At 64.7% G+C, this 177,091-nt stretch carries 167 protein-coding genes and 1 pseudogene (1 of these 168 running past the window's edge); 101 read left to right on the forward strand and 67 right to left on the reverse strand.

From position 1 onward, the window contains the following. Positions 1 to 5,380, forward strand: partial view of a DEAD/DEAH box helicase gene (locus GJV37_RS12465; RefSeq protein WP_246228306.1) — the 3' portion only. It extends 128 nt beyond the left edge of the window; only the last 5,380 of its 5,508 coding nucleotides appear in the window; its start codon lies beyond the left edge, outside the window; it ends in the stop codon at positions 5,378 to 5,380. 891 nt (positions 5,381 to 6,271) lie between these two features. Here the strand turns inward: GJV37_RS12465 and GJV37_RS29515 are convergent. The 6 genes from GJV37_RS29515 to epsC all read right to left on the reverse strand — a co-directional run bounded on the left by GJV37_RS29515 (position 6,272) and on the right by epsC (position 13,008). Further along, positions 6,272 to 6,640 (reverse strand): hypothetical protein, encoded by a 369-nt coding sequence (locus tag GJV37_RS29515; protein WP_246228307.1) that lies wholly within the window; start codon positions 6,638 to 6,640, stop codon positions 6,272 to 6,274. Positions 6,641 to 6,642: 2 nt separating this feature from the next. Continuing rightward, positions 6,643 to 7,539 (reverse strand): hypothetical protein, encoded by an 897-nt coding sequence (locus tag GJV37_RS12470; protein ID WP_246228309.1) that lies wholly within the window; start codon positions 7,537 to 7,539, stop codon positions 6,643 to 6,645. Further along, positions 7,526 to 8,881: a tyrosine-type recombinase/integrase gene (locus GJV37_RS12475; RefSeq protein WP_246228311.1), complete on the reverse strand. Its 1,356-nt coding sequence runs from the start codon at positions 8,879 to 8,881 to the stop codon at positions 7,526 to 7,528. The genes GJV37_RS12470 and GJV37_RS12475 overlap by 14 nt, the downstream gene beginning before the upstream one ends. Before the next feature lie 175 nt (positions 8,882 to 9,056). Continuing rightward, on the reverse strand, positions 9,057 to 10,310 hold the full coding sequence (locus tag GJV37_RS12480) for a tyrosine-type recombinase/integrase (protein WP_193452592.1): 1,254 nt from the start codon (positions 10,308 to 10,310) through the stop codon (positions 9,057 to 9,059). A 562-nt stretch (positions 10,311 to 10,872) separates the two neighbouring features. Then, on the reverse strand, positions 10,873 to 11,739 hold the full coding sequence (gene dapA / locus GJV37_RS12485) for a 4-hydroxy-tetrahydrodipicolinate synthase (RefSeq protein ID WP_084357884.1): 867 nt from the start codon (positions 11,737 to 11,739) through the stop codon (positions 10,873 to 10,875). 315 nt (positions 11,740 to 12,054) lie between these two features. Next, complete coding sequence (gene epsC, locus GJV37_RS12490) at positions 12,055 to 13,008, reverse strand: serine O-acetyltransferase EpsC (protein ID WP_089285771.1); 954 nt, start codon at positions 13,006 to 13,008, stop codon at positions 12,055 to 12,057. A gap of 381 nt (positions 13,009 to 13,389) precedes the next feature. Here epsC and ssuD point away from each other — a divergent pair, with 381 nt between their 5' ends. Both ssuD and GJV37_RS12500 read left to right on the forward strand, forming a co-directional pair. After that, positions 13,390 to 14,532 (forward strand): FMNH2-dependent alkanesulfonate monooxygenase, encoded by a 1,143-nt coding sequence (gene ssuD / locus GJV37_RS12495; protein ID WP_193452593.1) that lies wholly within the window; start codon positions 13,390 to 13,392, stop codon positions 14,530 to 14,532. A 108-nt stretch (positions 14,533 to 14,640) separates the two neighbouring features. Then, positions 14,641 to 14,859: a hypothetical protein gene (locus GJV37_RS12500; protein ID WP_024767194.1), complete on the forward strand. Its 219-nt coding sequence runs from the start codon at positions 14,641 to 14,643 to the stop codon at positions 14,857 to 14,859. A 9-nt stretch (positions 14,860 to 14,868) separates the two neighbouring features. On the opposite strand, the gene GJV37_RS12505 is transcribed toward GJV37_RS12500, so the two are convergent. Together GJV37_RS12505 and GJV37_RS12510 are read right to left on the reverse strand one after the other, a co-directional pair. Then, positions 14,869 to 15,114: a hypothetical protein gene (locus GJV37_RS12505; RefSeq protein WP_024767195.1), complete on the reverse strand. Its 246-nt coding sequence runs from the start codon at positions 15,112 to 15,114 to the stop codon at positions 14,869 to 14,871. A gap of 80 nt (positions 15,115 to 15,194) precedes the next feature. Further along, positions 15,195 to 15,434 carry a hypothetical protein gene (locus GJV37_RS12510; RefSeq protein ID WP_141678459.1) on the reverse strand — a complete coding sequence of 80 codons (240 nt, stop codon included), beginning with the start codon at positions 15,432 to 15,434 and terminating at the stop codon, positions 15,195 to 15,197. Between the two features lie 248 nt (positions 15,435 to 15,682). Between GJV37_RS12510 and GJV37_RS12515 the strand changes: the two genes are divergently transcribed. Then, positions 15,683 to 15,865, forward strand: a complete 183-nt coding sequence (locus GJV37_RS12515) for a hypothetical protein (protein WP_065085275.1) — start codon at positions 15,683 to 15,685, stop codon at positions 15,863 to 15,865. Between the two features lie 170 nt (positions 15,866 to 16,035). Beyond that, positions 16,036 to 16,203, forward strand: a complete 168-nt coding sequence (locus GJV37_RS12520) for a con-10 family general stress protein (RefSeq protein WP_081754103.1) — start codon at positions 16,036 to 16,038, stop codon at positions 16,201 to 16,203. 123 nt (positions 16,204 to 16,326) lie between these two features. Here the strand turns inward: GJV37_RS12520 and GJV37_RS12525 are convergent, their stop codons facing one another. After that, positions 16,327 to 16,500, reverse strand: coding sequence for a hypothetical protein (locus tag GJV37_RS12525; RefSeq protein ID WP_099051252.1), 174 nt, complete (start codon positions 16,498 to 16,500; stop codon positions 16,327 to 16,329). A gap of 377 nt (positions 16,501 to 16,877) precedes the next feature. On the opposite strand from GJV37_RS12525, the gene GJV37_RS12530 reads away from it, so the two are divergent. Beyond that, positions 16,878 to 17,519, forward strand: coding sequence for a phosphoribosyltransferase (locus GJV37_RS12530; RefSeq protein ID WP_037010488.1), 642 nt, complete (start codon positions 16,878 to 16,880; stop codon positions 17,517 to 17,519). A 100-nt stretch (positions 17,520 to 17,619) separates the two neighbouring features. On the opposite strand, the gene GJV37_RS12535 is transcribed toward GJV37_RS12530, so the two are convergent. Next, on the reverse strand, positions 17,620 to 18,660 hold the full coding sequence (locus GJV37_RS12535; RefSeq protein WP_037010490.1) for a LacI family DNA-binding transcriptional regulator: 1,041 nt from the start codon (positions 18,658 to 18,660) through the stop codon (positions 17,620 to 17,622). 220 nt (positions 18,661 to 18,880) lie between these two features. Here GJV37_RS12535 and GJV37_RS12540 point away from each other — a divergent pair, with 220 nt between their 5' ends. The 7 genes and pseudogenes from GJV37_RS12540 (at position 18,881) to GJV37_RS12570 (ending at position 27,211) form a co-directional block, all read left to right on the forward strand. Continuing rightward, positions 18,881 to 21,139, forward strand: coding sequence for a TonB-dependent receptor (locus GJV37_RS12540; protein ID WP_170858736.1), 2,259 nt, complete (start codon positions 18,881 to 18,883; stop codon positions 21,137 to 21,139). 87 nt (positions 21,140 to 21,226) lie between these two features. Continuing rightward, positions 21,227 to 22,549, forward strand: a complete 1,323-nt coding sequence (locus tag GJV37_RS12545) for an LLM class flavin-dependent oxidoreductase (protein WP_169887222.1) — start codon at positions 21,227 to 21,229, stop codon at positions 22,547 to 22,549. A 45-nt stretch (positions 22,550 to 22,594) separates the two neighbouring features. Then, positions 22,595 to 23,638, forward strand: a complete 1,044-nt coding sequence (mgrA, locus tag GJV37_RS12550; protein WP_193452594.1) for an L-glyceraldehyde 3-phosphate reductase — start codon at positions 22,595 to 22,597, stop codon at positions 23,636 to 23,638. A 4-nt stretch (positions 23,639 to 23,642) separates the two neighbouring features. Further along, positions 23,643 to 24,572, forward strand: coding sequence for an aliphatic sulfonate ABC transporter substrate-binding protein (locus GJV37_RS12555; protein WP_170858738.1), 930 nt, complete (start codon positions 23,643 to 23,645; stop codon positions 24,570 to 24,572). A gap of 348 nt (positions 24,573 to 24,920) precedes the next feature. Then, on the forward strand, positions 24,921 to 25,727 hold the full coding sequence (locus tag GJV37_RS12560; protein WP_193452595.1) for an ABC transporter substrate-binding protein: 807 nt from the start codon (positions 24,921 to 24,923) through the stop codon (positions 25,725 to 25,727). A gap of 77 nt (positions 25,728 to 25,804) precedes the next feature. Next, a complete protein-coding gene (locus GJV37_RS12565) occupies positions 25,805 to 26,518 on the forward strand; it encodes an amino acid ABC transporter permease (protein ID WP_170858740.1) in 714 nt (237 codons plus the stop codon). A 1-nt stretch (position 26,519) separates the two neighbouring features. Then, positions 26,520 to 27,211 (forward strand): annotated as a pseudogene (locus GJV37_RS12570) (amino acid ABC transporter permease). A gap of 47 nt (positions 27,212 to 27,258) precedes the next feature. Here the strand turns inward: GJV37_RS12570 and GJV37_RS12575 are convergent. Genes GJV37_RS12575 through GJV37_RS12595 form a run of 5 tightly spaced genes read right to left on the reverse strand, consistent with a single transcriptional unit; the run spans position 27,259 to position 31,677 of the window. Continuing rightward, the gene (locus GJV37_RS12575; protein WP_037012434.1) at positions 27,259 to 28,008 is read right to left on the reverse strand and encodes an ABC transporter permease; all 750 of its coding nucleotides are present in this window, start codon (positions 28,006 to 28,008) and stop codon (positions 27,259 to 27,261) included. Positions 28,009 to 28,013: 5 nt separating this feature from the next. Continuing rightward, a complete protein-coding gene (locus GJV37_RS12580) occupies positions 28,014 to 29,213 on the reverse strand; it encodes an ABC transporter substrate-binding protein (RefSeq protein WP_169887216.1) in 1,200 nt (399 codons plus the stop codon). After that, the gene (locus GJV37_RS12585; RefSeq protein WP_193452597.1) at positions 29,179 to 30,015 is read right to left on the reverse strand and encodes an ABC transporter ATP-binding protein; all 837 of its coding nucleotides are present in this window, start codon (positions 30,013 to 30,015) and stop codon (positions 29,179 to 29,181) included. Before GJV37_RS12585 ends, GJV37_RS12580 begins: the two co-directional genes overlap by 35 nt. Then, positions 30,012 to 31,070, reverse strand: coding sequence for an acyl-CoA dehydrogenase family protein (locus GJV37_RS12590; protein ID WP_193452598.1), 1,059 nt, complete (start codon positions 31,068 to 31,070; stop codon positions 30,012 to 30,014). The genes GJV37_RS12585 and GJV37_RS12590 overlap by 4 nt, the downstream gene beginning before the upstream one ends. A 46-nt stretch (positions 31,071 to 31,116) precedes the next feature. Beyond that, positions 31,117 to 31,677: a carboxymuconolactone decarboxylase family protein gene (locus GJV37_RS12595; protein WP_169887213.1), complete on the reverse strand. Its 561-nt coding sequence runs from the start codon at positions 31,675 to 31,677 to the stop codon at positions 31,117 to 31,119. 104 nt (positions 31,678 to 31,781) lie between these two features. Here GJV37_RS12595 and GJV37_RS12600 point away from each other — a divergent pair, with 104 nt between their 5' ends. From GJV37_RS12600 to GJV37_RS12640, 9 genes are all read left to right on the forward strand, one after another. Then, positions 31,782 to 32,684 (forward strand): AraC family transcriptional regulator, encoded by a 903-nt coding sequence (locus GJV37_RS12600; RefSeq protein WP_193452599.1) that lies wholly within the window; start codon positions 31,782 to 31,784, stop codon positions 32,682 to 32,684. Between the two features lie 140 nt (positions 32,685 to 32,824). Next, on the forward strand, positions 32,825 to 34,021 hold the full coding sequence (locus GJV37_RS12605; RefSeq protein WP_193452600.1) for a helix-turn-helix domain-containing protein: 1,197 nt from the start codon (positions 32,825 to 32,827) through the stop codon (positions 34,019 to 34,021). Between the two features lie 41 nt (positions 34,022 to 34,062). Next, positions 34,063 to 34,713, forward strand: coding sequence for a Vgb family protein (locus GJV37_RS12610; protein WP_193452601.1), 651 nt, complete (start codon positions 34,063 to 34,065; stop codon positions 34,711 to 34,713). A 75-nt stretch (positions 34,714 to 34,788) separates the two neighbouring features. Further along, positions 34,789 to 35,238: a methyltransferase family protein gene (locus GJV37_RS12615; RefSeq protein ID WP_024766496.1), complete on the forward strand. Its 450-nt coding sequence runs from the start codon at positions 34,789 to 34,791 to the stop codon at positions 35,236 to 35,238. A 99-nt stretch (positions 35,239 to 35,337) separates the two neighbouring features. Continuing rightward, on the forward strand, positions 35,338 to 36,030 hold the full coding sequence (locus GJV37_RS12620; protein WP_193452602.1) for a response regulator transcription factor: 693 nt from the start codon (positions 35,338 to 35,340) through the stop codon (positions 36,028 to 36,030). Continuing rightward, positions 36,030 to 37,406, forward strand: a complete 1,377-nt coding sequence (locus GJV37_RS12625; RefSeq protein ID WP_193452603.1) for a HAMP domain-containing sensor histidine kinase — start codon at positions 36,030 to 36,032, stop codon at positions 37,404 to 37,406. The genes GJV37_RS12620 and GJV37_RS12625 overlap by 1 nt, the downstream gene beginning before the upstream one ends. A gap of 81 nt (positions 37,407 to 37,487) precedes the next feature. After that, positions 37,488 to 39,722 (forward strand): TonB-dependent siderophore receptor, encoded by a 2,235-nt coding sequence (locus GJV37_RS12630; RefSeq protein ID WP_193452604.1) that lies wholly within the window; start codon positions 37,488 to 37,490, stop codon positions 39,720 to 39,722. Positions 39,723 to 39,737: 15 nt separating this feature from the next. Continuing rightward, positions 39,738 to 40,631, forward strand: coding sequence for an alpha/beta hydrolase (locus GJV37_RS12635; RefSeq protein WP_193452605.1), 894 nt, complete (start codon positions 39,738 to 39,740; stop codon positions 40,629 to 40,631). A 694-nt stretch (positions 40,632 to 41,325) separates the two neighbouring features. Continuing rightward, on the forward strand, positions 41,326 to 42,057 hold the full coding sequence (locus tag GJV37_RS12640) for a DUF4019 domain-containing protein (RefSeq protein ID WP_193452606.1): 732 nt from the start codon (positions 41,326 to 41,328) through the stop codon (positions 42,055 to 42,057). Between the two features lie 31 nt (positions 42,058 to 42,088). Here the strand turns inward: GJV37_RS12640 and GJV37_RS12645 are convergent, their stop codons facing one another. After that, positions 42,089 to 42,982, reverse strand: a complete 894-nt coding sequence (locus GJV37_RS12645) for a LysR family transcriptional regulator (RefSeq protein WP_193452607.1) — start codon at positions 42,980 to 42,982, stop codon at positions 42,089 to 42,091. 99 nt (positions 42,983 to 43,081) lie between these two features. Between GJV37_RS12645 and GJV37_RS12650 the strand changes: the two genes are divergently transcribed. Beyond that, positions 43,082 to 43,858: an NAD(P)H-dependent oxidoreductase gene (locus tag GJV37_RS12650; protein WP_193452608.1), complete on the forward strand. Its 777-nt coding sequence runs from the start codon at positions 43,082 to 43,084 to the stop codon at positions 43,856 to 43,858. Positions 43,859 to 43,884: 26 nt separating this feature from the next. Here the strand turns inward: GJV37_RS12650 and GJV37_RS12655 are convergent, their stop codons facing one another. Continuing rightward, the gene (locus GJV37_RS12655; protein WP_193452609.1) at positions 43,885 to 44,700 is read right to left on the reverse strand and encodes an aminotransferase class IV family protein; all 816 of its coding nucleotides are present in this window, start codon (positions 44,698 to 44,700) and stop codon (positions 43,885 to 43,887) included. A gap of 123 nt (positions 44,701 to 44,823) precedes the next feature. On the opposite strand from GJV37_RS12655, the gene gcvA reads away from it, so the two are divergent. Together gcvA and GJV37_RS12665 are read left to right on the forward strand one after the other, a co-directional pair. Further along, the gene (gene gcvA, locus GJV37_RS12660) at positions 44,824 to 45,738 is read left to right on the forward strand and encodes a transcriptional regulator GcvA (protein WP_065085257.1); all 915 of its coding nucleotides are present in this window, start codon (positions 44,824 to 44,826) and stop codon (positions 45,736 to 45,738) included. Positions 45,739 to 45,828: 90 nt separating this feature from the next. Further along, positions 45,829 to 46,170, forward strand: coding sequence for an FKBP-type peptidyl-prolyl cis-trans isomerase (locus GJV37_RS12665; protein ID WP_065085256.1), 342 nt, complete (start codon positions 45,829 to 45,831; stop codon positions 46,168 to 46,170). A gap of 3 nt (positions 46,171 to 46,173) precedes the next feature. On the opposite strand, the gene GJV37_RS12670 is transcribed toward GJV37_RS12665, so the two are convergent. Beyond that, complete coding sequence (locus GJV37_RS12670; protein ID WP_193452610.1) at positions 46,174 to 48,138, reverse strand: DEAD/DEAH box helicase; 1,965 nt, start codon at positions 48,136 to 48,138, stop codon at positions 46,174 to 46,176. Between the two features lie 166 nt (positions 48,139 to 48,304). Between GJV37_RS12670 and GJV37_RS12675 the strand changes: the two genes are divergently transcribed. After that, the gene (locus tag GJV37_RS12675) at positions 48,305 to 49,072 is read left to right on the forward strand and encodes an ATP-binding cassette domain-containing protein (RefSeq protein WP_024766478.1); all 768 of its coding nucleotides are present in this window, start codon (positions 48,305 to 48,307) and stop codon (positions 49,070 to 49,072) included. Between the two features lie 195 nt (positions 49,073 to 49,267). Here the strand turns inward: GJV37_RS12675 and fhuF are convergent, their stop codons facing one another. The 4 genes from fhuF to GJV37_RS12695 form a co-directional block, all read right to left on the reverse strand. Then, positions 49,268 to 50,023: a siderophore-iron reductase FhuF gene (fhuF, locus tag GJV37_RS12680; RefSeq protein WP_170858751.1), complete on the reverse strand. Its 756-nt coding sequence runs from the start codon at positions 50,021 to 50,023 to the stop codon at positions 49,268 to 49,270. 46 nt (positions 50,024 to 50,069) lie between these two features. Continuing rightward, positions 50,070 to 51,056 carry a GNAT family N-acetyltransferase gene (locus tag GJV37_RS12685; RefSeq protein ID WP_170858752.1) on the reverse strand — a complete coding sequence of 329 codons (987 nt, stop codon included), beginning with the start codon at positions 51,054 to 51,056 and terminating at the stop codon, positions 50,070 to 50,072. Positions 51,057 to 51,154: 98 nt separating this feature from the next. Next, entirely contained in the window at positions 51,155 to 52,489 is a 1,335-nt protein-coding gene (locus tag GJV37_RS12690; protein WP_170858753.1) for a lysine N(6)-hydroxylase/L-ornithine N(5)-oxygenase family protein, read from the reverse strand. A gap of 430 nt (positions 52,490 to 52,919) precedes the next feature. After that, a complete protein-coding gene (locus GJV37_RS12695; RefSeq protein ID WP_170858754.1) occupies positions 52,920 to 53,426 on the reverse strand; it encodes a sigma-70 family RNA polymerase sigma factor in 507 nt (168 codons plus the stop codon). A 126-nt stretch (positions 53,427 to 53,552) separates the two neighbouring features. On the opposite strand from GJV37_RS12695, the gene GJV37_RS12700 reads away from it, so the two are divergent. The 5 genes from GJV37_RS12700 to fhuB all read left to right on the forward strand — a co-directional run bounded on the left by GJV37_RS12700 (position 53,553) and on the right by fhuB (position 62,235). Beyond that, positions 53,553 to 54,572: a FecR family protein gene (locus tag GJV37_RS12700; protein ID WP_170858755.1), complete on the forward strand. Its 1,020-nt coding sequence runs from the start codon at positions 53,553 to 53,555 to the stop codon at positions 54,570 to 54,572. A 372-nt stretch (positions 54,573 to 54,944) separates the two neighbouring features. Next, positions 54,945 to 56,633, forward strand: coding sequence for a cyclic peptide export ABC transporter (locus GJV37_RS12705; protein ID WP_170858756.1), 1,689 nt, complete (start codon positions 54,945 to 54,947; stop codon positions 56,631 to 56,633). A gap of 169 nt (positions 56,634 to 56,802) precedes the next feature. Beyond that, positions 56,803 to 59,199 (forward strand): TonB-dependent siderophore receptor, encoded by a 2,397-nt coding sequence (locus GJV37_RS12710; protein ID WP_084357938.1) that lies wholly within the window; start codon positions 56,803 to 56,805, stop codon positions 59,197 to 59,199. A gap of 128 nt (positions 59,200 to 59,327) precedes the next feature. Then, positions 59,328 to 60,233, forward strand: a complete 906-nt coding sequence (locus GJV37_RS12715) for an ABC transporter substrate-binding protein (RefSeq protein WP_193452611.1) — start codon at positions 59,328 to 59,330, stop codon at positions 60,231 to 60,233. Further along, a complete protein-coding gene (gene fhuB, locus GJV37_RS12720; RefSeq protein ID WP_193452612.1) occupies positions 60,226 to 62,235 on the forward strand; it encodes a Fe(3+)-hydroxamate ABC transporter permease FhuB in 2,010 nt (669 codons plus the stop codon). The genes GJV37_RS12715 and fhuB overlap by 8 nt, the downstream gene beginning before the upstream one ends. Positions 62,236 to 62,294: 59 nt before the next feature. Here fhuB and catA read toward each other — a convergent pair whose 3' ends face one another. Next, entirely contained in the window at positions 62,295 to 63,227 is a 933-nt protein-coding gene (catA, locus tag GJV37_RS12725; RefSeq protein WP_170858759.1) for a catechol 1,2-dioxygenase, read from the reverse strand. A 31-nt stretch (positions 63,228 to 63,258) separates the two neighbouring features. Beyond that, positions 63,259 to 63,780 carry a 4-hydroxyphenylacetate 3-monooxygenase, reductase component gene (gene hpaC, locus GJV37_RS12730; RefSeq protein ID WP_024767261.1) on the reverse strand — a complete coding sequence of 174 codons (522 nt, stop codon included), beginning with the start codon at positions 63,778 to 63,780 and terminating at the stop codon, positions 63,259 to 63,261. Between the two features lie 266 nt (positions 63,781 to 64,046). Here hpaC and GJV37_RS12735 point away from each other — a divergent pair, with 266 nt between their 5' ends. Next, positions 64,047 to 64,673, forward strand: a complete 627-nt coding sequence (locus tag GJV37_RS12735; RefSeq protein WP_193452613.1) for a response regulator transcription factor — start codon at positions 64,047 to 64,049, stop codon at positions 64,671 to 64,673. 15 nt (positions 64,674 to 64,688) lie between these two features. Here the strand turns inward: GJV37_RS12735 and GJV37_RS12740 are convergent, their stop codons facing one another. Both GJV37_RS12740 and GJV37_RS12745 read right to left on the reverse strand, forming a co-directional pair. Beyond that, on the reverse strand, positions 64,689 to 65,684 hold the full coding sequence (locus GJV37_RS12740; RefSeq protein ID WP_170858760.1) for an asparaginase: 996 nt from the start codon (positions 65,682 to 65,684) through the stop codon (positions 64,689 to 64,691). Positions 65,685 to 65,769: 85 nt separating this feature from the next. Continuing rightward, positions 65,770 to 67,212 (reverse strand): alanine/glycine:cation symporter family protein, encoded by a 1,443-nt coding sequence (locus GJV37_RS12745; protein WP_024767264.1) that lies wholly within the window; start codon positions 67,210 to 67,212, stop codon positions 65,770 to 65,772. A gap of 168 nt (positions 67,213 to 67,380) precedes the next feature. Here GJV37_RS12745 and GJV37_RS12750 point away from each other — a divergent pair, with 168 nt between their 5' ends. Then, complete coding sequence (locus GJV37_RS12750; RefSeq protein WP_024767265.1) at positions 67,381 to 68,199, forward strand: helix-turn-helix domain-containing protein; 819 nt, start codon at positions 67,381 to 67,383, stop codon at positions 68,197 to 68,199. A 116-nt stretch (positions 68,200 to 68,315) separates the two neighbouring features. On the opposite strand, the gene GJV37_RS12755 is transcribed toward GJV37_RS12750, so the two are convergent. After that, positions 68,316 to 69,200 (reverse strand): DMT family transporter, encoded by an 885-nt coding sequence (locus GJV37_RS12755; RefSeq protein ID WP_024767266.1) that lies wholly within the window; start codon positions 69,198 to 69,200, stop codon positions 68,316 to 68,318. 520 nt (positions 69,201 to 69,720) lie between these two features. Between GJV37_RS12755 and GJV37_RS12760 the strand changes: the two genes are divergently transcribed. Then, on the forward strand, positions 69,721 to 70,971 hold the full coding sequence (locus GJV37_RS12760; protein ID WP_193452614.1) for an OprD family porin: 1,251 nt from the start codon (positions 69,721 to 69,723) through the stop codon (positions 70,969 to 70,971). Positions 70,972 to 71,076: 105 nt separating this feature from the next. On the opposite strand, the gene GJV37_RS12765 is transcribed toward GJV37_RS12760, so the two are convergent. Further along, positions 71,077 to 72,306: a PilT/PilU family type 4a pilus ATPase gene (locus GJV37_RS12765; RefSeq protein ID WP_024767267.1), complete on the reverse strand. Its 1,230-nt coding sequence runs from the start codon at positions 72,304 to 72,306 to the stop codon at positions 71,077 to 71,079. A 186-nt stretch (positions 72,307 to 72,492) separates the two neighbouring features. Between GJV37_RS12765 and GJV37_RS12770 the strand changes: the two genes are divergently transcribed. The 5 genes from GJV37_RS12770 (at position 72,493) to GJV37_RS12790 (ending at position 76,579) form a co-directional block, all read left to right on the forward strand. Further along, on the forward strand, positions 72,493 to 72,771 hold the full coding sequence (locus tag GJV37_RS12770) for a peptidylprolyl isomerase (protein ID WP_024767268.1): 279 nt from the start codon (positions 72,493 to 72,495) through the stop codon (positions 72,769 to 72,771). A 12-nt stretch (positions 72,772 to 72,783) separates the two neighbouring features. Further along, complete coding sequence (locus tag GJV37_RS12775; protein ID WP_084359312.1) at positions 72,784 to 73,146, forward strand: MmcQ/YjbR family DNA-binding protein; 363 nt, start codon at positions 72,784 to 72,786, stop codon at positions 73,144 to 73,146. After that, complete coding sequence (locus GJV37_RS12780) at positions 73,146 to 73,700, forward strand: putative glycolipid-binding domain-containing protein (protein ID WP_170858762.1); 555 nt, start codon at positions 73,146 to 73,148, stop codon at positions 73,698 to 73,700. Before GJV37_RS12775 ends, GJV37_RS12780 begins: the two co-directional genes overlap by 1 nt. A gap of 136 nt (positions 73,701 to 73,836) precedes the next feature. Next, complete coding sequence (locus GJV37_RS12785) at positions 73,837 to 75,018, forward strand: MFS transporter (RefSeq protein ID WP_084359307.1); 1,182 nt, start codon at positions 73,837 to 73,839, stop codon at positions 75,016 to 75,018. A 283-nt stretch (positions 75,019 to 75,301) separates the two neighbouring features. Beyond that, entirely contained in the window at positions 75,302 to 76,579 is a 1,278-nt protein-coding gene (locus tag GJV37_RS12790) for an OprD family porin (protein ID WP_084359305.1), read from the forward strand. A 72-nt stretch (positions 76,580 to 76,651) separates the two neighbouring features. Here the strand turns inward: GJV37_RS12790 and GJV37_RS12795 are convergent, their stop codons facing one another. Both GJV37_RS12795 and GJV37_RS12800 read right to left on the reverse strand, forming a co-directional pair. Continuing rightward, on the reverse strand, positions 76,652 to 76,933 hold the full coding sequence (locus GJV37_RS12795; protein WP_024764475.1) for a hypothetical protein: 282 nt from the start codon (positions 76,931 to 76,933) through the stop codon (positions 76,652 to 76,654). A 158-nt stretch (positions 76,934 to 77,091) separates the two neighbouring features. Then, positions 77,092 to 78,042 (reverse strand): phospholipase D family protein, encoded by a 951-nt coding sequence (locus tag GJV37_RS12800; protein ID WP_024764474.1) that lies wholly within the window; start codon positions 78,040 to 78,042, stop codon positions 77,092 to 77,094. 246 nt (positions 78,043 to 78,288) lie between these two features. Here GJV37_RS12800 and GJV37_RS12805 point away from each other — a divergent pair, with 246 nt between their 5' ends. Further along, positions 78,289 to 79,878 carry an ABC-F family ATPase gene (locus GJV37_RS12805; RefSeq protein WP_038803663.1) on the forward strand — a complete coding sequence of 530 codons (1,590 nt, stop codon included), beginning with the start codon at positions 78,289 to 78,291 and terminating at the stop codon, positions 79,876 to 79,878. Between the two features lie 79 nt (positions 79,879 to 79,957). Here GJV37_RS12805 and GJV37_RS12810 read toward each other — a convergent pair whose 3' ends face one another. Next, positions 79,958 to 80,983, reverse strand: a complete 1,026-nt coding sequence (locus tag GJV37_RS12810) for an alpha/beta hydrolase family protein (protein WP_024764473.1) — start codon at positions 80,981 to 80,983, stop codon at positions 79,958 to 79,960. 185 nt (positions 80,984 to 81,168) lie between these two features. Next, positions 81,169 to 81,777: an FMN-dependent NADH-azoreductase gene (locus GJV37_RS12815; protein ID WP_038803664.1), complete on the reverse strand. Its 609-nt coding sequence runs from the start codon at positions 81,775 to 81,777 to the stop codon at positions 81,169 to 81,171. 131 nt (positions 81,778 to 81,908) lie between these two features. Between GJV37_RS12815 and GJV37_RS12820 the strand changes: the two genes are divergently transcribed. Next, complete coding sequence (locus GJV37_RS12820) at positions 81,909 to 82,814, forward strand: LysR substrate-binding domain-containing protein (RefSeq protein WP_024764472.1); 906 nt, start codon at positions 81,909 to 81,911, stop codon at positions 82,812 to 82,814. A gap of 9 nt (positions 82,815 to 82,823) precedes the next feature. Here the strand turns inward: GJV37_RS12820 and GJV37_RS12825 are convergent, their stop codons facing one another. Both GJV37_RS12825 and GJV37_RS12830 read right to left on the reverse strand, forming a co-directional pair. Next, positions 82,824 to 83,534 (reverse strand): DUF1294 domain-containing protein, encoded by a 711-nt coding sequence (locus GJV37_RS12825; RefSeq protein WP_024764471.1) that lies wholly within the window; start codon positions 83,532 to 83,534, stop codon positions 82,824 to 82,826. A gap of 17 nt (positions 83,535 to 83,551) precedes the next feature. Beyond that, a complete protein-coding gene (locus GJV37_RS12830; protein ID WP_084359299.1) occupies positions 83,552 to 84,382 on the reverse strand; it encodes an undecaprenyl-diphosphate phosphatase in 831 nt (276 codons plus the stop codon). A 624-nt stretch (positions 84,383 to 85,006) separates the two neighbouring features. Here GJV37_RS12830 and GJV37_RS12835 point away from each other — a divergent pair. The 6 genes from GJV37_RS12835 to GJV37_RS12860 all read left to right on the forward strand — a co-directional run bounded on the left by GJV37_RS12835 (position 85,007) and on the right by GJV37_RS12860 (position 90,102). After that, positions 85,007 to 85,495, forward strand: a complete 489-nt coding sequence (locus GJV37_RS12835; protein WP_024764469.1) for a hypothetical protein — start codon at positions 85,007 to 85,009, stop codon at positions 85,493 to 85,495. 1 nt (position 85,496) lies between these two features. Next, complete coding sequence (locus GJV37_RS12840) at positions 85,497 to 86,084, forward strand: adhesin (RefSeq protein ID WP_084359297.1); 588 nt, start codon at positions 85,497 to 85,499, stop codon at positions 86,082 to 86,084. A 50-nt stretch (positions 86,085 to 86,134) separates the two neighbouring features. Continuing rightward, complete coding sequence (locus tag GJV37_RS12845; protein ID WP_024764467.1) at positions 86,135 to 87,178, forward strand: hypothetical protein; 1,044 nt, start codon at positions 86,135 to 86,137, stop codon at positions 87,176 to 87,178. Between the two features lie 59 nt (positions 87,179 to 87,237). Further along, a complete protein-coding gene (locus tag GJV37_RS12850; RefSeq protein WP_038803665.1) occupies positions 87,238 to 87,918 on the forward strand; it encodes a C39 family peptidase in 681 nt (226 codons plus the stop codon). 35 nt (positions 87,919 to 87,953) lie between these two features. After that, positions 87,954 to 88,712 (forward strand): hypothetical protein, encoded by a 759-nt coding sequence (locus GJV37_RS12855; protein ID WP_037013686.1) that lies wholly within the window; start codon positions 87,954 to 87,956, stop codon positions 88,710 to 88,712. Between the two features lie 91 nt (positions 88,713 to 88,803). Continuing rightward, a complete protein-coding gene (locus GJV37_RS12860) occupies positions 88,804 to 90,102 on the forward strand; it encodes a transporter (protein WP_024764465.1) in 1,299 nt (432 codons plus the stop codon). 56 nt (positions 90,103 to 90,158) lie between these two features. Here GJV37_RS12860 and GJV37_RS12865 read toward each other — a convergent pair whose 3' ends face one another. Together GJV37_RS12865 and GJV37_RS12870 are read right to left on the reverse strand one after the other, a co-directional pair. Continuing rightward, positions 90,159 to 91,493 carry a sigma-54 dependent transcriptional regulator gene (locus tag GJV37_RS12865; protein WP_024764464.1) on the reverse strand — a complete coding sequence of 445 codons (1,335 nt, stop codon included), beginning with the start codon at positions 91,491 to 91,493 and terminating at the stop codon, positions 90,159 to 90,161. A gap of 131 nt (positions 91,494 to 91,624) precedes the next feature. After that, positions 91,625 to 93,115, reverse strand: a complete 1,491-nt coding sequence (locus GJV37_RS12870; RefSeq protein ID WP_170858764.1) for a RimK family protein — start codon at positions 93,113 to 93,115, stop codon at positions 91,625 to 91,627. 139 nt (positions 93,116 to 93,254) lie between these two features. Between GJV37_RS12870 and GJV37_RS12875 the strand changes: the two genes are divergently transcribed. Next, positions 93,255 to 94,349 (forward strand): GNAT family N-acetyltransferase/peptidase C39 family protein, encoded by a 1,095-nt coding sequence (locus tag GJV37_RS12875; RefSeq protein ID WP_193452615.1) that lies wholly within the window; start codon positions 93,255 to 93,257, stop codon positions 94,347 to 94,349. Positions 94,350 to 94,351: 2 nt separating this feature from the next. Here GJV37_RS12875 and GJV37_RS12880 read toward each other — a convergent pair whose 3' ends face one another. The 3 genes from GJV37_RS12880 to GJV37_RS12890 are packed head-to-tail and all read right to left on the reverse strand — an operon-like array spanning position 94,352 to position 96,432. After that, positions 94,352 to 95,008, reverse strand: coding sequence for a response regulator (locus GJV37_RS12880; RefSeq protein ID WP_084359295.1), 657 nt, complete (start codon positions 95,006 to 95,008; stop codon positions 94,352 to 94,354). Beyond that, positions 95,005 to 96,273, reverse strand: a complete 1,269-nt coding sequence (locus GJV37_RS12885; protein WP_170858765.1) for a sensor histidine kinase — start codon at positions 96,271 to 96,273, stop codon at positions 95,005 to 95,007. Before GJV37_RS12885 ends, GJV37_RS12880 begins: the two co-directional genes overlap by 4 nt. Next, on the reverse strand, positions 96,274 to 96,432 hold the full coding sequence (locus GJV37_RS12890; protein ID WP_164488258.1) for a hypothetical protein: 159 nt from the start codon (positions 96,430 to 96,432) through the stop codon (positions 96,274 to 96,276). A 168-nt stretch (positions 96,433 to 96,600) separates the two neighbouring features. Here GJV37_RS12890 and GJV37_RS12895 point away from each other — a divergent pair, with 168 nt between their 5' ends. From GJV37_RS12895 to GJV37_RS12925, 7 genes are all read left to right on the forward strand, one after another. Beyond that, positions 96,601 to 97,803, forward strand: coding sequence for an ABC transporter substrate-binding protein (locus GJV37_RS12895; protein ID WP_170858766.1), 1,203 nt, complete (start codon positions 96,601 to 96,603; stop codon positions 97,801 to 97,803). 27 nt (positions 97,804 to 97,830) lie between these two features. After that, positions 97,831 to 98,799, forward strand: a complete 969-nt coding sequence (locus GJV37_RS12900) for a YVTN family beta-propeller repeat protein (protein ID WP_024764458.1) — start codon at positions 97,831 to 97,833, stop codon at positions 98,797 to 98,799. Then, on the forward strand, positions 98,796 to 99,527 hold the full coding sequence (locus tag GJV37_RS12905) for an ABC transporter ATP-binding protein (RefSeq protein ID WP_170858767.1): 732 nt from the start codon (positions 98,796 to 98,798) through the stop codon (positions 99,525 to 99,527). The genes GJV37_RS12900 and GJV37_RS12905 overlap by 4 nt, the downstream gene beginning before the upstream one ends. Continuing rightward, a complete protein-coding gene (locus GJV37_RS12910) occupies positions 99,524 to 100,342 on the forward strand; it encodes an ABC transporter permease (protein ID WP_170858768.1) in 819 nt (272 codons plus the stop codon). Before GJV37_RS12905 ends, GJV37_RS12910 begins: the two co-directional genes overlap by 4 nt. A 106-nt stretch (positions 100,343 to 100,448) precedes the next feature. After that, positions 100,449 to 101,018 carry a PQQ-dependent catabolism-associated CXXCW motif protein gene (locus tag GJV37_RS12915; protein ID WP_170858769.1) on the forward strand — a complete coding sequence of 190 codons (570 nt, stop codon included), beginning with the start codon at positions 100,449 to 100,451 and terminating at the stop codon, positions 101,016 to 101,018. Positions 101,019 to 101,060: 42 nt separating this feature from the next. Beyond that, positions 101,061 to 101,726, forward strand: a complete 666-nt coding sequence (agmR, locus tag GJV37_RS12920) for a response regulator AgmR (protein ID WP_193452616.1) — start codon at positions 101,061 to 101,063, stop codon at positions 101,724 to 101,726. A gap of 45 nt (positions 101,727 to 101,771) precedes the next feature. After that, positions 101,772 to 102,632, forward strand: a complete 861-nt coding sequence (locus tag GJV37_RS12925; RefSeq protein WP_024764453.1) for a DMT family transporter — start codon at positions 101,772 to 101,774, stop codon at positions 102,630 to 102,632. 260 nt (positions 102,633 to 102,892) lie between these two features. Here GJV37_RS12925 and nahK read toward each other — a convergent pair whose 3' ends face one another. The 5 genes from nahK to pqqF all read right to left on the reverse strand — a co-directional run bounded on the left by nahK (position 102,893) and on the right by pqqF (position 111,334). Continuing rightward, entirely contained in the window at positions 102,893 to 105,520 is a 2,628-nt protein-coding gene (gene nahK / locus GJV37_RS12930; RefSeq protein WP_081754004.1) for a hybrid sensor histidine kinase/response regulator NahK/ErcS', read from the reverse strand. Continuing rightward, complete coding sequence (nosP, locus tag GJV37_RS12935) at positions 105,450 to 106,607, reverse strand: nitric oxide-sensing protein NosP (protein ID WP_024764451.1); 1,158 nt, start codon at positions 106,605 to 106,607, stop codon at positions 105,450 to 105,452. The genes nahK and nosP overlap by 71 nt, the downstream gene beginning before the upstream one ends. Positions 106,608 to 107,059: 452 nt before the next feature. Continuing rightward, a complete protein-coding gene (locus GJV37_RS12940; RefSeq protein WP_024764450.1) occupies positions 107,060 to 107,452 on the reverse strand; it encodes a hypothetical protein in 393 nt (130 codons plus the stop codon). Between the two features lie 83 nt (positions 107,453 to 107,535). After that, positions 107,536 to 108,738, reverse strand: coding sequence for a porin family protein (locus GJV37_RS12945; protein WP_024764449.1), 1,203 nt, complete (start codon positions 108,736 to 108,738; stop codon positions 107,536 to 107,538). 304 nt (positions 108,739 to 109,042) lie between these two features. Then, positions 109,043 to 111,334, reverse strand: a complete 2,292-nt coding sequence (pqqF, locus tag GJV37_RS12950; protein ID WP_240967271.1) for a pyrroloquinoline quinone biosynthesis protein PqqF — start codon at positions 111,332 to 111,334, stop codon at positions 109,043 to 109,045. A 150-nt stretch (positions 111,335 to 111,484) separates the two neighbouring features. On the opposite strand from pqqF, the gene GJV37_RS12955 reads away from it, so the two are divergent. Together GJV37_RS12955 and GJV37_RS12960 are read left to right on the forward strand one after the other, a co-directional pair. Continuing rightward, a complete protein-coding gene (locus GJV37_RS12955; RefSeq protein WP_065085238.1) occupies positions 111,485 to 112,012 on the forward strand; it encodes a cysteine hydrolase family protein in 528 nt (175 codons plus the stop codon). A gap of 19 nt (positions 112,013 to 112,031) precedes the next feature. After that, positions 112,032 to 112,952 carry a LysR family transcriptional regulator gene (locus GJV37_RS12960; RefSeq protein WP_024764447.1) on the forward strand — a complete coding sequence of 307 codons (921 nt, stop codon included), beginning with the start codon at positions 112,032 to 112,034 and terminating at the stop codon, positions 112,950 to 112,952. Between the two features lie 63 nt (positions 112,953 to 113,015). On the opposite strand, the gene GJV37_RS12965 is transcribed toward GJV37_RS12960, so the two are convergent. The 4 genes from GJV37_RS12965 to GJV37_RS12980 form a co-directional block, all read right to left on the reverse strand. Further along, positions 113,016 to 114,455: a short-chain fatty acid transporter gene (locus tag GJV37_RS12965; RefSeq protein WP_193452617.1), complete on the reverse strand. Its 1,440-nt coding sequence runs from the start codon at positions 114,453 to 114,455 to the stop codon at positions 113,016 to 113,018. A gap of 256 nt (positions 114,456 to 114,711) precedes the next feature. After that, positions 114,712 to 115,893 (reverse strand): acetyl-CoA C-acetyltransferase, encoded by a 1,182-nt coding sequence (locus GJV37_RS12970; RefSeq protein ID WP_193452618.1) that lies wholly within the window; start codon positions 115,891 to 115,893, stop codon positions 114,712 to 114,714. Positions 115,894 to 115,990: 97 nt separating this feature from the next. Continuing rightward, positions 115,991 to 116,647 (reverse strand): CoA transferase subunit B, encoded by a 657-nt coding sequence (locus GJV37_RS12975; RefSeq protein WP_065085236.1) that lies wholly within the window; start codon positions 116,645 to 116,647, stop codon positions 115,991 to 115,993. Positions 116,648 to 116,673: 26 nt separating this feature from the next. Further along, positions 116,674 to 117,372 carry a CoA transferase subunit A gene (locus GJV37_RS12980; protein ID WP_024764444.1) on the reverse strand — a complete coding sequence of 233 codons (699 nt, stop codon included), beginning with the start codon at positions 117,370 to 117,372 and terminating at the stop codon, positions 116,674 to 116,676. Positions 117,373 to 117,494: 122 nt separating this feature from the next. Here GJV37_RS12980 and GJV37_RS12985 point away from each other — a divergent pair, with 122 nt between their 5' ends. Then, the gene (locus GJV37_RS12985) at positions 117,495 to 118,397 is read left to right on the forward strand and encodes a LysR family transcriptional regulator (protein ID WP_024764443.1); all 903 of its coding nucleotides are present in this window, start codon (positions 117,495 to 117,497) and stop codon (positions 118,395 to 118,397) included. A gap of 145 nt (positions 118,398 to 118,542) precedes the next feature. Here the strand turns inward: GJV37_RS12985 and GJV37_RS12990 are convergent, their stop codons facing one another. Continuing rightward, positions 118,543 to 119,274, reverse strand: coding sequence for an IclR family transcriptional regulator (locus GJV37_RS12990; protein WP_193452619.1), 732 nt, complete (start codon positions 119,272 to 119,274; stop codon positions 118,543 to 118,545). Between the two features lie 99 nt (positions 119,275 to 119,373). On the opposite strand from GJV37_RS12990, the gene hmgA reads away from it, so the two are divergent. Both hmgA and fahA read left to right on the forward strand, forming a co-directional pair. Further along, on the forward strand, positions 119,374 to 120,666 hold the full coding sequence (hmgA, locus tag GJV37_RS12995; protein ID WP_024764441.1) for a homogentisate 1,2-dioxygenase: 1,293 nt from the start codon (positions 119,374 to 119,376) through the stop codon (positions 120,664 to 120,666). 1 nt (position 120,667) lies between these two features. After that, entirely contained in the window at positions 120,668 to 121,972 is a 1,305-nt protein-coding gene (gene fahA, locus GJV37_RS13000; protein ID WP_024764440.1) for a fumarylacetoacetase, read from the forward strand. 280 nt (positions 121,973 to 122,252) lie between these two features. Here the strand turns inward: fahA and GJV37_RS13005 are convergent, their stop codons facing one another. The 5 genes from GJV37_RS13005 to paaY form a co-directional block, all read right to left on the reverse strand. Continuing rightward, positions 122,253 to 123,743 (reverse strand): aldehyde dehydrogenase family protein, encoded by a 1,491-nt coding sequence (locus GJV37_RS13005; RefSeq protein WP_193452620.1) that lies wholly within the window; start codon positions 123,741 to 123,743, stop codon positions 122,253 to 122,255. Between the two features lie 16 nt (positions 123,744 to 123,759). Next, on the reverse strand, positions 123,760 to 124,164 hold the full coding sequence (locus tag GJV37_RS13010) for a c-type cytochrome (protein WP_054907030.1): 405 nt from the start codon (positions 124,162 to 124,164) through the stop codon (positions 123,760 to 123,762). Between the two features lie 317 nt (positions 124,165 to 124,481). Beyond that, positions 124,482 to 125,399, reverse strand: coding sequence for a transcriptional regulator FeaR (feaR, locus tag GJV37_RS13015; protein ID WP_024764437.1), 918 nt, complete (start codon positions 125,397 to 125,399; stop codon positions 124,482 to 124,484). A gap of 164 nt (positions 125,400 to 125,563) precedes the next feature. Beyond that, positions 125,564 to 126,487 carry a phenylacetic acid degradation operon negative regulatory protein PaaX gene (gene paaX / locus GJV37_RS13020; protein ID WP_024764436.1) on the reverse strand — a complete coding sequence of 308 codons (924 nt, stop codon included), beginning with the start codon at positions 126,485 to 126,487 and terminating at the stop codon, positions 125,564 to 125,566. Positions 126,488 to 126,564: 77 nt separating this feature from the next. Beyond that, positions 126,565 to 127,164 (reverse strand): phenylacetic acid degradation protein PaaY, encoded by a 600-nt coding sequence (gene paaY, locus GJV37_RS13025; protein ID WP_170858776.1) that lies wholly within the window; start codon positions 127,162 to 127,164, stop codon positions 126,565 to 126,567. Positions 127,165 to 127,529: 365 nt separating this feature from the next. Here paaY and paaF point away from each other — a divergent pair, with 365 nt between their 5' ends. The 13 genes from paaF (at position 127,530) to paaZ (ending at position 141,007) form a co-directional block, all read left to right on the forward strand. Continuing rightward, positions 127,530 to 128,303, forward strand: coding sequence for a 2,3-dehydroadipyl-CoA hydratase PaaF (gene paaF / locus GJV37_RS13030; RefSeq protein ID WP_170858777.1), 774 nt, complete (start codon positions 127,530 to 127,532; stop codon positions 128,301 to 128,303). Between the two features lie 37 nt (positions 128,304 to 128,340). Continuing rightward, positions 128,341 to 129,132 (forward strand): 2-(1,2-epoxy-1,2-dihydrophenyl)acetyl-CoA isomerase PaaG, encoded by a 792-nt coding sequence (paaG, locus tag GJV37_RS13035; protein WP_170858778.1) that lies wholly within the window; start codon positions 128,341 to 128,343, stop codon positions 129,130 to 129,132. Between the two features lie 3 nt (positions 129,133 to 129,135). Next, on the forward strand, positions 129,136 to 130,653 hold the full coding sequence (gene paaH / locus GJV37_RS13040; RefSeq protein WP_170858779.1) for a 3-hydroxyacyl-CoA dehydrogenase PaaH: 1,518 nt from the start codon (positions 129,136 to 129,138) through the stop codon (positions 130,651 to 130,653). Continuing rightward, positions 130,646 to 131,086, forward strand: coding sequence for a hydroxyphenylacetyl-CoA thioesterase PaaI (gene paaI / locus GJV37_RS13045; RefSeq protein ID WP_170858780.1), 441 nt, complete (start codon positions 130,646 to 130,648; stop codon positions 131,084 to 131,086). Before paaH ends, paaI begins: the two co-directional genes overlap by 8 nt. Beyond that, entirely contained in the window at positions 131,083 to 132,297 is a 1,215-nt protein-coding gene (gene pcaF, locus GJV37_RS13050) for a 3-oxoadipyl-CoA thiolase (protein ID WP_170858781.1), read from the forward strand. Before paaI ends, pcaF begins: the two co-directional genes overlap by 4 nt. A 173-nt stretch (positions 132,298 to 132,470) precedes the next feature. Further along, positions 132,471 to 133,790, forward strand: a complete 1,320-nt coding sequence (gene paaK / locus GJV37_RS13055) for a phenylacetate--CoA ligase PaaK (RefSeq protein ID WP_170858782.1) — start codon at positions 132,471 to 132,473, stop codon at positions 133,788 to 133,790. Positions 133,791 to 134,136: 346 nt separating this feature from the next. Continuing rightward, positions 134,137 to 134,490, forward strand: a complete 354-nt coding sequence (locus GJV37_RS13060) for a DUF1428 domain-containing protein (protein ID WP_170858783.1) — start codon at positions 134,137 to 134,139, stop codon at positions 134,488 to 134,490. Positions 134,491 to 134,943: 453 nt separating this feature from the next. Continuing rightward, positions 134,944 to 135,936 carry a 1,2-phenylacetyl-CoA epoxidase subunit PaaA gene (gene paaA / locus GJV37_RS13065; protein ID WP_024764427.1) on the forward strand — a complete coding sequence of 331 codons (993 nt, stop codon included), beginning with the start codon at positions 134,944 to 134,946 and terminating at the stop codon, positions 135,934 to 135,936. A 20-nt stretch (positions 135,937 to 135,956) separates the two neighbouring features. Continuing rightward, complete coding sequence (gene paaB / locus GJV37_RS13070; protein WP_024764426.1) at positions 135,957 to 136,238, forward strand: 1,2-phenylacetyl-CoA epoxidase subunit PaaB; 282 nt, start codon at positions 135,957 to 135,959, stop codon at positions 136,236 to 136,238. An 11-nt stretch (positions 136,239 to 136,249) separates the two neighbouring features. Continuing rightward, positions 136,250 to 137,011 carry a 1,2-phenylacetyl-CoA epoxidase subunit PaaC gene (gene paaC / locus GJV37_RS13075; protein ID WP_024764425.1) on the forward strand — a complete coding sequence of 254 codons (762 nt, stop codon included), beginning with the start codon at positions 136,250 to 136,252 and terminating at the stop codon, positions 137,009 to 137,011. Next, positions 136,998 to 137,531: a 1,2-phenylacetyl-CoA epoxidase subunit PaaD gene (gene paaD, locus GJV37_RS13080; protein ID WP_170858785.1), complete on the forward strand. Its 534-nt coding sequence runs from the start codon at positions 136,998 to 137,000 to the stop codon at positions 137,529 to 137,531. The genes paaC and paaD overlap by 14 nt, the downstream gene beginning before the upstream one ends. 167 nt (positions 137,532 to 137,698) lie before the next feature. Then, positions 137,699 to 138,775, forward strand: coding sequence for a 1,2-phenylacetyl-CoA epoxidase subunit PaaE (gene paaE / locus GJV37_RS13085; RefSeq protein ID WP_170858786.1), 1,077 nt, complete (start codon positions 137,699 to 137,701; stop codon positions 138,773 to 138,775). A gap of 180 nt (positions 138,776 to 138,955) precedes the next feature. Then, positions 138,956 to 141,007, forward strand: coding sequence for a phenylacetic acid degradation bifunctional protein PaaZ (gene paaZ / locus GJV37_RS13090; RefSeq protein ID WP_170858787.1), 2,052 nt, complete (start codon positions 138,956 to 138,958; stop codon positions 141,005 to 141,007). Positions 141,008 to 141,120: 113 nt separating this feature from the next. On the opposite strand, the gene GJV37_RS13095 is transcribed toward paaZ, so the two are convergent. After that, the gene (locus tag GJV37_RS13095; protein WP_037010547.1) at positions 141,121 to 141,486 is read right to left on the reverse strand and encodes a GFA family protein; all 366 of its coding nucleotides are present in this window, start codon (positions 141,484 to 141,486) and stop codon (positions 141,121 to 141,123) included. A gap of 166 nt (positions 141,487 to 141,652) precedes the next feature. Between GJV37_RS13095 and GJV37_RS13100 the strand changes: the two genes are divergently transcribed. From GJV37_RS13100 to GJV37_RS13145, 10 genes are all read left to right on the forward strand, one after another. Further along, entirely contained in the window at positions 141,653 to 142,852 is a 1,200-nt protein-coding gene (locus GJV37_RS13100; RefSeq protein ID WP_024764420.1) for an MFS transporter, read from the forward strand. 21 nt (positions 142,853 to 142,873) lie between these two features. Next, a complete protein-coding gene (dkgB, locus tag GJV37_RS13105) occupies positions 142,874 to 143,677 on the forward strand; it encodes a 2,5-didehydrogluconate reductase DkgB (RefSeq protein ID WP_170858788.1) in 804 nt (267 codons plus the stop codon). A gap of 69 nt (positions 143,678 to 143,746) precedes the next feature. Continuing rightward, positions 143,747 to 144,751 carry a zinc-binding dehydrogenase gene (locus tag GJV37_RS13110; protein ID WP_169887233.1) on the forward strand — a complete coding sequence of 335 codons (1,005 nt, stop codon included), beginning with the start codon at positions 143,747 to 143,749 and terminating at the stop codon, positions 144,749 to 144,751. Positions 144,752 to 144,843: 92 nt separating this feature from the next. Continuing rightward, the gene (locus GJV37_RS13115; RefSeq protein ID WP_170858789.1) at positions 144,844 to 145,626 is read left to right on the forward strand and encodes an SDR family oxidoreductase; all 783 of its coding nucleotides are present in this window, start codon (positions 144,844 to 144,846) and stop codon (positions 145,624 to 145,626) included. Positions 145,627 to 145,713: 87 nt separating this feature from the next. Then, positions 145,714 to 146,619: a LysR family transcriptional regulator gene (locus GJV37_RS13120; RefSeq protein ID WP_024764416.1), complete on the forward strand. Its 906-nt coding sequence runs from the start codon at positions 145,714 to 145,716 to the stop codon at positions 146,617 to 146,619. A 101-nt stretch (positions 146,620 to 146,720) separates the two neighbouring features. Beyond that, a complete protein-coding gene (locus GJV37_RS13125) occupies positions 146,721 to 148,886 on the forward strand; it encodes an FUSC family protein (RefSeq protein WP_084359249.1) in 2,166 nt (721 codons plus the stop codon). Then, entirely contained in the window at positions 148,876 to 149,082 is a 207-nt protein-coding gene (locus GJV37_RS13130) for a DUF1656 domain-containing protein (RefSeq protein ID WP_024764415.1), read from the forward strand. Before GJV37_RS13125 ends, GJV37_RS13130 begins: the two co-directional genes overlap by 11 nt. Beyond that, positions 149,083 to 150,042, forward strand: coding sequence for an HlyD family secretion protein (locus GJV37_RS13135; RefSeq protein WP_084359247.1), 960 nt, complete (start codon positions 149,083 to 149,085; stop codon positions 150,040 to 150,042). Positions 150,043 to 150,177: 135 nt separating this feature from the next. Continuing rightward, positions 150,178 to 150,795: a lipopolysaccharide core heptose(II)-phosphate phosphatase PmrG gene (pmrG, locus tag GJV37_RS13140; RefSeq protein ID WP_170858790.1), complete on the forward strand. Its 618-nt coding sequence runs from the start codon at positions 150,178 to 150,180 to the stop codon at positions 150,793 to 150,795. Positions 150,796 to 150,856: 61 nt separating this feature from the next. After that, positions 150,857 to 152,317, forward strand: coding sequence for a mechanosensitive ion channel domain-containing protein (locus GJV37_RS13145; protein ID WP_170858791.1), 1,461 nt, complete (start codon positions 150,857 to 150,859; stop codon positions 152,315 to 152,317). Between the two features lie 12 nt (positions 152,318 to 152,329). Here GJV37_RS13145 and GJV37_RS13150 read toward each other — a convergent pair whose 3' ends face one another. Next, the gene (locus GJV37_RS13150) at positions 152,330 to 152,683 is read right to left on the reverse strand and encodes an SH3 domain-containing protein (protein ID WP_037010563.1); all 354 of its coding nucleotides are present in this window, start codon (positions 152,681 to 152,683) and stop codon (positions 152,330 to 152,332) included. A 39-nt stretch (positions 152,684 to 152,722) separates the two neighbouring features. Further along, positions 152,723 to 153,442 (reverse strand): 2OG-Fe(II) oxygenase, encoded by a 720-nt coding sequence (locus GJV37_RS13155; protein ID WP_170858792.1) that lies wholly within the window; start codon positions 153,440 to 153,442, stop codon positions 152,723 to 152,725. A gap of 130 nt (positions 153,443 to 153,572) precedes the next feature. On the opposite strand from GJV37_RS13155, the gene GJV37_RS13160 reads away from it, so the two are divergent. Next, on the forward strand, positions 153,573 to 154,199 hold the full coding sequence (locus tag GJV37_RS13160) for a class I SAM-dependent methyltransferase (protein WP_024764409.1): 627 nt from the start codon (positions 153,573 to 153,575) through the stop codon (positions 154,197 to 154,199). 165 nt (positions 154,200 to 154,364) lie between these two features. On the opposite strand, the gene GJV37_RS13165 is transcribed toward GJV37_RS13160, so the two are convergent. Beyond that, the gene (locus GJV37_RS13165; RefSeq protein ID WP_170858793.1) at positions 154,365 to 155,393 is read right to left on the reverse strand and encodes an ABC transporter substrate-binding protein; all 1,029 of its coding nucleotides are present in this window, start codon (positions 155,391 to 155,393) and stop codon (positions 154,365 to 154,367) included. An 82-nt stretch (positions 155,394 to 155,475) separates the two neighbouring features. Continuing rightward, positions 155,476 to 156,249, reverse strand: coding sequence for a class II aldolase/adducin family protein (locus GJV37_RS13170; protein ID WP_024764407.1), 774 nt, complete (start codon positions 156,247 to 156,249; stop codon positions 155,476 to 155,478). A 172-nt stretch (positions 156,250 to 156,421) separates the two neighbouring features. Between GJV37_RS13170 and GJV37_RS13175 the strand changes: the two genes are divergently transcribed. From GJV37_RS13175 to GJV37_RS13190, 4 genes are all read left to right on the forward strand, one after another. Beyond that, a complete protein-coding gene (locus GJV37_RS13175) occupies positions 156,422 to 157,810 on the forward strand; it encodes an aminotransferase-like domain-containing protein (RefSeq protein ID WP_065085214.1) in 1,389 nt (462 codons plus the stop codon). Positions 157,811 to 157,887: 77 nt separating this feature from the next. Next, a complete protein-coding gene (locus GJV37_RS13180; protein ID WP_170858794.1) occupies positions 157,888 to 158,637 on the forward strand; it encodes an RNA polymerase sigma factor in 750 nt (249 codons plus the stop codon). Positions 158,638 to 158,683: 46 nt separating this feature from the next. Continuing rightward, positions 158,684 to 159,109: a PaaI family thioesterase gene (locus GJV37_RS13185; RefSeq protein ID WP_037010571.1), complete on the forward strand. Its 426-nt coding sequence runs from the start codon at positions 158,684 to 158,686 to the stop codon at positions 159,107 to 159,109. An 87-nt stretch (positions 159,110 to 159,196) separates the two neighbouring features. Then, positions 159,197 to 159,898, forward strand: a complete 702-nt coding sequence (locus GJV37_RS13190; RefSeq protein WP_024764403.1) for a YebC/PmpR family DNA-binding transcriptional regulator — start codon at positions 159,197 to 159,199, stop codon at positions 159,896 to 159,898. Between the two features lie 126 nt (positions 159,899 to 160,024). On the opposite strand, the gene GJV37_RS13195 is transcribed toward GJV37_RS13190, so the two are convergent. Beyond that, positions 160,025 to 160,921, reverse strand: coding sequence for a LysR family transcriptional regulator (locus GJV37_RS13195; protein ID WP_170858795.1), 897 nt, complete (start codon positions 160,919 to 160,921; stop codon positions 160,025 to 160,027). 133 nt (positions 160,922 to 161,054) lie between these two features. Here GJV37_RS13195 and GJV37_RS13200 point away from each other — a divergent pair, with 133 nt between their 5' ends. The 4 genes from GJV37_RS13200 (at position 161,055) to GJV37_RS13215 (ending at position 165,253) form a co-directional block, all read left to right on the forward strand. Next, positions 161,055 to 162,563 (forward strand): CoA-acylating methylmalonate-semialdehyde dehydrogenase, encoded by a 1,509-nt coding sequence (locus GJV37_RS13200; RefSeq protein WP_024764401.1) that lies wholly within the window; start codon positions 161,055 to 161,057, stop codon positions 162,561 to 162,563. A 138-nt stretch (positions 162,564 to 162,701) separates the two neighbouring features. Further along, positions 162,702 to 163,577, forward strand: coding sequence for a 3-hydroxyisobutyrate dehydrogenase (mmsB, locus tag GJV37_RS13205; protein WP_024764400.1), 876 nt, complete (start codon positions 162,702 to 162,704; stop codon positions 163,575 to 163,577). Between the two features lie 170 nt (positions 163,578 to 163,747). Next, positions 163,748 to 164,665, forward strand: coding sequence for a bestrophin family protein (locus GJV37_RS13210; protein ID WP_170858796.1), 918 nt, complete (start codon positions 163,748 to 163,750; stop codon positions 164,663 to 164,665). 21 nt (positions 164,666 to 164,686) lie between these two features. Next, positions 164,687 to 165,253: a flavin reductase family protein gene (locus tag GJV37_RS13215; protein WP_169887184.1), complete on the forward strand. Its 567-nt coding sequence runs from the start codon at positions 164,687 to 164,689 to the stop codon at positions 165,251 to 165,253. Here GJV37_RS13215 and GJV37_RS13220 read toward each other — a convergent pair. Both GJV37_RS13220 and GJV37_RS13225 read right to left on the reverse strand, forming a co-directional pair. Then, on the reverse strand, positions 165,240 to 166,625 hold the full coding sequence (locus GJV37_RS13220) for a CoA transferase (protein WP_169887183.1): 1,386 nt from the start codon (positions 166,623 to 166,625) through the stop codon (positions 165,240 to 165,242). The two genes, GJV37_RS13215 and GJV37_RS13220, sit on opposite strands and share 14 nt — an antisense overlap. A 224-nt stretch (positions 166,626 to 166,849) precedes the next feature. Further along, complete coding sequence (locus GJV37_RS13225) at positions 166,850 to 167,230, reverse strand: hypothetical protein (protein WP_024767175.1); 381 nt, start codon at positions 167,228 to 167,230, stop codon at positions 166,850 to 166,852. Between the two features lie 222 nt (positions 167,231 to 167,452). On the opposite strand from GJV37_RS13225, the gene GJV37_RS13230 reads away from it, so the two are divergent. Continuing rightward, positions 167,453 to 167,767, forward strand: coding sequence for a hypothetical protein (locus GJV37_RS13230; RefSeq protein ID WP_024767174.1), 315 nt, complete (start codon positions 167,453 to 167,455; stop codon positions 167,765 to 167,767). Between the two features lie 112 nt (positions 167,768 to 167,879). After that, positions 167,880 to 168,062 (forward strand): hypothetical protein, encoded by a 183-nt coding sequence (locus GJV37_RS13235; RefSeq protein ID WP_024767173.1) that lies wholly within the window; start codon positions 167,880 to 167,882, stop codon positions 168,060 to 168,062. Positions 168,063 to 168,068: 6 nt separating this feature from the next. Here GJV37_RS13235 and GJV37_RS13240 read toward each other — a convergent pair whose 3' ends face one another. After that, entirely contained in the window at positions 168,069 to 168,440 is a 372-nt protein-coding gene (locus GJV37_RS13240; protein WP_143514268.1) for a hypothetical protein, read from the reverse strand. A 445-nt stretch (positions 168,441 to 168,885) separates the two neighbouring features. Between GJV37_RS13240 and GJV37_RS13245 the strand changes: the two genes are divergently transcribed. Together GJV37_RS13245 and GJV37_RS13250 are read left to right on the forward strand one after the other, a co-directional pair. Further along, on the forward strand, positions 168,886 to 169,599 hold the full coding sequence (locus GJV37_RS13245) for an endonuclease (protein ID WP_037009886.1): 714 nt from the start codon (positions 168,886 to 168,888) through the stop codon (positions 169,597 to 169,599). An 88-nt stretch (positions 169,600 to 169,687) separates the two neighbouring features. Beyond that, positions 169,688 to 170,194: a DUF1993 domain-containing protein gene (locus GJV37_RS13250; protein WP_024767171.1), complete on the forward strand. Its 507-nt coding sequence runs from the start codon at positions 169,688 to 169,690 to the stop codon at positions 170,192 to 170,194. 31 nt (positions 170,195 to 170,225) lie between these two features. Here the strand turns inward: GJV37_RS13250 and GJV37_RS13255 are convergent, their stop codons facing one another. Continuing rightward, positions 170,226 to 170,699: an Lrp/AsnC family transcriptional regulator gene (locus GJV37_RS13255; protein ID WP_169887181.1), complete on the reverse strand. Its 474-nt coding sequence runs from the start codon at positions 170,697 to 170,699 to the stop codon at positions 170,226 to 170,228. Positions 170,700 to 170,831: 132 nt separating this feature from the next. Here GJV37_RS13255 and GJV37_RS13260 point away from each other — a divergent pair, with 132 nt between their 5' ends. Both GJV37_RS13260 and GJV37_RS13265 read left to right on the forward strand, forming a co-directional pair. Next, a complete protein-coding gene (locus tag GJV37_RS13260) occupies positions 170,832 to 171,167 on the forward strand; it encodes a hypothetical protein (RefSeq protein ID WP_084359226.1) in 336 nt (111 codons plus the stop codon). 98 nt (positions 171,168 to 171,265) lie between these two features. Next, entirely contained in the window at positions 171,266 to 172,264 is a 999-nt protein-coding gene (locus GJV37_RS13265; protein ID WP_065085207.1) for a bile acid:sodium symporter family protein, read from the forward strand. 63 nt (positions 172,265 to 172,327) lie between these two features. On the opposite strand, the gene gorA is transcribed toward GJV37_RS13265, so the two are convergent. Then, positions 172,328 to 173,686, reverse strand: coding sequence for a glutathione-disulfide reductase (gorA, locus tag GJV37_RS13270; RefSeq protein ID WP_193452621.1), 1,359 nt, complete (start codon positions 173,684 to 173,686; stop codon positions 172,328 to 172,330). 88 nt (positions 173,687 to 173,774) lie between these two features. On the opposite strand from gorA, the gene GJV37_RS13275 reads away from it, so the two are divergent. Then, positions 173,775 to 174,206, forward strand: coding sequence for a VOC family protein (locus GJV37_RS13275; protein ID WP_169887180.1), 432 nt, complete (start codon positions 173,775 to 173,777; stop codon positions 174,204 to 174,206). Between the two features lie 66 nt (positions 174,207 to 174,272). Here GJV37_RS13275 and galU read toward each other — a convergent pair whose 3' ends face one another. Both galU and GJV37_RS13285 read right to left on the reverse strand, forming a co-directional pair. Next, positions 174,273 to 175,112 (reverse strand): UTP--glucose-1-phosphate uridylyltransferase GalU, encoded by an 840-nt coding sequence (gene galU / locus GJV37_RS13280; RefSeq protein WP_024767166.1) that lies wholly within the window; start codon positions 175,110 to 175,112, stop codon positions 174,273 to 174,275. Between the two features lie 203 nt (positions 175,113 to 175,315). Beyond that, positions 175,316 to 175,687, reverse strand: coding sequence for a LexA family protein (locus GJV37_RS13285; protein ID WP_170858798.1), 372 nt, complete (start codon positions 175,685 to 175,687; stop codon positions 175,316 to 175,318). Between the two features lie 155 nt (positions 175,688 to 175,842). Between GJV37_RS13285 and GJV37_RS13290 the strand changes: the two genes are divergently transcribed. Beyond that, positions 175,843 to 176,007: a hypothetical protein gene (locus GJV37_RS13290; RefSeq protein ID WP_099051257.1), complete on the forward strand. Its 165-nt coding sequence runs from the start codon at positions 175,843 to 175,845 to the stop codon at positions 176,005 to 176,007. Between the two features lie 177 nt (positions 176,008 to 176,184). Next, complete coding sequence (locus GJV37_RS13295; protein ID WP_024767164.1) at positions 176,185 to 176,550, forward strand: DUF3509 domain-containing protein; 366 nt, start codon at positions 176,185 to 176,187, stop codon at positions 176,548 to 176,550. Positions 176,551 to 177,091 lie beyond the last annotated feature (541 nt).

Below are 177,091 nucleotides of genomic sequence, written 5' to 3' on the forward strand. Positions count from 1 at the left end.
CCCTGAAACTATTGTTCAGACGCCTTATGTAGAAGCGACGGCGGTCTACAAAGTAGGCGATCCGTTCGAACATCTCGCCATTCCGAAGATTGCCTCCGATACGCTCACTCAGTTGTCGCACATGGGACTCGGCCTTTACCCTCGTCCCTACGAGCACCAATCGCAGGCGCTCACTGCATTTTTAGGTGCCGAGGCAGCGGATCTTGTCGTTGCAACGGGTACCGGCTCCGGCAAAACCGAAAGTTTCCTTATGCCAATTATTGGTCAATTGGCGATCGAGGGGCAGGAGCGGCCCGAGTCAGCGCAGTTGCCGGGTTGTCGGGCCCTATTGCTATACCCCATGAACGCCTTGGTCAATGATCAATTGGCGCGGATCCGGCGCCTCATAGGAAATACTGGGGCGTCGTCGATCTTGACGCAAAGCCGTTCCCAGCCGATCCGTTTCGGTAGCTATACCGGACGCACCCCGTATCCGGGAGAACGTTCCAAAGAACGCGACGAGCGTTTTATAGAGCCGCTGTTTGAAGAGTTCTATAACAAAGTGGCCGTGAAGCCTGCTGTGAAAGATGAGTTGATCAGGATCGGACGTTGGCCGAGCAAGGATCTGGAGGGTTTTTATGGCGCCTCGGCCATTGAGACCAAGACTTATTCATCAGGGAAGAAGAAGGGCGACAACTTCACCAAAAAGCATTGGGCTGGCCGGCTTCAGACCCAGCCCACTGATCGCGAGATGATGACGCGCCATGAAATGCAGGCGCGCTGCCCAGAGCTATTGATCACCAACTACTCCATGCTCGAATACATGCTCATGCGACCTATCGAGCGCGATGTATTCGATCAGACGAAGACTTGGCTCAAAGCGGATCCGCGCAACGAGTTTATCCTCGTTCTGGACGAGGCACATATGTACAGGGGGGCCGGTGGAGCAGAGGTGGCTTTGTTGATCCGGCGCCTCTGCGCGCGACTCGACATTCCACGAGAGCGCATGCGATGCATTATGACCAGTGCGAGCCTGGGGCCCGCAGACACCGCCGCGGTAGATGGAGAGCGTTTTGCGCGGGATCTGACGGGCTTGGCCGATACATCGCCACGACGCGTCAGGGTGATTCAGGGGACACCGGAGCAACGTTGCGTAGCGCAGGCAGCGCCAGTAGCACAGCTTGAGGCGCTGGCAGATTTCAATCTGGCCGATTTTCAACGCTCAGCCGAGGACCTCGACGCGGCTACTGAAGCGGCGGCGCACCTCGCCCATCAGCTCGGCTGGAGCCAACCGCCGCGCGGAGATCATGCCGCGTTTCGCAACTGGTTGTTCGAGCATCTCACGGGATTTGAACCGCTGGAGAACTTGATTACCGCGGTATCGGGGCGTGCGGTTCGACTAGACGATCTGAGTGATCGGCTGTTTGGCGATCACCCATCGGTCGATGCGGAAAAAGCCACCGATGCGCTTTTGGCACTGGGTAGCTACGCACAACGGAGCACGGATGGCCGGGTACTGCTGCCCACGCGTCTGCACCTCTTTCACCGCGGATTGCCAGGCCTGTTCGCTTGCGTGAACCCTGCTTGCTCCAAGCGCCTAGCTCATCATGACGGGCCCACCATCCTAGGCCGTTTGCACACGAAACCGTCAACCCAGTGTGGCTGCGAGGCCAATGGCCGCGTGTATGAACTGCTCACACATCGTGACTGCGGAGCTGCTTTTTTACGTGGCTTTGTAAACGAGGACCAGGACTTCGTTTGGCACCAGCCCAGTGGCCCGTTAACCGATGGTGCGGTTTCTACGTTGATGCCGATCGAGTTGTGCGTGGAGGACGCCATCCATCCTCGCAGTCGACATATCGAGAAATGGCTACATATGGCCAGTGGCAAGCTCTCGGATGAACAGCCTAGCGACGAAACCGGGTTCCGCAGGGTCCGTGTACCGGACAAGGCGGCGGACGCCGGCAATCTGACTTTTGACCACTGCCCGGTTTGTACCCGTAAGATAAAAAACGCCAAAGACGCTCCATCAAAAATCATGGATCACCTTACCAAGGGTGAGGCGCCGTTCACTGCGCTCGTTCGGACGCAAATGGCAAAACAACCCGCCAGTCGAGCCAAAGATAGACGGCACCCGAACGCCGGTCGCAAGGTGCTGATTTTCTCAGACGGTCGGCAAAAGGCCGCTCGGCTAGCACGTGATATTCCACGTGATATTGAACTCGACGTGTTTCGACAGGCTGTTGCATTGGCTTGTCACAAGCTCAGGGGGCTACAAAAGCCCGCCAAGCCCACGGCCTTACTCTATCTAGCCTTCCTTTGCGTCTTGAATGACCACGACCTGCCAATGTTCGACGGCGGTGATTCGAGACGAGTCGAGAATGCACGCAAATTACTTGATGACAATTATGATTCCGACCTGATCGAAGCCATAGAGGCAAGTTTTACGCCACAGGAAATCCCGGCGCGCTACCAGATTGCCCTCCTCAAACTTCTTTGTGGCAACTATTACTCACTGACAGGGACAATGGTCGGCTTCGTCGAGCCAACCCCCCAAAAATTACGAAAACTCAGCCAGCACTTGTCGACGGCTGGGCTAGCGATCAGCGATGCAAACCTCCGTGAATTGGCGGTAGGGTGGATTGACTCGATGTTACAGGAGTACGCCTTCGACAAATCCATTGAGCCGGTCTATCGCTGGAAGGCAGCCGGTTATGCCAACTCGGCGTGGGGTAGCACCGGTCAGTTTGGAAAAGCTTTAAAGGAGAGTCTGTTAAACCATTTCGGTTGGTCAAATGAGGCTTTACAGCGTGTTGAATCGATCTTCCGAGATCAATTGGCGGAAGAGTTCGAAGGTTTCTGGTTCCTGGTGCCTGACTCCTTAGCGGTGGTCGTCGACTTGGCCCACTGCTGGGCGCAATGCGCTGACTGTACTGCGCTGACGCCCTTCGCCTTAGCCGGCAAGGTTTGTATGGCGTGTGGCAGCGACGCAGCCTCGCCCCTTGATCCGAAGAACAGCGACTATGTCACAGCGCGTAAAAACTTCTGGCGGCTTCCAGTGGCTAGGGCCCTAACGCCAGGCGCAGAGCTGTCCAACATGAGCGTCGAAGAACATACCGCACAATTGTCGAACCGTGACCGTAGCCGGGTGCACGCGACCACAGAACTCTATGAGATGCGGTTCCAAGACGTGCTGATTGAAGATCGAGATCGCCCGATCGATGTCCTCAGTTGCACTACGACCATGGAGGTAGGCGTCGACATCGGTTCGCTGGTCGCCGTAGCGCTGCGGAACGTCCCTCCGCAGCGGGAAAACTACCAGCAGCGCGCCGGTCGGGCAGGGCGGCGCGGTTCGTCGGTTTCAACTGTAGTCACCTACTCACAGAATGGTCCGCATGACAGCCACTACTTCTTGAACCCGGCACGTATCGTGGCCGGTCCGCCTCGTACACCGGAGGTCAAGATCGATAATGCGAAAATCGCCCGCCGGCATATTCACGCGTACCTGATCCAGACTTTTTTCCATGAAATCATGGCGCAATGCACCGGTGCGTTGACTGAGAAAAACTCGTCACTGCTCAAAGCGCTGGGGCCGACTGAGGATTTCTTCTGCAGCACCGAGCAAACCGGGCCCACCTTGAACAGCTTCGAAGCTTGGGTAGCTCGTCGGGTGCTGGCCAGTGACGGCGATCTGCGCGAGTCCATTGTCGCCTGGCTGCCGCCGGGGTTGGATACTCGCGGGCTTTCATTGATGGAATGGCTGGCTGACACCAGTAAGGGCTTGCTGGTCGAACTCAAAAAGCTTGGCGCAACCGTCGAAGCGACTACGACGCATGAAGTTCTCGCTGACCAAGAGATACAGGATGGCGACAATCCCCCATCAAGTATCGAACAGGCGGAACTACTGGAATTCTTGTTCTTCCACGGCTTGCTCCCCAGCTACGCGTTTCCGACCAGTCTTTGCAGCTTTCTCGTGGAAAAGTTCAGCAAAAACGCTCGGGATCGATGGGAGGTGCGTACGTTGCAACGCCCGCAGCAGTCCATCATCAAAGCCCTGAGCGAGTACGCTCCGGGGCGCCTGATCGTCATTGACAAGAAGACCTATCGCTCAGGCGGTGTCTTTGCAGATCTACCAGCGGGTGTCGTAAATCGTGCAGGCCCTCTCTTCGAGAACAAAAAGCCGCACACCCACTGCAAAGCCTGTTCTTTCGTGCGTGACCCTAATCGTTCTGCTAAAGATCAGATGATCTGTCCCGTCTGCGGCCAACAGTTGGTGACTGAACAAATGATCGTGCCACAGGTATTCGGGCCGGAGGGCGCTGCCGATTTGCCGGAAAATGACCGCGAGCAGGAAATCACCTACGCGACGATGGCCCAATTGCCGCAACCCGTCGATCCGGAGATTTTCAGCTTTTCGGCCTGCGGTCCGTATGCAAGCTTCACCCATGCTGTCGACCGTACGCTTGTCACCGTCAACCGAGGCAAGGAAGGTACAGGGGAAGGGGGGTTTTCAGTCTGCATGGAATGCGGCCATGCCTCGGTCTTTGATCAAGAAGCGAAGGCGGGAGCACATGACCGCCCCTACAGGCAACTCGGTCCAAAAGGAACACCGCCGAAGTGCTCTGGCCAGTTCGCACGTGTGTTGCTGGGCCATCACTTCAACACGGATCTTCTGCTGTTACGAATCAAAATCGCAGAACCGATCGTGACCGATACGGTAAACGGGGTAGTACTGCATATTCTCGAAGATGCTTTGCATTCACTTGCAGAGGCGCTCCGACTGGCGGCCAGCCGGCATCGGCAACTAGATCTGGACCCTGCCGAGTTCGGCTCTGGCTTTAGGATTGAGCCTGCGTTGCAGGATGACGCCCGTATCCTGGATATATTTTTGTATGACACGTTGTCAGGGGGGGCAGGGTACGCAGAGATCGTAGCGCGGCACATGGATGAGGTACTAGAAGCGACGCTTGAGCTCTTGGAAAACTGCACATGCGAGATCTCATGCACAGAATGCCTCAACCACTTCCATAACCAACATCTTCAGCACCGCCTTGATCGGCATTTGGGTGCAATGCTCTTGCGTTACGCGGTACGAGGAGAGGTTCCAGCCTGTTCATCGGCCACCGGCCAGCTGGTAAAACTTGCTCAGCTTCGAGCCAGCCTTGAGTTAGCGGGATATGCCTGTAGGGTTGGCCCCACTCAATCTGCGCCTTTGCTGGTTGAGCAACAGGGTAAAACGGTGGCGGTGGGCTGCTACCCGGGACTGATCGATAGCCTTGAGCGCCAGCAACCCAGCGCCGGCACGGCAGGCGTTCACGCGGTAATCGGGCTCAACGAGTACCTACTACGCTCAGATCTTGCGAGCGCTCAGTTGAAGGTTCAGGCACTCTTCAAAGCGTAGTTTTGGAGCTTAGCCACCCGCTCAGTCAGGCCAGTTGCGTGACTGAGCGGGTCGTTTTGTAAGAGGTCATCTGCGGTTGGGGCGTAAGACCTAAACTTGGCACGTAGGGATTGGGGCGAACGCCGATTTATTTCAATCAGGGCACAATTCAGCAGTAGGTGCGAATGAGTGGAGCCAGTCAGAGCGCCCGTACACAGAGGTTTCGCTATGGGTAAGTCGCTATTTGAAGAGATAGGCCTCGATAAAGTGGCAGAGATCATGGCCAAGGCAACCGCCGAATCAGCTAAGCGAGCTGACGAGCTAGGCCTGCCACACGCCATCGAGGTGGACGGGGGGTGGATGTGGCAGTATCCCGATGGTCGACTTGTGCCATTCGACATCGAGCATGAAGCACATGGAGCGGATCCCGCTACGCCTTCCAAGTGCACTAAAAGCTAGCTATCTCTAGACAGCAGCTTCCGCCCCAAAGCCGACTGCGCAGTAAATTGCTAACGCTTGCGTAGTGGAGCAAAAATCTCCTCTACATCCAGCCCTCTTATTAGGCAGTTTTGCGAAATCACCGTCAGGGCCTCGTAAAGTCGATCTCGCTGCTTGATCAAGTCAGCATTCTCTGCCTGCAAATGGGCAACTCTCTCTTCGAAGCTTCTACGACCGCGCTCGCTATCAGGGTATTTTCCGCTCTCCCTCAGTTGTACGAGGCGGGCGGACTCTATTCGCCTGCCACGCTCACCTACCAAGGTCGCTCTACTCGTCAGCCCCAGCCGCCGTTGCACCTCCGTGCGTGAAATGGGGGCACGCTCCAAGCCAAGGCTGATCATTTGGACGAGGAGGGCATCAATCGCCTCATCTAAGGCGGCGCCTCTCAAGGACTGTCGTTGCACTATGCTGTCTCTACTCATCTGAAACTGAGCTGTGGCGCCTGTTGGCATCAGAAATCGTCATCGGCCGCCCCGCAGGAAATACCTGCTGAACACCAGCACTATGCCGTGAAAGGGCAGTCTGCAGATTGTTGAGTTTGTGCTCTTGATCCGCCAGCCACACGTCACTGCCGGCCTCGCCATCGCCACCTTCGCGCATGATAAGGATGGCAGAAGCTAGCCGCTCGGCTTGCTCCTGCAAGTTCTTCCTTTCGGATGGCGTGCCCATCAGATGCAGGTGCGAACAATCGTTCCAACATTGCAGATGTTTAGGGCAGGGCGCCTGGGAGAAATCATGGACGCAGCCGCCAAAGGGTGTGACATGCAGGGCTGTGGCGTGCACGGTTAGAAAGGCCTCAGCCGTGGTCGTACCTTTGTCTTGTAACAGCGCGTGGTAGCTATCGGTGAACGAGCCCTGGATTTGGCCCTTTCTAATGCCCGCATGTAGAAAGTCGATGCGTTCTTGGTAGCTGTTGAACGCCAGAAACTCTTGGTGGGCAGCGAGGGAATGACCGCAACCTCGTTACCCCGCTGGCCGGTCGCAATCAACAAATCTATCACTCGGAGCAAAATTTCCTCGCCTGAGCTTAAGGGCTGGTTTGTGCATTGCGCATAAGCTTCCATGGCTTCGCGAGAGGGTAACTTCTCGTCAGACTTACGTTGCTTTACTGCGCGATCAGGATCATGCAAGGAAATGTAATCATGGCGAGCTTTCTCGGGGCGAACATCATGCTCAAAATGAATGGCGATCTCAGTTATTTGCAACTTGTCAATTGTGTCAGCAATCACCTTGAGGTGCGAAATCGCATCGTACAAATTCTTGTAACTGCTCGCGCGAAGAAAGCCTACTACGCGATCAAAGTCAGAGCGTGTCAATCGGATAGGGGCTGCTTCCCCGCGCTCGTATAGCGAGTTGTACAGTCGCCTAGTGGCGATGTTGTAGGCCGCGACCATCGAGAACTTTAATCCCCGGGTGCGCTGCAGGTGCACAATGATGGCCTTGCAGAAGTCCTGAAAGGCTGGGGGGAGAGGGGCCTTGGGTGGAGCGGAATATCCGGTCTTCTCGAGCGACTGCCGGTGTGTTTCAAAAGTAATCGTTTGTGCATTATTTCGTTGGGGAAGCCAACTTTCTACTGACCATTGAGTTGACTCCCACGGTGTTTCAATAGACAAGTCCTGAAAAATGACTCGCTCCTGGCTTACGAATGCGTCCAGGTTCTGCTGCGCTCTAGACGGAGTCATCTTCAGATACCCCCATATGCCCTTTGCAGCGCTCAATGGTGGCCGTTACAGCCAGAATGGTGGCCTGGTGTTGCGCCAGGGGACGATTGTGGCGGAGTTCGCCAGCTTGCTCCGCCATATCGATGAAGCGTTGCGCTTCTCGTTGCAAAGCTTCTTTCACCTGTTCATGGCGGCCGTCCGCGAAAGGATGAAATTTTTTGCAGGTGTAACAGGCATAGACTGGATTGTAGGGGCAGTGCGTGTGAGCTGGGAGGGCACAGGCACCTATGTCGCCGATATACTGCATATCGACAACACCGCGAACCTCCCTTTCGGCCGAAGTATCGCGGCGATGTACGATCTCACCAGTCAAGAGACTCCGCATGATTCGTTGATAGGCAGGGCTTTTGCCGAGCGCCTTCTCCTTGATGCGGGCAATATTAGGAGTCGCCGTGACATAGGCGCGCGCCGCGACCGTGCTGTTGTGGCCGAGCAGCTCGGCGATCAACTCTGCTGGTGTTCCCTGATCCGCCAAGCCTTGACCTAGGTGATGGCGCAGCAACATAGACACTTGATTCGGCCGTTCTATGTCTGCTTCACGCAACTCACATTTGAGGCTTTTGCCGATATCCATTGCCGATAGGCGCTTACCTGTAGAGCTGACAAACAACGCTTCACAGGTGCTGCCAAAGCGACGCCTAAGTTCGGCGATTTGACTTTCAATCTTTGCCCCCAGCGGGCTGGTGATCTTACGAGGGCGTCGCTCTGGACGACGTTGGCCGATTTTTTTGGCCATCGGTAGCCAGAGGGTGTAGTACTTATCGTGGCTAGAGGTTTCGACGACCTCAAAATCGGCAATATTCAGTGAGTGAAACTGAATATTACGTGGCGCCAATTCAAAGCCCAGATGAAGAATTATGTTGAGCTGAAAATCCTCCCATCCTGACGCTAAAGCTTTTCGCTCAATTCTTTTGAGTAAGCGCACTTCCTCATCCAGTTCTAGGCCGGATTGAGAGAGAAATATTCGCGCATAAGGGTCTACGTGGCTGCTCTTAATTTCTTTTATTGCTAGATATGTTTCTCTGCTAAATCCGGAAATCCCTCTATTTATCGCCCAGCGATAGAGCGTTCGAAAGAATATCAGGCTTTCTCTATATTGCCTCCATGAGTACAGAGTCTCCACCACCTCTTGTCGTGCCCACGGAAATTTTAATGCAATAGGGCTCTCTGCTAGGCGATGAAGAACGCCGGTAATTTTAAATGCTGTAACTGGAGCATATTTCTCCAGCGCATGAGCTAGAAAGGATTTGGCAATTTCCAGAAACTCCGGATTCAGATTAAGCTCGGACCAGTTGACTGACATTGCTTTGCCGCCGTCATGCCAAGTCCAAATACTTGATCGTGTATCCACATATCGCGGCTGATCGTCGGTACGAGTCCGAATGGCTATCTTGGGAGGCCCTTGAAATACGTACGGAATCGAAGGAGAGGGCGGGGACACTTGGTCCTGGTTTGCGGGCGCAGTCACAGGCACCTCCTTAGCCGTCAAGCCTTGTCCATGCTGCTGAAGTCCGCTGAGCGTTGTGCAAATTGGCCGACTCCGCGAGATAACGGCTTGCATAGCGACGTGGCATCACCGAGGTGTCGGACCAACCGCAGACCCGCCGGAGCTCATCCATCGCTCGTTCCAGTTCGTAACCGCGCGCCTCAATTAGGTAGGCCAGGAATCGATCCGCGAAGGTATGGCGAAAGTCGTGTGCCGATAGTGTAGGCAGTACTCCGGGGTAGGCCAGTTCAATGGTCAGAAACAGCCGATCAAGTACGTTGGCTAAGGCGCGGATTGACAGCGGGCGGCCCCGGTCGGAAATGAATAGGTAGCGGGACGGCAGCTTCATCGGTTTGCCGTTACGGATGGGGCGCCGGCCGCTCTGGATATATCGTTCGTAGACCTCATACAACTGTGAAGAGATACCTACGGTGCGGCTCTGTGTTTTCAGGGCTGGCTCTTCGGCTCGCGGGTCATTTGGATCATGCTCGCGGTCATTGATGCTGACATAGGCGTGCTGGGAGCCGTGGTTGATATCGGTGGTGTAGAGCTTCAGGAGCTCACCACGACGCATACCCGTTTCGAGCAGCAGTTCGATCATCAGCCAATTGCGCAGCTGGACTCGCTCAGGGAAAGGATTATCCGCACCACCTGGGCAGATCAGGGCATGGATGATCTCGAGCTGCGCCTCCGTCAGACTGCGGTAGCGAGCCTGTTGAGGGCGGACCTGAACGATGTGGCTTTCGAATCGACGCTCGATTGCTTCCGCGACGTCAACGAAGGCTGCGTTGATTAAATGATGAGTTCCAGTACTGGCTGAGGTACGCGGTAGGTAGCGGGTTGCAGCCCAGGCCAGGTAGCGCTTCAGCAAACGCAGGTACTGGTCGCGGGTTCGCAGATCGATTTGGGGGAATAGGGACGAATCCGCAGCACCAATTCTGGCGGAAATATTGTCAGCTCGCCGGCCGCTCAAAAGCCAAACGACGTATCCGTCCAGCACGGCCAGGATCGACTCAAAGCGGCACGCCAGGATGGCCTCATCGACATTGAGGCTGCGGCTCTCCGCATAGATATAGAACGCCTGAATAGCACGCAGGTGCGCTGCAGCGGTGTTATAGGCACGGTACTTGAGTTTGAGTTGGACATAGAGAAACGGAACGAGCACTGGTAACGGTGCAGCGACACCATCCTGCACAAGCAGAGGCATTCGCTGGCCTGTAGACAGATGGCACTGAATCAGCCTCATAGGCCGAACCCTCCATGAACAAATGAGCATAGCCCGTTTGTAAGAGTGGACGCCGGAGTGGGATCAGTCGAATCAGAGGCTTAGGCTTCTCATGAACATCTATGACATAGCACCTGGTTTAACATAATATACATTATGCGAAGTTACCTATGGCGCTACCGGGCTCGAGTGTCACGAATTTCAATCCGCAAAATCCCCCGCCTGGACAGTTCTGCTGCCTTTCTTTCGATTCCGGCTCAATCCACGTCGGTTCACGCCGATGCGACTCGATTCTCTTGTTCCTGCGCTTCGCGTATCACTGATGTCGATGCTCATGCTGCCTCTTGCCAAGCCGCATCTGATTTCAATGCACAGGTATCCGTTCAGGGTTTGCAAATCATTCGAGCAGACGCTCAGGCAGCGAAAGGTCTGATGCGAGTATTAAAGCCGCCTCAGGATCATGCCGCACGAGTCAGGCGCCACCCATTCCACTGCAGCCGACTTCGTCTTGCCAGTCGCCAGTAACGCGTTACCAAATATCCCTGCTCATTCTGGTAACGCGTTACCTGTCCTTTTGCAGAGCCTATCCAGCCAGCGCCGCCAAAACCCCGCGCAGCCTTCCCAGCGTCGCCGGCGTGCACGCCTGCATCGGCTCGCGCACCTCGTTGGCAATCAATCCTTGCAGTGCCAGCGCGCCCTTGACGGCTGACGGATTGGGCTCAGCGAAAGCGGCCTGCATCCAGGGCAGCAAGCGGTAGAAAATGGCTCGGGCAGCGATGACATTTCCTTCCTCCATCTGCCGGAACATCTGCATGTAGAGCTCGGCACCCACATGGGCCGACGCCGAGATCGCGCCGGCACCGCCCAGGCACAGGTTGGAGAATATCTGCAGGTCCTCGCCTGTGAGCACGTCGACGTGTCCGTCGGCGATCAGCGCCATGGTAGTTTCCGGGTCACCGCCGCAGTCCTTGATCGCGGCAATGTTGGGATGGCGGACGATGCGGCGCAGCGTTTCGCGCTCGATGCGCACACCGGTGCGGTACGGAATGTCGTAGAGCACAACGGGCACGCTGGCTGCGTCGGCGATGGTGTGGAAGAAGGATTCCAGGCCGGCCTGCGACGGACGAATGTAGTACGGCGCCGGCACCAGTACAGCAGCCACCGGGCGGCGCTGGATGTCCTCCAGGCAGGCCAGGAGCTCAGGCTGATTGTTGCCTGCCAACCCCATGATCACCTGCCGCGACGGCACCCATTGCAGTACCGCATCGAGGATTTCCAGCTGCTCCGAGTGGCTCAAGGCGGCCGCCTCGCCGGTGGTGCCGCAGACGACGAAACCGCTGACGCCCTCCTCCAGCAGCTTCGCTACCAGACGCTGCAGGGCCGGAAAATCGACGGCGCCGCCACGAAAAGGCGTGGCCAGTGCCACCCAGATTCCACGAAAACTCGACATGCAAAAAACTCCTGTTGGCTGACCGTCGGGTCGCCGTCAGGGAGGGTGTGGAAATCAAGCGGGAGGGAGGTTCGACCTTGCGCCTTGTGTCCTGTCAGCCCATCTGACGGGACAGCGCCCCGGTCAAATGAGCGACTGTTTCTTCGATTTCTTCGCAACGACGACGACGCACGCGCCAGCCTGGGCAAGGAAGCCCGAAGCGGAAAGCGAATGATCGTGAGTGGGAAGCATGGAAATGCCGTTGCGCTAAATGTCTGACGGATACTGCTGAAGGAGCGAGGGAGCTGTCAACTCCCCCGCCCCGTTTCCATCGCATCAATCCTTGCCGCAGCGACTCTCGTCGTGCTGCAGGCTGGCTTGGCTCACCTGGCTGCCTGGCGGCACGCTGCGAGTCAGCCAGACGTTGCCGCCGATGGTCGAGCCCTTGCCGATGGTGACGCGCCCCAGGATGGTGGCGCCGGCGTAGATGACCACTTCGTCTTCGACGATCGGGTGGCGTGGTTCGCCCTTGTGCAACTGGCCGCTTTCGTCAGCGGTGAAGCGCTTCGCACCCAGGGTTACCGCCTGGTAGATGCGCACCTGTTTGCCGATGATCGCGGTTTCTCCGATGACCACGCCGGTGCCATGGTCGATGAAGAAACTGCTGCCGATCTGCGCGCCGGGATGGATGTCGATGCCGGTGGCCGAGTGAGCCAGCTCCGAGATGATCCGTGCCAGCAATGGCAAGCCGGCGTTGTACAGGTGATGCGCAAGGCGGTGGTGGATAATCGCGACGACGCCCGGGTAGCACAGCAGAACCTCGTCGACGCTGCGCGCGGCAGGGTCGCCCTGATAGGCGGCGAGCACGTCGGCATCCAGCAATTTGCGCATTTCCGGGAGCGCACGGGCGAAGTCGCGTACCAGCAGCACGGCATGCTCGTCGATCCGACCATCTACTACGTCACCGCGCTGCCGCGCGCTGTAGCGCAGTTCCAGGCGGGCCTGCACCAACAGTGCATTGAGGGCCGCGTCCAGCGTATGGCCGACAAAGAAGTCTTCGCTTTCCTCGCGCAGGTCGTTCGGGCCGAGGCGCATGGGAAACAATGCGCTCGCCAGGCGTTCGACCACTTCCTCGATGGAGTGCCGCGAAGGCAGTTCACGACCGCCCTGTTCCGGATGTCGCCCAGTGCGGGATCGCCACTCGTTACGGGCTCCGCGCAGGTCCTCGACGATCTGCGCCAGTTGCCAGTTCACCGGGCCATTCTCGTTCAGTCGATTGGCGTCGTTCATCGCGTGCTGTGTTCCTTGGTATTCAGAGGCTTCGATCACGAATGCCTATCCTGATCGGTCGCGCCTCCGAGGACAAATCGCCGGAAGGCATAACCTAATGCCTTTTTCGCAGCACCAAGTGCTGGCACAGCAACAGTCGATCAACAGCACTGCTGCCGCAGCAACACCTGCCCAGCGGCGACCCCCCCGGAATCCGCGGGGCGCAGCGCTGGCACAAGCCTTGCTGCCCCGCAGGACCGCAGCGCAGCCGCCCTCGTACCTTCCTGCCTGAATCGAGCGCACCAACCGTGCCGGCTGCCGGGTCGCATTCCAATGAAGACTTGCCACGCGTGCACCGACAGGGCGACGCCCTACTTCGATGATGGCAACGAGGACACCCCTATGAGTCTGGATATTTTCTGGTTCCTGCCGACTTCCGGCGACACCCGCTACCTGGGCCATTCCGGCAGCGGCCGCCCGGCGATCAACGAGTACATGCGGCAGATCGCGGTCGTCGCCGACCAACTCGGTTACGACGGCCTGTTGATTCCCACGGGCAGCAGTTGCCTGGACCCCTGGGTCACTGCGGCCAGCCTGGTGCCGGTCACGCAGCGGATCAAGCTGCTGGTGGCACTGCGCACCTCGCTGGGCAACCCGACAGCCTCCGCGCGCCAGGCCGCCTCCCTGGACCAGGCCAGTGGCGGTCGGCTGCTGCTCAACGTCGTCCCTGGCGGAGACAGCACTGAGTTGGAGGCGGATGGCGTTTTCCTCGGCCACGACGAACGCTACGCCGCCTCGGATGAATTCCTCACCATCTGGCGTCGCCTGCTGTCGGGCGAGACGGTGGACTTCGAAGGCCGGCACCTGAAGGTAAAGGGTGCGCAGAACTTCTTCCCTCCCGTGCAGAAGCCCTACCCGCCCCTGTACTTCGGTGGCTCCTCCCCTGCCGCCCATGAACTGGCCGCCAGGCATGTGGATGCCTACCTGACCTGGGGCGAGCCACCCGCCGCCGTGGCCGAGAAGATTGCCGACGTGCGCGAACGGGCAGCACGCCTGGGGCGCACGGTGAGATTCGGCGTGCGCTTGCATGTGATCGTGCGGGAAACCAACGAGAAGGCCTGGGCCGCCGCCGACGAGCTGATCAGCCACCTGGATGACGCCACCATCGCGGCCGCGCAGTCGAACTACGCGAAGATGGATTCGGTCGGCCAGCAGCGCATGGCCGCGCTGCATGGTGGCGACCGCAACAAGCTGGAGGTTGCGCCAAACCTCTGGGCCGGCGTCGGCCTGGTCCGTGGCGGTGCCGGCACCGCACTGGTAGGCGACCCGCAAACCGTCGCGGCACGCCTGCTGGAATATGCCGCGCTGGGAGTCGACAGCTTCGTGCTGTCGGGCTACCCGCACCTGGAGGAAGCCTACCGATTTGCCGAGCTGGTATTCCCGCTGCTGCCTGGCAAGGGGCGTGTCACGGTGGATGGCGTGCTCACCGGGGGCGCCTTCGACGTACGCGCCGGGCGCGAGGAGGCCAAGGACGCTGCCGCCTGATCGGTCAGCTCAAGTGTCGGTCCGATGACCAGTATTGCCCCTGAGCGATCAGGGGCTACTCTTGTCAGCCATTCCACAGATCGACCCTGCCAGGGAAGTCGCACGACCATGCAATGGCTGATCGAGTATCAACTCAACGGCAAGGACCGCCACCTGCTCATGCGCGCGCGGAGCATTCCCCATATCAAGGCGATCGCCTTCTCCATCTATGTTCGTGAATTCCCCGAGCAGCCCCGCCCGCTGCACTCCTCCGCCGAGGTCGAGTCCTGGCTGGGCGCCCGCGGCATTACCATCTGCGACGTCCGCCTGGTCTCGGCGCAGACCTGAGGCGGCGGCCTAGTCTCCCGCCCTGGCAACACGGTAGGTTACGTCCTGCACGTTGTGGGCTTCCACATTGCGGCGGATGGTGTGGTAGCGCTTCTGGTAGCCGCGCAGATCGTGGATCGGGATGTGCAGATGGCGCGCCACGTGGCTCCATGCCCGCGCTTCGCTCATGGACTCGTCCTCGGCTTCGAACTCGAATTCCCGCCCGTCTCGCACAAAGCAGACGTGATAACGCCTGGTCAGGGATTCGTCCTGCATGGTGCCTCCGGATTCTGGCTCTCTCCCAAGCACTGACCGGGCGACCGTAGCGGCGGTTCAAATCGATCGTTCGAGCTGGATCAGTCCATGACCACCCATGAAATGGTGCCTCCCTCGCCGGACGCATGGTGCAGCACGAGATCGATCCGGTGGGCGGCGTGAAGCAGGGTTTCCGCGTCGTGCTCCAGCAACTGCGCCGCGGCCATCAGCGCCGATGCCGTGTCGGCAGTGCCAGCCTTGAGCGCGGCCTCGCGCAGCACCTGGACAACGCAGGTCTCGTTGAAAGCCGAGGCCATTAGCACCTTCCGCAGTCGTTCCACGTCAGCCTCCCTTGGCCCTGTGCGCCTGTGAGGAATAGCTCCATTTGACCTAGTGCGTCGCCTCGGCCGACGATTGGCGCGGCTTGCGAGCTCGGCTATTATTGGTAACGCGTTACCATGAAAAGCGGATCAATACGGTAACGCGTTACCAACCCCCTGACGAGGCCCGCATGAAAGACGCCAAGGACAGAGCCACTCGCGACGCTTTCGAAGCCCCGAGCAAAGGCCGCCCCCGCAAGGAAGGCGCCATGACCAACGCCGAAAAGCAGGCCGCCTACCGCAAGCGCCGCGCGGAATCCGGCGGCGGCGCGGTCATGCTCAACAACGAAGAAATCTGGCTGATCTGCCACGCCCTCGATGGCAAGGTCTGGGAGGCGGACGCCGAGCAGCGGCAGAAGCTCATCGCCCGGCTTCGCAAACGCGTGGTGTGACGGGTGTGCCAGCAGGCGAACTCCGCTCGGCCGTGCTCCCCCATATAACGAGCGGCCGCCCGATTCATGCCTGATCGTTCTTAAAATCAGTCGAACACCGCTGATCGATTTGTTTCGGATGAAGTGAATGCACCGCATTCGCCCATTCACTTCCCACGGAGTAGTTCCCCATGGCCGAACACAGAGGTGGTAAAGGCAACTTTGCGGAAGACCCCCAGCGGGCATCCGAGGCCGGCAGGAAAGGCGGCCAGCATAGCGGCGGCAATTTCAAGAATGACCCGGCGCGAGCATCCGAGGCGGGTCGCAAGGGAGGCCAGCGCAGCCGCGCTGATCACTGACCGGCAGAGGGTGGTCTCCGGCGCTCGCCGGCACGATGAATCCACTCTGCTCTCTTCAACGAAAACGGCGCCCAGGGACGGGCGCCGTTTTCGCTGGCCGCCATCGGTGCGGCGGAACCCCGGTCACTGAGTGCAGAGCACCTCGCTGACCTGGATATCGGAGCGCGAATCGCGCCCGATCGGCCCATGCAATGCGCGGACGAATTGTTGCGCCTGCTGGCGGCTCAGGCTCTCCTGCACCAGCACAGTGCTCATGGGTTGGCCGTTGCGGCGGTAGCGGATCAGGTACGCGTGCATGGCAATCTCTCCTCGGTTGGCTGGTGGCGGACGGAACTCGCAGGAGCAACTATAGGCACAGCTCCGGCAAAGAGCGGGATCGGTACCGTTTCGGCATGGACCTGATACTGGGAGTCGCAAGACCGGCAGTCGTTCAAGGTGTGTGGCAGACGCTCCCGATAGGGCCGTCCGTGCGCAATTCCTGAACCTTCGATGGGGCTGCCGCTCACAATTCACGGCAGCCCCATGCAGGCTCAGTCGGTACGAATCTGCCAGGCGCCATCGATTTCCGGCGGCTCGCAGTCGCAGCGAGGTCCGTCTGGCCCGGACCGGCAAACGCACCCGCAAATGGCGCCGGGCACGGGCCAGGCTGCTGTGATTCGCGAAAGGAGGTTCAGATGCCCTCAGTGCGATACACCAATCGTCGCCATGCCGGCGTGGCGCTGGCGATGGTCCTGCGCGACATGCCGCTGGAAAACCCGCTGATCCTCGCTCTGCCCCGCGGTGGCGTGCCCGTGGCCAAGGAGGTCGCCCGAGCGCTGGGCGCGCCGCTGGATGTACTGCTGGTGCGCAAGATCGGCGCACCCGGCAACGAGGAGTACGCCCTGGGCGCCATTGTCGACGGCCCCGAGCCAAACTGGGTGGTGGACGAACAGATGCTCGAGCAGCTTGATCCGCCGCCGGAATGGTTTGAACAGCAGGTGCTGGAGCAGATCCGCGAACTGGAGCGGCGCCGTTTGCTGTACCGCGGCGCGAAGGCGCCAGCGCAACTCGAGGATCGCGACCTGATCGTCGTCGATGACGGCCTGGCGACTGGCAGCAGTGTGCGCGCCGCGCTCAAGTGCCTGCGTGCGCAGCACCCGCACAAGGTGGTGCTCGCCGTTCCGGTGGGCCCGGCGGAAACCGTGCAGAAGCTGCGTGACGAGGTGGATACCCTGATCTGCCTGGACACGCCGTCACCGTTCCGCGCAGTGGGTGATCACTACCGGGACTTCCACCCGCTCAGTGACCAGGAAGTGATCGACCTGTTGGCCAAGTAGGCGCGTTAGAGCTTGCTCGCGAACCGTTCAAGCGCGGAGCCGCCGGGATACTCGTTCACGAGCCGGCTCGCTCCTGCAGTGGATGGACAGGCTGAAGGGCTCAAGCGCTTTCGCGCTCCAGCACCCGGCAGCCGAGCAGGTTCAGGCGTTCCACCTCGCCATCCAGTGGCACCACACCGATGGACTGCAGCACGCGCAGCGCTGCAATCTCGCCGATCTCGCGGGCTGGCGGCTTGATGGTGGACAGGTTGGGCAGCAGCATCGGCGCGAAGGGATAGTCACCGAACCCCAGCACCGCGCACTCATCAGGAATCTTCAGCCCTGCGCGCTGCCCCGCGAGCAGGCCACCGGCAGCGAGGTTGTCGTTGGCGAAGACGATCGCCTCGGGACGTTGCGACCCTCGTGCCATCAATGCTTCCATGGCCTGCCGCCCAGCCTCGAAAGGCGCGCTCTCGGTGGGTACGAACATCCAGGGCTCGCCACCCAGTTCGCGCAAGGAATCGGCATAGCCGTCGCGGCGGTCCAGGGCGCTGAAGTCTCCTGGCGCGCTGTTCTGCACGAAGGCGATTCGCCGGTAGCCCTTGCCGTGCAGGTAGTGCACGGCATCCACGCCGACCTGGTAATGGGAAAAACCGACCTGGATCGGCGCGCGCCCAGGCTGGTAATCCCACACCTCCACCACTGGCATGTCCGCCCCTGCAATGAGCTTTTCGGTGGCCGGCGTATGGAAATGGCTGGTCAGCACCAGCGCCGCCGGGTTCCAGCCGAGAAAGGCGCGTACGGCGTTTTCCTCCCTGTCTTCGGAGAAGTAGCTGGATGCCAGCAGCAGTTGGTAACCGTGCGCGGCCAGGGTGTCGCTGAAGGCCTGGATGGTGTCGGCGAAGATCGGCCCGGAAATGTTCGGCACCACCATCCCCACTACCCTGCCCCGCGCCGAGGCCAGCCCGCCGGCAACCTGGTTGGGCACGTAACCCAGCTCCTCCACTGCCGCGGCGATGCGCTCGCGCAGGTCATCCGACAGCTGCGCCGGCTGGTTGAAGTAGCGCGACACGCTGATGGCGGAAACCCTCGCCAGCTCCGCCACGGCGGTGAGCGTCACGCGCCCTGCCCCACGGCGTTTGCGCGGTATCTGGTTGGCCAATTCGGCGCTCCTGTTTCTTTAAGTCAGGAATATAAACGTAATTTTTAATTATTTGACGATCTATCTAGTGATTCAGGATACTCGCCAATGTTAGCGCTAACAACACAAACTGTCCGCAACGATTCCAGCCACTCGCACGAGCGAGCGCTCGTGACAGTCCCGTAGAGAAAAGCGCCCCGAAATGAGAAACGAGGGCGGACCAGGGCACGAAGGAGTGGCTATGCAATCGCAACAATGGGGGACGCTCGGCCGTCCGCAATTCACCGGCCGACGCAGCGCGCTGGCCCTGGGCATCGCCAGTGTGATCGGCGCGCTGGCCTGCAGCGTGCAGGCAGCCGAAACCACGGGCAGCGACACCCAGTCCGCCGACTCGGCGCCGACGCTCAAGGCAGTGACCGTCACCGCGACCCGTCGCGAAGAGTCGCTACAGAAGGTCCCCGTCGCGGTCTCGGTGATCGACGGCGAACAGCTGGAGCGCGACAACCGCAACAACGTGTCGAGCATCGTCCAACAGGTGCCGACCCTGAATTTCCGCACCGGCGCCTCGAACAAGGACACCTCGCTGTTCGTGCGTGGCGTGGGCACCATTTCCACCTCCCCCGGCGTCGAGCCGAGCGTGTCGACGGTGATCGACGGCGTAGTGCTCGGCCGGCCCGGCCAGGCGACCCTGGACCTGCTTGACGTCGAGCGCATCGAAGTGCTGCGCGGCCCACAGGGCACGCTGTTCGGCAAGAACGCCTCGGCCGGCGTGCTCAACGTGGTGACCCGCGAAGTGCCGGACGAAACCACCGGCTACATCGACTATTCGCACTTCGGTGGCGGCAACGAGAATCGCACCCGCTTCGGCATCGGCGGCACGTTGATCCCCGGCAAGCTCAAGGCCAGCGTCACCACCCTGGTGGGCAGCTACGACGGCAACGTCGACAACGTCTACAACGGTCACGAAGTGAACGGCTACAACCGCGCCGGCGCCCGCACCAGGTTCGAACTTACGCCGAACGACGACCTCAAGGTAACGCTGATCGCCGACTACATGAAGGCCAGCGACGATGGCCCCAGCGGAGTGATCACCAGCACCACCAGCCCGGCGTTCGCCAACGCCCTGCGACCGGTGACACCGGACAGCGACAACCGCAAGATCAACAGCGATTACCGCACCCACGTCGACGACACCAATCAGGGCTTGTCCGCGCAGCTGGACTGGAACCTGGGCGACTACACCCTGACCTCCATCAGCGCCTGGCGGGGCTGGGACAACACCCAGTGGCAGGATGGCGATCGCCTTTCCCACATCACCGCGACCATCCCCAGCTCCCACGACAAGGGTGAGCTGAACTACGACCAGTACTCCCAGGAACTGCGCCTGGCCTCGCCCAAGGGCGAATTCCTCGAGTACGTCGGCGGCCTCTACTACATGCATGCCGTGGACGATGAAACCTACCGCCGCGTGGTGACCTCCACGAGCGCGCAGAACACCGGCGTGGCCGACTATGGCACGCGCAGCGACACCTACGCGGTGTTTGGCGAAAGCACGCTGAACTTTACCGACGACTTCCGTGGCATCGCCGGCCTGCGCTACACCCACGACGACCTGGAATACGATCATCGCCGGCGCTCCACCTCGGCCACGGCGGTGACCGGTATCCAGCCGTCCACCTCCAGTTCCGGCTCCACCGACGAAGACGGCTGGTCCGGCCGCCTGGGCCTGCAGTACGACCTCAGCGAGCAGCTCACCAGCTACGTGACCTACTCGCGAGGCTACAAGGGCCCGGCCTACAACGTGTTCTTCAACATGCAGCCGCGCGATACCGACGCGCTCAAGCCGGAGACTTCCAATTCCTGGGAAGCCGGCCTGAAGGCCACCGCTCTGGACAACCGCCTGACCGCCAACCTGGCGGTGTTCCACACCATCTACGACAACTACCAGGCGAACTTCTACGACACCGTCGCCGGCCAGGTGGTGACCCGCCTAATCAACGCCGGCAAGGTCAAGACCGAAGGCGCCGAACTGGACTTCAGCTACCAGGCCACCCGCCAGTTGAAACTCTCCGGCGCCCTCGCCTACACCAAGGCCCGTGTCGACAGCTTCGCCTGCCCGCCGGGTGCGGCGTCCAGCTGCAATGTCGACGGCAAGCCGCTGCCCTTCACCCCGGACTGGAAGAGCTACGTGCGCGCCGACTACAGCATCCCGCTGGACAACGGCCTGGATCTGGAGTTGGGCACCGACTACAGCTGGCAGGACAAGGTGCAGTACGACCTCAGCCAGAACCCCGACACCATCCAGGGCGCCTACGGCCTGTGGAACGCCAGCATTGCCCTGGCCGACTACAACGACGGCTGGCGCGTCGCCCTGCTGGGCAAGAACCTCACCGACAAGTCCTACTCGCCGTTGCTGGCAACGGGCGGCAGCTACATCTACCGCATGGTGCCGCGCGACGACGGGCGCTACTTCGGTGTGGAACTGCGCAAGGACTTTTAAGCACAAGGCGCCGGCTTGCCCCGGCGCCTTCGACAAGAACCCCACGCCGCCTTGCGTCCACCCCGACGGACACACAGGAATACCGACATGACACGAACCCTTTCCCTTGGCGCCTTCCTCATGGCCACCGGTCACCACGTCTCGGCGTGGCGCCACCCGGACGTGCCGGCCAACGGCGGCCTCGACTTTCCACTTTACAAACGCCTGGCGCAGGTGGCCGAAGCGGCGAAGTTCGACGCCGTCTTCGTGGCCGACAGCGTCGCCGCACCCACGGCGCAGATTGCCAGCCGGATGGCCCGCTCCGACCACTTCGAGCCGCTGACCCTGCTCTCGGCGCTGGCGGCGGTGACCGAGCGCATTGGCGTGATCGGCACCGTCACCACCAGCTACAACGAGCCCTACCACGTGGCGCGCAAGTTCGCTTCCCTCGACCATATTTCCGGCGGCCGCGCCGGCTGGAACCTGGTGACCTCCGACGCGGCCGCCGAGGCGCTGAACTTCAACCGCCAGGAACACTTCGGCCACGCCGAGCGCTATGCCCGCGCGCGGGAATTCCATGACGTGGTGACGGGACTGTGGGACAGCTGGGAAGACGACGCCTTCACCCGCGACAAGGCCAGCGGGCAGTACTACGACCCGGCCAAGCTGCACGTGCTGAACCACGAAGGCGAACACTTCCGCGTGCAAGGCCCGCTGAACGTCGCGCGCTCGCCCCAGGGCCGCCCGGTGATCGTCCAGGCCGGCAGTTCCGAGACCGGCCGAGAGCTGGCCGCGCAGACCGCCGAAGTGGTGTTCACCGCGCAGACCTCGCTCGCCGCCGCCCGCGACTTCTACAGCGACCTGAAGGGCCGCCTGGGCAAGTTCGGCCGTACGCCGGATGAGCTGAAGATCATGCCGGGCGTGTTCGTGGTAGTCGGCCAGAGCCAGAGCGAAGCGCAGGAGAAGTTCGAGGAATTCCAGGAGCTGGTGGAGCCTCATGTCGGCGTCGCACTGCTCTCGCGCATGCTCGGCAACTTCGATCTCTCTGCTTACCCGCTGGACGGCCCGTTGCCCGAGCTGCCGCTGACCGACAGCGGCCAGCGTAGCCGCCAGTTGCTGCTCACCGAACTGGCCGGGCGCGAGAACCTGAGCCTCGCCCAGCTCGGCCGGCGTATCGCTGGCGGACGGGGGCATTACAGCCTGATCGGCACGCCGGCGCAGATCGCCGATGAGCTGCAGGCCTGGTTCGAAGGCGGCGCCGCCGATGGATTCAATGTGCTGGTGCCACACCTGCCCGGCGGGCTGGAAGACGTGGCCCATCACGTCGTGCCTGAGCTACAGCGGCGCGGGCTGTTCCGTCGTGACTACAGCGGCAGCACCCTGCGCGATCACCTCGGGCTCAAGCGCCCGGCCAATCGCTACACGATCTGACGATTCACGGGCCGCCCCACGGCGGCTCGTTTCCACGGAGCTTCCATGACCTATATCGCCCACCCCGACCGCTACCAGCGCGTCCCCTACCGCCGCGTCGGCCGCAGCGGCCTGGTGCTGCCCGCCCTCTCCCTTGGTCTGTGGCACAACTTCGGCGACAGCATGCCGCTGGACCGCCAGCGCGCCCTGCTGCGCACCGCCTTCGACCTGGGCATCAACCACTTCGACCTGGCCAACAACTACGGCCCGCCCTACGGCAGCGCCGAGATCAACTTCGGCCGTCTGCTGCGCGAGGACTTCGCCGCCTACCGCGATGAGCTGATCATCTCCACCAAGGCCGGCTGGGACATGTGGCCCGGCCCCTACGGCCAGGGCGGCAACTCGCGCAAGTACCTGCTGTCCAGCCTGGACCAGAGCCTGCAACGCCTGGGCGTGGACTACGTGGACATCTTCTATTCCCACCGCTTCGACCCGGACACGCCATTGGAGGAAACCGCCGGCGCACTGGCCAGCGCCGTGCAGCAGGGCAAGGCGCTGTACGTCGGTATTTCGTCCTATTCCGCGGGCAAGACCTCCGAACTGGCCGCGCTACTGAAGGAATGGAAGGTGCCGCTGCTCATCCACCAGCCGGCCTACAACCTGTTCAACCGCTGGGTGGAGAAGGACCTGCTGGCCACCACCGACGAACTGGGCGCCGGCGTCATCGCCTTCACCCCGCTGGCCCAGGGACTGCTGACCGAGCGCTACCTGAATGGCGTGCCGGCCGATGCGCGGGTCAATCAACCGGGCGGCGCGTCGCTGCGGCCGGAGCATCTGTCCGAGGACAACCTGCGCCGCGCCCGCGCGCTGAATGAAATCGCCCAGCGCCGCGGGCAGAGCCTGGCGCAACTGGCACTGGCCTGGGTACTGCGTGATGCCCGCGTGACCTCCGCGCTGATCGGCGCGAGCCGCCCCGAACAGATCGTCGAGAACGTCGCCGCCCTGGACAATCTCGCCTTCAGCGCTGAAGAACTGGCGGAGATCGATCACTACGCAGTGGAAGGCGGGATCAACCTCTGGGAAAAGCCTTCCCACGACTGGAAGGAATGAGCCTGTGAAGCGGCTTCATCGACTGCTCGCCGGGTTGCTGCTGCTTGTGGCCGGCACCGCCCAGGCGCAGGACCCGGCGCAACTGCGCATCGGCTACCAGAAAGCCTCGGTCAGCCTGGTGCTGGCCAAGGAGCATGGCCTGCTGGAACAGCGTTTCCCGCAGACGCAGATCCAGTGGATCGAATTCCCCGCCGGGCCGCAGATGCTCGAAGCACTGAACGTCGGCAGCCTGGACCTGGGTTCCACCGGCGACATTCCGCCGATCTTCGCCCAGGCCGCCGGCGCCGACCTGCTCTACGTCGGCGTGGAGCCGCCCAAGCCGCAGGCCGAGACCTTGGTGGTGCCCAAGGACAGCCCAATCCGCAGCGTCGCCGAGCTGAAGGGCAAGCGCGTGGCGTTCCAGAAAGGCTCCAGCTCCCACAATCTGCTGCTGCGCTTGCTGCAGCAGGCCGGTCTGAATCTGCGCGATATCCAGCCGCTGTACCTGACGCCGGCCGATGCCCGCGCCGCCTTCGAGAGTGGCAAGGTGGACGCATGGGCGATCTGGGACCCATGGTATTCGGCGCTGCTGCTGAGTGGTAATGCGCGGCTATTGGCGGATGGTTCCGAGGTGGGGCTGAGCGGGCCGTTCTACCTGTCCAGCCGTGAGTACGCCGGAGCCAATCCCGACTTCATCCATCAGGTGTTGGATAGTCTCAACCAGGCCGAAGCCCTGACCCGTAGCGACGAATCCGGCAGCGTGGCGATCATGGCGCGCGTCACGGGGCTCTCTCCGGAGGTGATCGCGGAGACCTTCAAGCACCGCCCTGCGTCGCCGATCCGTTCGCTGGAAGATCTCGACATCGCCGCACAGCAGCGTACCGCCGACCTGTTCCTTGCCGAGCGCATCCTGCCTCGCGCCGTCGACATCAGCGCGGCGCGCTGGAAGCCCTGACAGTCCCTGCTCTCTGTAGGGGCGAGCTTGCTCGCGAACAAACTTCCCGGTGACTCAAGCGCTGGGCCGTTCGCGAGCAAGCTCGCTCCTACAGGTAAAACGGCGTGGCTCCTGCGTACATGGACATCCCATGGAAATAGTTATCTAACCGGTTATTTTATATTTCTTCCGGTTATTAGATAGACGAATTCATTCCTTCTCCGCCGCCCCGTCGCGCTGCCACACTCGGCCTCGCCGGCGGGCGACCCCCGCCGCTCTAAAGCGGGCTTCTCCCACCCTCGAGCGCCCGCTCTCGATCATTCCGGGACCCCGTCATACGAGCGTGGCCCGACAAGGAGCTGGATGTTCATGAAGAAACTCACTGCCGTTACCGCCCTCGCCCTGGCCGTCCTTTCCGGGCTGGCCCACGCCGACCGCCTGGAAGACATCAAGAAGGCCGGCGTCCTGCGCGTCGCCGCCTTCGACAGCAATCCGCCATTCGGCTTCGTCGATGCCAAGAGCAAGCAGATCGAAGGCCTCGACGTGGATTACGCCAAGGCGCTGGCCGACAAGCTCGGCGTCAAGCTGCAGGTTCTGCCGACCAACCCGGCCAACCGTATTACGCTGCTGACCGCCAACAAGGTCGACCTGGTGCTGGCCAACTTCACCATCACCCCCGAGCGCGCCGAGCAGGTCGATTTCAGCATTCCCTACTTCTCCTCGGGCCAGCAGTTCATCGTCAAGAAAGGCACCCTGAACAGCCCCGACGAGCTGAACAAATGGCGCGTCGGCGTCGACAAGGGCACCGTCAACGAAGGCGTGCTGCGCGAGAAATTCCCCGGCGCCAAGGTCATCGCCTACGACGACACACCGTTTGCCTTCACCGCCCTGCGCAACGGCCAGGTCCAGGCCATCACCCAGGACGGCCCGAAACTGATCGGCCTGCTGGCCAACGTGCCGGACAAGGACAAATACGAAGTTCCACCCTTCACCATTTCCAACGACCTGATCGGCGTTGGCATTCCCAAGGGCGAGAAGGCCCTGGCCGAGTTCGTCAACCAGAGCCTCACGGAGCTGGAGGCCCAGGGCCAGGCACAGAAGATCTACGACACCTGGTTCGGCCCGGACACCAAGACCCCGCTGGCCCGCCTGTACAAGATCGGCGACAAGAGCTGATTCAGCTTCCACTCCGCACCACCCCACGCCCCGGCTCGCCGGGGCGTGTCCGTTTCTTCCACTGATGGATTCGTGACATGTTCGGCGAACTGCTCGCCCCGACCTACCTGCGCTGGTTGCTCGACGGCTTCCTGCTGACCCTCGGTATTTCCCTGTTCTGCTGCGTGCTCGCCACCCTGCTCGGCGCGCCGCTGGCCATCGCCCGGCAGGCGAAGTCGCGCTGGCTGTCGTGGCCGGCGCGGGCGTATCTCGCGCTGTTTCGCAACACGCCGCTACTGGTGCAGTTGTTCTTCTGGTACTTCGGCGTGCCGGCGCTGCTGCCAGAGGACTTCGTCTTCTGGCTGAATACGCCCCATGAGCTGGGTTGGCTGGCGTGGCCGTCCTTCGAGTTTCTCGCCGCGGCCTGGGGGCTGACGCTGTACACCACGGCGTTCATCGCCGAGGAGTTTCGTGCCGGCATCGCCTCGGTCAGTGCGCAGCAGCGCGAGGCGGGCATGGCGCTGGGCCTGCGCCCGCTGCAGGTGTGGCGCTGGGTGATCCTGCCGCAGGCACTGCGCACCGCGCTGCCGCCATTGATGGGGCAATACATGAATGCGCTGAAGAATTCCTCGCTGGCCATGGCAATCGGCCTCGCGGAACTGTCCTATGCCTCGCGCCAGGTGGAGACGCAGACCTTCAAGACCTTCCAGGCGTTCGGCATCGCCACCCTGCTGTACATCGGCGCCATCGCGCTGATCGAGGCGCTGGGCCAGGCGATCCAGCAGACCCGCCGCTATCGCCAGGGGGCCTGACATGGATTTCTCGGTGATCTCGGACAACCTGTCCTATTTCCTCATCGGCGCCTACCCGGACGGCCCGCTCGGCGGCGCGGCACTCACGGTGATCCTTGCCCTGGCCTCCGGCCTTGCCTCAGCGGTGATCGGCCTGGCACTGGGCATCGCGTTGTCGGTATTGAGTGGCAAACCGCGCCTGCTGCTGGTGGCGTTCCTCGGTTTCTTCCGCGCCATCCCGGTGCTGATGCTGATCTTCTGGGTCTACTTCCTGCTGCCCATCGTTCTGCACATCGACGTGCCTGCACTGGGCACGGTGGTCTGCGCACTGTCGCTGATCGGCGGGGCCTATCTGGCGCACTCGGTGCACGCGGGTATCGAAAGCCTGCCCAAGGGCCAGTGGGACGCCGCCCGCGCGCTGGGCCTGCGCCCATGGCAGGTGCTCACCCTGGTGATCCTGCCGCAGGCGCTGCCGATCATGCTGCCGTCGTTCCTCAACCAGTGGGTCTCGCTGATCAAGGACACTTCGCTGGCCTACGTGATCGGCGTGGGCGAGCTGTCCTTCGTCGCCACCCAGGTGAGCAACCGGGTGATGGTCCACCCCACGGAAGTCTTCCTGTTCGTCGCCCTGCTCTACTTCCTGCTGTGCTCGGCGCTGACCTGGCTGCGGCGCTGCTCGCAAAGCTGAGGCCGGATTACCGCCGGACGGCCTGAGATGAAAAAGCCGGATCGCGAGATCCGGCTTTTTCCTTGCGGCGAGTTCAGCTTCGACGGCGATAGAGGCTGCGCGCCAGGGCATCCAGGGCGAAGCCCAGCACGCCGATCAGCAACACCATGGCCATCAGCTCCGAGTAGGCCAGGCGATCCCGCGTGTCGAGGATGTAGTAACCCAGTCCCGCGCTGACGCCGAGCATCTCGCAAGGCACCAGCACGATCCAGAGAATCCCGATGGCCAGGCGCACGCCGGTCAGCACATGGCCGAGCACGCCAGGCAGGATGACCTTGCGCAGCGTCTCGAACGGCGTGGCGCTGAGGCTCCTCGACAATTGCAGCCAGCGCGGATCGAGCTGGCGCACGCCGGCGGCGGTGTTGAGCAGGATCGGCCAGACCGCGGCGAACGCCAGCAGGAAGTAGATCGGCGAGTCACCCACGCCCATCAGCATGACCGCGATGGGCATCCACGACAGCGGCGAGATCATCCGCAGGAACTGGAAAGCCGGCGTGGTCGCCGCCTCAAGTTGGCGCGACGCGCCCACCAGCAAGCCCAGCGGCACGCCGACAGCCAGGGCCAGCAGCAGACCCAGCAGCACCCGTTTCAGGCTCACCAGCACATGCTCGTACAGCTCCGGGCGGGCCAGCAGCTCGCCCAGGCTGGTGAAGGTCGCCTGGGGCGAGAACAACTGCCCCAGGCCCGCGCCGCCAAACAAGCGCACGCCAAGCCACCACAAGCCGAGCAGCACGAGCAGCCCGGCCAGGCCGAGCGCCCAATGGCGGCGCGCGGAAGGAACCACGGGCGTCACGTGGTGATCTCCTCGCGGCGCTCGAAGCTGTCGGGGAAGCCGAAGGCACTCAGACCGCCGACACTGGCGATGGCATTGCGGACAAAGCGGTCGTCCACCAGGTCCTTGGCCACCTGGGTCGGTTCCAAGGCGGCGAGGAAGCCCTTGTCGCCCTGGATCAGCGTGTCCTTCAGGCGGCGCACCAGCTCCTCGGTGTAGCTGGGGAACGGATACGGCTGGAAGTCGATGCGCTCCTCGTGCCAGTCGGCATGCCGGATGGCACCGTCAGCCAGGTACTGCTGGCGCTCGCTGGCGGCCGGGGCCAGCACGCGGCCGAGCACTTCCGGCGCATGCGGCGTGTAGCGATTCTCGCCGTCCTTGGACAGCAACTTGGCTGCCTCGGCGCGGTTGTCGCGGGTCCACAGCTGCGCCTTGACGATGGCGTTGACCACCTTCTGCGACCACTCCGGGCGATTGTTCAGATCATGCTCGTGCATGAACACCACGCAGCAGGCGTGGTTGCGCCACACGTCACCGGTGAAACGCTGGATGCGCCCGACCTTGAGGTTTTCCGCCAGGGCGTTGAACGGCTCGGCGACGATGTAGCCGGCAATGCGCCTGGCGGCCAGGGCCGGTGGCATGTCCGACGGCGGCAGTACCACCAGGTTGACCTCGTTGGCAGCCAACGCGGCATCGGCCGGCTTGCTAACTGCTTGCAGGCCGTTATCGCGCAGCAGTTGTTGCAGCACCACGTTGTGGATCGAGTACCAGAAGGGGATCGCCAGGCTCTTGCCGCCGAGCTGCTTCATATCGCTGATGTCCGGCGCCACGGTCAGGCCGGAGCCGCCAACGTGGTTCCAGGCCACCACCTTGGCCGGCACCTTGCTGCCATAGCGCGCCCAGACCGTCATAGGCGACAGCAGATGGATGACGTTGACCTGACCGGAGATGAACGCCTCGATCACCTGCGCCCAGCTACGCAGCAATACCGGGCGCTCGGCCTTGATGCCCTCGGCGTCGAACAGGCCGTTGGCGTGAGCCACCAGCAAGGGCGTGGCGTCGGTGATCGGCAGGTAGCCGATGCGCACTGGTGCATCCGGTTCGCTGGCGGCCCGCGCCTGCAGGCTGGTCAGCAGCGGCAGCGCGCCGGCGGCGGTAAGCAGCGCGCCGAGTTTGAGGATGTCACGTCGGGAGTGTGTGGGGTCGTCCAGGCACATGGGCAGGCTCCTGCGCAGAAGTAGGGTTTGCGTGGGTGCGGCTTGCCCGCCGTAGGGTTTTGAGAATCTCGACTCGCCGCGCGCCCATTTCTTCGACCAGCTCCGCACGGGGTTGCGGCAGGTCGATGTGCCACTCGCCCAACGTCCGCGCCGGGGTGTCGCCCAGTAGCAGGATGCGGTCGGAAAGCAGCAGCGCTTCGTCGATATCGTGGGTGATCAGCACGGCGGCGGTGCGCCGCTCGTGGATGACAGTGAGCAGCAGTTGCTGCATGTCGGCGCGAGTCACTTCGTCCAGCGCGCCGAAGGGTTCGTCAAGCAGCAGCACCTGTGGCTGCCGCGCCAGGCAGCGGGCCAGCGCGGTGCGCTGGGCCATGCCGCCTGAGAGCTGCGCCGGCATGAAATCGCGGGCGTGGCTCAGGCCGACCGAAGCAATGGCGTCATCGACGCGCGCTTGCAGCGTGGCCTTGTCCACCTTCGGCTGGCGGGCAAAGTCGAGGCCGAAGGCGACGTTCTTCACAAGGTTCAGCCAGGGCAGCAGGCTCGGGTCCTGGAAGGCCACGGCGACACGCGGGTGCGGTCCGTCGATGGCCTGGCCGAGCAGTTTCACACTGCCGGCCGCCGGTTTCTGCAGGCCGGCCAGTACGCGCAGCAGGCTCGACTTGCCTACGCCGCTGGAGCCGAGGATAGACACCACTTCCCCCGGCGCCAGGTCCAGCGCAAAACCTTCGAGCACACTGCGCCAGCCATTTTCACCCGGATAACCGAGCGCAACTTCGCTGGCCTGCAGGATCGTGTCACTCATGCCTGGGCCTGCTTTTGCAGTTCGGTGCGCAGTTGCACCAGGCTCGGCGTGACGATGGGTACGAAGGCCGATTCGCGCCAGCGCCGGGCGAATGCTGCGCCATGTTCGCTGAGGTAGGCCTTGCCGCCGCTGGCTTGCAGTTCCAACTGCACTGCCGCGGCCGCGCCTTCGGCCAGGCCGATGCGGATACGGAACAGCTTGGCTGGCTCCGTCAGGAACACACCGTTCAGCAGCCCCTCGCGCAGCTGCGCAGCGCGTTCGTCGAGCTCTGCGCTCAGACGCTGTTCCTCCTCGCGCAACACCGAACGGCGGTCACTGAGATGGCTACGCACGGTTTCCAGCGCCTTGCGCGTCAGGCCGAGGGTCATGGCGCATTGCAGGCCGAGGAACGCCGGGCGCACGCGGGGCAGGTATTGGCGCGCATCGTCGTGCAGCAGCCAGTCGCGGGGCAGCTCGACCGAAGAGAAGTCCAGTGCAGCGGTATTGCTTGATTGCAGGCCGAGCAATTGCAGGTCATCCGAGCGGGCCAGGCCGGGACTGTCGGAAGGGATTGCCGCCACCAGCGGCGCTTCGCTCGCCCGTTCGATGGCGGCGGCCACCACGAATCGGCCCTTGCGCAGGTTGGTCACCCAGTGCAGGCGGCCATCGAGGTTCCAGCCGTCGCCTGCCGGTGTCGCCGTCACCTGCAGGCTCTCGATGCCAGAGAGGAATTTCATCGCGTTGGACAGGCCGGTGGCGCCAGCCAGGGTGCCATCCAGCAGTTCGCCCAGGAGGCGGTCGCCCAGCGCGCGATTGGGGCTTTGCAGCAGGTACTCGATGAAGGCGCGCTGGCCCCAGAAGACGAAGGCGGCGGTCAGGGAGTGGCCGGCAACATCGGCAATTGCATCGATGGCATCGAGCACGTTGCCGCCGCTGCCGCCGCGCTCCTTGGGCACGCCGATGGCAAACAGCCCGGCAGCGGCAAGCTGCGGCAGCACGCTCTGCGGGTCGGTATGGCCGAGGTCGAGGCCCTCGGCGTGCTCGTCGAGCCAGCGGCTCAGGGTCGGGTCGAGCATCATCGCTCTCCTTGCAGGGGCGGCCGCGGCCGCCCGGTCACACGAATCAGGCGGAAGCCTTTTCCCAGCGGTATTTGCCCAACTCCGGGTTCAGCGGCGTCTGGGCCAGCACGTTGGCGAAGTTGCACAGGGTGGCCAGGCTGATGCCCAGCAGCACTTCCAGTGCATTGCCGTCGGTGAAACCGGCGGCGCGGAAGGCTTGCAGCCCCGCATCGCTGACCGCGCCGCGGGTGGCGATGGACTCACGGGCAAACGCGGCCAGGGCCTCCAGGCGGGCATCGGGCAGCTCGCGCTGTTCGCGCAGGGCGGCTATCACTTCCTCGGGCAGCTTGGCCTTGTTGAAGGCCACCGCCGTGTGCCCAGCCACACAGAAGTCACAGCCGTGGGTGGTGGCGGCGATCAGCTGGACCACCTCGCGCTCCGGCAGGCCAAGGTCGGACTTGCCGTTGAGGCCGGAAACGGTCACGTAGGTTTCCAGTGCGGCTGGCGCGTTGGCCAGTACGCCCAGCAGGTTGGGGATGAAGCCGGAGCCCTTGAGCGCATTCTCGAGGAAGGGCTTGGCGGCTTCCGGGGCGCTGTCGAGGGTCAGGATGGGCAGGCGGGACATGGTTCGACTCCGTTGAAATGGGGTGTCGAAAAAGTCTGTTGGTAATAAGAAATCCATTCAATATTCTAAAGTCGCTATCACTTGCTCATGAGTCTTTCCATTAGATGATTTCGTCCAGCCCCCTGGTTGATTGGTTATTAGACAGCCTTGAACTGAGCGCGAGCCTGTTCCATGTGGGGCGCTATTGCGGCGGCTGGCACGCCTCGACCCACGGAATGGCGCGGGCCAGTTTCCACCTGGTGGTACAGGGGCATTGCTGGCTGCACCTGGAGAAGGAGCCGCCCTGCCGGCTGGACAGCGGCGACGCGGTGTTCATCCTGCGCGATGTGCCGTATCGGCTGTCCAACGAAGCCAGTGCCGAGGATGCGGCGTGCCAGCCGCGCCAGAGCATGGCCACGCTGGAGCTGCAGGCCGAGGATGGTGTGGGATTGGTCTGCGGGTTCTTCCAGTTCGATTCGGGGCTGTCGGCGCTGATCATCGACGCCCTGCCCGCCTTCCTCGTCCTGCGCGCCGAGGAACCGTCCCAACGCGCCGCGCGCAGCCTGTTCGAACTGATCCTCGAAGAGTGCCAGCGGCAGCCGGCACCCTCGCAGCAGATGCTCGAACGCCTGAGTCACCTGCTGTTCCTCTACGTACTGCGTCACCAGGTGGGCGCCAACGAGGCCCTAGGCGGGTTGGTCGCCCTCGCCCGCCAACCGCAGTTCGCCAGCCTGCTGGAGCGGATGATCCAGCAACCACAACTGCCCTGGACGCTGGCGGACATGGCGGCCAACGCCGGGCTGTCGCGCTCGGCTTTCTTCAAGCGTTTCAACGAGACCTGCGGGCAGTCGCCCGGCCAGGTGCTGCTGGCCCTGCGCATGGGCCAGGCGTGCCGGCTGCTGAGGGCCGACCAGAGCGTGGCGGAAGTCGCCGCCGCCGTCGGCTACCAGTCCATCGCCGCGTTCACCCGCGCCTTCCACAAGGCTACCGGACAGCAGCCTGGCGCCTTCCGCCGCGCCGCCAACTGAGGCGCAGACCGGCGCCCGCCTCCGTCGTTCTCGCGGGACGACCATGGCCGTTTTCCTGCAACGCCGGCGGCTCACTGGCCATGGCGTAGACTAGGCAGCGGACCAAGGGCAGCGGGGGTGACAAAGGTGGCGGGACTACCATGGATTCGCTGATCACGGCCGCGGCTTGTGCCCTGGCGGCGGGCGACCCATTGGCAGCGCTGAACCGCGTGGCACTGCGCGAGGACCCGCCAGCACTGGCTTTGCGCGGCATCGCCGTGGCGCAGCTGGGTGATTTTTCCCGCGCACGCGCGTTGCTGCGCCAGGCTGCCCGAGCCTTCAGCGTCCACGAGCCGCTGGAGCGCGCCCGCTGTCAGGTGGCCGAAGCCGAAGTGGCCCTGGCCAGCCGCGAGCTGAACTGGCCGACCGAGCCGCTGGAACAGGCAACGCAGGTCCTGCAGCGCCATGGCGATCGGATCAATGCAGCCCACGCCCGTTACCTGTTGATCCGGCGTGCGCTACTGATCGGCAAGCTTGATGAAGCCAGCGCATCGCTGGGCTCGCTGGAACCGAATTCATTACCGGCGCCCCTGCGCGCGGTGCATTGGCTGATCGCTTCCGGCATCGCCGTCCGCCGGCTGCAGGCGGGTGTGGCGCGGGCCGCGTTGGGCAGGGCCGGCGAAGCTGCTGCGGCATCGGGTATTCCCGCCCTGCGAGCGGAAGTCGAGCGGGCAGCCGGCCTGCTCGATGCGCCGGCTGGCCGGCGCATCGACCGGCAAATCTCGCGCCTGCTGTCACTGGATGAAGTGGAAAGGCTGCTGCACTCCGATGCCCTGGTGGTGGACGCCTGTCGCAACCGCGTCGGCGGCCTGTCGCTGGGCAGTCGCCCGGTGCTCTTCGCCCTCGCTCGAGTGCTGGCCGAAGCCTGGCCGGGCGATGTATCGCGCAGCGAGCTGATCGGGCGGGTGTTCCGCACCCGCCATCCAGACGATACCCACCGGGCGCGCCTGCGGGTGGAAATCGGTCGTTTGCGCCGCCTGTTGCCGCCGCTGGCAGGCATCGAGTCGACGCCGCGCGGTTATCTGCTGACCGCCGCCAATCCGGTCGTCCTTGCACCGCCGCTGGATGACGCCAACGCTGAAGTGCTGGCGCTGCTCAGCGATGGCCAGGCCTGGTCCAGTTCGGCTCTGGCCCTGGCGCTGGATACCAGCCAGCGCAGCGTGCAGCGCGCCCTCGAAGTACTGGCCGACGCTGGCCGGGTGCAGGCACTGGGGCAAGGGCGGGCGCGGCGCTGGACGCTGCCGCCTGCGCCGGGATTCGCGACGACCTTGTTACTCCCCGCGCCCTTCGGTGCCTGAATAGGCTGAAGGCTCCAACCCACAATGTGCAGGGCGACACCATGACCACCCACTACAAGCAATCTCCGGCGCAGGTGCTACAGGAATACGGTCCCTTCCCCGGCATCAGCACCGTCCACGGACTGACCTTCGACGGCCAGCACGTCTGGTTCGCCGTTGGCGAGCGCCTGCAGTGCCTCGACCCGAAGAGCGGTCATCTGGAGCGCTCCATCGAAGTCTCCGCCCATGCCGGTACTGCGTTCGATGGCACCTACCTGTACCAGATCGGCGAATGCATCATCCAGAAGATCGACCCGGCCAGCGGCAAGGTGCTGGCGAGCATTCCGGCACCCGGCAAGGGCGGCGACTCCGGCATGGCCTGGGCGGAGGGTTCGCTCTGGGTCGGCGAGTACCGCGCACGGAAGATTCATCAGATCGACCCGGAAACCGGTGAAGTCCTGCGTACGATTGATTCAAATCGTTTCGTCACCGGCGTGACCTGGGTCGAAGGACAACTCTGGCATGGCACCTGGGAGCCGGAGTCGACCTACAGCGAGCTACGCCGCATCGACCCGCAGTCCGGCGAGGTTCTGGAGCAGCTGGACATGCCCGAGGGCGTGCACGTTTCTGGCCTGGAAGCCGACGGCGCCGAGCGTTTCTACTGTGGCGGCGGCAACAGCGGCAAGGTCCGCGCGGTGCGTCGGCCGCGCTGAGGCGCGCCAGTGGACGCAATCTGGGCTAGTGTTGGCAGCTCACTGGATTTGGCCGCACTGGCCCGGAGACCGAGCATGGATTGGCTGGAACACCGCATTCCCCCGCCCCTGGTGGCGATCATCAGCGGCCTGCTGATGTGGCTGGCGGTACGCCCGATTGCGCCCCTGGGTGGCCGCCTGTGGCTGGCGCTGCTGGTGGTGCTGGCCGGGGCGGCGGTATGTCTGGCTGGCGTGGCGTCTTTCCGTCGTGCACGCACCACGGTCAATCCGCTGAAACCGGAGAGCGCCTCGTCCCTGGTGGTCGCCGGCATCTACCGGCACACCCGCAACCCAATGTACCTGGGCTTCGCCATCATCCTGCTGGGCTGGTGCGTGTTCCTTGGGTCCGCACTGGCGGTGCTCGGTGTCGCAGCCTTCGTGCTGTACATCGGCCGATTCCAGATCCGCCCCGAGGAAAGGGCGTTGCGCGAGCTGTTCGGCGCGGAGTTCGAGGCTTTCTGCGGTCGGGTGCGACGCTGGGTCTGAGGGCCTCGCGGCAGATTGCCATTGCCTTGTGACCGGGAGAGATGAGATATTTGCAAATGCTAAACATTCTCATCAAAGAAACTCTCATCAAGGTTTATCGTGTCCCCTTCGCTTCTGCTGGTGGAGGACGATTCCCGTCTTCGCCTGGACCTCGAACGCCATTTCTGTCAGCGCGGTTTTGCCGTCACCACCTGCGCCAACGGTGACCAGGGCCTCGTCGCCGTTCACCAGAACGACTTCGACCTGGTCGTGCTGGACATCATGCTGCCCGGCGTCGATGGGCTTTCTTTGCTCGACACCCTGCGCAGCCAACGCGCTACACCGGTCATGCTGATGTCCGCCCTGGGCGCGGAGCAGGATCGCATCACCGGCTTCACCCGCGGCGCCGACGATTACCTGCCCAAGCCGTTCAGCCTGGCGGAACTGGACGCGCGCATCGATGCGCTGCTGCGCCGAGTCAGTCTGGACCGTGCCCGCGAGGTGCCTCGCCCGCAGGGTTCGCTGGAGTTCGACGATGAGCTGCAGGACGTTTCCCGCAACGGTGAGCACGCAGGGCTGACGCATTCCGAGTATCGCCTGCTGGCCACGCTGAACGCCCACGCCGGCGAGGCACTGAGCAAGAGTTTCCTCTACCAGAGCGTGCTGCACCGCGCGTACACGCGCCTCGACCGCGGGCTGGACGTGCACGTCTGCAACCTGCGCCGCAAGCTGGCCGCCATCGGCGCGCAGCAGGTGCAGATCCAGGCGGTGCGCGGCCAGGGCTACATCCTGGTGGACGCGGAGCGCCATTGATGCGCCGTCATCCCCTGCTATGGAAGATCGCCGCGCTGCAGGTCGGCTTCTGCCTGCTGCTGACCTGGCTGATCTGGACCTGGGGCCTGTCGCTGGAGCGCAGCACCTACTTCCTGGGCGAAGCCGATCGCGACTACCTCGCGCGCTATGCCGAGCAGGCGGAAATGGTCCTCGAGCAGCACGGCACCGACGGTGTCGAGCACTTCCGCCGGGAGCTGTCCGCCGCCGAAGACACCTGGGTGGCGGTGATCGGCGACCACCTGCAGAGCCTGGGCACCACGCCGCTGACGGCGGCGGAATCCAGCCACCTGACGTTCATGCGCAAGCTCGACTGGCCGATGAGCCGACGTCTGCAGGATGAACTGCCCTACGTCAGCATCGAGTTTCCCAAGCATCCCGAACGCGGCCGGCTGGTCATGCAACTGCCCGAGCGGCTGCTACCTGGCGGCCTGACGCCCTGGACGCACCTGTTCAGCCACGGCGTGGTGCCGACCCTGCTGGCCGCCCTCCTCGGCCTGCTGATCTACCGCCACCTGGTACAGCCGCTCAATCGCCTGCGCGCTCGTGCCGACGCCCTGCGCGCCGACGATCTGGACAGCGACATGCCCGGCACGCCACTGGCCAATCGCCGCGATGAACTGGGCGAGCTGGCACTGGCCTTCGATCACATGGCCGAGCGGCTACGTCACAGCCTTGCCCAGCAGCGACTGCTGCTGCGCACCCTGTCCCACGAGCTGCGCACTCCGCTGGCGCGCCTGCGCATCGCCCACGACAGTGACCTGCCGGCGGAGCATCTGCGCGAGCGGCTGGACCGTGAGATCAACGATATGCAGCGCCTGCTGGAAGACACACTCGACCTGGCGTGGATGGATACCGAGCGCCCGCAGCTCGAACGAGAGCCGGTGCTGGTGCTGTCGGTGTGGGAGGCGCTGCGCGAAGACGCCTGCTTCGAAAGTGGCTGGGAAGTCGAACGCCTGCCCTGCTCGCTGGGCACCGACTGCAGGGTGCAGGTGCACCTGGACAGCTTCGCCCAGGCCATCGAGAACCTGCTGCGCAACGGTATCCGCCACTCCCCGCGCAACGGCAAGGTGCGTCTGGACGGCTGGCGCGAAGGCGGTTTCTGGCATCTATGTGTCAGCGACGATGGCCCCGGCGTCGCCGAACCTGACCTTGAGCGCATCTTCCAGCCCTACCAGCGGCTACAGCCGTCCGAGTCCAGCGGTTTCGGCCTTGGCCTGGCCATCGCCCGGCGCGGTATCGAGCTAGCGGACGGCCGCCTGTGGGCCGAAAACGGCGCGAAGAATGGCCAGGCCGGGCTCTGCCTGCACCTGCTGCTGCCCGCAGCGCCGAGCCAACAGTCCATCGCAAGTGTTTAGAAAGTTAATGCGCTTTACTGGCAAATAGCAGTCATTATCATTTGTGATCTCTCAGTAATCGTCCTCCTCTGGAGATCACCGATGTCGTCTCGTCCGATGCAGTTCCTTCCGCCCTTCCTGCTGCTTTCCAGCTGCCTGCTGTCCTTCGCCGTACAGGCCGCCAGCGCCGATTCCGATGTCGTCGAGTTCGACAGCGAAACCATCGTCGCCACCGCCGCGGAGGAAGCCAAGCAGATGCCGGGCGTGTCGATCATCACCGCCGAGGACATCAAGAAGCGCCCGCCGGCCAGCGACCTGTCGCAGATCATCCGCACCATGCCGGGCGTCAACCTGACCGGCAACTCCACCAGCGGCCAGCGCGGCAACAACCGCCAGATCGACATCCGCGGCATGGGCCCGGAGAACACCCTGATCCTGGTAGACGGCAAGCCAGTCGCCAGCCGCAATGCCGTGCGCTACGGCTGGCGCGGCGAGCGCGACTCTCGCGGTGACACCAACTGGGTGCCGGCCGACCAGGTGGAGCGCATCGAAGTGCTGCGCGGCCCGGCGGCAGCGCGCTACGGCAATGGCGCGGCGGGCGGCGTGGTGAACATCATCACCAAGCAGGCCGGCAAGGAAACCCACGGCGACGTCACCGTCTACAGCAATTTCCCGCAGCACAAGGACGAAGGCGCCACCCAGCGCATGACCTTCGGCCTCAACGGCCCGCTGACCGACACCCTGAGCTACCGCGTCTACGGCAACGTCGCCAAGACCGACTCGGACGACTGGGACATCAATGCCGGCCACGAATCCAACCGCACCGGCAACCAGGCCGGCACCCTGCCGGCCGGCCGCGAAGGCGTGCGCAACAAGGACGTCAACGGCCTGCTCAGCTGGCACCTGACGCCCGAGCAGACCCTCGACTTCGAGGCCGGCTTCAGCCGCCAGGGCAACATCTACACCGGCGATACCCAGAACACCAACAGCAACGCCAACGTGAAGTCCATGCTCGGTCACGAGACCAACCGCATGTACCGCGAGAACTACTCGATCACCCATCGCGGCGAGTGGGACTTCGGCAGCTCCATGGCCTACCTGCAGTACGAGAAGACCCGCAACAGCCGCATCAACGAAGGCCTGGCCGGCGGCACCGAGGGTATCTTCAGCAACACCGATTTCTACACCGCCACCCTGCGCGACCTCACCGCTCACGGCGAAGTGAACCTGCCGCTGCACGCCTGGCGCGACCAGACCCTGACCCTGGGCAGCGAATGGGTGCAGCAGAAGCTCGACGACCCCAGCGCCAACACCCAGACCACCAGCGAAGGCGGCTCGGTGCCGGGCCTGGCCAGCAGCAACCGTGACACCACCTCGCAGGCACAGATCTTCTCGCTGTTCGCCGAGGACAACATCGAACTGTTGCCCGGCACCATGCTGACTCCGGGCCTGCGCTGGGACCACCACAACATCGTCGGCGACAACTTCAGCCCGTCGCTGAACCTGTCCCACGCGCTCACCGACAGCGTCACCCTGAAGGCCGGTATCGCCCGCGCCTACAAGGCGCCGAACCTGTACCAGCTCAACTCCGACTACCTGCTCTACAGCCGCGGCCAGGGCTGCTACGGCCAGAGCACCAGCTGCTACCTGCAGGGCAACGAGGACCTCAAGGCGGAAACCAGCGTCAACAAGGAGCTGGGCATCGAGTTCAACCAGGACGGCCTGATCGCCGGCCTGACCTACTTCCGCAACGACTACAAGAACAAGATCGAGTCGGGCCTGTCGCCCATCGATCAGGCCAGCGGCGGCACCGGCAGCTACGCCAACGCGGCGATCTACCAGTGGGAAAACGTGCCCAAGGCGCTGATCGAGGGCCTGGAAGGCACCCTGACCATCCCGCTGATGGAGCAGCTGAAGTGGAGCAACAACTTCACCTACATGCTGCAATCGAAGAACAAGGAAACCGGTGACGTGCTCTCGGTGACGCCGAAGTACACCCTGAACTCCATGCTCGACTGGCAAGCCACCGACGCCCTGTCGCTGCAAGCCAGCGTCGCCTGGTACGGCAAGCAGAAGCCGAAGAAGTACGACTACCACGGCGACCGCGTCACCGGCAGCGCCAACAACCAGCTCTCGCCCTACGCCATCGCCGGGCTGAGCGGCACCTACGTGTTCACCAAGAACCTGAGCTTCACCGCCGGGGTGGACAACGTGTTCGACAAGCGCCTGTTCCGCGAGGGCAACGCCCAGGGCGTGAATGGCATCGAGGGCGCCGGCGCGGCCACCTACAACGAACCGGGCCGCACGCTGTACACCAGCCTCACCGCGTCGTTTTGATTAGAGAAAAGCCTGATGAGATTTCGCCTCCTGGCCCTGGCACTGGCATTCGCCGTGCCGGGGCTGGCAGCGCACGCCGCGCCTGCCCCCGACCAGAAAATGGACACGACCCTGCTGCAACGCAGCGACCTGGCCTACCGCTTCAGCGAGCTGAAGCTCGATTCCGCCGATGGCCAGCGTCACTACCAGCTGTGGATTGCCCGGCCGAACCACCCTGCTCCGGCCGCTGGTTATCCAGTGGTGTGGATGCTCGATGGCAACGCCGCCGTCGGCGCACTGGACGAAAAGCTGCTCAACGACCTGAACAACGGCAAGGCGCCATTGCTGGTTGCCGTGGGTTACCAGACGCCCCTGCGCATTGACCGCGCCGGCCGCACCCGCGACTACACCCCGCCGCGCCCGCAACTGGCCGAGCAGAAGGACCCGCTCACCGGCGACCCCAGCGGCGGCGCCGATGCCTTTCTCGACCTGATGCGCGACCGCATGCTCCCGTCGGTGGCCGCCCAGGCGCCCATCGACCGTTCGCAGCAGACGCTCTGGGGCCACTCCTACGGCGGCCTGCTGACACTCCACGCGCTGCTCACGCGCCCGCAGCAGTTCAGCTTCTACGCACCGGCCAGTCCTTCGCTGTGGTGGGGTGATCGCGCCATCCTCCAGGAGCAGGAAGGCTTTGCCCAACGCATGGCCGGGCATTCTGCGCAGCTGCTGCTGATGCGCGGCACCGGAGAACCCTCCCGCCCGCGTGACAACGTCAAGCCCAGCCCGCCCCGCGCAGCGCAGGGCCTGGTGGAGGAACTGGGCAAGGTACCGGGCGTACAGGCGCAGTTCCATGCCTTTTATGGCCTGAGTCATGGTGAAACCTTGGGGGCATCGCTGAAATATTTATTGAAGTTGAGATTCATTGACTGAATTTGCAGCGACTTCAATGATGGTACCCCGATCCCGAGACAAGCATCGGGGTATTTCGGGAAAAACAGGGGTGGGCTGCTGTTTTCATCGAAATAGCGCCGTTCTTCTCGTTATTACATCATCAAGTTTTCTCTGATTAATAGTTTCCGACTTCTGTCCCGTTTATTCCATTAGCGCAGACATTTAGTGTATTGGCCCAGAATGCAGCCCCAGAACCTCCGTACTGCGGAGACAGAGGGCCGACATTCGCGTGAAAATTGGCTATGAAATTCTCTTCCTGCGAAGTCAGCCCTTGAGCCTGCATCAGTTGTAGCGCGCGGCAGTTGGCAACGAATTCGTTAGAAGTCTGCAGTACCAGATGTGCACACTCATGGAAGTAGGTAAAGCGCTGCATTATCGGCGGGAGACTGTAATATGTCGGCCCATAGGTGATGGTCGGCCAGCCATTGGGCATCCAGGCCGCATGCGCCCAAAACGCACTGGGTCCAGGCATTTGTTGTACAGGAACCACAGCTCCGCTGAATCCATGCATCGCCTGACAAGCTTGCGCTGAAGTCGATAACAAGGCTGCGCTGAGCCACGCTCCGGCAAGCAACCGCGCTGTTGTTTGCATCCTTGGCCTCCGAAAACTATGTTGATGAGGAATTGACTTCAAGACCTTTCAACAGAAAAGCAGCGCAAAGGACTATGTCAAATGGCCAGATCAAGGATTGTCGGAAACATCAGCATTGAAAAGCTTCTGGCATTTATTTTTGGCGTCATTTTTCTGCTCGTCATTCTAGGCCTCGTGGTATTTGTTAAAGACCTCAATGGAACGGCACGTTGGGTTATCGTGATTCTGATGGCGCTTGCTGGCGCGGGATTTGCCGCTGTCATCCCAGGAATACTCAACATAACGACGCCCTATATAAAATCCGGCGGGGCATTAGCCGTATTTGTACTGATCATGGCTAACCAACCGAACATCATCGATCAGGCTAAGAAGATCATTTCCTCCAAAGATTCGACTCTTGCTATTGCCGAATATCTGAAAAAAATTGACGACAACCAGTTGGATGCCGCCTGGGATAGCCTGGATGACGGCGCGAAGGAAACCGTAGCGTCCGATAAACAGCTTTACCGGAGCGCCTATCAGAATGGCCGGGCCTCTTTGGGAAGCCTCATTTCGAGATCACCCCCGATGGGAACCAACGCCTACTTCAACCCACCCGGTTTCCCAGAAGGGGCCTATCGCGTTGTGACATACAGAACGAGATTCTCGGGAGGCTGTCATCAGGAGGCAGTATCCGTTCGCTCGCTCAATGACGGCGATTGGCGTGTTTTCAACCATGTCGTCGATTTCAACGTCATTCCTTGTGACAGCGCTGCCGTTCAGGTCGGACTTCCTCTTCAACCAACTGCACAAGGAGGCCAAGCCGTGCCATAATTCAACAGGAGCGTGCCATGGCCATGGCATGCTACAGCGCTGCCGCAATCTGCTCCCGCAACCACCGGTGTGCCGGGTCGCGGTGCGAGCGTTCGTCCCAGAGCATCGACATCTCGTATCCTGGCACCTCCACCGGCGCTTCCACCACGCGCAGCGCCGGGTTATTGCGCACCAGCCGCGCCGGCACCATGGCCACCAGGTCGCTGCTGGCCAGCGCAGAGATGACGAAGAGGAAATGCGGCACCGACAAGGCCACGCGCCGGCTCAGGCCGACCGCCGCCAGCACTTCGTCGGTCACGCCGCTGAAGCCGCCGCCATCGGGCGACACCATCACATGCTCCAGCTGGCAGAACTGCGCCAGGCTCGGTTTGCGCTTCAACCTCGGGTGCCCGGCACGCCCGGCCAGCACGTAGCGCTCGCTGAACAACGTGCGCCGGCGCATGTTCGGCGGGCTACCCTCGGTAGTGTGGAACGCCAGGTCGATCTCGCCCTGCTCTGCCTGCCGGGCGATGCGCGGTGGCGACAGCTCCAGCAGGGCCAGGCGAGTGCCTGGTGCGCTGCCGCGAATGGCGCTCAGGGCCGGCAACAGGATGGTGGATTCGCCGTAGTCCGTCGCGGCGATGCGCCAGGTGTTGTCCGCCAGGGCCGGATCAAAGGGTGCTGATGGCGCCACCGCCTGCTCCAGGGCCTCCAGGGCAATGCGCAGGGGCTCGCGCAGGGATTCTGCCCGCGCTGTCGGGCGCATGCCGCGGGGGCCGGGCAGGAGCAGCGGGTCGTCGAAGATGTCGCGTAGCTTGGCCAGGTGCACGCTGACCGAGGGCTGGGAAAAATTCAGCTGCTCGGCGGCGCGTGTGACGTTGTGCTCGCGCAGCAGCACGTCGAGGGTCACCAGCAGATTCAGATCGAGCCTGCGCAGATTATTCATTGATATACCTGGGATTTCGGATATTCATTTCAACTATACCCCGGCAATCCGCATCCTGCGCCCATCCCCTCTCACCGGATGACTCACAGGAAGGCATTCATGAACGTACTGATCGTCTACGCCCACCCCGAACCACGTTCGCTCAATGGCTCACTGAAGGACTTCGCCGTGCGCCACCTGCAGGCGGCCGGCCATGCCGTGCAGGTCTCGGACCTGTATGCGATGAACTGGAAGGCCCCGCTCGACGCTTGCGACAACCTCGACCGCGATCCCGAAGCGCGTTTCGACCCCTCGCTGGACTCCAAGCGCGCCTACGCCGCTGGCCGGCAGAGCATCGATATCGCCGCCGAACAGGAAAAGCTGCGCTGGGCCGACACCGTGATCCTGCAGTTCCCGCTCTGGTGGTTCAGCATGCCGGCAATCCTCAAGGGCTGGTTCGAGCGGGTATACGCCTATGGCTTCGCCTACGGCGTCGGCGAGCACTCCGACGCCCGCTGGGGCGACCGCTATGGCGAAGGCAACCTCGCCGGCAAACGCGCCATGCTGGTGGTCACTACCGGTGGCTGGGAGTCGCACTACAGCCCGCGCGGCATCAACGGCCCGATCGACGACCTGCTCTTCCCGATCCACCACGGCATGCTGTACTACCCCGGCTTCGACGTGCTGCCGCCGTACCTGGTCTACCGCACCAGCCGGGTGGATGGCGAGCGCTACAGACAGATCGAACAGGAGCTCGGCGAGCGCCTGGACACGCTCCAGACCACCACTCCCATCCCCTTCCGCCGGCAGAATGGCGGCGATTACGCGATTCCCGCACTGACCCTGAGGGAAGAGCTCAACCCAGGCGCAACCGGTTTCGCAGCGCATCTGGATTGAGTCCCGGTTCGCGAACCGCCCAGTCCTCATGGCTGAACACGCGGCTCGGCCTCGAAGGCGCTGCGCAGCAACTCGACGAACTCCGGCGCCGGCGGGATCTCAACATCACCGATGCGGCTCACCGGTACCGCCGGCGTCCAGGAGTTCATCACCACGGCACCGGTCAGGCGCGGCAGGTCCTGCTGGTCGATGGCGCGGGTGACCTGGCGCACGCCCTGCCGTTCCAGTTGCCGCTGGAGAATGCCCATGGTGGTGCCGGTAAGCATTTTCGCCCGCGGCCAGACCACGGTTTCACCGTCCCAGAACGCCAGATTCCAGATGGTCGCTTCGCTGAAGCGCCCGCGATGGTCGGTGAACACCGCATCGTCGAAGCCGGCGACCACCGCTTCGCGCAGATACCAGGTCTTGGCGATCTCGCCAACGTGCTTGATCTCCGGCAGCACCCGTTCGTGCCCGGCAATAGCGAGCGCCAGCGGTCCCTGCGGGCCATCCGAAGGCGGCGCGGTGCGCACCAGCAGCTCGGGGCGATGCTCAGGGCCGGCAACGGTGAACTCCCCGGCGGGCGAGTAGACCGTCGCCATCAGGGATACGTCTGCTGGCGCCTGCTCCAGTGCGGTACGCAAGGCGGCACGAATCTCCTCATCGGAGTGGCTCTGGCCGAACAGCCGCTGCGAAGCGTTGCGCAGGCGCTCCAGGTGCAGGTCCAGGCCGCGAATGCCGCCGCCACGAACCTGCATGGCGGTGAAATGCGCATAGCCGGCGAAAGCCAGGGGCGCGAGGTCGTCGGCGCTGGCCGGCTGGGCATTGCGCTGGGTGATGTAGGGATGGATGGCGGCTGACATGGCGTGGCTTCCTCTGCTCGGTTATCTTCAAATTAAACATCAGGTGAGATCACTATCGGCCTTTGACGAAGCCAGGAGAAACGAGTATTTCTCGACGGATCATCAAGCAGGATTTGAAGATCGATGAGTCGCCCCTTTCCCGGTATCCGCAGCCTGCGCACCTTCGAGGCGGCTGGCCGTCACCTCAACTTCACCCGCGCGGCGGAAGAAGTCGGCCTGACGCCGGCCGCGGTCAGCCACCAGATCAAGGAGCTGGAAGACCAGCTCGGCCTCGGCCTCTTCGTGCGTACCAGTCGCAGCATCCAGCTGACCCCGGCGGGCGCGTTGCTGCTCGAAGCGGCAGTCGAGTCCCTCGGTCTGCTGCACCGCGCCACCGTGCGTGCCCGACGGCTGGTGCGGACGTCGGAACAACTACGGGTCTCGTTGACAGCCCGGTTCGCCACGCACTGGCTGCTGCCGCGTCTGCCGAAATTCCGCGCACTGCATCCGGGGTTGAAGCTCAGTTTCGACGTCAGCGACGAGTTGCGGGATTTCGCCGTCGACGACATCGATCTGGCCATCCGCTTCGGCAGCGGACACTACCCCGGCCTGGTCGCGGAGCGCCTGTTCGATACCCAGATAGTGCCGGTGTGCTGCCCGAGCCTGCTCAGCGAAGGCCCACCCTTGCGCGAGCCGCGCGACCTGCAGGCCCATACCCTGTGCCATGTGGTGTGCGAGACCGAAGGCGCCGCCTGGCCGGACTGGTCGCGCTGGATGGCGGCAGCCGGCGTGGAAGACTTCGACGCCGGCAACTGCGTGACCTTCGAGGACACCAGCCACGTGGTGCAGGCCGTGCTGGAAGGCGGCGCGGTCGGGCTGGCCGATCAGGCCATGGTTGCCCGCGAACTGGAGCAGGGCCTGCTGGTGCAACCGTTCGAGCTGGGCGTGCGCGTCGCTGAGGATTACGCCTACAACCTGGTGTATCCGCAGGCGAGCACGGACGACCCGCGCGTCAAAGCCTTCCGCGAATGGATTCTCGGGGAAATGGCCAGCGGCTGATCCTGGCGGTCCGCTTGCCAAGGCCGGATTTTCCTGCGAAAACGCTCGCCCTCGCGGCGCTGACGCCGCACCGCATCACTGGAGAACGCCATGAGCAACGAACTGCAGATCGAAGATATCGTCGTCGGTGACGGCAAGGCTGTGGTCAAGGGCGCCCTGATCACCACCCAGTACAAGGGCACCCTGGAAGATGGCACCGTCTTCGATTCGTCCTACGACAAGGGCCGCCCCTTCCAGTGCGTGATCGGCACCGGCCGGGTGATCAAGGGCTGGGACCAGGGCCTGATGGGCATGAAGGTCGGCGGCAAGCGCAAGCTCTTCGTCCCGGCGCACCTGGCCTACGGCGAGCGGCAGGTCGGCGCGCACATCCAGCCCAACGCCAACCTGCTGTTCGAGATCGAACTGCTGGAAGTCCTTACCCGCGACGATTGATCTTCAGGCGGGCGCCGCTTCTACATTGCGCCGCATGGCCAGGATCGCCGTCGGTCCCTGCGCCTTGCGGGTGAACCAGAACACCCGGCTCACGCCGCGGGTGATCGCCACGTAGGCCAGGCGCAGTTGCTCGTCCTGCTGGGACTGGTCATAGCTGCTGGCGAAGAAACCCGAAGCCGCATACAACGCGCTGCGCAGTGGGTGCTTCTCCGGCGGGGCGCAGTCGTCGACGATGATCGCCACTTCCGCCTGCAGGCCCTTGGCACGGTGGATGGTCATGCCCTTCACCGGCAGCTTGCGGTCCAGCTCGCCGAGGATCGTTTGCAGGGTTTCATTGCGCCGGCTGAGCAGCAGCACGGCGGTCTTCTCCCGCGATCCTCGTGCGGCAACGTGCTCGCACTGCTTGCGGATCTCCTCCAGCAGGATTGGCAAGCTGCTGCGCGCATCGAAGCGCTGCACCAGCTTCACCCCATGATCACCCGCCTCCGCCGACTTGAACGCGCGGCAGGTCTTGGCCTGCTTGTTGGCCACGCCCACCAGCACCCGCTCGCCGTCGCGGATCACCGGGTCGATGCTGCGGTAGTTGGTTTCCAGTAGCAGCACGCGGCTCTTGCGCCGGCCCTTGCTGGGGAAGTGGCGATCGAAGTCCATGAACAGCTCCGGCGAGCTGCCACGCCAGGCGTAGATGGACTGCCAGTCGTCACCGATGGCCATCAGGCTGACGGCTTCGCCGCGCTTGGCGAGGTCGCGATGCAGAGCCTGCAGCCACTGCACGATCTGCGGCGAGACGTCCTGGAACTCGTCGATCAGCAGGTGTTGGAACGGCGCCAGGGCTGCGGCCGGCAGCTTGCCGTCGCCGAGCTGGTCGGTGAGGCGCTGGAAGGCCAGGTTGAAGGTCAGCAGGCCCTGTTCCTGCAGCGCGTTTTCGAAGGCCACCCAGAACCGTTGTAGCGCCTCGACGAACTGCCGTTCGCGCTCTGGACAGCCGAGCTTCTTCGGCTGCAGCTGGGCGATGCGCAGGCCGATGCTCTCGATGAACCCGGCCTGGGCATAGAAGGCTTCGAACAGTGGCAGCGCGGTGAACTCTCCAGATAACTTGAAGGCATCCAATGGCGCCTTGCCGATGCGCGGCGGCTTGCCGTCCTCGCCGGCTTCAGGCGGTGGCGGCAGTTCCAGCAACTGATGCGCCAGGACACGGAATTCGTGCTGGTCGGCATAGCACTGCTGGTAGACCTGCTTGAGCAGCCGCTGTTGCGCCGGGCGCAGGCGTCCCGCCAGCAAGGGGTTGTCCAGTTCGTCTGCTGGAGTGCGCTCGTCCAGTTGCTCGAACCAGCGAGGATTCTTCAGCGCGACTTTCGCCAGCGTGCCCATGGCCGAATGGAAGGTACGCACACACTGACGCGCCTGGGCAGCGTCGAAGGGATGGCCCCAGTAGCCGAGCACGTTCACCAGTTGCTCGCGCAGTTGGGCGCAGGAGGCGTTGGTGAAGGAAATCACCGTCACTCGCTCGGCCTCGATGCCCAGGTGGCACAGCATGTAGACGACGCGCAGGACCAGCGTCGTCGACTTGCCGGAACCGGCGCCGGCGAAGATGCGGGTCAGCGGTTCGGGCGCGAGGATCATCGCCCACTGTTCGTCCGAAGGCTGGCTGATCACGCCGTGGGCGGCGGCCTGGGCCACTCGCTGGCGCATGTCCAGGGCGAGCTGTTCATCGGGCACCTTGGCGGTGCCGTAGATACCGGCTGCGGCCGGAGTTCGCGGGCGCCTGGGCGCGGGCCCCTCGCCATCCTTCTTGGTTTTCGCCGCGCGCTTGGCAGGTGCCTTGGCTTTGCCCTTGGTCTTGCCACGTCCACGGGGCTGCGGCTGCGCCGCTTCGCGTTCGGCGCGCAGGTATTCGGTGGTGCGGGGGAAATAACGCGCCAGGGCCTCGGCGAGCAGGCGTTTGTAGCGTTCGACAGCAGACTCCATGGGTCCTACCAGATCAATTACAGCGTTGAATCATAAGCGCTTTGGGACAGTGACAGGCAAGTGATCGGGCGGTTCCGCAAGGTCTTGGAAAATTGATAACCATTAGCGATTGGATTAGAGTCGGGCTCCCGCTTTTTCCGGCCTTGCCGCCCTGATGGATGACCCCATGTTCGAACTGGAAAATGTCAGTTTCAGCGTCCCCGGTCGCACCCTTCTGCAACCGCTGAGCCTGCAACTGGCCGACGGCAACATGATCGGCCTGATCGGCCACAACGGTTCGGGCAAGTCCACGCTGCTCAAGCTGCTGGCCCGCCAGCAGCAGGCCAGCAGCGGCAGCATCCGCCTGGACGGCAAGCCGCTGCAGGACTGGGGCAACCGCGACTTCGCGCGGCAGGTCGCCTACCTGCCGCAACAGCTGCCGCAGACCGACGGCCTGACCGTGCGCGAACTGGTCGCCTTCGGCCGGTACCCGTGGCATGGCGCGCTGGGCCGCGTGACCGGCGAAGACCGCAAGCAGATCGACCGCGCGCTGGAGCTGACCGACACCCAGGCCTTCGCCGACCGCCCGGTGGACCTGCTTTCCGGCGGTGAACGCCAACGCGTCTGGCTGGCCATGCTGCTGGCGCAGAACAGCCGCTACCTGCTGCTGGACGAACCGACGTCGGCGCTGGATATCGCCCACCAGGTCGAAGTGCTCTCCCGCGTCCACGAACTGAGCCGCGAGCTGGGCCTGGGCGTGCTGGTGGTGCTGCACGACATCAACATGGCGGCGCGTTACTGCGACCACCTGATCGCCCTGCATGGCGGCCGCCTGCTGGCACAAGGCTCGCCCGCCGAACTGATGCGCGGGGACACGCTGGAAGACATCTACGGCATTCCCATGGGGGTGCTGAGCAATCCGGTGGATGGCTCGCCGATCAGTTATCTGCGTTAAGCCCCTATTGGGGGCGAACCGCCCCCTGCCAGCCTCCCCGGCGAGCGCATCTGCCGCGATACCCATGCTGCGGGGGCGTGGATATCGATGGGTATCGCCACGCTCCACGCCATCCTGCGTCCGTGCGCCAGCGTGATTCTCGGGTGAGCGGAAACGCCGGCCGCGGGCATGGGCGGCTGCGACAGGGATGTTCGATTACAGATCGCTGGTTTCCGCCGGCGGCTCGTCGATCAACGGGCAATTATCGCAATTGCCCATCTCCCCCAGCCGATAGCGAATGCAGCAGGTCCGCCGCTGCCGCCAGAGCCCGTCGGGGCGCTGCGCGCAGGATACCTCGACATACTGGATCGGCTTGAACAGCGGATTGCGCGTGCCATCCGGCCGGCGCTCGGTCTCCAGCAGCTCGCGACCGTGCCCCAGCATCGGAGTCAGCGGCGCTAGCTTGCCCATCTCGCCGATGAACCACTCGAAGTAATTCCCGGCATTGCTCCACAGCACCCTGGGCGACAGGCGCACCTCGGCGGCGAGGCGCTGCACGAAGGGTTGCAGGTGACCTTCCAGCAGATGGGCGAAGCGCTGGAACGGATCGCCCGGCGGCGCCGCGAACGGCCCACCCTCCCCCGGCAATTTGAAAGCCTCGGGAATGCCCTGGGCATCCAGCACCACTTCCACGTCGTCGAAGTCCAGCGGCAGCGTGCGGCCGAGCACCAGCGCGGCGGCAACGGCCGGCGGGATGATCCGCACCAGGTACCACTTCGACCACTGCGAGGCCAGGGCGCGGCGATCGCCATCGGCGTGGGACGGGTCGAAGCGGCGCAGCACGCTGTCGAGCCTCTCGCGTTCGAGCAGCGTGCGGGCCGGTATCGAAGGGCGAGGATCGTCGCGAGTCACCAGCACCTCGCGGTAACTGGCGAACTCGCCGAAATACAGCGGCGCCAAGGCTGCGATCACCGGCAGCCCTCGGTCGCGCGGCCCTCGATCCGGCAGAGCAGCGCTGTCAGCACAGGGCGCACCGCTCGAAGAAGGTTTCCCGGCTCTGCACCATCAGCGCGGCGCGCTTGTGCGGGAAGTTGAATTCCTTCTCGCGCCAGAAGCCCAGGCGCTGCATGTGGCCGATCATCTTCGCGTTGTCGGCGCGCGGTTCGGCGACGATGCGCTGGGTGCGCGGGTCGTCCAGCAGCAGGTAATGCACCAGGGCGGTCATCCAGCTTTCCACCTTGTGCGGCCCGCGATGGGATTCCTCGCCCACCAGCATGTGGATGCCGCGGTCGTAGTCACCCACGTCGTAGAACGGCGCGATGCGGTCTTCCTTGGCCCAGTAGGCTTCGTAGTAGGCGAAGGGCTCGTCGTCGATGCAGCCGATCAGGGTGGTGGTGTGCGGGTCGGCAGCGGCTTTTTCCAGGTAGGCACGGTGCTGTTCGAGGGTGCCGCCCTCCTGCCAGAACTCCAGCACGCGCGGGCTGTTCTGCCAGCGGTTGAAGCGCTCCAGGTCCAGCGCGATGTCCAGGGTGCGCAAGGATATCCATTGCCCCAACTTTGCATCGAAGCGGCGATAGACCTCACCCTGCGGCTTGGGCGCGCGCAGCGGATGACGGCGGCCGCTGCTGATGCGATAGACCTGCGGGTAATCGGCACTGGCGATGCCCCTGTGCCAGGCAGCAGGCAGCTGCCAGAAGGCCGCACGCTCGATCTGCAGGTGCCCGCCGACTTCATCGCGGCTCACCAGGCCCTGCTCCAGGGCCGCGGCGGGTACGTTGGCGACAGCGAACTGCACGCGCTCACACTGCGCGTCGCCGGCAAAGCTCCAATAGGCCAGCGCCCAGAGGGCATCGCGGGTGACGGCACCGTTGAGCTGCCAGCACTCGCCCTCGCGTTGCGCAGTCAGCAGCGGTTCGCCACCGAGCAGCAAGGTCAGGCCTGTGGTACCGCGGTCGGCGGACAGTTGGCGGCCATCGGGCAGCGGTAGGGAAAAAGTGGGCGTCATGATGGATAACCTTTCGTGAATGCAACGACCCCGCCCGTATGACGAGCAGGGTCGGCAGGAATTTAGTCAGCCCGGAAGAAATCTCCGGGCCGTTGGCTTCAGGCGCTTTCGGCCGCCAGCGGACGCGAGGGCTTGTGTGCCGATTCCTGCGGCGGCAGGTGCTCGAACATCGACGCGGCGATTTCCTCGGCGCGCATCGGCAGCACCGACAGCAAGGTGTCGCTCAGGCCGTGGCTGTCCTGGGTGAAGCCCTGCAGGTAGATACCGGCGTGCAGGCGCTCGTCGGCCAGCACGCGGTAGTCGCGGCCCACCTCGAAATCGCCCAGGTAATCCTGCAGCGGCGCAAGCAACTCGCGGTGCGATTTGCGCTCGTAACCGGTGGCGAGGATCACCGCGTCGTAGCGATGGGTTTCCACGGCGCCGGTGGCGCTGTCGCGCAGGGTCAGCTCGATACCATCGGCGTCGGCCTTAGCGGCTTCGACGTTGCGGCGGCAAAGGAAGGCGTGGCGATCCGCGCCCGCCACCTTCTGGCGGTAGAAGATGCCGTAGATGCGCTCGATCAGGTCCAGGTCGACCACCGAGTAGTTGGTGTTGTGGAATTCCTGGATCAGCTTCTCGCGCTCGGCCTTGGGCTCGTTGAACACCAGGTCGGTGTAGCGCGGGGCGAAGATTTCGTTGACGAAGGGGCTGTCGTCGGCCGGTTTGAGCACGGCCGCGCGCAGGACCATGTCGACCTGCACCGAGGGGAAGCTGTCGTTCAGGTCGATGAAGGCTTCCGCCGCGCTCTGGCCGCCGCCGATCACCGCGATGCGCATCGGCTCGTTCTGGTTGCAGCGCTGCCTGGCCATGCACTCCAGGTAACGGGCGTGGTGGAACACGCGCGGATCGTCACGCAGGTGGTTGAAGGCGGACGGGAAGCGCGGCGTGCCGCCGGTGCTCACCACCACGCTGCGGGCCAGGCGGAAGCGCTCGTGGCCGCGGGCATCGGTGGACAGCACCTTGACCAGTTCGATGCCGTCCGGGCCCTGCACCGGCTCCACGCGGCTGACCGTCTCGCCGCAGACGCGCTGCTCGGCGAACTGGTCGCTGACCCAGCGCAGGTAGTCGTTGTACTCCATGCGGCACGGGTAGAAGGTGCCCAGGTTGGTGAAGTCGATCAGCCGCCCCATCGCATGCAGGTAGTTGACGAAACTGTACGGGCTGGTGGGGTTACGCAGGGTCACCAGGTCCTTGAGGAAGGAAATCTGCAGCTCGCTCTGCGCCACCAGGGTGTTGCCGTGCCAGCGGTAGTCGGCCTGCTTGTCGAGGAACAGAGCATGGTAATGGCGGCCCTCGCGTCGCGCCTGCTCCTGCAGGGCGATCGCCAGCGCCAGGTTGGAGGGGCCGAAACCGATGCCGAGCACGTCGTAGGTCGGGGTGATCATCTGAGTCATGGTGCCAATGTCCTGTGTCGCGATGGCCGTGGGGCATGACGGCGCGGGAACCGGTGGCCTACTGCTCGGCCCTGCCAGGAGCGCCCCGCCGCTTGGCGGCCGGCACTCGATCCTGCGTGTCGCCCATGATTTGCGCTGTCGATAGCGCGTTATCTGGAGAGACGAGACAGGCTTCGGGAAATTTAGAATGATTCTCACTAAGTCATGAAAATTTCAGAATGACGGGCAACCAATCACGCGCAGGAAATCACGCGCGGACCGCGCGGGACTAAATCCCGGCGGAGCTGGCTCGTCCTTCCATGTAAATGCATCAGCGTAGGAGCGGACTCCGTCCGCGATGTGCTGACCCCGCTCCCTGACCGATTGGAGTGGCAGTGATTCGATCGCGGACGAAATCCGCTCCTGCGCGAGGGCGGCTGGCGAACCGCACCTAGCCCTGCCCGCCCCAGGCCCTGAGCCGCAGCCGGCAATGCTTCATCGCGTTGACGATGTGCTTCTCCACCATGTCGCGGGAAATGCCCATGATTTCGGCGATCTCGACATGGCTGCAGCCCTCGACCTTGCGCAGCAGGAACGCGCGGCGACAGTTTTCGGGCAGCTCGCCAAGGGCGCGCTGGAGCAACTGCAACTGCTGCTGCCGGCTGGCCTCTTCCTGCGGGCAGCGCTCGTCGAGGCAGCCTTCGCGATCGAGGGTTTCCAGCTCTTCGGTGCGGCGCACGCGTCCGCGCCGGTGCAGGTCGATACTGAGGTTCACCGCCGTGCGATAGAGAAATGCGCGGGGTTGTTCGATATGCTCGTCACCCTTGCGGTCGAGCAGGCGCAGGAACGCCTCCTGCGTCACATCGGCAGCCGCCTGGCGGTCGCCGAGGCTGCGATTGAGGTACAGGACCAGTTCCTTGTAATACCGGATGAACGCGCTTTCCACCCCGTCGGGCATCCTATGAAAAACAGTCGAGGCTGCAGGCGCCTGCTGACAGTCCGAGTCAGGCTTATTTATAATCACTCGCATCAACGCGAAAAGAAAGTGTGATATCGGCCGCAAACGGCCTCACCGAGATCCCTGATGACCAGCTCCCCCGCCCCGTTCGACGATGACCGCATCAGCGCCGAAGCCGCGCACTGGTGCGCGCGTCTGCACGATGCCGAGTGCAGCGATGCCGAGCGCGCCGATTTTGCGCAGTGGCTCGAAGTCGACCCGCGACACGAGGAGGAGTACCAGGCAATGCTGGAGATCTGGCAGCTCTCGGAACTGCTGCCGCCCACTCCGCAGATCCAGCCGAACCTTGTCGTCAGCCCGGCACCCCATCGCGCACGCAGCCAGCGTCGTCCGCGCAACGGCAGGCGCATTGCTGCCATGGCCGCTGGCCTGCTGCTCGCCATCGGCGCGGTCTGGTCGGCGGGCTGGTCCGCCGGGCTGCTGCCCTCGCGGGTCGGCTATTACGCTGCGCAACCCGCGCCGCGCATGGTCGAACTGGCCGACGGCTCGAACGTTGAGCTCAACAGCAATTCGCAACTGGTCTTCGCCAACTTCCGCGACCGCCGCAGCGCCTGGCTGAAAAGCGGTGGCGAAGCCTACTTCCAGGTCGCCCACGACACGCTGCAGCCCTTCTCGGTGTGGACCGACAACGGCAGCGTGCGAGTCACCGGCACCCGCTTCAACGTCTGGACCGACTCCCGCCAGATGCTGGTCACCCTGCTCGAAGGCTCGGTGGTGGTCAGCCCTCCCGACAGCGTCGACGGCAACAGTGCGCAACTCACACCCGGCATGCAGGCCCGCTACCTGAAGGGCAGCGAGCGCATCGAACTGGCCCAGGTGGCCCCGGCCGGAGCCATCGCCTGGACCGAAGGCAAGCTGGTGATCGACGATCTGACGCTTCAGGCCGCCATCCCGCTGATCAATCGCTATCTCAAGCAGCCGGTATTCCTCGACGACGCCACGGTCGCGGCCATGCGCATCGGCGGCATCTACCGCACGGACGACCTGCAGGCGCTGGTGGATTCGCTGCCCAAGGTCCTGCCGCTGGAGCTGCGCAAGGACAACCAGGGCCGTATGGTGCTCGCCAGTCGGTACGTGCAGCTCTGATAGTCGCCACGCGGGCATGCCGGGTAGCGGCGTGCCGTGCGGGATCGCGAGCAAGCTCGCTCCTACAAAAAGCACCCAAGTCCCAGGCCAGACTGCAGGAGCGCGCTTGCTCGCGAACTCCAATGCGACGAAATCCGCAGCTGCCAACAGACTCCGACACCTGGTGCCCGCTCCTGAAAGAGGCCGCGACCAGGCGTCCCACCCATACGCGCCCTTCCTACTTGCGAAACTTTCGCAAATTCTCTTCAGTTTTCTCCTGGCTCATTCGTCTTGATAGGAACGATTCGGATTTGCCGATGATCTCCTGATTCGCGCGCCGTCTCGTCCCGTTGTGCGGCCTGCCCTGTGGCAGGCCGGGGCCAGGAAAAGACGATGCCAACACCCGCTCCAAGCGCCTTGCGCGAAATGCTCAAACTGCTGCGGCCGCACTGGCTGCCGCTGACCGCCGCCACCCTGCTGGGGATTCTGGGCGGCTTGGCCATCACCGCGCTGCTCGCCACCATCAACTACAGCCTGCACTCCCAGGGCGGCATGCCCGCCGGCCTGCTGCTGGGTTTCGCCGGGCTGTGCGTACTGGCGCTGCTGGGTTCGATCATTTCCGACATGGGCACCAACTACGTCGGCCAGCACGTGATCGCTCGGCTGCGCAAGGACCTGGGCAGCAAGATCATTTCCGCGCCCATCGAGCAGATCGAGCGCTACCGCAGCCACCGCCTGATTCCGGTGCTGACCCACGACATCGACACCATCAGCGATTTCGCCTTCGCCTTCGCGCCGCTGGCCGTCGCCCTGACCACCACACTCGGCTGCCTTGGCTACCTGGCCTGGCTGTCGCCGCCGATGTTCCTCGCCACCGCCATCGCCATCGTCGTCGGCAGCGCCGTGCAGTACGTCGCGCGAGCCAAGGGCATCAAGGGCTTCTTCGAGGCCCGCGACAAGGAAGACGAGCTGCAGAAGCACTACCGCGCCATCGCCGAGGGCGCCAAGGAGCTGCGCATCAGCCGCCCGCGCCGCTTCCAGCATTACAGCGAACGCCTGCAGGGCACCGCCGACGAGATCTGCGACATCCAGCTGCGCTCGATCAACCTGTTCAACGTCGCCAAGGGCTTCGGTTCCACGCTGTTCTTCATCGTCATCGGCGTGGCGCTGGCGTACCAGTCGCTGTGGCCGAGTACCGACCAGGCGACGCTGTCCGGCTTCATTCTCGTGCTGCTGTATATGAAAGGCCCGCTGGAAGGGCTGATCGGCCAACTGCCGGTGGTGACCCGCGCGCAGGTCGCCTTCCGCCGCATCGCCGAACTGTCAGTGCGTTTTTCCTCGCCGGAGCCGAACCTGCTGCTGGCCGACGATGGCCGCCAGCCGCTGGAGTTCCAGTCCATCGAGCTGCGCGACCTGTCCTACCACTACCCCACCGACGACGGCACCCGTGGCTTCGGCGTCGGCCCGCTGAACCTGAAGGTGAATCGAGGGGAAATCCTCTTCATCGCCGGCGAGAACGGCTGCGGCAAGACGACGATGATCAAGCTGCTGCTCGGCCTCTACGTCCCGCGTGACGGCGAACTGCTGCTCAATGGCGAAGCGGTCGGCGATAGCGGCCGCGACGACTACCGCCAGCTGTTCACCACCATCTTCGCCGACTACTTCCTCTTCGAGGACCTGCTCAGGGGCAGCCAGGACATCCCGGCAGAGGCCGGCCGCTACCTGGAGCGCCTGGAAATCGCCCACAAGGTCAGCCTGCAGGGCCAGGCGTTCTCGACGACCGACCTGTCCACCGGCCAACGCAAGCGCCTGGCGCTGGTGCAGGCGTGGCTGGAGAAGCGCCCGGTGCTGGTGTTCGACGAATGGGCCGCGGACCAGGACCCGGAATTCCGCCGCATCTTCTACACCGAGCTGCTGCCCGAGCTGCGCGCCCAGGGCAAGACGCTGATCGTGATCTCCCACGATGACCGTTACTTCGACGTCGCCGACCGCCTGCTGCGCATGCGCGCCGGGCAGATCGTGGAGATCGAGGACCACCGCACTGCGACCCCGCCCGGCCCTTCCGGCGTGGCGCTGCGCTGACCGTCGGGCGGCCCGGATGGCCGCCCTTTCACCCGGTCGTCGTTGAACAACAAAAAAGATCGAACGGAATTTTCCGGTTTTTTCCAACCGGCGCGTCACATAAAGCTGAATCATTCTTATTAGAAACTGCATTACAAGATCACGCTGACAAGATCATAGGAGCTAACAAGTGAGTCGCACCCGCAATGCGCTGCAATCCCGGCACCCGGTGAAGCCCCTGGCCCGCCTGGTCCGCGCCACCGCCCTGGGGATGGTTCTGACCGCCACCGCCGTAGAGGCTGCGCCGGTCCGCATCGATATCCCGGCCCAGTCGCTGGCTTCCGCCCTGACCAGCCTGGGCACGCAGTCGAACCTGCAGATCGTCTTCAACCAGACCCAGGTGCAGAACCTGCGCGCCCCCGGTGTGCGCGGCGAGATGGAGCCCACCGCGGCGCTGGAGCGCCTGCTGCAAGGCACCGGCATCAAGTACCAGGTCGAAGGCAGCCGCGTGACCCTGCTGGGCGCCGATGCCGCCAGCGGCGACACCCTGAACCTGTCCGCCCAGGTCATCACCGGCGCCATCGAAGGTGAAGACAGCTATGTGCCGCGCACCTCCAACAGCGGCAGCAAGACCGACACCCCGCTGCTGGAAATCCCCCAGTCGATCTCGGTGATCACCCGCAAGCAGATGGACGCCCAGGGCGCCCAGACCGTGACCGAGGCGTTGCGCTACGTGCCCGGCGTCAAGGTGGAAGCCTATGGCCTGGACCCCAAGGGCTTCGACTGGATGTACATCCGCGGCTTCAATGCCCAGGCCACCAGTGACTACCTCAACGGCCTGCGTCAGCAGAACAACAGCTACGCGTTCTTTCGCAGCGAGCCCTATGCCTTCGAGCGCATCGACGTGGTCCGTGGCCCGTCTTCCAGCCTGTTCGGCATGGGTGATGCCGGCGGCATCGTCAACCGCGTGAGCAAGAAGCCCACCGCCAACCACATCAACGAAGTGGAACTGACCGGCGGCAACCATGACCGCAAGCAGGGCCAGTTCGACCTGGGCGGCGCGCTGGACGACCAGAACCAGTTCCTCTACCGCGTGGTGGGCCTGGCCCGCGACGCCAACACCCAGGCCGAATACGACGACGGCCACGAGGTCGAGGACGACCGCTACTACATCGCCCCGTCCTTCACCTGGGCGCCGGACGAAGACACCAGCCTGACCGTGCTCACTGACTTCCTGCGTGACCGCAACTCCGGCTCGATCTTCGACTACAGCGTCAACGGCCACCCCACCGGCACCCTGCTCGGCGATCACAGCTACAACCACTTCAGCCAGGACCAGTACACCCTGGGCTACGAGTTTCGCCACCGCCTGAACGACACCTGGGAATTCCGCCAGAACGCCCGCTACGGCCAGGTCGACCTGGTGTTCGCCAACCTGCTGCCGCAACTGCAGGTCGGCCGCAACATCATCCGTACCGCTGACCGTTTCGATCAGCACATGGACACCTTCAATCTGGATAACCAGTTCCAGGCCAACTTCGACACCGGCGCGTTCAAGCACACGCTGCTGATGGGCGTCGACTACAGCTGGCAGGACGCCGACATCGCTCGCTGGCGCACCCTGGGCCCGTCGCTGAACCTGGACAACCCGCAGTACGGCCAGAGCGTGCAGCGCCCGACCAAGGACACCACCCTCCCCGGCCAGGCCATCAACTACGACCAGACCATCCAGCAGGTGGGCGGCTACATCCAGGACCAGGTCAAGTTCGACGACCACTGGATCCTCACCGCCGGCGGCCGCTACGACTACGTGCGCAACGACCTCGACAGCCATACCAGCGCGCACACCATGCAGAAGGACAACGCCTTCACTGGCCGCGTCGGCCTGACCTACCTGACCGATTTCGGCCTGGCGCCCTACGTCAGCTACTCGGAGTCCTTCGTACCCAACACCGGCATCACCGCCGACGGTGGCGCCTTCAAGGCCAGCGAAGCCCACCAGTACGAAGCGGGCGTGAAGTTCCAGCCGGACGAAACCCTGCTGATCACCCTGGCCGCCTACGAGCTGACCAAGGAAAACATCCTTACCACCCAGCTCAACGCCAACGGTGTGCCGACCGGCTTCAGCGAGCCGACCGGCGAGCAGCGTTCGCGCGGCATCGAGGCCGAGTTGAAGGCCAAGCTGGATCAGAACTGGGACCTGCTGGCCTCCTACACCTACACCAAGGCCAAGATCACCAGCAGCAACGACGGCAACGAGGGCAATCGCCCGGCCAACGTGCCCGAGCACATGGCCAACGGCTGGCTGAACTACACCTTCCACGAAGGCGCGGTCGACGGTCTCTCCATCGGCGGCGGCGTGCGCTACACCGGTTCGCTCTACGGCAACAACGCCAACACCTATCACGTCGACAACTACACCCTGTTCGACGCCGGCGTGAGCTACCCGCTGAACAAGAACGTGACCCTCTCGGTGAACGCCCAGAACCTGCTGGACGAGGAATATGCCGCCACCTGCGACAGCCCGATCTCCTGCTACCCGGGCCTGCGCCGCACCGTCATGACCAGCGTGAAGTACAGCTGGTAAGGCACGGGCGGAAGCGGCCCCGCGCCGGTTCCGCCTGCTGCTTCCGGGCTCCCTGTTCGCAGGGGGCCCTTTGTTGTTTCAAGAGCCTGCTGTTTCAGAAGCCTGTTGTTTCACGCGAGGAGTAGTGCATGTCCCTCACCCGTCGCCACCTGCTGCAGGGCCTCGCCCTGGGCGGCCTGGCCTGCGCCTGCGGCCTGCCGGTTTTCGCCGGCGAGCGCCTGACGCGGATCGTCGCGCTCAACTGGGTCGCCGCCGAGACGCTGCTGACCCTGGGCGTACCGCCGCTGGCGATTTCCGACGACCGCTATTACCGGGTGCGCATGCCGACCATGGCTCTGCCGGAAAGCGTGCGTGACGTGGGCCCCTACTGGGAACCGAACCTCGAACTGATCCAGCAGTTGCAGCCGCAACTGATCCTCAGCGACCCGATGACGCCGACCTTGCAGCGTCGACTCAACGGCATTGCGCCGACCGAAAAGGTCGCTATCTACCCGGCTGCCGAGGGTGCCTGGAAAGCCACTACCGACTTCATGAACGACCTGGCGCGGCGACTCGGCGTCGAGCAGGTGGCTGCCGACTACATCGCCGCTGGCGAACAGCGCCTGGCCGAGCTGCGCGCAGAACTGGCCAAGCGCAGCCTGCCGCCGGTGTGCGTCGCCGTACTCAACCAGGACGGCCGCCACGCCGCTGTCTACGGCAGGAACAGCATGGTGCAGGACGTGCTCGACCGCCTCGGCGTCGAGAATGCCTGGCAAGGGCCGGTCGGCCCGGTGGGGCTGGCCATGGTCAGCATCGAACGCCTGGCCGAGCGCCCGGATGCGCACCTGGTCTACGTCGACATCCCCACCACCTCGGCACGACTGCAGAGCCTGCGGCAGCCCAACGACCTCTGGGCCAACCTGCCCGCCGTGCGCCAGGGGCACACGCTGACGCTGGAGCGCTTCTATCCCTACGCCGGCGCTGCCTCGGTGCTGGACCTGGCCGAACGCATCGCCGCTTACCTGGACAATGCCACGGAGGTCGCCCATGCCTGAATCGACCCTCGGACTCGCCGCACCACGCCGCGGCCTGCCGATTGGCCCGGCGCTCTGTACGCTGCTGCTGGCGCTCCTCGCCGCACTGCTGGTATTCCATGGCCTGCAAGGCGCCCTGCCCCGCGAACTCTGGTGGCAGGCCTTGTGGTCGCCGGACCTGGACGACGTGCGCCAGGTGCTGCTGCACTTCAGCTTCTTCCCGCGCCTGGCGGTGAGCCTGATGGCTGGCGCCGCGCTGGCCCTGGCCGGCACGCTGTTCCAGCAGATCCTCCGTAACCCGCTGGCCGAGCCGGTGACGCTGGGCGTTTCCGCCGGCGCCAACCTGGCACTGTCGGCCGCCACCATATTCGCCCCGACGCTGCTGGTGCATGGCCTGGAGGCCGTCACCCTGACCGGCGCCGCGCTCGCCACCGCCCTGCTGTTCGCCTTTGCCTGGGGCCGCACGCTGTCACCGCTGCGTTTCATCCTCGCCGGCATGGTCATCAGCCTCTATTGCGTGTCGCTCAACGCGCTGCTGGTGCTGTTCAACCACGACTACCTGATCGACCTGCTGCTCTGGCAGGCCGGCTCGCTGAACCAGAGTGGCTGGGACGGCGTGCTGTACCTCGCCCCGCGTCTCGCAGTGGCCATGGTCATCGCCCTGTTGATGGTGCGCCCGCTGGCAGCCCTGGGCCTGGAAGATGAAGGCGCGGCGGCGGTCGGCGTCAACCTGCGCCGTACCCGCGTATTGGGTCTGGCCGTGGCCGTGGCGCTGAGTGCCTTCGTGACCAGTGCCGTAGGCATGCTCGCCTTCGTCGGCCTTGCCGCGCCGGCGATTGCCCGGCTGTGTGGTGCCCGCACGCTGAAGCAACGGCTGATCTGGGCGCCACTGCTGGGCGCTGCGCTCCTCTGCGTGGTGGACCAGATCGCCCGCGAGCTGTCGCGCTTCGCCGGGGAAATTCCCGCCGGCATCCTCACCGGCATTTTCAGCGTTCCGCTGCTGCTGTGGCTGCTCAGCCGCCAGCGCAGCGGCGGGATCATCCCGCGCCCGGCGCCAGCCAGGCCGCAGCGGGAGCATCCGTGGCGGCTGATCATCGGCATGGCCATCCTGCTCGCCTTGCTGACGCTGCCGGCGATCTACTTCGCGGTGGACGCCAACGGCTGGCACTGGGGCGACGCCGGTCTGCGCGACGCCATCGCGCAATGGCGCCTGCCGCGCGTACTCGGCTCGCTCGCCGCCGGCGCCATGCTGGCCGTCGCCGGACTGCTGGTGCAGCGCCTGACCGGCAACCCCATGGCCAGCCCGGAAGTCCTCGGTGCCACGTCCGGCGCGGCCATCGCCGTGCTGGTGCTGTTCCTGGTGATGCCGCAGCCGCAGGCCTACATGGTGCCAGCCGCCAGCATCGGCGCGCTGCTGACGCTCGGCCTGCTGCTGTGGTTCGCCTGGCGCAAGACGTTCAACGCCGAGCGGCTGCTGTTGACCGGCGTGTGCCTGACCACCTTGTTGCACTCGTTGAGCACGTTGCTGCTGGCCAGCGGTGACCCGCGCATGACCGCGATGATGAGCTGGATGACCGGCTCGACCTATCAGGTGGATGTGACGTCCGCGAGCACCGGCCTGGTCGTCGGAGCGTTGATGATCGGTATCAGCCTGTTGCTGGCTCGCCCGCTGGACCTGCTGACCCTGGGCAACGGCACCGCGACTGCGCTGGGCTTGCGGTTGCGCGGGAGTCACCTGGCAATCCTGCTGACCGCTGCGGTGTTGACCGCCACCGCTACCATCATCGTCGGCCCACTGAGCTTCGTCGGTCTGATCGGCCCGCACATCGCCCGCCACCTCGGCGTCCGTCGCGCCGCGCCGCAATTGCTCCTGAGCGCGCTGGCCGGAGCCGTGATCATGGTGGTGGCGGACTGGCTGGGGCGGAACATCGCCTATCCCTGGCCGGTCTCTGCGGGTCTGCTGGCGGCGTTCATCGGTTGCCCGTACTTCCTCTGGCTGATGCATCGAGAACGGCGGGGCTGAACGCAGCACGCCCAAGTTCATGCAGGGCGTGCAACCGCGAACCGTTGTCCGCCTTACGGTCAGGTCTCCTGCAGCGCGCGGGGGCGGTTGCTGCGGTCTTCGGCATCGGCGGAAACCGCCGGCTGCAGCTGGAAATCGAATTCGATCTCGGCGAAGCGCCCTTCTACTCCGCGCGCTTTGGCCGCCGCCGCGTCCTCGACGAAACGCAGCTCGCCGATCAGCCCGTCGCGGGTGGCATAGGCAAAGTCGTCCCACAGGTACTGGTCGCCGGCGAGATTGATCTGTGTGGTCAGGTGGCGATGGCCCGGCGCGGAGATGAAGAAGTGGATGTGCGCCGGGCGCTGGCCGTGGCGGCCGAGTTGGTTCAGCAGCTCCTGGGTCGGGCCGTCCGGCGGGCAGCCGTAGCCGCTGGGCACGATGCTGCGCGCCTGGTAGCGGCCTTCGGCGTCGGTGACGATGCGCCGGCGCAGGTTGTACTCGGACTGGGTACTGTCGAAGTACGAGTAGGTGCCGTTGGTGTTGGCGTGCCAGAGGTCGACCACGGCGCCAGCCAGCGGCTTGCCGTCGAGGTCGAAGACGCGGCCGGAGAGGAACATCACGGTGCCGGCGTCTTTTCCGTCATCCATCCGCGCCTCGCCCTCGGACAGCGGCGCACCGGCCACGTACAGCGGCCCTTCGATGGTGCGCGGGGTGCCGCCTTCGATGCCGGCGGCAGCGTCCTGGGCGTCCAGCAGCAGGTCGAGGTAGTGCTCGATGCCCAGGCCGGCGACGACCAGGCCGGCTTCCTGGCGCGCGCCGAGGCGGTTGAGGTAGTCCACGGCTTTCCAGAACTCGTCGGGGGTGACGCTCATGTCCTCGATGAGCCTGGCGGTGTCCTGCAGGATGCGCAGGACGAGGTTCTTCACCCGCGGGTTGCCGGCATCGTTCAGGGCGCCGCTGGCTTCTTCGAAGAAGTTCTGGATGTCGGCAGTCTGGGAAATCTTCAGGGTCACGTTGATCACCTCGTTCTTGTTGTTTTCGGAGTCAGCTGGCGCAGCGCACGGCCTCGCGGTCGACGCGGTGGAAGACGCGATTGAAGTACACCAGGCTGTCCTGGCGCTCGCGCACGGCGACCTTTTCCAGCTCGACGAACATCACGGTGTGCGAGCCGACTTCCTTGCAGTCGCTGATGCGACCCTCGAGGCTGACCAGCGCCTGGCGCAGCACCGGCAGGCCGGCGTAGCCGTCGTCCCAGAGGTCCCAGGCGAAGCGCTCTTCCATCGATACCTTGGTCATCCCGGCGAAGTGCTTGGCCAGCTCTTCCTGCTCGCCACAGAGCACGTTGACGCACAGGTGGCCGTTGCTGCGGAATACATCATGAGTGGCGCTGCCGCGGTTGACGCAGACCAGCACCGTGGGCGGCGAGTCGGTGACCGAGCAGACCGCGCTGGCGGTGATGCCGCAGCGGCCTTCCGGGCCGTTGGTGGTGATGATGTTCACCGCCGCCGGCAATTGCGCCATGGCGTTGCGGAAATCGATCTGGGTCTGGCTGAGGGTGTTGGCCATGTCTTCGCCCCTTGTGCTGGAGTGGCCGGCACGCCCGGCCTTTCTTGTATGGGGCCAGCGTAGGGCAGCGCCAGGGCGCGAAACATTCAGACGATTACCACCCCAGAGGGTGGTGGCCGCTAGTCATCTAGGTGGTTTCTTTATCGTCAGCCTCGGCGACTATGGGTATGCTCCGGGACATGCCATTGCGGCGACCGGGCCAAAGCCCGGCGTACGCGGCCTACGTGCAGCTCTACAACGATAAAAAAAGAAAGTGGCAACGCCTGATGGATGCTAGAAAACCCGTGGTCTACATCGTCGACGACGACAAGGACCTGCGCACCTCCCTCGCCTGGCTGCTCGAATCGGTCAGCATCGAATCGCTGTGCTACGGCGGCGCCGAGGAGTTCCTGCGCGAATACGCCCCCAAGCTCCCCGCCTGCCTGGTGCTCGACGTGCGCATGCCCGAGACCAGTGGGTTCCAGTTGCAGGAAATGCTCAACGACAAGGGCATCGCCCTGCCGACCATCTTCGTCACCGCCCACGGCGACATCCCCATGTCGGTGAAGGCGATGAAGAACGGCGCGCTGGATTTCGTCGAGAAGCCCTACAACCCGCAGCAGATGCTCGATCGCATCCAGGCCGCACTGAAAAGCGCGGTACAGGTACACGCCGGGCAGGAGCAGAAGCAGGTCCTGCAGCACAAGCTCGACCTGCTGACCGGGCGGGAACGGGAAATCCTGATGATGGTGGTGGACGGCAAGGCCAGCAAGGTTATCGCCCGCGAGCTGAACATCAGCGTCAAGACCGTCGACGTGCACCGCACCAAGATCAAGGAAAAGATGGGCGTGAGCAGCATCGCCATGCTGGTACGCGAAGTGCTCAACGTGCCGCTGGAAGAATCGCGCCCCTGACCGGGGCGCTCTCCCTTAATTCGTTTCGACGCGCTCGCCGCACAGGTCGAGGGCGAACAGGCGCTCCGTCTCGGCCGGCGCCAGGCCGCTGCCGATCAGGCTGAACAACTTGCCCAGCGCCGCTTCGCGGGTCATGCCTCCGCCGGAAACCAGCCCCGCATCGCGCAGGCGACTGCCCGCGGCATAGACGTCGAACGCCACGTGCCCCTGCGGGCATTGGCTGATCGCAGCCAACACCACGCCGCGAGCATGAGCCTCGCGCAATACCGCGAGCAGCTCCTCGTTATCCGACGGACCGGTGCCGCTGCCGTAGCACTCCAGCAGCAACGCCTGTACCCCACTGCCGAGCAGCGCACGCAGGTGCTCGGCACGCAGGCCGGGGAACAGCGGCAGCACGGCGAGGTTCACCGGTTGGCGCGGCTGGCGGTAGTTCAGTTCGGCAGGAAGCGATTCCGCGCGTTCACCTTTGCGCTCACGCGGCAACACGGCAAAGGCATCGAACGCCTCGCTGCGCAGCTTGGTGACGCGGGCGCCGTGCATCATCTCGCCATTGAAATACAACCAGACACCCGGCTCGACACCGGCATCCAGTGCATTCAGCGCGCCCAGCAGGTTCGCCGGCGCATCGCTGCCCGGCGCGCCCATCGGCTGCATGGAGCCGGTGAACACCACGGGCACGTCCAGCCCCAGGAGCAGGAAGGACAGCGCCGCAGCGCTGTAAGCCAGGGTGTCGGTGCCGTGCAGGACCAGCACGCCGTCATGGTCGCCCTGCTCCACCGCACCGACGATGGCGTCGCGCATGGCCAGCCAGTTGGCCTGGGTCATGTTGGCACTGTCGAGCAGCGGTTGCAGTTCGCTGAAGGACCAGTCGAGGTGAATCTCGCCGTGTCCTTGCAGTTGTTCGCGCATGCGCGCTTCGAAACCGCCAGCCGGCGCCAGGCCTTCGGCAGTCTGCAGCATGCCGATGGTGCCGCCGGTATAGAGGACGAAGAGGTTCTTCACGCGACGCATGCCAGTGCTCTTGTAGGAAAGTCACAGGATAAACCGCAAGGCCGGGAGAAGTCCCGGCCTTGCGTATCAGACCAAAGTCAGCGGATCAGCCCTGGGCGGGCAGGCTGCCGTGGGCCGGAGCGGTCGAATTGATCTTGTGCGCGTCGCGCCAGGCGTCGTGGTCGATGTCCAGGTCGGCGAACTTGCTGGCGTCGAACACCGGGCGCTCGATACCGGAGCGGCGCTGCTCGTCGTAGTCGCGCATCACGCGCAGGCCGGTCTTGATCAGCATCGCCAGGGCCACCAGGTTGACGAAGGCCAGGCAGGTCATGGTGATGTCGGCGAAGGCGAACACGGTGCCCAGGTTCTGCATCGAGCCCCAGAGGATCAGGCCCAGCACCAGTACGCGGAAGGCGATCAGCGCGGTGCGGCTGCGGCCGACGATGAACTGCAGGGCGTTCTCGCCGAGGTAGTAGTTGTAGGTGATGCAGGTGAACACGAACAGCGACAGCGCGACGCTGACGAAGATCCGACCCCAGTCACCGACCACGGCGGCCAGCGAGTTCTGGGTCAGGGTGATGCCGTCGCCTTCGAAGCCCGGGGTGTAGAAGCCTGAGAGCAGGATCAGCAGCGCGGTGCAGGTGCAGATGACGAAGGTGTCGAGGAACACGCTGAACGCCTGGACCACGCCCTGGGACGCCGGATGGCGCACGGCGGCGACTGCGGCCACGTTCGGCGCGCTGCCCAGGCCCGCTTCGTTGGCGAACACGCCACGCTTCACGCCCATCACGATGGCGCTGCCCAGCAGGCCGGCGAAGGCCGGTTCCAGGCCGAAGGCGCTCTTCACGATGGTGGTCAGCATGCCCGGCACCAGCTCGATCTGGGTGACGATCACGTACAGGGTCACGGCGATGTAGGCCAGGGTCTTGACCGGCACCAGCAGGTCGGAGACCGCGGCGATGCGCTGGATGCCACCGAAGAACACGATGGCCAGCAGCACGGCCAGGGCGATGCCCGAGTACAGGACCGGGATGTCGAAGGCATTCTGCAGCGAGTGGGTCACGGTGAAGGCTTGCAGGCCGTTGAAGGCGAAACCGTAGGTCACCAGCAGCAGGACCGCGAAGGTCATGGCCATCCAGCGCAGCTTCAAGCCGTGCTGGATGTAGTAGGCCGGGCCGCCGCGGTACAGGCCGTTGCCGTCGCTACGCTTGTAGACCTGGGCCAGGGTGCACTCGAAGAAGCTGCTGGACATGCCCACCAGCGCGGTGACCCACATCCAGAACACAGCGCCGGGGCCACCGAGGGTCACGGCGATGCCGACACCCGCGATATTGCCGGCACCCACGCGGCCGGCGAGGCTCAGCATCAGTGCCTGGAACGAGCTCAGCTGGCCGGATTGGCCACGGATCGACTCCTTGAACACGCCGAACATGTGGCCGAAGTGGCGGAACTGGACGAAACGGGAGCGGATGGTGAAGTACGCGCCGAGTCCTACGATGAGGACGATGAGGACTTTCCCGGAGAGGAAATCGTTGATCGCGTCGAGCATGTGCTGGGGCCTCGATTGTTATTGTGGGAGCACGGACCTGGGGCTGGTCCGCTCACTGGGGGCGCATGGTTGCGCCCGAAGCCTTCCGAAACAATTTCGCGGCTTGCTACGAATTGATGCTACCTGACGCTATAATTGCGCCAGTCGCATCACCTGGACCTGGCACGAATGTCCGAAAACCTCGGCCCCAATCTCAAGCTGCTCTGCGCGCACTACCGCTCTATTTCGGAGGTTTGCCGCAAGCTTTCGATCAACCGCGCACAGTTCAACAAGTATCTCGGCGGGCAGAGCCAGCCCACCGCGTACAACCTCAAGCGGATTGGCGACTTCTTCGGCGTCGAGGACTACGAGCTGCAATTGCCGCCCGAGCAATTCGCCCGGCTGATTGGTGCGCGCGGCACCTCGCAGGCCAACGTGCAACGCGACGATCCATTGCTGGAAATGCTCCGCCCGCTGCGCGACCACGCAGGCAACCTGTCGCGTTACTGCGGCTACTACTTCGAGTATTCCAACTGCATGTCGGTCCCCGGCTCGATCCTGCTCTCGCTGGTGCACCTGTACGAAGAGGACGGCAATTTCCTCTTCGAGCGCCAGGAGCGCCAGGAGCGTTCCAGCAGCACCGACGTGCAGGCCGAGGACTGGGTGCGTTGCCGCTACCTGGGCGCAGCGTTCCAGTTGCAGGACCGGGTGTTCCTGATGGACTACGAGTCGCTCACGGTCAACGAGATGAGCCAGACCATCCTCATCCCCAGCTTCAAGAGCCGCATCACACGCCTGAACGGCCTGAAGACCGGCGTCTCCAGCGGCGACCGGCGCACCCCGGCCTGCACTCGCGTGGTCTGGGAGTACCTGGGGCCGGAGATCAACCGCATCAGCGCCTATCGCCAGGTGAAGCTGTACCAGCCGGACGACCCGCGCATCGACGACGACGTGCGCCAGCGCCTGCAGGTCGGGCCGATCCGCCACGGGTTGTTCGAGATCGAGTAAGCCTGCTCGGCGCTATTGCTTTCTGTAGGAGCGAGCTTGCTCGCGAACGGATTCACCGGTTGCTCCGACGCTGGGCTGTTCGCGAGCAAGCTCGCTCCAACAGCAACGGTGTCGCCCTACCCCTTGCGACTCTGCAGCCAGGCCGCCGCCAGCCCGCTGCCGCAGATCACCGCGATCCCCAGCAGCGCCGACGGCTCCGGCGTATGGCCGAAGATCACGAACCCCAGCAGCCCGGCGAAGACGATCTGGCAATAGCTGAACGGTGCCAGCAGAGCCGGCGCGGCATGCTTGAAAGCCTGGGTCAGGAACAGGTGCGCGGTCATCCCGCAGGTGCCCAGGGCCAGCATCATCAGCCCATGGACCAGTCCCGGCCATTGCCAGAAGAACGGCACCAGCGCGCTGACGATCAGGGTGTTGCACAACCCGGCGAAGAAGTTGCTGGTGGTCGGACTGTCCACCTGGCTGAGCTTGCGGGTCAGCAACTGGTAGAAGCTGAAACACAGCGCCGAACCGAAGGGCAGCAGGACTGCCGGGGTAAACAGGTCACCGCCGGGGTGGACGATGACCAGCACGCCGGCGAATCCCACCAGCACTGCGGCCCACTGGCCGAAACTGACCCGCTCGCCCAGCAGCGGTACCGACAATGCCGTCACCAGCAGCGGCGCGAGGAAGTTCACCGAGGTCGCCTCGGCCAGCGGTATGTACTGCAGCCCCGTGGTGAACAGGAAGCTGGTACCCAGCAGGCACAGTGCCCGTAGCGTCTGCAGGAACGGATGGCGGGTCCGCAGCACGGCGAGGCCGGCGCGCGGCAGGAAGATGCCCGCCATCAGCAGCGTGTGCACCACATAGCGCGCCCACACCACCATGACGATGGGATAGATGCTCGCCAGGTACTTGGACAGCGCGTCGTGGCTGGAGAACAGGAAGGTCGCCAGGACGATGAGCAGGATGCCCTTGAAGGGCTGGTGGACGCCGGACAACGGCGATTGGCTGGTACTCATCGACTCACGGATTCAATAGGCAGATGCGGCCGGCACGGGGGCCAACATGGAGAGCGGGACAGCCTAGCAGGAGGCTCTGCAGAAAGAATCCGCCGCGCCGCTACCCGAGCACCTCGCGGGTCCGCTGAAAGGCCGGGCGATACGAGTCCTGCTCGGCGTTGTGCCAGGCATCCTACGCGCAATGCCGGCGGAAGAATGTTCCATTTGGTTAATTCATGTTCGAACAGCGAACGCTTACGCCTCTGGCGAATTGCGGCCCGCCGGCGCGGAGCACCACTATGGACCCAGCCGCCGCCTCGATGCGGCGCCAACAACTATAAGAAAGGTCCGTTCACATGCTCATGCTCACCCTGGCACGCCTGCGCGCGTGCATCGCTCGTACCGCCCCTCCGCACATTCCTGTCGCGCCTGGCTGATCCGCGTCCTGACCGCCTTAGTCCTCCATCCGCCGCCCTCCGAAAGGGCCGCGCGGAGGTCCCCGCTCGCCTCAACAATGACAAGAATGCCGAGGGAATACCCCATGCTCCGCCACCTGCCGCATCTCACCATCAGCGTCTGCCTGTTACCCACCCTGCCCGTCCTGGCCAGTGCCGACGAAGGCGGCTTTCTCGATGACGCCAAGGCCAGCCTGCTGCTGCGCAACTTCTACATGAACCGCAATTACGTCGGCGAAGCCCGCCAGGACAAGGCGGAGGAATGGACCCAGAGCTTCATTCTCGACGCCCGCTCCGGCTACACCCAGGGCACCGTCGGGCTCGGCCTGGACCTACTCGGGCTGTACAGCCTGAAGCTCGATGGCGGCAAGGGCACGGCCGGCACCCAGTTGCTGCCGACCCACGACGACGGTCGCCCAGCCGACGATTTCGGCCGCCTGGCGGTGGCCGGCAAGGCCAAGGTGTCGAACACCGAATTCAAGGCCGGTGAATGGATGGTGGTGTTGCCGATCCTGCGCTCGGACGACGGCCGCTCGCTGCCGCAGACCTTCCAGGGCGCCCAGGTCACCTCGAAGGAAATCGACGACCTGACGCTCTACGGCGGCCAGTTCCGCCAGAACAGCCCGCGCAACGACGCCAGCATGCAAGACATGTCACTGTTCAACCGCCCCGCCTACACCTCGGACCGCTTCAACTTCGCCGGTGGCGAATACCGCTTCAACGGCGACCGCACGCTGGTCGGCCTGTGGAACGCGCAGCTGAAGGACATCTACCAGCAGCAATACCTGCAGCTGCAGCACAGCCAGCCGCTGGGCAATTGGGTACTCGGTGCGAATATCGGCTACTTCTGGGGCAAGGAGGATGGCAGTGCCAAGGCCGGAGACCTCGACAACCGGACATTTTCAGGAATGTTTTCGGCCAAGTACGGTGCAAGCACCTTCTACCTCGGCCTGCAGAAGGTCATGGGCGATGACGAATGGTTCCGCGTCAATGGCACCAGTGGTGGCACCCTCGCCAACGACAGCTACAACGCCAGCTACGAGAGCGCGAAGGAGCGCTCCTGGCAACTGCGTCATGACTACGACTTCGCCGCCTCCGGCTTTCCCGGCCTGACCCTGATGAACCGCTACATCCACGGCGAAAACGTGCACAACGCCAGCACCACCGACGGCAGCGAATGGGGCCGCGAGAGTGAACTGGCGTACACAGTGCAGAGCGGCACCTTCAGGACGCTGACCGTGAAGTGGCGCAACTCGACCATGCGCCGGGACTGGGGCAGCACCAACAGCTTCGACGAGAATCGGCTGATCATCAGCTATCCGCTGTCATTACTCTGATGCGCTTTGGGCGCCGAACTCACCGACGCGCGAAGGAACGCGCTGATTCCGCTCCCATGAAAAAGCCCCGGCGTGCCGGGGCTTTTCCTTCGTTCAACTGGCGGTTTACTGCCCGGCCGGCTTCTCGGCGTCTTCCGCCTCGATCTCTTCCAGTGCCAGTTCCAGCCCCCAACTCGAAGCCTCGACAGGCTGGGTGGCCGGCGGCGGTGCAACCGGCGCCGGGGCAGCTGGCTTGGCAGCCGCAGGTGTGGCGGTGCTGCCGACGCTGCCCGGGTTGTCCTTGTACAGCTTGAGCTTCAGCCGCAGGTTGTTCGCCGAGTCGGCGTTCTTCACCGCCTCTTCCTCGGTGATCGCCCCTTCCACCGCCAGGTCGAACAGCGCCTGGTCGAAGGTCTGCATGCCCAGGGCACGGGACTTGTCCATGATCTCCTTGATCGAACTGAAGTCGCCACGCTTGATGATGTCGCTGATGGTCGCCGTGCCCAGCAGCACTTCCACTGCTGCACGGCGCTTGCCGTCCTGGGTGCGTACCAGGCGCTGGGAAACGAAGGCCTTGAGGTTGTTGCCCAGGTCGTTGAGCAGCTGCGGCCGGCGCTCCTCGGGGAAGAAGTTGATGATGCGGTCCAGCGCCTGGTTGGCGTTGTTCGCGTGCAGCGTGGAGATCGCCAGGTGGCCGGTGTCGGCGAAGGCCAGGGCGTGCTCCATGGTCTCGCGGTCACGGATCTCGCCGATCAGGATCACGTCCGGCGCCTGGCGCAGGGTGTTTTTCAGTGCGGCATGGAAGCTGCGGGTGTCCACGCCCACTTCGCGCTGGTTGATGATCGACTTGCGGTGCCGGTGCACGTATTCGATGGGGTCTTCGATGGTGATGATGTGGCCGCCGCTGTTGCGGTTGCGGTGGTCGATCAGCGCCGCCAGGGAAGTGGACTTGCCCGAGCCGGTGCCGCCGACGAAGAGCACCAGGCCGCGCTTCTCCATGACCACCTTGAGCAGCACGTCGGGCAGCTTCAAGTCGTCGAACAGCGGAATGTCCAGCTTGATGTTGCGCGCCACGATGGACACTTCATTGCGCTGTTTGAACAGGTTGATCCGGAAACGCCCTACACCGGGAACTGAAATCGCCAGGTTCATCTCCAGCTCGCGGTCGAACTCCGCACGCTGCTCCTCGTCCATCAGCCCATAGCCGATGCGGGCGACATCGCCTGCCTTCATCGGCTCGTTGGACAGGGGTTTGAGCACCCCGTTGAACTTGGCGCAGGGCGGCGCGCCGGTGGAGAGGTAAAGATCCGAACCATCCTGGGTGGCCAGGATCTTGAGCATCGCTTGGATATCCATTGAACTGCATCCGTACGCAAGGTGGCGGCGGACGCCGTCTGTAAGCGGCGCCCCATAAATAAGAATTTGCTTATTGACTCTATGGAGCGCCCCCAGGCCAGACAATGCAACCCATCGCGAAATGCGACCTGCATCACTGCTGCCGTACAATCGCGCCCAGACGCTTTCATCTAAGGACACGAAACAATGCCCGTTGCCATGGCCCGCCACATCCTGGTCAAGACCGCCGCCGAAGCCGAGCAGATCAAGCAGCGCCTGGCCAAGGGCGAGGATTTCGCCGCCCTGGCGCGCAAGCACTCCACCTGCGCTTCCGGCAAGCGCGGCGGTGATCTGGGCGAGGTACGCCCCGGCCAGATGGTGAAGTCCATCGACCAGGTAATCTTCAAGAAGCCGGTCGGCGTGGTCCACGGCCCGGTGAAAAGCCAGTTCGGCTACCATCTGGTCGAGGTCTATTTCCGGGACTGAGGGAACCGAGTCATGACGCCGCAACAGATCGCCCGCTTCTGCCTGGAACTGCCCGGCGCCCGCGAAGACATCAAGTGGGGCAGCAACCGAGTGTTTTCGGTGGCGGGCAACAAGATGTTCGCCATCCTCGATTTCCTCGACAGCGGCAATGGCGGCCTGGCGTTCAAGGTCGGCCCGGAGCTGTTCCTGGGCTATGTCGACCGCCCCGGCATCCGCCCTGCGCCCTACCTGGCGCGGGCCTTCTGGATTTCCATGCAGCGCCCCTACCCCATGGGCGATGCCGAACTGCGCGAAGCCCTGACCCGTTCGCACCAACTGGTGGTCGCCCGCCTGCCCAAGCGGCAGCGCCTGGGCCTCGTGCTGGAGGCGCCCTGATGCGCACGCTGAATTGGGAAGGCCTGTGGCACGCGCCGACCTCCAGCTGGGAGTCCCTGCAATTGGGCGACGGCCGCGCGGAAAGCCAACTGCGCGCCATCGACGAGGCGGGCGGGCCGCCCTATCAGTTGGAGTATCAACTGGAGTGGGACAGCCAATGGCGCCTGCGCGAGGCGCATTTCTCCGTCGAGAGCGAGCGCGGTGCGCATCAGCTTCACCTGCTGACCGATGGCGAAGGCCATTGGCGAAGCGGCAGCGGCGAGTTGCTGAGCGAGCTGGAAGGATGCCTGGACATCGACCTCTGGCCGTCGCCCTTCACCAACACCTTCCCGATCCGCCGCCTGCAACTGGCCGACGGCGATCGCCGCGAACTGGCGGTGGTGTATCTGGAAGCGCCGAAGCTCATGCCGGTGCGGATGCGCCAGGGCTATACACGCATCGACGCCACTCACTACCTGTACGAAAACCTGGAGGGCACGGACTTTCAGGCGTTGCTGTCAGTGGATGCCGAAGGCCTGGTGATCGATTACCCGACACTCTTCCGCCGGGTGTGACAGGCTCGCCCCTGCGGATGACACCCCTGGCTGGCGCCTACGCAAAACCATATCCAGGTAGTTCGTTAGCTAGCTTTCCTACATGGCCACTGCGGTCCATCATGTAGCACCCACCTGCCGTACCGAACTGCTGCACATGCCTGCCCAGAACCGCTCCACCGCGTCCACCCTGCAAGTGGTGTCCGTCGTCCTGTTCACCTTCATCGCCTACCTGACCATCGGTATCCCGCTGGCCGTGCTCCCCGGCTATGTGCACACCGACCTGGGTTTCGGCTCGGTCATGGCGGGCCTGGTCATCAGCATCCAGTACCTGGCCACCCTGCTGACTCGTCCCTACGCCGGCAAGGTCATCGATACTCTCGGCCCCAAGCGCGCCGTGCTCTACGGCATGCTCGGCTGCGCCGGCAGTGGCGCGCTGATGCTCGGTTCCTGGGCGATGCAGGGCCTGCCGTGGCTCAGCCTCGGCCTGCTGATGGCTGCACGCCTGGTACTGGGCACCTCGGAAAGCCTGGTCGGCAGTGCCTCGATCGCCTGGGGCATCGACCGCGTCGGTGCGGCGAACACCGCCAAGGTGATTTCCTGGAATGGCATCGCCAGCTACGGCGCCCTGGCCATTGGCGCGCCGTTGGGCGTGCTGATGGTCGGCCAACTCGGGCTGGCCAGCCTGGGAAGCAGCGTAGTCCTGTTGGCGGCGCTCGGCTTCGCCCTGGCCTGGCCCAAGCGCGCCGCGGCATTGGTGCATGGCGAGCGTATGCCCTTCCACCACGTACTCGGCCGGGTATTCCCCCACGGCATGGGCCTGGCACTGGGCGGTATCGGATTCGGCACCATCGCCACGTTCGTCACGCTTTATTACGCCAGCCTCGGCTGGAAAGACGCCGTCTACTGCCTGACCGCTTTCGGTGGCTGCTTCATCGGCGCGCGACTGCTGTTCGCCAACGCCATCAACCGCCACGGCGGTTTCCGCGTAGCCATCGCCTGCCTGTCGGTGGAAAGCCTCGGCCTGCTCCTGCTGTGGAGCGCCCCGACGCCATGGATCGCCCTCGCCGGCGCGGCGCTGACCGGCTTCGGCTTCTCCCTGGTGTTCCCCGCGCTGGGCGTGGAAGCCGTCGGCCTGGTGCCTGCCTCCAATCGCGGCGCCGCGCTGGGCGCCTATTCGCTGTTCATCGACGTGTCGCTGGGGGTTACCGGGCCGCTGATGGGCGCCGTCGCCAACGGCTTCGGCTTTGGTTCGATCTTCCTCTGCGCCGCGCTCGCAGCATTCAGCGGGCTGATGCTCAGTTTGTGGCTCTATCAACATTCCTATCAGCAGCCCTGATTGACACGGCGCAGCTTTAGAACCGCAACAGCGTTGATTGCCTTCGAGCGCCCCTGATCCGGGAGCCATCGCCGTTGATCAGGTCATCATGACATCCGCATGACAGAGGCTGGACGAAAAAGTTCGATCCTCTGCTATTATCCGGCGGCGCCGGGGCGACCACGCCCCGAATACAACCAAAAGAACATGCCAGCACAGAACTCCACCTACCCCGTTCACGCACTTCGGGGCGGAGAGCTTTTTTCTTTCTGTTCGCTGGCGCTGCACCATTAAGGAAATCAAGATGCTGAACCACCGGATCAGTCTGCTCGCACTGGGGATCCTCGCGTCGACCGCCGCGATGGCCGAAGACCAGTCCACTGCCAAGGGCTTCGTCGAAGACAGCCACCTGGACCTGTTCTTCCGCAATGCCTACATGAATCGTGACTACAAGCACGGTCGCGACGACAAGGCCGAGTGGGGCCAGGCCGCTACCGCGACCTTCACCTCCGGCTTCACCCAGGGCACCGTGGGCTTCGGCGTTGACGCCTTCGGCATGTACGCCCTGCGTCTGGATGGCGGCCAAGGTAAGAGCGGCGCTGCCGGCATCGACTTCTTCAAGCAGGGCGACAGCGGCGAAGCCGCCAACGACCTGGCCCGCGCCGGCGGTGCAGTAAAAGCCCGCTTCTCCAACACCGTGATCAAGTACGGCGACCAGATGCCGGCCCTGCCGGTGCTGAGCTACGACAACTCCCGCCTGCTGCCGGAAAGCTTCACCGGTACCCTGATCACCTCCAAGGAGATCGAAGGCCTGGAGCTGAACGTCGGGCGCTTCACCTCGGAAACCCGCAAGAGCGCCGAAGGGCGTGACAGCGGCGGCCTGAAGCGCATCGACGTGTTCGGCGGCAGCTACAAGTTCACCGACAACTTCAGCGGCTCCCTGTACGGCTATGAGAGCGAAGACGTCGCCCGCAAGCAGTACATGAACCTGAACTACGTCATCCCGGTAGCCGACAAGCAGTCCCTGACCCTGGACTTCAACGGCTATCGCACTCGCGTGAACGAAGACTTCGCTGCCGACCACGGCTACGACGGCACCAAGAACACCATCTGGAGCCTGTCGGCCGCCTACAACATCGGCGCCCACACCTTCATGGTCGCGCACCAGCGCAACAACGGCGACTCCGGCTACCAGTACGGCTGGTACCAGAACGAAGGTGGCCTGGGTGATGGCGGCACCACCATCTGGCTGGCCAACTCCTACTGGTCGGACTTCAACGGCGAGGACGAGCGTTCCTGGCAGGGCAGCTACAGCCTGGACTTCGCCGAGTACGGCGTTCCCGGCCTGAGCTACACCGTGGCCTACGTCTACGGCGACAACATCAAGACCGCCGAGACCAGCAACGGCAAAGAGCGTGAAATCTTCAACCAGTTGAAGTACGTCGTACCGAGCGGCCCGGCCAAGGACCTGTCGGTCAAGCTGCGCGGTTCCTGGCTGCGCGTGTCCAACGACGCCCGCTCCTACAACGACGACGGCAACGAAGTGCGCGTCTTCGTCGAGTACCCGGTCAACATCTTCTGATGATCTGATCAGGCTCCAAGGAAAACGCCCCGTGGCAGCGATGCCACGGGGCGTTTTTCATTCCGGCCTCTTCTACTCCAGAGTGCGCCGCCTGGGTAGCCACGGCATCGGCGGCAGCGCCATGCGCAGGATGTGGAAGCACAGCAAGAGGATCAACCCACCGGCCACGAAGGAGCCCAGGCGCTGCGCCGGTTCGAGCGTGTCGTTGAGCACATTGAGCAGCAGCATCGCACTGCCCCCCAGCATGCAGGCGAGCAGGAATACCGCAAGGATGTAGATCTTCAGCGTCAACAGCCGCCAGTGCCAGCGCATGCGGCGGCGAACGGGGACTTCATCGGGGGGAAGTTGCGGCACGATCCTTTGCCTCCTGACAGGTTTCTGACGGGCTCACGCAACAGCAGCATGCGACGTCGAGATACTGGCAGGATGCTAGTCCGCACGGCGGGAAATGCCAAGGCGCGCAGGGTGCGACCCATCGACAGGCCGGCTGCGCGCCGATGAATGGCCGGGCGTCAGCGCACCACGCTGTTGATGTCGTGGCGATTGAGGGAGGTGCGCATTTCCTCGTACCACTCCGGAATCACGTCCTTCAGGCGCTCCTTGGCGTCCTCCAGCTTGAACGGCTGGGTATAGCGCTTCTTGCGATAGGAATAGATGAAGTAGGTGCCGTTGCGGTAAAGGATGCGGTCGAAGGTGTAGAAACCGATATGCGTGCCATTGCAGCGCGCAGTCAACACCATGTCGCCCTCTTCGTACGGCAGCACACCCTCGGCACATTCGTAGGTGAAGAACTCGCGCACGTCGTCCCAGTCCACACCATCGCTGCTGGCGTGCAGGAAGGCTTCGGCCTGCTCCTCGGATTCGTCGGAGTGGTCGCTGTACCAGATGAACAGCGGGATACTCTGGTTGGTCTCGTCACCCAGCCAGCTCTCGCCGTCCAGGTACTGCGCGCTGCGTGCGAGGCTCGCCTGCACGCGGCGGTGGCTCTGGCGGTACTCTTCCAGTTGCTCGTCGAACGCAGGAATGTCCTCGCCCAGCACCACGCCGTCCATGCCCTTGATCTCGGCCACGCGCGCCAGGTAATCGGCATACAGCGCCGCATCCTGGATCACGGTGCAGGTATCGCGGGTCAGGCTCAGGCCGATCTCGGTGAAGTTGGCACTGCCGAGGATCACCACGTCCGGCTCGATGAGCACCAGCTTCCAGTGCACGCTGTTCTGTGCACGAAAATCCACGTGCAGGGTCACGCTCTTGCCGGCGTCGCGGACGCAGAAGTCGATGAAGTCCGGCGAGGTGAAGGAATTGATGGTGCCCACCAGCAGGTCCAGGCGATTGCCCTTCTCCACCAGGGTTTCGATCAGTGCCTCGGTTTCACTGGCGGAGGCCGAGACGACCGTGATCAGCTTGCCGCTGACCTGCTCCAGGTACTGCTTGAGCGAATGTTGAGCGTTTAGGATTTTCATACAGCCCCCACCAGAATTCTGAACACCGAATTCTGATGCAGGACAATGGGGGGTTTCAACTGTCGGATGCCGACCTACGCCCGCAAATCGGGCGCTGCAGCGGCAAAGCATGCAGCCCGTGCCTGGTCATGGCATAATGAGCGGCTTTGCCAGGCGCCTGTCGGTCTCGTTCGACGACCGCGCCTTCCCTGCCCGCCCGCGCCGTCAGCGCCCGGCGCGCACCATGTCCAGCCAAGGGTCAGTCAGTTGATTTCCACCGCCAATATCACCATGCAGTTTGGCGCCAAGCCGCTGTTCGAAAACGTTTCCGTCAAGTTCGGCAACGGCAACCGCTACGGCCTGATCGGCGCCAACGGTTGCGGCAAGTCCACCTTCATGAAGATCCTTGGCGGCGAACTGGAGCCCTCGAGTGGCCAGGTCATGCTGGAAAACGGCGTGCGCCTGGGCAAACTGCGCCAGGACCAGTTCGCCTATGAAGACTTCAGCGTGATCGACACCGTGATCATGGGCCACGAGGAACTGTGGAAGGTCAAGGCCGAGCGTGATCGCATCTACTCCCTGCCGGAGATGAGCGAGGAAGACGGCATGGCCGTGGCCGAGCTGGAAGTCCAGTTCGCCGAGTTCGACGGCTACACCGCCGAATCCCGCGCCGGCGAGCTGCTGCTGGGCCTGGGCATTCCGCTGGACCAGCACTTCGGCCCGATGAGCGCCGTCGCTCCGGGCTGGAAGCTGCGCGTGCTGCTGGCCCAGGCGCTGTTCTCCGATCCGGACCTGCTGCTGCTCGACGAGCCGACCAACCACCTGGACATCAACACCATCCGCTGGCTGGAAAACATCATCACGGCGCGTAACAGCACCATGATCATCATTTCCCACGATCGCCACTTCCTGAACAGTGTCTGCACCCACATGGCGGACCTGGACTACGGCGAGCTGCGCCTGTTCCCGGGCAACTACGACGAGTACATGACCGCGGCCGAACAGGCCCGCGAGCGCCTGCTGTCGGACAACGCCAAGAAGAAGGCGCAGATCGCCGAGCTGCAGACCTTCGTCAGCCGCTTCTCGGCCAACGCCTCCAAGGCCAAGCAGGCCACCAGCCGTGCGCGCCAGATCGACAAGATCCAGCTGGAAGAGGTCAAGCCGTCCAGCCGCGTCAGCCCGTTCATCCGCTTCGAGCAGCACAAGAAGCTGCACCGCCAGGCGGTCACGCTGGAAAAGGTCAGCCAGGGCTTCGACGGCACCGCGCTGTTCAAGAACCTGAGCATGCAGGTGGAAGCCGGCGAGCGCATCGCCATCATCGGCCCCAACGGTATCGGCAAGACCACCCTGCTGCGCACCCTGGTCGGCGAAATGGCGCCGACTGCCGGCGAAGTGAAGTGGACCGACAGCGCGGACGTGGGCTACTTCGCCCAGGACCACGCCGAGGACTTCGAGGACGATTACAACCTGTTCGACTGGATGGCCCAGTGGACCCAGGGCGGCGAGCAACTGGTGCGCGGCACCCTCGGCCGCATGCTGTTCTCCAACGACGACATCAAGAAGTCGGTGAAGGTCATCTCCGGTGGCGAACAGGGCCGCATGCTGTTCGGCAAGCTGATCCTCAAGCGCCCCAACGTGCTGGTGATGGACGAACCGACCAACCACCTGGACATGGAGTCGATCGAGTCGCTCAACCTGGCGCTGGAAAACTATCCGGGCACCCTGATCTTCGTCAGCCATGACCGTGAGTTCGTCTCCTCCCTGGCGACCCGCATCATCGAACTGTCGGAAAATGGCGTGACCGACTTCAGCGGTACCTACGACGACTACCTGCGCAGCCAGGGCGTGATCGTCTGATCACTCCCCTGCCCGGATGAAAAAGCCCCGCTCTGTGCGGGGCTTTTTCTTGGGCGCATTCTAGTCAGGATTCCTTGCATCAGCGTCCCGACGTCTGCATCGTTGCGCTACCCAGGCTGACGTCGAAGAACTCCGCCGCCGAAGCGGCCAGGTCACGGTGGATGGCCTGGCGATCGAGTCCCTGGGTGTCAGTGCACAGGTCCGGCGTGGCTTCTTTTTCTTCTTCCGAACAGGGCGACATGAACACGAAGTGCCCTGCCCCATCCAGCACCCGCAGGTCCGCCTGCTGTGGCAGCTTGCGAGCCAGTGCGGCGGCATTCTTCTTCCAGTCGAGGATATGGTCGTCATTGCCGGTGTAGAGCAGTACCGGCACCTGCACGTCTTCCAGCTCATGGGCGCCATACATCAAGCTCAGCGGCGCGAGCAGGAGCAAGGCGCCAACGCGCGGGTCGGCCATGGGCACCAGGTCGCTGCGGTCGGCGCGCACCTCGCCTTTCTCGCTACAGGCGTCACGGTCGTCCGGGCGCTGCTGGCAGTACTTGATCAGCCGCTCCAGGCGCGGCTGAGCGCCGGCCAGGATCAGGGCGGTCTCACCGCCGGCGGAATAGCCGATCACACCGACCTTGCGCGGGTCGACAATGGCCGCGATCTGCGGATCGAGCAGCGCGGCGCTGATGGTTTCGGAAACCTGCAGCGGCCGCCCGTAGAGATTGCTCAGCGCGCCCAGGCGGCTGTGGTCATGCAGGTTGTCGCCGGGATGCAGCAGCGTCACCACCACGAAGCCCTTGCGCACCAGCGCCTCGATCAGGTCGCGATGGGCCAGCGGCGTGCCGTAGTTGCCGTGGGACATCACCAGCAGCGGGAAGCGCCCGTTGGCGGTCTTGCCTTCATAGGCGACGTCGAGGATGAAATTGCCCAGGTGCAGGGGTTGTTCGGCGGCTCGCGTCGGGTAGAAGGCGATGGCCTTCATCGGCTGCTGATCCAGCGGGTCGCTCACCTGAAGGCGATGGAATCCGACGCCCCAACCGGAAGAGGCCCAGCTGGAGGTACTGACCGCGGTACCGAAAGTAACGAGCAGAAGAACCCAGAGCAGGCGCCTCGCCATGGTGCACACCGTCCCGTAACGACTCCAGATCAGGCGCCACGGGGCATGTCGCAGGAAAAAAAGCCGCCGGGCACCGCCAAACGGAAATATCTGCATAGTACGCGCCAGTTTTCAGCGCCCTGAAACGGCAGACGGACGGCAAAAGAAAAAGCCCCGCAATGCGGGGCTTTTTTCAGCGGCGTTACTCAGGCAGCGGCGAACTGGCTGGCAATGCTCGCCTGGGCGCCGGCAATGGCGTTGCGGCGCGGCTCGTCACCGTAGGCCAGACCTTCGGCACGCACGACCTCGATGTCAGTGATACCGAGGAAGTTCAGCACCAACTCGAGGTAGTTCTCGTGGGCGACACCGCTGGGTTGGCCGGCATGGATGCCGCCGGCGGTGGAGACGATGATGACTTTCTTGCCGCCAGCCAGGCCTTCGGGGCCGCTCTCGGTGTAGCGGAAGGTCTTGCCGGCAACGGCGATGCGATCGATCCAGGCCTTCAGCTGGCTGGGGATCGAGAAGTTGTACATCGGCGCGCCAATGACGATGGCGTCGGCAGCCAGGAATTCTTCGATGCTTTGCTCGCCCAGGGCGGCTTCGTGCTTCTGCGCGGCGTCGCGCAGTTCTGCCGGAGTGCCGGCGGCAACCAGGCTGGCGGCGGACAGGTGGCTGATGGCGTCAGCAGCGAGATCGCGATAGGTGACGTCGACGCCCTGCTCGGCGGCGGCCCAGGCAGCGACCAGTTCGGCGCTCAGTTGGCGGGAAGCGGAGTTGTCGCCGAGGATGCTCGAATCGATGTGCAGCAGTTTCATGTGTGTTCTCCAGGGAAGGTGCCAGGGGAATTGGCGGAGGAATTCGTCGTTGAAGGCAAGACTACGCATGTAGCCAATCTTCGATAAGTCGGCAAAAATGCAATGATTCGTCTCACCAGCAGGACAATCCCATGCAGGACCTCAATGACCTCTTCTATTTCGCCAAGGTGGTGGAGGCTGGTGGATTCGCCGCCGCCGGACGCCTGTTGGGCTTGCCGAAGTCGCGCCTCTCGCGGCGAGTAGCAGAGCTGGAAGCGCGCTTGAATGTGCGCCTGCTGCAACGCACTACCCGCAAACTGGCACTCACCGACCTGGGCGAGCGCTATTACCGGCACTGCCAGGCGATGCTGGTGGAAGCCGAGATGGCGGACGAGGTGGCCGCACAACTCAGTGCGGAACCGCGCGGACGGGTGAGGCTGTCGTGCCCGGTGGCGCTGGCGGAAACCTCGCTGAACGAGATGCTGCCGGGCTTTCTCGCCGCCTATCCGCAGGTGAACCTGGAGCTGATGCTGACCAACCGCCGCGTCGACCTGCTCAACGAAAGCATCGATGTCGCCCTGCGGGTGCGGGCGCCGGGAGACGAGGACCTGTCGCTGATCTCGCGGCGCCTGCGCCTGGCGAAGACCGCGCTGGTGGCGGCGCCGTCACTGCTCAAGGGCGTCAAGTTGCGCACGCCGGAAGACCTGGCCACCCTGCCCGTCCTTGGCGCCATCGACAATGACCGCCGCGTGCACATGAAACTGACCGGCCCCGAGGGAGAAGTGAAGGAAGTGGCGCTGGAAGCGCGTCTGGCGGTGGAGGACTTCAACCTGCGCAAGAACGTCGCGCTGGCGGGGCTGGGGGTGACCCTGCTGCCATTGCACTACTGCACCGAGGAACTGGAGGACGGTCGCCTGGTGCGCGTGCTGCCCGCCTGGAGCGAGCCGGAGGCCTACCTGCAGGCGGTTTATCCGCACCGGCGCGGCATTCTCCCGGCGGTTCGGGCGCTGCTCGATTACCTGGAGGAAGGCTTCTCCAAGGACGATTGGCCGGTCTGACGACTGCGCTTAGGCGGGATTCGCGCCCAGCCCCATCAATGCGCCGACCCAACCCAGCAGACGGCCGCCGCTGAGCCAGTCAATCCAGAACAACTGGTGCAGCAGCACGATGGCCCAGAACACCAGCTGGAACGACAGCTTACGGGTCTTGTGACGGAATACCTGCTGGGCGAGGAAGGCGCCGGGCCAGCCGCCGAGCAGCTCCAGCAGGTGCAGGCTCTGTTCGGGGGTGCGCCAGCCGTTGCGTTCGGCGCTGCGTTTGTCGCGCCAGTAGGCAAGGAAAGCCAGCGCGCTGAAGGCGGGATAGAGCAGCAGGAACCAGATGAAGTAGCCGTCCTTCAGCCAGAGCAGCGAGCCGATGACGGGTAGCGCCAGCAGCACCGCGAGAACCGCCAGCGCCCGCCCCAGCGAGCGCTTCGGCGCACTCGGGAAAGCCACTTCGCGACCGCTGCGGACGCGCTCGCGGGTGGCGGCGGGAGCAGGATTGCGGCGTATGGCCGGGGTATCGATGGCCAACCCGGCCAGCCTGGCGTGATCGGCGCGGGGGCGGCCGTCCTTGCCTGCGCCTTCGATGTAACACACCTGGTCGCCCGCTTCCGGACGGCGGTCGCCGCGGAAGTCGGAAATGTGCAGGAAGACTTCCCTGCCGCCGGCCTGGGGACGGATGAAGCCGAAGCCCTTGTCATCGTCCCAGCGGCTGATGATGCCGTTCTTTTCCACGTTCACTCGCTATCGGATCAGGGTTTGACGCTGCTCCAGTCGATCAGGGCGAACTGCCAGGTTGCCAGGATCAGCAGGCCGAACACGATACGGTACCAGGCGAAAGCCGCATAGCTGTGGTTGGCGATGAACTTGAGCAGGCCGCGCACGGCGATCATCGCGAAGATGAACGAGGTGACGAAGCCCACCGCGAACACCGGTAGATCCGCCGGCTGGAAGACATCGCGATACTTGTAGCCGGAATAGACCGCGGCGCCGACCATGGTGGGCATGGCGAGGAAGAAGGAGAACTCGGTGGCGGCCTTGCGCGACAGGCCGAACAGCAGGCCGCCGATGATGGTGGCGCCGGAGCGCGAGGTGCCAGGGATCAGCGCCAGGCACTGGCAGAAACCGACCTTCAGGGCTTCCTTCCAGGTCATGTCGTCGACGGTTTCGGCGTGGATCACGTGCTGGCGCTTCTCCGCCCAGAGCATGATCACGCCGCCCACTACCAGGGCCACGGCCACGGTGATCGGGTTGAACAGGTAATGGTGGATGTAGTCGGCGAAAGCCATACCCAGCACTACGGCGGGGAAGAAGGCGATCAGCAGGTTGAGGGTGAAGCGTTGCGCCCTGGGCTGGCTGGGCAGGCCAAAGATGATGTCGAGGATCTTGCGGCGGAACTCCCAGACCACCGCAAGGATGGCGGCGAGCTGGATGATGATGTTGAAGGCGTCGGCACGTTCGCCGCCAAAGCCGATGATATCCGCCACGATGATCTGGTGGCCGGTGCTGGAGATCGGCAGGAACTCGGTAAGCCCCTCGACCACGCCAAGAATGAAGGCCTGAAAGGCGCTCCACAGATCCATACTACTTCCCCCGCGAGGCACGCTGGCTCGCACGTTTCTAATGGTTTTTTCCGCTGCCTGCTCCGGGCGCGCAAGCGCCGCAACGGCGTCGCATGCTAATGCATCGGCCGTCGGGCGCCATGAAATTCACAAAAATTTCTCTTGCACAGCGCCGGCAGAGGAAGCGTTGGCAATTTCGCAAGGAATCTCTTCCCACCGTCGCCAGGAAGATGCAGACAACCACGATCCGGGCCGGTTCGCGCCATCATGCAAAATGCCTAATTCGTTGAAAATTCTCAGCACATTCGTACCAGAAAGCCTAGGAAATACCCTGATGTGTTAGTCCGACGAAACACTCGGGTCGCCGCAAACGCAGGCCCGCTGCAGCTTGACCCTCCCCGCCCAAAGTTGTGTATCAGGGATGCAACAGAATCCGCTTCATTGGTGATCCGCGCCCCGTGCTAGGGCCCGCGCAGGAGTTTCGTACGGCCGTTCTGTATCACCCGCGTGACACGTGCCTCTCGATGGCCCGCAGGGGTGAACGCTATCTCATTGATTAGCAATGGGTGTTCAAAAGCGGCACGCCCCCTGCTCCACCTTGGTACCGCTGGTTAGGGCTCAGCGCACCAAGAAGGAACCGCCATCATGTTGGGGAGCATCGCAAGGAGAGTCGCATCCTGCTCGCTGCTGGCCGCAGGTTTCGTCGCCTCAATCGCCATGCAGCCATTCGATCAGGCGCAGGCAGACAACGGCGTCATCGTGCTGCAACGCACGGTACAACCCAGGGTCGCCACGCGGCCGACCATGACGCCCGATCCGAATCCGATCACCGTCAACACCAACATCTCTTCCCAGGTCAACGCCACCGTTGGCGGCACGCTCGGCTCGAGTGAAGTGGGCGACGCGGAATTCGCCTCGGTCACCAGCGGCTCGGGCATCAACGCGATGATCCTGCCGGGCGGCAACCTGCCTGCCATGACGACCACCCAGGCCAACATCAGCAACACCGTCGGCAATGTCAACGCCGGCCACTCTTCGGGCGGCGGTGGTGCGGGTGCCGGATTGTCCAACCAGATCAATGGCGCCATCGGCCGTGGCCTGGCTCCGTTGCAGATGCTCGGTGGAGGACGCTGACATGCGCACCATCGTGTTCTGCGCCAGTGTCCTGCTGCCGCTGCTGGCCCATGCCGCCAGCCAGACCGAGCAGGACAATGCGGTAATCGACGGCAGCGGCCGCGACTACGTGGGCAACCTCTCGATCAACCAGGCTGCGGGCAACCAGCAACAGCAGAGCAACGCTCGCGCACTCGCCAACGGCACCAACGCCCACGCCTCAACCCATCAGAACCAACAGCTGCAACTGATCGACCCCGATGCCTCGTTGGATGCCAGCGCCAGCATCAGGGGCAACTCGTTCCAGGGCAGCGGTGTCGTCGGCGTCAACCAGGGCGCAGGCCTTGGCAACCAACAGATCAACGCCTTGCGGATCAGCGCGGCAAACACCGCGAACCATCCGGAAAGCCTCGATGACAGCACCCTCGCGCAAAGCGTAGCGGTGACCAGAAACTCGGGTTCCCCCGTAGCCATGCCCGGCCAGCGGATCGTCAATACCGACGATCAGGCATTCGCCGGCAGCGTGGGTGTGGTGCAGGTGAACCAGAGCGCTGGGGTTGGAAACCAGTCGTACAACAACCTCAGCATCAGAGTCGCGGGAGGACTCTGAACAACCAACCTAGCCCAACACTAGATGCACAATAAGCAAGGAGTAAGGCCATGAAAGCAAAACTGGTACTGACCCCGTTAGCAATGGCAATGGCAGCAGTGCTCTCCGTCGCGGCTTACGCCGACCAGGGCGGAGAAGGCAAAGGCAAGGACGATCACCACCATCAACAGCACCACCAGCAGCCCAGCATTCCTGACTGGCTCAAAGGTGGCGCAACTGCCACCGTGACCGATGCCCAGTACAACCACGGCAACCAGGTCACCAACAAAGGTACCCAGAACAATGCCAGCGCCAACGGCTCCATCGGCGGCGTATCGGGCAACGTAGGGGCCAACGTGGCGGCGGGCGACAACAACCAGCAGGCCAACGCCGTGGCACTGGCAACCGCCGACGAGAGCTTCGTCTTCGGCTATGCCAACGCTTCGACGTCTGTAACCCAACAGGCATACAACAACAAGCTGGACAACTACTCGACCGCCAACAACGCCAGCCTAAACAACTCGTTGCAAGGCATTTCGGGCAACTTCGGCGTCAACGTGGCCGCGGGCAACTATAACCAACAGAAAAACGACATGGCGGCTGCCGTTTCCAACGGCCAGTACACCAGTGCAGCTGGCAGCGCAACGCAAACCAGCAATGGCAACGTCACCACCAACAACTCCACTGTCAAGACCGAGTACGTACAGGTCGGCATGGGCTTCGTCGCAGGCGGCGGCTACAAGGGGATCTCCGACCAGCACGGCGATACCTACCTGGATACCTGGTCGGGCGAAACCCACCCGGGTGGTTCCAATACGGGCCACATCGACGTGGATAGCCAGGCTCAAGGGGCTTCAGACCGCCTGAACAACGGCGGCGCGCTGTCCTTCGACGAAGTGGGCACCATCGGCCTGGCCGGCTTCGCTACCGGCTACATTCCGGTGGTATCCGGCTTCAACAAGGCCGTCGTGAACAACGCCTCGTTGAACGGCTCGATCATTGGCGTCTCCGGCAACGTCGGCGTCAACGTGGCAGCCGGTGGCGGCAACCAGCAGACCAACTCGCTGTCCATCGGCGCCGGTTGCTCTGCCTGTGCCGGCAAGTCGACCTTCTGAGTGGCCGTATCGGGTCCCGGCTTCGGCCGGGGCCCCTTCCAATGACGGGACCTGCCGCCATGCGCTCTCTCTTTGCCCTGACGTTGCTATTGCTGACCGGAATCGCCGACGCGGCCTACCTGCCGTTCGCTGCGTTGCCTGGCGGCAACCTCGCTTATAAGGAGGTCCAGAGCATTCGTGAGCGCCGCTTCGCCGATCTGGTGGAACAGAAAACCGACTTCAGCTGCGGCGCTGCCGCCCTGGCAACCATCCTCGAGAAGGCCTACAACGCCCCGCTGGATGAGCAGACCGTGATCCAGGGCATGCTGACCTATGCCGACGCCGACCAGGTGCGCAAACAAGGCTTCTCCATGCTGGATATGAAGCGCTACGTCGAGAGCATGGGCATGCGCGCCCGCGGTTATCGCATCCAGGCCGATCAGCTCGAGCAATTGAAGATTCCGGTGATCGTCCTGATGGAAATCCGTGGCTACAAGCACTTCGTGGTGCTGCAGCGGACGCAGGACAACTGGGTCTACGTCGGCGACCCCGCATTGGGCCACAAGAGGTACACCCGCGACGATTTCAACAAAGGCTGGAACGGCATCGTGTTCGCGGTGATCGGTCATGGCTATGACCGAAACAACCCTTTGCTGAGCCCGCCCGAACCCCTGACCGCGAGAGACCGACTGGACCACTTTCGCCCCGTCAGGGATGCCGATCTGATGGACTTTGGCTTCATTCACAGCGACTTCTTCTGAGAATGAGCGGAGCAGGACAGCTCCTGGAGAACGCCATGAAACGACAACTCCTGCTTGCCGCGAGCTGCCTTGCCGCAAGTTTCCAGTTACCGGCGGCCACCCTGTTGCAGCCCGTGGAACTGAGCGATCTCGAACTATCCCAACTGCGCGGCCGGTTTGTCCTTCCGGACCGTATCATCAGCTTCGGGGTGACCATGTCCAGCATCTGGCAGAACGCCAACGGACAGAGCCTGGGAGCCCAGGTCAACATGCAGGTGCAGAACACCATGAACCTGCAGACGAAAATGCCGGTGGCAACTCCCGTCTTCAACGTCACCCTGCTCAACGGCCAGCAGAACAACCAGATCGCCACGCCCCCCGCCGGCACTGGCCAGGTCAATGGCGGCGCCGGCTTGAATCAGGTACAGGGCATTGCCCAAAGCGTACGCACCGCGGGTGACTACAACCAGGCCGGCAACGACATGACCATCGACGTCAAGCAGGCCGACACCGCCGGGCCGCTGCCCAGCGGCACCAGCAACCTGAACCAGAGCGTCACTACCGACGCCGGCACCGTCGCCGTGGCGGCCGCCAACAACGGTCTGCAACTGTCGGTCCAGGCCAACGGACAGGGCACCGCCCTGCAGACCATCGGCGCCAGTGGCGTCGCTCAGGCCATCGCGCTCAGCGGCAACGCCAATCTGGTACAGAACCTGGCCAACTTGAGCGTGGTGATGAAGAACAATCCAACGGCACTGAACAACATCAACTGCGCCCTCGACCAGCTCCGCGCGTTACGTCCCACAGGGTACTAGGACACGTCCTACAGTTTATTGAAAGTTGAACTAGGCTGAGATCACCACGCGTATTTCTCAACCAAACCAATAACGACCAGGGACGCCGGAAATGCGTAAATCCAGCTGTTTGCAGGCAGTGGTGTGTGCAACGTCCATCGTGACTTCGCTGACCGCACAGGCAGCCAGCGAAGCCGAGGTGGAGGCCCTGAAGAAGGAGCTTCTGGAGCTTCGCCAGCGTTATCAGGAGCAACAGAACGCCCTATCGGTGCTCGAACAGCGGGTACGCCAGGTCGAGAGCCAGCCCGCCCAGGCTCAGGGTATCGTCAAACCCATTCAGGCACCTTACCAGGCCAAGGCCGCCGCCCAGCAACAGCAGGTGGCTGCCGCTCAGGGCGCCCCGCGCAACAGCTCCGGCAGTACCTACGGCGAGTCCCTCAAGGACAACTCGCAACCCGCGCAAAGCGTGGAGAACATCTACCAGGACGCCAGCGGCTTCTTCGGCAATGGGGCATTCAGCGTCGAGACCGGCCTGACCTACAGCCGCTACGATACCCGCCAGCTGTTCCTCAACGGCTTCTTGGCGCTCGACTCGATCTTCCTCGGCAACATCGGCGTTGACCAGATCGAGGCCGATATCTGGACCCTGGACCTCACCGCCCGCTACAACTGGCGCAATCGCTGGCAGTTCGACGTGAACGTGCCAGTGGTGTATCGCGAGTCCACCTACGAGTCGGCCGGCGCTGGCGGCAGCACCAACCAGATTTCCTCGGAATCGGTCACCGGCGACCCGCGCATCGGCGACGTCAACGTCGGCATCTCCTACAAGTTCATGGACGAGAGCGACAGCCGTCCGGACATGGTCGCCAGCTTCCGGGTCAAGGCGCCCACCGGCAAGGACCCGTATGGCATCAAGATCCACCAGGTGCCGGGCAACAATAACCTCAACGTCCCCGACGACCTGCCCACCGGCAACGGCGTCTGGTCGATCACCCCGGGCATCTCGATCGTCAAGACCGTCGACCCGGCGGTACTGTTCGGCAGCCTCTCCTATACCTACAACTTCGAAGAGTCATTCGACGACATCGACCCCTCCCAAGGCGTGAAGACCGGCGGCAAGGTCGACCTCGGCAACTGGTTCCAGATCGGCGCGGGCGTCGCCTTCGCGCTCAACGAGAAAATGAGCATGTCGTTCTCCTTCTCCGACCTGGTCAGCCAGAAGAGCAAGATCAAGCCCGACGGCGACAGCTGGCAGACCATCCAGGGCAGCGATGCCAACGCCGGCTACTTCAACTGGGGCCTGACCTACGCGGTCAGCCCGAAGCTGACCATCGTGCCGAACCTCTCCATCGGCATCACCCCGGACGCTCCCGACTTCACCTTCAGCGTAAAATTCCCCTACTACTTCTGACCGCGGAAACACGGAAGGCCCCTTTCGGGGCCTTCCTTTTTTAAAGCTCTAACCTTTCAGCGCAACTGATGCTTGTGCAACAAGCGATAGAAGGTTGGCCGCGAAATACCCAGCATCCGCGCCGCCACGCTGAGGTTATCGCCGTGCCGGGCCAGCGCATCGCACATGGCCTGTCGTTCGGCACCCAGCTTGTATTCCTCGAGCGTCACCAGCGGCAGATGGACCGAGCGTCCCTTCTCCCGCTCCAGCCCCAGATCACGGGCCTCGATCTGTCGCCCTTCGGCCAGCACCAGCCCGCGCCTTACCCGGTTGGCCAGCTCGCGCACATTGCCGGGCCAGCCATGCTCGGCCATTGCGGCCAGCGCGTCGTCCGAGAAACGCCGCGGCCGGCGGCCGGTCTCGACGCTGTAAAGGTGAGCGAAGTGATTGGCGAGCAACGCGAGGTCGCCGTTGCGCTCGCGCAGCGGCGACGTGGATACCTGGAGGACATTGAGCCGGTAGTACAGGTCTTCGCGGAACCGCCCGGCGCGGATGGCCTGCTCCAGGTCGACATGGGTCGCCGCCAGCACCCGCACATCGACATCGATGGGCTGGCTGCCGCCAACGCGCTCGATCTGCTTCTCCTGCAGCACACGCAACAGGTTGGCCTGCAGCTCCATCGGCAGATCGCCCACCTCGTCGAGGAACAGCGTGCCGCCATTGGCCTGTTCGAAGCGACCAATCTTGCGCTGATGCGCCCCGGTAAAGGAACCCTTCTCGTGGCCGAACAGCTCCGACTGGATCAGCGCTTCGGGCATTGCACCGCAGTTGATCGCCACGAAGGGGCGGATTGCCCTTCGCGACTGGCGGTGCAGCGTGCGCGCCACCAGCTCCTTGCCGGTGCCACTTTCGCCGCGAATCAGCACGGGGGACTCGGTGGGAGCGAACTTCGCCAGCAGTTTGCGCAGTTCGCGCACGTCCCGGCTTTCGCCCAACAGCTCATGTTCGCGCTCATCGCTGTGCACACTACCGCGCCCGCGCAGGCGCGCCATGCCAAAGGCGCGGCCGAGAGTGACCTGCACCCGCGCCACATCAAACGGCAAGGTATGAAAATCGAAGAACCATTCGCTGACGAAATCGCCCACTTCGTTCAGGGGCAAAACGTCAGGGCTGAGCACGGCTATCCACTCCGTGCCACTGCGGCTGATGAGTTCCTTGACGGACTCCCGGCGTTCGAGATGCCGGGGTTGCAAACGCAGCAGGCCGACGTCACAGCCGCGATTGCTGGCGTTATCCAGCTCGCAACTGTCTACCTCCCACCCTGCTGCCCGTAGTCCGGGTAATAACCTGCGGCAGTCGTCGCATGGATCAACCACCAGCAGGCGACGAAGATTCGCGGCTGCCTCGAGCATGCTCCCTTCCTTGGCGCCATTATTTTGAAAAACTTTAAAAAACAGTTGGTTGGCGCTCCAGTTTGTAAAGCTAGCAATATCTTGACGCCGCACATCGACCGTTTTCCTATAAGGTCAATGCCGAATCGATCTCACCATCCCAGCCCTCGCCGCTTGACTTCCAGCCGACGGACGAACTCCTCCAGCACCAGCTTGTAGAGATCGTCGCCCAGGTACACATCCTCCACGCCGCAGTCGATGTTCGGGTTGTCGTTCACCTCGATCACCACCACCCGCTCCCCCGACTGTTTCAGGTCCACGCCGTAGAGCCCGTCGCCAATCAGGTTCGCGGTTTTCACCGCCAGTTCCACCACTTTGCGCGGTGCCTCGTGGACGGCCATGGTGCGGAAATCGCCGCTCACTTCCTGCGCGCCAGGGCTGTGGTCGTAGATCTGCCAGTGCCCCTTGGACATGAAGTACTGGCAGGCGAATATGGGCTTCTGGTTGAGGACGCCGATCCGCCAGTCGTATTCGGTATAAAAGAACTCCTGCGCCAGCAGCAGCACCGAGCGCTCGAACAATTCGGCGCTGGCCTTGAGCAGCTCCTCCTGGTTGCCCACCTTGATCACCCCGCGCGAGAAGCTGCCGTCGGGGATCTTCAGCACCAGCGGGAAACCCAGGCGCTCGCCGACCTTTTCCAGCTCCTGCGGGTTGTCCTTGTAGAGGATTTCGGTGGCCGGCATGCCCAGCTTGTGGCTGCGCAGCAGGTCGGCCAGATAGACCTTGTTGGTGCAGCGCAGGATCGATACCGGGTCGTCCATCACCACCATGCCCTCGCTCTCGGCCTTCTTGGCGAAGCGATAGGTATGGTCGCTGACGCTGGTGGTCTCGCGGATCAGCAGCGCGTCGTATTCGGCCAGGCGCGAGTAGTCCTTCTTCTCGATCAGTTCGACGTCGATGCCCAGGGTCTTTCCGACGCGGATGAAATTCTTCAGCGCCTTGCGATCGGACGGCGGGAAAGCCTCCTCCGGATCGTGCAGGATCGCCAGGTCATAGCGGTACTGCTTGCGCGAGCGCGGCTTGCGCCATATCTGCCGGCTGAAGCCATCCAGGGCATTGGCGAATTGCTCCTCCTGATCCTCGCGCAGCTTGTGGATGTTCCCCGGTTTCACGCCTTCGATATGCCAGCCCCGGTTCTTGCGGAACTCCACCAGCAGCATCGGGCAGGGCAGCGCCTCGAACAGCTGGCGCGCCAGGTCCTGCAGCGGCTCGATGTCGGTGCGGCCGAAGTACAGCGTCAGGGTGAAACCGTCGGTGCTGCCGTAGGGATGATCGGCCAGCGCCTTGTCGAGGGTTTTCTCCAGGTCCTCCAGGGCCAGGCTGTAGAGCGACTTCTTCGCCAGCTCGCTGATGCTGCGCACCGACGGAATCACCTTGTGCCCGCGCGCCTCGGCCAGCAGCGAGCAGTAATAGCCATGGCCCAGGTACTTGTAGTTGCGGCACAGGTTGATCACCTGCACACGCTTGCCGTTGTCGTCGTCGATGGGCATCTCCAGGTATTCCTGGGCGCTGACCACATCTTCACTGGGATAGTAGGAGGCCCAGTCTTCCTTGCGCTCCACGATGATGAACAGCTTGCTCACGACACCTCCGAAGTTGCCCCGCGCTTGCCGCGCCGATAGGCCAGGACAATACTGGTTGCTGCTTCGACCGCACTGAACCGCGCCCGTTCGCAGCCAGCACCGACACGGTGCGCCCCGCAGATTAACGAATGCTTACCCTATGAAACTCCAGTTCCGCGCCGCCTCCGCCGACGACCTGCACGCCCTGGTCGAGATGGAAAACCGCTGTTTCGAACACGACCGCCTGTCCCGCCGCAACTTCCAGTGGATGATCACCCGCGCCCACGCCAGCCTCACCGTCGCCGAATCCGACGGCGTTCTGCTCGGCTACGCGCTGGTGCTGTTCCACCAGGGCACGTCACTGGCGCGCCTGTACTCCATTGCCGTGGACGAGCGTGCGCGCGGTATCGGCCTGGGCCAGAAGCTGCTGGACCACGCCGAGGCCGAGGCGCTGGAGAACGACTGCGCCTACCTGCGCCTGGAAGTACGGCCGGACAACCGCGGTGCCATCGCTCTCTATGAGCGTAACGGCTACCGTCCGTTTGCCACGGTGCGCGACTACTACGAAGACCACAGCGAAGCGCTGCGCTTCGAAAAGCGTATCCGCCAGATCAACGAACGCACGCACCGTCACGTGCCTTACTACCGGCAAACCACCGAGTTCACCTGCGGCCCCTCGGCGCTGCTGATGGCCATGGGTGCGCTGGAACCCCAGCGCCGTCTGGAGCGCAGCGAGGAACTGCGCCTGTGGCGCGAGGCGACCACCATCTACATGACCGCCGGCCACGGCGGCTGCAGCCCGCAGGGTCTGGCGCTGGCGGCGCACCGACGGGGATTCCGGGTGCAATTGCAGCTATCAGAAGATGGCCCGTTGTTCCTCGACGGCGTGCGCAGCGAGGAAAAGCGCGAGGTGATGCGCCTGGTCCACGAGGACTTTGCCGCCGAACTGGCTCGCAGCGACGTGGAGCAACTGCTGCTCAACCAGTTGGATATCGACAGCGCGCTGGAGGCAGGCGGTCAGCCGATGGTGCTGATCAGCAGCTACCGCCTGACCCGCTCCAAGGCGCCGCACTGGGTGACGGTCACCGACTGCGACGAGGACTTCGTCTACCTGCACGACCCCGACGTCGACCACAGCCAGCACCGCGAGCCGCTGGACTGCCAGCACATCCCGGTGAGCCACGCGGAGTTCGAGCAGATGAGCCGCTTCGGCCGCAGCAAGCTGCGCGCGGCGGTGATCCTCTACCAGCGCTGACGCTAGCCGGCGATGGCTTCGCCACCGACCCGCAGCACGCCGGTATCGATCGCCAGGTGCACCAGTTCAGCGTGGGACACCACCTGCAGCTTCTGCTTGAGCAGGGTGACGTGGTTCGACACCGTCTTGGCGCTGATGCACAGGTGTTCCGCCACCTGCCGCACCGGCAGGCCGCGGGCGAGCATCACGAAGATCTCGAACTCGCGCTGGGTCATGCCCTGCAGGCGCGGGTCCTGGCCGTCGGCGCCCCGGGGCTGGCGCGCCAGCTGGGTGGCCAGCGGCTGCTCGATGTACGCATGCCCCGCCAATATTCGCCTGACCGCCTCCACCAGCACCGCCGGCGAGGCGCCCTTGGTGATATAGCCCGCCGCGCCGGCGTCCAGCGCCTGGCGTACCAGCGGCAGCTCGTCGTGCATGCTGAAGAACAGCACGCGCAGTTGTGGCAGGCGCTGGCGCAACCGCCGGGTGACTTCCAGGCCACTGATGCCGGGCAGGCCGATATCCAGGATCACCAGGCTCGGCACGCTGCGCTGCACCGCCTCCAGGGCGGACTCGCCATCGATGGCCTCGCTCACCTCGACCTCGGGGATCAGCCCGCGCAGCAGTGCGGCGACGCCGTCGCGGACCACGAAATGATCGTCCACCAGCAGGATCTTCACGCCCTCTCTCCTTCCATCACACCGGTTGCCAACGGCATCCACAAGCGCAGGGCCAGGCCGCCACCCGGTCGACGGCGCAGGTGCAGTTCGCCGCCCAGGCAACGGGCCCGCTCGTGCATGGAACGCATGCCGATGCCTGTTCGTGGCCGCCCGTTGCAGCCTCGCCCATCATCACGCACCCACAGGTAGAGCCGCCCGCAATGGCGTCGCAGGATCACCCGAACCCTCCGCGCGTCGGCATGTCGCGCCACGTTGGTCAGCGCCTCCTGTAGCAGGCGGTACAGGTGCGCCTTGGCCACTGTCGGCAGCGCCGGCAGTGGCTCCAGGTGCAGGCTGCACGTCACCCCCTGGCTGGCCTGCCATTGCCCGACGTGCAGCCGCAGCGCCTCTTCCAGGCTGACCCGCTCCAGCACCACCGGGTAAAGGTCGCGCACCAGCGCACGAAAACTCTCGTTGAGGCCCTGGCAATGCTGCTCCAGACGGTCGAGGGTGACGCATCCGATACCGTCCTGGCCTTCCAGGCTGCGCAGCAGGAATACCTGCGCGCGGATGCCGGCGAGGTACTGGCCGATGTCATCGTGCAGCGCCTGGGCCAACTGCTGGCGCTCACGCTCCTGCACCGCGAGCAGCGCGCGGGTCAGCTCGGCATTTTCCACACAGGCACGTTCCAGCTCGCCGACCATGCCGTTGAAGCCACTGGCCAGGCGCTGCGCCTCGGGCAGGGCATGGTCTGGCAGGCGTACCTGGAACTGGCCACGGGAGACATTCTCCAGGGCACCATGCAGTTGCTCCACCACCCGCAAGCCTCCCTGCACGGCCCAGCGGATCGCCAGCAGACTGGCCAGCAGCGATACACCGAACAGCACCAGCAGTTGCACCAGCGAATCGCGCACCTCGTCGATCTCGTCGCGCGGGTCCAGGCTCAATTGCACGCGTCGGCCATCGGCCAGCGTGAGCAGGGTCGGCGCCGGCAGGTCGGGATACAGGCGAGTCACCAGCCAGTCATCCAGGCCGGTGTGCGGTGCGGGCGCCCCCGAGTCCAGCCAGTGCACGCGCACGTGGCGCAGGCCGGCGGTGAGGTCGGGGTCCAGGCTGGCCGGGTCGCGCTGCGCGGCCTCACGCAGGTACTCGAGCACGCCCCGCGCGGCATCCATCTCACGGCGCACATCGTCGTTGCCCTGATGCACCAGCACCGCCAGGCAAACCCCCGCGAGCAGCGCGAAGAACAACCCGACCAGCAGGTTGATCCGCCACAGCGCGGACATCTAGTGCGCGCCGCGACAGGTCGTGATGCAGCCCACCGGCGCCACGGGCGCACGCAGCTCCGCCGCCGGCAGGTAACCGTTGCGCGTGTAGAGGAAATCGAAACCGAACAGGCTGAGCATCAGCAGGATCGGCAGGACGAGAGTGACGGCGATACGCATGGCGACGCTCCTCTTCTGGTTCTTGTAGCGCCATCCTAGGTCGCGGACGCGGCGCGCAACCTACTACCTTGGTACTGCCCCACCGGTACTTTCTGCATATTTGCCGCGCCGTGGGCGATTCCTATGCTGGCCGCACAACAACAAGCCGGCCCACCCAGGGAGTCGCCCATGCGTCAGTTCGCCTTTCATGGCGTCGCCTATCTGCTCGCGGTTGCCTGCGCCGCTGCCTTCAGCCTCGGGGCTCGTGCCGAGGAAGCTCCTGCGCTGGAAATCCGCATCGGCTACCTGGGCTACACGCCCGATCCTGGCCCGCTGCTGTCCAACGTCATCCCCGAACCCACCGACGCCGGCCTGCGCGGCGCCGAATTGGCGATCACCGACAGCAACAGCACCGGGCGCTTCCTCAAGCACCGCTACAGCCTGGAAGCCGCCAGTTCCGACACCCCGGAAAAGCTGCTGGGCGAAGCCGGGCGCCTGCACGCCGCTGGCCTGCGCCTGTTCGTGGTCAACGCCCCGGCAGACACGCTGCGCCAACTGGCCGCCGCGCTTCCGGACAGCCTGCTGTTCAACGCCGGCGCTGCCGATGACGAACTGCGCGCCAGCCAGTGCGCGGCGAACGTGCTGCATACGCTGCCCAGCCGGCTGATGCTGACCGACGCCCTCACCCAGTTCCTGGTGCTGCGCAAGTGGACGCGCTGGCTGCTGATCGTCGGCCAGCGCCCGGAAGACGCCCTGTACGCCAACGCCCTGCGCCGCTCGGCCAAGCGCTTCGGCGCGAAGATAGTCGAAGAAAAACCCTTCACCTTCGATAACGATCAGCGCCGCAGCGCCCAGGCCGACATGGCGCTGTTCACCCAGTCCGGCGAGGACTACGACGCCGTGCTGGTAGCCGACGAGCACGGCGACTTCGGCGAGTACGTGCCCTACAACACCTGGTTGCCGCGGCCCGTCGCCGGCACCCAGGGGCTGGTCGCCACCGGCTGGCACAAGACGGTGGAAACCTACGGCGCCGCGCAGTTGCAGAAGCGCTTCGAGGAACGCGCCGGGCGCTGGATGAACGACCGCGACTTTGCCGCCTGGATCGCCGTGCGCAGCATCGCCAGCGCGGTGACGCGACTGCGCGACGCCGACCCCATGGCGATCCGCACGCTGTCGCTCTCCCCCGACCTGCCGCTGGACGGCTTCAAGGGCTACAAGCTCGGCTTCCGCCCGTGGGATGGCCAGCTGCGCCAGCCGATCCCGCTGGTACAGCCACGCGCGCTGGTCAGCACCTCCCCGCAGGAAGGCTTCCTGCACCCCGCCAGCGAACTCGACAGCCTCGGCCTGGACGCACCGGAAAGCCAGTGCCACCTCGCCGACACACAGCCATAAGAAGAACGCCCCATGAGGAACCTGCCCATGCCCCGCCTGCTTGCCCTCTCCTGCCTGAGCCTCGCGCTCGGCCTGGTACCCACGGCCTTTGCCGCCACCGCCTACGTGTCCAACGAGAAGGACAACAACCTCAGCGTCATCGACCTGGATACCCTGGCCGTCACCGGCACCATCGACACCGGCAAGCGCCCGCGCGGCCTGGCGCTGTCCCACGACAACAAGCTGCTGTACGTCTGCGCCAGCGATTCGGACACCGTGCAGGTGATCGACCTGGCCACCCGCAAGATCATCAAGCAACTGCCCTCCGGCGCCGACCCCGAGCAATTCGCCCTGCACCCCAACGACCGCTGGCTGTATGTCTCCAACGAGGACGATGCGCTGGTCACGGTGGTCGATACCCAGACCGCCCAGGTGCTCGGGCAGATCGACGTCGGCGTCGAGCCAGAAGGCATGGCGGTGAGCCCGGATGGCAAGTGGGCGGTGAACACCAGCGAGACCACCAACATGCTGCACTGGATCGACACCGCGACCCAGAAGCTGGTGGACAGCACCCTGGTGGACCAGCGCCCGCGCCACGCCGAGTTCACCCACGACGGCTCGCAGGTCTGGGTCTCGGCGGAGATCGGCGGCACCGTCAGCGTGGTCGACACCGCCAGCCGCCAGATCCTCAAGACCCTGCGCTTCGCCATCCAGGGCGTGCACCCGGACAAGGTGCAGCCGGTGGGCGTGCAACTGACCCGCGATGGCAAGTACGCCTTCGTCGCCCTCGGCCCGGCCAACCATGTGGCGGTGGTGGATGCGAAGACGTTCGAGGTGCTCGACTACCTGCTGGTGGGCCGCCGCGTCTGGCACCTGGCGTTCACCCCGGACGAGAAGACCCTGCTGGCCACCAACGGCGTCAGCGGCGATGTCTCGGTGATCGATGTCGCCTCGCGCAAGGTCACCAAGTCGATCAAGGTGGGCCGCTATCCGTGGGGCGTGGTGGTGACGCCATGAATGCGCTGACGGTCCGCGACCTCGGCTTCTCCTACGGCTCGCGCCGCGCCCTCGACGGCCTGGAGTTCGAGCTCCCCGCCGGGCGCTTCACCGCCCTGCTGGGGCCCAACGGTGCCGGCAAGTCCACCCTGGTTGCCCTGCTCACCCGGCTCTACGACCTGCAGCAGGGCGAGATCGACGTGCTCGGCTACAGCCTGCGCCAGCAGCCGCGCCTGGCCCTGCGCCAGCTCGGCGTGGTGTTCCAGCAGAGCACCCTGGACCTGGACCTGAGCGTGGAGCAGAACCTGCGCTACCACGCCGCCCTGCATGGCCTGCCGCGCAGCGTGGCGCACGAACGGATCGACGCCGAACTGGCCCGCCAGCACTTGCAGGAGCGCCGTCGCGACAAGGTCCGGGCGCTCAATGGCGGCCATCGCCGCCGCGTGGAGATCGCCCGCGCGCTGCTGCATCGGCCACGCCTGCTGCTGCTCGACGAGGCCAGCGTCGGGCTCGACCCGGCGGCGCGCCAGGCGCTCAACAACCATGTGCGCCGGCTGTGCCGCGAGGATGGCCTGGCGGTGCTCTGGACCACCCACCTGCTGGATGAGGTGCGCGACGAGGATGCGCTGCTGGTGCTCGATCGCGGCCGCCTGGTCGCCCGTGGCGAGGCGCGGGACATCTGCGCGGCGGACGCCGGCGACCTGGAGCGCACCTTCCACCGCCTGACCCGCCTGGAGGCCTGCGCATGAGTGCCCTGGAGAGCCCGCGGCTCGGCCCTGCCGCCTACTGGCAATGCCTGTGCGGCATCGTCAGGCGCGAATGGCTGCGCTTCGTCCTGCAACGCTCGCGTTTCCTCAGCGCGCTGGTGCGGCCGCTGCTCTGGCTGCTGGTGTTCGCCGCCGGCTTCCGCGCCGCGCTGGGCATTTCGATCATCGAGCCGTACGACACCTACGTCACCTACGAGACCTACATCGTGCCGGGGCTGTGCTGCATGATCCTGCTGTTCAACGGCATGCAGGGCTCGCTGTCGATGGTCTACGACCGCGAGATGGGCAGCATGCGCGTGCTGCTGACCAGCCCGCTACCGCGTGCCTTCCTGCTCGCCAGCAAGCTGTTGGCCACCGCGCTGGTGTCGCTGTTGCAGGTCTACGCCTTCCTGCTCATCGCCTGGCTGTATGGCGTGCAGCCGCCGCCGATGGGGCTGGTTGCCGCGCTACCGGCATTGCTGCTGGCCGCCCTGCTGCTGGGCGCGCTGGGGTTGCTGCTGTCCAACGGCATCCGCCAGCTGGAGAACTTTGCCGGGGTGATGAATTTCGTCATCTTCCCTCTGTTCTTCCTCTCCTCCGCGCTCTACCCGTTGTGGAAGATGCGCGAGGCCAGCCAGTGGTTGTACTGGCTGTGCGCGCTGAACCCGTTCAGCCACGCCGTGGAACTGCTGCGCTTCGCCCTGTACGAGCGCTTCAATCCGCTGGCCAGTGGCGTCTGCCTGGGCCTGACGCTGCTCTTCGCCGGCCTTGCCGTGCTGACCTTCAACCCGCAGCACGCCGCCCTGCGCAAGGGGTGAAATCTCCTACTTTGGTACGGGTTTGCCCCTCCGGACGTCGAATTTCCAAAGCGGCAGCGCCGGCATCTAATGGCCACTACAAGAAGAACTAATCAGAGATACCGCCATGCCTCGCCTTGCCACTGCCCTGTACGGCCACGTGAGCGGCTGCCTCGCCGCATGCCTGCTCAGCCTGACGCTTCCGGCCGCGCAGGCCGACGACACGCCGCTGTTCTCCGCAGACGGCTATCGCCAGGCCCAGTACCGCAGCCCGACGCCGCCTTCCGCCGACCACGCCGTCACCCTCGACACCCCCGCCCTGCAGGCGCTGCTCAAGCGCGAGCCGAAGGCCCGGCTGGTGGACGTTTACCGCCGCACCTTCTTGAACGGCCAGTTCGTCGAAGATGAAAAGCACCGCAACCTGCCCGGCAGCCTGTGGCTGGCCAACGTCGGCACCGGCATCCTGGAACCGCAGTGGCAGGCCTACTTCGAACACAATCTCGCCCAACTCACCGAGGGCGATGCCAAGCGGCCGCTGGTGTTCTACTGCCGCTCCGACTGCTGGATGAGCTGGAACGCCATCCGCCGCGCGCATGCGCTGGGCTATGCCAGCCTCTACTGGTACCGTGACGGTATCGACGCCTGGGAGCAGGCGGGACTGCCCTTGCAGGACGCCCAGCCGCAACCCCTGAAGTAACTTGCAATCACCGCCCATAACGACAACAACGAGGTGCAGGCCATGTACAAGATCCTGATCGCCGACGATCACCCGCTGTTCCGCGAGGCGATCCACAACGTCATCGCCGACGGCTTCCCCGGCAGCGAAGTGATGGAGACCGCCGACCTCGACAGCGCCCTGGGCCTGACCCAGGAACACGACGATCTCGACCTGATCCTGCTCGACCTGAACATGCCCGGCATGCATGGCCTGAATGGCCTGATGAGCCTGCGCAACGAGGCGCCGACCATTCCCGTGGTGATCGTCTCCGCCGAGCAGGACAAACAGGTCGTCCTGCAGGCCATCACCTACGGCGCCGTAGGCTTCATCACCAAGTCCTCACCGCGCGTGCAGATGACCGAGGCCATCGAACAGATCCTCAACGGCAACGTCTACCTGCCGTCGGACATCATCCGCACCCAGAAGTCCTCGCCACGCCGCAGCCGCCAGGAAGACCACAGCATCCCGCCAGAACTGCTGCAGGCACTGACCCGCAAGCAACTGCTGGTGCTGGAGCGGATGACCAAGGGCGAGTCGAACAAGCAGATCGCCTACAACCTGGAGATCGCCGAGACCACGGTGAAGGCCCACGTCTCCGCCATCCTGCGCAAGCTGAAGGTGCACAACCGCGTGCAGGCGATTCTCTGCGCGGGCGACATCGACTTCGCCGCCTACCTGCGTCGCTGAAACTTTCATCAGCGTGCCGCTGAGACCGCTACCGGGAACCACTCGATGCCCTCCACCCGCACCCTGAGCCTCACCGGCCTGGCGATGCTTGCCTTCGCCGGCAACTCCATCCTCTGCCGCCTGGCGCTCAAGGCCGCCAGCATCGACGCGGTGAGCTTCACCGGCATCCGCATCCTCTCCGGCGCGCTGATGCTTGCCGTGCTGCTCAGACTGCGCCGCCGCGCCGCCAGCGAAGGGGGCAACTGGCGCGCAGCAGCGGCGCTGTTCGTCTACGCCGCGGCCTTCTCCTACGCCTACGTGCAGCTGGATGCGGGTACCGGCGCCCTGCTGCTGTTCGGCGCGGTGCAGGTGACCATGATCCTGGTCGGCCTGCTGCGCGGCGAACGCCTGCACGGCCAGGCGCTGCTCGGCTTCCTGCTGGCTCTCGGCGGGCTGCTCGCCCAGCTGCTGCCCAGCGCCAGCGCGCCGCCGTTGGCCGGCGCGCTGCTGATGCTGCTGTCGGGTGTGGCCTGGGGGCTGTATTCGTTGCTGGGTCGCCAGGGCAGCGATCCGCTGGCGATCACCACCGGCAATTTCGCGCGCGCCATTGCCTTTGCGGCCTTGCTGGCGGCTTGCTTCCACGCCGATCTGCGGGTGGATGCGATGGGTGTCGTCTATGCCGTGCTGTCCGGCGCGGTGGCGTCGGGCATCGGCTACGCGATCTGGTACAGCGCACTACCGGGTCTGTCGGCGATCCAGGGCGCTTCGGTGCAGTTGAGCGTACCCATTCTCGCCGCCCTTTCCGGCGCCGTGCTGCTCGGCGAGGCGATCAGCCTGCGCCTGGCACTGGTGTCATTGGCGGTGCTCGGCGGGATCGCGCTGATCCTGCTGGCCAAGGTGCGCGCTCCGGCCGCCCAGCGGGCCTGATTCAATCTGTTTTTTGCAGGAGCGAGCTTGCTCGCGAACGATGTTTCCGCGTTGAGCGGTTCGCGAGCAAGCTCGCTCCTACTATTCGTGGGCCTGGGAAGGTCCGTGCAAGCTATTACCCTCTCCCAGAGGATGGGGGCGTATGGTGCAGGATATAACCACAACTTCAGCCTGTACGGACTCCCCCTCTCCCCTTGGGAGAGGGCTGGGGTGAGGGCCGGCCCGAGCGCCGAAACTACCCGCACACTACGGCGCCCAAATCAGTGGGCGCTATCGATCAGATGGCACAGCGCGGTCTTCAGCTTCATCGGCCGCACCGGCTTGTGCATCAGCGTGTGCCCCAGCTCGCGGATCTGCTGCTTCAGCTCGTTGCTGTAGTTGGCGGTGATCATCAGCGCCGGTAGCGGCGTGCCGCGTCGGGCGTTGATCGAGGCGACGGCATCGACGCCGTTCAGCCCCTCGTCCAGGTGGTAATCGACGATCAACAGGTCCGACTCGGCATGGAAATTATCGACCTGCCGCGCCAGGTCCTCCTCCGACAGCGCGGTCACCACCTGGCAACCCCAGGTTTCCAGCAGCGTGCGCATGCCGGCGCAGATCGCGGCATCGTTATCCAGCACCCAGACGCGCGACCCGCGCAGGCGCTCCACCAGGTCGTCGGCGGTACGCTCCGGTTCCGGTTCGGTGCGCGCCACGCGGCGAGCCAAGGGGACTTCGATGGAAAAACGCGACCCCTTGCCCAGCGCCGACTCCACCTGGATACGATGGCCGAGCATGCGTGCGATCTTCTCGACGATCGCCAGCCCCAGCCCCAGCCCGCGGTCCTGGTGAAAGCGCTGCACGTCACCGCGTTTGAACTCCTGGAATATCTCGCCGAGCTTGTCCGCGGCGATGCCCACGCCGGTGTCCCAGACCTCGATCCACAGGCTGTGCCGGCGCCGCCGGCAGCCCAGCAGCACGCGCCCCGAAGGCGTGTAGCGGATGGCGTTGGTCAGCAGGTTGCGCAGGATCCGCGCCAGCAGCTGGATATCGCTGCGCACCTGGGCGCCGCACGGCACGAAATCCAGCACCAGGCCTTCGCTGGCGGCGACCTGGCGGTACTCGGCTGCGAGGTTGCCGAGCAGTTCGCTGACGTCGAACGAGGCGATGTCCGGCTTGATCACCCCGGCATCCAGCTTGGAGATGTCCACCAGAGTACCGAGCAGGGTTTCAACATCCTCCAGCGACTGGCTGATGTTGCGTACCAGCACCTCACCGCTGCGCTCCTGCAGCGCGCTGGTGAACAGCCGCGCGGCGTTCAGCGGCTGCAACAGGTCATGGCTGACGGCGGCGAGGAACTTGGTCTTCGACAGGTTGGCCTGCTCCGCCTCGCGCTTGGCCTCGCGCAGCCGGCCCTCGACCTGGCTGCGTTCGTCGATCTCGCGCTTGAGCTGGTCGTTGAGGCTGGTCAGCTCGGCGGTGCGCTCACGCACCCGCTGCTCCAGGTTCTGGTAGGCCTGGTGCAGCGCCTCGGCGGTGCGGCGGCGCTCGGTGATGTCGCGGATCAGCACGAACAACCCGCTCACCGTGCCGTCGGCCTGTCGGTTGGGCACGTAGGAGCGCTGCATGTAGCGCTCCTGCCCGGCCAGGTTGGTCTCGGCAATCTCGAAGGTCACGCTTTCGCCCGACAGCGCGCGCTCGAAGTACGGCTCCAGCCGCTGGCAGTGTTCGGCGCTGTGCACCTCGCGCAGGTTGCGCCCGAGCATCGAGCCGCTGGGCCAGCGGTACCACTCCTCGTAGACCTTGTTGGTGAAGTCGTAGTCGAGGTCGGCGGTGAGGTAGGCGATCAGCGCCGGTACCTGGTCGGTGATCAGGCGAATCCAGCGCTCGCTCTCACGCAGCGCTTCAGCGTGGCGATAGCGCTCGGTGATGTCGGTGAAGGTGTTGACGAAGCCACCGGTAGGCAGCGCGTGGGTGCGAATCTCGAGCATGCGGCCGTCGAACAGTCTCTGCTCGATCACCCCTTCCGCCTCCCCCTTGCGCGGCCGGCTGCGTGGAGTCAGCAGCGGCAGCTCGCTGTCGGCCATGACCTCGGCAAAGGGTCGGTGTGCCCCGATCGGCGCCAGCCCACAAAGCTCCAGGAAGCGCCGGTTCCACAGTTCCAGCGCGCCATCGGCGCCGACCATGGCCACACCCTGGGACAGGTTATCCACGGCGCGCTGCAGCAGGTGCGACTTCTGCGCCACCGCCTGTTCGCGGCGGGCCATCTCATTCTGCTTGATCTCGGTGATGTCGCTGTAGAGCACGACCAGGCCACCGTCGCGGGTCGGCCGCTCGGTGACGCGCACCCAGCGGTCGTTGCGCAGGCGATAGAGGGTGTGTTCGTCGTCGCTGCTGCGCTGTTCCTCGACGATCAACCCGCTGCTCTGTGCCAGACGGCGCACTTCGGCAAGCCGCGTCCCTGCACCGACACGGGCGCGGGTCTGCGCCCAGAACGCCCGGAAGCGCTCGTTGTAGAGGACGATGCGCTGTTGCGGATCGAACAGCACGAAGGCGTCGGAGATGCTCTCGATGGCGTCGAGCAGGTGCTGGTGCGCGGTCTCGGCGCGCAGGCGGGCATCGCTGAGCAACTGGTTGCTGGACTTCAGCTCGACCATCGCCTCGCTCAGCGCGTCGGTGCGCTCGCGCACCTGCTCGGCCAGTACCACCGAATGCTGGAAGGCGCCGTACGCGTTGTCGCCGCGCGACGTGGCCGACTCGACACGCTCGATCAGCGCTGCATTGATCCGCTGCAGCTTGTGGTTGTCGCGCTCCAGCTCGTCGATCCGCGCGTGCAGCTCAGCCTCCGGCGTTGCCCCGAGGACGGCCAATGGCGACACCGGTGAAGGTCTGGTTGATATGCATGCCATTGAATTGTTCCCCGTAGGTGTTGAAGCCGATCACCTGCTGGCTGCGGAGGAACTCGGCGGTGGGCTCGGTATCGCCGGCCACCTCCAGCTCCAGCCGCCGCAGGAAGCAGTCGCAGCCGATCGTCAGCAGTGGCGGGCCGAGGCGCTCGTGCAGGCGCTGGAACTGCGCCTGGAGCCCCGGCAGCAGCGGGCCGGTGCTCATGGCGGTGAGGACGATGCCGTTCTCCACTGCGCAGTAGAAGGTCAGGCTGAGGTCATCGTTGATCTGCTGGATCGAACGCACGTAGTACTGGTCGCGCACCCGCACCGCCAGCGGGTGCGCCGGGAACAGCGAGAAGTCCAGTTGCTCCAGCGGCACGCCGACCAGGCGGGCGAATTCCAGGGCGGCCGGTTCGGCGTTGAGCTCCAGCACCCGGCGGCTGTCGCTGTCGGCGCGGGTGACCACCAGCTTCTCCTCGCTCGGCAGCACGTGGTGGGTGGTGAACACCTCGAAGTCGAGCCAGGTGTTGAACAGCACCACCACCGCCGCCCCCGTGTGGAACTGGCCCTGGTAGAAGACGTGGGTGTGGGTCAGGTGATTATCGTCACCGGCCGAGCCGCCGAAATGCGGGATGGCACCGAGCGCAGCACTGAGCGCGGCGAGCACCACTTCCTCACGGCTGGAGAGACCGTCGAGCAGGGTCAGGGCGAAACTGTGGTCCTTGATCGGCGCCAGCCCGGCGCTGCGACAGTCCGCCACCAGCGACTCGACCATCTGCTGCGCGTCGATCAGGCTGAAGCGCTCCATCTCGTCCACCAGCGCACAGGAGATGGCGAAGCTGCGCAGGTCGAAGCCCACGGCGGTGACGCAGCCACGCCCATAACCCTGCGGGGTGATCTCGCCGGCGGTGGTGCAGCCGGCCAGGTCGATACCGCCGAAGTACTGCTCCAGCGCGGCGGCCAGCGCTGGCAGGTCGTATTCGGCGGAACAGAAGAACAGCACGAAGCCGAGGTTTGGATGGATCAGCTGGCGCGCCAGGTCCTGGGCGACCGCCTCGACGTCGCGGGCATCGGACATGCCGCGAACGACTCCTTGTGTTTCGTGCATGGCGTACGCCCAGTCAGGATATCGACGCTGGCATTCTACGAAGCGGCCGGGGCGCGCCCCATGCTACTTGTGTCGCGGCGGGTCTATCCGAAAGTAGCGGGGTCGGCTGTAGGAGCGAACTCCGTCCGCGATGCTTTTGAGATCGGTGTTTGTGCGCCGCTTCGGCGTGCTCGCGGACATTTTGTTTCGCCCCCTCGGGCGAGTTCCTTTTGTCAAACGTCGGCTAGCCGCCCTCACAAAAGGAACCAAAAGGTCTTGCCCCTGCATCCGGTTTTTCGCTTGGGGCGAAAAATACCCTCGTTGAATCGCAGTTTCAGGGGCACGCCGCGAAGGGGCACTCCAGAGCATGCGGGTATTCCACTGAAGACCTCACAGTCCAGAGCCAGAGCCATTCCGTAGGGCGCATAACCCGGAACGGGGTATCCGCCGATTGTCACAACGGAATGGCTGCATCAGGCAGCGGGCCAGAACAGCAACGTCAGTACCAGCATCCCGGCGTAGAATCCCGTCTCCACCGTCTCCGTCCAGGGCTGAATCCTGCGCAGCGCGCCGTAGATGTGCACCACCACCATGAATCCCGCCACCGCCGCCAGTACCTCGAAAGTGGTCAGCAGCGCCTCGCCTGTCAGCGCCGCGCGCAGCATCAAGGCTTCGACGATGAGGATGAACGCCCCCAGGCAGCGCCCGAAATACACCGCAAGATCGGTGTGTTCCGGCAACTGCCACTGCATCACCCGCGCCCACAGCAGCGGCACCAGGAAGATGGGCAGGGCGAACACCAGGGTGGTGGCGATGGACAGAACCAGCAGGTAAGTCTGCGCGTGCGCGCTCCACGATCCGATCATGACGAGCCTTCCTTGAAGTGAAGAAAAAAGGCGGGTGACACGCTGTGCCGACCCGCCGAAATGCAGCCAAAGGAGTTGGGGGATTACCAGTTGAGGACGGCGCCCACCGCGAAGGTGTCGGTGTCCTCGCTGACGGTGGAGCCCTTGCGGCCGTCGATTTCGTAGACGTTGTACTCGGCTACCAGCTTCAGGTTGTCGTTGATGGTGCGGAAGTAGGCGATGCCCTTGGTGGAATAGTCTGCTGCGCTGCCCAGGCCGTTGCCGTCGTCGCGGGTCTCGCCGGTGGACAGCGCTACACGGTTCTTGCCCCAGCTGTAGGAGCCCTGCAGCAGCACGCCGCGGCTGTCCACTTCGCGCAGCGCGGCTTCGCCGGCGTTGTTGGTGAAGAACGGGTTGATGCCCTTGGCGGTGAAGCCCGAGCCGGTCAGCGAGAGGCCACCCATCTTCGCCTGGATGCCGTAGCCCAGGCCCTTGGAGGTCACGCTGTCGACTTCGTCGTTGGTGTTCTTCGAGGTCTGGTAGGCGCCGTTGACCCAGCTGTAGATCTGCGCGCCGCCGACATCGAACTGGTAGCTGATCTCGCTCTCGTAGCGCGGGTTGTCCTGGTAGGCCTTGTCGTCGAGGCCGTCGCTGGCGTCCTTGTCGATCTGGTTGGTGTCGATCGGGTCCATGATGCCGACGGCGACGCGTAGACCATCCACCAGGTTGTTGTTGCGGTAGGTGATCTGCGAGGTCGGGAACGGGTACGGGTAGCCGGTGCCGATGTTGCCGAAGGACACGCCCTTGCCATCCACCAGGCCGAGGGTGTCGCTGGCGTTGCCGAAGCCGGCGAGCAGTTCGTCGAGGAAGATGTTGGAGCGCGAGAACAGGCCGAAGTCCTTGCCGATCAGCACCTCGCCCCAGTCGCCGGCGACATTGCCGTAGAACTGGCGAACGTCGATGGCGGTATCGGTGCCGTCCTGCTCGCTGTCGTTGATGGTCACCCAGAACGACGAGCGCCCGGTGAGGGTCAGGCCGTCGATCTTCTTGCCGAAATTGAAGCCGATGTAGTTGGGCAGGAAGCCCATCTTCACCCGCGACTGGCGGCGGTCGTAGGTATCGCCGTTGCGGTCGACGTCGCTGTTCACATAGAAGGCGTTGAAGTAGCCGTCGGTGGAAAAGGTGGTGTCATCCTTGTCGTACAGCAGGATGTCGGCGCGAGCCCCGCTCGACGCTGAAGACAGGGCCAGGGTGGCCAGTGCCAGCGGCAGAAGCTGGCGGCGGACGGCGATGTTGTTCTTGTTCATGGCGCTCTCCGGGTGAATGGAACGACTGCGGTTTCAGTCGTGGCGGAGGCGATTATCGAAATGGCGAAAGCCGCGACATACGCTGCTTTGGCGCCGTTTCACCGGGCCCTTCGGGCGTTCTGCGAGAGCGCTGCGCAAGGCTCTGCGACCGCCACTACCTCAGGCTCGCGGCGATGGTCGCGCAGGGTCGCGACCGCCGGGCCACTACCTGGGACCCGACCCAGGGAGCAGGTCGCGGGGCGTAAGGCAGAAGTCGACCGGGCGACCGCCTTGCGGACGGTACCCTCGGTCGAAAGTACGAGTCTCAGGCGCGGCTGAGCAGCAGCCAGTGGCCGCCCTGGGCAGAGGTCAGCGCGGAATGCGCGGCGCGTAGCTCGGTGCCGCAAAGGCTCTCCAGGGCCTCGGCCATGAGTGCCCGGTGAGGCGGCAGGACACCCGCCAACTGGTCATGCCAGGCCTGCTGCAGACGCTCGGCGAAATCGCCCGGCGCGCGGACCAGTTCGGCAGCCAGCGAAGCACGCAGGCTGTCGACACGCTGCGGGTCGATGCGCAGCAGGGCCTCGCCCTGCTGGTAGAGGAAGCTGTCCACCTCGGCCTGCAATTCAACAGCCGAGAGCAGCGGCGACTGCACTGCGAAGAGGATGCCGCGCCGCATGCCTATCTGGCGGAAACCACAGTACAGCGCATAAGCCAGCTGCCGTTCACCGCGCAGCCAATGGAAGAAAGCCGGTTCCAGCACACGCGCCAGCAGGCGCCACGCGGCTTCGTCCGCCACCGAGCGGGACACCAGTGGGCAGAACAGCAGCAACGCTGCTTCGCCCGGCATCTCCAGCACCTGGCGGTGACGGCCGGGCGGCCCGCTGCGCGGTGGCAGCGGGCTGGCGCTCGAGTGATCGGCCAGGGTATTCGGCAACTCGATACCCAGGGCCAGGGCGTCCCAGTGAGCAGCCGACCAGTCCGGCAGCGCTTCGCTGTCCCCCGCCAGCACCTGCGGCAGCAGGTCGATCAATTGACGGATGGGCATTTCGCCTTCGCGGCGACGGCGTTCGGCCGCCAGCAGGCGCGCGCCCTGCCCCAGTACTGCGGCTGGAGGATGCTGGAGGGCATTGATAGCGCACTCGGCCAGGTCGGCGAGCTGGTTTCTGGCGCCGGACAGCAGCAGCGCCCAGTCACTTTCCAGGGCTTCCAGGCGCAGCGTGACACCTTCGTGCCGTGCCGCGCCAGCCAACGGGCGCAACACCTGCCGGGCACTGAGGAAGGCCTGTCGGCCCGGCGCCTGGGGGAAGCGCCAGCGCAGGTGCAGGGCTGCGGGCTCGCTGTCGGCCGGAAGCTGCATCGGTGCAAAGGACCAGGGCTCGGCACGCAGCGGTTCGGCGGCGCGCTTCGCGCAGCGCACGACGTCGAGAATGAAGCCGGCCGAGGTCAGGGATTCGCCGATCACCGACTCCGAGGCCAACAGGCGGATCATTCGCGACGCCACCAATTGGCCGAGCCAGACCGACGACGGGTCGCTGCGCGCTCTGCGCTGCAACTGCGCCAATGAGCCCGTTGCCCCATCGGCAGGCGCAGCGGCGAGCACATCCGCCGGCAACTTGCGCAGCGCCTCCAGCCAGGAGAGAAAGGCCGACTCCACGAGATCGGCCGTGGACGCTTCGGCCAGTTCGAAATCGAAACGCAGCAACGCCTGGCCGTCGGCGAAGCGGCTCAGGCGCGCACGAGCACTGTCGGCCAGCCCGTTCTGCCCCAGGCAGGCCAGCAGCGAGCCGGGTGCCTCGTCGGCCAGCCAGCCCTGCAGTTGCTCCAGCAGCGCGCCGCCCTCGCCCGCCATGCCATCCAGGGCGAATGCCAGGACCAGCCGTGGCGCGCCCGGCAGGCGCAGTTTCAGCTCCTCACCGCTGAGGGGCAGAAGGGATTCCCGGCCAGTGCTTGCAACGGCCGCGCCCAGGGGAAACACACTCCCTTCACGCTCCGCCAGTATCGCCAGCTCTTCCAGTGTTTGCGGGCCCTGCAACCAGAGTTCCAGCGCACCGCCGACCTGGCAGGAGCGGATGAAATCACGCAGCGCCTGCTGGAACTCGGCGCTTTCCACCTTCAAGGTGTCGCGCCGGCCGGCCACGAAGCGCCCCAGCGCGTGCCCCGGCGCCACCGCCAAGGCCAGGGCGGCGTCGATCAGGGTGTCGGGATCGCGGCCGCGGGCAAGAAACTCGGCCTCCAGCACTTCACGTTCAGCCACCTGCACGGCTTCATCCAGGCGCGGTCGCGCGAGCATGTCCAGCAGGCGTGCCAATCCGTCCCCCAATGCATCGGCCGGCACCTCGAAGAAGTAGTCGGTCTGCCGCGCGCGGGTACTGGCGTTGACCCGCCCTCCGCGCGCCTGCACCCAGGGCATCAGTCGCTCACCCTCGACGAAGCGTTCGCCGCAAAGGAACAGCAGGTGTTCGGTGAAATGCGCAAGGCCGGGGAAGGCTTCGGGCTCATCGTGGCTGCCCCGGGCAATGCGCAGCAGCGCAGCGGCGTGGCTGGCGCCGGGAGCATGAACGACAGTGGCACGCAGGCCGTTGGCGAGAATCAAGGTCTTGGCGGGGATATTGTTCATCGACATCCGGTCCGGTTCATGGCCGACACCATCGCCCAAGCCGGGGCAAAGGGAAATACGGCTTTGGCAGCAAATGTCCGCCGGCATTGGCCCGCCGCACTCGGGCGGCTACCATTCCCAGCTTCATCGCCCCTTCGGAATTTTCCCGCCATGAGCACCGCCCTGCTGATCATCGACGTCCAGTCCGACCTGTGCACCGGCGACTTCGCCTGTTTCGACATAGACAACGTGCTGCAGCGCATCAACAGCCTGAGCCACTCGGCGCGCGAGGCCGGCGTGCCGGTGGTGCTGGTGCAGCACGAGGATGACGATCTGCAGTATGGCAGCGCCGGCTGGCAGCTGGAACCGCGCCTGCTCACCCATCACTCCGACCTGAAGGTGCGCAAGACCACCCCGGACTCCTTCCTGCGCACCGACCTGGGCGAACACCTGCATTCACGTGGCATCGATCACCTGGTGATCTGCGGCCTGCAGAGCGACTACTGCGTCGATACCACCACCCGCCGCGCCCTGGCCCAGGGCTATGCGGTGACGCTGGTGGGCGATGCCCATTCCACCGTCGACAACGCCGTGCTCAGCGCCGCGCAGATCACCGCGCACCACAATGCGGTGCTGGGCAGCATCAGCAGTTTCGGCCCCCGCGCCAAGGTCGTGGCAACTGCCGACGTGCACTTCTGAAGCCCGCCACGAGATAGCCATGAACTTCGACTGGAACGACATTCCGATCCTCCTCGCCCTCGCCCGCCACGGCAGCATGAGCGCCGCCGGCCGCGCCCTGGGCGTCGATCCCTCGACCATGAGCCGGCGCCTGGTGGCGGCGGAAGCCGCGCTGCAGACGCGGCTGTTCATTCGCGACAACGCCGGCTACAAGGCCACCGACGCCGGCGAGGCCTTTCTCAGCCATGCCGAGCGCATCCTCGGCGATGTGCAGAGCATGCTGCTGGAGACCCGCGACGAAGCCAGCGCCATCAGCGGCAGCGTGCGCATCACGGCGGTGGACTTCCTCTTCAGCCACTGGCTGGTGCAGCACATGCCTCATCTGGCGCGCACCTACCCGAGCCTGCAGTTGCAGCTGATCCCGGCGAACCGTTCGTTGTCCTTCACCCGTCGCGAGGCCGACTTCGCGCTACGCCTGGCACGCCCGGCGGAAGACGCCGCACTGGTGATGCGCAAGGTCGCCGACATCGGTTTTGCCGTGTACGCGGCCACGTCCTTTTCCCGCGTGCCGGTGGAGCTGTGGCCACAGCAGGCCTGGCTGGGCTACGGCGAGGAACTCGACGATACGCCGGAGATGGCCTGGGTGCGGCGCTTCGCCCCCGGCGCCGGCTTCGCCCTGCGCGCCAGCAGCGTGACCACGCTGATCCATGCCTGCCAGAGCGGCCTGGGCATGGCCCTGCTGCCGTGCATCCTCGGTGATCGCGAAGGGTTGGTGCGGCTGTCCGGGCCGGTGGTCATGCGGGAAATCTGGCTGCTCAGCCACCGCGACGCCGGCCGCATCGGCCGCTTCCAGGCCGTCAGCGACTGGCTGCGCGAAGTGTTCGACCAGGATGCCGCGCAGCTCAGCGGCGAGCACCTGGACGCCCGCGTGCTGGGCCCGGTGGAAATCAGCCGCGGCTGACCATGAAGAAGCCCGGATGTCTTGCGACATCCGGGCTTGCTGCTGCCGGAACCGAATGCGTGGTTACGGTTGGACCGGCGGCAGGTACTGCAGGGTGGTGCCCAGCGCCCAGAGCAGGAACAGCACCAGCGGGATGTGCACCAGCAACTGGACGAAGCTGAAGCCGATCAGGTCGCGGGCCTTCAGGCCCAGCACACCCAGCAACGGCAGCATGTAGAACGGGTTGATCAGGTTCGGCAGCGCCTCGGCGGCGTTGTAGATCTGCACCGCCCAGCCCAGGTGGTATTGCAGCTCATTGGCCACCTGCATCACGTAGGGCGCCTCGATGATCCACTTGCCGCCGCCGGACGGGATGAAGAAGCCCAGCACCGCCGAGTACACGCCCATGAGCAGCGCATAGGTGTCGTGGGAGGCGATCTGCACGAAGAAGGTGGAGATATGGTGGGCGATGGTCGAACCGTCGCCGCCCTTCACCGTGGTCAGGATCGCAGCGATAGAGCCATACAACGGGAACTGGATCAGCACACCGGTGGTGGTCGGCACGGCGCGGGCGACAGCATCAAGGAAGTTGCGCGGGCGCCAGTGCAACAGCGCGCCGGCCATGATGAACAGCAGGTTGTAGGTATTCAGCCCGGAGATCGCGGTGATCGCCGGCTTGGTGCTGAACTCGTGGACCAGCCAGCCACCGGCCAGGGCCACCAGCATCAGGATCAGCAGCGGGCTGTGCTCCAGCCACTCGCCCGGGCGGGTCGCCTTCGGCGCGCTGGGCGGGGTGACGCTGACGTCCACGCCGCAGGCCTTGGCATCACGGGCGCTGCCGGCGCCGGGTGCGGTCATGTAGGCGATCACCAGCGACACCAGCACCAGGGCCAGCAGCATCACGCCGGATTGCCAGAGAAAGATGGTCTCGGTGAACGGGATGACGCCGGTGATCGCCAGGATCGACGGCGGCAGGCTGGCCGGGTTGGCCTGCAACTGCGCGGCGGACGACGACAGGCCCAGCGCCCATACCGCGCCCAGGCCCAGGTAGGCGGCTGCACCAGCGGCGCGGTAGTCCATCTTCAGGTCTTCGCGGCGAGCCAGTGCGCGCACCAGCAGGCCGCCGAACACCAGGGACAGGCCCCAGTTGAGCAGCGAAGCGACCATGGAGATCAGCGCGACCCAGGCCACCGCCGAGCGGCCGTTCTTCGGCACGCGGGCGAACAGGTCGATGAGCCTGGAAGCCGGGCCGGAGCTGGCAACCACGTAACCGCCGATGACCACGAAGGCCATCTGCATGGTGAAGGGAATCAGGCTCCAGAAGCCGTCACCAAAGGCCTTGGCGGTCTCCGTGGCCGGCGCGCCGATGGCCAGCGCGGCGACGGTGACGATCAGCACCGCGAGTGCGGCGAAGACCCAGGAGTCGGGGAACCAGCGTTCGGCCCAGTTGGAACAGGCCATGGCGAAGCGCGCGGAGCGGCTGTCCTGCAAGGCTGTGCCGGGGGTGTGCACGTGGGAAGTCATAATGGTCTACCTCATTGTTCTTGTCATGGCTCAATTCGGATGAGCTCGTTGTGGCAATGGTGCGGTGTTCAGAAACAGAAAAACCGCCCGGCCTGCGTGGGGCCGAGCGGTGACGCAAGGGTTTGCCGGCACCGGGGGGACGCCGAAAACCGCGGCGGGATGTCGTCTGTCGGTGTGCCCACCTCCCATCCCGCCTGCCAGAGCAGCATTGCTACATGCCGCCCGGCGCTCGCCAATAGGTCGTTAGTCGCGCGCCTCAGTCCCGGACGAGGGCCATGGCGACACCCTGGCCACCGCCGATGCACAGGGTCGCCAGGCCCTTCTTCGCATCGCGGCGGAGCATTTCGTGGAGCAGGGTCACCAACACGCGAGCGCCGGAAGCACCGATTGGGTGGCCAAGGGCGACGGCGCCGCCGTTGACGTTGACCTTCTCGGCGTTCCAGCCCAGCTCCTTGCCGACCGACAGGGCCTGCGCAGCGAAAGCTTCGTTGGCCTCGATAAGCTCGACGTCGTCGAGGCTCCAGCCGGCCTTTTCCAGGCAGCTGCGGGTCGCGGTCACCGGGGCGATACCCATGATCGACGGGTCGACGCCGCTGCTGGCATAGGCTTGGATACGCGCCAGAACCGGCAGGTTCAGACTGCGTGCGCGCTCGGCGCTCATCAGCAGCACGGCGGCGGCGCCATCGTTGAGGGTGGAGGCGTTGCCGGCGGTGACGGTGCCGTCCTTCTCGAAGGCCGGCTTGAGCTTGGCCAGGGACTCGGCAGTGGTGCCGGCGCGCGGCTGCTCGTCGGTGTCGAAGGACAGCGGCTCGCCCTTGCGCTGGGGAATCAGCACCGGGGTGATCTCGTCCTTGAAGCGCCCGGCTTCAATGGCCGAGGCGGCCTTGAGCTGGGACTGCGCGGCGAAGGCGTCCTGGGCTTCACGGCTGATGCCGAACTTCTCCGCCAGGTTCTCGGCGGTGATGCCCATGTGGTAGTCGTTGAAGGCATCGATCAGGCCATCGCGCAGCAAGGTGTCCTGCAGTTCTGCGTGACCCATGCGCAGGCCGGTACGGGCCTTGGGCAGTACATAGGGCGCCAGGCTCATGCTTTCCTGGCCGCCGGCGATCACCACGTCGGCGTCGCCACAGCGGATCGCCTGGACGCCGAGGAACAGCGATTTCAGGCCCGAACCGCAGAGCTTGTTGATGGTCATCGCGGGTACTTCAACCGGCAGACCAGCACCGATGGACGCCTGGCGCGCGGGGTTCTGTCCGGCGCCGGCGGTGAGTACCTGGCCGAGGATCACTTCATCGATCTGGTCCGGCTTCACGCCGCTGCGTTCGAGCAGCGAGCGGATCACCAGGCTGCCCAGTTCATGGGCGGGAATATTCGCCAGGCTGCCCTGGAAGGCGCCGATGGCGGTGCGGGTGGCGGCGACTATCACGACGTCTTGCATGAATCATTCTCCGGAAGGCTTGGGCTGCCCTCTCCCCCCCTCTCCCTTCGGAGCGGGGCGCGTAGCCAGGGTTGGGGAGCGGGAAGCGCGGGATAACTCAGAAGGTCATTTCCTTCACATCGTCCGGCACGATCAGGCGGCCGGCGGTCTTCTCGGCGATCTCGGCAACGCTCACGCCCGGCGCGGTCTCGCGCAGGATGAAGGCGCCGTCCTCGATCTCCAGGTAGGCCAGATCGGTGAGCACCTTGCGGATGCAGCCGGCGCCGGTCAGCGGCAGCGAGCAGCGTTCCAGCAGCTTGGATTCACCGTCCTTGGAGGCGTGGGTCATGGTGACGATGATGTTGTCCGCGCCGGCCACCAGGTCCATGGCGCCGCCCATGCCTTTCACCAGCTTGCCGGGAATCATCCAGGAGGCGATGTTGCCCTGTACGTCCACCTCGAAAGCGCCCAGCACGGTGAGGTCGACGTGGCCGCCACGGATCATCGCGAAGGATTGCGCGGAGTCGAAGATCGACGCGCCCTTCACCGCGGTCACGGTCTGCTTGCCGGCGTTGATCATGTCGGCGTCGACGCTGTCCTCGGTGGGGAACGCACCCATGCCGAGCAGGCCGTTCTCCGATTGCAGCATCACTTCCATGCCCTCGGGCACGTAGTTGGCGACCAGGGTCGGGATGCCGATGCCCAGGTTCACGTAGAAGCCATCCTGCAGCTCGCGCGCCACGCGCTGAGCCATTTGTTCGCGGGTCAATGCCATCTTCTTGTCTCTCTTGTCCGGTGGGCTCAGGAACGCACGGTGCGTTTTTCGATACGCTTTTCGAAGGTTCCCTGAATGATGCGGTCGACGTAGATGCCGGGGGTGTGGATCTGGGTCGGGTCCAGTTCGCCCGGTTCGACGATTTCTTCCACTTCGACGACGGTGATGCGGCCCGCGGTGGCGACGATGGGATTGAAGTTCTGCGCAGTGTGGCGATAGATGACGTTGCCATAGTGGTCGGCCTTCCAGCCCTTGACGATGGCGAAGTCACCGGTGATGGCGCGTTCCATCACGTAGTGGCGGCCCTCGAACTCGCGCACTTCCTTGCCATCGGCGACCGGGGTGCCGTAGCCGGTGGCGGTGAAGAAGGCCGGGATGCCGGCGCCGCCGGCACGGAGTTTTTCCGCCAGGGTGCCCTGCGGGGTCAGCTCGACCTCCAGTTCACCGGACAGCAGTTGCTGCTCGAACAACGCATTTTCGCCAACGTAGGAGGCAATCATCTTGCGGATCTGCCGATCCTCCAGCAGCACGCCGAGACCGAAACCGTCGATGCCGCAGTTGTTGGAGACCACTGTCAGGCCCTTCACGCCCAGCTTGCGGATCTGCGCGATGAGGTTCTCCGGGATGCCGCACAGGCCAAAACCGCCGGCCAGTACCGTCATGTCGTCGGTGAGCCCGGCGAGGGCTTCCTCGTAACTGCCTACACGCTTGTCGAGTCCTGCCATGTTGCTGCCTCTTTCTTATTTGGAATGTCCGACCCATCGGTCAGAGAGCGAATGCAGCTTCACCGGCAAAGACTGATTTGTTAAGTTTGTTTTTCCAATCGATTGATTTGGCGTATTTATAAATGACCGTAAAGCAACTGCGCGCCTTCCTCGCCGTGGCCCAGAGCTTGAGCTTCGCCCAGGCCTGCGAGCGCCTGCACCTGTCGCAACCGGCGCTGAGCCTGGCGATCAAGAGCCTGGAGGAATCCCTGGGCGGCCAGTTGCTGGTACGCACTACGCGCAGCGTGGCATTGACACCCGAAGGCGAGACGTTGCTGCCGGTGGCCCGGCGCCTGTTGGCGGACTGGGACAACGCCGAAGAACTGATGCACCAGCACTTCACCTTGCAGCTGGGCAAGGTTTCCATCGCCGCCATGCCCTCCTTCGCCGGCAACCTGCTGCCTGCCGTGCTGCGCACCTTCCGTGATCGCCACCCGAAGGTGAACGTGGCGGTACACGACGTGATCAACGAGCAGGTGCTGGAGATGGTCCGCAACCGCCGTGTGGAACTGGGCATCGCACTGGAACCGGACAGTCTCGACGGGCTGACCTTCACGCCCTTCTATACCGACCGTTTCGTCGCGGTGCTGCCGGCGGATTCACTGCTGGCGAATGAGGCGCGAATTACCTGGGAGCAGTTGCTGGAAGATCACTTCATCACCCTGCAGCGCCCGTCAGCCGTGCGCTTGTTGCTGGAAGACCAGTTGGCGGCACGGCACGGTCGACTGCCGGTGGCGTTCGAAAGCCACCAGTTGGTGACGGTGGGCCGGATGGTCGCCGAGGGGCTGGGCGTCAGCGCCGTACCGCGTCTGTGCCGGCAGCAGATGGAGGAGTTGGGCGCGCGCTGCGTGGTGCTTGAGGAACCGCGCATCGAGCGCCGCGTTGGCCTGTTCTGCCTGGCGGAGCACCAGTTGTCCAGCGCCGCGCAGGCGCTGAGCGATGTGCTGGTGCACGGGACAGATTGGGCGGGGATGGAGCGGGAGTGATCGCGCCACGGGCCCAAGAGCCCCTCCCCCTCCCAGAGGGAACACTTCGAGAGCGCCGGCTGACTCAGAATTTCTCCTCGCACCGAACGTTCCCCTCTCCCTTTAGGGGAGGGTTAGAGTGAGCGAGATCCATGGTTGCGGAATCTCAGATCTTTCCCCCCATCCGCAAACTGATCTCCCGTGCCACTTCCAGCAGCGCCCCCGCCGCCTCACCGTGAACTTCGGCGGCAAAGCTCGCTTGTGAGCCAACCACGGTAATCACCCCGGCCAGTTCGCGGCCGGTCTTGAACAGCGGCACCGACAGCGCGTTCACTCCAGGCATCAGCAAACCGTGGACCGCATGCAGTCCTTCGCTGCGAATGCTCTCCAGCACTGATTGGTCCGCGCCCTCCTCCAGCCCAGCCTTGAACGCCGCGAACACCAGCCCGGTGGATGAACCATGCAGCGGCAACACCGAGCCTACCTGCGTGACCAGCGTGACCATGCCCTGGGCCGGCTCGACCTGCACCACGGTGGGCCCGTGACTGCCCCAGATGGCGAGGAAGCAGGTCTGCCCCAGCGCGTCGCGCAGATCGGCCAGCGCCGGGCTGGCGACCTTCACCACATCCAGCCGGCGGATTGCGGCCAGGCCGACGTACAGCGCCTCACGCCCCAGGCCGTAATGGTTGGTCAGGGGATCCTGCTCGGCGAAGCCACTGGCGATCAATGCCTGCAGGTAGCGATGAACCTTGGCCGCCGGCATGTCCAGGTACTCGCCCAGGCGCTTGAGCGAGGTACTCGGCGCGAGGTCCGCCAGGGCCTTGAGGATCTGCGTGCCGACCTCGGCGGACTGCACCTTCGCGCCCTTCGTCGGGACGGAGTCTTCTGCGTCGTTCATGGTCTTCAACTTAAAGGAACTCCCGGACGGGCTTGACGGCCCGTCGACACGAAATTACGTTAATCGTAATTCAATTACGATAAAAAGAGTAAAACCACCATGACCGCCTCTCCTGCCTACCAATCCGGGTTCGGCAACGAATTCGCCAGCGAGGCCCTGCCGGGTGCACTGCCCGTAGGCATGAACTCGCCGCAGCAGGTACCGTTCGGGCTCTACGCCGAGCAGTTCTCCGGCACCGCCTTTACCGTCCCGCGCAGCGAAGCCCGGCGCACCTGGCTGTATCGCATCCGCCCGTCCGCCGCGCACCCGCGCTTCGAGCGCCTGGAGCGGCAGATCACCGGCACGGCGCTTGGCCCGGTCACGCCCAATCGCCTGCGCTGGAACAGCTTTGAAATCCCGCAGGAGCCTACCGACTTCGTCGACGGCCTGCTATGCATGGCCGCCAACGCCGAGGCAGAAGCCTGCAGTGGCGTCAGCCTGTATGCCTACCGCGCCAATATCTCGATGCGCCGGGTATTCTTCAACGCCGACGGCGAACTGCTGATCGTGCCCCAGGCCGGCCGCCTGCGCCTGGTCACCGAACTCGGCATGCTGGAGGTCGAACCGCTGGAAATCGCCGTGATCCCGCGCGGCATGCGCTTGCGCGTCGAACTGCTCGACAGCCAGGCCGCCGGCTATATCGCCGAGAACCACGGCGCCGCCCTGCGCCTGCCCGACCTCGGTCCCATCGGCAGCAACGGCCTGGCCAATGCCCGCGACTTCCTCGCCCCGGTGGCGCATTACGAAGACGTGGAAGGCCCGGTGCAACTGGTGCAGAAATTCCTCGGCGAACTCTGGGCCACCCAGCTCGACCACTCGCCGCTGGACGTCGTCGCCTGGCACGGCAACAACGTGCCCTACAAGTACGACCTGCGCCGCTTCAACACCATCGGCACGGTGAGCTACGACCACCCGGACCCGTCCATCTTCACCGTACTGACCTCGCCCAGCGACACCCATGGCATGGCCAACATGGACTTCGTGATCTTCCCGCCGCGCTGGATGGTGGCCGAGAGCACCTTCCGCCCGCCGTGGTTCCACCGCAACCTGATGAACGAGTTCATGGGCCTGATCCAGGGCGTGTACGACGCCAAGGCCGACGGCTTCGTCCCCGGCGGCGCCTCGCTGCACAACTGCATGAGCGCCCACGGCCCGGACAACGCCACCACGCGGCAGGCCATCACCGCCGACCTAAAACCCCACAAGATCGACCAGACCATGGCCTTCATGTTCGAGACCGGCCGCGTGCTGCGCCCCAGCCGCTTCGCCCTCGACTGCCCGCAGCTGCAGCCTGACTACGACAGCTGCTGGAGCGGCATGCAGAAGACCTTCGACCCTTCCCAGGAGCAGTAACATGAGCGCCGCCCACAGCACACAAAGCTGGATCGAATCGGCCAACGGCCACCCGGATTTTCCCCTGCAGAACCTGCCGCTGGGCGTGTTCAGCCCGCCGGGTGACTCGCCCCGTGGCGGCGTGGCCATCGGCGACTACATCTTCGACCTGAAGACCGCTTGCGAAACCGGCCTCTTCCACGGCGCCGCGCACCAGGCCGCGCTGGTGGCCAGCGGCGACAGCCTGAACGCCTTCTTTGCCCTCGGGGGCACCGCACGACGTACCCTGCGCGACGCGCTGATCTACCTGCTCAGCGAAGGTAGCGGCGAACAGAAGCGCATGGAGCACTTGGGCGCCGCGCTGCTCAAGCCCCAGGCCGCGTGCCGCATGCACCTGCCGGCCAAGGTTGGCGACTACACCGACTTCTACGTCGGCATCCACCACGCGAAGAACGTCGGCAAACTGTTCCGCCCGGACAACCCGCTGCTGCCCAACTACAAGTACGTGCCCATCGGCTACCACGGTCGCGCGTCCACCGTCGTGCCCTCCGGCACCGAGGTGCGCCGCCCCAACGGCCAGACCCTGCCCGCCGGCGTCGACGTACCGACCTTCGGCCCCTGCGCACGCATGGACCTGGAGCTGGAACTGGGCATCTGGATCGGCCAGGGCAACGACCAGGGCAAGGCGATCCCGATCAATGCGGCCTCCGGCCACATCGCCGGCTTCTGCCTGCTCAACGACTGGTCCGCGCGTGACGTTCAGGCCTGGGAATACCAACCGCTGGGACCGTTCCTGTCGAAGAGCTTCGCCACCACGGTGTCGCCCTGGGTGGTCACCGCCGAGGCGCTGGAGCCTTTCCGCGTGGCCCAGCCGGCCCGCCCGGAAGGCGACCCGCAGCCGCTGCCGTACCTGTACGACGAAGGCGACCAGCAACACGGCGCTCTGGATATCGAGCTGGAAGTGCTGCTGCACACTGCGCGCATGCGCCGCGAACACCAGGCTCCCGAGCGCATTGCCCTGAGCAACACGTTGAACATGTACTGGACGGTCGCACAGATGGTCGCGCACCACAGCGTCAATGGCTGCCGCCTGCAACCGGGCGACCTGTTCGGCTCCGGTACCCTCTCCGGCGAGACCCCTGACAGCTTCGGCAGCCTGCTGGAAATGACCTTTGGTGGAAAGCAGCCGGTGGTGCTGGCCAATGGCGAAGAACGGCGCTTCCTCGAAGACGGCGACGAGATCATCCTGCGCGCCCGCTGCCGCCGCGAGGGGCATGCGACCATCGGCTTCGGCGAATGCCGCGGACGGATTCTGCCAGCGCACTGATGCGATTCCCGCGGACCGTAGGGCGCATAACGCGTCAGCGTTATTCGCCCTACGCCTCATACCGCTCTGCGCTCCACCCATCCTACGACTCGCCACCGCGCGAGGCTTTTCGTAGGGCCGAGGGGGACGCCTAGTCCTTGCTCGCGAACAGCCGGTGTCACCGCGGCTGGGCGGTTCGCGAGCAAGCTCGCTCCTACAAGTCCGGTCCGATACAAATCCCGCGCAAAAAAAACGGGCCCGAAGGCCCGCTGCTAAACGAGGGTGTTGCTCTCTCTATCAATCAGTGCGCGATGCACACCGACTTGATCTCGGTATAGGCCTCGACCACGGCACGGCCGAACTCGCGGCCCATGCCCGACTGCTTGACGCCCCCGAAGGGCATGCTCGGGTCGAGCAGCACGTGGGCGTTGACCCACACGGTGCCGGACTCGATGCGCGGCACCAGGTTCATCGCCTTGCTCAGGTCGTTCGTCCACAGGCTCGCGCCCAGGCCGTATTCGCTGTCGTTGGCCATCTCGATGGCCTGGTCTTCATCATCGAACGGCAGCACCGCCAGCACCGGGCCGAAGACTTCGTCACGGGCCACGGCCATCTGCATGGTCACGTCCGCCAGCACGGTGGGCTGCACGTAGAAACCGTTGCCAGCGATCCGCTCACCGCCACAGACGATGCGCGCGCCCTGCTCACCGGCGCGGGCAATGTGCTCCAGCACGCTGCGCTGCTGCTTGGCCGATACCAGCGGGTTGATCTGCGCGGATGGATCCATGCCCTCGCCCAGGCTCATGCCGGCGACGGCGGCAGCCAGCTTCTCGACGAACTCGTCGTAGCGCGAGCGATGTACATAGAAGCGCGAAGCCGCAGCGCAGACCTGGCCGTTGTTCAGCAAGCCGCCCAGCAGCGCGCCCTGCACCGCGTTGTCGATGTTGGCGTCGGCCAGCACGATCATCGGGTTCTTGCCGCCCAGTTCCAGGGCAAAGCGGGTCATGTTCTGCACGGCGGCCAGGCCGACGCTGCGACCCACCGCAGTGGAACCGGTGAAGGACACCTTATTGACCAACTTGTGGCTGGCCAGGCCACCACCGATACGCGGGCCATCGCCAGTCACCAGGTTGAACACGCCGGCCGGTACGCCGGCTTCGAAGGCCAGTTCAGCCAGGCGCAAGGCGGTCAGAGGAGTTTCCGAGGCGGGCTTGATCACTACGCTGTTACCGGTAGCCAGTGCCGGGATCAACTTCCACATAGCGATCATCAGCGGGAAGTTCCACGGCACGATGCCGGCGACCACGCCTACCGGCTCGCGGCGGGTGTAGGCGGTGAACTTGGCGCCCGGCGGCAGCGGGATGGAGACGTTCAGCGACTGGCCTTCGATCTTGGTCGCCCAGCCAGCCATGTAGCGCATGAACTCGACGGTGGCGCCCACATCCAGCATACGCGCGATATTGATCGACTTGCCCTGGCTGAGGGTTTCCAGTTGGGCCAGTTCTTCGCCGTTGGCTTCCACCAGGTCAGCGAAGCGCAGCAGAATGCGCTCGCGGTCGGCCGGGCGCAAATCGGCCCAGACGCGCGACTTGTAGGAGGCGTGGGCGGACTTCACCGCGCGGTCGAGCAGGTCGGTGTCGATGTCGGCAACGCTGGAGATCGCCTCGCCGGTGGCCGGGTTCAGCACGTCGGTGCGGGCGCCTTCGGGCACCACCCAGGCGCCGTCGATGAAGCAGCCATGCTTGCGCTGCAGGAAGGCCGTGACCTTGGGCAGAGTCTGTGTGACGTTCATGGTCTCTCCTGGAATATCAGTGCTGCTGGCTCAGCCAGCAGGTGAGCGCCCGCCGCTCGGCCGCGTCGGCCAAGCCTGCAAAGGGCATGTAGGTTCCGGGCACGGCGGCCTGGGGCTGGCTGACGAAGGCGTCGAGATTGTCGCGCGACCAGGCCGCGCCCTTGCCCTTCATCGCCTGGGAATAGCTGAAGCCGGCGAGCGAACCGGCCATGCGGCCGACCACGCCATGCAGGTTGGGGCCCATCATGCCGGGGCCGTCGGCCTTGGCGGTGTGGCAGATCGAGCAGTCGCGGGCGAAGACGGTCTCGCCTTTCTGCGCATCATTCGCCGGGCAGTCCCCGGCGAACGCCAGGACCGGTTGCAGCAGCGCGCCGGCCAGCAGCAGGCCGAGGGCACCGAATCGGAGCTTGTTACGGGACATCGGGATATCACCTTCGAGAACAGCGTGCGGCCGAGAGGGCGCGCGTCATCGAAGCTGATTGTTGCCAGCGGCGCTCGGGAGAGTCTTTTCCTCTGTGCCAGACGTGTTGGCGGGAGTGCCAGGATGGCGGGAAAGGTGCGTGCCCATGCAAGACCAAAGCTCCTCACCCTAACCCTCTCCCGCACGCGCTAGAGGGGACCCTATGGTGCAGGCTGACAGCTCGGCGCCAGCCGGCACAGACTGCCCCCCTCCCTATGGGAGAGGGCTAGGGTGAGGGGAAAGCAGAGACAGGGGCTAGTAGAGCTGCTCGGTGCAACTCAATTCGCGTAACGCTTGCGATACTCGCCCGGAGAAACCCCGAAGCGCCCCTTGAACGCCGTGGAGAAGTAGCTCGAATCGGAGAAGCCCCAGGCATAGCCCAGCGCCGACAGCTTCTGCTCGAACTGGGCGTTGCGCAGGGTTTCGGCGCAGAAGTCCAGGCGACGGTTCTTGATGTACTGCGCCACCACCAGGCCCTTCTTGGCGAACATGCGGTACAGGCCGCGCACCGAAATGCCCACTTCACGGGCGATCAGCTCGGGGCAGAGCTCTTCGGCGCCGATGTGCTGGTCGATGAAGACGGTGGCCTTGCGGAACATGCGTTCGTGGTTGTCCTGCTCGGCGTCGTGGCTGGCCAGCGCCGGGCGCAGCAGCGTCACCAGGGCGTCGAGGGTCGCTTCGCTTTCCAGCATGCCGAGGCTTTCCTGCTGGCTGGTCTCGACGATCAGTCGATTGGCGAGCACGGCAATCGGCGAGCTGGCGGGGATCTTCGAGGCGCAGGTCACTTCCGACATGCGCAGGCCGCGCTCGATCACCTGGCGCGGAAGGATCAGCGAGAGCTGCCGGGATTCCTCCAGGTAGGTCATGTCGCTGGGGCGGCTGGCGTCGATCAGGCTGATGTCGCCTCGCGACAGCTCCACACGGTTGTCGCCCTGCTCCAGGCGCGAGCGCCCTTCGAGCTGGAACACCGCGTAGTAGTGGCCGCCGGCGCTGGAGCCGACCTCCTTGCTGGTCCGGTACAGGTGCACCTGGGCCATGTCGACCACGGAAAGCTTGATCGCACCGCCCTGGTACTCGCGCAACCGTCCATGGAACTGGGGGCCGAGGGTACGCGCATCGAAACGACCGCACGCCCGGTTGACCTGTCCCAGCCACGCCTCGAAAGCGTCATCCCTCAATGTCGATGAAGAATTCATGACCTGCAAAGCCTCACACGCATTGTTTGTTGTTATTCAGCGACAGCCTCATGGGCCTGTCGTCATCGTCCGCCGCTCGCCTTCTCAGGAAGGATTCGCGGCGGTGTCCCCGCGCTGCAACCGCAGCGTTGCAGAGCGGGAAGCATTTTTCACGCCAACTCCTGTCAGTTCAATCCGCCGAAACGCTTGTAGAAGCTTTCCCCGACGTCCGGCAGCGGGCCGTCGGCGGTCTCCAGGTTGCGGTTCAGCCAGTCCTCGGCCTTGGCGTGGATCAGTCGGTAGATGTTGCGGCACAGCTGTCGCGCGGCGCGGCCTTCCCAATCACCCGGCAGCAGCTCGTCGGGCAGTTGTGGGTCGCGCAGTAGCAGCCGGCGGTATTCGTGGATCAAAAGGGTGCGCGCCAGGAAGCAGTCTTCCGGGCGCAACTGGTCCTGCTCGCGCAGTGCCTGCCAGAGCGGGCGGAACAGCTGGATGAATTCGCTGTAGTGCTCACCGAGCTCGTCGATCTTCCAGCTCTCGCGCACCTGCAGGCGCATGGCACGGGACGCCAGCACGTCCTGGGCGCGGGTTTCGAAGACAATGCAATCGTCGGCGACTTCGAGATCCTGCAGAGTCGCCATGACGTCGCTGCGGTCGGCGCGCGGGCAGGCCATGACGGTCGGCGAAATCGCGCCAAAGCCCTGCCATTCCAGTTCCTCGCGGACCTGCTTGCGCTTGTCGGCAGCGATCTGCGAGAGCATCACCAGGGTCCAGGAACCGTCCCAGGCCGGCAGGCTGGAGCTGTAGACGCGTTTGAAAGCCTTTTCGAACCGCCGCCGGCCAGTGCCGGTCAGGCTGTAGTAACTGCGCCGGCCGACCTTTTCGGCGGTCAGCCAGTCTTCCTTGGTCAGGCGGAAGATCGAGGTGCGGATCAGCCGCTCGTTGATGCCGAACGGTTCCAGCAGATTGATCAGGCTACCCAACCAGACGGTGCCGCCATGGGGTTCGATGGCATCGCCATACAGGGTGATGATCAGCGAACTGGCGCGGATCGGCGTCTGTTCCTGGAAGCGATTGATCAGCTGATTCAGCGGTGCTAGAGCGGTCATGGCACGTTGCGCAGGCGAAGGAGCGGCGACTATACCTGCCCGCCGCACCGCCTGGCCATTGGAGCGAACCCCAGTACTCATGCGCCCTTCCCTGTCTTGGGCCGGAAACCGGAATCACCCAGGCGCGGGCGCTCTTCTTCTATCTCTGCCAGCGGCTGGCACTCCACCAGGCTTTCGATACAGCGCCTGGCCAGGGCCTGGTATTCCTCGGTGCCACGGCGCTTCCAGGCGATCTCTTCGTCGCTGAGGCTGCGCTTGACGCTGGCCGGCGCGCCCATCACCAGGCTTTGCGCAGCGCACTCGAACTTCGCTTTGACGAAGGCGGCGGCTGAAACGATGGAGCGAGCACCGATCTGCGCGTAATCCATCACCACGGCGTTCATGCCCACCAGGGCGTCCTCGCCGATGCGGCAGCCGTGCAGCACAGCGCCATGGCCGATGTGGCCGTTGCGTTCGACGACGGTGTCGCTGTCCGGGAACCCGTGCATGACGCAGGTGTCCTGAAGGTTCGCGCCCTCTTCGAGGACGATCCGCCCGAAATCACCGCGCAGTGCCGCCAGAGGGCCGACGTAACAGCCGGGGCCGACGATGACGTCGCCGATCAGCACGGCGGTGGGATGGACATAGGCGGTCGGGTGTACGACGGGGCGCACGCCCTCGAGGCTGTAGCAAGGCATCGGGCTCTCCAGCTTTACGGCATCGCTGCGCAAAGCGATTTGTTCTTTTGCAATTCTTGTATCACATCAAATCAAACCAACCAATCTAAATCTGCCGTATCGCTTCCAGCGACCAGCTGAAGGCCTTTAAAAATCCTTGTGAAACCAGCAAATACGCTGGAACCATTACCTTGCATGAGAACCGAGCCGATTCATTCGATGGCATCGGCAGAAACATTTTAGACACGCAATTTAACTTTCATAGTTGTTTTATTGTATCGCTTTAGGCCTATACTGCGGAAAGGCCGGAGTCGGGCAACGCCTGCCTCCCATAATTCCAATACCAGCCGGCCATGCAGCCGTGCGTGCAGCCTGAGGACGATGTCATGCCTCGCACCCTTGCCGTTCAGATGCCTGAAGCGGGCGTCCGCCTGATCACCCTGCAGCGCCCCGAAGCGCTGAACGCCCTGAACACCGAACTGCTCGGCGAACTGGCCGCCGAACTCGACGCCGCCGAGCAGGACAGCGAAACCCGCGCCGTGGTGCTCACCGGTGGCCGCAAGGCCTTTGCCGCTGGCGCCGATATCAAGGAAATGGCCGAGCGCGACCTGGTCGGCATCCTCAACGATCCGCGTGTCGGTTACTGGCAGCGCATAGCCGGCTTCTCCAAGCCGCTGATCGCCGCCGTCAACGGCTTTGCCCTGGGCGGCGGCTGCGAGCTGGCCATGCACGCCGACATCCTGATTGCCGGGGAAGACGCCCGCTTCGGCCAGCCGGAAATCAACCTCGGCATCATGCCGGGCGCTGGCGGCACCCAACGCCTGCTGCGCGCCGTGGGCAAGCCGCTGGCCATGCAGATGGTCCTCACCGGTGAAGCCATCGACGCCCGCCATGCTCAGCGCGCCGGCCTGGTCAGCGAAGTCACCCAACCCGAATTCACCGTCGAACGTGCCCTGCAGATCGCCTGCAGCATCGCCGCCAAGGCGCCACTGGCCGTGCGCCTGGCCAAGGAAGCGCTGCTCAAGGCGCAAGACACCGATCTTGCGACCGGCCTGCGCTTCGAACGCCACGCCTTCACCCTGCTGGCCGGCACCGCCGACCGCATTGAGGGCATCCGCGCCTTCCAGGAAAAGCGCAAGCCGGCCTACGAAGGCCGCTGATCTCCCCTTTTTTGTCTTTGATGGAGCGAGCCCGCCCATGAACTTCGAGCACATCCTGTTTTCCATCGAGGACGGCGTCGCCCTCCTCAGCCTGAACCGCCCCGAACAGCTGAACAGCTTCAACACCGCCATGCACGGCGAAGTGCGCGAAGCACTCAAGCAGATCCGACAGAACCCGGAAGCCCGCGTGCTGCTGCTGACCGGTGAAGGCCGCGGCTTCTGCGCGGGCCAGGACCTGTCCGACCGCAACGTCGCACCCGGCGCGGAAGCGCCTGACCTCGGCCAGTCCATCGAGCAGTTCTACAACCCGCTGATCCGCACCCTGCGCGACTTGCCGCTGCCGGTCATCTGCGCGGTGAACGGCGTGGCCGCCGGCGCCGGCGCGAACATCCCGCTGGCCTGCGACCTGGTGCTGGCGGCGCGCTCGGCCAGCTTCATCCAGGCCTTCTGCAAGATTGGACTGATCCCCGATTCCGGCGGCACCTGGACCCTGCCGCGCCTGGTCGGCATGGCCCGCGCCAAGGCCCTCGCGCTGCTGGGCAATCGCCTGACCGCCGAGCAGGCCGAGCAATGGGGCCTGATCTACCAGGTGGTGGATGACGCCAACCTGCGTGAGGAAGCCCTCAAGCTCGCCCGTCATCTGGCCACCCAGCCGACCTACGGCCTGGCACTGATCAAGCGCAGCCTCAACGCCAGCCTGAACAACAGCTTCGACGAACAGTTGGAGCTGGAGCGCGATCTGCAGCGCCTGGCCGGGCGCAGCGAGGACTACCGCGAGGGCGTGGCCGCCTTCATGGAAAAACGCACCCCCAGCTTCAAGGGCCGCTGATCGATGAGCGCACTTCAGCAAGACGCGAAAGTCGCGGTCATTGGCGCCGGCGCCATGGGCGCGGGTATCGCCCAGGTCGCCGCCCAGGCCGGGCACCCGGTGAAGCTCTACGACAACCGCCCCGGCGCCGCCGCCCAGGCCATCGACGGCATCGACCGCCAGCTCGGCCGGCTGGTGGAAAAAGGCAAGCTTGACGCCGAAGCTCGCAACGCCATCATCGCCCGCCTGCAACCGGTGGAAGCCATCGAGGCGCTGGCCGATTCGAAGCTGGTGATCGAGGCCATCGTCGAGAACCTGGAGATCAAGCGCAGCCTGTTCCAGCAGCTGGAAGCCCTGTGCGCAGAAGACTGCATCCTCGCCAGCAACACCTCCTCGCTGTCCATCACCAGCCTCGCCGCCGGCCTCAAACGCCCGCAGCAGGTGGTCGGCATGCACTTCTTCAACCCGGCGCCGCTGATGGCGCTGGTGGAAGTCGTCTCCGGCCTCGCCACCGATCCTGCGCTGGCCGACAGCCTGTATGCCACCTCGCTGGCCTGGGGCAAGAAACCGGTTCACACCAAATCCACGCCCGGCTTCATCGTCAACCGCGTGGCGCGCCCCTTCTACGCCGAAAGCCTGCGCCTGCTGCAGGAAGGCGCCGCCGACTGCGCGACGCTGGATGCGCTGATGCGCGATGCCGGCGGCTTCCGCATGGGCGCCTTCGAGCTGACCGACCTGATCGGCCACGACGTCAACTACGCCGTCACCTGCTCGGTATTCGCCGCCTACTACGGCGACTTCCGCTTCCAGCCCTCGCTGATCCAGAAGGAACTGGTGGACGCCGGCCGCCTCGGCCGCAAGAGCGGTCGCGGCTTCTATGACTACGCCGAAGGTGCCGAGCGCCCGCAGCCGGCCAGCCTGAGCAGTGCCCCGCCTGTCAGCGCCTGCGTGCTGGAGGGCGACCTGGGCGTCGCCCAGCCGCTGGTACAGCGCCTGAAGGACGCTGGCATCGAGATCGTCCAGCGCGCCGGCAATGGCCTGCTGCGCGTCGGTGATGCAGTGATCGCGCTGTCCGATGGTCGCCTCGCCAGCCAGCGCGCCAAGCAAGACGGCCTGCGCAATCTCATGCTGATCGACCTCGCGCTGGATTACACCAAGGCTTCGCGCCTGGGCATTGCCTGCTCGGCGGACACCACGCCCGCAGCCCTCGACCAGGCCGTCGCTCTGCTGGCCAAGGCAGGCATCGCCACTAGCCGCCTGAGCGACACCCCCGGCCTTGCCGTGCTGCGCACCGTCGCCATGCTCGCCAACGAAGGCGCGGATGCCGTGCTGCAAGGCGTCGGCAGCGCCGCTGATATCGACCTCGCCATGCGCGCCGGCGTGAACTACCCGCAGGGCCCGCTGGCCTGGGCCGGGCAGATCGGCATCGGCAACGTGCTGCGCGTACTCGACAACCTGCAAACCGCCTACGGCGAGGAGCGCTATCGCCCGTCCCTGCTGCTGCGCCGCCTGCATGCCGAGGGGAGAGCTTTCCATGACTGACACCAGCCAACTCGCCCGCGACTGCGCCGAGGCGATGTACGAGCGCGACCAGGCCACCCGACGCATGGGCATCCAGTTGCTGGATGCCGGCCCCGGCAGCGCCAAGCTGTCGATGCGCGTGCGCGAGGACATGATCCAGGGCCACGGCACCTGCCACGGCGGCTACCTGTTCGCCCTGGCCGACTCGGCCTTCGCCTTCGCCTGCAACAGTTACAACGACGCCACCGTCGCCATTGGCTGCAGCATCGATTACGTGGCGCCGGCACGCGAAGGCGACGAGCTGATCGCCAGCGCTTTCGAGCAGAGCCGCAGCGGCCGCACCGGCAACTACGACGTGCGCATCGAGAATTCCCAGGGCCAACTGATCGCCCTGTTCCACGGCAAATCCTACAAAGTGCGCGGCACCGTGTTGGCGCAGGAGACCTCCGAATGACAGACCTCACTGACGCCCTGATCATCGACGCGGTGCGCACGCCGATTGGCCGCTACGCCGGCGCCCTGTCCGGCGTGCGCGCCGACGACCTCGCGGCGATCCCGATGAAGGCCCTGATGCAGCGCCACCCGGAGCTGGACTGGAGCGCCATCGACGACGTGATCTTCGGCTGCGCCAACCAGGCCGGCGAGGACAACCGCAATGTCGCGCATATGGCCTCGCTGCTGGCCGGCCTGCCGGTCACCGTGCCCGGCACCACACTCAACCGCCTGTGCGGCTCGGGCCTGGACGCCGTGGGCAGTGCCGCACGCGCCCTGCGCTGCGGCGAGGCCGGACTGATGCTGGCTGGCGGCGTGGAATCCATGTCCCGCGCGCCGTTCGTGATGGGCAAGTCCGAGCAGGCCTTTGGCCGCAGTGCGGAAATCTTCGATACCACCATCGGCTGGCGCTTCGTCAACAAACTGATGAAACAGCAGTTCGGCATCGACTCCATGCCCGAGACGGCGGAGAACGTCGCCGAGCAGTTCAACATCAGCCGCGAAGACCAGGATGCCTTCGCCCTGCGCAGCCAGCACAAGGCCGCCGCCGCCCAGGCCAATGGCCGTCTGGCGAAGGAAATCGTCCCGGTGGAGATTCCCCAGCGCAAAGGCCCGGCCAAGGTGGTCGAGCAGGACGAACACCCGCGCGGCGATACCACCCTGGAGCAACTGGCCAAGCTCGGCACACCGTTCCGCGAAGACGGCAGCGTCACTGCCGGCAACGCCTCGGGCGTCAACGACGGTGCCTGTGCGTTGCTGATGGCCTCCCCGGCCGCCGCTGCGCGTCACGGCCTGAGGGCCCGCGCCCGCGTGGTCGCCATGGCCACCGCCGGCGTCGAGCCGCGGATCATGGGTATCGGCCCGGTGCCGGCGACCCGCAAGGTGCTGGAGCTGGCCGGCCTGGCGCTGAACGACATGGACGTGATCGAACTCAACGAAGCCTTCGCCGCCCAGGGCCTAGCCGTGCTGCGCGAGCTGGGCCTGGCAGACGACGACGCGCGGGTGAACCCCAACGGCGGCGCCATCGCTCTCGGCCACCCGCTGGGCATGAGCGGTGCGCGCCTGGTCACCACCGCCCTGTATGAGCTGGAGGAACGCGGCGGCCGCTACGCCCTGTGCACCATGTGCATCGGCGTCGGCCAGGGCATCGCCCTGATCATCGAAAGAATCTGATCCACAGGGAGCTTCGCCCCCCGCACCGCCAGTCGCCAAGTGCGCCGGCTGGCAGACAGAGCAACGTCTCTGGCAGGGGTTCGAATCCTTCCGCGAACGGGGGCGTTATGCTGCTCCCATGACACTCGCAGCCCGCTTACGGGCTGGCGTACAAGAACAAATCGAGTGAACCCATGAACATGTACCATGATGCCGAACGTGCCCTGCTTGACCCGATGGAGACCGCCAGTGTCGACGAGCTGCGCCAGCACCAGCTGGAGCGCCTGCGCTGGAGCCTCAAGCACGCCCACGACAACGTCCCGCTGTACCAGAAGCGTTTCAATGAGGCCGGCGTACACCCGGACGACCTGACCTCCCTGGACGATCTCGCCAGGTTCCCCTTCACCGGCAAGAACGACCTGCGCGACAACTACCCCTACGGCATGTTCGCCGTGCCGCAGAACGAGATCGTGCGCCTGCACGCCTCCAGCGGCACCACCGGCAAACCCACGGTGGTCGGCTACACGCAGAACGACATCGACACCTGGGCCAACGTGGTCGCGCGTTCCATCCGCGCCGCCGGCGGCCGCAAGGGTGACAAGGTGCATGTGTCCTACGGCTACGGCCTGTTCACCGGCGGCCTGGGTGCGCACTACGGCGCCGAGCGCCTGGGCTGCACCGTGATCCCGATGTCCGGCGGCCAGACCGAGAAGCAGGTCCAGCTGATCCGCGATTTCCAGCCGGACATCATCATGGTCACCCCGTCCTACATGCTCAACATCGCCGACGAGATCGAGCGCCAGGGCGTCGACCCGCACAGCCTCAAGCTGCGCCTGGGCATCTTCGGCGCCGAGCCGTGGACCGCCGAACTGCGCCGCGCCGTGGAAGAACGCATGGGCATCACCGCCCTGGACATCTACGGCCTTTCGGAAATCATGGGCCCGGGCGTGGCCATGGAGTGTGCCGAGACCAAGGACGGCCCGACCGTCTGGGAAGACCACTTCTACCCCGAGATCATCGACCCGGCGACCGGCGCCGTGCTGCCGGACGGCCAGTACGGCGAGCTGGTGTTCACCTCGCTGTCGAAGGAAGCGCTGCCGATGATCCGCTACCGCACCCGCGACCTGACCCGCCTGCTGCCGGGCACCGCGCGGCCGATGCGGCGCATCGACAAGATCACCGGGCGCAGCGACGACATGCTGATCATCCGTGGCGTCAATGTCTTCCCGACCCAGGTCGAGGAACAGGTGCTGAAGATCAAGCAGCTCGCCGAGTGCTACGAGATCCACCTGCACCGCAATGGCAACCTCGACTGCATTGACGTCCACGTCGAACTGCGCCACGACCAGCAGAACCTGTCGGCGGACGAACAGAAGGCCATCGGCAGCGAACTGGGCAAGCAGATCAAGACCCACATCGGCGTCAGCGCCCGCGTGCTGGTGCAGCCGAGCCACAGCCTCAAGCGTTCGGAAGGCAAGGCTTGCCACGTGTATGACAATCGGCCCAAGGGCTGATTCGCCGGCGTGACTGAAGGCCCCGCTTCGGCGGGGCTTTTTATCTTCCGAAGGAGTGATTTAGAACCTCGGCCCGCGCAATCACCCCTCACCCCAGCCCTCTCCCAAGGGGAGAGGGAGCAGTTCGCAACTGCCGGTTGGCTCGGCATTCCTCTTCACGCCGAACGGTCCCCTCTCCCTCTGGGAGAGGGTTAGGGTGAGGGAACGCCCAGCGCCCATCGCTCCCGCAACACGACAACCATCCGTCGCCCCGCCCTCCCTGCCTGTCGATCCTTCACACTGCCCTTCGACTATTCCTCAAAGGCAGGCGGCATCCGGCCGTCTGCCCAATCGCAGGAGAAGAGCGATGACCTATGTCGATGGTTTCCTCGTACCGGTGCCCACCGCCAGCCGTGAGCGCTACATCGAAGTGGCACGCAAGGCGGCGGCGCTGTTCAAGGAGCATGGCGCACTGAGCGTCATCGAGTGCTGGGGCGACGACGTGCCCGAGGGCAAGGTGACCTCCTTCCCCATGGCCGTGAAACGCAAGGACGACGAAACCGTGGTGTTCTCCTGGATCACCTGGCCGAGCAAGCAGGCACGGGACGAAGGCATGAAGAAGTTCATGGAGGACGCCCGCATGAAAACCGACTTGAACGACATGCCCTTCGACGGGCAACGCATGATCTTTGGCGGCTTCCAGGTGATCGTCCAGGCCTGACGCCTGCCTCTCCCCACACGCGCTGCTCATTGTAGGACCGAGGGGGACGCCTAGTTCTTGCTCGCGAACCGCTCGACGCCTGGTCATCGGCAAGCATGGTTCGCGAGCAAGCTCGCTCCTACAATCCCTCCTAACCACCGCATATGATTCATTCATAAAAATACATTTGCGTATCACTTTGTCATCTTTCCGGTGAATGGCAGGCGCTTTTCACGCCCAGGCAAATACGCCGCAGAATTCCGATAAATTCCTGCACAATTCTCACTTTTTACCGAATTATCTCGGTGAATTGCGCTCCTTTGCGCGCCCGCCTGCTCCCAAAAGACCGCCAAAGCGATACACAATCCATTTACAACACATCATTTAGTGTTAGACATTCATTTCTGTATCATTTAAAACTACAGCCATGGCCAAGGCCGTCCCACGAACAAGACAAAAGGCTGGAGACACAGCATGTACGCACAACTGGTTGAGACCGGCGTGAAGCGCATCAAGGCGCTGGACGAGATGTCGCCGGAAGAACGCGCCTTCCAGGAAAAGATCGATGCCGAGATCAAGATCGAGGCAAAGAACTGGATGCCCGACGCCTACCGCCAGACGCTGATCCGGCAGATTTCCCAGCACGCCCACTCCGAGATCGTCGGCATGCTGCCCGAGGGCAACTGGGTGACCCGCGCACCGACCTTGAAGCGCAAGCTGCAACTGATGGCGAAGATCCAGGACGAAGCCGGCCACGGCCTGTACCTCTACAGCGCCATGGAAACCCTGGGCGCCGACCGTGATACCGAGATCGCCAAGCTGCATTCGGGCAAGGCAAAGTATTCGAGCATCTTCAACTACCCGACGCTGAACTGGGCCGACATGGGCGCGGTGGGTTGGCTGGTGGATGGTGCGGCGATCGTCAACCAGGTGGTGCTGCAGCGCACCTCCTACGGCCCCTACTCGCGCGCGATGATCCGCATCTGCAAGGAAGAGAGCTTCCACCAGCGCCAGGGTTACGAAATCCTCCTGACCATGATGCGCCACGGCAACCAGGCACAGAAGGACATGGTTCAGGACGCCATCAACCGCCTCTGGTGGCCGGCGCTGATGATGTTCGGCCCCAGCGACGCCGACTCCCCCAACAGCGCCCAGTCCATGGCCTGGAAGATCAAGCGGCAGAGCAACGACGAGCTGCGCCAGCGCTTCGTCGACCAGACCGTGCCGCAACTCGAACTGCTCGGCTGCACCGCCCCGGACCCGGACCTGAAGTGGAACGAGGAGCGCGGCCACTACGACTTCGGCGACATCCAGTGGGAAGAATTCTACGAAGTGCTCAAGGGCAACGGCCCGTGCAACACCGAGCGCGTCGCCACCCGCCGCAAAGCCATCGAAGACGGCGCCTGGGTCCGCGAAGCCGCGGTCGCCTACGCCCGCAAACAACAACAGAAGAAAGACGCCGCCTGAGCCGCGAGGAGAGAAAAGTCATGTCCGAGTGGACTTTGTTCGAAGTATTCGTGCGTAGCAAACACGGCCTGAACCACAAGCACGTTGGCAGCGTCCATGCCGCCGACGCCGCCATGGCCATCGAGAACGCCCGCGAGCTGTACACCCGCCGCAACGAAGGCGTGAGCCTGTGGGTCGTGCCCTCCGCGCTGATCACCGCCTCCTCCCCCGACGAGAAGGACCCGCTGTTCGACCCGGCGCAGGACAAGGTCTACCGCCATGCCAGCTTCTACGAGCTGCCGCCCGAAGTCGGCCACATGTGAGATCGCGTGCGATGAACCCGAATTCTGACAAGATCGAATACCTGCTGCGCCTCGCCGACAGCGCCCTGATCCAGGGCCAGCGCCTGTGCGAATGGTGCGGCCACGCCCCGGCCCTGGAAGAAGAGCTGGCGCTGATGAACGTCGGCCTCGACCTGGTGGGCCAGGCGCGCAACTGGTACGAGTACGCCGTGGAACTGCTGGACGACGGCCGCGACGCCGACCACCTGGCCTTCCGCCGCGACGAGCGCGCCTTCCGCAACCTCCTGCTGGTCGAGCAGCCCAACGGCGACTTCGCCGTGACCATCGCCAAGCAGTTCCTCTATGACGCCTGGCACTTCCATGTGCTGCACGCCCTGAGCAGCTCCAGCGACGAGCGTATCGCCGCCATCGCCGCCAAGGGCCTGAAGGAAGTCACCTACCACCTGCGCCGTTCCTCCGAGTGGATGCAGCGTCTGGGCGACGGCACCGAGGAAAGCCATGCGCGCATGCTCGCGGCGATCCCGCAGGTATGGCGCTTCACCGTCGAGCTGTGCAACGCGGACGAATTAGAGCAGCGCCTGTTCGAAGCCGGGATCGCACCGAACCCGACTGAGCTGGCCAATGCCTGGAAGTCCAAGGTCGCCGACATCTTCGCCGCCGCGACCCTGCCGTTGCCGGAGCCTGCGGTGAACTTCTACCTCAGCGGCCGCCGTGGCCTGCACACCGAGCACCTGGGCATTCTCCTGGCCGAGATGCAGTTCCTCCAGCGGGCCTACCCCGATGCAACCTGGTGAGCTGATTACCAGCGATCGCGGCGCGCGCGCCGGCACGGCTGATGACCTCAGCCGCGCCTGGCACGTACTCGGCGCGGTGATGGACCCGGAGGTCCCAGTGGTCAGCGTGGTCGATCTGGGCATCGTGCGCGGGCTCCACTGGCTGGATGGCCACCTGCATGTGGTGGTCACCCCGACCTACTCCGGCTGCCCGGCCACCGAAGTCATCGAGCAGGACATCCAGCACGCCCTGGAGCACGCCGGCTTCGCCGCGCCGCAACTGGAGCGCCGCCTGAGCCCGGCCTGGACCACCGACTGGATCAGCGACAGCGGCCGCCAGGCGCTGCGCGACTACGGCATCGCCCCGCCGGCCGGCAGCACCAGCAAGCGCAGCCTGCTTGGCGAGACCCCGGAAGTGCGCTGCCCGCAGTGCGGCAGCCTGCACACCGAGCAGCTCAGCCAGTTCGGCTCCACCGCCTGCAAGGCGCTGTACCGCTGCATCGACTGCCGCGAACCCTTCGATTACTTCAAGTGCATCTAGGAGGACGAAGACAAACCGCTGCGCTAAGCCACGCGTCGCTGAAAACGACTTCGAATTGCTCATTCACAGATGTGAACCCCGCTTCCGAAGCCGCTTCCGCCTCGCCTGACCTTCGCTCGCGACGTTTGTAGTCGCCCTCCGCGCGGTAGAACCGCAGGAGAACAACAATGAGCAAATTCCACAGCCTGAAAATCAAGGAAGTGCGCGCCGAAACCCGCGATGCGGTGTCCATCGCCTTCGACGTCCCGGCGGACCTGGCCGACAGCTTCCGCTTCCAGCATGGCCAGCACCTGGTGATGCGCACCCAACTCGACGGTGAGGAAGTGCGCCGCTCCTACTCCATCTGCAGCGGCGTGAATGACGGCGAGCTGCGCGTGGCGATCAAGCGCGTGCCGGGCGGGCTTTTCTCCGCCTACGCCAACGAGACGCTGAAGGTCGGCGCCAGCCTGGAAGTCATGCCGCCAGCCGGCCACTTCAATGTCGAACTGGACCCGGCGCGCCACGGCAACTACCTGGCGGTCGCCGCCGGCAGCGGCATCACGCCGATCCTGTCGATCGTCAAGACCACCCTGGAAACCGAGCCGCACAGCCGCGTCACCCTGCTCTATGGCAACCGCTCCAGCAACGCCGCGATGTTCCGCGAGCAGCTCGAAGACCTGAAGAACCGCTACCTTCAGCGCCTCAACCTGATTTTCGTGTTCAGCCGCGAGCAGCAGGACGTCGACCTGTACAACGGCCGCATCGACGCCGACAAGTGTGGCCAACTGTTCAGCCGCTGGCTCGACGTGAAGAGCCTGGACGCTGCCTTCATCTGCGGCCCGCAGGCGATGACCGAGACCGTGCGCGACCAGCTCAAGGGCAACGGCATGCCGGCCGAGCGCATCCATTTCGAGCTGTTCGCCGCCGCCGGCAGCGAGAGCAAGCGCGAAGCCCGCCAGGCTGCCGCTGCCGTCGACAGCGCGAAGAGCCAGATTACCGTGATCAGCGACGGCCGCGAGCTGTCCTTCGAGCTGGCCCGCAACAGCGTCAGCGTGCTCGACGCCGGCAACGCCCAGGGCGCCGAACTGCCGTACTCGTGCAAGGCCGGCGTGTGCTCGACCTGCAAGTGCAAGGTGGTTTCCGGCGAGGTGGAAATGGACAGCAACTTCGCGCTGGAGGACTACGAAGTGGCAGCGGGCTACGTACTGAGCTGCCAGGCGTACCCGATCAGCGACAACGTCGTGCTCGATTTCGACCAGCTCTGATCTGGCCCTGCGCTCCTGCAGAAAGAATTCAGCTCCACCGCCAGCGCCCACAAGGCCGCTGGCGAACCTAATCCGGCGGCATCGTCCCGCCAATGAAGAATGCGCCGCCGACGCCCACCCGGCGCGGCGGTCACCGGCAGCAGCCGGCACCCTTGCGTAGCGATCCGGAGGACAACAACCATGGCCCAAGAGCCTATCCTGCAAAGTTTCATCGGCGGCCGCTGGGTCGGCCAGCATGGCGCCCAGGCGCTACGTAGCGCGCTCAATGGCCAGAGCGTGGCGCGCACCCACGAGGAGGCGCTGGACTTCGCCGAAGCCGTCGCCCACGCCCGTGAGCAGGGCCTCAAGGAACTGATGTCCATGGACTTCCAGCAGCGCGCCCAGCGCCTGAAAGCCCTGGCGCTGTACCTCACCGAGCGCAAGGAAGAGCTCTACGAGATTTCCCGCCACAGCGGCGCCACCCGCGCCGACAGCTGGATCGACATCGAAGGCGGCGCCGGCACCCTGTTCGCCTACGCCGGCGTCGGCGGCCGCGAGCTGCCCTCGGGCAACGTGGTCCACGAAGGCCCGGCCATGCCGCTGGGCAAGACCGGCAAGTTCGCCGGCAGCCACATCCTAGTGCCGCGCGGCGGCATCGCGGTGCACATCAACGCCTTCAACTTCCCCATCTGGGGGATGCTGGAGAAGTTCGCGCCGAGCTTCCTCGCCGGCATGCCGTGCATCGTCAAACCGGCCACCGCCACCAGCTACATCACCGAAGCCGCCGTGCGCGTGATGCACGAATCCGGCCTGCTCCCGGCCGGCAGCCTGCAACTGATCATCGGCGGCACCGGCGACCTGCTGGACCGCCTGCAGGGCCAGGACATCGTCACCTTCACCGGCTCCGCCGACACCGCCGCCAAGCTGCGCGTCAATCCAAACCTGATCCGTAACTCGGTGCCGTTCAACGCCGAGGCCGACTCGCTGAACTGCGCCATTCTCGCGCCGGACGTCACCCCGGACGACGAGGAATTCGACCTCTTCGTCAAGGAAGTGGCCCGCGAGATGACCGTGAAAGCCGGGCAGAAATGCACCGCCATCCGCCGCGCCATCGTGCCCGCCAAGCACATCGACGCCGTTGCCGAGCGCCTGCGTGACCGCCTGGCCAAGGTCGTGGTCGGCGATCCCTCAGTGGATGGCGTGAAAATGGGCGCCCTGGCCTCCCATGCCCAGCAGGCCGACGTCGCCGAGCGCGTGGAAGCCCTGCTGAAATCCAGCGAACTGGTGTTCGGCGCGAAGGACGGCTTCGCCCCGCGCGGCGACGGCGTGGCCGAAGGCGCATTCTTCGCCCCGACCCTGCTGCGCAGCCGCGATCCGCACGCCGAAGGCGGCGCCCACGACATCGAGGCGTTCGGTCCGGTGACCACCCTGATGGCCTACGACGATATCGACGAAGCCGTCGCCCTCGCCGCTCGCGGCAAGGGCAGCCTGGTGGCGAGCCTGATCACCCGTGATCCGCAGGTCGCCGCAAAAGTCGTCCCGGTAATGGGCGCCCTGCACGGCCGCCTGCACATCCTCGACCGCGAGTCCGCCGCCGAATCCACCGGCCACGGCTCGCCCCTGCCGGTGCTCAAGCACGGCGGCCCGGGTCGCGCCGGCGGTGGTGAAGAACTGGGCGGCGTGCGCGCGGTGAAGCACTACCTGCAGCGCACCGCCGTACAGGGCTCGCCGACCATGCTGATGGCCGTCACCGGCGAGTACGTGCGCGGCGCCAAGGTCTACGAGACCGAGGTGCACCCGTTCCGCCGCTACTTCGACGACCTGAAGATCGGCGAGTCGCTGCTGACCCACCGCCGCACCGTCACCGAGGCGGACCTGGTCAACTTCGGCTGCCTGTCGGGCGACCACTTCTACATGCACTTCGACGAACTGGCGGCCAAGGACTCGCAGTTCGGCAAGCGCATCGCCCATGGCTACTTCGTGCTCTCGGCGGCGGCCGGCCTGTTCGTCTCGCCCGGCGTCGGCCCGGTGCTGGCCAACTACGGCCTGGACAGCCTGCGCTTCATCAACCCGGTGGGCATCGGCGACACCATCCAGGCGCGCCTGACCTGCAAGCGCAAGATCGACCAAGGCAAGAAGAGCCCCAAGGGCGAACCGCAGGGCGTGGTCGCCTGGGACGTGGAAGTCACCAACCAGCTCGGCGAACTGGTGGCCAGCTACGACATCCTCACCCTGGTGCTCAAGCGCGCGTGATGCGCTGAGCGCTCAACTCCGCTGCCATCTTCGACCGGCCTTCGGGCCGGTTTTTTCATGCCCGCGCGCTGCCGACATGCAGGCGCCAGCGGAGCCTCTCCGCTGCCAGGGCCCTACTGGTCGGGCGCCGCCACGGTGGTCATGCTCCTGCCATCCACCCGCCGCAGCGGCAGCGATTCAGGGTCGAACCCGTCGATGCAGCAGGCGTTCACGCTGAGCAGCGCCGGGTTGCTGCGGCGCTGGTGATAGACGTAGATCCCGCACGTTCCGCAGAAATAGTGCAGCGCCACGCCGCTGTTCCAGCGATACAGGCGCAAGGCCTGATCGCCGCGGGTCAGACGGAAGTTGCCCTTCGGCACGGTTGCCATCAGCGCATTGCGCTTGCCGCACAACGAGCAGTCGCAGCGCACCAGTTCGTCGAGTTCCGCGTCGAAGGCGAAAGCCACCGCGCCGCAGTGGCAGGTGCCGGTGTAGTGCATGGCTAATCCCTCGTCACAAGTGCCCTTGATCACTGCCTGCAAGCGTAGCCCCTCGCCCTATTCGTGATTCAGGATCAACTATCCTTTGCCCTTCACCGCGTTTTTCTCAAGGGCTGACTTCCGGACAATGCCTCCCATCGCATCCCATTCGTCCGGAGCCCCCACCATGCCCCTCGCCCTCCTGGCGCTGACGCTCAGTGCCTTCGCCATCGGCACGACGGAGTTCGTCATCGTCGGCCTGATTCCCACCATCGCCAGCGACCTGGGGGTCACCCTGCCCTCCGCCGGCCTGCTGGTGAGCCTCTACGCCCTGAGCGTCGCCATCGGCGCACCGCTGCTGACCGCCATGACCGGGCGCATTCCACGCAAGGCGTTGCTGGTCGGGTTGATGGCGTTGTTCACCGTCGGCAACCTGGTGGCCTGGCAGGCGCCCAGCTACGAATCGCTGATCGTCGCGCGCATCCTCACCGGCCTCGCCCACGGCGTGTTCTTCTCGGTCGGCTCGATCATCGCCACCAACCTGGTGAGCAAGGACAAGGCCGCCAGCGCCATCGCCACCATGTTCAGCGGCATGACCGTCGCCTTCGTCACCGGCATTCCGCTGGGTACCTTCATCGGCCAGCACCTGGGCTGGCGCGTGACCTTCCTGGTGGTGGCCGCCTTTGGCGTGATCGCCCTGCTCGGCAGCCTGCTGTTCGTGCCGAAGAACATCCAGCACACGCCGCCGGCGCCGCTGCTGCGCCAGGCCCGCGTGCTGCTGCAGCCGCGCCTGCTGCTGGTCTACGCGATGACCGCGGTGGGCTACGGCGGCTCGCTGATCGCCTTCACCTTCCTCGCGCCGATCCTCCAGGATCTGGCCGGTTTCAGCCCGAACATGGTCGGCGCCGTGCTCCTGGCCTACGGTGTCTCGGTAGCCATCGGCAATATCTGGGGCGGCCGCCTGGCTGACAAACGCGGTCCGGTGAGCGCCCTGAAGATCATCTTCGGCCTGCTGGCTTCGGTGCTGCTGGTGCTCACCTTCACCGCCGGCAACCCGTGGCTGGTGGTGTTGACCGTGCTCGCCTGGGGCGCCGTCGCCTTCGGCAACGTACCGGGTCTGCAGGTCTACGTGGTACAGCAGGCCGAGCGCGTGGCGCCGGACGCCGTGGACGTGGCCGCCGGCTTCAACATCGCCGCGTTCAACCTCGGCGTGGCCGGTGGCTCCTGGGCCGGCGGCCTGGTGGTCAGCCACCTGGGCCTGGGCCATACGCCCTGGATCGCCGCTGTCGTCACCCTCGCCGCCTTCGGCCTGACCGCCCTGAGCGGTCGTCTGGACCGGCGCAATTCCATGGAACCGGCCGCCCCTGGCGCGGTTCCCACTCACTGATCGACCACAAGGAGTTCTTCCATGAGCGTTCCCGCCTTCGGCCTCGGCACCTTCCGCCTCAAGGGCCAGACCGTCATCGACTCGATCCGCACCGCGCTGGACCTGGGTTACCGCGCCATCGACACCGCGCAGATCTACGGCAACGAAGCCGACGTCGGCGAAGCCATCGCCGGCAGCAAGGTAAAGCGCGACGATCTGTACCTGACCACCAAGATCTGGACCGAGAACTACGCCGCCGACAAGCTGATCCCCAGCCTCAAGGACAGCCTGCACAAGCTGCGTACCGACCGCGTCGAGCTGACCCTGATCCACTGGCCGTCGCCCAAGGGCCAGGTACCGGTCGCCGAGTTCATGGGCGCCCTGGCCGAAGCCAAGGCCCAGGGCCTGACCGGCGAGATCGGCGTGTCCAACTTCACCATCGCCCTGATGCAGGAGGCCATTGCCGCTGTCGGCGCCGGCCAGATCGCCACCAACCAGGTGGAACTGCACCCCTACCTGCAGAACCGCAAGGTGGTGGAGTTCGCCCAGAGCCAGGGCATCCACATCACCTCCTACATGACCCTGGGCTACGGCAAGGTGCTCAGCGACGAGGTGATCATCGGTATCGCCAAGCGCCACGGCGTCACGCCGGCGCAGGTCACCCTGGCCTGGGCGATGCAGCTGGGCTACTCGGTGATCCCGTCGTCCACCAAGCGCGAGAACCTCGAAGGCAACCTGCGCGCTGTCGACCTGCGCCTGACCGACGCCGACATGGCCGCCATCGCCGCACTGGACCGCAACGAACGCATCACCAGCCCGGAAAGCCTGGCCCCGGCCTGGGATTGATCCGCCGCTGACCGACAGCCGCCCCACCGAGGGCGGCTTTCCCGTTTCCAAGGAGTCTTCATGAGCGCTATCACTGCAGATTATGCCGCCTGGACCTGGACGCCCGGCGCCGGCCTCGATGGCCTGAAACAGGTGCGCCTGCCGATTCCGCAGCCCGGTCCGGACGAGGTACTGGTGGCCAACACCGCTATCGCGCTGAATCCGGTGGACTGGAAGATGATCGACTGGGGCCGCGACGACTGGCAGCAAGGCCAGGTACCTGGCGTGGATGGTGTCGGCATCGTCATTGCGGTGGGCAGCGAAGTGAACCTGCGCGCCGGCGCCCGCGTCGCCTACCACCAGGCGCTGACCCGTGGCGGCAGCTTTGCCGAGTACACCCTGCTGCGCGCCCGTGCTGTCTACCCGGTGCCCGATTCGCTGGACGACGCCACCGCCGCCAGCCTGCCCTGCCCCGGCCTCACGGCCTGGCAAGCACTGAATAAGCTGCCGGCCTGCAACCATCGCGATGTGCTGGTGACCGGCGCCGGTGGTGCGGTCGGCTATCTGCTCGCGCAACTGGCGCTGCAACGTGGGCTGCGCGTGTGGGTGACCGCGGCGCCGAAACACCGCGAACACCTGCTGCAACTGGGTATCGCCGGGGTCTTCGACTACCGCGACGGGCAGTGGTCCCAGCACCTGCGCGAAGCCCTCGGCCCGCGCCGCCTGCAGGGCATCTTCGATACCGTCAGCGGCAACCACGCCGCCAGCCTCGCCCCGCTGCTGGGCTACAACGGCCACCTGGTGTGCATTCAGGACCGCCAGGAAAACGCTCCGCTGCCAGCCTTCAGCACTGCCATCTCGCTGCACGAAGTGGCGCTCAACAGCATCCATGCCCACGGCGAAGCGCTGGACTGGCAGGAGCTGCACCAGGCGGCAGCGAGCCTGATGCAGGGCGTCGCCAGCGGCCAGTTGCAGGCGCCAGCGAAGCAGTTGTTCGACTTCGCCGAACTGCCCGAAGCGCTGCGGCGCTTGAAGTCCGGCGAAGGCAGCGGTAAATGGATCAGTCTGCTGCCGGCGCCGATGGTCGTTGCCTGACCAGAGCGCTGCGGGCGAAAGCGGAACTCCCATTTCGCAGGGCGAACACGTCCTACAAAGACACTCCCCGGGCAAACACACAGGAGAACAACATGGATCTGGGCATCAAGGGCCGCTGGGCCGTGGTCTGCGCCGCCAGCAAGGGGCTGGGCAAGGGTTGCGCCGTGGCGTTGGCCCGCGAGGGCGTGAACCTGGCGATCAACGCCCGCGACGTCGATACCCTCGCCGCTACCGCCGCCGAGCTGCGCCAACTGGGCGTGGAAGTGCGCGAAGTGGCCGGCGACATCAGCCAGCCTGAGGTGCGTGCCGCGCTGCTCGCCGCCTGCCCGCAGGTGGACATCCTGGTGAACAATGCCGGCGGCCCGCCACCCGGCGATTTCCGCGACTGGGAACGCGAAGACTGGCTGCGCGCCCTGGAGCTGAACATGCTCACGCCCATCGAGCTGATCAAGGCCACGGTGGACGGCATGGCCGAGCGCGGTTTCGGCCGCATCGTCAACATCACGTCCGGCTCGGTGAAGGCGCCAATCGCCACTCTCGGGCTGTCCAACGGAGCGCGCAGCGGCCTGACCGGCTTCGTCGCCGGCCTGGCACGCCAACCGCAGGTGGCGGGCAGGAACGTGACCATCAACGGCCTGCTGCCCGGCTCCTTCGATACCGATCGCCTGCGCAGCGGCTTCCACCGCGCCGCCCAGCTGAGCGGGCGCGATGAAGATGAGCTGGTGGAGGCCGGCAAGCAGGAAATCCCCGCCGGACGCTTCGGCAGCGCGGAAGAATTCGGCCAGTTCTGCGCCTTCCTGTGCAGCGCACAGGCCGGCTACCTGACCGGGCAGAACCTGTTGCTCGATGGCGGCACCTATCCGGGAACCTACTGACGGCGCCACCCTGTAGGAGCGAGCTTGCTCGCTCCTACAAAGGCCAGCCGCTACCATCCACCCCGCCGCTCCCGAACAGGCCCCCCGATGAAAGCCCACTCCGACGAACTCAAGACCTTCGCCACGGTGATCGACTGCGGCTCCATTACCGCCGCCGCCGAGCAACTGGGGCTGACGCCCTCGGCCGTGAGCCGGGCGTTGTCGAAGCTGGAGGAGAAACTCGGCACCACCCTGCTCAACCGCACCACGCGGCGGATGAAGCTCACCGAGGAAGGCGAGTTCTTCCTGGAGAACGCCCGGCACATCCTCGAACAGATGGACGCCCTGGAGGAACGCCTGGCCCTGCGCCAGCAATCCCCGGCCGGGCGACTGCGGATCAACGCCGCCTCGCCCTTCATGCTGCACGCCGTGGTGCCGCATATCGGTGCCTTCCGCGAGCGCTACCCGGACATCGAGCTGCAGCTCAATACCAACGACCTCAACATCGACCTGCTGGAGCAGAGCACCGACATCGCCATCCGCATCGGCCACCTCGCCGACTCCAGCCTGCACGCGCGCCCCCTGGGCAGCAGCCGGCTGAACCTGCTGGCGGCGCCGCAGTACCTGGAGCGCCACGGGACGCCGGGCAACCTGGAAGAGCTGCTCGGCCACTCGCTGCTGGGCTTCACCCAGCCCGAAGCGCTGAACATCTGGCCGATCCGTCACGCTGGTGGCGATACCCTGACCATCAATCCGTCGCTGTCCGCCTCCAGCGGCGAGACCCTGCGCCAACTGGCCATCGGTGGTCAGGGCATCGCCTGCCTCGCCAGCTTCATGACCTGCGACGACATCCGTGCCGGGCGGCTGGTACGAGTGCTGCCGGAGCTGACCAGTGAGCGTCGCCAGCCAATCCACGCGGTGTACTACCGCAACTCGCAACTGGCGTTGCGCATCCAGTGTTTCCTCGACTTCATCCAGGAGCGCCTGGCGCAGTCCCTGCACGCCACCGGCTGACCTAAGAAATTTCCCACAGCTGGAAAACCTCGACCACACTGAACAGGGTTCGCGACGCACCGCATCGACGGGCGTCCTCCCGCCAAGATCGAGGGCCCGGCATGTCACCCATGCTGCTGTACCTGCGCGCCATCATCCATCCCGGCCGCGACACCCTGCTGTTTGCCCTGCGCACCGTAGTCGCGGGCCTGCTGACGCTGTACCTGGCGTTCCTGCTCGACCTCGACCAGCCCAAGTGGGCGACCATGACGGTCGTCATCATCAGCACCCCGCTGGCCGGCATGACGCTGCAGAAGAGCTTCGCCCAGGTGATCGGCACCACCATCGGCGCCATGGTCGCGGTGGCGATCATGGCGCTGTTCCCCCAGGCGCCCCTGCCCTTCATCGTCACCCTGGCGCTGTGGCTGGCGATCTGCACGGCCGGCGGCACGCTGATGCGCTTCACGCATTCCCATGCCTTCGTGCTCAGCGGCTTCACCGCCGTGATAGTCGCCCTGCTGGCCCAGCCGGCGCCCGAATCCACCTACACCCTGGCCATCACCCGCGTCACCGAGACCTTGCTCGGCGTCGCCTGCGTCACTCTGGTCAGCCTGTTCTTCGCTCGCCCACAGAGCGTAGCTCGGGGGTATTTCGCCAAGGTCGACCAACTGATCCGCTTGATCGCCGTGCATGCCGCTGCGGTGATCCGCGGCGAGGAGCCGGAAGAGGACTTCCAGCAAAGACAGAAGCAACTGCTGGGCGAGATCGCCGCCCTGGAAATGTTGCGCCGCCACCTGTATTTCGACGCCCCGCGCCTGCGCGGCGCCAACGAACTGGTGCAGCAACTGGCCAACCAGCTGGTGCTGATGACCTCGCGCCTGGCCATTCTGCGGCGCCAGCGCAAGCTGATCGAAGCCCGGCTGACCGGCCCGCTGCCCGAATCCGTGCGACGGCTGCGCGAAGACGAACTGGCCTGTCTGGAGGAACTGGCCGAATTCGGTCGCTCCCTGCCCAATACCACTCGCCGACGCATCACCCAGCTGCGCCAGCGCTTCGACGCCGCCGCGCGGCAGGCCGAGGAGCTGGCCGACGGGCTGCCCGCCTCGCTGCGCTCGCTGGCCTGGGCACTGCGATTCGAACAGGCGCGGCTGATGCAGCAGCTGGACGAGATGATCGAGCTCAGCGAAGCCATCCAGGAAGGCCGACCCGGCAGCAGCACCTATCGGCAGAGCCAGGCCCAGGCGCTGCACCTGGACTTCCACCTCGCCGCGATGAACGCCACCCGCGCCTTCGTCGCGCTGTGCTGCGCCGGCTGGATCTGGGTGGAAACCGCCTGGGACGGCGCCCGCGCCGGGATGATCCTGATCGGCATCCTCTGCTCCCTGCTGGCCACCTTCCCGCGCCCGCTCATGGCCAGCCTGGCGTACATGCGCGGGCTGGCTATGGCGCTGGTGGCGGCGGCGTTGCTGCAATTCCTGCTGCTACCCAGCGTCGGCGACTTCGAGATGCTCGCACTGTTCCTCACGCCGCTGCTGTACGTGATCGCGGTGGGCCTGGCCAATCCGCAGACCGCCGGGATCGGCATCGGCCTGGGGCTGTCAACCTTCCTGCTGGTGGGCCCGCAGAACCAGGGCGCGTGGATCAACACGTCGCTGCAATGGTTCGAGTTCGCCGGTGGCTATGTCAGCGCCGGCGTGCTGGCGCTGCTGGTGTACGCCTGGGTGTTCCCCTTCGACGCCGACGCCCGCCTGCGCCGCCAGTCGCGGCGGACCCGCGCCGAGGTGCGCTCGGTGCTGCTGTCCAAACCCAGCGAGGCGCGCCGCTTCCTGTTCGAGAGCCGCATGGTGGATCGCCTGGCAATCATGCTCGGGCTGCTGCCGGCGGCGCGCGACAGCCAGTCCGGCGAGCGCTTCCAGTGCAGCCTGGCGAGCATGACCCTGGGCGTGGTGCTGCACCAGTTGCGCCGCGAGAGCCTCAACCCCGGCGGCCTGCCGCAAACCCTGCGCGCCCGACTGTCGCTGCTGCTGGATGAGCTCGCCGCCTGCCTCGACCAGCCACCCGCCGCCCCGCTGCACCGGGTGCTGCCGGCCATGCGCGAGCTGGGAAATGAGCTGGACGAGCTGCAGAGCCTCGGCAGCTACCCCAGTGGCGACGCCATGCGCCCGGTGTTCGTCAGCGGCGTGGCGCTGCTGGTGGCCGCCGATCTGCTGGAGCGCTTCCGCGACCTTTACGGCGAATCCACCGCCTTCCACGACGACCCTGGGGAACCCGCGCTGCATGCCCGTTGATATCGAATTGGGCGGGGTCTACCTGCCGCCGCTGGCCCAGGCCCTGCTGCTGGCCGTGCCGATCTTCCTGCTGCTGGACTGGAGCCTGCGCCGACTCGGCGTGTTGCGCCTGGTCTGGCACGAGGCGCTGTTCGAAGGAGCGCTCTACGCCTGCCTCTGTGCCGGCCTGATCCTGCTCATGGGAGCCCTGCACTGAATGGCCGGCCTGCGCAAAGCCCTACCGCCGCTGATCACCCTGGCCGTCGTGGCGCTCGCCCTGGTCCTCGGCTTCTTCGCCTGGACCTACTACACCCGTGCGCCCTGGACCCGCGACGCCCGGGTGCGTGCCGACGTGGTGACGGTCTCGGCCGACGTCACCGGGCGCATCGTCGAATTGCGGGTGAAGGACAACCAGCACGTCAGCAAGGGCGACCTGTTGCTGAGCATCGACCCGGCGCGCTACGAGCTGGCGGTATTGCACGCCGATCGCGCGGTGGAAGTCGCCCGCGCCGCGCTCGGCCAGTCCCAGGCCGCCATCGCTGCCAACCAGGCGCTGCTGCGTCAGAGGCAGAGCGAGGAAGTCCGCCGCAAGGCGCTCAAGGCCCGCTCGGCAATCTCCAACGAGGAGTGGGAGAAGGCTCACACCGACGTCACCGTGGCCGAGGCGCAACTGCTGCGCGAGCAAGCCAACCTGGGGCTGGCGCAAGCCAATGTCAGCCTCGCCGAGGCCGCGCAGAAACAGGCCCGCCTCGATCTGGAACGCACCCAGGTGGTGGCGCCGGTGAACGGCTACGTGACCAACCTGCTGACTCGCGCCGGCGACTACGCCACGGCCGGCCACTCGCTGGTGGCGCTGGTGGACAGCGATTCCTTCTACGTCGGCGGCTACTTCGAGGAAACCAAGCTGCCGCGCATCCGCGAGGGCGACGCGGTGAACGTGCAACTGATGAGCGGCGAGCGCTTCGCCGGCCGCGTCGAAAGCATCGCCTTCGCCATCACCGACCGCGAGAACGCCCCCGGTGCGCGACTGCTGGCGAACATCAACCCGAGCTACACCTGGGTCAAACTGGCCCAGCGCATCCCGGTACGCATCGCCATCGCCCCGGACTACAAGGGCCGTGACCGCCTGCGCGCCGGCACCACCGCCACCGTCAGCGTGGTCGAAAGCCCTCGTTAGACTCGATCTTCCGATGGGCAGGCGGAACTTTCATCAGCGCCTCGTCATCAACCCATCGCGTGATTGTCACCCGCCCGGTGCAACATGCGCCCAGCTTCCCGCATCCCGCGCGGCAGCCACCGCCGAGGATCGCCCTTGCCCCGCCTTCGCCTTCTGGCCGCTTCCCTGCTGACCTGCACCACCCTCGCCCTGGTGGCCTGGCGCGCGCTGCCCTCGCCACTGGAGGACGTGCCCAGCAGCAGCCTGTTCGCACAGAACTGGGCCCGTGGCGGCGTCGTCCTGCTGGTCCGTCACATGGAGCGCTGCGACCGCTCCAGCGCCGAATGCCTGGGCGCCGCCGACGGCATCACCGAGCGTGCCGCCGCCCTGGCACGGAGCATGGGCGCGAGCATCACCCGCCTGGGCCTGACCGCCACCGACATCTACAGCAGCCCCGCCAACCGCACCATGCAGACCGCCGACCTGATGTTCGACCGCAGTGTGGCGCGCCAGGACTGGCTGCTCACCTGCAAGGACGGCGACCTCGCCGCGCAGATCCGCGAACACAAGGCCGAGCACCGCAACCTGGTGCTGGTCACCCACAGCGAATGCTTCGACCTCCTGCGCGAGAACCTCAAGGTGCGCGAGACCGACACGCCCGAGTACGGCAGCGCCCTGGTGCTGTTCGACGAGGCCCAGCCGCGGTTGCGCATCGCCGGCGAAGTCGAGACCGATGAATGGCTGAAGCTGGTGAACCCGCACAACCCGAGCTGAGGCCGCTGCCAGAAAGCGCTTTCTGTGCCATCTTCTTGCGATCGCTCCAAGGAGAGGCTCGATGCCCGCCCTGCTCACTAGCCACCCACTGTTCGCCGCCCCCATCCTGCTGCTGATCGACCTGCTGCTCTGGCGGCTGGTCGGCCCGGCCCATCCGCATTGGCGCCTGGCCGTGCGGCTGGTCGGTTTCCTGCTGTTCAGCCTGCTGCTGTTCAATGCCGGGATGAACCCGCTGCGCGCCGCACCCTGGGCGGACGACCTGCCCAGCCACATGGTCGCCACCGCCGTGCAGATCATCTGGTGGCTGTTCGCCGCGCGCTGCCTGACGGTCGTGCTGGGCTTCCTGCTGGTGCAGCGCATCGGCCATGGCGGGCGGTTGCTGCAGGATGTGGTCGGCGCGCTGATCTTCCTGGTCGCCATCATCGCTGCCGCCGGCTATGTGCTGGAGCTACCGGTGAAGGGCCTGCTGGCGACTTCCGGGGTGGTCGCCATCGTCCTCGGCCTCGCGCTGCAGAGCACCCTGAGCGACGTGTTCTCCGGCATCGTGCTGAACACCACCAAGCCGTACCAGCTGGACGACTGGATCTCCATCGACGGCATCGAGGGCAAGGTCACCGAGATCGACTGGCGCTCCACCTACCTGCAGACCTCCCAGGGCACGCTGGCCGTGGTGCCCAACTCCCTCGCCGCCAAGGCCAAGGTGCTCAACCTCAGCCGCCCGGCGAACCTGTATGGCGTCAGCGCGAGCCTGACGGTCAGCCCGCACATCCGCCCGCGCAAGGTGATCGAGGCGCTGGAGCACGCCCTCGGCGGCTGCCGCGCCCTGCTGGCCAACCCGGCGCCGGCGGTCAGCGTGCGCAAGTCCGCGCCCGATGGCGTGGAGTACGAGATGAGCGGCTTCGTCGCCGCCATGGGCGAGAAGCGCGAGGTGCGCAACCAGTTGTTCGACCTTGCCTACCGCCACCTGCAGGCCGCCGGCATCAACCTGCTGGCCGAGGCCGACGCACCGATGCGCGAAAGCGCCTCGCGGGCGCGGGCGTTGCTGGTGCGCTCGGGGCTGTTCGATGCGCTGCGGGACGAGGAGCGTGACGAACTGGCCAGCCGCATGCAGCGCCGGCCCTTCAAGCAAGGGGAAGTGCTGCTGGCGCCGGGGGATGTCAGCGACCGCCTGCTGATCATCGACTCGGGCGTCGTCAGCGTCACCCTGCCCCAGGATGCCCAGAGCATCGAAGCCGGACGCATGGGGCCGGGCGAAGTCTTCGGCGAGGCCGGCGTGCTCACCGGCTCCGGCTGGCAGGCGCAATTCACCGCCATGAGCGACGGCGCGGCCTATTACATCGACAAGGAAACCCTGGCGCCCTGCATGGAAGCCCGCCAGGAGATCGCCGAGGCCATGGGCCGCCTGCTGGACTTCCGCCAGAAGGCCAGCGCCGCGCTGCTGGTCGAGCAACCCACAGTGGTGCAGCAGCGCGGGCTGATGGCCTGGCTCAGGCAGCACGCCGGGCGCCGCTACAAGGCCTGACCCGTCGCCGGGTCAGGCGCTGACTTCCTGCAGGCAATCCAGCGGTACCCAGCCGGCCTCGCCGCCGGAGCGGACGCACCAGAGCCAGCCACCGAGCTCGCGGCCGCCTTCGAGCCGCTCGCCGACCTCCACGTCGAGTTCGCGGGCGGTGTAGTCCTCCATCGCCACCCCGGCGCCTGGCGCGGTCATGCTGAACACCTGCGCCGGCACCCAGCCTTCGCGCTGCCCTGGCGTGGAGCAGAAGTACCAGTCTTCCCAGCCCTCGGCGCCTTCGTAGCGTTCGCCGACGAACAACGGCGCCCCCTTGGCGAAGGTGATGGGCGTGGGGTACTCGCTACGGTGGCGTTGAATCACTTCGTAGTGCATGTCTCTCTCCCGGCTCCCTCGACCGATCCATGCTACTCCTCACAACGCATCGTGGAAGATCAGCCCGAGGGTGAAGCGCTCACCGGTATGCAGGCGGCTGACGCCATGGCGCAGGTTGACCCGGTGGTAGCCGCGCACGCCCCGTACCGGCCGCTGAGCCACGGCGAACACCACGGCATCGCCCTGCCTGAGCGGCACCACGGCCACCCGTGACTGCATGCGTGGACGCTGCTCGGTGAGGACGAACTCGCCGCCCTCGAACTCCTCGCCCGGTTGCGACAGCAGGATCGCCACCTGCAACGGGAAAGCCAGCTCCCCATACAGGTCCTGGTGCAGGCAGTTGTAATCGCCGGCGCGGTAGCGCAACAGCAAGGGCGTCGGCCGCCGCTGCCCGGCGGCATGGCAGTGAGCGAGGAAGCCGGAGTGCTCCGGCGGGTAATGGATACCGGTCCCCATGCGCTCGTGCCAGCAGTTGGCGATCGCGCGCAGTGGCGGATAGAAGGCTCCGCGCAACGCCTGCAGCAGTACCGGCAAGGGATAGGCGAAGTAACGGTACTCACCGAGGCCGAAGTTGTGCCGGGCCATGATCACCCGGCTGCGGAACGGCTCGTCCTGGTCGTAGAGCGCGCGCAGGGCTTCGCATTGCGCCTTGTCGAGCAGGCCCGGGATCAATGCATGGCCGTCGGCGTCGAGGCGCTCAGCCAGCAGCGGCCAGTCCAGGGCGGCGATTCGAAGGGCAAGGATGGGGATGACGGGCATCTTGAAGGTCCGTGGAAACCAGGCTCCAGTCTAGGTTCGCCCCTGCCCCAGCGCGCCCCGAGGCCGACTTTCAAACTGCCCGCAGCGACGCATTGTAGAATCAACCACTCATTCTCGATCGAACACGGCCATGCCCCCCGAAGACCCGATCCTGCGGGACATTTCCCGCGTGACCCTGCAGCATTACCAGGAGCGCGCCGAAGCGTTTCGCGAAGGCACCTGGGACCACGATGTCACCCAGAACATCGCCGCGCTGCTGCGGCATATCCAGGGCGATGCGCCCTTCGCCCTGCTCGACTTTGGCTGTGGTCCTGGGCGTGACCTGTGTGCACTGAAGCGCCTGGGACATGAGCCAGTCGGCCTGGACGGCTGCGCCGACTTCGTCGCCATGGCCCGCGAGACCAGCGGCTGCGAGGTCTGGCAGCAGGACTTCCTCGCTCTCGACCTGCCCGCCGAGCGCTTCGACGGCATCTATGCCAATGCCAGCCTGTTCCACGTCCCGCGCAGTGAACTGCCACGGGTGCTCGGCCAGTTGCAGGCAGCGCTGAAGCCGGGTGGCGTGCTGTTCAGCTCCAACCCGCGCGGGGAGAATCAGGAGGGCTGGAATGGCGGGCGCTATGGCTCCTACCACGATCTGCAGAACTGGACGCGCTTGCTGGAAGCCGCGGGATTCCGCGAGCTGGAACACTACTACCGCCCCACCGGCCTGCCGCGCGAGCAGCAGCCCTGGCTGGCGAGTGTGTGGCGCAAGGTTTGACGGCTTACAGCAGCCGGAAGTGATTCGCGAGCAAGCTCGCTCCTCCAGGCCAATGTCGTTGCAACCGTGTAGGAGTGGGCTTGCTCGCGAACCCGCCTGACGTCCGGCCGAAGACCAGACGCTCTCCTCTGGACGGCGCGGGCAGTATTACCCGCGCCGCTGCGGTCAGCCCTTCGCCGCCCAGGCGTTGAAGCGCTGCTCCAGGTCCTCGCCGTGGTCGACCCAGAACTCGAAGTTCACCGGGACAGCCTGTTCGAGGTTCGCCGGTGCGGTGTTCAGGCGCTCCACCAGCTTCGGATCGAGCAGCTTGGTAGTCCCCAGGTTGACCGAGCCGTAGCCCAGCTTCACCGTGTGGATCTTCTGCTGTTCGGGCTGGAGCGAGAAGGCGATGAAGTCCTCGGCGGCCTTCTTGTTCGGGCTGCCCTTGGGGATCGCCCAGGAGTCGATGGCATACAGGCTGCCATTCCACACCACCTTCATCGGCGCGCCCTCTTCCTGGGCGGCGAAGGCGCGGCCGTTGTAGGCGGTACTCATGGCCACGTCGCCGCTGGCGATGAACTGCATCGGCTGCGCGCCGGACTCCCACCACTGGATCGACGGCTTGATCTCATCGAGCTTCTTGAACGCGCGGTCCACGCCTTCTTTCGTCGCCAGCACCTTGTACAGGTCTTCCTTCTTCACGCCGTCGGCCAGCAGGGCGATCTCCAGGGTGTACTTGGCGCCCTTGCGCAGCGAGCGCTTGCCGGGGAATCTCCTGGTGTCCCAGAAGTCCGTCCAGCCGGTGGGGCCGTTGGCGAAGCGCTTGCCGTCGTAGACCATGGCCATCGACCAGACCAGCAGGCCGGCGCCACAGTCGGAGAGGGTGCCGGGCACGTAGTCCTCGGCCTTGCCGAGTACCGCCGGGTCGAGCTGCTCGAACAGGCCGTCCTCGCAGCCGCGCAGCAGCTCCGGGCCTTCCACCTGGACGACATCCCAGTTGACGCTGCCGGTGTCGACCATGGCCTTGATCTTGCCCATTTCGCCGTTGTACTCGCCGGCGATCACCTTCATGCCTTCCTTCTTCTCGAAGGGTTTGTAGAAGGCTTCGGTCTGTACATCCTTGCTGGTGCCGCCGAAGGAGATCACGGTCAGGTCAGCAGCCATGGCGCCGGACGCCACGCCCATGAGCAGGGCTCCCAGAATCGGGTTCTTCATTTCCACCTCTTGGCTTTGTTGTTGGCAGATTGCTTAAGCACGCAGGCGCCCGGCCTCTGCGGACCGGGGCACGATAACAGGGTCAGGTGCGGTAGACCGCCTCGCCGTCCTCGATCAGGCGCAGCGCCGATTCCCAGGCCAGCAGGTGCAGGCCGTCGACCAGCGCTTCTTCTTCCTGCACGGCAACGCGCTCGCATACCGCGGGCGCCGGGTAGCGCAACTGGCGACCGCCGGCCAGGGCCTGGACCTGCGCCTGGCAGGCGCGTTCGAGGAAGTAGATCTGGTTGAAGGCTTCGGCGATGCAGCGCCCGGTGGCCAGCAGGCCGTGGTTGCGCAGGATCATCACCATGTGGCTGCCCAGGTCGTTGACCAGGCGCGAGCGCTCGTCCGGGTCCAGGGCGATGCCTTCGTAGTCGTGGTAGCCCAGGCGGTTGTAGAACTTCAGCGCGTGCTGGCTGATCGGCAGCAGGCCGTCTTCTTGGGCGGACACCGCGATGCCGGCGGCGGTGTGGGTATGGATCACGCAGGCCACGTCTTCGCGGGCGGCGTGTACCGCGGAATGGATGTTGAAGCCGGCACGATTGACGCTTTTCGGGCCAAAGCGCGGGTCGATGACGTCGCCCGCGTGGTCGACCTTCACCAGATCGGAGGCGCGCATTTCGTGGAACAGCACGCCGTAGCGGTTGATCAGGTAGTGGCCCGGCTCGCCCGGCACCCGCGCCGAGATGTGGGTGTCGATGTGGTCGGTCCAGCGGAAGTGCGCGATCAGGCGATACAGCGCGGCGAGGTCGCAGCGGGCCTGCCACTCTTCGGCGGAAATACTCGACGGATCGATGTTGTAAGCTGTGTCACGCATGACGGGTGGTCCTTGTTGTTCTGTCAGGCTGTGCGGCGAATTGCCGCCGTCTGGGACCGAGTGTGCTGGGCGCGCCCCGCCCGCGCCATGCACAGGCACCCTGGAGAATTTGCAGTGCTGTTATGGTCCACCGACCTGTACAGATCCTTCCTCACCAGAATCGGACCCTCGGATGCTGTTGCTCGACCCCACCTCGGACACTCCCCTGGTCACCCAGATCGTCGACGGCATCGCCCAGGCCATCGACGAGCAGCGCCTGCGTGCAGGCGCCAAGCTGCCCTCGATCCGCAAGTTCGCCCAGGCCAACGGCGTCAGCCACTTCACCGTGGTCGAAGCCTACGACCGGCTGGTGGCGCGCGGCTGCCTGAACGCGGTGCCCAATGCCGGCTTCTACGTGCGCGGCCCGGCGCTCGAGGACAGCGCCAGCGCCGAAGCACCGACGGAATTCGACTTCGACGCGCACCTGCTGCTGCACAAGGTCTTCCAGCCGCTGGGCATGGAGATTCGCCCCGGCGTCGGCCTGCTGCCGGAACACTGGCTGGATGGCGAAGGCCTGCAGCGCGGGCTGCGCAGCCTGGCGCGGGAAGAGCCGACGCAGTTCGGCAACTACGGCCACAGCAAAGGCAACCTGAAGCTGCGCGGCAAGCTCGCCGACCGCATGGGCGACGCCGGCGTCGCCGCCAATCCCGAGCAGATCCTGCTGACCGCCGGCGCCAGCCAGGCGCTGGACCTCACCGTGCGCTACCTGGTGCAGCGCGGCGATCCGGTGCTGGTGGACGAACCCGGCTACCACAACCTGTTCCTCAACCTGCGCCTGCAAGGTGCGCAACTGCTCGGCGTGCCGCGCAGCGCCGACGGGCTGGACCTCGACCGCCTGGAGCAACTGGCCCGCGAGCACCGGCCCAAGGTCTATTTCACCCAGGCGCGCCTGCAGAGCCCCACCGGCGGCAGCCTGTCCCTGGCCGCCGCGCACCGCCTGCTGCAACTTGCGGAAAGGTACGATTTCCTCATCGTCGAGAACGATATCTACGCCGACCTCGACCCGGCCGGTCAGATGCTGCTGGCCAACCTCGACCAGCTGGCGCGGGTGATCTACATCGGCAGCCTGTCGAAAGTCATTGCACCGGCACTGCGCACCGGTTTCATCGCCGCCCACCCGGAGCTGATCGAAGAGCTGGTGCCGCTGAAGATGGTCAGCGGCCTGACCAGCTCGGAACTCACCGAAACCCTGGCCCTGGACATCCTCCTGCAAGGCCGCCACCGCAAGCACGTACGGCAGTTGCGCGACCAGCTTGGCGAAGCCCACGACAGCGTGGCGCGGCGCCTGGAAGCAGCCGGCCTGGAAGTCTTCCACGAACCCCGCGCCGGGTTGTTCCTCTGGGCCCGGCACCGCGCGGTGGACGATGCCACCCTGCTCGCCAGCCGCGCCAAGGAAGCGAAGATCCTGCTGTTCCCCGGCCAGCTGTTCATGCCCGATGGCCGCAGCGTGCCGTGGATGCGCTTCAACGTGGCGCATTCCCTGGATGAGCGGCTGTACGCTTTTCTTTCCCGGCAGGGCTGAAGACGGTCACAAAACTCGCGGCAGCCAAGTCCAAGGAAGAAGAGCCGGAATTTCCCCGGCCACGTCAGGAGGACACCGTGAAGTTCCCAGCCATCGAACCCGAGCAACTGCAACGCGCCCGGCAGGGCGAACCCGCTGCCCTCGACGCACTGCTGCTGGCCTCGCAGGCGCCGGTGTACAACCTCGCCCTGCGCATGCTCGGCCGCCGCGAAGACGCCCAGGACGCCAGCCAGGAAGTCCTCCTGCGCATCACCACGCACCTCGCCAGCTTCCGTGGCGACAGCCAGTTCTCCACCTGGGCCTTCCGCATCGCCAGCAATGCGCTGCTCACCGCGCGCACCAAGGTCCGCGAGACGCCCACCGTGTCGCTGGACGCCCTGGCCGACAAGCTCGACCTCGGCCTGCGTCTGGCCCAGGCCAACGAGCGCCCGCTGGAGCCAGCGGACAAGCTGGCCGCCGAACGCATCGCACTGGCCTGCACCCAGGGCATGCTGATGTGCCTGGAGCGTGAACAGCGCCTGGCCTACGTGCTGGATATCGCCTTCGGCCTGGATTCGGAAACCGCCGCCGCCGTGCTGGAGGTCGAACCGGCGACCTACCGCAAGCGCCTGTCACGGGCGCGCCAGCGGCTGGACGACTTCATGCAACAGCATTGCGCTCTGGTGAATCCCCAGGCGCCCTGCTCCTGCGAGCGCCAGGCACTGGCCCTGCCGGCCGGCGTGAACGACACCCGCAAGGCCGAAAGCGAACTGCTTGCCCTCACCCCCTGGCCGACGCAGCGGCGGTATTCCGCGCGCACCCGGATTACCAGGTGCCGCAACGGGTGATCGAAACCGTGCGCGCCGTGCTGCAGCAGCACACCGGAGGCTGGCAATGAACGCTTTCGCCGATCTGGGCTATCCCGAGGGCTTCCAGCCACTGCAACGGCGCAACCCGCTGCTGGACCTGCTCGGTCCCTTCCTGGTGCGTGGCGAAGGCGATTCGCTGGAACTGGGCCTGCTGCTGGACGAACGCCACACCAATAGCCGCGGCGGCGTGCATGGCGGCATTCTCGCTACCCTGGCGGACATCGGCATGGGCTACGCCATGGCCTTCTCCGGCCAACCACCACAGCCGCTGGTCACCGCCAGCCTGACCCTGGACTACGTTTCCAGCGCCCAGGTCGGCGACTGGCTGAGCATCCGCCTGCTGCACAGCCGGCGCGGCAGGCAGATGGCTTTCGCCAATGCGCTACTGTCGGTGGACGACAAGGTGGTCGCCCAGGCCAGCGCGGTGTTCGCGGTGCCGGCGCAGCGCTGAGCCGCCGGATATCGCCGCAAATATCGCCAGAGTCCGCGCAAGGCCTTAGACTTGCCGCCCATCAGCAACCGCCAGCAAGAGATCACTATGGGCGCCCAGTGGAAAGCCAAACATAAAGAAGTCGCCGCCAACGCCAAGGGCCGCGTGTTCGGCAAACTGTCGAAGGAAATCATGATCGCCGCGCGCAATGGCGCCGACCCGGACATGAACCCGAAACTGCGCCTGGTCGTCGAGCAGGCGAAGAAGGCCTCGATGCCCCGCGATACCCTGGAGCGCGCGATCAAGAAGGGCGCCGGCCTGCTGGATGGCGCCGCCACCTTCGAGCGCGTGGTCTACGAAGGCTTCGCGCCGCACCGCGTGCCGGTGATCGTCGAGTGCCTGACCGACAACGTGAACCGCACCATCGCGGAAATCCGCGTGCTGTTCCGCAAGGGCCAGCTCGGCGCCTCCGGCTCGGTAGCCTGGGACTTCGATTACCTGGGCCTGGTCGAGGCCACCCCGGCCAGCGCTGACGCCGACCCGGAACTGGCCGCCATCGAGGCCGGCGCCCAGGACTTCGAGCCGGGCGAGGAAGACGGCGACACCCTGTTCCTCACCGACTCCACCGACCTTGACGCCGTCTGCCGCGCCCTGCCCGAGCACGGCTTCACCGTTGCCTCGGCCAAACTCGGCTACAAGGCGAAGAACCCGGTCAGCCTGTCCGGCGCGGAACTGGAGGAAGTCGAAGCCTTCCTCGACGCCCTGGACGGCAACGACGACGTGCAGAACCTTTACGTCGGTCTGGCGTAACGCAGAACGGGCGGCCCATTGGCCGCCCGTTTTCTTTGTAGACCGCGCATCCCGTAGGGCGCATATCGCCCCAAGCGTTATCCGTCGTCCTGCATACGGCGGATGAATCGTACCGATTCACGCGCCCTACGCTTTCCGTCCCATCAACACTTCCTGGCTGCTCTCGGCCTTCTCGCGCAGGAAGTCCCAGGTCGTGCGCATCCGCGCGATGTCCTTGAGCTCCGTGGGCATCAGCATCCAGAACGTCCGCACGAACTCGATCTCGCCAGCCAGCACCGGCTGCAGCGACGGGTCTTCGCTCGCCGCGAACGCCGGCAGGATCGCCAGACCCGCGCCCTCCGCCACCGCCCGCTGCTGGGCGAGGATGCTGGTGCAGCGCAGCGCCATGTGCAACGGCCGGCCGATCTCGTCGAGGTATTGCAGTTCCTTGCTGTACAGCAGGTCGTCGACATAGCCCACCAGCGCGTGCTCGCGCAGGTCGTCGCGCGTGCGGATCGGCCCGCGTTCGGCCAGGTAGTCCTTCGAGGCATAGAGCCGCAGCACGTAGTCGGTCAACCGGGTGATCAAGTAAGGACCGCGACCGGGCCGCTCCAGGGTGATCACGATGTCCGCCTCGTGACGTGACAGCTGTAGCGCACGCGGCACCGCCAGCAAATCGACGCCCAGGTGCGGGTGGCGCTGGTTCAGCTCCACCAGCTGCGCGGTCAGCAGCGTCGAACCGTAGCCCTCGGTGGCGCCGATGCGCACCTTGCCGGAGAGGTTGTCCTCGGTGCCGGCCAGGCGTTTCTCGATCACCTTGCAGGCGCTTTCCATCGCCTCGGCCTGGGGCAACAGACCATGTCCGGCTTCGGTCAGCCGATAGCCGGCAGGTTCGCGCACCAGCAATTGCGCGCCGATGCTCTTTTCCAGCGCCTGCAGGCGCCGGGCCACCGTGGTGTGGTCCACGCCCAGGCGCCGCGCCGCTACCGTGAGTTTGCCGGCACGAGAGAGTTCGAGGAAAAACCGCAGGTTGTCCCAGTCCATGTGCGCTCCTGTGCGCCACCTCTATCTGCAAAAATGCAGACCATACTTGCACATCACCTCATTGAGCACATCAAAAATGCACTGTTAGGATCGGACCACACAAGAACAAAGCCTTCAGGCTGGGAGAACCACGATGACTGCACCTGCCGTCCCGACCGTCAAACTCTTCCTCGACGGCAAGCCCGTCGAGTCCACCACCGCCGAATGGCGCGACGTGATCAACCCCGCCACCCAGGAAGTCCTCGCCCGCGTGCCCTTCGCCACGCCCGAAGAAGTCGAGCGCGCGGTGGCCAGCGCCAAGGCCGCGTTCAAGACCTGGAAGAAGACCCCCATCGGCGCCCGCGCACGAATCTTCCTCAAGTACCAGCAACTGATCCGCGAGAACATGAAGGAACTGGCGGCCATCCTCACCGCCGAACAGGGCAAGACCCTGCCCGACGCCGAAGGCGACGTGTTCCGCGGCCTGGAGGTGGTCGAGCACGCCTCGGCCATCGGCAACCTGCAACTGGGCGAGCTGGCCAATAACGTGGCCGGCGGCGTGGATACCTTCACCATTCTCCAGCCCATCGGCGTGTGCGCCGGCATCACCCCCTTCAACTTCCCGGCGATGATCCCGCTGTGGATGTTCCCGATGGCCATCGCCACCGGCAACACCTTCGTCCTCAAGCCCTCCGAACAGGACCCGATGGTGACCATGCGCCTGGTCGAACTGGCCCATGAGGCCGGCGTGCCGCCGGGTGTACTGAACGTCATCCATGGCGGCCCGGACGTGGTGAACGCCATCTGCGATCACCCGGACATCAAGGCCGTCTCCTTCGTTGGCTCGACCCGTGTCGGCACCCACGTCTACAACCGCGCCTCGCTGGCCGGCAAGCGCGTGCAGTGCATGATGGGCGCGAAGAACCACGCCGTGGTGCTGCCCGACGCCAATAAGGAACAGACGCTGAACGCCATTGCCGGCGCCGCTTTCGGCGCCGCCGGGCAACGCTGCATGGCAGTCTCGGTGGCGATCCTGGTGGGCGAAGCCAACGAATGGATTCCCGACCTGGTGGCCAAGGCCAGGACCCTGAAAGTGAGTGGCGGCACCGAGGCCAACACCGACGTCGGCCCGCTGGTTTCCTGCGCGGCGCTGGACCGCGTCAGCGGCCTGATCGAGCGCGGCACCCAGGAAGGCGCCACGTTGGAACTGGACGGCCGCAATCCGCAGGTCGTCGGCTACGGCAAGGGCAACTTCGTCGGTCCGACCGTGTTTTCCGGCGTTACCCCGCAGATGACCATCTACCGCGAGGAAATCTTCGGCCCGGTGCTTTGCGTCGTGTCGGTCAAGACCTTCGACGAGGCCATCGAGCTGATCAACGCCAACCCCAACGGCAACGGCACCGCGCTGTTCACCCGCTCCGGCGCTGCCGCACGGCACTTCAAGGAGGAAATCGACGTCGGCCAGGTGGGCATCAACGTGCCGATCCCGGTGCCGGTACCGCTGTTCTCCTTCACCGGCTCGCGCGGCTCCAAGCTCGGCGACCTCGGCCCATACGGCAAGCAGGTGGTGCAGTTCTATACCCAGACCAAGACCGTCACCGAACGCTGGTTCGACGAGAATGAGGTCGGTGGTGCGGTGAACACCACCATCAATCTGAAGTAAGACTGCCCGCCCGCCTGCCCCGAGCCGGCCCGGACTTCAGCAGGGATGCTGGTCCGGATTCGGCACCACGCGGGCGGGCACCCTTTCCGGCGCTCCGACCACGGAGCGCTTCCAGTACAAGAAGAAGAGGAAATCCCCATGCGCATCGGTTTCATCGGACTCGGCAACATGGGCGGGCCCATGGCCGCCAACCTGCTCAAGGCCGGCTTCGACCTGAGCGTCTTCGATCTTTCCGCCAAGGCCGTGGAGGCCGCCGTAGCCTTGGGCGCACGCGCGCTCGGCTCGCCAGCCGAAGTGGCTCGCGACGACGTCGAGGTGATCATCACCATGCTGCCGGCCGCCGCCCATGTGAAGCAGGTGTTCCTCGGCGACGATGGCCTGCTGGCCAACGTGCAATCCGGCGTGTTGCTGATCGATTCGTCCACCATCGACCCGCTGAACGCCCGCGAGGTCTCCGCCGCCGCCCTCGCCCACGGCAACCCCATGCTTGATGCGCCGGTTTCCGGCGGGACGGCTGGCGCCGCAGCGGGCACCCTGACCTTCATGGTCGGCGGCGAACAGGCCGACTTCGAGCGCGCGCGCCCGGTGCTGGCCGCCATGGGCAAGAACCTCGTGCACTGCGGTGGCGCCGGCAACGGCCAGGTGGCCAAGGTGGCGAACAACCTGCTGCTGGGTATCTCCATGATCGGCGTAGCGGAAGCCATGTCCCTGGGCGTGAAGCTGGGTATGGACGCCGAAGTGCTGGCCGGCATCATCAACACCTCCAGCGGCCGCTGCTGGGCCTCGGAGATCAACAACCCGCTCACCGGGGCCCCGGCGGCGCGCGGCTACAGCGGCGGCTTCGGCACCGACCTGATGCTCAAGGACCTGGGCCTGGCCAGCGAGGCCGCGCGACAGATCCGCCAGCCGGTGCTGCTTGGTGCATTGGCCCAGCAGCTGTTCCAGACCTTCAGCAACCAGGGCAACGGCCAGCTGGACTTCTCGGCGATCGTGAAGCTGTACCAACAGGGCTAGGTCCGCCAGGGCGTTCCGCTTTTCTGTAGGAGCGAGCTTGCTCGCGAACCTCTTCGCTTCGAGGCCGGTTCGCGAGCAGGCTCGCCCCTACAAAGGTCCCACTCCGCGACACGTCGCCCAAGCCTTCATCTCGGCTATCATGCGCGCTCCGCCCCACCGGATGCCGCCGCATGATCCTCCGCCCGCAAACCCCGACACTCTGGGTCCTGCTGTTCTCGCTCAAGGGATCGATCATCCCGGCCATCTGGCGCAAGGTGCTCTACACCGTGCTGCTGAGTTCCCTGGTGGTGGCCACCCACGGCACGCTCTACCACTACAAGGTGATCATCACCTCTACGCCGTTCACGCTCTGGGGCCTGACACTGGCGATCTTCCTCGGCTTTCGCAACAACGTCGCCTACCAGCGCTTCTGGGAGGCGCGCACGCTCTGGGGCGAGCTGCTGATCGTGACGCGCAACCTGGCGCGGCAGACCCGTTCGCTGCTGCCCGACCTCGATGCCGATGGCCGCCGCCAGCTGTGCAAGCCGCTGATCGCTTTCGGCTACACCCTGCGCGACCAGCTGCGCGGCACCGAGCAAGGCGACGACGTGAAACGTGTGCTGGGCGACGACGCCGCGGCATTCGCTCATCGCCGCAACCCGGCAAACGCCCTGCTGGCGGACCTTGGCCAGCGCTTCGCCGACCAGGGCCGCGCAGCGGGCGCCAGCGACATCGCCCTGGCCGCCATCGACCAGCAGATGACCCGCCTGTCGTACGTGCTGGGCGGCTGCGAGCGGATCAGCAACACGCCGATTCCCTACCCCTACATCCTGATGCTGCACCGCATCGTGCACGTCTACTGCTTCCTGCTGCCTTTCTGCCTGGTGGACAGCATCGGCTGGTTCACTCCGCTGGCCGTCTGCGTGCTGGCCTACACCTTCTTCGGCCTGGATGCCCTGGGCGACCAGATTGCCGACCCGTTCGATACCCAACCCAACGATCTGCCGCTGGACGCCATGAGCCGCAACCTGGAAATCACCGTGCTGGAAATCCTCGGTGAAACCGACCTGCCCGAACCGCTGAAACCGGTGGATGGCCTGCTGCTCTGAGCCAGCCCTGAGGACCCGAGAATGAGCCATCTGAAAGACGTACCGCTGAACAAGGCCTACCTGCTGCTCAACCACGGCCCGAGCACCATCGTCACCTGCGAGCACCAGGGCACGGCCAACGTTATGGCCGCCGCCTGGGTCATGCCGCTGGACTTCGACCCGCCCAAGCTGATGCTGGTGCTCGACCGCAACACCTGGTCACGTCATCTGGTGGAAGGCTCCGGCGCTTTCGTCATCCAGCTGCCAACGCGCCAGCAGGCCGAGCTGACCCTGGCGGTGGGATCGAGCAACGGCGGCGAGGGCAACAAGTTCGAGCAACTGGACATTGGCGTTTCGCGTGCGAAGCAGGTCGACGCACCGGTGGTCGATGGCTGTGTCGCCTACCTGGAATGCAAGGTGATCAGCGAGCCGCACAACCAGGAGAAATACGACCTGTTCATCGCCGAGGTGGTCGCCGCCTACGCCGATGAGCGCGCCTTCTCCAACGGTCGCTGGCATTTCCCCAGCGACGAGTTGCGCACCATCCATTACCAGGCCGGCGGCGCCTTCTTCGCCACTGGCGAGGCGTTCCAGGTCAGCCGGGGCTGACCGGCTGCCAGGCGGCCGGCGCCGAGCCCAGCTCGGAGGCCGGCAACTCCCAGAAGAGCGGCGAACCGGCGACCTGCAACGGCGGGCGCAGGCGGCGCGCATGGCCCCAGGGCGTGGCTTCGATGCCCGGCGCCAGATCGGCCGCGGTTTCCGCCCCCAGCTCCGCCTGGTTCGGCGGCGCGGCACCCGCCTCCAGCAGGAACTGCGCTGTCCGCGCCAGCGACAGCCGCCAACGGCTGCCCCGGCCGCTACGCCGGCGCTCGGCCAGCCCGCGCAAGGCGGCGGCAGCAATCAGGTAGCCGGTCGCGTGGTCGAGCGCCTGAACGGGCAAGGGTACGGGCTTTTCCTCGCCACGCCACACGCGCCCAGCTTCGGCAATGCCGCTGCTCATCTGCACCAGGCTGTCGAAGCCGCGTCTTTCGCACCATGGGCCGGACCAGCCATAGGCATTCAGGCTGACGTCCACCAGCCCCGGTGCGATGGTGCGGCGCACGTCGGCACCGAAACCCAGGCGTTCCAGGGCATCGGCCCGATAGCCGTGGACCAGAACGTCGGCGCTGGCGAGCAGCGTCTGGAAACGCTCGCGACCTGCCGGCTGGCGCAGGTCCAGCCGCGCGCACTGCTTGCCCAGGGTGACTTCCGGCACCACGCCGGGCTCATCCCAGTCCGGCGGATCGATGCGCAGTACCTCGGCACCGAAGCCGGCGAGGAATCGGGTGGCGACCGGGCCGGCCAGTACACGGGTCAGATCCAGCACCCGCAGGCCGGCCAGCGGGCGTTCGCGGTCGATCTCGATGTCCAGGGAGGGTCCGGACACCAGTTGGATACCGCGCAACACGAGAGGCTCGCGAGCCACGGCGATGCCTTGCGGGTGCTGTTTCCAGGCATCCCATGAGCGCATCTCGGCCGCGCAGCCGCCCTCCCTGACGATCGCCAGTTCCAGCTCGCCCGCCGCCCAACCGGCCACCGCGCTGGCGACCTGATCGCGCTGATTCTCGACGCCGAGGACCCGGAGTGCGGCGGCGCGGTGGTGCGGCGCATTGGTGTGCAGGCGAATCCAGCCGTCGCGTGTGCGGTAGTTACCGGCGATGGCATCCCAGAGGTCGGGCACTGTCCAGCCCTGAGGCCGCAAGGAGGTGGAGAACCAGAAGGAGGCCAAACGGCGGTCCACGACCATGGAGGTCGCCGTGCCACCTTCCGGCTCCAGCCACTCGCCCAGTGCCAGCCCGGCGCTGGCGATGCTGGCGGCGGCCAGCTCGGTGACGAAGAATGCCGAAGGCAGGGAGCCTTCGCTGCGAGGGGCCAGGTGGCTCAGGCGTTCGGCCTGGCCACCGAGGGCTGTCCAAAGTCGTTCCGCAAGAACCCGCTGCATCTCTATCTCCGCCTTTCCGTGGAGCTTCACCTTAGCTGCAGAGCGTCTGGCGGGCGAGCCGACCTTGGTCGGCAGGCAATAAAAAGCCCGCAATCAAGCGGGCTTTTCGATGGGGAGCTAATCCCTTAGCTGGTTTTCATCCTCTGCCCCTGGGTGTGAAAAAAACGTGAAGAGAGGGCCAGCCGAAACATTTTGTCGGAGATCGGATTTCTGGAAGCTGATGCTCAGCTCGAATAGTCCAGCGCGGTCCAGACGCGGCTGAGCCCATCGCTGATCCGGCAGCCCGAAAGGTCGTCCGCTTCGCCCTGCGGGGACAGCCGCACGGTGGAGTCGCCCTCGCCTTCGGTCAACCATTGCAGGCGCCCGCAGTTGGGCGTGTCGATCACGTAGCTGGCAGCGATCGCCGAGCGCTCCTTCGGCAGACGGATGGCATCGCGTACCGTGCCGCGCTCCTCGATGCGCTTGCCGTCAGCCACCAGAACGGCCCAGGCCTCCTTGCCCTCGATGATGAGGTAGGCGCCATTGGCGCGCGGGACATCCGCCTGGGGCTGGGCGCAACCCGCAAGCATCGCCAGACCGGCACAAAGCATCAGTTTCTGCAGCATCGCCATCGCTCCTGTTCGTCGAGCAATGCCCGCCAGGCCACTGGCGACGGGCACTTCAAGGTTTCTGTCAGACCGCGAGAGGGATACTAGGAGAAAATACTGTTCATGCATACAGTATTTTGCGAAAATTTTTTAAACCTCGACGAAAGGCCATAGTCCATTGGCTACGTCGATCACCTCGAATCACAGGGCATGGGCCTGAAACCCATTGAGGAGCAAGCGATGGTGAGTATCCATCAGCTGAAGTACACCGTGAACCACATGGCCATCGAGGAAGTCAGCGAGGCCGTGGCGGAACTGCTGTTGGAGGGGTTGGTCACAGAGGGCAAGACGCCTTTCAGCCGTACCCACTTCAACCTGTGCTTCGCGGAAATCGAGGCCCTGATGCAGCGCGCCGGCTATCACCGCCCGCTGGATGTGGTGGGTTACCAGGGCCAGGCCTACGCCATGTTCGACCCCAGCCGCTGGGATGCCGTGGAGGTGCTGCGCTGGCTGAAGGAGTACGTCGAGGAATCGAAGGCGCTCAGCACTGCCTGAGTGCGCAGGCGTTTTCGCAGGTTGCGGTTGCGGGAGCAGCGACTTGCGAAGGCCTATCAGGCGCACTAATGTCCCATGCACTTTTCCCGCTTGCCGAATCAAGGACGATTCCATGAGCGCCTCTTCCGACGACAGCTGGCTCTGGGCCTACCGCAAACTCCGTAGCTGGGATGTGGGCCGGGTCAGCTCGGCGTTTCTCGCCACACTCTTCCATTGGCGCGGCGATACCGGGCTGTTCTACAGCCACGGCGGCCTGCGTAAATCCCGCCTGACGCGCGACGACCTGGTCGACTGACCCGGCTCACTGCTGCTGATAATTGCCGTTGCCTCGCGGATAGACCGCGCCATTGGGGTATTCGATGCTCTGTCGGATGCCGCCGCTGCCCTGGTCGATGATGACCGAGTTCGAACGCGTCTCGCCGTAGCCACTGGGCACCCGCACGCCACCATAGCTGTCATTGCGTTGCCAGCTGGACGAGCTGCCTACGCTACCGCTTGCCCCCGGGCTGACATAGATGCGCTGGATCACCGGCGGCGACTGCTGCCATTGCGTCTGGTTCTGATAGCGCGGCGTACTTTGCGATTGCGCCTCCTGCCCGGTGAACTTCTGCGCGAAGGCTGGCATCGCCAGTGCGAAGCAGGCGATGGCCGCCAAGGTTCTGCGCTCAATCATGATGATCATCCCGGATGACGGAAAGGTTCAGCTTACCAAGCCTTGTGCACCTCGAGCAGGCCGCGCAAACAGATAAATTTAATCTTTTTATATCAATGACTTGCAAGAATATATTGATATCAAATCTCTGATATATGCCCCGCAAGATGCACGACAGATGCGGCCGCCACCCGCAGCAGGGGAAAACTCATTAAAACATCGTAATAGCGCTTGTTCTTAAAGTAATTTATAAAAATTAATTTACTTTAAAATCATGATGTTACGAGTCATTTATGAAGCAAGTTGAAAATATTGGAAGCTCCATTGCCAAGCGTTCCCAGTCGCCATAAGCCCTGCGCACCACGTCGGGCGTTTCTCGTCACGCCACAGCCTTGCCATTCCATTGCCACGATTGGCAATTCTTTCTCAATCAGTAAGATGCAGCGACTTTCGTAAGGAATGCCTCATGTTCGGACGCTGCCTGGCCCTGCTGCTGATCCTCGCTGTTCCCACCGTTGCCTCTGCTGCCGCCCCGCGCACCTTCGAGGAAGCCAAGAAGGTCGGGCGCAAGCTGTACGCCCGCCAATCGGTGGAGTTCTATTGCGGCTGCCGCTACAACGGCACCAAGGTCGACCTGAAGAGCTGCGGCTACACCCCGCGCAAGAATGCCAACCGCGCCTCGCGCATCGAGTGGGAGCACATCGTTCCCGCCTGGGTGATCGGCCACCAGCGCCAATGCTGGCAGAGCGGCGGGCGCAAGAACTGCTCGCGCAATGACCGGGTGTACCAGAAGGCCGAGGCGGACCTGCACAACCTGGTGCCGAGCATCGGCGAAGTGAACGGCGACCGCGCCAACTACAGCTTTGGCTGGCTGCAGCAAAAGCCCTCGCAGTACGGCGCCTGCCCGATGGTGGTGGATTTCAAGGCACGCAAGGCCATGCCCCGCCCGCAGATTCGCGGCATGATCGCCCGCACCTACTTCTATATGAGCGACCGCTACGGCCTGAAGCTCTCCAACCAGGACCGCCAGCTGTTCACCGCCTGGAGCAAGCAGTACCCGGTGGAAGCCTGGGAGCGCCAGCGCAACCAGATGGTCGGCTGCGTAATGGGCTGGGGCAATCCCTACGTCGGCCCGATCGAGAACGATCGCTGTCCGGCGCCGAAAGTGGCCTGGCGCTGAAGCCTGGCGACAGCCGCAGATACCCGCAGTAGACTCCGACGGCCGTCCACCGTGACGAGCTCACCTTCATCTGTCTGGAGTACGCAGCATGTCCCTCTCGATCTACCAGGCTTCCGTTCCCGTCTTCATCCGCATGCTCGGCAATCTCTCGGCGATTCTCGCCAAGGCGGCCACCCATGCCGAAGCCAAGTCCATCGACCCTTCCGTCCTGATCAACGCCCGTCTCGCCCCGGACATGTTCGCCCTGGGGCGCCAGGTGCAGATAGCCTCCGACTCCGCCAAAGGCGCCGGCGCGCGCCTGGCCGGTGTCGAGGTGCCGAGCTTCGCCGATGACGAAACCACCTTCGCAGAGCTGCAAGCGCGCATCGCGAAGACCATCGACTTCCTCAAGTCCCTGAAGCCCGAGCAGTTCGAAGGCGCCGAAAACCGCACCATCGAGCTGAAGCTGCGTACTCGCGAAGTCAGCTTCAAGGGCTCGGACTTCCTGCTCGGGTTCGTCAACCCGAACTTCTATTTCCACATCACCACGGCCTACGACATCCTCCGCCACAATGGCGTGGAAGTCGGCAAGATGGACTATCTGGGCGGCGTCTGACCGCCCTGGGCGCCGGCATCCCGGCGCCTTTTCAGCCGCGCGGCAGAGGCAATGTGGTGGTGGACTTGATCTCCGAGAGCGCCACGATGGAGTTGATCTCCTGCACGCCCGGCACCTGGGACAGTCGCTCGAAGAAGAAGCGCTCGTAAGCCTCCACATCCTCCGTCACGATGCGCAGCATGAAGTCGACCGCGCCCATCAGAACGTGGCACTCCAGCACCTCGGGGAACTCCTGCATGGCCTGCGCAAAATCCGTCAGGTGATTGCGCCCATGGGCGTTGAGTTTCACCTGGGCGAATATCTGGGTATTCAGGCCGATCTTCTTGCGATCCAGCAGAGTCACCTGCTTGCGGATCACACCCTCGTCCTTCAATCGCTGAATTCGGCGCCAGCACGGCGATTGCGACAGGCCGATGCGCTCAGCGATCTCGGCCGTCGAAAGCGTTGCCTCCTCCTGCAGTAACTCGAGGATCCTGCGGTCTTGGGCATCCAGCGATATGCGCATATACAAATCTCAAATATCAGCAAGAAAGACTTATTAATGCACAAATAAGTCACCCATTGCAGAAATCAGGCAAATAATTCCCCCGGCGCGCCCGCAGAATATTCCTCACCTCTCCTGCATCGGCCAGCCGCCATGACGCTCCCCGCACTCCAACTCGTCGAACTCTCCCCGCTCCCACAAGACCGCCCCGTCCCCACCGAAGTGGCCGCCGACGTGCGCTACCTGATTCGCGCCGAGATCGATGCCGACATTCTCTGTCGCCTGCTGAACCAGTTTGCACTGCAGGGCCACGTACCGGCCGAGGTGGAATCCTCCCGTCGGGAAGACTGGCTGGACATCGCCCTGCGCGTGAACACGCTGCCGCGCTATCGCGCCGAGGTGATCGCCCAGCGCATGCGCGGAATGGTCAGCGTGTGCTCGGTGGACCTGCATGTGCAGGGAGCAGAAACTGTCCTTTCAGCGACATAAGCTGACTTTCTGGCGTTAGCCGGCACATCCTCGCAGGCTTAGAGTGCGAACCTGACCTTCGTGGTCTTTCACACACAACAACGACGAGAGATGTGCCCATGGCTCGCCCACGCCTGCTCCCCGACAACTTCACCCTGGCGCTGATCGCCACCGTGACCGTTGCCAGCCTGCTGCCCTGCGAAGGCACCGCTGCCGTGATTTTCGGCTGGATCACCAACCTGGGCATCGCGCTGCTGTTCTTCCTTCACGGTGCCAAGTTGTCGCGCCAGGCGATCATCGCCGGCGCCACCCACTGGCGGCTGCACCTGCTGATATTCTCCTGCACCTTCATCCTCTTTCCCCTGCTCGGCCTGGCGCTCAAGCCCGCATTGTCGCCCCTGGTGACCCCGGACCTGTACCTGGGCATGCTGTATCTCTGCGCCCTGCCCGCCACCGTGCAATCGGCTATCGCCTTCACGTCGCTGGCACGGGGCAATATCCCGGCGGCTATCTGCAGCGCATCGGCCTCCAGCCTGCTGGGCGTCTTCGTCACGCCGCTGCTCGTGCAGTTGCTGATCGGCGCCCATGGCGATACCGGAATGTCGACGCTGGACGCCATCGGCAAGATCACCCTGCAACTGCTGGTGCCCTTCATTGCCGGCCAGCTGCTGCGCCCGTGGATCGGCGCCTGGGTGGAGCGGCACAAGCCGGTCCTGCGCTACGTGGACCAGGGATCGATTCTGCTGGTGGTCTACACCGCCTTCAGCGCCGCCGTCATTCAGGGCCTGTGGCACCAGGTTCCGCTTCCGGCGCTGGCCGGCCTGGTCGTGGCCTGCTGCGTGCTGCTGGCACTGGCGCTGGTCGCCACCAACCTGCTGGGGCGCTGGCTGGGCTTCTCCCTGGAAGACAGGATTACCATCATCTTCTGCGGCTCGAAGAAGAGCCTCGCCACCGGCGTGCCCATGGCCTCGGTGCTGTTCGCCAGCAGCACCGTCGGCGTGATCCTGCTGCCACTGATGCTGTTCCACCAGATCCAGCTGATGGTCTGCGCCGTGCTCGCCCAGCGCTACTCCCAGCGCCAGGAAGACGGCCACGCACCGCTGGAGCGCGCCAACTGACGGCGCCCCGCCCGCAAAAAAGCCGGTGCATCTGCACCGGCTTTTTCATTTCCGCCAGCGCCGTCAGGCACCGACCGGGGTACGCAGCGTCACGAACTCTTCCGCCGCGGTCGGGTGAATGCCGATGGTTTCATCGAACACCCGCTTGGTTGCTCCAGCCTTGAGCGCAATGGCGATGCCCTGGAGGATTTCTCCGGCTTCCGGGCCGACCATATGGCAACCCAGCACCTTATCGGTGTCGGCATCGACGATCAGCTTCATCAGGGTCCGTTCCTGGCACTCGGTGAGCGTCAGTTTCATCGGACGGAAACGGCTCTCGAACAGCTTCACCCGGTGTCCGGCGCTGCGCGCTTCATCTTCGGTCAGGCCCACCGTTCCGATGTTGGGCAGGCTGAATACAGCGGTGGGAATCAGCTTGTAGTCTACCGGGCGGTATTCCTCCGGGCGGAACAGCTTGCGCGCCAGCGCCATGCCTTCGGCCAGTGCCACGGGGGTCAACTGCACCCGGCCGATCACATCACCGATGGCATGGATCGATGGCTCGCTGGTGCAATAGGCCTCATCGACCTTGATGTAACCACGATCATCCAGCTCGACCGAGACATTCTCCAGGCCCAGGTTGTCCAGTTGCGGACGGCGGCCGGTTGCGTAGAACACGCAATCCGCCTCCAGCACGCGACCATCCTTGAGCGTCGCAGCGAGGCTGCCGTCGGCCTGCTTATCGATGCGTGCGATGTCGCTGTTGAACTGCAGGTCCAGCCCCTTCTTCGTCAGCTCGTCGCGCAGGTGCTCGCGCACGCTGCGATCGAAGCCACGCAGGAACAAATCCTTGCGGTACAGCAGCGAAGTCTGCGCCCCCAAACCGTGGAATATGCCGGCGAATTCCACGGCAATGTAACCGCCGCCGACCACCAGCACCCGACGCGGCAGTTCCTTGAGGAAGAAGGCCTCATTGGAAGAGATCGCGTGCTCCTTGCCGGGAATGTCCGGCACCTGCGGCCAGCCACCGGTGGCAATGAGGATGTGCTTGGCATGGAAACGCTGGCCGTCGACTTCCACGGTGTGCGCATCCTGCAGCCTGGCATGTCCCTCCAGCAGCGTGACGCCACTGTTCACCAGCAGATTGCGGTAGATGCCATTGAGGCGATGGATCTCGCGATTCTTGTTGGCGATCAGTGTCGGCCAGTCGAACTTCGCTTCACCCAGGGTCCAGCCAAAGCCGGCAGCCTGCTCGAAGTCCTCTTGGAAATGCGCCCCGTACACCAGCAGCTTCTTCGGCACGCAACCGACGTTGACGCAGGTACCGCCCAGGTAGCGGCTTTCCGCCACCGCCACCTTGGCGCCAAAGCCCGCGGCAAAGCGCGCAGCACGCACACCGCCGGAACCCGCACCGATGACGAACAGGTCGAAATCGAAAGACATCATGGATCTCCGCTTGGATATGACAGGCAGCATACCTCATGACGCCTGACCTATCCTGCCATCAGCCGCTGCCAAAGGAGTATTCGCCATGCGCCCATCCCTGACCCACCTGGCCCTGCACGTACCTGATCTTGAGGCCTGCATAGCGTTCTACGAGCGCTTCTGCGGTATGCGCATCATTCACCAGCGCGAAGGCAAGGGGTCACGCATTGTCTGGATGGCGGAGCCCGGCAAGGAGCACCGTTTCATCTTCGTCATCATGCCAGGCGGGCAGGCGCGGCACCTGGCCAGCGATGATTACAGCCACTTCGGCTTCGCGGTGGACAGCCAGGAGGAAGTCGACCGTATCGCCAGGGATGCCCAGTCGGCCGGCTGCCTGATCTGGGCACCCCGGGCAGAGCCTTACCCGGTGGGTTATTACTGCGGACTGCGCGACCCGGCGGGCAACTACGTCGAGTTCAGTTATGGGCAGCCACTCGGGCCGGGATCGGAGGCCATGCCAATCCCGCGCTCGATGTGATGCCCGGCTGCACACACGAAAAAGCCACCCGAAGGTGGCTTTCTCAAAGAGCGGAAAGGTCCGGAATTACCAGGCCTTGCCAGTCTTGTAGAGGTGCTCGTAGCAGAAGTTGGTCGCCTCGATGTAACCCTCGGCGCTACCGCAGTCGAAGCGCTTGCCCTTGAATTTGTAGGCCAGTACGCAACCGTCCTGGGCCTGCTTCATCAGAGCGTCGGTGATCTGGATTTCACCGCCCTTGCCCGGCTCGGTCTGCTCGATCAGGTCGAAGATATCCGGAGTCAGGATGTAACGGCCGATGATCGCCAGGTTCGACGGGGCATCTTCGGGCTTGGGCTTCTCGACCATGGTATTCACGCGGTAGATGTCGTCGCGGATCATCTCGCCGGCGATCACACCGTATTTGTTGGTCTCTTCCGGCGGCACTTCCTGGATTGCCACGATGGAGCAGCGGAACTGGTTGTACAGCTTGACCATCTGCTTGAGGACGCTGTCGCCTTCCAGGTTCAGGCACAGGTCGTCCGCCAGCACGACAGCGAAGGGCTCGTCGCCGATCAGCGGGCGACCGGTCAGGATCGCGTGGCCCAGGCCCTTCATTTCAACCTGGCGGGTGTAGGAGAAGGTGCACTCGTCGATCAGGCGACGAATACCGACCAGGTACTTTTCCTTGTCGGTGTTGCGAATCTGGTGCTCCAGCTCATAGGAGATGTCGAAGTGGTCTTCGAGCGAGCGCTTGCCACGGCCAGTGACGATACCGATTTCGCCGAGACCGGCTTCCAGCGCCTCTTCAACGGCATACTGGATCAGCGGCTTGTTCACCACCGGCAGCATTTCCTTGGGCATGGCCTTGGTGGCCGGGAGGAAGCGGGTACCGTAGCCGGCGGCCGGGAACAGACATTTCTTGATCATGGGAGTCCTTCGAGAGGGACAGGGGTGCGAGTTGCGCGCAGTCTAATCAGGCTGCGTCCGCCTTACAATGCCCCGGATTGCAAGCTGCACGACACTTCCGCGCACTTGAAACCGATGACACGCGCATCTGACCACCGGATTGCCAGTTTAGTTCTCGAACTTAATGGCAAATGGGCAGCATCCCGGTCCTGCCCGCCCCCTTTCTATGCTCTGGCTCCTTGCGCCACGTCGCTCCCGCAAAGCCGCTGCTGCACCACGCCCCAGATCGAAAGCTCATCTCCCTCCTCGACCTTCAAGGTGGGAAAGCCATCGCTCGCTGCCTGGAGAGCGAAACAGCCATCGATGATGGCGAGCCGGCGAATCAGCGCCTCACCGTTCAGTGCCGCCACCACGATCTCACCCGGCGCCGCCAATTCGTAACGGTCGACCAGCAACAGGTCGCTGTCGTGAATGCCCGCCTGCGTCATCTCTTCGCCACACGCACGGACTATGTAGGTATGCAGAAGCACTGCGGTGGCCGCAACGCCTGCGCCCGACTGCATCATATCTTGGACATCCAGAATGGCTTGTTGCATGACCTTCCTCCGAATACTGTATATACATACAGATATCAGATACCTGCCAGCCCGGCAAGCCATTGAATGGAACCTACGCAGAGATTGCCGCTCAACCGAAAGGACAGTAAGCCGTTGGCGGTGGACTACCCTTAGGGAGGGGTGAGGATATCAAGATGAATCCAGGCACGTTCGTCACACTCATGATTCTCGGCTGGGTCCTGCTGGCACTGGTCACGCTGTGGGCCATCCTGCGCGTACCCATGCGCCGCGCCCGCATGCAGAAGTTCAAGCACAAGGCAAAAACCGCTTCACCGAGGCGTCACCTCCTCCCGCACTAGAGTCACCATCGTGCAAAATGCCATTGTATTTGCGCCACACCTTGCAGGCTGCATGGAAAGCGAGACGCGGATTATTTTTAAATATTTGATTTTAAAGGATTTTTAATTTATCCGAGATTGGTACGCACCCTGCAATGAAAGGGATGAATCCACCCACACATTGCCGAGGACGACGCCATGCCAATCGACCGCCTGCCTGCCGCCCAATATCTCTGCCAGGTCTTTTCCGATTTCGAAGTGAGTTTCACCGCTCGACCGGACGGCAATCTGATCATGACGCTGAGCAAGGAAGCGGGTGAACACATCGCCTGTCGGGTGGTGCGACTGGAAGAACAACGCAACGAAGAGCTGCTAACTAGCCTGGTAGGTCGAATCCGCCGCGATCTGGCAACCGAATACGGCCCGCTGCAGGAGCAGGACGCCGATCACTTCAAGGAAGAAGTACCGCTGCAGAATTTTTATGAGGCCAGCGGCCCCCTGCGCCAGCGCCGCATCGTCAAGGCCGGCGCAAAACTGCGCTCGATGGCGCACATCGGCGCCTGAATCGCTGAAAATGAAAAACCCGGCCTAGGCCGGGTTTTTCATGTATGGCGCTCGCCTCGATTCAGACATGCAAACTGCAATGATTCGGGGAGATGGGAAATGGTGCCCGGAGCCGGAACCAAATAGAAGACTGGAGGGCTTTGTTTAAATGGATCGCGACAGAACAAGCCAAAATTCTACTCACTTTCCTACTCACATTTTCTAATGTCTCCATCACCTGGAGCAAAGGACCACGGCGCTCAAGCTTCATTCAGCAGTGATCGGACGAGCATTGTGCGCTAGGACGCTTTTAATCTCAGATAGTGAGAGTGGCTCCAGCCGCGTATGGGCTATCCGGTGGCATGTAGGGCACAGGGTCATAAGGTCATCAATATGAACCAACTGGACTACCCCCGGTACGATAGACATCCCCGGCCTACGCTTTGGACTACCCCCGGTACGATAGACATCCCCGGCCTACGCTTTGAGCATAGGAGGAAGTCTATGAGCACCCAGAGATTCACCCCGGAATTCAAGGCCGAAGCCGTCAGGCAGGTCATTG

It is taken from the genome of Pseudomonas nitroreducens (assembly GCF_010994165.1).
GTDB classification, from domain to species: domain Bacteria; phylum Pseudomonadota; class Gammaproteobacteria; order Pseudomonadales; family Pseudomonadaceae; genus Pseudomonas; species Pseudomonas nitroreducens.

Coding starts and splice junctions, on each gene's coding strand:
- paaA (WP_024764427.1), top strand. CDS start 134,944: ATGTACGCACAACTGGTTGAGACCGGCGTGAAGCGCATCAAGGCGCTG.
- gorA (WP_193452621.1), bottom strand. CDS start 173,686: ATGTCTTTCGATTTCGACCTGTTCGTCATCGGTGCGGGTTCCGGCGGT.
- GJV37_RS12750 (WP_024767265.1), top strand. CDS start 67,381: ATGTCCGAAAACCTCGGCCCCAATCTCAAGCTGCTCTGCGCGCACTAC.
- GJV37_RS13220 (WP_169887183.1), bottom strand. CDS start 166,625: ATGCAGCGGGTTCTTGCGGAACGACTTTGGACAGCCCTCGGTGGCCAG.
- GJV37_RS12500 (WP_024767194.1), top strand. CDS start 14,641: ATGCAATGGCTGATCGAGTATCAACTCAACGGCAAGGACCGCCACCTG.
- fahA (WP_024764440.1), top strand. CDS start 120,668: ATGAGCGCCGCCCACAGCACACAAAGCTGGATCGAATCGGCCAACGGC.
- paaH (WP_170858779.1), top strand. CDS start 129,136: ATGAGCGCACTTCAGCAAGACGCGAAAGTCGCGGTCATTGGCGCCGGC.
- paaI (WP_170858780.1), top strand. CDS start 130,646: ATGACTGACACCAGCCAACTCGCCCGCGACTGCGCCGAGGCGATGTAC.
- GJV37_RS13145 (WP_170858791.1), top strand. CDS start 150,857: ATGCCCGCCCTGCTCACTAGCCACCCACTGTTCGCCGCCCCCATCCTG.
- GJV37_RS13005 (WP_193452620.1), bottom strand. CDS start 123,743: ATGAACGTCACACAGACTCTGCCCAAGGTCACGGCCTTCCTGCAGCGC.
- GJV37_RS12590 (WP_193452598.1), bottom strand. CDS start 31,070: ATGCTCGACCCGACCCTGAGCCGCTGGCTCGACGAGCACGCCGAGGGC.
- GJV37_RS12770 (WP_024767268.1), top strand. CDS start 72,493: ATGCCCGTTGCCATGGCCCGCCACATCCTGGTCAAGACCGCCGCCGAA.
- GJV37_RS13295 (WP_024767164.1), top strand. CDS start 176,185: ATGCCAATCGACCGCCTGCCTGCCGCCCAATATCTCTGCCAGGTCTTT.
- GJV37_RS12740 (WP_170858760.1), bottom strand. CDS start 65,684: ATGCGTCGCGTGAAGAACCTCTTCGTCCTCTATACCGGCGGCACCATC.
- GJV37_RS12760 (WP_193452614.1), top strand. CDS start 69,721: ATGCTCCGCCACCTGCCGCATCTCACCATCAGCGTCTGCCTGTTACCC.
- dkgB (WP_170858788.1), top strand. CDS start 142,874: ATGAGCGTTCCCGCCTTCGGCCTCGGCACCTTCCGCCTCAAGGGCCAG.
- GJV37_RS13200 (WP_024764401.1), top strand. CDS start 161,055: ATGACTGCACCTGCCGTCCCGACCGTCAAACTCTTCCTCGACGGCAAG.
- GJV37_RS13275 (WP_169887180.1), top strand. CDS start 173,775: ATGCGCCCATCCCTGACCCACCTGGCCCTGCACGTACCTGATCTTGAG.
- GJV37_RS13100 (WP_024764420.1), top strand. CDS start 141,653: ATGCCCCTCGCCCTCCTGGCGCTGACGCTCAGTGCCTTCGCCATCGGC.
- GJV37_RS12785 (WP_084359307.1), top strand. CDS start 73,837: ATGCCTGCCCAGAACCGCTCCACCGCGTCCACCCTGCAAGTGGTGTCC.
- nosP (WP_024764451.1), bottom strand. CDS start 106,607: ATGCACGAAACACAAGGAGTCGTTCGCGGCATGTCCGATGCCCGCGAC.
- GJV37_RS12890 (WP_164488258.1), bottom strand. CDS start 96,432: ATGCGTATCGCCGTCACTCTCGTCCTGCCGATCCTGCTGATGCTCAGC.
- GJV37_RS12605 (WP_193452600.1), top strand. CDS start 32,825: ATGGATTCGCTGATCACGGCCGCGGCTTGTGCCCTGGCGGCGGGCGAC.
- GJV37_RS12990 (WP_193452619.1), bottom strand. CDS start 119,274: ATGAACGACGCAGAAGACTCCGTCCCGACGAAGGGCGCGAAGGTGCAG.
- GJV37_RS13210 (WP_170858796.1), top strand. CDS start 163,748: ATGATCCTCCGCCCGCAAACCCCGACACTCTGGGTCCTGCTGTTCTCG.
- GJV37_RS12655 (WP_193452609.1), bottom strand. CDS start 44,700: ATGTCAGCCGCCATCCATCCCTACATCACCCAGCGCAATGCCCAGCCG.
- GJV37_RS12690 (WP_170858753.1), bottom strand. CDS start 52,489: ATGACTCAGATGATCACCCCGACCTACGACGTGCTCGGCATCGGTTTC.
- GJV37_RS13175 (WP_065085214.1), top strand. CDS start 156,422: ATGCTGTTGCTCGACCCCACCTCGGACACTCCCCTGGTCACCCAGATC.
- GJV37_RS12815 (WP_038803664.1), bottom strand. CDS start 81,777: ATGAAACTGCTGCACATCGATTCGAGCATCCTCGGCGACAACTCCGCT.
- paaG (WP_170858778.1), top strand. CDS start 128,341: ATGAACTTCGAGCACATCCTGTTTTCCATCGAGGACGGCGTCGCCCTC.
- GJV37_RS12745 (WP_024767264.1), bottom strand. CDS start 67,212: ATGCTCGACGCGATCAACGATTTCCTCTCCGGGAAAGTCCTCATCGTC.
- GJV37_RS12595 (WP_169887213.1), bottom strand. CDS start 31,677: ATGTCCCGCCTGCCCATCCTGACCCTCGACAGCGCCCCGGAAGCCGCC.
- GJV37_RS13235 (WP_024767173.1), top strand. CDS start 167,880: ATGAGCGCCTCTTCCGACGACAGCTGGCTCTGGGCCTACCGCAAACTC.
- GJV37_RS13155 (WP_170858792.1), bottom strand. CDS start 153,442: ATGCCCGTCATCCCCATCCTTGCCCTTCGAATCGCCGCCCTGGACTGG.
- GJV37_RS12910 (WP_170858768.1), top strand. CDS start 99,524: ATGAGTGCCCTGGAGAGCCCGCGGCTCGGCCCTGCCGCCTACTGGCAA.
- galU (WP_024767166.1), bottom strand. CDS start 175,112: ATGATCAAGAAATGTCTGTTCCCGGCCGCCGGCTACGGTACCCGCTTC.
- GJV37_RS13170 (WP_024764407.1), bottom strand. CDS start 156,249: ATGCGTGACACAGCTTACAACATCGATCCGTCGAGTATTTCCGCCGAA.
- GJV37_RS12970 (WP_193452618.1), bottom strand. CDS start 115,893: ATGCAAGACGTCGTGATAGTCGCCGCCACCCGCACCGCCATCGGCGCC.
- paaB (WP_024764426.1), top strand. CDS start 135,957: ATGTCCGAGTGGACTTTGTTCGAAGTATTCGTGCGTAGCAAACACGGC.
- nahK (WP_081754004.1), bottom strand. CDS start 105,520: ATGGCATGCATATCAACCAGACCTTCACCGGTGTCGCCATTGGCCGTC.
- GJV37_RS13160 (WP_024764409.1), top strand. CDS start 153,573: ATGCCCCCCGAAGACCCGATCCTGCGGGACATTTCCCGCGTGACCCTG.
- GJV37_RS12520 (WP_081754103.1), top strand. CDS start 16,036: ATGGCCGAACACAGAGGTGGTAAAGGCAACTTTGCGGAAGACCCCCAG.
- GJV37_RS12955 (WP_065085238.1), top strand. CDS start 111,485: ATGAGCACCGCCCTGCTGATCATCGACGTCCAGTCCGACCTGTGCACC.
- GJV37_RS12670 (WP_193452610.1), bottom strand. CDS start 48,138: ATGGAGTCTGCTGTCGAACGCTACAAACGCCTGCTCGCCGAGGCCCTG.
- GJV37_RS12700 (WP_170858755.1), top strand. CDS start 53,553: ATGACCAGCTCCCCCGCCCCGTTCGACGATGACCGCATCAGCGCCGAA.
- GJV37_RS13185 (WP_037010571.1), top strand. CDS start 158,684: ATGAACGCTTTCGCCGATCTGGGCTATCCCGAGGGCTTCCAGCCACTG.
- GJV37_RS12545 (WP_169887222.1), top strand. CDS start 21,227: ATGACACGAACCCTTTCCCTTGGCGCCTTCCTCATGGCCACCGGTCAC.
- GJV37_RS13245 (WP_037009886.1), top strand. CDS start 168,886: ATGTTCGGACGCTGCCTGGCCCTGCTGCTGATCCTCGCTGTTCCCACC.
- GJV37_RS12895 (WP_170858766.1), top strand. CDS start 96,601: ATGCGTCAGTTCGCCTTTCATGGCGTCGCCTATCTGCTCGCGGTTGCC.
- GJV37_RS13215 (WP_169887184.1), top strand. CDS start 164,687: ATGAGCCATCTGAAAGACGTACCGCTGAACAAGGCCTACCTGCTGCTC.
- GJV37_RS12830 (WP_084359299.1), bottom strand. CDS start 84,382: ATGGATCTGTGGAGCGCCTTTCAGGCCTTCATTCTTGGCGTGGTCGAG.
- GJV37_RS12560 (WP_193452595.1), top strand. CDS start 24,921: ATGAAGAAACTCACTGCCGTTACCGCCCTCGCCCTGGCCGTCCTTTCC.
- GJV37_RS12980 (WP_024764444.1), bottom strand. CDS start 117,372: ATGGCAGGACTCGACAAGCGTGTAGGCAGTTACGAGGAAGCCCTCGCC.
- paaE (WP_170858786.1), top strand. CDS start 137,699: ATGAGCAAATTCCACAGCCTGAAAATCAAGGAAGTGCGCGCCGAAACC.
- GJV37_RS12540 (WP_170858736.1), top strand. CDS start 18,881: ATGCAATCGCAACAATGGGGGACGCTCGGCCGTCCGCAATTCACCGGC.
- feaR (WP_024764437.1), bottom strand. CDS start 125,399: ATGAATTCTTCATCGACATTGAGGGATGACGCTTTCGAGGCGTGGCTG.
- GJV37_RS12610 (WP_193452601.1), top strand. CDS start 34,063: ATGACCACCCACTACAAGCAATCTCCGGCGCAGGTGCTACAGGAATAC.
- GJV37_RS13165 (WP_170858793.1), bottom strand. CDS start 155,393: ATGAAGAACCCGATTCTGGGAGCCCTGCTCATGGGCGTGGCGTCCGGC.
- GJV37_RS12515 (WP_065085275.1), top strand. CDS start 15,683: ATGACCAACGCCGAAAAGCAGGCCGCCTACCGCAAGCGCCGCGCGGAA.
- GJV37_RS12600 (WP_193452599.1), top strand. CDS start 31,782: ATGATTTCGTCCAGCCCCCTGGTTGATTGGTTATTAGACAGCCTTGAA.
- GJV37_RS12715 (WP_193452611.1), top strand. CDS start 59,328: ATGTCCCTCACCCGTCGCCACCTGCTGCAGGGCCTCGCCCTGGGCGGC.
- gcvA (WP_065085257.1), top strand. CDS start 44,824: ATGAGTCGCCCCTTTCCCGGTATCCGCAGCCTGCGCACCTTCGAGGCG.
- GJV37_RS12565 (WP_170858740.1), top strand. CDS start 25,805: ATGTTCGGCGAACTGCTCGCCCCGACCTACCTGCGCTGGTTGCTCGAC.
- GJV37_RS13010 (WP_054907030.1), bottom strand. CDS start 124,164: ATGTCCCGTAACAAGCTCCGATTCGGTGCCCTCGGCCTGCTGCTGGCC.
- GJV37_RS12945 (WP_024764449.1), bottom strand. CDS start 108,738: ATGAACAAGAACAACATCGCCGTCCGCCGCCAGCTTCTGCCGCTGGCA.
- GJV37_RS13190 (WP_024764403.1), top strand. CDS start 159,197: ATGGGCGCCCAGTGGAAAGCCAAACATAAAGAAGTCGCCGCCAACGCC.
- paaC (WP_024764425.1), top strand. CDS start 136,250: ATGAACCCGAATTCTGACAAGATCGAATACCTGCTGCGCCTCGCCGAC.
- GJV37_RS13225 (WP_024767175.1), bottom strand. CDS start 167,230: ATGCTGCAGAAACTGATGCTTTGTGCCGGTCTGGCGATGCTTGCGGGT.
- GJV37_RS12960 (WP_024764447.1), top strand. CDS start 112,032: ATGAACTTCGACTGGAACGACATTCCGATCCTCCTCGCCCTCGCCCGC.
- GJV37_RS13125 (WP_084359249.1), top strand. CDS start 146,721: ATGTCACCCATGCTGCTGTACCTGCGCGCCATCATCCATCCCGGCCGC.
- GJV37_RS13095 (WP_037010547.1), bottom strand. CDS start 141,486: ATGCACTACACCGGCACCTGCCACTGCGGCGCGGTGGCTTTCGCCTTC.
- GJV37_RS12475 (WP_246228311.1), bottom strand. CDS start 8,881: ATGTCAGTCAACTGGTCCGAGCTTAATCTGAATCCGGAGTTTCTGGAA.
- GJV37_RS12675 (WP_024766478.1), top strand. CDS start 48,305: ATGTTCGAACTGGAAAATGTCAGTTTCAGCGTCCCCGGTCGCACCCTT.
- GJV37_RS13120 (WP_024764416.1), top strand. CDS start 145,714: ATGAAAGCCCACTCCGACGAACTCAAGACCTTCGCCACGGTGATCGAC.
- GJV37_RS13130 (WP_024764415.1), top strand. CDS start 148,876: ATGCCCGTTGATATCGAATTGGGCGGGGTCTACCTGCCGCCGCTGGCC.
- GJV37_RS13195 (WP_170858795.1), bottom strand. CDS start 160,921: ATGGACTGGGACAACCTGCGGTTTTTCCTCGAACTCTCTCGTGCCGGC.
- GJV37_RS12900 (WP_024764458.1), top strand. CDS start 97,831: ATGCCCCGCCTGCTTGCCCTCTCCTGCCTGAGCCTCGCGCTCGGCCTG.
- GJV37_RS12800 (WP_024764474.1), bottom strand. CDS start 78,042: ATGAAAATCCTAAACGCTCAACATTCGCTCAAGCAGTACCTGGAGCAG.
- paaY (WP_170858776.1), bottom strand. CDS start 127,164: ATGCCTTGCTACAGCCTCGAGGGCGTGCGCCCCGTCGTACACCCGACC.
- GJV37_RS12615 (WP_024766496.1), top strand. CDS start 34,789: ATGGATTGGCTGGAACACCGCATTCCCCCGCCCCTGGTGGCGATCATC.
- GJV37_RS13150 (WP_037010563.1), bottom strand. CDS start 152,683: ATGCACTACGAAGTGATTCAACGCCACCGTAGCGAGTACCCCACGCCC.
- paaK (WP_170858782.1), top strand. CDS start 132,471: ATGAACATGTACCATGATGCCGAACGTGCCCTGCTTGACCCGATGGAG.
- GJV37_RS12915 (WP_170858769.1), top strand. CDS start 100,449: ATGCCTCGCCTTGCCACTGCCCTGTACGGCCACGTGAGCGGCTGCCTC.
- GJV37_RS13115 (WP_170858789.1), top strand. CDS start 144,844: ATGGATCTGGGCATCAAGGGCCGCTGGGCCGTGGTCTGCGCCGCCAGC.
- GJV37_RS12755 (WP_024767266.1), bottom strand. CDS start 69,200: ATGAGTACCAGCCAATCGCCGTTGTCCGGCGTCCACCAGCCCTTCAAG.
- paaX (WP_024764436.1), bottom strand. CDS start 126,487: ATGACCGCTCTAGCACCGCTGAATCAGCTGATCAATCGCTTCCAGGAA.
- mgrA (WP_193452594.1), top strand. CDS start 22,595: ATGACCTATATCGCCCACCCCGACCGCTACCAGCGCGTCCCCTACCGC.
- GJV37_RS12810 (WP_024764473.1), bottom strand. CDS start 80,983: ATGGCGAGGCGCCTGCTCTGGGTTCTTCTGCTCGTTACTTTCGGTACC.
- GJV37_RS13060 (WP_170858783.1), top strand. CDS start 134,137: ATGACCTATGTCGATGGTTTCCTCGTACCGGTGCCCACCGCCAGCCGT.
- GJV37_RS13255 (WP_169887181.1), bottom strand. CDS start 170,699: ATGCGCATATCGCTGGATGCCCAAGACCGCAGGATCCTCGAGTTACTG.
- GJV37_RS12525 (WP_099051252.1), bottom strand. CDS start 16,500: ATGCACGCGTACCTGATCCGCTACCGCCGCAACGGCCAACCCATGAGC.
- GJV37_RS12840 (WP_084359297.1), top strand. CDS start 85,497: ATGCGCACCATCGTGTTCTGCGCCAGTGTCCTGCTGCCGCTGCTGGCC.
- GJV37_RS12850 (WP_038803665.1), top strand. CDS start 87,238: ATGCGCTCTCTCTTTGCCCTGACGTTGCTATTGCTGACCGGAATCGCC.
- GJV37_RS12470 (WP_246228309.1), bottom strand. CDS start 7,539: ATGACTCCGTCTAGAGCGCAGCAGAACCTGGACGCATTCGTAAGCCAG.
- GJV37_RS12580 (WP_169887216.1), bottom strand. CDS start 29,213: ATGTGCCTGGACGACCCCACACACTCCCGACGTGACATCCTCAAACTC.
- GJV37_RS13230 (WP_024767174.1), top strand. CDS start 167,453: ATGGTGAGTATCCATCAGCTGAAGTACACCGTGAACCACATGGCCATC.
- GJV37_RS12885 (WP_170858765.1), bottom strand. CDS start 96,273: ATGTCCGCGCTGTGGCGGATCAACCTGCTGGTCGGGTTGTTCTTCGCG.
- GJV37_RS12940 (WP_024764450.1), bottom strand. CDS start 107,452: ATGATCGGATCGTGGAGCGCGCACGCGCAGACTTACCTGCTGGTTCTG.
- hpaC (WP_024767261.1), bottom strand. CDS start 63,780: ATGGCCAACACCCTCAGCCAGACCCAGATCGATTTCCGCAACGCCATG.
- GJV37_RS12505 (WP_024767195.1), bottom strand. CDS start 15,114: ATGCAGGACGAATCCCTGACCAGGCGTTATCACGTCTGCTTTGTGCGA.
- GJV37_RS12765 (WP_024767267.1), bottom strand. CDS start 72,306: ATGGATATCCAAGCGATGCTCAAGATCCTGGCCACCCAGGATGGTTCG.
- paaF (WP_170858777.1), top strand. CDS start 127,530: ATGCCTCGCACCCTTGCCGTTCAGATGCCTGAAGCGGGCGTCCGCCTG.
- GJV37_RS12650 (WP_193452608.1), top strand. CDS start 43,082: ATGAACGTACTGATCGTCTACGCCCACCCCGAACCACGTTCGCTCAAT.
- GJV37_RS12875 (WP_193452615.1), top strand. CDS start 93,255: ATGAAACTCCAGTTCCGCGCCGCCTCCGCCGACGACCTGCACGCCCTG.
- GJV37_RS12735 (WP_193452613.1), top strand. CDS start 64,047: ATGGATGCTAGAAAACCCGTGGTCTACATCGTCGACGACGACAAGGAC.
- GJV37_RS12705 (WP_170858756.1), top strand. CDS start 54,945: ATGCCAACACCCGCTCCAAGCGCCTTGCGCGAAATGCTCAAACTGCTG.
- GJV37_RS13265 (WP_065085207.1), top strand. CDS start 171,266: ATGGCTCGCCCACGCCTGCTCCCCGACAACTTCACCCTGGCGCTGATC.
- GJV37_RS12635 (WP_193452605.1), top strand. CDS start 39,738: ATGAGATTTCGCCTCCTGGCCCTGGCACTGGCATTCGCCGTGCCGGGG.
- GJV37_RS12775 (WP_084359312.1), top strand. CDS start 72,784: ATGACGCCGCAACAGATCGCCCGCTTCTGCCTGGAACTGCCCGGCGCC.
- GJV37_RS12640 (WP_193452606.1), top strand. CDS start 41,326: ATGGCCAGATCAAGGATTGTCGGAAACATCAGCATTGAAAAGCTTCTG.
- pqqF (WP_240967271.1), bottom strand. CDS start 111,334: ATGAACAATATCCCCGCCAAGACCTTGATTCTCGCCAACGGCCTGCGT.
- ssuD (WP_193452593.1), top strand. CDS start 13,390: ATGAGTCTGGATATTTTCTGGTTCCTGCCGACTTCCGGCGACACCCGC.
- GJV37_RS12665 (WP_065085256.1), top strand. CDS start 45,829: ATGAGCAACGAACTGCAGATCGAAGATATCGTCGTCGGTGACGGCAAG.
- GJV37_RS13250 (WP_024767171.1), top strand. CDS start 169,688: ATGTCCCTCTCGATCTACCAGGCTTCCGTTCCCGTCTTCATCCGCATG.
- pcaF (WP_170858781.1), top strand. CDS start 131,083: ATGACAGACCTCACTGACGCCCTGATCATCGACGCGGTGCGCACGCCG.
- GJV37_RS12780 (WP_170858762.1), top strand. CDS start 73,146: ATGCGCACGCTGAATTGGGAAGGCCTGTGGCACGCGCCGACCTCCAGC.
- GJV37_RS12925 (WP_024764453.1), top strand. CDS start 101,772: ATGCCCTCCACCCGCACCCTGAGCCTCACCGGCCTGGCGATGCTTGCC.
- GJV37_RS12790 (WP_084359305.1), top strand. CDS start 75,302: ATGCTGAACCACCGGATCAGTCTGCTCGCACTGGGGATCCTCGCGTCG.
- GJV37_RS12965 (WP_193452617.1), bottom strand. CDS start 114,455: ATGACTTCCCACGTGCACACCCCCGGCACAGCCTTGCAGGACAGCCGC.
- GJV37_RS12630 (WP_193452604.1), top strand. CDS start 37,488: ATGTCGTCTCGTCCGATGCAGTTCCTTCCGCCCTTCCTGCTGCTTTCC.
- paaZ (WP_170858787.1), top strand. CDS start 138,956: ATGGCCCAAGAGCCTATCCTGCAAAGTTTCATCGGCGGCCGCTGGGTC.
- GJV37_RS12855 (WP_037013686.1), top strand. CDS start 87,954: ATGAAACGACAACTCCTGCTTGCCGCGAGCTGCCTTGCCGCAAGTTTC.
- GJV37_RS13285 (WP_170858798.1), bottom strand. CDS start 175,687: ATGCAACAAGCCATTCTGGATGTCCAAGATATGATGCAGTCGGGCGCA.
- GJV37_RS12585 (WP_193452597.1), bottom strand. CDS start 30,015: ATGAGTGACACGATCCTGCAGGCCAGCGAAGTTGCGCTCGGTTATCCG.
- GJV37_RS12985 (WP_024764443.1), top strand. CDS start 117,495: ATGACCGTAAAGCAACTGCGCGCCTTCCTCGCCGTGGCCCAGAGCTTG.
- paaD (WP_170858785.1), top strand. CDS start 136,998: ATGCAACCTGGTGAGCTGATTACCAGCGATCGCGGCGCGCGCGCCGGC.
- GJV37_RS12860 (WP_024764465.1), top strand. CDS start 88,804: ATGCGTAAATCCAGCTGTTTGCAGGCAGTGGTGTGTGCAACGTCCATC.
- hmgA (WP_024764441.1), top strand. CDS start 119,374: ATGACCGCCTCTCCTGCCTACCAATCCGGGTTCGGCAACGAATTCGCC.
- GJV37_RS12480 (WP_193452592.1), bottom strand. CDS start 10,310: ATGAGGCTGATTCAGTGCCATCTGTCTACAGGCCAGCGAATGCCTCTG.
- GJV37_RS12695 (WP_170858754.1), bottom strand. CDS start 53,426: ATGCCCGACGGGGTGGAAAGCGCGTTCATCCGGTATTACAAGGAACTG.
- GJV37_RS12625 (WP_193452603.1), top strand. CDS start 36,030: ATGCGCCGTCATCCCCTGCTATGGAAGATCGCCGCGCTGCAGGTCGGC.
- dapA (WP_084357884.1), bottom strand. CDS start 11,739: ATGTCGAGTTTTCGTGGAATCTGGGTGGCACTGGCCACGCCTTTTCGT.
- GJV37_RS12530 (WP_037010488.1), top strand. CDS start 16,878: ATGCCCTCAGTGCGATACACCAATCGTCGCCATGCCGGCGTGGCGCTG.
- GJV37_RS12835 (WP_024764469.1), top strand. CDS start 85,007: ATGTTGGGGAGCATCGCAAGGAGAGTCGCATCCTGCTCGCTGCTGGCC.
- GJV37_RS13290 (WP_099051257.1), top strand. CDS start 175,843: ATGAATCCAGGCACGTTCGTCACACTCATGATTCTCGGCTGGGTCCTG.
- GJV37_RS13240 (WP_143514268.1), bottom strand. CDS start 168,440: ATGATTGAGCGCAGAACCTTGGCGGCCATCGCCTGCTTCGCACTGGCG.
- GJV37_RS12685 (WP_170858752.1), bottom strand. CDS start 51,056: ATGACGCCCACTTTTTCCCTACCGCTGCCCGATGGCCGCCAACTGTCC.
- fhuB (WP_193452612.1), top strand. CDS start 60,226: ATGCCTGAATCGACCCTCGGACTCGCCGCACCACGCCGCGGCCTGCCG.
- GJV37_RS12845 (WP_024764467.1), top strand. CDS start 86,135: ATGAAAGCAAAACTGGTACTGACCCCGTTAGCAATGGCAATGGCAGCA.
- GJV37_RS12975 (WP_065085236.1), bottom strand. CDS start 116,647: ATGGCATTGACCCGCGAACAAATGGCTCAGCGCGTGGCGCGCGAGCTG.
- GJV37_RS12905 (WP_170858767.1), top strand. CDS start 98,796: ATGAATGCGCTGACGGTCCGCGACCTCGGCTTCTCCTACGGCTCGCGC.
- GJV37_RS12865 (WP_024764464.1), bottom strand. CDS start 91,493: ATGCTCGAGGCAGCCGCGAATCTTCGTCGCCTGCTGGTGGTTGATCCA.
- GJV37_RS12820 (WP_024764472.1), top strand. CDS start 81,909: ATGCAGGACCTCAATGACCTCTTCTATTTCGCCAAGGTGGTGGAGGCT.
- agmR (WP_193452616.1), top strand. CDS start 101,061: ATGTACAAGATCCTGATCGCCGACGATCACCCGCTGTTCCGCGAGGCG.
- mmsB (WP_024764400.1), top strand. CDS start 162,702: ATGCGCATCGGTTTCATCGGACTCGGCAACATGGGCGGGCCCATGGCC.
- epsC (WP_089285771.1), bottom strand. CDS start 13,008: ATGAACGACGCCAATCGACTGAACGAGAATGGCCCGGTGAACTGGCAA.
- GJV37_RS13260 (WP_084359226.1), top strand. CDS start 170,832: ATGACGCTCCCCGCACTCCAACTCGTCGAACTCTCCCCGCTCCCACAA.
- GJV37_RS13135 (WP_084359247.1), top strand. CDS start 149,083: ATGGCCGGCCTGCGCAAAGCCCTACCGCCGCTGATCACCCTGGCCGTC.
- GJV37_RS12645 (WP_193452607.1), bottom strand. CDS start 42,982: ATGAATAATCTGCGCAGGCTCGATCTGAATCTGCTGGTGACCCTCGAC.